Origin of the sequence: Desertivirga arenae (genome assembly GCF_017355785.1) — a bacterium.
Classification (GTDB): domain Bacteria; phylum Bacteroidota; class Bacteroidia; order Sphingobacteriales; family Sphingobacteriaceae; genus Desertivirga; species Desertivirga arenae.
This window is the reverse complement of record NZ_JAFEWE010000008.1, coordinates 57672-257407: the sequence shown is the minus strand read 5'-3', so window position 1 is coordinate 257407 and position 199736 is coordinate 57672. Positions and strand designations below refer to the sequence as shown.

181 protein-coding genes and 2 pseudogenes (1 of these 183 only partly in view) are annotated in these 199736 nt (G+C 39.7%); 57 read left to right on the top strand and 126 right to left on the bottom strand.

Annotated features, from left to right (window positions below; translation table 11 throughout):
- Positions 1–739 precede the first annotated feature (739 nt).
- Positions 740–1627, top strand: coding sequence for a glycosyl hydrolase 53 family protein (locus J4N24_RS17010; RefSeq protein WP_207534906.1), 888 nt, complete (start codon positions 740–742; stop codon positions 1625–1627).
- Here J4N24_RS17010 and J4N24_RS17005 read toward each other — a convergent pair.
- The 23 genes from J4N24_RS17005 to J4N24_RS16900 all read right to left on the bottom strand — a co-directional run bounded on the left by J4N24_RS17005 (position 1624) and on the right by J4N24_RS16900 (position 34004).
- Complete coding sequence (locus J4N24_RS17005; RefSeq protein WP_207534905.1) at positions 1624–2976, bottom strand: hypothetical protein; 1353 nt, start codon at positions 2974–2976, stop codon at positions 1624–1626. The genes J4N24_RS17010 and J4N24_RS17005 overlap by 4 nt on opposite strands.
- On the bottom strand, positions 2940–4466 hold the full coding sequence (locus tag J4N24_RS17000) for a hypothetical protein (protein ID WP_207534904.1): 1527 nt from the start codon (positions 4464–4466) through the stop codon (positions 2940–2942). Before J4N24_RS17000 ends, J4N24_RS17005 begins: the two co-directional genes overlap by 37 nt.
- A complete protein-coding gene (locus tag J4N24_RS16995; protein WP_207534903.1) occupies positions 4456–5982 on the bottom strand; it encodes a glycosyltransferase family 39 protein in 1527 nt (508 codons plus the stop codon). The genes J4N24_RS17000 and J4N24_RS16995 overlap by 11 nt, the downstream gene beginning before the upstream one ends.
- Positions 5982–6689, bottom strand: a complete 708-nt coding sequence (locus tag J4N24_RS16990) for a glycosyltransferase family 2 protein (RefSeq protein WP_207534902.1) — start codon at positions 6687–6689, stop codon at positions 5982–5984. The genes J4N24_RS16995 and J4N24_RS16990 overlap by 1 nt, the downstream gene beginning before the upstream one ends.
- Positions 6690–6734: 45 nt before the next feature.
- Entirely contained in the window at positions 6735–7478 is a 744-nt protein-coding gene (locus tag J4N24_RS16985) for a glycosyltransferase family 2 protein (RefSeq protein ID WP_207534901.1), read from the bottom strand.
- A gap of 50 nt (positions 7479–7528) precedes the next feature.
- On the bottom strand, positions 7529–8563 hold the full coding sequence (locus tag J4N24_RS16980) for an NAD-dependent epimerase/dehydratase family protein (RefSeq protein WP_207534900.1): 1035 nt from the start codon (positions 8561–8563) through the stop codon (positions 7529–7531).
- On the bottom strand, positions 8560–9642 hold the full coding sequence (locus J4N24_RS16975; protein WP_207534899.1) for an NAD-dependent epimerase/dehydratase family protein: 1083 nt from the start codon (positions 9640–9642) through the stop codon (positions 8560–8562). Before J4N24_RS16975 ends, J4N24_RS16980 begins: the two co-directional genes overlap by 4 nt.
- A gap of 60 nt (positions 9643–9702) precedes the next feature.
- The gene (locus J4N24_RS16970) at positions 9703–10470 is read right to left on the bottom strand and encodes a glycosyltransferase family 2 protein (protein ID WP_207534898.1); all 768 of its coding nucleotides are present in this window, start codon (positions 10468–10470) and stop codon (positions 9703–9705) included.
- A 69-nt stretch (positions 10471–10539) separates the two neighbouring features.
- Positions 10540–11193, bottom strand: coding sequence for a hypothetical protein (locus tag J4N24_RS16965; protein WP_207534897.1), 654 nt, complete (start codon positions 11191–11193; stop codon positions 10540–10542).
- Positions 11194–11234: 41 nt separating this feature from the next.
- Positions 11235–12320 (bottom strand): hypothetical protein, encoded by a 1086-nt coding sequence (locus tag J4N24_RS16960; protein WP_207534896.1) that lies wholly within the window; start codon positions 12318–12320, stop codon positions 11235–11237.
- Positions 12320–13546 (bottom strand): hypothetical protein, encoded by a 1227-nt coding sequence (locus tag J4N24_RS16955; protein ID WP_207534895.1) that lies wholly within the window; start codon positions 13544–13546, stop codon positions 12320–12322. Before J4N24_RS16955 ends, J4N24_RS16960 begins: the two co-directional genes overlap by 1 nt.
- Before the next feature lie 1113 nt (positions 13547–14659).
- The gene (locus J4N24_RS16950; RefSeq protein ID WP_207534894.1) at positions 14660–16039 is read right to left on the bottom strand and encodes a 5-methylcytosine restriction system specificity protein McrC; all 1380 of its coding nucleotides are present in this window, start codon (positions 16037–16039) and stop codon (positions 14660–14662) included.
- 7 nt (positions 16040–16046) lie between these two features.
- The gene (locus J4N24_RS16945) at positions 16047–17984 is read right to left on the bottom strand and encodes an AAA family ATPase (protein ID WP_207534893.1); all 1938 of its coding nucleotides are present in this window, start codon (positions 17982–17984) and stop codon (positions 16047–16049) included.
- Positions 17984–18682: a hypothetical protein gene (locus J4N24_RS16940; protein WP_207534892.1), complete on the bottom strand. Its 699-nt coding sequence runs from the start codon at positions 18680–18682 to the stop codon at positions 17984–17986. Before J4N24_RS16940 ends, J4N24_RS16945 begins: the two co-directional genes overlap by 1 nt.
- A 315-nt stretch (positions 18683–18997) precedes the next feature.
- Positions 18998–20335 (bottom strand): restriction endonuclease subunit S, encoded by a 1338-nt coding sequence (locus tag J4N24_RS16935; RefSeq protein ID WP_207534891.1) that lies wholly within the window; start codon positions 20333–20335, stop codon positions 18998–19000.
- Entirely contained in the window at positions 20322–21944 is a 1623-nt protein-coding gene (locus J4N24_RS16930; protein ID WP_207534890.1) for an HsdM family class I SAM-dependent methyltransferase, read from the bottom strand. The genes J4N24_RS16935 and J4N24_RS16930 overlap by 14 nt, the downstream gene beginning before the upstream one ends.
- Positions 21945–25019 carry a type I restriction endonuclease subunit R gene (locus J4N24_RS25600; protein ID WP_242691678.1) on the bottom strand — a complete coding sequence of 1025 codons (3075 nt, stop codon included), beginning with the start codon at positions 25017–25019 and terminating at the stop codon, positions 21945–21947.
- Positions 25020–25151: 132 nt separating this feature from the next.
- Positions 25152–29966 (bottom strand): RecQ family ATP-dependent DNA helicase, encoded by a 4815-nt coding sequence (locus tag J4N24_RS16920; protein ID WP_207534889.1) that lies wholly within the window; start codon positions 29964–29966, stop codon positions 25152–25154.
- Positions 29967–30227: 261 nt separating this feature from the next.
- The gene (locus J4N24_RS25745) at positions 30228–30350 is read right to left on the bottom strand and encodes a hypothetical protein (protein WP_256439382.1); all 123 of its coding nucleotides are present in this window, start codon (positions 30348–30350) and stop codon (positions 30228–30230) included.
- 128 nt (positions 30351–30478) lie between these two features.
- On the bottom strand, positions 30479–30754 hold the full coding sequence (locus tag J4N24_RS16915) for a hypothetical protein (protein ID WP_207534888.1): 276 nt from the start codon (positions 30752–30754) through the stop codon (positions 30479–30481).
- Positions 30755–30937: 183 nt separating this feature from the next.
- Positions 30938–31255 carry a hypothetical protein gene (locus J4N24_RS16910; RefSeq protein WP_207534887.1) on the bottom strand — a complete coding sequence of 106 codons (318 nt, stop codon included), beginning with the start codon at positions 31253–31255 and terminating at the stop codon, positions 30938–30940.
- 101 nt (positions 31256–31356) lie between these two features.
- Positions 31357–33339, bottom strand: a complete 1983-nt coding sequence (locus tag J4N24_RS16905; RefSeq protein WP_207534886.1) for a WD40/YVTN/BNR-like repeat-containing protein — start codon at positions 33337–33339, stop codon at positions 31357–31359.
- Between the two features lie 95 nt (positions 33340–33434).
- Positions 33435–34004: a hypothetical protein gene (locus J4N24_RS16900; RefSeq protein ID WP_207534885.1), complete on the bottom strand. Its 570-nt coding sequence runs from the start codon at positions 34002–34004 to the stop codon at positions 33435–33437.
- A 391-nt stretch (positions 34005–34395) separates the two neighbouring features.
- Between J4N24_RS16900 and J4N24_RS16895 the strand changes: the two genes are divergently transcribed.
- Complete coding sequence (locus tag J4N24_RS16895) at positions 34396–34578, top strand: hypothetical protein (RefSeq protein ID WP_207534884.1); 183 nt, start codon at positions 34396–34398, stop codon at positions 34576–34578.
- Between the two features lie 55 nt (positions 34579–34633).
- Here J4N24_RS16895 and J4N24_RS16890 read toward each other — a convergent pair whose 3' ends face one another.
- From J4N24_RS16890 to J4N24_RS16855, 8 genes are all read right to left on the bottom strand, one after another.
- The gene (locus J4N24_RS16890; RefSeq protein WP_207534883.1) at positions 34634–35203 is read right to left on the bottom strand and encodes a hypothetical protein; all 570 of its coding nucleotides are present in this window, start codon (positions 35201–35203) and stop codon (positions 34634–34636) included.
- A gap of 46 nt (positions 35204–35249) precedes the next feature.
- Positions 35250–35840, bottom strand: coding sequence for a hypothetical protein (locus J4N24_RS16885; RefSeq protein WP_207534882.1), 591 nt, complete (start codon positions 35838–35840; stop codon positions 35250–35252).
- Between the two features lie 83 nt (positions 35841–35923).
- Positions 35924–36169, bottom strand: a complete 246-nt coding sequence (locus J4N24_RS25915; RefSeq protein WP_369806237.1) for an RDD family protein — start codon at positions 36167–36169, stop codon at positions 35924–35926.
- Between the two features lie 20 nt (positions 36170–36189).
- Positions 36190–36354 (bottom strand): hypothetical protein, encoded by a 165-nt coding sequence (locus J4N24_RS16875; protein ID WP_207534881.1) that lies wholly within the window; start codon positions 36352–36354, stop codon positions 36190–36192.
- A 470-nt stretch (positions 36355–36824) separates the two neighbouring features.
- Complete coding sequence (locus J4N24_RS16870) at positions 36825–37430, bottom strand: hypothetical protein (protein WP_207534880.1); 606 nt, start codon at positions 37428–37430, stop codon at positions 36825–36827.
- Positions 37431–37532: 102 nt separating this feature from the next.
- Positions 37533–38222 (bottom strand): AAA family ATPase, encoded by a 690-nt coding sequence (locus J4N24_RS16865; RefSeq protein ID WP_207534879.1) that lies wholly within the window; start codon positions 38220–38222, stop codon positions 37533–37535.
- Positions 38206–38874 (bottom strand): hypothetical protein, encoded by a 669-nt coding sequence (locus tag J4N24_RS16860; protein WP_207534878.1) that lies wholly within the window; start codon positions 38872–38874, stop codon positions 38206–38208. Before J4N24_RS16860 ends, J4N24_RS16865 begins: the two co-directional genes overlap by 17 nt.
- A gap of 192 nt (positions 38875–39066) precedes the next feature.
- Positions 39067–40287 (bottom strand): hypothetical protein, encoded by a 1221-nt coding sequence (locus J4N24_RS16855; protein WP_207534877.1) that lies wholly within the window; start codon positions 40285–40287, stop codon positions 39067–39069.
- A 649-nt stretch (positions 40288–40936) separates the two neighbouring features.
- On the opposite strand from J4N24_RS16855, the pseudogene J4N24_RS16845 reads away from it, so the two are divergent.
- Positions 40937–41584 (top strand): annotated as a pseudogene (locus J4N24_RS16845) (DUF6266 family protein).
- A 223-nt stretch (positions 41585–41807) separates the two neighbouring features.
- Here the strand turns inward: J4N24_RS16845 and J4N24_RS16840 are convergent.
- From J4N24_RS16840 to J4N24_RS16810, 7 genes are all read right to left on the bottom strand, one after another.
- Entirely contained in the window at positions 41808–42230 is a 423-nt protein-coding gene (locus J4N24_RS16840) for a helix-turn-helix domain-containing protein (protein ID WP_207534874.1), read from the bottom strand.
- A 326-nt stretch (positions 42231–42556) separates the two neighbouring features.
- Positions 42557–43069 (bottom strand): hypothetical protein, encoded by a 513-nt coding sequence (locus J4N24_RS16835; protein WP_207534873.1) that lies wholly within the window; start codon positions 43067–43069, stop codon positions 42557–42559.
- Between the two features lie 180 nt (positions 43070–43249).
- A complete protein-coding gene (locus J4N24_RS16830; RefSeq protein ID WP_207534872.1) occupies positions 43250–43768 on the bottom strand; it encodes an SMI1/KNR4 family protein in 519 nt (172 codons plus the stop codon).
- A gap of 111 nt (positions 43769–43879) precedes the next feature.
- Positions 43880–44515 carry a hypothetical protein gene (locus J4N24_RS16825; protein ID WP_207534871.1) on the bottom strand — a complete coding sequence of 212 codons (636 nt, stop codon included), beginning with the start codon at positions 44513–44515 and terminating at the stop codon, positions 43880–43882.
- A gap of 232 nt (positions 44516–44747) precedes the next feature.
- On the bottom strand, positions 44748–45203 hold the full coding sequence (locus tag J4N24_RS16820) for a DUF4262 domain-containing protein (RefSeq protein ID WP_207534870.1): 456 nt from the start codon (positions 45201–45203) through the stop codon (positions 44748–44750).
- 329 nt (positions 45204–45532) lie between these two features.
- Positions 45533–45934, bottom strand: coding sequence for a hypothetical protein (locus J4N24_RS16815; RefSeq protein WP_207534869.1), 402 nt, complete (start codon positions 45932–45934; stop codon positions 45533–45535).
- A 184-nt stretch (positions 45935–46118) separates the two neighbouring features.
- Positions 46119–46577 carry a DUF1493 family protein gene (locus J4N24_RS16810; RefSeq protein WP_207534868.1) on the bottom strand — a complete coding sequence of 153 codons (459 nt, stop codon included), beginning with the start codon at positions 46575–46577 and terminating at the stop codon, positions 46119–46121.
- Between the two features lie 153 nt (positions 46578–46730).
- Here J4N24_RS16810 and J4N24_RS16805 point away from each other — a divergent pair, with 153 nt between their 5' ends.
- The 5 genes from J4N24_RS16805 to J4N24_RS16785 all read left to right on the top strand — a co-directional run bounded on the left by J4N24_RS16805 (position 46731) and on the right by J4N24_RS16785 (position 52079).
- On the top strand, positions 46731–47342 hold the full coding sequence (locus J4N24_RS16805) for a CbrC family protein (protein WP_207534867.1): 612 nt from the start codon (positions 46731–46733) through the stop codon (positions 47340–47342).
- A gap of 118 nt (positions 47343–47460) precedes the next feature.
- The gene (locus J4N24_RS16800) at positions 47461–48249 is read left to right on the top strand and encodes a DUF4261 domain-containing protein (RefSeq protein ID WP_207534866.1); all 789 of its coding nucleotides are present in this window, start codon (positions 47461–47463) and stop codon (positions 48247–48249) included.
- Positions 48250–49019: 770 nt separating this feature from the next.
- Positions 49020–50555, top strand: coding sequence for an IS21 family transposase (gene istA, locus J4N24_RS16795; RefSeq protein WP_242691677.1), 1536 nt, complete (start codon positions 49020–49022; stop codon positions 50553–50555).
- Positions 50556–50557: 2 nt separating this feature from the next.
- Positions 50558–51274: an IS21-like element helper ATPase IstB gene (istB, locus tag J4N24_RS16790; protein ID WP_207534865.1), complete on the top strand. Its 717-nt coding sequence runs from the start codon at positions 50558–50560 to the stop codon at positions 51272–51274.
- A gap of 145 nt (positions 51275–51419) precedes the next feature.
- Positions 51420–52079: a siderophore-interacting protein gene (locus tag J4N24_RS16785; RefSeq protein WP_207534864.1), complete on the top strand. Its 660-nt coding sequence runs from the start codon at positions 51420–51422 to the stop codon at positions 52077–52079.
- Between the two features lie 47 nt (positions 52080–52126).
- Here the strand turns inward: J4N24_RS16785 and J4N24_RS16780 are convergent, their stop codons facing one another.
- Together J4N24_RS16780 and J4N24_RS16775 are read right to left on the bottom strand one after the other, a co-directional pair.
- Positions 52127–52762: a hypothetical protein gene (locus J4N24_RS16780; RefSeq protein WP_207534863.1), complete on the bottom strand. Its 636-nt coding sequence runs from the start codon at positions 52760–52762 to the stop codon at positions 52127–52129.
- A complete protein-coding gene (locus J4N24_RS16775; protein ID WP_207534862.1) occupies positions 52746–53270 on the bottom strand; it encodes a hypothetical protein in 525 nt (174 codons plus the stop codon). The genes J4N24_RS16780 and J4N24_RS16775 overlap by 17 nt, the downstream gene beginning before the upstream one ends.
- Positions 53271–53456: 186 nt before the next feature.
- On the opposite strand from J4N24_RS16775, the gene J4N24_RS16770 reads away from it, so the two are divergent.
- The gene (locus J4N24_RS16770; protein WP_207534861.1) at positions 53457–54170 is read left to right on the top strand and encodes a hypothetical protein; all 714 of its coding nucleotides are present in this window, start codon (positions 53457–53459) and stop codon (positions 54168–54170) included.
- 116 nt (positions 54171–54286) lie between these two features.
- Positions 54287–54682, top strand: a complete 396-nt coding sequence (locus tag J4N24_RS16765) for a hypothetical protein (protein ID WP_207534860.1) — start codon at positions 54287–54289, stop codon at positions 54680–54682.
- A gap of 44 nt (positions 54683–54726) precedes the next feature.
- On the opposite strand, the gene J4N24_RS16760 is transcribed toward J4N24_RS16765, so the two are convergent.
- The 5 genes and pseudogenes from J4N24_RS16760 to J4N24_RS16735 form a co-directional block, all read right to left on the bottom strand.
- The gene (locus J4N24_RS16760; RefSeq protein ID WP_207534859.1) at positions 54727–55170 is read right to left on the bottom strand and encodes a hypothetical protein; all 444 of its coding nucleotides are present in this window, start codon (positions 55168–55170) and stop codon (positions 54727–54729) included.
- A gap of 119 nt (positions 55171–55289) precedes the next feature.
- A complete protein-coding gene (locus J4N24_RS16755; protein WP_207534917.1) occupies positions 55290–56207 on the bottom strand; it encodes an AraC family transcriptional regulator in 918 nt (305 codons plus the stop codon).
- A gap of 62 nt (positions 56208–56269) precedes the next feature.
- On the bottom strand, positions 56270–57097 hold the full coding sequence (locus J4N24_RS16750; RefSeq protein WP_207534858.1) for an SDR family NAD(P)-dependent oxidoreductase: 828 nt from the start codon (positions 57095–57097) through the stop codon (positions 56270–56272).
- A 293-nt stretch (positions 57098–57390) separates the two neighbouring features.
- Positions 57391–58239, bottom strand: a pseudogene (locus tag J4N24_RS25595) (nucleotidyl transferase AbiEii/AbiGii toxin family protein).
- 109 nt (positions 58240–58348) lie between these two features.
- Positions 58349–58933, bottom strand: a complete 585-nt coding sequence (locus J4N24_RS16735) for a DUF6088 family protein (protein WP_207534856.1) — start codon at positions 58931–58933, stop codon at positions 58349–58351.
- A 278-nt stretch (positions 58934–59211) separates the two neighbouring features.
- On the opposite strand from J4N24_RS16735, the gene J4N24_RS16730 reads away from it, so the two are divergent.
- The gene (locus tag J4N24_RS16730) at positions 59212–61659 is read left to right on the top strand and encodes an ATP-binding protein (protein ID WP_207534855.1); all 2448 of its coding nucleotides are present in this window, start codon (positions 59212–59214) and stop codon (positions 61657–61659) included.
- Positions 61660–61706: 47 nt separating this feature from the next.
- Here J4N24_RS16730 and J4N24_RS16725 read toward each other — a convergent pair whose 3' ends face one another.
- From J4N24_RS16725 to J4N24_RS16705, 5 genes are all read right to left on the bottom strand, one after another.
- The gene (locus J4N24_RS16725) at positions 61707–62123 is read right to left on the bottom strand and encodes a response regulator (protein ID WP_207534854.1); all 417 of its coding nucleotides are present in this window, start codon (positions 62121–62123) and stop codon (positions 61707–61709) included.
- A 137-nt stretch (positions 62124–62260) separates the two neighbouring features.
- Positions 62261–63118 (bottom strand): DUF4339 domain-containing protein, encoded by an 858-nt coding sequence (locus tag J4N24_RS16720; RefSeq protein ID WP_207534853.1) that lies wholly within the window; start codon positions 63116–63118, stop codon positions 62261–62263.
- A gap of 100 nt (positions 63119–63218) precedes the next feature.
- Complete coding sequence (locus J4N24_RS16715) at positions 63219–64616, bottom strand: sensor histidine kinase (protein WP_207534852.1); 1398 nt, start codon at positions 64614–64616, stop codon at positions 63219–63221.
- A 451-nt stretch (positions 64617–65067) separates the two neighbouring features.
- A complete protein-coding gene (locus J4N24_RS16710) occupies positions 65068–65976 on the bottom strand; it encodes an alpha/beta fold hydrolase (RefSeq protein ID WP_207534851.1) in 909 nt (302 codons plus the stop codon).
- Between the two features lie 217 nt (positions 65977–66193).
- The gene (locus J4N24_RS16705; RefSeq protein ID WP_207534850.1) at positions 66194–67111 is read right to left on the bottom strand and encodes a helix-turn-helix domain-containing protein; all 918 of its coding nucleotides are present in this window, start codon (positions 67109–67111) and stop codon (positions 66194–66196) included.
- Between the two features lie 99 nt (positions 67112–67210).
- On the opposite strand from J4N24_RS16705, the gene J4N24_RS16700 reads away from it, so the two are divergent.
- Positions 67211–68170, top strand: a complete 960-nt coding sequence (locus J4N24_RS16700) for an L-threonylcarbamoyladenylate synthase (protein ID WP_207534849.1) — start codon at positions 67211–67213, stop codon at positions 68168–68170.
- Positions 68171–68177: 7 nt separating this feature from the next.
- Here J4N24_RS16700 and J4N24_RS16695 read toward each other — a convergent pair whose 3' ends face one another.
- Entirely contained in the window at positions 68178–68438 is a 261-nt protein-coding gene (locus tag J4N24_RS16695) for a hypothetical protein (protein ID WP_207534848.1), read from the bottom strand.
- A gap of 163 nt (positions 68439–68601) precedes the next feature.
- Here J4N24_RS16695 and J4N24_RS16690 point away from each other — a divergent pair, with 163 nt between their 5' ends.
- The 3 genes from J4N24_RS16690 to J4N24_RS16680 all read left to right on the top strand — a co-directional run bounded on the left by J4N24_RS16690 (position 68602) and on the right by J4N24_RS16680 (position 72515).
- Positions 68602–70929 (top strand): TonB-dependent receptor, encoded by a 2328-nt coding sequence (locus tag J4N24_RS16690; RefSeq protein ID WP_207534847.1) that lies wholly within the window; start codon positions 68602–68604, stop codon positions 70927–70929.
- 4 nt (positions 70930–70933) lie between these two features.
- Entirely contained in the window at positions 70934–71761 is an 828-nt protein-coding gene (locus tag J4N24_RS16685) for a DUF4249 domain-containing protein (RefSeq protein ID WP_207534846.1), read from the top strand.
- A 427-nt stretch (positions 71762–72188) separates the two neighbouring features.
- Positions 72189–72515: a hypothetical protein gene (locus J4N24_RS16680; RefSeq protein ID WP_207534845.1), complete on the top strand. Its 327-nt coding sequence runs from the start codon at positions 72189–72191 to the stop codon at positions 72513–72515.
- An 82-nt stretch (positions 72516–72597) separates the two neighbouring features.
- On the opposite strand, the gene J4N24_RS16675 is transcribed toward J4N24_RS16680, so the two are convergent.
- On the bottom strand, positions 72598–74541 hold the full coding sequence (locus tag J4N24_RS16675; RefSeq protein WP_207534844.1) for a glycoside hydrolase family 97 protein: 1944 nt from the start codon (positions 74539–74541) through the stop codon (positions 72598–72600).
- A gap of 243 nt (positions 74542–74784) precedes the next feature.
- Positions 74785–76677, bottom strand: coding sequence for a DUF4153 domain-containing protein (locus J4N24_RS16670; RefSeq protein ID WP_207534843.1), 1893 nt, complete (start codon positions 76675–76677; stop codon positions 74785–74787).
- A 201-nt stretch (positions 76678–76878) separates the two neighbouring features.
- Between J4N24_RS16670 and J4N24_RS16665 the strand changes: the two genes are divergently transcribed.
- The gene (locus tag J4N24_RS16665; protein ID WP_207534842.1) at positions 76879–79188 is read left to right on the top strand and encodes a S41 family peptidase; all 2310 of its coding nucleotides are present in this window, start codon (positions 76879–76881) and stop codon (positions 79186–79188) included.
- Between the two features lie 89 nt (positions 79189–79277).
- Here J4N24_RS16665 and J4N24_RS16660 read toward each other — a convergent pair whose 3' ends face one another.
- From J4N24_RS16660 to J4N24_RS16645, 4 genes are all read right to left on the bottom strand, one after another.
- Complete coding sequence (locus J4N24_RS16660) at positions 79278–79463, bottom strand: hypothetical protein (RefSeq protein ID WP_207534841.1); 186 nt, start codon at positions 79461–79463, stop codon at positions 79278–79280.
- Positions 79463–80092, bottom strand: coding sequence for a hypothetical protein (locus tag J4N24_RS16655; RefSeq protein ID WP_207534840.1), 630 nt, complete (start codon positions 80090–80092; stop codon positions 79463–79465). The genes J4N24_RS16660 and J4N24_RS16655 overlap by 1 nt, the downstream gene beginning before the upstream one ends.
- Positions 80093–80176: 84 nt before the next feature.
- Positions 80177–80482, bottom strand: a complete 306-nt coding sequence (locus J4N24_RS16650; protein ID WP_207534839.1) for a hypothetical protein — start codon at positions 80480–80482, stop codon at positions 80177–80179.
- A 13-nt stretch (positions 80483–80495) separates the two neighbouring features.
- The gene (locus tag J4N24_RS16645; RefSeq protein ID WP_207534838.1) at positions 80496–81020 is read right to left on the bottom strand and encodes a hypothetical protein; all 525 of its coding nucleotides are present in this window, start codon (positions 81018–81020) and stop codon (positions 80496–80498) included.
- 171 nt (positions 81021–81191) lie between these two features.
- Between J4N24_RS16645 and J4N24_RS16640 the strand changes: the two genes are divergently transcribed.
- Positions 81192–81944, top strand: coding sequence for an SDR family oxidoreductase (locus tag J4N24_RS16640; protein WP_207534837.1), 753 nt, complete (start codon positions 81192–81194; stop codon positions 81942–81944).
- Positions 81945–82238: 294 nt separating this feature from the next.
- Positions 82239–82682, top strand: coding sequence for an NAD(+)--rifampin ADP-ribosyltransferase (arr, locus tag J4N24_RS16635; protein WP_207534836.1), 444 nt, complete (start codon positions 82239–82241; stop codon positions 82680–82682).
- Between the two features lie 223 nt (positions 82683–82905).
- Here the strand turns inward: arr and J4N24_RS16630 are convergent, their stop codons facing one another.
- From J4N24_RS16630 to J4N24_RS16610, 5 genes are all read right to left on the bottom strand, one after another.
- A complete protein-coding gene (locus tag J4N24_RS16630; RefSeq protein WP_207534835.1) occupies positions 82906–83292 on the bottom strand; it encodes a hypothetical protein in 387 nt (128 codons plus the stop codon).
- An 86-nt stretch (positions 83293–83378) separates the two neighbouring features.
- Positions 83379–83858 (bottom strand): hypothetical protein, encoded by a 480-nt coding sequence (locus J4N24_RS16625; protein ID WP_207534834.1) that lies wholly within the window; start codon positions 83856–83858, stop codon positions 83379–83381.
- Positions 83855–84538, bottom strand: a complete 684-nt coding sequence (locus tag J4N24_RS16620) for a LytR/AlgR family response regulator transcription factor (protein WP_207534833.1) — start codon at positions 84536–84538, stop codon at positions 83855–83857. The genes J4N24_RS16625 and J4N24_RS16620 overlap by 4 nt, the downstream gene beginning before the upstream one ends.
- Positions 84528–85571 (bottom strand): sensor histidine kinase, encoded by a 1044-nt coding sequence (locus J4N24_RS16615; protein WP_207534832.1) that lies wholly within the window; start codon positions 85569–85571, stop codon positions 84528–84530. Before J4N24_RS16615 ends, J4N24_RS16620 begins: the two co-directional genes overlap by 11 nt.
- Positions 85572–85756: 185 nt before the next feature.
- Complete coding sequence (locus tag J4N24_RS16610) at positions 85757–86134, bottom strand: winged helix-turn-helix transcriptional regulator (RefSeq protein WP_207534831.1); 378 nt, start codon at positions 86132–86134, stop codon at positions 85757–85759.
- Between the two features lie 140 nt (positions 86135–86274).
- On the opposite strand from J4N24_RS16610, the gene J4N24_RS16605 reads away from it, so the two are divergent.
- Positions 86275–86880: an FMN-dependent NADH-azoreductase gene (locus J4N24_RS16605; protein WP_207534830.1), complete on the top strand. Its 606-nt coding sequence runs from the start codon at positions 86275–86277 to the stop codon at positions 86878–86880.
- A 60-nt stretch (positions 86881–86940) separates the two neighbouring features.
- Here J4N24_RS16605 and J4N24_RS16600 read toward each other — a convergent pair whose 3' ends face one another.
- Positions 86941–87849 carry a sterol desaturase family protein gene (locus J4N24_RS16600; RefSeq protein WP_207534829.1) on the bottom strand — a complete coding sequence of 303 codons (909 nt, stop codon included), beginning with the start codon at positions 87847–87849 and terminating at the stop codon, positions 86941–86943.
- Positions 87850–88035: 186 nt separating this feature from the next.
- The gene (locus J4N24_RS16595) at positions 88036–88521 is read right to left on the bottom strand and encodes a YdeI/OmpD-associated family protein (protein ID WP_207534828.1); all 486 of its coding nucleotides are present in this window, start codon (positions 88519–88521) and stop codon (positions 88036–88038) included.
- A gap of 113 nt (positions 88522–88634) precedes the next feature.
- On the opposite strand from J4N24_RS16595, the gene J4N24_RS16590 reads away from it, so the two are divergent.
- The 5 genes from J4N24_RS16590 to J4N24_RS16570 all read left to right on the top strand — a co-directional run bounded on the left by J4N24_RS16590 (position 88635) and on the right by J4N24_RS16570 (position 96788).
- The gene (locus J4N24_RS16590) at positions 88635–89825 is read left to right on the top strand and encodes a winged helix-turn-helix domain-containing protein (RefSeq protein ID WP_207534827.1); all 1191 of its coding nucleotides are present in this window, start codon (positions 88635–88637) and stop codon (positions 89823–89825) included.
- Between the two features lie 212 nt (positions 89826–90037).
- Positions 90038–90595 carry an RNA polymerase sigma-70 factor gene (locus J4N24_RS16585; RefSeq protein ID WP_207534826.1) on the top strand — a complete coding sequence of 186 codons (558 nt, stop codon included), beginning with the start codon at positions 90038–90040 and terminating at the stop codon, positions 90593–90595.
- Positions 90596–90658: 63 nt separating this feature from the next.
- A complete protein-coding gene (locus tag J4N24_RS16580; RefSeq protein ID WP_207534825.1) occupies positions 90659–91729 on the top strand; it encodes a FecR family protein in 1071 nt (356 codons plus the stop codon).
- Between the two features lie 164 nt (positions 91730–91893).
- On the top strand, positions 91894–95259 hold the full coding sequence (locus J4N24_RS16575) for a TonB-dependent receptor (RefSeq protein WP_207534824.1): 3366 nt from the start codon (positions 91894–91896) through the stop codon (positions 95257–95259).
- Between the two features lie 11 nt (positions 95260–95270).
- A complete protein-coding gene (locus tag J4N24_RS16570; RefSeq protein ID WP_207534823.1) occupies positions 95271–96788 on the top strand; it encodes a RagB/SusD family nutrient uptake outer membrane protein in 1518 nt (505 codons plus the stop codon).
- 114 nt (positions 96789–96902) lie between these two features.
- Here J4N24_RS16570 and J4N24_RS16565 read toward each other — a convergent pair whose 3' ends face one another.
- The 6 genes from J4N24_RS16565 to nagA form a co-directional block, all read right to left on the bottom strand.
- Entirely contained in the window at positions 96903–98018 is a 1116-nt protein-coding gene (locus tag J4N24_RS16565; RefSeq protein ID WP_207534822.1) for a TlpA family protein disulfide reductase, read from the bottom strand.
- On the bottom strand, positions 97961–99247 hold the full coding sequence (locus J4N24_RS16560) for a DUF6263 family protein (protein WP_207534821.1): 1287 nt from the start codon (positions 99245–99247) through the stop codon (positions 97961–97963). The genes J4N24_RS16565 and J4N24_RS16560 overlap by 58 nt, the downstream gene beginning before the upstream one ends.
- A gap of 175 nt (positions 99248–99422) precedes the next feature.
- The gene (locus J4N24_RS16555; protein WP_207534820.1) at positions 99423–99941 is read right to left on the bottom strand and encodes a tetratricopeptide repeat protein; all 519 of its coding nucleotides are present in this window, start codon (positions 99939–99941) and stop codon (positions 99423–99425) included.
- A 223-nt stretch (positions 99942–100164) separates the two neighbouring features.
- Positions 100165–102765 (bottom strand): DUF3857 domain-containing protein, encoded by a 2601-nt coding sequence (locus J4N24_RS16550; RefSeq protein ID WP_207534819.1) that lies wholly within the window; start codon positions 102763–102765, stop codon positions 100165–100167.
- Between the two features lie 177 nt (positions 102766–102942).
- Positions 102943–103584: a hypothetical protein gene (locus J4N24_RS16545; RefSeq protein ID WP_207534818.1), complete on the bottom strand. Its 642-nt coding sequence runs from the start codon at positions 103582–103584 to the stop codon at positions 102943–102945.
- A 55-nt stretch (positions 103585–103639) separates the two neighbouring features.
- On the bottom strand, positions 103640–104743 hold the full coding sequence (nagA, locus tag J4N24_RS16540) for an N-acetylglucosamine-6-phosphate deacetylase (protein WP_207534817.1): 1104 nt from the start codon (positions 104741–104743) through the stop codon (positions 103640–103642).
- A 227-nt stretch (positions 104744–104970) separates the two neighbouring features.
- Between nagA and J4N24_RS16535 the strand changes: the two genes are divergently transcribed.
- Complete coding sequence (locus tag J4N24_RS16535; protein WP_207534816.1) at positions 104971–105369, top strand: response regulator; 399 nt, start codon at positions 104971–104973, stop codon at positions 105367–105369.
- A gap of 342 nt (positions 105370–105711) precedes the next feature.
- On the opposite strand, the gene J4N24_RS16530 is transcribed toward J4N24_RS16535, so the two are convergent.
- The 3 genes from J4N24_RS16530 to J4N24_RS16520 all read right to left on the bottom strand — a co-directional run bounded on the left by J4N24_RS16530 (position 105712) and on the right by J4N24_RS16520 (position 108682).
- Positions 105712–106413, bottom strand: coding sequence for an SIMPL domain-containing protein (locus tag J4N24_RS16530; RefSeq protein WP_207534815.1), 702 nt, complete (start codon positions 106411–106413; stop codon positions 105712–105714).
- An 89-nt stretch (positions 106414–106502) separates the two neighbouring features.
- The gene (locus tag J4N24_RS16525; RefSeq protein ID WP_207534814.1) at positions 106503–107150 is read right to left on the bottom strand and encodes an LURP-one-related family protein; all 648 of its coding nucleotides are present in this window, start codon (positions 107148–107150) and stop codon (positions 106503–106505) included.
- 482 nt (positions 107151–107632) lie between these two features.
- The gene (locus tag J4N24_RS16520; RefSeq protein WP_207534813.1) at positions 107633–108682 is read right to left on the bottom strand and encodes a helix-turn-helix domain-containing protein; all 1050 of its coding nucleotides are present in this window, start codon (positions 108680–108682) and stop codon (positions 107633–107635) included.
- Positions 108683–109034: 352 nt separating this feature from the next.
- On the opposite strand from J4N24_RS16520, the gene J4N24_RS16515 reads away from it, so the two are divergent.
- On the top strand, positions 109035–109349 hold the full coding sequence (locus J4N24_RS16515) for an HPF/RaiA family ribosome-associated protein (RefSeq protein ID WP_207534812.1): 315 nt from the start codon (positions 109035–109037) through the stop codon (positions 109347–109349).
- Between the two features lie 64 nt (positions 109350–109413).
- Here J4N24_RS16515 and J4N24_RS16510 read toward each other — a convergent pair whose 3' ends face one another.
- From J4N24_RS16510 to J4N24_RS16480, 7 genes are read right to left on the bottom strand one after another with little or no spacing between them, the layout of a single operon-like run.
- Positions 109414–110430 (bottom strand): AAA family ATPase, encoded by a 1017-nt coding sequence (locus tag J4N24_RS16510; RefSeq protein ID WP_207534811.1) that lies wholly within the window; start codon positions 110428–110430, stop codon positions 109414–109416.
- Positions 110423–111052, bottom strand: coding sequence for a nicotinamide riboside transporter PnuC (pnuC, locus tag J4N24_RS16505; RefSeq protein ID WP_207534810.1), 630 nt, complete (start codon positions 111050–111052; stop codon positions 110423–110425). The genes J4N24_RS16510 and pnuC overlap by 8 nt, the downstream gene beginning before the upstream one ends.
- An 8-nt stretch (positions 111053–111060) precedes the next feature.
- The gene (locus tag J4N24_RS16500) at positions 111061–112422 is read right to left on the bottom strand and encodes an AMP-binding protein (protein WP_207534809.1); all 1362 of its coding nucleotides are present in this window, start codon (positions 112420–112422) and stop codon (positions 111061–111063) included.
- The gene (locus J4N24_RS16495; protein WP_207534808.1) at positions 112409–112981 is read right to left on the bottom strand and encodes a hypothetical protein; all 573 of its coding nucleotides are present in this window, start codon (positions 112979–112981) and stop codon (positions 112409–112411) included. Before J4N24_RS16495 ends, J4N24_RS16500 begins: the two co-directional genes overlap by 14 nt.
- 12 nt (positions 112982–112993) lie before the next feature.
- Positions 112994–114751, bottom strand: a complete 1758-nt coding sequence (locus tag J4N24_RS16490; protein ID WP_207534807.1) for a DUF58 domain-containing protein — start codon at positions 114749–114751, stop codon at positions 112994–112996.
- Positions 114744–115709 (bottom strand): hypothetical protein, encoded by a 966-nt coding sequence (locus tag J4N24_RS16485; RefSeq protein ID WP_207534806.1) that lies wholly within the window; start codon positions 115707–115709, stop codon positions 114744–114746. The genes J4N24_RS16490 and J4N24_RS16485 overlap by 8 nt, the downstream gene beginning before the upstream one ends.
- Positions 115697–117442 (bottom strand): AAA family ATPase, encoded by a 1746-nt coding sequence (locus tag J4N24_RS16480; protein ID WP_207534805.1) that lies wholly within the window; start codon positions 117440–117442, stop codon positions 115697–115699. Before J4N24_RS16480 ends, J4N24_RS16485 begins: the two co-directional genes overlap by 13 nt.
- Between J4N24_RS16480 and J4N24_RS16475 the strand changes: the two genes are divergently transcribed.
- Positions 117441–118538 carry a GAF domain-containing protein gene (locus J4N24_RS16475; RefSeq protein ID WP_207534804.1) on the top strand — a complete coding sequence of 366 codons (1098 nt, stop codon included), beginning with the start codon at positions 117441–117443 and terminating at the stop codon, positions 118536–118538. The two genes, J4N24_RS16480 and J4N24_RS16475, sit on opposite strands and share 2 nt — an antisense overlap.
- Positions 118539–118664: 126 nt before the next feature.
- Complete coding sequence (locus J4N24_RS16470; protein ID WP_207534803.1) at positions 118665–119237, top strand: hypothetical protein; 573 nt, start codon at positions 118665–118667, stop codon at positions 119235–119237.
- A gap of 138 nt (positions 119238–119375) precedes the next feature.
- On the opposite strand, the gene J4N24_RS16465 is transcribed toward J4N24_RS16470, so the two are convergent.
- Positions 119376–120734, bottom strand: a complete 1359-nt coding sequence (locus tag J4N24_RS16465; RefSeq protein WP_207534802.1) for a glycoside hydrolase family 88/105 protein — start codon at positions 120732–120734, stop codon at positions 119376–119378.
- Between the two features lie 144 nt (positions 120735–120878).
- On the opposite strand from J4N24_RS16465, the gene xseA reads away from it, so the two are divergent.
- Positions 120879–122369: an exodeoxyribonuclease VII large subunit gene (gene xseA / locus J4N24_RS16460; RefSeq protein ID WP_207534801.1), complete on the top strand. Its 1491-nt coding sequence runs from the start codon at positions 120879–120881 to the stop codon at positions 122367–122369.
- A complete protein-coding gene (xseB, locus tag J4N24_RS16455; protein ID WP_207534800.1) occupies positions 122347–122538 on the top strand; it encodes an exodeoxyribonuclease VII small subunit in 192 nt (63 codons plus the stop codon). The genes xseA and xseB overlap by 23 nt, the downstream gene beginning before the upstream one ends.
- A gap of 35 nt (positions 122539–122573) precedes the next feature.
- On the opposite strand, the gene J4N24_RS16450 is transcribed toward xseB, so the two are convergent.
- A complete protein-coding gene (locus J4N24_RS16450; RefSeq protein ID WP_207534799.1) occupies positions 122574–123068 on the bottom strand; it encodes a hypothetical protein in 495 nt (164 codons plus the stop codon).
- Positions 123069–123235: 167 nt separating this feature from the next.
- Here J4N24_RS16450 and J4N24_RS16445 point away from each other — a divergent pair, with 167 nt between their 5' ends.
- The 3 genes from J4N24_RS16445 (at position 123236) to J4N24_RS16435 (ending at position 126078) form a co-directional block, all read left to right on the top strand.
- Complete coding sequence (locus tag J4N24_RS16445) at positions 123236–124144, top strand: helix-turn-helix domain-containing protein (RefSeq protein ID WP_207534798.1); 909 nt, start codon at positions 123236–123238, stop codon at positions 124142–124144.
- Between the two features lie 214 nt (positions 124145–124358).
- Positions 124359–125198, top strand: a complete 840-nt coding sequence (locus tag J4N24_RS16440) for an SDR family NAD(P)-dependent oxidoreductase (RefSeq protein WP_207534797.1) — start codon at positions 124359–124361, stop codon at positions 125196–125198.
- A 28-nt stretch (positions 125199–125226) separates the two neighbouring features.
- Complete coding sequence (locus J4N24_RS16435) at positions 125227–126078, top strand: SDR family oxidoreductase (RefSeq protein ID WP_207534796.1); 852 nt, start codon at positions 125227–125229, stop codon at positions 126076–126078.
- Positions 126079–126126: 48 nt separating this feature from the next.
- Here J4N24_RS16435 and J4N24_RS16430 read toward each other — a convergent pair whose 3' ends face one another.
- The 6 genes from J4N24_RS16430 to J4N24_RS16405 all read right to left on the bottom strand — a co-directional run bounded on the left by J4N24_RS16430 (position 126127) and on the right by J4N24_RS16405 (position 134446).
- The gene (locus tag J4N24_RS16430; RefSeq protein WP_207534795.1) at positions 126127–126705 is read right to left on the bottom strand and encodes a hypothetical protein; all 579 of its coding nucleotides are present in this window, start codon (positions 126703–126705) and stop codon (positions 126127–126129) included.
- A 165-nt stretch (positions 126706–126870) separates the two neighbouring features.
- Positions 126871–127926: a DUF695 domain-containing protein gene (locus J4N24_RS16425; protein WP_242691676.1), complete on the bottom strand. Its 1056-nt coding sequence runs from the start codon at positions 127924–127926 to the stop codon at positions 126871–126873.
- Between the two features lie 216 nt (positions 127927–128142).
- Positions 128143–129408 (bottom strand): Hsp70 family protein, encoded by a 1266-nt coding sequence (locus J4N24_RS16420; RefSeq protein ID WP_207534794.1) that lies wholly within the window; start codon positions 129406–129408, stop codon positions 128143–128145.
- A gap of 123 nt (positions 129409–129531) precedes the next feature.
- Positions 129532–132402: an FAD-binding and (Fe-S)-binding domain-containing protein gene (locus tag J4N24_RS16415; protein ID WP_207534793.1), complete on the bottom strand. Its 2871-nt coding sequence runs from the start codon at positions 132400–132402 to the stop codon at positions 129532–129534.
- Positions 132403–132471: 69 nt separating this feature from the next.
- Positions 132472–133344, bottom strand: coding sequence for a DUF1338 domain-containing protein (locus tag J4N24_RS16410; RefSeq protein ID WP_207534792.1), 873 nt, complete (start codon positions 133342–133344; stop codon positions 132472–132474).
- A 367-nt stretch (positions 133345–133711) separates the two neighbouring features.
- Positions 133712–134446, bottom strand: coding sequence for a hypothetical protein (locus J4N24_RS16405; protein WP_242691675.1), 735 nt, complete (start codon positions 134444–134446; stop codon positions 133712–133714).
- Positions 134447–134756: 310 nt separating this feature from the next.
- On the opposite strand from J4N24_RS16405, the gene J4N24_RS16400 reads away from it, so the two are divergent.
- Positions 134757–135797 carry an aldo/keto reductase gene (locus J4N24_RS16400; RefSeq protein WP_207534791.1) on the top strand — a complete coding sequence of 347 codons (1041 nt, stop codon included), beginning with the start codon at positions 134757–134759 and terminating at the stop codon, positions 135795–135797.
- Between the two features lie 177 nt (positions 135798–135974).
- Positions 135975–136367, top strand: coding sequence for a response regulator (locus J4N24_RS16395; protein WP_207534790.1), 393 nt, complete (start codon positions 135975–135977; stop codon positions 136365–136367).
- A gap of 3 nt (positions 136368–136370) precedes the next feature.
- Here the strand turns inward: J4N24_RS16395 and J4N24_RS16390 are convergent, their stop codons facing one another.
- The 4 genes from J4N24_RS16390 to J4N24_RS16375 form a co-directional block, all read right to left on the bottom strand.
- On the bottom strand, positions 136371–137153 hold the full coding sequence (locus J4N24_RS16390; RefSeq protein WP_207534789.1) for a GDSL-type esterase/lipase family protein: 783 nt from the start codon (positions 137151–137153) through the stop codon (positions 136371–136373).
- Between the two features lie 366 nt (positions 137154–137519).
- On the bottom strand, positions 137520–138398 hold the full coding sequence (locus J4N24_RS16385) for a sugar phosphate isomerase/epimerase family protein (protein WP_207534788.1): 879 nt from the start codon (positions 138396–138398) through the stop codon (positions 137520–137522).
- 35 nt (positions 138399–138433) lie between these two features.
- A complete protein-coding gene (locus J4N24_RS16380) occupies positions 138434–139486 on the bottom strand; it encodes a sugar phosphate isomerase/epimerase family protein (protein ID WP_207534787.1) in 1053 nt (350 codons plus the stop codon).
- A 4-nt stretch (positions 139487–139490) separates the two neighbouring features.
- A complete protein-coding gene (locus tag J4N24_RS16375) occupies positions 139491–140642 on the bottom strand; it encodes a Gfo/Idh/MocA family protein (RefSeq protein ID WP_242691674.1) in 1152 nt (383 codons plus the stop codon).
- 404 nt (positions 140643–141046) lie between these two features.
- On the opposite strand from J4N24_RS16375, the gene J4N24_RS16370 reads away from it, so the two are divergent.
- The 3 genes from J4N24_RS16370 to J4N24_RS16360 all read left to right on the top strand — a co-directional run bounded on the left by J4N24_RS16370 (position 141047) and on the right by J4N24_RS16360 (position 143581).
- Complete coding sequence (locus J4N24_RS16370; protein WP_207534786.1) at positions 141047–141940, top strand: phosphodiester glycosidase family protein; 894 nt, start codon at positions 141047–141049, stop codon at positions 141938–141940.
- 137 nt (positions 141941–142077) lie between these two features.
- Positions 142078–142701, top strand: a complete 624-nt coding sequence (locus tag J4N24_RS16365; RefSeq protein ID WP_207534785.1) for an acyltransferase — start codon at positions 142078–142080, stop codon at positions 142699–142701.
- Positions 142702–142837: 136 nt separating this feature from the next.
- Positions 142838–143581: an MBL fold metallo-hydrolase gene (locus J4N24_RS16360; protein WP_207534784.1), complete on the top strand. Its 744-nt coding sequence runs from the start codon at positions 142838–142840 to the stop codon at positions 143579–143581.
- Positions 143582–144522: 941 nt separating this feature from the next.
- Here the strand turns inward: J4N24_RS16360 and J4N24_RS16355 are convergent.
- Positions 144523–146328, bottom strand: coding sequence for an ATP-binding protein (locus tag J4N24_RS16355; protein WP_207534783.1), 1806 nt, complete (start codon positions 146326–146328; stop codon positions 144523–144525).
- 120 nt (positions 146329–146448) lie between these two features.
- Between J4N24_RS16355 and J4N24_RS16350 the strand changes: the two genes are divergently transcribed.
- From J4N24_RS16350 to J4N24_RS16340, 3 genes are all read left to right on the top strand, one after another.
- Entirely contained in the window at positions 146449–147792 is a 1344-nt protein-coding gene (locus J4N24_RS16350; RefSeq protein ID WP_207534782.1) for an SWIM zinc finger family protein, read from the top strand.
- Between the two features lies 1 nt (position 147793).
- Entirely contained in the window at positions 147794–150685 is a 2892-nt protein-coding gene (locus J4N24_RS16345; protein ID WP_207534781.1) for a DUF6493 family protein, read from the top strand.
- A gap of 145 nt (positions 150686–150830) precedes the next feature.
- The gene (locus J4N24_RS16340; RefSeq protein WP_207534780.1) at positions 150831–151340 is read left to right on the top strand and encodes a hypothetical protein; all 510 of its coding nucleotides are present in this window, start codon (positions 150831–150833) and stop codon (positions 151338–151340) included.
- Positions 151341–151372: 32 nt separating this feature from the next.
- Here the strand turns inward: J4N24_RS16340 and J4N24_RS16335 are convergent, their stop codons facing one another.
- From J4N24_RS16335 to J4N24_RS16320, 4 genes are all read right to left on the bottom strand, one after another.
- Positions 151373–151780, bottom strand: a complete 408-nt coding sequence (locus J4N24_RS16335; protein ID WP_207534779.1) for a hypothetical protein — start codon at positions 151778–151780, stop codon at positions 151373–151375.
- A complete protein-coding gene (locus J4N24_RS16330; RefSeq protein WP_207534778.1) occupies positions 151773–152279 on the bottom strand; it encodes a hypothetical protein in 507 nt (168 codons plus the stop codon). The genes J4N24_RS16335 and J4N24_RS16330 overlap by 8 nt, the downstream gene beginning before the upstream one ends.
- A 487-nt stretch (positions 152280–152766) precedes the next feature.
- On the bottom strand, positions 152767–153516 hold the full coding sequence (locus J4N24_RS16325) for a hypothetical protein (RefSeq protein WP_207534777.1): 750 nt from the start codon (positions 153514–153516) through the stop codon (positions 152767–152769).
- Positions 153517–153572: 56 nt separating this feature from the next.
- Positions 153573–153827, bottom strand: a complete 255-nt coding sequence (locus tag J4N24_RS16320; RefSeq protein WP_207534776.1) for a hypothetical protein — start codon at positions 153825–153827, stop codon at positions 153573–153575.
- A 223-nt stretch (positions 153828–154050) separates the two neighbouring features.
- Here J4N24_RS16320 and J4N24_RS16315 point away from each other — a divergent pair, with 223 nt between their 5' ends.
- Complete coding sequence (locus tag J4N24_RS16315) at positions 154051–154695, top strand: hypothetical protein (protein WP_207534775.1); 645 nt, start codon at positions 154051–154053, stop codon at positions 154693–154695.
- A gap of 101 nt (positions 154696–154796) precedes the next feature.
- On the opposite strand, the gene mnmE is transcribed toward J4N24_RS16315, so the two are convergent.
- Entirely contained in the window at positions 154797–156161 is a 1365-nt protein-coding gene (gene mnmE / locus J4N24_RS16310; protein ID WP_207534774.1) for a tRNA uridine-5-carboxymethylaminomethyl(34) synthesis GTPase MnmE, read from the bottom strand.
- A 381-nt stretch (positions 156162–156542) separates the two neighbouring features.
- On the opposite strand from mnmE, the gene J4N24_RS16305 reads away from it, so the two are divergent.
- Positions 156543–157874, top strand: coding sequence for a murein hydrolase activator EnvC family protein (locus J4N24_RS16305; protein ID WP_207534773.1), 1332 nt, complete (start codon positions 156543–156545; stop codon positions 157872–157874).
- 15 nt (positions 157875–157889) lie between these two features.
- On the opposite strand, the gene xth is transcribed toward J4N24_RS16305, so the two are convergent.
- Together xth and J4N24_RS16295 are read right to left on the bottom strand one after the other, a co-directional pair.
- Entirely contained in the window at positions 157890–158666 is a 777-nt protein-coding gene (xth, locus tag J4N24_RS16300) for an exodeoxyribonuclease III (RefSeq protein ID WP_207534772.1), read from the bottom strand.
- A 142-nt stretch (positions 158667–158808) separates the two neighbouring features.
- Positions 158809–159387: a PhnA domain-containing protein gene (locus tag J4N24_RS16295; RefSeq protein WP_207534771.1), complete on the bottom strand. Its 579-nt coding sequence runs from the start codon at positions 159385–159387 to the stop codon at positions 158809–158811.
- Between the two features lie 201 nt (positions 159388–159588).
- Between J4N24_RS16295 and J4N24_RS16290 the strand changes: the two genes are divergently transcribed.
- Together J4N24_RS16290 and J4N24_RS16285 are read left to right on the top strand one after the other, a co-directional pair.
- Complete coding sequence (locus J4N24_RS16290) at positions 159589–160344, top strand: serine hydrolase domain-containing protein (protein ID WP_207534770.1); 756 nt, start codon at positions 159589–159591, stop codon at positions 160342–160344.
- 87 nt (positions 160345–160431) lie between these two features.
- Positions 160432–160737 (top strand): hypothetical protein, encoded by a 306-nt coding sequence (locus J4N24_RS16285; RefSeq protein ID WP_207534769.1) that lies wholly within the window; start codon positions 160432–160434, stop codon positions 160735–160737.
- 106 nt (positions 160738–160843) lie between these two features.
- On the opposite strand, the gene J4N24_RS16280 is transcribed toward J4N24_RS16285, so the two are convergent.
- The 4 genes from J4N24_RS16280 to J4N24_RS16265 form a co-directional block, all read right to left on the bottom strand.
- Positions 160844–161053: a hypothetical protein gene (locus J4N24_RS16280; protein WP_207534768.1), complete on the bottom strand. Its 210-nt coding sequence runs from the start codon at positions 161051–161053 to the stop codon at positions 160844–160846.
- Positions 161054–161114: 61 nt separating this feature from the next.
- Positions 161115–162362, bottom strand: coding sequence for an S-adenosylmethionine:tRNA ribosyltransferase-isomerase (locus tag J4N24_RS16275; RefSeq protein ID WP_207534767.1), 1248 nt, complete (start codon positions 162360–162362; stop codon positions 161115–161117).
- Between the two features lie 80 nt (positions 162363–162442).
- Positions 162443–162961: a DinB family protein gene (locus tag J4N24_RS16270; protein WP_207534766.1), complete on the bottom strand. Its 519-nt coding sequence runs from the start codon at positions 162959–162961 to the stop codon at positions 162443–162445.
- An 89-nt stretch (positions 162962–163050) separates the two neighbouring features.
- Positions 163051–163278, bottom strand: a complete 228-nt coding sequence (locus tag J4N24_RS16265) for a hypothetical protein (RefSeq protein WP_207534765.1) — start codon at positions 163276–163278, stop codon at positions 163051–163053.
- 281 nt (positions 163279–163559) lie between these two features.
- Here J4N24_RS16265 and J4N24_RS16260 point away from each other — a divergent pair, with 281 nt between their 5' ends.
- Positions 163560–167654: a LamG-like jellyroll fold domain-containing protein gene (locus tag J4N24_RS16260; RefSeq protein WP_207534764.1), complete on the top strand. Its 4095-nt coding sequence runs from the start codon at positions 163560–163562 to the stop codon at positions 167652–167654.
- Between the two features lie 364 nt (positions 167655–168018).
- Here J4N24_RS16260 and J4N24_RS16255 read toward each other — a convergent pair whose 3' ends face one another.
- Both J4N24_RS16255 and J4N24_RS16250 read right to left on the bottom strand, forming a co-directional pair.
- Positions 168019–169392, bottom strand: a complete 1374-nt coding sequence (locus J4N24_RS16255) for an alpha/beta hydrolase family protein (RefSeq protein WP_207534763.1) — start codon at positions 169390–169392, stop codon at positions 168019–168021.
- A gap of 176 nt (positions 169393–169568) precedes the next feature.
- Positions 169569–170192: an FISUMP domain-containing protein gene (locus J4N24_RS16250; RefSeq protein WP_207534762.1), complete on the bottom strand. Its 624-nt coding sequence runs from the start codon at positions 170190–170192 to the stop codon at positions 169569–169571.
- A 143-nt stretch (positions 170193–170335) separates the two neighbouring features.
- Here J4N24_RS16250 and J4N24_RS16245 point away from each other — a divergent pair, with 143 nt between their 5' ends.
- Both J4N24_RS16245 and J4N24_RS16240 read left to right on the top strand, forming a co-directional pair.
- Positions 170336–171361, top strand: coding sequence for a hypothetical protein (locus J4N24_RS16245; RefSeq protein ID WP_207534761.1), 1026 nt, complete (start codon positions 170336–170338; stop codon positions 171359–171361).
- Positions 171291–173576, top strand: coding sequence for a hypothetical protein (locus J4N24_RS16240; RefSeq protein WP_207534760.1), 2286 nt, complete (start codon positions 171291–171293; stop codon positions 173574–173576). Before J4N24_RS16245 ends, J4N24_RS16240 begins: the two co-directional genes overlap by 71 nt.
- A 76-nt stretch (positions 173577–173652) precedes the next feature.
- Here the strand turns inward: J4N24_RS16240 and J4N24_RS16235 are convergent, their stop codons facing one another.
- The 3 genes from J4N24_RS16235 to J4N24_RS16225 form a co-directional block, all read right to left on the bottom strand.
- Positions 173653–174231, bottom strand: coding sequence for an acetate uptake transporter (locus J4N24_RS16235; RefSeq protein WP_207534759.1), 579 nt, complete (start codon positions 174229–174231; stop codon positions 173653–173655).
- 104 nt (positions 174232–174335) lie between these two features.
- Positions 174336–176024, bottom strand: coding sequence for an RluA family pseudouridine synthase (locus tag J4N24_RS16230; protein ID WP_369806236.1), 1689 nt, complete (start codon positions 176022–176024; stop codon positions 174336–174338).
- A 273-nt stretch (positions 176025–176297) separates the two neighbouring features.
- Positions 176298–176822: a hypothetical protein gene (locus tag J4N24_RS16225; RefSeq protein ID WP_207534758.1), complete on the bottom strand. Its 525-nt coding sequence runs from the start codon at positions 176820–176822 to the stop codon at positions 176298–176300.
- Positions 176823–176958: 136 nt separating this feature from the next.
- Between J4N24_RS16225 and J4N24_RS16220 the strand changes: the two genes are divergently transcribed.
- The gene (locus J4N24_RS16220; protein ID WP_207534757.1) at positions 176959–177153 is read left to right on the top strand and encodes a hypothetical protein; all 195 of its coding nucleotides are present in this window, start codon (positions 176959–176961) and stop codon (positions 177151–177153) included.
- Between the two features lie 202 nt (positions 177154–177355).
- Here J4N24_RS16220 and J4N24_RS16215 read toward each other — a convergent pair whose 3' ends face one another.
- The 3 genes from J4N24_RS16215 to J4N24_RS16205 all read right to left on the bottom strand — a co-directional run bounded on the left by J4N24_RS16215 (position 177356) and on the right by J4N24_RS16205 (position 179405).
- Positions 177356–177916, bottom strand: coding sequence for a GNAT family N-acetyltransferase (locus tag J4N24_RS16215; protein WP_207534756.1), 561 nt, complete (start codon positions 177914–177916; stop codon positions 177356–177358).
- Positions 177917–177989: 73 nt separating this feature from the next.
- Positions 177990–179096: an NADH:flavin oxidoreductase gene (locus tag J4N24_RS16210; protein ID WP_207534755.1), complete on the bottom strand. Its 1107-nt coding sequence runs from the start codon at positions 179094–179096 to the stop codon at positions 177990–177992.
- A 9-nt stretch (positions 179097–179105) separates the two neighbouring features.
- Positions 179106–179405: an ArsR/SmtB family transcription factor gene (locus tag J4N24_RS16205; RefSeq protein ID WP_305795152.1), complete on the bottom strand. Its 300-nt coding sequence runs from the start codon at positions 179403–179405 to the stop codon at positions 179106–179108.
- A 186-nt stretch (positions 179406–179591) separates the two neighbouring features.
- On the opposite strand from J4N24_RS16205, the gene J4N24_RS16200 reads away from it, so the two are divergent.
- Entirely contained in the window at positions 179592–180437 is an 846-nt protein-coding gene (locus J4N24_RS16200; protein WP_207534753.1) for a hypothetical protein, read from the top strand.
- Between the two features lie 146 nt (positions 180438–180583).
- Positions 180584–181411 carry an SGNH/GDSL hydrolase family protein gene (locus J4N24_RS16195; protein WP_207534752.1) on the top strand — a complete coding sequence of 276 codons (828 nt, stop codon included), beginning with the start codon at positions 180584–180586 and terminating at the stop codon, positions 181409–181411.
- 82 nt (positions 181412–181493) lie between these two features.
- Here the strand turns inward: J4N24_RS16195 and J4N24_RS16190 are convergent, their stop codons facing one another.
- The 3 genes from J4N24_RS16190 to J4N24_RS16180 all read right to left on the bottom strand — a co-directional run bounded on the left by J4N24_RS16190 (position 181494) and on the right by J4N24_RS16180 (position 185694).
- On the bottom strand, positions 181494–182915 hold the full coding sequence (locus J4N24_RS16190; RefSeq protein WP_207534751.1) for a PQQ-dependent sugar dehydrogenase: 1422 nt from the start codon (positions 182913–182915) through the stop codon (positions 181494–181496).
- A gap of 100 nt (positions 182916–183015) precedes the next feature.
- The gene (locus J4N24_RS16185) at positions 183016–184260 is read right to left on the bottom strand and encodes a family 1 glycosylhydrolase (RefSeq protein ID WP_207534750.1); all 1245 of its coding nucleotides are present in this window, start codon (positions 184258–184260) and stop codon (positions 183016–183018) included.
- A gap of 42 nt (positions 184261–184302) precedes the next feature.
- Complete coding sequence (locus J4N24_RS16180) at positions 184303–185694, bottom strand: hypothetical protein (RefSeq protein ID WP_207534749.1); 1392 nt, start codon at positions 185692–185694, stop codon at positions 184303–184305.
- 160 nt (positions 185695–185854) lie between these two features.
- Between J4N24_RS16180 and ytxJ the strand changes: the two genes are divergently transcribed.
- Both ytxJ and J4N24_RS16170 read left to right on the top strand, forming a co-directional pair.
- Entirely contained in the window at positions 185855–186190 is a 336-nt protein-coding gene (gene ytxJ / locus J4N24_RS16175) for a bacillithiol system redox-active protein YtxJ (protein WP_207534748.1), read from the top strand.
- Positions 186191–186231: 41 nt separating this feature from the next.
- Complete coding sequence (locus J4N24_RS16170) at positions 186232–186618, top strand: hypothetical protein (protein ID WP_207534747.1); 387 nt, start codon at positions 186232–186234, stop codon at positions 186616–186618.
- A 15-nt stretch (positions 186619–186633) separates the two neighbouring features.
- Here the strand turns inward: J4N24_RS16170 and J4N24_RS16165 are convergent, their stop codons facing one another.
- On the bottom strand, positions 186634–187494 hold the full coding sequence (locus J4N24_RS16165) for an SPFH domain-containing protein (RefSeq protein WP_207534746.1): 861 nt from the start codon (positions 187492–187494) through the stop codon (positions 186634–186636).
- Between the two features lie 349 nt (positions 187495–187843).
- Between J4N24_RS16165 and J4N24_RS16160 the strand changes: the two genes are divergently transcribed.
- Positions 187844–189202 carry a glycoside hydrolase family 28 protein gene (locus J4N24_RS16160; RefSeq protein WP_207534745.1) on the top strand — a complete coding sequence of 453 codons (1359 nt, stop codon included), beginning with the start codon at positions 187844–187846 and terminating at the stop codon, positions 189200–189202.
- Between the two features lie 299 nt (positions 189203–189501).
- The gene (locus J4N24_RS16155; RefSeq protein ID WP_207534744.1) at positions 189502–190122 is read left to right on the top strand and encodes a hypothetical protein; all 621 of its coding nucleotides are present in this window, start codon (positions 189502–189504) and stop codon (positions 190120–190122) included.
- 30 nt (positions 190123–190152) lie between these two features.
- Here the strand turns inward: J4N24_RS16155 and J4N24_RS16150 are convergent, their stop codons facing one another.
- The 3 genes from J4N24_RS16150 to J4N24_RS16140 all read right to left on the bottom strand — a co-directional run bounded on the left by J4N24_RS16150 (position 190153) and on the right by J4N24_RS16140 (position 192988).
- Positions 190153–190977 carry an alpha/beta fold hydrolase gene (locus tag J4N24_RS16150; protein WP_207534743.1) on the bottom strand — a complete coding sequence of 275 codons (825 nt, stop codon included), beginning with the start codon at positions 190975–190977 and terminating at the stop codon, positions 190153–190155.
- A 156-nt stretch (positions 190978–191133) separates the two neighbouring features.
- The gene (locus tag J4N24_RS16145) at positions 191134–191526 is read right to left on the bottom strand and encodes a hypothetical protein (protein ID WP_207534742.1); all 393 of its coding nucleotides are present in this window, start codon (positions 191524–191526) and stop codon (positions 191134–191136) included.
- A gap of 163 nt (positions 191527–191689) precedes the next feature.
- Positions 191690–192988 (bottom strand): glucuronyl esterase domain-containing protein, encoded by a 1299-nt coding sequence (locus J4N24_RS16140; protein ID WP_207534741.1) that lies wholly within the window; start codon positions 192986–192988, stop codon positions 191690–191692.
- 193 nt (positions 192989–193181) lie between these two features.
- On the opposite strand from J4N24_RS16140, the gene J4N24_RS16135 reads away from it, so the two are divergent.
- Positions 193182–193433 carry a hypothetical protein gene (locus J4N24_RS16135; RefSeq protein WP_207534740.1) on the top strand — a complete coding sequence of 84 codons (252 nt, stop codon included), beginning with the start codon at positions 193182–193184 and terminating at the stop codon, positions 193431–193433.
- A gap of 29 nt (positions 193434–193462) precedes the next feature.
- Here J4N24_RS16135 and J4N24_RS16130 read toward each other — a convergent pair whose 3' ends face one another.
- The 3 genes from J4N24_RS16130 to J4N24_RS16120 form a co-directional block, all read right to left on the bottom strand.
- Positions 193463–194056 carry a TlpA family protein disulfide reductase gene (locus J4N24_RS16130; RefSeq protein WP_207534739.1) on the bottom strand — a complete coding sequence of 198 codons (594 nt, stop codon included), beginning with the start codon at positions 194054–194056 and terminating at the stop codon, positions 193463–193465.
- A gap of 7 nt (positions 194057–194063) precedes the next feature.
- The gene (locus J4N24_RS16125; RefSeq protein ID WP_207534738.1) at positions 194064–194420 is read right to left on the bottom strand and encodes a bleomycin resistance protein; all 357 of its coding nucleotides are present in this window, start codon (positions 194418–194420) and stop codon (positions 194064–194066) included.
- Between the two features lie 483 nt (positions 194421–194903).
- Positions 194904–195638: an endonuclease gene (locus tag J4N24_RS16120; RefSeq protein ID WP_207534737.1), complete on the bottom strand. Its 735-nt coding sequence runs from the start codon at positions 195636–195638 to the stop codon at positions 194904–194906.
- Positions 195639–196000: 362 nt separating this feature from the next.
- Here J4N24_RS16120 and J4N24_RS16115 point away from each other — a divergent pair, with 362 nt between their 5' ends.
- Positions 196001–196642 carry an ATP-binding cassette domain-containing protein gene (locus tag J4N24_RS16115; protein ID WP_207534736.1) on the top strand — a complete coding sequence of 214 codons (642 nt, stop codon included), beginning with the start codon at positions 196001–196003 and terminating at the stop codon, positions 196640–196642.
- Between the two features lie 9 nt (positions 196643–196651).
- On the opposite strand, the gene J4N24_RS16110 is transcribed toward J4N24_RS16115, so the two are convergent.
- The 4 genes from J4N24_RS16110 to J4N24_RS16095 form a co-directional block, all read right to left on the bottom strand.
- Positions 196652–197470: a CHAD domain-containing protein gene (locus J4N24_RS16110; RefSeq protein WP_207534735.1), complete on the bottom strand. Its 819-nt coding sequence runs from the start codon at positions 197468–197470 to the stop codon at positions 196652–196654.
- 109 nt (positions 197471–197579) lie between these two features.
- A complete protein-coding gene (locus J4N24_RS16105) occupies positions 197580–197963 on the bottom strand; it encodes a hypothetical protein (RefSeq protein ID WP_207534734.1) in 384 nt (127 codons plus the stop codon).
- 32 nt (positions 197964–197995) lie between these two features.
- On the bottom strand, positions 197996–198811 hold the full coding sequence (locus J4N24_RS16100) for a helix-turn-helix domain-containing protein (RefSeq protein WP_207534733.1): 816 nt from the start codon (positions 198809–198811) through the stop codon (positions 197996–197998).
- A 41-nt stretch (positions 198812–198852) separates the two neighbouring features.
- Positions 198853–199736: the 3' portion of an aldo/keto reductase gene (locus J4N24_RS16095; RefSeq protein ID WP_207534732.1), read on the bottom strand. 88 nt of this gene lie beyond the right edge of the window; only the last 884 of its 972 coding nucleotides appear in the window; its start codon lies off the right edge, out of view — the gene reads right to left on this strand; it ends in the stop codon at positions 198853–198855.

Genomic DNA, 199736 nt, shown 5'->3' with positions numbered 1-199736 from the left:
TACCAGTGGTTAAAATACGCCTTGGAGAATATCATGACGATCAACCATAAGAATATCAGAGATCTCTATCCACAAAACTTTAAGAAATTAGTGGAGCTTTAAAAGACGTGCTTGGTCGGGCGAATACGAGAATAGCAGTAAGTCCGAAAAAAATAGTCCATAAATTGATCTTATCCTTTGCACTTTCGACTATTACTAGAGCGCAACAAATTGTAACAGCCTACCTAAGAAACTTATAATAACCAGAAGGTAGGTCAAATACTGCCACTAACAAAAATGCGGCACAAACAAAGAGAACACTTTTCATTTTTTAAAGAAGTTATTCAAATATTAAAAGCAATAAGCGACCTGGAGTTGTCAATTTTCGACGCATCGATAAGCGTAAGATTATGTAAAGGTCTTTCCAAAGATAGAAATTGTTTCGCTATATAGAAAGAAGCTAAAAGGTTAGTATTTAAAAATTATACAAACTTAAATCGTTTATATGAAAACTGTAATTAACTAATCCTTATAGCCGTAGTAGCTATATTAAATATTATTGACAATGAAATAAGGTTGTACATTTGACAAGGTTGGCAGATACCGATAATAATAGGTTTTTTTAAATTGTTGTAAAACTAGATATTCCGTGTACACCTTACATATTTTCCGCAATTTATTAGTTATTTTTTTGACTCTATTTATTTGGTTGTTTACTTCTTGCACACGAGGTGACATGTCAAATAGACGAAGCTTTTACATGGGGACAATTTATTGGCCACCGAGAAAAGCAGAAGACAAAGTCATTAAAAAAGGCATTTCTTATACGCTTGAAAATTCTGATATTCTAACAGCTCAGATTCCATGGTACCCTGGTCGCCAAGAATTCTTAAAAGACATAGGATGGATTGCAACATTAGCAAAAGACCATCACCGAAAATTAATTGTAAATATGGATTGGATGAAAGATGACCGGAAAAGTTTGCGTCACTCCCCCTGGAACTTTCAGGATTCAACCTGCAAGAGAGATTTTATAAATTCTGCTTTAGAAGTTTGCAAACTTTACAATCCACAGTACTTAAACCTGGGCGTTGAAGTGAACTTTTATGCATTAACTAACCCTCAAGATTTTAGAGCGTTTGTAGACCTGTATAATGTTACAAAAAAACGCCTCAGTTATTCTTACCCAAATACAAAGGTTTCTGTTAGTTTTCAACTTGAATTATTGTTTGGTATTCATAGAAATTGGGGGAAAAAGGCTTCTTTGGAGGTATTTGAAGCTTTTGGGGATAATTTTGACATACTTTCTATTTCTACTTACCCTAATTCAAGCGGTACCGAACCATCTAATTTAAAGAATTTAAAAATCCTTCTGAATCGTTCCCAAAAACCTTTTGGAATTTTTGAAACAAGTATCCCTAGTAACCTCTACAGTGAGGAAAAACAGAAAAATTACTTAAAAACTTTGATCTCATTTTTAAAGGAATCTGAGAGATGTCAAACCTTAATTTGGACATCAACAGCTGACACTGAGAATTTGGATAATAAAGCTTTATGGATAAATTATCTCGGTCTATTTGATCAAAACTTCAGGCCTAAAAAAGCACTTAGTGAGTGGGAATTATGTTATAAATTAAAAAAAAATTAAGGAATTATAATTCTCGGGTATTGCCACAATGGGCCTGATAAAATAGGTAAAGAAATTGAAAGATAATACACCACATAGCTAACATGAAATATGCCGACTAGCAATATAATTGCTGTAAGGAAATACCTGATTTTAGCGCCTACCAGCCATTTTATTTCACTGAGACAATAACCTAAAGCCAGGCAAATGATGCTCGATGCCGGTAAAAAAAACAGGCCTTTCATCGAGGAAAAATAAGGAAAGCGAACAGTCTGCAATAAAGGAACAAGAAAAAAACAAATACCAACAAATCCAAGTAATAAATTATGATAACTTATTTTCCTGGACCTTTTTATTAAACTTATACTGCCGACTATAAATAGCAGTAATACTAAAAAGCCTAAAATGTACAAGCTTGTTGAAATAAATTGAACTTGCGGTAATTTAGGTGAGGTGAAACGCCATTCGTAGTCAAACCAGCTACCAGCGAATAGCACAGTCCAGTAAGACCCCACCGTGACTTTACCCAAAAAAGGATTGTTCACCAAATCAAATAAATGAAAAGTAGAAAAGCTTATTTTATCTAAACTTCCCGGAGGCTGGCTTTTCGCATAAGAGAAAAAATGTTGGTTGCTTACTAAAAAATGATTTGTAACCGTGAATTTCCAAAGTTCATCCCCAAGACATATGATTAGTGTTAGGAACGGCAACACTACAGGAGCGGTTAGTAAGGATTTATATAAATTTTTCCGATTATGGTAGAGATGGCTAAGGGCAATTGCGCAAAGAAAAGATAAAGTTATAAGACCGTGTTGTTTAGTGAAAGAGGCTGCAACCACAGATAAACAGAGGCAGGCTAGGGTAAACATAGAAAAGCTATTCCAATACTTCGAAAATAAGAATATGGATAAGGTCACAATAAAAGTTAACAAAGAATCATTTGATATTGTAGCAGAAGTGTAAATATCCCGTGGGTATATTGCTGCAATCGCCAGAACTAATGGTACTATGTTTGAGTGTCTAATTGATGAGCATCTAATGATTCCATATGTAACTAATAAAGTACCACACGAAAATATTGAATTGACGAGTTGGATAGTTTTCCAGGAATAAAAATAGTTATGAGTAAGAGAAAAAGATAATTTATATATACCGGATGTTATGTAATAGAATAAAGGTGGCTGATAGCATTCCCAACATCTTCCCGGAAACGGCCGGTGATTATTATTAATAAAATATGCAATAGGCTCTAAATAATCATCATAAGTATTATTAGGGGCATTAAAAAAAGCTAAAGTAAGGCGAAGTACAGCCCCAACTGTAATAACTAAAATTACAGCATAGTCTCGTTTCGATTGGCCTGTTTCCATAAATTCTTTAATAGTATAATTAAAACAAGGGAGGCTAATAACGCCAAAAAAAGAGTGAAAATTTTTTTCAAAATTGGCCCTGTCATATACAGTTCACGGACCCACCAAAAATTATAAGTATTTAAATCAATACTGTTATTTAGCATTGTCTGTTGTGAAGCTGGTCTACCCTCGTTTTTCCAGGGTCCTCTAAATAGGTAAGTTGACTTTGGCCCGGGAGAGCTTATGCTTTTAGTAACGTCATAAAGGGAAACTATCTGCCCCTTTATTGGCGAGTAGGAAGGATTGAAAAAATAATTGTCGGTCCAGAAAATATCACCTTTTGAAATAAGAATCTTAATCAAGTCTCTTTTATAGAAAGTGGAAATAGCAAGTATTTGCACCGAAAATGATAGCAGACAAACGGCTGCTCCCAATTTCCTTTTCAAACCTGATAAATAGAAAAGGTTTAAATATAGCAATGGAACTATGGGAATAATATACCTCGGGCCCCAGTTCCAGGCACTTCCATGCCATGCGAAATTTGCAGCGTAAAAACCGATGTAACAAATTGATATTATATAGAGGCTCACACTCAACTTCCTTTGGTGCCTCCAGAAATTCTTGATGCTCCAGCAAACCAGGATTAAGGACGGGGAGAACCAAAGTAGTCCTTTGCCGAAGGAAAATAATAGAGCAACCGAATGTTTTGGTATATTAACGAGCGTAAAGCTGGTTGCGGAGGTTTTTCCAAATGACTGATACCAGGCTAAGGAATATCCTGTTTCAAAAGGGTTGCCAAACCGAAAAAAATTATAATAAAGTAGTAAGAAAATGAAAGGTAGAAGTGTAAACAAAAAAAGGACCTTCTCGCGAGTTCTAGTAATGAGCCAAAGGATACCAGGGACAGCAATGATAATAGTAGTACGAAATATTAGACCTATTCCCAGCGATACCGCAGCAAGAATTATACTTATTTCGGAAAGGTCTTTCTTTAAAAGAAATAAAATACAAAGCAACAGGAACAAAGCTTCATATATCTGCTCATAGCTATCTTGTGCATGCGCAAAACAATAAGATGTAAATGCAAATATCAATGTTGTTATAAGTACTTGTCTTTTGGGAAGCTCAAGTTTACCACCAAGCTCCCAAAATATGATAATTATAACTCCAAAGACCAGATAGCCTAGGAATGAAGCGATGAATGCTGACGTATAGTAAGTATCTACAGGATCAGATACGATATATTTGGAAATAAAGTATATGGGTATAAAAACAATTATTTGACCTGGATTATAAACACTAAACTGTTTACCCTCCTTGTTAATTGCAATATTTCCATGTGACAACTCTCCAAATCCTTTTTCCACTTCAATTGATCCATTATCCACCCAGCAACGGGCCTGGGTCAAACGTAGGTGAGTATCTGGATTCTCAATATGACCAGAACTAAAAAAAATAGTAAACGATAAAAGAAAAATTATTTTATAAAGAAGTAATTTAGTTCTCATTGACAATATCTAGTCCCACGAATCTTACAGTCCGATTTTTTATTGTATCTGACTTACATTTTAACATCCAAGGCTCAGCGGCAAGTCCAAGACGTTGTTCTACTATTACTTTTCTCCTTTGACCGTAAACCTGACAAATCTCAGGTGCAGGCAACGAATGAATAGCGAAATTTTCAGTGAGATAATAGGCTATACCAACAGCAGAAGGACCACTAGGAGATATAATTAAGTCAACATTGTTTGGGTCATATGTTCTGGAAATGTATGCCGCGGCTTCCCTATACATTTGTTTAGGTTCCTTAATTCCCTTATAATAATCTAACTGAATTTTAAAAAATATTACGAGCAAACTTCCTGTAGTTAGTATTGAAATCAAACCGAATCTTCCTTTAGTAATCATATAAAACAAGAGGAATATAAGTACGAACTGCAGTGGAATGTAATACCTTGGCACAGCAATAGTGTGGTGATTGAGAAGCTTGTCAAAAACGATAATACTTATACCAAATATGGCAATGAGCAAAAAAGGAAAAGCAATGTGGGTAACATTAATGGGCCGGTTTGCAACATAATTGATGAATATTAAGAGAAGAATTATCAGCGCGATCAATAAATAGTATTGATCTGCAGCTGAAAATTCGCCTAGAAGCAGCGTAACAATACCTGAGAAGAAATGATTTATTGAGTTTTCAAAGCCCAAAAAACCATTAGTCCAATGATCGTGATGAACTGCAGTTTGTGCTTTAATAAAACCTAGCCAAGGAAGAAAAGCAATACATGGTATGATTAGAAAACCGATTTCTTTAAAACTCTTCTCTTTCATTAATACAACGAATAACGCTGTAGAAAGCACCCCGTAGAAGAAAACGCCATAATAATGAGTATAAAAAAGAAGGGTAGAAAAGAAAATTAAAGCTACAATACACTTACGATTTTCTACTTTAGAATCATTTCTATTTAATACGATCTTTAAAAAGTAATAAAAGCAGAGCTCCGACAGTAAAATATAAAGAGAATAGGAACGAGCCTCTGTTCCGTAATAGACGAATAAGGGGCAAGAAGATAACAAAATAGGAAAAATAATGGAGTATCGAGAATTAATCAGTTTCCCTATCCTGTAAGCTACTATTAATGAAAGACTAGACGTAAAAATGGAAAAACTTCTTAAACCCGTTTCCTCTGCACCAAAAACATAGGACCATAGCTTTAAAAGGATATAGTAAACTGGAGGATGACCTTCATGAATAAGATTTCGGTGGAGATTAATCCAATACATATCTTTTTTTAGCCAGTCCTTGTACCAAAGGACATTATGGTGATCGAAAACATTTAAGTCGCTTCCATCAAAAAGATATATATCAAATCCCTTAATAAAACTTAGGGTGTAAATTTCGTCATGCCAAAACCCCTGCCTATTCACGATTAGCAGAAGATATCCAGCAAACATTATTACAATGATTCCTACTATTACGTACTGCAGTGAAGGATTTGAAGATTGCTCTTTTATATTTCCCATTATAACCTTCGTTGTAAATAAAGCCTGAAAATATTAAAATAGGATAAGGAATTTTTAAAAAGATTAAGCTTAGAGTAACCATACTTTCTTTGCGTCCAACCGATTGGTACAACGGTATAAGAAAACCCTTCTTGTATTGCTTTAAGAGGAATTTCAACCGTCAGGCTAAAGTTATTAGAGGTTAATGGAATTATACCTGTTATTACCCTTCTCTGATAAGCTTTAAATGCATTAGTATAATCATTAAATCTCTTATTGATAACAATTGAAAGAATATTATTGAAAAGCCGATTTAATAGCAACTTGAACAGAGGATAATTCTTCACATAGCCGCCTTCTATAAATCTGCTTCCAAATACACAATCAAATTTGTGTTCGTTTATCTCGCGATAATAATGAACAGCATCCTCTGGATTATCAGAGGCGTCTGCCATCATTATACATACTATGTCACCCTGCCAGTTGTCTAGTCCATACCGCACTGCGCTTCCAAAGCCTCGTGGGTACTGATTATTTTCATAGCTAAGGGTTGGAATTTCTTTGCATAATCCTTTCAAAACTAACTCTGTATTATCAGTGGAATTATCGTTCACTACTAAAATGTTGTGATCGATCGTTGCGCCGGAAAGAACTTTAAATATATTTTGAATTGTGGAGGAAATGGCTTCCTCCTCGTTGAAGGCTGGAATTAATATACAAAGAATCATAAATGAATATCTAAGAACACTAAAATTAATTAGAAGGTAATCTTATTATGTGGAGAGTTTACTCCATGGAACCCGGCAAGTTCGATGCATAAAGTACCTAAAGGAAACAATTAAGACCCCCATTCCATATTTTAGACTTCTTCTAAAATTAATAGAAGATGCTTCTTCAAAATATTTAGTTGGACATGTTATTTCTGCGATTTCGAAATTTTTACTGAATATTTGAGCGACAATTTCGTTGTCGAAAATAAAGTCATCTGAGTTATTATTGAAGTTTATATTTTCCAAAACCTTTCGAGAGTAAGCCCTATATCCAGTATGATATTCAGACAATTTTTGATGCATTAGAAAGTTTTGAATAAAAGTTAATATTCTATTTGCAACGTATTTATACAAAGGCATCCCTCCTTTTCTCGCTCCATTTCCCAGGATCCTGGAGGCAAATACAACATCATATAGTCCACTTTCAATAAGTGAAACCATAGAGGGTATTAATTTTGGCGTATATTGATAGTCAGGATGGAGCATAATAATTATATCCCCACCTAGTTTTAGCGCTTTATTGTAACAAGTTTTTTGATTGCCACCGTAACCTTTATTGAAGTCATGTCTAAATGTATGAACTATTCCCAACTTATTCGCTTCCCTAACAGTTCCGTCTTTACTATAATCGTCTACCAGGATTAATTCGTCGATTAATGAGAAATCCAGCTCTCTGTATGTGCGTTCAAGTGTTTTTTCTGCATTGTAGGCGGGCATTACTACAATTATTTTTTTCCCGTTATACATCTACTTAAATATGTGTGGTCAGAGGTTAAGGAATTAGTTGTATCGATAGATTATGAGTTCTGGTACCAATCATATAGATCTTTTAAGATTTGGTTTACGGTAAAAGAAGGAGTCCATCTTAGCTTATTTTCAACTTTTCTATTATCTGTAAAGTATATTGGTATGTCCCCCACTCTATTATCGATCACACTTTCAATAAAAGGCGAATTTCCAGTCAAGGCCTTGCAGAGTTCTGTGAGCTCTTTTAATGAAAAACTATTTTCCTTTCCTCCACCTATATTGAATGTTTCTCCATTGATAATTGAAAAGTTGCTGATTTGCAAATCTATTACTCTACACAGATCTAAAACATGCAACGCATCTCTTACTTGTTTTCCCTTCCCTCCATATCCGAAATATCCTAAATTCCCGTTCATTAAATGTTGCTTTAACCAAAAGGAAACCACTCCCTGGTCCTGCATTCCAAACTGGCCCCTGCCAGCAACCACCCCAAACCGGTTTATGACATATTTCAATCCGGCAAAAGCAGCGTATTCCTGTAAGAGAACTTCGCTACAATACTTTGTTGCTCCATAAAATGTCTTTTCTGAATATACTGGAAAATCCTCAGCAATACCAAATTCTGACACCCCTGGTATAACTTGTTCGCTTGATAACGAGAACCTCGTATCAAGTTCTGAATACTTTAAATTATTAAGTAAGCTACAGCCATAAACCCGGTTAGTTGAGAAGAAAATTACCGCAGCCTTCTGTTTGGCAGCAAATTCAAAAATATTTATACTTCCTAATAAATTATTTTGAATAATAACGTCTGATGATGACGTAATTCCAGATAATACCGAAGCATCCGAGGCACAATGTACTACGAAATCCACTTGCCCTACCAGCTTTAATTCAATTGCGTTGCGTATATCACCGTGAATAAAGGTTACGCCTTTTAATTTTAGTTTTGCAACGTTGCTTTCACTCCCTAATCTTTTTAAATTATCAAATGCTATCAAGCTGAAGCTAGGATAATGATCATTGAGATACGACAAGATGTTATAACCGATAAAGCCAGCTCCTCCTGTTACTAATATTTTCATATGTTTTCTATGTATGGAACTCTTTCGGAATGTGAATTAATTGTAACTGAAGAATAGATTTCATAAAAGATGTCATCCAAAGATTTCGTTACCTCCCATTCAGGGTAGTGTGACTTGATTTTAGATAAGTCGCTGTAATAACAGATATGATCACCTAGCCTATTTTGTTCTACATATTTAAATCGCATAGGTATCCCCGAAATCTTCTCAATTCTGGCAAAGGCTTCCAATACCGAAACTGTATTTTCCTTTCCTCCTCCAATATTATATACCTCTCCTTTTCTAGGGTTCTTAATAAAAGCATAACAGAAGTTGGCAACATCGTAGGAATGAATATTGTCGCGGACTTGTTTTCCTTTGTATCCATAAACTATATACTCTCGTTGCTCGACATTGGATTTTATAAGATAATTAAGAAATCCATGTAGTTCCACTCCGGAATGATTCGGCCCAGTTAAACAGCCCCCTCTCAAGCAACAAGTAGGCATCCCAAAATACTTACCGTACTCCTGAACGAGAATATCTGCTGCTACCTTAGAAGCTCCAAATAAAGAATGCAAACTCTGATCAATAGAAAAATTCTCAGAAATACCATTGGAGAATTCTTTGTCATCATAGTCCCAACGGAAATGCTCTTCCTTCATTTTAAGCAAATTGGGACTATCGCCATATACCTTATTTGTAGACATATGAATAAATGGGATTTCAGTACTAAAAAGACGTAAGCCTTCAAGCAAATTAAGTGTACCTCCTGCATTAATGTCGAAATCATCCAATGCAATAGAGGCGGCCTTATCATGACTAGGTTGCGCTGCAGTATGAACTATAGCATCAGGTTTTATGGCTGAAATTGTTTCAAATATTGCACTTCTATTTCGTATATCGACTTCATGATGGATAAAGTGTGGATATTTTTGTTCCAATCTTCGCTGTATCCAACGAGTGTCGCCAGTTGGTCCGAAGAAACTTGCACGCATGTTATTATCAATTCCATGAACAAGCCAACCCCTTTGGGCAAAAAATTCACATACTTCAGAACCAATTAAACCAGAAGAACCGGTAACCAAAAGCTTTTTCAAGGAATATTTTTTTAAGATTAATTATTAGTTTTTTGCCAGATCGGACACTTCTAAATTAGTTTACACCGTTAAGACTTTTTCCTTTTGAACAGCTTTCAAGCTGTTCACTTTCTGCTTGTCAAATAGATTATATTTAATAATGCAATAGATTGCCCTTACGCCGTCTTTCCAATTAATCTTTTTGCCTTCTTCATAGGTTCTGCCATAATAGGCTATGCCGACCTCATAAATCCGGATTCCAGGGATACGGGAAATCTTTGCTGTCACCTCCGGCTCAAATCCAAATCTTTTTTCTTGAAGTGAAATTGTCTTTAACGCTTCTGATCTGAAGATTTTGTAACCGGACTCCATGTCCGTTAAATTTAAATTTGTAAGAATATTTGAAAGAAAAGTAAGGAACCTATTTCCGATAGTGTGCCAAAAAAATAAAATTCTATGGGGTTTTCCTCCCATAAAACGACTCCCATAAACAACATCGGCATATCCATCTAAAATGGGTTGCAATAATGTAGGGTAGTCTTTCGGGTCGTATTCTAAATCGGCGTCCTGTACTATAATAAAATCTCCCATAGCCTCTTTAATTCCAGTATGTAATGCTGCCCCTTTTCCAAAATTTTGCTTGTGTTTAAGATACCGGATGTCACATCTTGCTATTGTTGTGGAATAAGAAGTTACAATTAGTTCCGTATCATCAGTTGAGCAGTCGTCAACCACAATAATTTCTTTTTCAACAAATGCCTCGAACTCCACTTCTTCCACTTTTTCTAACACCAAGTGAATTGTTTTCCCCTCATTATAGGCAGGAATAATTATAGATAATTTGCTCATCAGGTTTAGCCATTGTTATTACTTCGACTACTTTTAATGTTTAAATAATTGCTTTTAGTGTATTGTGTTCTACCTAAAATGCCATTGCTCCTGCCACTTCATAAGAATAAAATCATTTAAATTAGCCATTGTAAAGTTTGAATTCATATTATCTCGGTTATAAGAAAACATGCTAAACCTGGCATTTTTTGATGGAGTTAGAAGCGTATTACAGCGTTTCCCATGTAGATCACAGTATTTCTCAATCGGCCTCCAGATTTTAGTCCAGAAGCTCCCATTAACTCCGTTTGTTATATAAATATTAGTAAGAGTCTGATTATTTTGAAGAATCTGAATAATATCAGTAATAAGATGGTGTTCAAATTTTTCTGCAATTACATTATCCGCATAACCACCTAAAAACTTTGCATGTAATTCATTACCTTCATCTGCATCGATTATACTTGTTATAAGATCTGTTATTGCAATTTGATTTCTTATACAGAAATTCTTCCAATCAGAGGTGTCAGCATCTATTAATGAAGGTTCACCGTAAAGTCGAGGAAGAACATCCCAAAAACTATTATTACGATTGCCATGATCGTCATGTGTTCTTCCGTAAAACCATGAGGCATTATTTGTTTCTGGCCAACTTGGATTAAACGTGCCAATGATCAAGGTTGTAGGGATAAAGCTAAGACGGTTAAGTATTAAATCTGCTTGAAATTTGTGATTACAGGGCATTTACTCTTAATTTCATTCTCTTGTTATATAAAAACAAAAAGTTATTTTAAAATGAACTCCTTTATCCTTTTTCCTGTAAGTTCGTTAGCCTGTTCCCGGGCTATAAACTCAAATTTTTTGATGTTCATTCTCTCCATCCAATCCTGCCAGTATGTACGAAGAATTTCAAAGTGATATCCTTTTCCTGACTTACGTTCGTTTACCTCACAAATAAGCACTTCTGTGTCTGCCAAATCAATGTTCTCCTTTGGGATATTGAGACCCTTACCTGTTATCACTTGAAGAATATTGCCCATGTTCACTGCGCGGAAGAGTTCAGGCTCATATCCATATATTTTCGTGTCGTGGGGTTTATTCTCAGCTTCCAAGTACCCATCGGTTATAAAAATAACTTTGTTAATGTAGTTTTCGAAAAGAGTGGATTTTTTTAAATGATTTGCCAAGTATCTCCGGACATATAGACGGTAATCAGCTCCTAATGGGTTTACTTCAGCAAGCGCATACATCTCCTTAATGTTCCTCTCAAACTGCACATCTTTATCTTTCGTGAAGAACAATCGGTTACTTTTACCTTTATGATCTGATAAATCAAATTGCAATCTATCAGCCACCAGTGCAAATTGTCCCCTAGCTTGGTCAATATCTGTTACATCAATGATTAGCCTGTCATGAGAATTTTGTTTCAGCTTTGTTCTTTCAACAAAGGAAGTCCAAATGGATTTTAAGACGAAAATATCATTAGCAATCTGATTTGGATTACTGACGGGATCTTTGACCCTTCGAGATAAGTCAGGAACAACAATAAGATTTACGCTACTTGGAGCTGGGGGCAGCCATTCTTTACACTCCTTCAGATCATCCTCTGAAAGGTTTAATTTACTTAACTTTTTTCTTGTTTCTAGTAAGAACTCTTCATCCTGGTACAGTTCACTTTTGTATTTGTACCAAACCATTTCTACATCTTTTTTATTAAAGCTTGTCTCCAACTCTTTCAAAGCCTTACTTTGAGCAGAGGGCCGAGTAATTAGAAAGATGAAAAAGCAAAAAAATATCAGAAAAGCTAACAGGATATATAGAGGTTTTTTGTCTTTTGTCTTTTTACCCCTTCTATCATTTGTGACCTGCATTAATTATCGGTTTTAAGTGTACTTAATTTGTTATCCAGCCAGCTAGTTTGAGCTTTAATGGCCTCGTTAATTTTACTTAAGGCTGCTGTACTACCTAAGGAACCATTAGTATAAGCCTGCCAACCTCCCATAAATTCGCCAACACACCCTCTTAGGGCTGCAACATTAATAGGTATTACACCATTTTCATATCCGATAATATCGTTTTCCTTTTCTTGAATAACAGTTTCGCTTGTTAAAATATCACTCTCAATTTTATGGAGTTTTGAAATCAAATCAGTCAGGTCTTTTCGCTTTTCCCCCAATTTATTATTAATATTTTCAACTAATAGCTTCACTTTCTCGCTTTCAGTTTTCAAGTATGGATGTGCCAGTACATAATTTAAAAGAAACCCCCAGATAACATACACAACAAATCCTAAAACTAAAACGAGATAAAAGTTAATGTCCGAGAATACCATGGAAAACACCCAAGGCCTATCAACTACTCCAGCATTGAATTCGTTAACATAAACTCCTTGAGAAATTTTGTAGCCGATAAAGGCGTCGGTAAGCAAGGTAATTAAAAGAAGAGCTGAGATTAAAAGGTAAGACTGTTTTTTTCCGTCTGCAACAAGTTTTTTATTAGACTCTAATGAATCGTGAATTAAAAAGCCTAATCCTAGAAATATTACTGGGAATAGAATAATTAAAGCAATTACCCCCCCTCCTCTATTCATGGCATCTGCAAATACATTAGGATTAATAAAGCCTAAACTTCCGGGTTTGATCCCGTAGAAAGCCGAATAACCAGAAGACGAGTAAAACACGAAGAGATAAAGAGTTAGTAGTATCGTAATAAAAGCTCCTATTACAAATGGAGTAGTATCCCCAGTTTCTCCATCTCCATTCCTAATATCAATTTTCTCCAACTCTAGGTCTTCGATTTCTTTTTCTTTCGCTTCTTTATGCAATTTGCTAGTTGCAAGTTGAGCTACGAGGTCATTTTTCTTACTCTTTTCCTGCTGTAGCTCACCTCGTAATCTAGAAATCCTATCTTTGAGCCCTTTCTCATCAAGTTTTTGATCGTCAAGGATTTTTTCGTAAACTCTATCCAAGAATCCATCAATAGCATCTGGGTGAGACTGGGAGCTCTCTGCTGAACGAAATCCAAATTGATGAAAAGAAATGTTGCCACTACTACCGGTCGAGTGTGGCGAGGCATCTAAAACTGCGTTGTTAGGCATATCATTATGTGATTTAAACTTTAGTATTTGTTTAGCGTAAGAAGATATTACCTTCTGGCGCGTATAAACAATTTGGGCTGACAGATTTCGTCCAGATTAATGGTCTTTATCTACCAGTCTTTGTACAGCGGTAAGTTACCCGAAAATTAATGCTATAAACCTGATAAAATTAAGTTGAGGACAATACTTATCCTTTTTAAACTCACTTTTGTTTAGGTAAAAACACGCAACCTCATCATTATTATATCTACACAAATTAAATAAAGTACAATTCCTGTTATTAAAATAAATATATGTTTATCAAGAACAGAATTATAATAAACTTTGAAAACAGTGCAGAAACTAGTCGAATATAGAAATAAAAATTTACCAATTAAAAAATTTTCATTCCATTGGTAGGTAAATTTCTGAGCAATACGGCATTATTTTTATCGATCCTCAACCCATATCTTCATTCCTACGCATCTTTCTATATATCGATTGCGAAATAAGTCTTAACAACTTATTGATTTTTGTATAAAAAAAATGCTTTTTATTTGACCTGAGGTCCTTTAAATCAATTAATATGGATTGCATTTTCTTTTGAGAGCGTGTTGAAAAGTATTCCTGATATCTTTCAGCATGTTAGGGTCATTGGGAACTCCGGTTATTACGTTAGTTAGGTGGTCGTTTTCAAAAACCTTCAACTCTTTCATAAAGTTATCACTATAAGCCTTGGTTATCTCATAAGCATCAAATTAGAGTTTCCATAAATTATTCTATATATGCTAGGTAACAAATGAAGCTATAACAATCGAAAGACAGAAAAACTTCCAGTTTAGAAAGATTTAATTAGGGAAGAAAAAGTATTGGACTTCCATCCACTGAATAGCAGTTCCTATAACGGCCCAGTATCCATAAGCATATGTTTCGAACCCTTTCTCTAATAATGTGAATTCTAATATTACGCTCACATAATGCATGCATCAGCACATCAACTTTATCTTCTGAAATGTTTTAATTATAATACGTTTCTAGCATATTGCCAACATTTTAAAATAAATTACTACAATTTCTACAAAACCTTCTGTTTACATCGCTCTCGGATCTAATGAGAGATTATTTTTAAATTAATTAAGTTATAAAAGGCATCGGAATTCCTATTTTAAAAACTTTCCTGTACGCCTGAATAGGCAACTTCTTCGTTAGATCTAAACAAATTTCCTCATCCTTCTTAACATCATTAGTACACGGATAAATAATCAAACACTTAATCATATCCCTTGAGTCCAAAGGTTTTTTCAAGGCCTCATACACCTTATTCAACCTGGCGTACCCAGCCACCTGCCGAATATCCTCATGAATATGGCTTGATCGATAGTGCATTTTGTATTTCGCATCCACCACCATCTCGTAATCTTTTGCAGTAATCAAAAAATCCAGCACGTTCCCATAGGTGGCGAATTGAAATTCCACATTATTCGGAAATGACTTATGCAAATGATGGTAAACATACAGCTCAAACAATTTCGGCATATCTATCCAAAACGGAGGAGTTTTGATCGTTTCACTTTCTGAAGTGTTGCTGATGTTATAAGCAAAGCGCTTTAAAATATAACCTCCAATTTTTATGGCCTCTTTATATTCTTGAAAAAAAGGATTATGCTTGATGTTTTTCAAAGTAGTGTTTTCAATATCATCACTAACTAATTCAAATGCGGGTTTGCAGTAACTGATGAGATGTTCTAAACTTTGCTTTTGCTCAGCACCCCAAATGCCCACATATTGGTGCACGTAGTTGCTGCAAAAATAAAGCACCTTCTTTAAAAACCGGTTTTCCTGATGATCTATGCCAAACGGCTGGTACTCACAGTAGGTTTTGGTTAAGCGATTTTTTAAGACATTCTGTTTAATATTCGCACCGACTAAAATCTTCCCTTTCACTCGGTTGTTTAAATTCTCCTGAACTTTATAGTACGACTTTTTTAATCCCTTTCTAACCAAATGCTTCAGTGTATTTAAAAATTTCACCACCAGAAAAGGCGTTAATGCATCATCTCTTTGCTTGATTTCGATTTGCGGTGCTTCCCAATCAATAAGCACAAGATTGTCGGTATAACTTGTTATCTCAGAATGTTGAAACGCATCAAGTAAAATTTTAAGGAAGTTTAACTCTTTAAAATCTTTTATCTCGTCAAAGGTAGGTTCGTCCTCAACTTCATTACCAGATAAAACATCGTCATCTTTTGTTACTTCTTCCTCAAATCGTTCAATGATCTTGGTATTCAGCTTTGGTTTTACCTGTATAAAATGCTCTCCTTTGATAATCCAATCTACACCTATGTAGTAGTCTGCTTTAAGCCAGCAAGAAGTATTGCTTTCAGAAATGACATAGCAATATTTAATTCCTTTCTTCGATGGAAATTGCCGTGGAGAAGCCAATGAAGCTCGTTTGAAGTCCTTTATCTTCAGAAAAAGGTCAACTTCACAATGTTCTGATAAAACAATTCCCATTATGCTTTTATAGCTTAAAATCTTCTATTGCCTTGATCTTTTCTATGGTCACAGGATCGTTTTTAAATACTCCATCATTCAAATATTCATTCAAAATTGGAACAATCTCATATTTTAAGCGAAGTTTAAAATCATATGGTTTCTCCTTTATGTTTTCTCCGGCATCATCCTTTTCGTATTGCTGTATAAAATAGCTATGCCCTAACTGAACGTCTTTAGGTTTGAACTCCGGGGAAATATGTGCCTCTGTAAATAACTCCGCAACTTTATTAAATAGCTCAGTTTTAAAATCTTCTCCTAATTTGTTGCTTAGGTCTTCTGGCAATACATCTACAAAAGCGAATCTTCTTCTAATTGCATAATCTATGTGTCCAACGCTCCTATCGGCGGTATTCATGGTGCCGATAATATATAAATTCGGGGGAAGGGTTAGTTTACCATCTCCACCCACCTTATACACACTTTCAACCTCCTCTCCACGATATTCCAAAGCATAAATCAGTTCTCCCAGCACTGAAGAGAGATTAGCCCGATTAATTTCGTCAATAATTATCACAAAATTCTTAAGCTCTGATGATTTTGCAAGAGTTACATTCTCCACATTTAGCTTCTCCAATTTGCGCAAAATCATGTAGTAATATGGATATTTACCTTTCATGGTGAGCCCAATTTGCGACTCAATATCTCTTAAATCAATTGGCTTATTTATTTTCTGCCTTGCGCTATATACTTTTTCAATATCATCAAAAAGCAACTTGTATTTAATTTCCTGCCTTAGGGGGAAATTATACAGAAAGCCATCTTCTTTTATTGCAATAATTTGGGCAGTGCTTTTCTCTCCAAAAGAGTATTCTTCACCAGCGTCCATTTTAATGCGCACAGTCTCAATTAATTCAGCAAGCTTATTTTGAAAAGTTGAATCATGCTTACTTTGCCCCTTGCTACGTAAATAATTATCTAATGCAAGATTAGCAAATTCTCCTAGTGTTTTATCTTCAGCTTTATACAGAATACCTTCCCCGCTTTCATTTGGAACAGAAACAATTCCCCTCACAAAATCTTCATATGTATAAGAAGGATGGAATTGAACTAATTTTATCAATGAGTAATCAAAACCCTCGCTGTTCTCATTTGCATAAATAAACTTAGCAATTGAATCAGCATAAGAAAGGGTATTACTTTTTCGATCTCCACTTGACTTAGTCCATAACTTACCAATTAGTGATTCTATTATTTGATCATAAGTGGGTTCTCTTTCATCGCCGGATGTTCCAAGAAGAATTGTATTATCCTTAATTTCTAATACGGGATACGCTGTGGTATTTTTTCTTCCATTAACAATATCGCCAACTTTGATTCTTTCTTTGATAAAAGCCTTTGTATAAATTGAATTTTTAGGACTTGTCAATGCTTCTGAAATCTCCTTCGCTAGCCTTGTTTTACCTGTCCCGGGAGGCCCCTGCAAAATAATTTGCTTTTTGTATTCAAGAAGCCTCTGAATTTCTGACTTTTTTTTCTCTTCCATTCTTCTGTGAGTTCTTTTTACCCAACTGTTAATAAAATTACTTTTGCGAGCGTTTGCTAGTGCTGTGGTCTGATATATACCGTCGATAGATGCCCCTATTTCTCGTTCAACATCTTTATCAAACCATTCAATAAGTTCAACTTTTCTTCTAAAGGCAAACCAATCCAAATCCCAATTTAAGTTTGCTTCAGCTACTTCTTCTAATTCTCCAATAATCTTCACGATACCCAAAGGACCTTTGTGTCTGATAACCACATAATCGCCTTTTACTAAGCTATTTTTGAATTGTGTTATTAAATTTTTCCCTTTATCCCAATTTCCAATTCCTATATAACCTGTTTTTTCAACTATATTTTTAATATCATCCTTACTCCAATTTTCAATATCATTCGGATGTAGTTGTATATGCCAGTTTGCCATTAAACTTTAGGTATTGATATTATTTGTTCAAGTTCGCCAATAAGTTCGACGAGATTAAAAATGTCATCCACAATATATCTATTATGCGTTAATAACAATTCAGGGAAGGCCAGTAAATCCATTTGTCCTTCGTCCTCCTTGTATTCCGGCAGGAAATCTTGCATAATCAGAGAATTATTGTGAGCAAATTCATTTCTATTTAGAGCTTCCAGGCTATTTTTCACATTAGTAATCCAAACGAAATCTTCATTTTCAGCTAATTGAGGATAATCTGTAAGGAGTTGATGAACGACGCCGGAAAAATAGACTCTTTTAAGATCCTTAGGTTTTATTAAGTAAGTATTCAAAACGAGCCCTACCCTATTCCAATAAGCGTAGACGCAATGAATGGTAGACTCAATCATGAAAGTATATCGATGATTGAAAATATTGGGTCTACCTCTTCTCTGACTTATTTTATCTCTTAACAGAAAACAATTTGCTAAACCAAAATGAATTTGGCTACTTAAACCCTGGATTTCATAAAGAAAGTGGTAATGATGTACATCAAATAGTTTGTTGAAAAAACTAAAGTTCGCTAAACACGGCCAATAATCATTTTCGTTATAATAGTCCTGAATAGAAATCAGGTTTTTTATATTAAATTCATCTGAAACCCTTTGGATTTCGCGATTAAGGCCAATATAAAAATCTTCCATAAGCAATTAATCTACTTTTCTAATAAACCCAAATGAAACAATAGTCCCAATGCAGGCGAGTGCTTACGAGGCAAATATGGTCTAAAATTTTCCGTTTTAAAATCCGTCAAGTCTTTATAGGCTTTTAAAACACCTCTCAAATCCATTCTCCAGCTTTAACCTGTCGACTTTCGAATAAAGCTGAGAATTAAATCATTGATAGAAACTATCTCATATTGATTTCCTTTGAGGCTTTTAAACTCCTTTAATTCTTTAATTAAAACTAAAAATTCCTCAAGAGTGATTTCTGGTTTAGTTTTCTTATAATTCATTTAACTATTTTTCATATGCTACTTCTCCCTCCGCAACCATCGCCAACTTCTCCTCCACTTCTTTATAAACCTCAGAAACCTTTACCTGTCCATTCATTAGCATAGGCAATAACCAATCTCTTAAGGCTGCCAGTTCTTGATTTTGATAATCGTTGTTTCTAATCTTCTTATATATCGGCATTACAAATTCGTGGAATGCATTTTGAGTTTCAGAGGACGGGACTTGAATATTTACTGTTCGAAGCTCGTCTTGTCTGATCCCAAAAACAGTACTTCCACTAACTTTTCCTAAAATTTGAGAATAGCCTGTACCAGAAGACAGCTCATAATACAATACCGAATGCTTGATTATTAGAGCATCAGCTCTTAAGGCAAACAACCGTTGACTTAGACAATATTTTGTATTACCTATCATGTAAAAAAACTCTCCGCAAGGCGCTTCCGATGTTAGTAATATGTCGCCTTCTCTAAGCGGCTGTTTCATCCATAGTTTATACAAATTCTCGTCTAGTCTATTTGCATCATCTAAGTTAACAAGCTTACCTTTTTTCACGTGTTTTGCTGACAGGGCAATGATATCGTTCCTGTTTTCAGACCAGTCTCCTCCTAACTTCTTTGGAGTTTTTCCCCTGTAATCGATGATGTTCTCCAGACATTGTTCCAAACTTTTCACCTCCCACCCCTTCGGAATCTCCCTTTTCAACACCTCATTATAAACCATTTCACCACCGGAAGATTTATATGGCTTACCTTCTGCATTAGGAAAATCAAACTGCACAAACCAATAATCATAGCGCGTTTTGGCCATTGCCTCTAACTCTGCATTGATTTTGTTGTTTAGTTCTATTTTATCGTCTAAAGCGGAAAGAACGTTTGCAATTTTGTGTTGAGTTTTTGGATCGAAATCAACTACCTTAAAATCTTCAATTTGAGTTTTGCTAATATGGGGAACAGATGAGCCTGTTTGAGTTTTAAAAACATATTCTTCAAACCGTGGATTATTTATAAGATAATATAAAAATATTTGGTCGTTACCGTTTTTAGCCCTAACACATGCAACCCGTTGGGCTAAAAGTAATGGTAAATCTCCTGATTTAATTCTCGCTTTGTTTTTACCAACTTTGGAGCCGTCCATTCCAATAACGACATCATTATTTTGCAACAAATAATGCGACTGTTTGTCAAATTTCTGATTCCAACATTTAATTGTATCCCATCTTAAGCTACCTTCAGTTACATTTTCTCCCCTTACGGTTCTAATTCCAACATCAGAATATAGTTCTCCTTTAAATGGAAAGCCAGTAATAACATCAGCTATTTTACTTAATTTAATTAGCTTCATAAGTCAGATACTTCAAGTGATTCTCAATTTCACGATCCAAAAGCTGCCCTTTAGTAAATAGTTTACCAAGTCTTTCCTCAAAGCTTTCCATCTTCTCCTTAAACTCCTCCTCTGTAATATCCACATAATCAATCTTCACCTCAAAGTACTGCCCCGCCGAAAAAGAATAATTCTTTTTTTTAACATCTTCAGCAGAAACCACTACACTAAACTCATCGACCGCCAACTTATCGTTCATTGCATCAATAATACGTTGCTCTTCTGCTGAGGTCAACACCGTACGTTGGTTTTTACCTTCCTTTACAGTAGTGCCCAACTTACTGGCATCAACCAATACGATATGCTCAGCATCTGCCCGATTATCCAAAAACAGAACGCTCACGTTTGTACCCGTACTCGCAAAAATGTTACTTGGCATACTTACCACTCCCCGCAACAGCTTTCGCTCAATCATAGCTTCCCGTATTTTACGCTCAATACCACTTTGCGCTGTGATAAAACCAGTCGGTACTACAATAGCTGCTTTGCCTTTTGCACTTAAGCTGTACATGATGTGCTGTATGAACAGCAGGTAAATAGCCATGCTCTCTTTCTTAGCTTTAGGAACATTCGGTATGCCGGCAAAAAAGCGTGTTTTATTAATGTCTTTATCGAGGGCAGCGCTAAAATCAGAGAAATCAAGCTTGAAGGGAGGATTGGATACGATATAGTCAAATTTCTCCTCGCGGTAATAAGGCTCTAAAATGGTATTGCCTTTAATAATATGTGGAATACTATGACTTAAGTTATTCAGCACTAAGTTTAAGCGTAGCATATTGCTGGACTTCTGCGAAATATCTTCACTATAAATACTGCAATTATCTTCGCCGATAGCATGAGCAATGTTCATCAATAGAGTGCCAGAACCTGCACTGGGGTCATACACTTTAACCCCTTTCGGTTTATCGTTAACCATAATGGAAGCCATAATACGAGCTACGGCATGGGGCGTATAGTATTCGGCATATTTGCCACCACTATCGGTATTGTAATCTTTAATCAGGTATTCGAAAATGGTGGCGAAGAAATCGTATTTCTCGCCAAACATTCCTTCAAAACTAAACTCGAAAAGCTTGCTAATAAGTGCTTTACAAAAAGCATCGCGTTGCGATGCATCACTGATAAACTGGCTAAGTTCATCAAACATTTTATCTTTTGCACCCGTAGCCGATTTAACTGAGTAGATCTCTGCGTTATTGATGCTTATCTCGCGAAGTGTATCATCAAAGAGCTTGGCGAAATCATTTGTATTCTGCTTGTTGTGTAAATAAGTAATCGTCTGGTGTGGATATAATTGAGGGGTATTGGCATTTATAAAAGCAAGCAGGAAATTATATTTTTCATCATCAAGTGCTTCTAATGCTTCCTGAAAATTATCCGCTACAGCTAAGTCAAAGTCTTCCAGCTTTTTGGCTTCGTAGGCAAATTTATCATTCATAAACTTATACAGAAAAACCTGCGTAATAATTTTGAACTCGTTGCCATCATTACCTAAACCATAGTTTGCACACACGCTTTTTAGGCTATCAATTAGCTGCTTGGTTTTTTGAATGAATGTTAGATCGGTCATTTATAAATAATTATTATACTGTTGCAAGTATTCGCCTGCAATAAGAGTGTTGATGCTTTTTGTGGTATTAAAATCTAACTTAAGTTTCTGGTTCTTTACAAATTCGTTAGCTACCAAATTCATCAAGTAACGGTTGAAAAAGGCTTCGTTATCCAGAATATTTTTATTGTTTGTTAATTGCTCGTCTGTTTGCTGTTTAACATTCATCAGTGCTGCATGGAGCTGTATTTTATTAGCAGAAATGCCTTTATTCTCTTCCAAGCGCTTGTGTAGGCGGGCATATTTTTCGTCGTGATCGTACTTCGCTTTCAGCAAGTTATTTTTACGGTTCAGCTCGGTTACCCGGTCGTAAATGGACTGCAGCAGGAGAATATTATCCCGCATATCTTCTTGGTCAACTTCGCCCAGATTCTTCTCCTTAAATATGCGCTCCAACTCTTCCCGCAAGGAAATAAACTCGGGATCTTTTTGGTCGAAATTATAAAGCAAGGCTTCCCTTGTGCGTTTCAACTGCCCGCGAAGCTGGTCGGCGAGGATCAATTCTTCCTCGGATACCTTAGTAAACAGGAAAATAACATCTTCCAAAGCTGCATTGAGTAGATTAGTGCTATCCGCCTCGCTATTGATATTGTCAATTAGATTGAGTTTATCCAGCTGGGCTTGTGCAACACTTAATAGTTGATTGAGCTTAAAGAAATTCAGCTTGTCTAATTGCTCGTCCAATCCTTTCAGGCGGATAATGTTCTTGAGCTCCTTGGCACTGCTTAGCACTTTAATCAGCTCCAGCAAATCCATTTTATCTTTAATCTCGCTTACCTGCTGACTAAATATCTCGGCGTTAATGGCATCAAAATGGAAGAGCTTTTCTTTAATCTCCTGAATCTCCCCATCAATTTCCTCGGCGGATTTAAATAGGTTGGTGTAATTGGCCATTTCATCGCCCAATTCGCCCTGTAATTCTTTAAAGTAATTATCGTTGGTGTCCCTGAAGGCACTGGTAATGTCGGCAAAGTCGACCACATAGCCGTATTTGTATTTTTTATACGGGCGGTTTACGCGGGTTAAGGTCTGCAAAAGGTTATGATCTTTTACAACCCTTGCCAAATACAATTTCTTTAAACGCTTAGCATCAAAACCGGTAAGAAGCATATTAAAAACGAAAAGAATATCTATCTCTCCGGCTTTAAACTGTTTTACCTGCTCTTTACGGTCATGTTTAGAATTAACATCATGAAGTATCAATGCGCCTGTCAGCTGAGAGCTTATCTTTTGATATTTTCCTTCGGGCTCTGCAGCTATGTTTAATGACTTTACTTCCTGCACACCATACAATTCCTCGAAATAATCGAACAGAGTTTTGGCCTGATCGCTGGTATCACAAACCACCATAGCACCAAGACTAGCATCTCCCTCAGCCTTTCTAAACTGAAGTAAATCCTTGATGATATAATCCAGCATAGGTCTTGCAAATTTGGGGTGTGCAAATACCTGACTTTTAGGAATGTCACCCTGCAACAGTTTAATCTGTTCCAGCACTTCCTTCATTTGCATCTTGTACGTGGTATCAATACCTTCCCTGATCAAACGTAAAGTGTATCCATCTGCGATGGACATGTTATAATAATACTTGTGGATATACTCGCCAAATAAGGCCTTACTATCGTATTCCTTCGCAACCTCTCTCAGTAAAGGTGTACCGGTCAATGCAATCTTTATAGCATCATTATCAGAGCGCAACAGATTAACTAAAGCCGTTCCTTTGGGATTATATCCACGGTGCGCTTCATCGATAAAATAAATCCGTTGGATATTGATGTCGTAGGCCAGATCTTTTATGGCTACGGTTTCTTCAGTAAATTTTTGAATGTTTACTACCGAAATTTCCCTGTCGCCTGAACTGTTATGTACTACACTAACCTTTTTGATATCTTCTAGAAAGTCAGTTCGGGAATCTACCCGGTTTACCACAAGACCTCTATTGCCAAATTCTGTACTGGCCTGAATCGCCAAATCAATACGGTCGACAATAAAATAGAACTTAGGGATAATGTTACGCTTCTGGTAATAGTCGGTCAAAAACTTAACGTTATAGTAAGCCAGCGCCGTTTTACCACTCCCCTGTGTATGCCAAATAATTCCTTTATTAATGCCTTCGTTGAGTTTATTTTCAATGGCCTTTGTAGCAAAGATTTGCGGATAACGCATGATATGTTTCTGCCTTACTATTTTACCTTTTACCTCTTCATCAACATATGCAATAGCGTACTTTAAAAGAAACGCTAACCTATCCTTGCTAAGCAAAGAAGTTAAAATGGTATTGGTGGGTGTAAGGAAATGCTTGTTAGTAATAAACTCGGGTGAATGTTTAATTGCGATGATATTGTTATCCTTTAAAATCAGGTTTTCTACTTCATCGCTTTCCGGAGCCAGCAAATAGGATAAATTAAGGTTTTCCTCTTCTCTGAAATAATTAAACTGCAAATCATTGTATGCAGATGTTGCATAATAGGCGCCTTGTAGTGGTTCAATTACACCGTCCTCATAAGGCATATTGTTAGAGAACAACATCAACTGCGTGATATTGGCAAAACGCCTGAACTTTCTGTTTTTATAACGGTCGTTGATGCGATTGCGCTCTGCTAAAATCCCCTCCTTGTTGTTTGGCTTTTTAACCTCGATAAAGACCAAAGGCATTCCGTTAATCAGAATTGTAATATCCGGACGGAACTCCTCATCGCCATTGATACAACTTAATTCTGTCGTAACGTGAAAACTATTTTTGCTAAAATCAGTAAAGTCAATCAACCTTACACCAGACTGGCTCACTAAGGACTTATAGAAATCTTTTCCTAAATCTTCAAAATCAAGTTTAAGTGAGACCTCTTCCAACAGTCTTTTGCTCTCTGGCTCAGAGATTCCTTTGTTGATTCTTTGAATACTATCAATAAAAATCTCAGGAAAGATATTGGTATCAGCATTTCTTATCTGCTGTTTTCTAGATATATAGGTGTAGCCAAGCCTGACTAAGTGCAATAAAGCAGGAATCTTAACCCGGGAATCTTCATTAAATGCCATCGAATGTATAGGGTTTAGAAACTCATTTTAGCGCTAAAATAGCCATTTCAGTAGTAATTCAGAAAGGTTTTAATAATAAAAGGCTATTTCTTTTCAGAGTAATTATTTTTGCGTTCTCTTAATCCAGGACCCCTACCCCTTCTCAAACCCCAACTCAGGCAAAACCACCTTCACCTCCTTCTCCGCCCCCTCCTTCAGCCAATAAACAATAAAATTCACCCTGGCACTTTTGAGAACGTAATTCTTCTCTTTCATTCCCTCCATTTGCTCCAGGAACTTTTGAGAGAATTTCAAAACACACTCCCCTATTGAATTAAAACACTCATTGCCGCTTACCGTCAATAACTCCCCACTAGTCAGCTGAGAAACAAGTTTCTGTCTATTAATAAAGTAATCCAGCCAGATATCTTTAAAGCCAAGCTGCATGGTTAGTTCAACAGGCGGTGAATACCTTTCCCTATCATCTACCCTCTCCAGGTTATCAACTGTAAGGTTATCAAGGAAACGTCCATTAAGGTGAATACTAAGATTCTGTTTCGCACGAGTCATGGCAACATATAACTGCCGTTTAGCAGCGTCGGTTGTTACACCGAAATTCTCGAGCATCAGGAACACCTGATCAAATTCTTTCCCCTTCGCTTTATGAATGGTTGAAACAAAGACCGTATCTCCCTTCTCATTAAAGAAATCTTCCAACCTCGATTCCCGGATAAAAACCTCCAGGTCTGTTTTGTACTTTCTCTTCGGATTGGTTGCTTCAAAATCCTTGATGATATTCTTGCAGACTTCCAACTTAGAGCTGTTTTGATACCGGTTCACCAACTCCCGCTTCGCACGTTCCCAGTCCTCATCCGGGATAATATAAGTTTCGTCGTCAAGGTTTAACGATTGCAGGAAGGACCGGACCTCCAGGAGATTGTATAAACTAAAGCTATCGTTCGACTGGATCAGTTTCGCAGGGATGTTATTTTTAAGAAGCAGTCCCGCGATTTGCAGGGCCTCTTCGTTGGTCTTGGTAAGGACACAGGTTGTGCCTTTTAACTCGGCACCTACCAAGTCTCGAACTAGTGGTGTAATTAGGTTTCCGCCATGATGCTGCACCACTTTTATTGTCCCAAGATCGTTTTGTTTTGCGATCACTGGCGTCTCTTTAAGGCGGTGCTGTATCCTGCTGACAAACTGATTGGTAAACTCAACGAGATTGCTCTTACTTCTGTAATTCTCAACAAGCTCGTATTTAACCGACTGCTTACTCTTGAGGAACAGTTCCAGAAACTGGGAGCTGGCGCCTCTGAATTCGTAGATGTTCTGGTCATCGTCCCCTACGGCAATTACCCTCATCTCTTCATTCTGCTCCATCAGGGCCTTCACGAGATGGAACTCATCCTCATCCATGTCCTGTGCTTCGTCGATCACTAACACGGTTTTTGTAATCCGGCTTGCTTCCACCTCTTTATTTCTGATCATCTCGATCGTCTTTTTCAATATCACATCCGACTTTTGCAGGCTCCCCACCTTACCCAGCAGATCAAAGCAGTAGGAATGAAATGTTTTTATCTCGATGAAATTTGCCGCGTTGCCGATGAACTTTAGTAAGCGCTTCTTGAATTCGGTTACTGCGGCCCGGGAAAAGGTGAGCATCAGCAATTGTTCATGCTTTACATCTTCCATTAAAAGTAATGACGCAAGCTTGTGCACCAGCACTCTTGTTTTTCCGCTCCCAGGTCCTGCTGCTACCACAATGTACCTGGAATTGTTATCGTTGATGATCTTTAATTGAGTGGGAGATAGTTCACCGAAAAGCTGTTTGAACTTAGCGGGAGTAACATTGCGGCGGATTTCATCCTGGCGACTGCCTTTAAAGTATTTACTAAGGAAGGCCTGGTAATTTAACTGGAAATAATCTTCCACAAACTGCAGCGCGTTTTTGTAGTCGCTGATCATCTGCTTAGCATACTCCCCTACTATATGGATCTGCTGAACCTTGCTTTCGTAAAATTGGTTGAGCTTTTTATAATCCTCTACCTTGTAACGTACCTTGTTGTCCTGTTCCAGTCGTTCGATGGTGAGGCTGTTATAAACTACCAGAAAACCACCCTCAATTTTAAGGGCTTCAATTTTTGAGAGGTAGAAAAGCGCATCTTCAATATCCTCCACCGATACCTGCACTTCAAAAAGTCTTAATTCACGTTCGAATGCTGCCTTTAATTCATGCACCGAAAACTCAACCAGAACCTCTTCCTTGTTTTTATCCTCCTCTGATAAACCCAGGCGACTTTTTTCATAGAGATACCCCACCAGGAACGTAGCCAGCTCATGCCTTTTCTCCAGCTTTTTCTTCAGTGTTTCCTCTGGGTGAAGAGAAAGTACAGCGATATGGTTTTTATGGTGTTCGAGGTTCCTTCGCTTAATCCAATTCTTTATTGTCCAGAAATTAAGGATGGTTTTTATCCTGTTCGTGCTTACCTCTCCAAAACCTTCTGCCTCTGCGTCCTCGTTCAATTCTTTGATATGGAGGACCTTTTCCTGATCCTGAATATAGGGAAGCAGAAAGTTTTCGACCTTGACGAATGCCTCAAGGATGCTCAGGGACTTGTTTTTGTTTTCACCTCTCCTAATGAAAGCAGTAAGATCTTTTGCATCTGCTAAAATCTTCTCTTCACGAAGGAGATTTACAATTTTAATCACTTCTTCTTTTACGATTCCGAGGTGATCGCTGATATAATCGATCCTGGACTCGGCAGACTCCTCACTTGCTTGCTTCCTGCTTTTACTGGAAAAGAGCTTCTTGATAATTCTAATTGCTTTTTCCTTTTGCTTCTCGTCAAAGCGTTTCGAAGCGGTGATCTTATCAATTGCTTCCTGTGCGGTCTTCGATAAAATACTATTAGCAAAAACACGAGGCATGTTCTGGCCCCGCTTTAGATACCCTGCATCTTCCAAAGCAGCAATTGCCGTTTTTACTCTTGTCTCTATTTCTGCTACGCTATCATCCCAACCCGCTTGTCTCGCTATCTCTAAGGCCGAGTTGGATACTATAGAGCGAAGTCTTGTAATGTCTTTGATCGCTTTCCAAACTTGCTGAATTTCCTTAAGGGAAAGCTTGGTTTGATTCAGAAGTATGAAATGCTTGCTAAGGTCTTCCTCGTTAAACAACACAAAACAATCCGCTATCATCTTCTCATCACGTCCGGCTCTGCCTGCTTCCTGCACATAGTTCTCCAGCGAGTCGGAAATTTCGAAATGAATCACCAGCCCAACATCCTTCTTGTCTACCCCCATACCGAAGGCTGAGGTAGCCACAATAATGGGTACTTCGCCAGCTATAAAAGCATTCTGATTGGCGGTTTTTTCCTTAGCCTCCATTTTGCCGTGGTAAGGTTTGGCGTTGAAGCCGTCGCTGCTTAATCGTTCAGCAAGAGAGTATGCCTTCCGTGTTCTGGATACATAAATGATGGTGGGGCAGTTCTTTTCTTCTATCAGGTCTCTTACAGCCTGATACTTTTCATCTTCATTGTCTTTCTCAAAAACGTTATAATGAAGGTTTGTCCGTGAGGCCTTGGATGTGAACAGTTCTAGTTCAAGGGAAAGCTTCTCCTTAAAATATTCACGGATATCTTCAATTACTTTTTGCTTCGCAGTTGCTGTAAAGCAGGACACAGGAATAACATCCTCGAGGTTCTTCTTTTCCTGAAGCGATTTTATAAAGTCGCCTATATAGAGGTAGTCAACCCTGAAATCCTGTCCCCAAGATGAAAAGCAGTGCGCCTCATCTATCACAAATCGTACGATCTTTCGCCCGAGCAATAAGCGTTCTATTGTCCTGGAGCGTAGTGATTCAGGTGAAATGTAAAGAATACAAGCAGAGCCGTCTTCAACCCGCTCGATCGATTTGGCCCTTTCTATTGGGTCGAGCAAACCATTGATGGTTACCGCTTCTGTAATTCCAGCTCTCTCCAGATTATCCACCTGATCCTTCATCAGTGATTGCAATGGAGAAATAACCACTGTTAATCCTCTGGAACTATCGCCACCTATCAATGCAGGAACCTGAAAGGTGATCGACTTTCCTCCACCGGTGGGAAAAACTGCCAGAATGGACTTATTGTTAACGGCAGCCTTTACTGCCTTCTCCTGCAAAGGCTCTCCCCCGTAGCTTCTGTAAGCATCATAGCCGAAAAAACGTTTCAGCGCTTTATGTACGTCCAGCGCCTGATCACAATACCAACATCCCCTCAGACAGGGTTTATTCCGCAGTCGAAACATGATCCGTTCCACCTCTGGGTAATTCTTCAATACCCATGGAGGGGTGATGGAGTAGGTTTTCTTGTTCGTAATGAAGGAATTGAGAAGGGACAAGCAGTAGGATAACTCTACCGGATGTTCTGAAATGATTATCTTCAGGTCTACCTGCTCACAGATTTCGTTTCCAAATTTCAGCCGGATGAGAAACTCTGTATCAATAGGTTCACTTACATACCCCAGGAAAGAAAAAAACGAGCGAAACTCTTTCTGGTCATTCAAGAGAGAATAATAGATCCGTTTAAGTTTATCGTCTAATTGACGAAATGCCGCTACTTCATCATAGAACAAGTCCCTTGCTTTAATCGCATCGTTCAGGGGATTATTAGCGTCTTCAGTCTGCAGTTTATCGTCCTTCAGAAGGGCATGATAGGGTCTGGACGGAAATAACAGGGGTGAGAGAAATAAGGTATCAATGGCGCTATAGATAGAAATCTTGGCTTCATTAAGTGCCCGTCCTATATACTTAATATCATGATTTATAATGTTATGCCCGCAAACGTACATGGTTCCGTTTAGGAATTGAATAAAGTCTGGAACCGATGCTTTATGAAAGGTACTGCCATCAGCCTTTAAACCTCCGATATCGAGTATCTTGAAAGTTTTCGGATCTATTTCAGTATCAATGAATGCTATGGAATTCATTAATCAAGCACCTTAGGATATCCCTTTTTTCTAGTGTTTCCAGTCGTGAATTTAAAAACGCAGTTCATCAACTCCAATATCAAATAGCTTGTACTCATCATAATTGTAATAAGGAAAGATTTTTAAATATAGAAAATTTGGGTAAAGAATCCATCTCCACCCTCCCGAAATACAAATTTTCATATATAATCATTTATCTATATTTTGGCTATGCCTTACAACATATATGTTCCTACTTGAAATCATAGTCGAGATTCTAATCTACGCCATACTTAAATATCCCGGAGCTATTGTAATTTGGGTAATGTCAGGATTTACTATACCTTTTAAAGAGTTATTCCAGGCTGATACGTATATAACGGGAATGATTGGAGGAATTGCCATAATTTTATTGCTTAACACCTACTTGTAAAAGTTATGGGAATTGAAATGAAGCTCTCATCTGACCCGTTCCACTATTCTCTAAATGTTTGGATTACTTCTGTTTTAGTCTCTCCACTGTTTTTTTACACCTATACGATCTTAGCTGATAACAGAGAATGGAGTTTGAAAGCTGTATTTGCTTTATACATTCTAACGGTGCTTACTGGCGCGCTACTTTCAATACCGAATTGGATTGTTCTAATATATTTATCAAAAAGAGCCGTAACATTAAAGGTTTCAAAAAGGCTAAAGAAAATCGTTCTTGCTCTAACGTCTACTTTCCTTACTGTAGCACTTCTGGAGCTGGTAGCGTCGGGGGCTGCTTGGTGGGAACAAGTCCGGCTTTGTATATCGTACGTGTTCACCGTTGTAATAAGTTGTTTGACGTTTAAATTGGAAAGTGATTAAGAGAAGCGTGTTTGCTTAGCGAGTTACACGGTATAGTTTGGGTTCGCATAGACACATTTACTGTCTTCAGACAAAACCGTTTTATTCGGCTAATTACCTGAGGGTAGGCTTCCTAATGTGCTCTACAATGGTATTTCAACCTATTTCAATCCATATTCCCGTTCAAGGTCGAGTATGAAATGTCCTTTGATATCTCTTGCAACCAGATCAACTACAATTACAATAAATTTGTTCATGTATTCTGTTGGCAACAGAACATGATCATACATATTCTCAAGGTTTCTATAGACTGTCTTAACAAGTCCTTGTGCATATACAAAATCCTGTACTACTCCATCATCTTTAAGAACCTCAACATAAGGCCAAATGTCAGTGGCTGGTTCTGCGGTTCCAGTCACATCAACCATGGAAATTCCAAAGGTCTGTTGGAATTCTTCCTGAGATAAGTCTGTTGTCATTAATTCTGTCTTTTGTCAATAAAAATGATAGTAAAGGTGCATATATGCATCGTTACACTAGCCCATGTCACAGCAAACAACTTGTATTTGCGTTAAAGTAATTAATGAAGGTGACTTTTATAGAAATAATCTGCAATTTTAAAGAGAGCATAATTCTTATCACGGATAGTCTTATTAAAAAATTGGCCAGCGGTTATCTCATCTAGCTGACGCCCAAAATTGATGCTGTTACTTTTAAACTTAAGCCCGTCAAAATCAACAATCCAAGGGGTGTACAGGTAATTCGGCTTATCATCAGCGTTTTGAACCACCAGTTTTTTCCCATTTTGGAAAAGGAATGTGATCCTAGTCCAATCAGTAGATGTACTCCAGTTTCCATAGGATTGCGAAAAAGCATTATTGATATTTTCTTCACTTATAGAAGAGAGTGAATCGGCGATACTTTTGTAGAAGTTAAAATCCGTGTTTTCACCAGGGAAATTGTAAAGGTTTTCAAAATCAAAACGGTCAATTCCCGACTTCTTAATACGTTGTTCCTCGTTATCTATGAACCTTTTATAGCCTATAATATCAGTATTCGTAATCTTTAAATCGTGTAGGGAAATTTTTGAATTCCTCGATCTGTCAAGTTCACTAATAATCTGTTCAATTTTACTAGTTTCAATCTTTCTGTTAGGAATTGGCAGGTCTTCGGTAGAAGGAATTTTCTTTTCAGCACTAAACATGTCTCCATAGTTCTTGAATACTTTTACCGCACTGGAATTATGAAAGCAGCCCTGACTACCTTTTTCAAAATATACTTTGTCTACGGTTAGACCACTGAATAGCTCTGCTGGGAGAGAATATTCGGTTACATCTCGCTGCTTTAAGTCCACTACATACTGTTTGTTCAAGCCTCCGTCGGCCAATAATACCTTATCTTCAAATACACAAGCATTTCCAATAGAGAAATTAAGCGTCATAAAGCGAAACCATCTGCCTTTATTGGTATCAAACCTTAAGATATCTCTATTGCTAAATCCATATACTTCACCTTTATACCCTAGCTTCAAATCCGGTTCATCGATTGGCTTCTCGTCCGTGAACAATTGTTCCGCTCTAAAATTTCCTGGTCTTATTTTATAGATACTCTCCCCGGTTAATACAAAGAGGCTGTTGTTTCTTATTCCAATGGCTCTGTGAGGAGCCTCAATCCTTTCGCTTGAGTTCCAGATTTTAGAAAAAGCCTTGTCATAAATGCTTATACTCAAATCCTTATTGACCACATACAAATCTTCATTTTCAGACACTTCAAAATCGGAGGCTTCCGGCAAGTATTGCCATGCAATAGAATCGGATTTTGTAATAAATACTCTTCCTTGCTGACTAAGAATATAATGATCACCAAAAATTCTTGCTTTACGAATCTCGAGACGTTCATTTTTCGAAAGCCGTTCATATTTTTTTTGGCTCAATGGAGTGGCCAACTTTTCCCAATGCTTACAATTGTCAACCGTTCGATACAATACATTCCATCCTGAGCCGAACAAACCTGTTCGCTCGTCCTCTGCAAAATGAATTGTCGAAAAACGTAAGTTACCGGTTGGTTCCACCTTATTAAAGGAGGTCCATGTTTTGCCTCTATCTTCAGTATAGTAGATTAACTGAGAGCTTCCACTCATCCACGCCTTGCCATTACCATTGATGCATGCTGCATCAATCCAACTGCTTTTTCCAAACACCACCTTTTCCCAAGTTTTACCGTGATTGCCTGACCATATAACGAAGTCTTGCTTCCCGCCTTCCTGAATAAAGCCAGAAATCATCAATGTATCTTCAGAGAAAAAATTTAGTCTCTCGAAAGACTGGCCAGGATCTGAATTATAGGAATCTAATGTGCCAAAGGGTCCTATTTTCCATAAGCCGCCAAGCTCCTCAGTATAATAGACATTGCCTGCCCGTGTTGCCACCCATATTTCTTCCGAGGGCGAGATTCCAAGTTCGGAGACTGCGCCGCTAATGGTCAATCTTGACAAATACTCCTTTTGTCCTAATACGGTTAATGGTAAGAGCAGGGCTATAAGCAGCTGGAATAGCTTTTTCATAATTGTCTATATTCGATCATAGAATCAAAATTTACAGCTTATATCACACGTAAAAATGTAATAAGGTAATTGAATGCTAAATATAGAAATTTTGGTTAAACCTCCTCCTGGAGTTCATCCGTTTTATCTTCCAGATTACCCTTACTTTTAATCCCTCTTACCGGTGGTAATTCACTTTCGCGCATATAGATAAGCCAGGCGGCAGCATAGAGTTTACGAAGATTTTTAGAAAGCTGAAAAATTTCATAAGTTGTCAAGGTCTCCTCTGAACAACAATCCGACAAGGCAAAATGTAGCCAGTTATGTAAATGCTCGCGATACTCGTACGGACTAATCCTTTTAAAGCATTTTCTAACCGCTATATATGGGTTAGCCTCCTCTTTGGCGGATAAATTCTTCGGGAAATATACCCAGTCCCGTTTTTCCTGCTCGATCTGTTCTTTGGTCGCATCCTTAGGAGTTGGCCATTTATCATTATTTATGACCAGCAACAAGTCCAGCGCCTCCATCAGCCGGAGATTAATATCATAAAAAAGCAAAAGAGAACCTGCCTCGTGCTGGTCTTTGAAACAATCTTCATTGATCACACAATACTGCCAGCTCTTCAATTCTCGTTTATGCTCCCATGGCCAATTGACAGCGAAGAAATCTTCAACTGCTTTCATAGGATTTAGGATTTCACTAAAGCGTAGAAATTTGGGTTGTTGATCCCAAGGCGTGATATTGCGGGAATAGATGCTCATTTTTAAACTTTTATTATTGAGGTAGAGGCAAGTTACCCAACGTCTGGAGCGTAACCTACTCTTTTAGGTTGTATCTCAGAGTTTAAGCTGGGTAATTTACTCTGCTTGAAGTGCTAGGAAGAGTAGAACATCGGAAACTTTATTTAAATACTGTTCTACTCGAATCAGGCTAATGTGATTAATCTACCAAAGGCTTTTAGGAAAAATAAAGAGTGCTGCAGGTTAGGGGCCTTTTGAATTCCAAAAATTTCCTAACTTCATAACCAGTTAAATCAAATCGCAATGCAGCAAAATTTGGGGGAAAGGGGCCTGAATGATTAATATAAATATCGTCACTATTGAGAGCAAGCAGGGAAAACGTGAGATATACCCTACCCCTGTTAAACTTAACTGGGAGGAACTAGTAAAATTAAAACGGGGTAAGATTACTAAGATGTATTTGTACGACGATCTAAGAGATAAACAATACTTCGAAAACATGTCCTACCTTACTTAACATAAGTATTTGTACTTCTACTAATCTCATTATCTCTTAAAGCACCAAACCCCTTCTAGCCATACCAGAACCAGACCGTCTTTGCTCCTCTTTCTTTGGCATAGTTCAAGAATCTCTTAAAGTTCCGCAGATCGTGGCCGAAATTATTATCAATGTAGCCCTTTCCTTTATCTTGGTTGAAGTCAGAAAAGTAATAGCTTACCGTTTCCGGATCCATTGCTTCCTTTAGTAAAATATCTTTGAGATTATCTACTGCTCCCAGTCGCGAGATTAATGCTTCAATAGTTCCTAAAACTTTGTCAATATTACCTTCCAGTGCCTGTTTCTTCAGCTGTGCTTCAGCTATAAGCGCTTGCCTTTCGGCTTCGCTTTCTGCAGTGCTGAGTCGATAATCCAACTCTTCTTCAACTGGAAAGTCTTCCATCTGGTAAAGCGGAGAAATATCTACGCCAGTGATTTCTCGTATGGATTCAAAATCTGGCTTATGGTCTATTTGTCTCGCCGCCATAAAATTGCAGAAAGTTCTGCTCAGGCTATGCTGATCAGAAAGGCCTCCCTCTCTGAAGTAGTCAGAAGGAAATAACTCCTCGTCCTTATCGGTATTTACATGAATATCTAATCCCATTGTTTTTATCGATTTGATCTTTTATGATTGGAATAATAAAAGGTTATTAAAATTCTCCCATTTTAATTTCCTCGGCGCTTCTCAGGTCTTCGTAATCAAACCTTCCTCGTTCATCAACGGTCTCCTTGATTACTACTTTACCATCCTCAATCCAGCTTATTACTTGCTGCGCGTCCTGCACAATTTCGGGATAAAGTTCATTCAACAACTCCTCTTGCTCCTCTCTGCTAATTTCTTCCCATAACTTCTGGTAGTTTCCTGCTGCTGGGCATGAAACTGATAAACCGTATTTCAGTCCCAGGAGCTGCAAGAAGTTATAACCGGACCAATACAACTCATAGGTCATCCGAATTGAATCGGCACAATTTTCATCTCTGTTTATAATTGAATTAAGGATAGCAACAATCCGTCGCATTTCAAACTTCCCATATTCGATAAAAGGATTTAAGATCTTCTCCAGCTTGTTGTAGGCAAACTTGTCATTGTAATTTAAGGAGATCAACTCCAGATAGACGTCCGCCGGTAGCTCTTCTTCTAGCTCCCTTGTAGCATAAACCCATTTTTCAAAGTCAGGTAAAGTGCATTGATGTTTCAATACCTGATAAAATTTCTGTTGTAGACTTTCTGATATACCCATCGTTGGATTTCCTTTCAATTTACACCAGATTCTTATCCCAATTATTAAACATGACTACGAATTTACTATAGTTTATAAATTGTTTACCCCTGCTTCTTCAATACCACACTCCCGGACACCATATCATGCAACGCTCTTTTCTCATCATTGGAATGAATAACAAAAAAGGAAATTGTACCCAGGCCAAGTTTAAAGGTATATCTTAGAAATGCTTGAAATACGTTGATCCGCTGCGAATGATCTTCCCTATTCCTAACTCTGATCCCCTTCATGTAATTGCCGATGGTACAACCAAAGGCGGTACATAGTGGCTCATATAAAAACCAGATGCTAATAAAAAGACAAACTCTTAACCAATCCGGTGGGTTGCTGAAAAGTCGAGCACCTGGCTAAATACAACCATTATCACAAGGATAAAAAAGGTGTCGATAAAAGTAGATTGAAATCGTTTGAGCAGCAAAGGGTATTCTGCTTCCTCTGTTTCTACAGCGATTAGGTTTTCTGGTGTTTCCATGAATTGTGATATTCTAAACTCTTTTTTAAAAATGCGTAAGAGAATTGATTAATGCAAGAGCCTCTCTGAAAATATTATTTCATTGTATCCCAGATTTCCAATTCCCCTTAAAAAGATCCTACTTAACATAAATAACCGTACTTCACGTCAGGCAATTAAATCTCATACTCCCGTATCTTATGAACCTCCAGATGATTTCTAAGTGGTGTCGTTTATGGAAAGCCGGTTACTAAGCAATGCAAGGATTCCCCTCCCACACAAATTTCACACAGGAACCCTTGCATAATTTAGATGTAGAGCGTTTATAGAACTGATAGTATGATTGTTTAAAAGAGAATTGAAAACGTGCTTAAGGATCTGAATAAGTAGCTTAGGATGATTGCTTGCGATTAAAAACATAAGTTGTTAAGATTTTTTGATTTACCTAAAGCTCCTGATAAGCTAGACTTTTAACAATGATCTTCATCACTTTATAGAATATATTTTTCTTTTACCAAATTCATTTCTTTCTCTACATATACCGACTTCCAGTTAACCCTTAATAGGCTATTCAAAGCAGCAATCACCATTGCTACGATATCGGTATCACTGTAAATCTGAAGTTTTGCGTTGAAATACATCTTGTCAAACTGGTCGTAAACAGGAATGCTGGGATGGCTTCCATTTTCCAGGTACCAACAGGCTTCAAAAACCGAAAGCAGATCAACAAACAGATTCTGTTGCCACATATCCATATTTTCTTCCTCACTGTAATCTTCCGATAGCCATCCCTCTTGAACGGGACCATCATCAAGAGAAGATGTACCCTCTATGTTACTGGCGGTATCATTTTCAGGAAGCTTTTCCCTGGCTTCCTCCAGGATTTCTATCATCTGGATAATCCCCGGAACTGCCGGGTGTTCTATTACCTTTAAATGGGCCATATCTAAGGGTAACCATCCCCGGCCTTTGATCTCGCTCTTAAGTTCCTGCCATTCCCACTGCAGCCCCACGCTAAAGGCCATGTAGTAAAGGTTGCTAATGGTAATGTTTAAACGATGCTGAAGTTTTAAAATGGGCTGAATTGTTTCTGACATAAGGTTTTCCATGTATACTAAGGATTTGTTTATTAAGTAGTTATTTACGCTCACTGCCTCGGGCCTCTCTCCCATAGCGGGAGAAAGGCTGACACGTGACTCCTATCGCCGTTTATCGTAAGAGTCCGCCGGAAAGGAAATAAGGTTGAACATTTCTCTCAGGCGTGATCGCACCCGGCTGCCGTACTTGCTTTCCAGTTCAGAGGCTGAAAGATTGGTGGTAACGTGTGTAGGAATTCTCTTTTGGACAAAAAGATCATAGCGAGACAGCAGGATCTCTTGCATCACGTTAGTTTGTGATCCATAATGGCGGGTGATGGGCTCACCACCTAAGTCATCGAAGCAGAAGATCGGTGGTTGTTTCTGATTTGTCGCTCCGTACTCTTTGATCACCTTAACCCCCTTTTCTGAAAACTGCAGGCATATATCACGAACAGACACGATGTGGTAAGGGGAAGGAAGGATCTTCATGTACTGCAGCAATTGCATCAGGGAAGTTTTACCGCAGCCAATCGGTCCCACGATGAACAAACCCTTCCCAAGATCTATTCCCAGTTCTTTGGCGTGCTCCTGGTCTTGATAAGCATAGACCGCCGTTTTGTATATCGCACTATAATCTTTTTTATCGAACTGATATACTTTGCGAAATAGATTACTGCCGTTCCTGTTAAAATCTTCGATGATGTCGTTGAAGTTGAGGTATTTTACGGCTGTTACAGGGTTGCAGCCTTTATCCTCAGCAAGTTTGGTAGCAACTTGGCCTGGAATATTTTGATTACAAAGGTTCGTCATATTGTTTAGTTTGCGTGGTGGATTCAAGTTTTAAAGTTCTCTTTGCGGAGGGTACTGACTTACGGCCAGACTTCTTCGAAAATTCCTTTTGCCTGGCAATCCAGCTGAGTGCTGGAGCTTCCCAATTGCTGATAGGCTCATGGTTAATTTTCCAATCCTGAGCCTGGTAATAGTCAAAGAACTTCTTGGCCTCCCTGCTGCTTGAACCATTATCCTCGAAAAACTTTTTAATAATTTTTAATGAAAAGGTGTTTGTACAGTTTTCTACTGTTTCAACTTGTTTATTAGAAGATACCAGTCGTAGAACACCGCTTGCTTCAGCATTGGTATCATCGCATGTAGCTTTACTTGTGCGACTGCTTGTAGTAAATGTGAGGCAACGAATGCGACTTCCTAAGGAGATGTTTTTGGAAGGGAAATATTGGATGTATTTCCAGGTGTCCAGATCTTTCAGGTGATGGTGATAGGTCGTAGTAGAACCTATTTTCGACAGTTCCATTAACTCCTGCCGGTTTACATAAAAAAGGTTTTTGAAGTGAACAGCATTCCAAAGTTGGAAGATGGCCATGTATAAACTAATGTGATAGGCCGTCATCCGCGGATCAGCATTAGCTTTTTTAAAAAAGCCATTCAGGTGCAGAATGTAATTCATAAGTGTTGTGCTCTTTTAAGTTTCTGCTTCTGGCAAACCAGATTACGGTGGATTTGTAATTCTCTTTTAAATTGATTGTGAGGTTTTCGCTGCAACTCAGGAAAAACTCGCGCCAGGCGGTCGCCTTTGAATTTTCTCATCATACTTTTGTTAATTTTCAAAAGCAGAGGTAAAAAAAAGTTAGAAAAAAAACTATAGAAGGGGTTGCTGAGGCTGAACAACCCCCACTGATTGTCTGCGACTTGCGAGGTATTTATTTATAAATTTAATTCCTTTAAAATAGTTGTTTTTTACTTTGATCAATTGGGTAGGTTCAGGTTTATAGAATTTATTTGCAAAGCTATCTTTCGATATGTTTTTAGCGTAGGAAGTATGGTAAGCACTAACCATATTCGAAAAAAATGCTTCTTCATGATCCTGATAGCGATACAAACCAATTTTAACTTCCACAAAGGCCTTTGCAGCCATTTCATCTACCGACATAAAGCTTAAAATTTTTTCCAATTCTGCAATCACTGGAGTTTTCTTGTTTTCCTGATTTATTCCTCCGAATAAGTCATGAGGATTAGTACACTTAAGAAACTCAATTTCTTCATCTATCCAGCGCTGAATTTGCTTTTTAATGCTCTTCATATCTCGTCGATACTGCATACCCCTTTTAACCTGAATCTGACCCACTTCCTTCCTGAGGTGTTCCAGACGGGTGATAGAAGGATACACCTCCTCCTTCTTGATCAGGCCTATACAAAAGCTATAATAATCAGGGGAATTGTAATTCAATTTTACCAGAAAGCGGATAATTTCCTCTCGACTTTTAGTAGGTTCTTCAGGTCCAAATTCTTGAAATTCCAAGTAAAGAGCTCGGCAATAATTGATTTGGTGCCAGGTTCGCAGCTCTTTATGATGCACAAAGTCTACAAAGGGTTGTAATAGCAATGATGTTAATTGTGAATCTGAGTGCTGCAGTCTTTTCCTGATCTCCTCCTTATTACCCAATACTTCCTTAATAAAAAGCTGCTGGCTTACTTCAGGAATATAGTGATCCTTGGGGAGATACTTTCCGAAGACTTCATAAACGAAGGCCAATAGTGCCCGAAGCTTGTGATAGACCACTAAAATATCGGGTATGATCTCTTCCCAATGAAGTTGCGCTGATGGATCGGATTGGGCAGCCATAGCGCTGGGCGCTTCCCTAATGGTTTCCAATAGTTCAGAAAGCTTAATCAAGTGAAATTCGGTGAATTTGCGAAACTCCAATTTAGACCCCGGTTGGAAATAGCAATCTTTCAGTTGAGCCTTTAAACGCTCTGCCTCATGAATGATTTCCGCGTAGGGCAGGTTATTGCTGATGCAGCGGTCAAGGTTTTTGCGGAAGTGCTCCACTTCCACTTCTAATTGTAAGAGAAGGTTCATAAGACCAGAATTTAATTGGTGATAAAAATTTAAATTATTCAGGTGTCGAAACTAATTCATTTCCAATAAAAAAGGGAACCATAAAGCCATCTATTTAACTGAAATACAACACTTAAAAGCCTGCTATATGTCATGGTAGTTTAGACCTGGTTTCCTTAATATCCACGCGTGCGCAAGGGTTTCGTACAAGGGATGAACTGAGGTTGTCAGTAAGAAATAAAGGGCATTTTTTTATACTAAAATCAGAGATTAAGAAGGTAGTCAAGGAAAGATCGATGTAATCCTTGATCAGGATATGTTAAGTCCTATTCAGGACGATGTCAAATTAATCCAGGACGAGTGTAAAGCTATACTAGGACTAGACACGAGGTACCAAATTAGGGTCACCTTCGGGACAGGTTCGAGGCAACTTCGAAAGGGCTTCGAAGATTTTCGAACAAGGTACCCCCTTTTCTCGAACAAGTCTCGAAGAAATCACCCATCCTTCCGCAATTCTCCGCAAAAGCCCGCAAATAGCCGCAAAAGGCCGCAAGGGCTTCTGAGCATGGTAAAAACCTCAAAAACCCTCTCTACTTTTGTCTCAGGCTTTCGAAGATTACCGGTAATTGAGGCCAATTAACAGATTGTTTAACTTTTATTTTTTAACATCATGGGAAAATTTAGCAATGGAATTTTTGGAAACTTTTACGGAAAGATTGGTAATGTAGTAGGAAGCAGCTGGCGCGGTATTGACTACCTGAAAAGCTTGCCAAAGATCAACAAGAACAGGGTGCCTACACAGGCTCAGCTGGAGCAGCAAGTGCGCTTTGCACTCATGACAGCTTTTATGAATCCTTTGCGACCCCTAACTACAGTGGGCTATTAGAACCTGGCAGTGAAGGCAACGGGGCACAACGTAGCTTTGTCGGAAAACTTGAAGAATGCCATCACCGGTAGCTTTCCGGACTTTACGGTCGACTTTCCGTCGGTTAGCTTGAGCAGCGGAGTATTGCCTTTGCCGTCCAACCTGGCGGTAGCTGCAGCAGCTGGTTTGAAAGTAGATTTTAGCTGGACCGATAACTCTGGCAAGGGAAAGTCCGATAAAACAGATAAGGTGTTCACTATGGCCTTCTGCCCTGAGCTGGATGAAGTGGAATATACTCTTGGCGATGCTACTCGAGAGAATGCAGCACTGAGCATGCCACTTCCTGCAGAATGGGAAAGCAAGGACGTAGAAACATATCTATTCCTGGTGTCTGTGAATGGAAAAGAAGTGACCCGTACCTATTACGGAGGCAAAGTGACCATACTTGCCTAAGGAACTGGGCTGTTTGGAAGTAGACAGCCCCTTCTTCATATAAAGGGTTAGAATTGTACCACTCATTCACTAATTCATTCATTCATTCACTCATTCACTCATTCATCGATGTCGAGAAGGAAGAATGTCCTGAAACAAAAGGAGATGATCCTTGACACGGACATAACAGCAAAAGGTCCGGGCAACAACCCAGACCTTTGCTTTCTTGAGGCAGTTAACAATATCAAACCGCAATTCTTCTCTCGCCTCCATCACCTCCACCTCTCCTTTTCATTAGTGCTTCAACATCCGAGAGTTTAAAAAATAACTTGCCTTTAAAGGTATAAGAAGGTAAATCACCTCTCTTGGTCAAATCATACAAGCTGCGATCACTTATAGGCATCAGTTGCATCACCTCTTGCCTGTCCAGCCAGCTTTCCCGAAACTCCTGCTGCTTCTTCTTACTTAACATAAGAACTTGTACTTCTCTATTTTGAGTCTCCTCCCTTTCGTGTTTTTCATCAAGCTTGGAGAAAATAGCAATCAGGTTTTCAGCTATCGATCCAGTATTAATTTCCAGGGCATCAAGAGCTCTACATACTCTGATCATGCGTTTCTTTGTTCTTATACTTATTGCAGGGCTTTGCTTAGCGTTGTTTCTTTTCATCGCTACAATGGGTTTAATAGGTTTTAGAATAGTAGAATTGAATGTACATGATCGGATGATCATTATGGGTAAAGAGTACGCAAAAAAGCGTTAATTAAATGCTCATAGATTATTAGATTACAGTGTTTTATATAACAATTGTTGAATATAAATATAAGATAAAAATTTCGAATTTATATCCGTTTTATATAGGTAGTTGTATTAATTTTCTTAGTTGGCCAGGAGCTTATAAGTAAATAGATACAACGAAGGAAGACTCCAAGAGGATTTGCAGCCTAATAAGTTTGGAGTGGCTAAAGAGAGTAGATAGATTAATGGGGAGAAAATTAATGTTCCTTCCCGGATAGAAAGTCATACGTTTCCCTGGCATCTTTTAGCAGGTCCTCTTTGTAAGACTCTACGACTTTCAATTTCATTTTTAAGGCAACTGGATCCCATTGATGATACTCTTCCGGAATAGGAATGTCGTCCAGAACGCTTTCGTAACCAATCGCAAGCTTTTCAGGAAGGTACTTTTCAGCCATTTCATAATATGGAGCCCTAAGCCTTCTTGTAGCAAGAACTAAGTCTATTTGCTCATTTACGATCCGGGATAGTAATTCTTTGGTTCTCCAGATATTGAATTCTTCAGTATTAATATATGATTCTATTACTGTTTGCAGTTCTGCGCGAGCGTCTCTCTGGTTATAATTAAACGAGATTAAGGTAAAGTATTGTTCCGCTGGTAATTCAGATTCGAGGATGGCTTCATGCTTATAAATCCAGGTTTCAAATTCTGATAGCGACAAGTCACGGTTTAGCAGCTTAAAAAAGGTTGTTTTATTGGTTGGGTTAAGCATTCTCTACTACTTATTAGGCAATGGCTTGAATTAAACTCGCTATTATAAGGAAAGTTACGCGCATTTGTAAGCTGAATGAAGAAGGAAGCTAAGATTGTAAGTAAGAGGCCTTTCATTTTAAAATAAGTTTAATTAGGTCCAAGCAGTACAGCATTAAATATTGATTCTTTAGCAGCCCATTTAGTTCTCTTTATTTTCTAGATCCTCCATAAAAGTTAGTACATCCTTAAAGTATTCTTCCAACCCTCCATACGCATGCTCCCCGGGATGCCAATTTGCAAACTTCCAGTAACTCCAACCTACGTGTTCAAATGGAGGAATCAACAATAAATATTGCTCCTCCTCTATCCCTGCGATAATTATACTTCGCTCTAATTGTTGTCCAATATCCCGTAGCTCTTCAGTATTCCAAATCTCCACCAAAGAGGGATCAACATCTTTTAACCACGTGACTTCTTGTGCAGGCAGGAAAGATGGTTCGATATGATTTGGAGCGGAAAATCCATTACATAAATTAAGGAACTCTTTATAATCTTCCGGAAATCTAACATTCAAACGGGTTTCGAGTTCGTCAATTTCTTCTATAGTTGCAGGAGCATTTCCAAGCCAACCTGTTTGTTTTTGTTCTTCTTTGATTATGATATTGGGATCTGCCCGGCGTATTGCTAATTGAGATATTTTAATAAGGAGTTCTTTCATTTTATCATGGTGTGATTAGCCTTTTGTTTTTTCTTTCGCGCCAATCCTTCTAGACTATCAGGGACGTTTTAATGAAGAAGTTCTTTCCGCCTCCTTATTAGTCTTCGACTTTCAATTCTCATAGGTATCCTGATCCGTTAGTGGAAAGATTTCCCATTCCCAATAGCCTAAAAGCTCGTCTTCATAACTATCGTTCTCGGAATAATAATGATGAGCATGAGGTACCGGAAAGGAAAAAGCTTGCTCTTGAAAGCCTTCTTTCCTTAAGGTCGCTAATTGGTTGTTCAATTGCCCGTATGAATAGATCACATTATGCTGATCGTAAATCAGTAGCCCCGAGTTGTCTACTGTACCGATCCAAATATGGTGCCTTCCATCCGTCTCGAGGAAATCTTTGAATTTATGCAGGAATAATCCTAGATCAATAATATCTTCAATTATTTCTGATTGGTACCTTCCCTTTTCATTTCCCTGCCTTGGGATAAGCAGAACGTAGAGAATAAAATACGGGGGCTGTAGGTTTTCGCCTAATTTGAGCAGCAAGGCAATTTGATCGTCATCAGCAGCTACTTTTATTCTTTGGTATGTATTAGTGGTTTCAATTTCAAAAATCTTCCCATATTCATTCTTTACGAATGATTCGTCAGGAAGCATTCTTGTATACTTGTCCCTGGTAGTGCTTTTTTTGCTTTCTTCTACCATGGCTTCTGTGATCTTTATTGATTTGGAAATATCAAATGATGCCATAAGTTGTTTTAAGATTGATTAAAGCTGGCCATTATTCCATGAGGAAGGGTTGCTAATTGAAATTCGTGCATGGTGAAATTGCAATCACTAGAATGTAGTAAGTCCCAGCTTATACTTGTCATCCAAAGCTAAGCAAGGACAGTAAATAAAGTATATCGGTAAGCACATGCTAATAGCTTGTATACTAGTTAAAACAAACAAAACGACCAGTTAAACCTAACCGCAATATAAATCATTTTTCTGTCCTAAAGTCTCCCAAAATCTTTTGATCATAGTCATACCCATTTTCATTAGGAAATTTGCCTTTCAAGTCTGGAAAAACTAACTGAAGATAATTATAATTACGTTTATCGTAGTGTCTAATTGAAGAAAGCACGTAGTCGGAAAGCTGGTCGTTTTTAAGCTCAATAAAGACTACTGGAAATCTATCTGTAAGGTCTCTTAATTTTTGATTTATGGGAACATCATTGAACTTATATTTTTCAACATAGTTTTTTATCAGTTCACCTGAAAGGTTAGGTCCTAATCCAGAAATAAATAGCTCGGGAACTTTGAAGTTATCAAATACGCCTGTCGAATATGCAAAGGGCGTAAAGTTCGCCTCTTCCAGAACTGCCGTTATATGGTATCCCGTTTTTGCAATATTGTCATCAACTCTTTCGAAGTATTCTTGTTTCTTTTGGTCCATATTCATCTTAACGCCATCAAAAGTTCATTATCCATTTATTTATGCCCTTCAAATAATCGTTTTTTAAGTTGCATAACGGTAGGATTGGTCGAGGCTTGCTTGATCTCAATACATATCACCCCATTCGTGACTTTGGGGCCATGAAGCGAAGCGCCGTAGCCTCAGCATCCTTCAATACCTCCAATATTTCTATCCATTCAAGCCGATAAAGCTACTATTCTTCCTTTAACAAATTCGGCAGCGATGGTTTCATAAGAGAATAGTGTTCAGTTGTACTTGGAATTGGATGTCAACTGATTGGAATAGATCCTCGATTTGCAGATTTTTTCTCAGCTCCAGCTCATATTTATCAAAACTTTATTCCCTGTAACTTCAACTCTCCCCCCGGCCGCTCCATTTTCTCCCGGGAGAATCTCATACACCTTTGTTTCACCGACAATCCTGGGTTTATTAGTTTTCAATCTCTTACTATTCTTAATCCATTTTTCGATCTCAATGGGGGTTGATCGAAACTCTATGATAAACTGTCTTGTAAACGGACTACCTCTCTTTTCAATTTCAATGTCTTCTGCGTAATCTGGTAAACTCGAAAGACCTCCCATTGCAAGGGTTGCTTTTATTGATTCTTGATACTGCCATGGAAATACGTAATTGGACAAGTATGCGACCAGTATAGCTGAACATAGAAAAGCAACTATAGTTATTGGGATAAATATTTGTTTAAATTTCATCGTTTCTTAGACATACCTACCTTTTTTGTGTCTACTTGGGCAATATCCTTAGATATAACTTGTTAATACCAACTTACTCCTGACAAACAATAACGATAGGCTACCAACAAGCCATAGTTAATCAACTTAGGTAGTAGCTTCAAAATCATTTGATATCGTATTGTCATAACGTTAGCTAATCTTTTTAATTTTTTTTCAATTGAACATACACCTGATCCCTGGTTGAAAAACTTCCACCTTTAACATACCATGCAAGCATATCACCAAATGTAAGATCTTCGGTTTTTCTGGCTGCTAAGAAATCTGAATGCGGTATTTGTGGCCTATATTGCCCAAATGAGATCAGCCATACAATCAGGTGGATAGGAGCAAAAAAAAGTAACACAAGACTCTCCAGGGGTTGAAAGAGTTCGCCTTCGTTCAAAAAGTGTTTTGAAAAGTCAAAGCCGGAAACGTCGAGATGATATTTAGCTACAAAGTCGGCAATCAGTTCATAGCTATCATCGCCGGTCCATCCAAGATCTTCTTCGTTCCGGGTATTTATAGATTCCACATCTGCTCCAACTTTAGCCTCTATAAAGGTTTTCACTTCGATATAAGCTTTTCTTAAAGAGGAGAATTCGGGGCATTTAATTGTCTTCATTGTAAAGGCCTCAGTTGCTATTGATATTGGCTCGGACTAAGGTAATAAATTCGGTCCTCCCTTTTTCCAACTCTTTTCGCCGAAGTGATAGCAATTATTAAGGACTTGAGTTATTTTTACAACTTTATGAGCACTAGCTAGACCGATAGACATATGATGTTCAAATATTTCGACCGCCCAGAGGTTTTTTCAGGACTTAAAACAGAAGCGACAACCTGCGACTGCTGTTTGCAAGAGAAGTATTGCTTCGACGCGAATTTTTTTAGTGGAACTGAAGACATAAGCTCCATCTGCCCGGAGTGCCTTGGAAGTGGGAAGCTTCTGGACAAACATATTTTTTCATGTAGTGGAGATATGACCGAACTGATACGTCAGTTAAAAGAATTGCATCCTTCCCTTACTGATTCAGAAATTGAAAAAATTGCGGAAGAAAAAACTAACGAATTAGAAAAGACAACACCCTATTTGGTTACCTGGCAAGAATGGGACTGGCCATGCGCCGACGGAGACTATTGTAGATTTATCGGGTTTGGTTCCCGTCCCTTGTATAATTCCCTGGCAACGACAACTTCAGGAGAAGAGCTCTTCCGGAACTCTTTTTACTATAACCTGAAGGATGATTCTGACATTGATTACCTGTGGCAAGATGTTTTACCCGATGAAGAGGTGAAAGATTATAATGACAGCAATGAAATGTCGACTCTTTTCTATGTTTTTAAAAGCTTAAATTCTGAGAAGATAGTTACCATTTGGGATTGCGAATAGACATGGTAAGCGTTTTATTTTACCAAACTCACCCTTTTCAAACATAGATATTTTGAATTAATAAACTCTGTTTTGTAGTTTTCCCTATTAAACAGGACGAAACTTAGACTATTATCACATGGGTCTCTTCAATATTTTTAAGAAAAAAAAGCTGAATAACAACGACGAGCATAATAGCTTTCTGGCAATGTTAATGTATAATTCTAGTGAGACCTATCAACTGGATAAGTTGATAGAGCAGCTAAGGGTTCATTGGCAATGCAAAGTGGATGATATAAATGGGGACGAAGAAGCCGGCATTTTAGAAGTGGACGGACAAAAAATTATGCTTGCCACTATTCCTTCTCAGATTCCCTGGGATGATATTGAAGGAACAGCGCAATATGCCTATAACTGGGAAACAGCAGCAACAGACCTTAAGGACCATAATAGCCATGTTATCGTCTCAGCTTTTGGTAGTGCCAGTTCCGGACAGCAACGAGCAGTAACATTAACAAAAGTCATTGCCTCTATACTTACTACAAGTAATGCTGTAGGTGTGTACAAAGGTGCCCATTCTTTACTTATTTCGAATGCCGATTACCAGGCAGCAGCAGAATCACTTAAGGACGATACTTTCCCTGTTTCTCTCTGGATCTACCTGGGCGTAAGGAAATCAGGTGATAAAACGAGCCTTTATACCTATGGGCTGAAAGAGTTTGGCAAAATGGAAATGGAGATTATTGATTCCCCTAGGGATATTGAATACCTCTATGAATTCTTACTTAATATTTGTCACTATGTTCTTACTGCTGATGTAACCCTTAAGGATGGCGAAACATTAGGACCAAGCGCTGAAGAAAAAATAGAGATCAGTTTATCAGAAGGCAAATTTGTAGAGGGACAAAGTCTGAAACTTGGATTTTAGAGATAGGGAGCGGGAAGCAATTTCACGGAGGACCTACGTGTTACTGAAACTTGTAATCTTGACAACCAACAATAGCGCATAATGCTTTTAGTCTTGGGAAAATAAGAGCGAAGCTGGGTGCAAAATCTGGAAACCGTGCTCATTGATCCCCCCCACTAAATAATGCGCTGAGGCTGAAAACCAGGTAATATTTTTCAAATAACTAATATCATAACCTCCCTAGCCAGCCCCCGGCAGTTGTTTCCAAAACGGAAATAACTTAATTTTTAGCAACTCCCTCCTTTTTCAAAATACTCTTAGCAATTGCTTAATTCCGGGTAGGCATTTTCAAGGCGAACATATCAGTGATTGACTTTTGCAATCCCATTGGGTAAGGATTCAAATTAGTTTTGGAGTAATCAAAGTTTGTGTCCGTTGAGGAGTTAAAATACAATCATGCCTACTTTGGATATTCCGGACCATACTGACCCCACTTTTGCCGGGCATTTTAGAAGTAGCAAAATGCATTTGCAGCGCTTAAACGCATGCCATTCCGGCGGATACTGACCCCTCTTCAGAGATAAATGCTCGTTGTAATGGAGCATATTGACCCCGGCTCGGTTTCTACTGGAGCATGTTGACCCCTCAAAACGGTGGTCATTGGGCCATAAGAAGTGCTACCGAAAAAACGTACCGGAGCATGCTGACCCCTCTGAACATTTGGTTTTGGCTGAACTTAGTGACCTATTTGTTACTAAGAACGAACACTGATTGCCGGAAAACCACGACCAATGAGTCAGATAAAACAACTGTTACGCTTACATCTTCAGGGCAGCTCTATTAAAGCTATAGCCCGCACATTATCTATCAGCAAGAACACGGTTAAGTCTTATCTTGCTAAACTCGCTTCTGCTTCCCTTAACGCAGAAGAATTGCTTATCCTGGAAGATCCGGTATTAGAAAGCCGATTTCATTCAGGTAATCCGGCTTATAAAGATCCACGTTATGTTCATTTCAAAGGTAATCTGGAGTACTTCTCTAAGGAGCTAAAGAAGACAGGAGTAACTAAAAAATTGCTTTGGGAAGAATATATTGCGAGCTTTCCGCAAGGCTATGCCTATTCGCAATTCTGCTTTCACCTGCACCAGCAGCTGGTTGCTCGCAAGCCCTCTTCTGTACTCACCCATGAACCTGCAGACAAGCTTTTTGTAGACTTTGCAGGAAAACAAATCAGCTATACGGATATGGAAACCGGGGAAGTTATCCAATGCCAGCTCTTTGTGGCTTGTCTTCCATTCTCAGACTATGCTTTTGCAATAGTCGTACCCTCACAATCTACCAGCGACTTTCTATATGCTTTAGCTCGTTGCCTTGAAGCTATAGGAGGAGTTCCCAAAGCTGTAGTTCCAGATAACCTGAAAGCTGCTATTGTTAAAGCAGACCGCTACGAGCCTGAAGTAAACCGAACTATGGAAGACTTTGCCAATCACTATGGGATGACTGTTCTCCCTGCAAGGGTAAGGAAACCCAAAGATAAAAGTCTGGTTGAAAATCAGGTAAAGATGCTCTATACCCGTGTTTACGCCAAACTACGTAATCGCACTTTCCTTGATCTTGCCTCTTTGAATGAGGCTATTTCGCAAAAGATACGCGAGCATAATCAAACGCGCATGCAGGGCAAAGACTATTGCCGGGAGGAGCGCTTCCTGGCTGCTGAGAAGCACCAGCTATCCCTCTTACCACAGGAACCTTTCCAACTTAAGTATTATGCAGAGGCAAAAGTTGCAGCTAATGGCCATATAAGTCTTCAAAGGCACTTCTACAGCGTACCATATGCTTTAATCGGAAGCAGAGTTAAGGTGATTTATACCCGGACTATGGTGTATATCTACGCTCAGGGAAAGCAGGTTGCAGTCCATTTGAGAAGCTATAGCGGAGGTTATACCTCGACTAAAGAACATCTCAGTTCGCAGAACCTAGCCTGGCTAAACAGGAGCCCGGAGCATTATCTGGAGCGGGCAAAGCACAAGTCTGATGAGCTGCATCAGCTTTTTGAGCTAATCTTTCAGCAGGACCGATATCCCGAGCAGCTTTACCGTACCTGTGATGGCTTATTGCGCTTGTGGCGCAATACCGACAGCGAGAAGTTCTCCAAAGTATGTCGCATCGCTATTGAGCACCGGATCTGTTCCTATAAATCCATTCAGAAGATACTCGAAAATAATCTGGCTTTCTATCTGGAAGAAGATCAGATAGAAAAGCCTCTACCCGTGCACAATAATATAAGGGGCAAGAACTATTATATGCAATACACAATAAACTTTTAATCATGCAAATAGAAACACAACTAAAAGAGCTGCGCCTGCACGGAATGGCGCGTAGCTGGCAAATCCTTCAGGAAACCCGTAAACATCATGAGCTAAACCTATCAGAAGGACTCGAGCTGTTGCTTGGAGCAGAGCAGGACCAACGAAGCGGGAAACGCTTTGATCGGCTGCTAAAGAATGCTAGCTTTCGTTATAAAGCCTCTATTGAAGAACTTAATACAGATCCTTCACGTGGCATTGATCGCTCCCTGATTGCTGAGCTTTCTTTGGGTAATTATCTGTCAAAGGGAGAGGCTGTCTTGATCAGCGGAGCCTCGGGAGCAGGCAAAAGCTTTCTAGCTTCAGCCTTAGGACACCAGGCGTGTGCCCAGGGATATAGAGTGGCCTACTACAACCTTCAAAAGCTCTTACTGAGAACTAAAATGAGTCGGATTGACGGTTCCATCTACAAGCTGATGGAGAAGTTATCCAAAATAGAATTGCTTATCCTGGATGACTTTGGACTCACTCATCTGGAACAACAACAGCGCATGGACCTGATGGAGATCATTGAAGATCGGCACTCTCGCCGCTCAACCATTATTGCTAGTCAACTACCTGTAGCAAGTTGGTACGATGTGATTGGAGAAGAAACGATTGCTGACGCAATTCTGGACAGGCTTGTACACACCGCTTATAGAATTGAGCTTAAAGGTGAAAGTCTAAGAAAAAAGAGGTAAAATTGTCAGGCCTTCAGAATTGAAAGCTAAAACCTAATTAGAGGGGTCAGTATGCCCGGTACGGGGTCAGCATCTCCGGAATCTCCATACTTTACCAAAATGGCTGGGAGATGTTGTTGAGACAGCTTTTAGCAGCAAAATTCATATGGCAACAGTTTCAAGAGTTGAGTACTTACACCCGAAGCTGAAGCAGGTAACTTTTACTGGAGATTTCTCTGGTATCATCTTCAAAGTTGGTTTCGCTATAGCCTTTCGCGTTACAGAAAGGGATTTTAGAAACTATTCGCCTAATTTCTTCGATAGTGAAAAGGGTATGTGTGAGGTTATATTTCATCTTCACGGAAAAGGCCCGGGTAGCCGTTTTGCTGAAGAACTCAAGACGGGAGACATTGTACGGCTTATTGAGCCAAGAGGAAAGCAAATGTATCATCCCGAAGCAAGCCGTCATTTCCTCTTCGGCGATGAAACTACAATAAGCCTTTACTGTAGTCTTGCATCAGTAATTGAATCAAACAATCAAACTTATGATGGAATCATAGAGCTAAGTGATTTAGATTCAATTCCTGAGCAGTTGGGATTGCAATTACAAGTAGTTAAAAAAGGAACCCAACCAGCAGAATTCCTAACGAAACGATTGAAATCCTGGGAATTAGAATCCCCAGCGTTATGGAGAGATGCAGCTTTTTACGTTACAGGAAATGCACAGTCAATTCAAGTCATCGTTAAGGAATTAAAATGTTTCGGTGTAAAGCCCAAGCAAATAATAACTCAGGCTTTCTGGGCAAACGGAAAAGTGGGACTGTAAGTTGCAACTGGTCGTAGTGAACGCTGCAGGAATCCGCATCTTTTGCCTCAGGAACTTTTTTCGTCGTTGTCTGCCAATGTCTGGTTTGGAGGGATAGTTTCGCCATTAAAATCAATCGTGTATTTGTTCCCTTGAAAATCCGTCAGGAAAATACAATTGTCTCCTATACGTACTTCTTTCTCCCCGTCTATATTAACCCAAATATCCTTGCCGCTGAAGCTCCATAGTAAACTGCCATTAATATCGATACGATGGATTTCCATTTCTCCACGAAGCAAAAAATCGTCTTCTAACTCATAGAATTCAAACAGTGATGCAGGATCGGGCTGAAGAATCCATTTAACATCTCCCGTTGTGAGATCAAAGGCAAGGAACTTAATTCCAAGACTCATTATCAATGTATCGTCAATCAGCTTTACAGAACAGGCTTTACAATACTCTTCTGTGGTATGAAGATATAATCCCCCGGTAATACCTGAAATAAGAAACCGTTTTTCTCCACCATCCTTATCGCTTATTGCTATCATTATGGAGCCCTGACCAACATTATCTTTATCCAAAACGAGAAGCCTCGTAACTGGATCAATACCACTATGTCCCCTTGCCTGATAATCTAGAGTTACCATGAAGTTACCGGCGGTAATTGTTAGGGTTTGGGTATTAAAATTAATAGAGTTGGTCATTGCTTTTAGATTGCCTATTTGAGTCTCTCTGGTTCTTTCTTTTCTCTTCTTTGTATTCCTTTTTTAAATCACCTTTCTTTTTTCCCTGCAATACCTGCCAGTCAGAACCCTCCCGCAAAGACTTCAAACGGAGCTGTTCTTCCTCGCGATCAGAGATTCGTTTGCCTACAGGCAAAGCCTCTTCATGTAAAAATCCATATAATGATTCCAGGTTTTCATTAACTAACTTGAAACTTAGTGGAGGTAACTTAAGCTTCTTTTGATGAAGGTAAAAGTTCATCTTGCCATGTACCCCTAAAGTAACGACCCGTGGGATAAAAGTTAAATAAAGAGAATCATTATTGATGTGATAAAGTCCCCCTGTTACTTTATTGGATTTTCTGGTGTACCTAATACTACAGAATTTCCCATCTTCTAACAGGAAAAGTTCCGCTTTTGCTTCAAGGCTGTCTTCAACTGATGCAAACTCAAACATTTTCTCCTGAAGGTTCTGAGCTTTAGTTTGCATTATGCCAATAACGAGAGTGATTGTAATAAAGGTTATCCTAAGGTGGCAAGACATGTTGTAAATTTATGGATTTTAGTAAAAAGAATTGTAGGCATCTACGTTTCATTTATCCCTTTTACCAACTCTTTTCGCCAAAGTGTTTCATTATTGAATCTGTACTCGTATTCACTTAAATATAACCGACTTATGAAGTGCTGGCTTTTATTAATCCTTCCGATGATCATGACTTCATGCAAGAAGGAAACCCGAACTCATAATACCACTTGTACAGAAATTCCACAGAGCTCTAATCCCAATTTCACTAAAGACATTTGTGTTTCAGAGACTTGTAAGAAATATGAAGCTATTTGGAAAAGTATTCTCCTGGAGAAAAATGGACTTGATGAAGAGTACTTTAGGAATCATATTGAGATAGTACGAACTTCGATCAATGAATTTCAGGATGGCATCGTATTTTGGGTTACGATGCGAGTAACGGTTGGCTGGGCATCCACTTATGTGGGTGATAGCTTTATTATAAAAATAAATAAAGATAATACTTATTACCCAGCTCTTCCTGTCCCGCGATATGTCTATCTAACGAAAGAGGATATAAGAACAATCGTAGATAGCAAAGCTTTTAATTCACGTGTAACTAAACTTTCAGGCGAAAGTACCTTGAATATACCATCTAAGGAAGAAGCATTAAAAAGGATGAAGAAGGCGGCTCATGTAGATAACCTTTGTAATTCGGGAACGATAATTAGCAGAGCGTCCGGACATTTTATGTTGCGCGCCGGTGCCAGTTATGTGAACGGCTATAACGAATGCATGACATCCACAATCAACCTTATAACTGGTGAAACCCAAGTTTCAAATGGGCCTTGCTGGATAAATTTTGAAGGTTCTTTGGATTATTAAGGCTGTTTAGGTTACGTATTTTCATTCTCCGCAAACTTTCGCTTGTCGGCGGGCATTATTTCTGTAGCTTCCTGTAGCGTAAACTAAGGCTATTACGTACTAGTAAAAATAGTATTATGAGAAAGATTCTCGTTTTTATGCTGATTATTTCAGGTGTATTAACCCTAGGCAGTTGTGATAAAGGTGAACGATCAGATTTTAGTTTAGAGAACTCAGTTATAATTAAAGTGGAAGGTCCAACTTCTGTACAAGTGGGTCAGGAAATAAGCCTGGAGGTAACACTACAAGGTATTAATGGTTGTGCTAGTTCCGGTGAATTCCAGGAAACAGGTGACGGTAATACACGCGTAATAAAAGGAAGCGTAATATACACAGGCGAAGCATGCTATCAGGCTTTGAAAGCTATCACTAAAAGTTACAACTTCAAAGCCTCCGCTACTGGAAAATACGAATTAAAATTTGTTAAGGCTGATAAGACTTTCATCACCCATACAGTTACGGTGACTAAATAAAATGGAGATTAATAGCCTCTCCTACCGTTCTTAATTATTATGGTCTACAATCTGCGTTCCTCACTGTAACCTTTTGTTCTTAACCCAAGTTCTATTTCAGCTAATTTCTGGTTCCAATACAACTTCATTTCCTCTCTTTGGTCGTTACTTAAGAGCTTATCCTGATGAAAACTGATCGTTGCTTTTTCGCGATCTCCAATAATGCGAACTTGAAGTGCTGAAAAATTATTCCATTCTTTCTTTTTCCAACTCATCCTGACGTGAGAATACGGAGTAAGAGTGGTAACAGTCCCTTCAATGCCATCACCTGTAAGATAGGCTTTTTTGATTTCCAATTCATCCTCTATTTCTCCAAGCCAAATTACGAGTCCGCTTTTTGAAAACATGAAGTCCCATAGATATTCCTTAGAATAAGAAAATGTTTTTCTAAGCCCAAACTGCCAACCTGCGTCTTTAGTTAATCCAACCAGCGCTTTCTGTGTTTTCATGCTCTAAAATTAGTAATTCTGCTTCTGGCCCAGGTATGTTAGTTTCCATAATTACTTATTATTATAGCTAACGATGCCTCTTAGATACATGTTTTTCTCAAAACCTCTTACAGGAAATCTTAATTAAACGACGCTCTGAACTCGAGGGGGGAAAGCTTGGTTTTGGTTTTAAATAACCTGCTGAAGGATTGTGAATGCTCAAAGCCTAAAGCATACGCAACCTCGCTAACAGATAAACTGGTTGTCGAAAGCTTCTCTTTTGCCATCTCAATCAGCCGTTCATGAATATGCTGCTGTGCACTTTGGCCTGTCAGCGAGCGCAACATGTCACTCAGGTAGTTGGGAGAAAGGTTAAGATTTTGGGCCAAATACGCTACAGTAGGGATACCCATGTTCACACTCAGCCCATTTATAAAATAATTATCCAATAGCTCTTCCATCCGTTCCAATATACCCGTGCTGGACGCTTTACGGGTCAGGAACTGTCGTTTGTAAAAACGATTGGCGTAGCTTAGTAATAGCTCAAGCTGAGATATAATGACATCATGGCTAAAATTATCGATCCGGCTATCCAGTTCCTTTTCCACAAAACCGAAAATAGCCATAATGGTATTCTTTTCTTCTTCCGATAAATGCAGGGTTTCATTGATGCTATAGGAAAAAAAGCCATACTCTTTAACCTTTTTAGCAAGCGGGTAACCCAGGAAGAAATCAGGATGAACAAGGAGAGTGTATTTCGAACATACTGATCCATCCAGATCGTTTCCTCCTATGATCTGGCCAGGAGCAGCGAATAGTAAGCCTCCCTCGTCAAAATCATAATAACTCTGGCCATATTTCAACTTTCCGCCAAGTTTTGGCTTGTAAGCAATTTTATAATAAGCTAATACAAGAGGTGATGGAAGTTTTCCTTCAAGTGTGGCATGCGCGCCGTTGATTAAACTGATCAGCGGGTGTTTCGGCTGTGGCAGACCAAACATCCGGTGCGCTTCGCTGAGCGACTCCAATTTTAATGGCTGTTGATCATTCTTTTTCATCATAGCTAATTTAAGGACACCTATCCATACTATTTGTTGGTAGGTGTCCAATTTTTGTCATTTCATTGCGCTGAACGGGAAATCTCGTCCCAAGCCTCCCAGGTAGCTAGTCGTTCCGCGTACACCGCTTTTAGACCAGGCAGGTTGTGGCTTCCCAGGTTGAAGCGCAGCGGAGGGTTTTCTGCATCCACAACCTTAAATAAGGCTTGCGGTGTAGCCGAAGGATTTCCCCTTTCGATCCCCTGCAATTCCTCCAAAAATTTCGTTTTGAATTCATGGTATACTTCGTTACCCGAAAACAGCTTCCCGATCTGGTCACTACCAAATTCGGTTGCATACGCCCCCGGTTCAATGATGGTAACTTTGATGCCGAATTGAGAAACTTCCATTGCGAGGCTTTCGTGGATCGCTTCAAATGCCCACTTGGAGGAACAATAATATCCCAGAATGGGCAAAGCCATATGACCCAGATTGCTGGAAGTACCCAGGATATGGCCGTAACCCTGCTCCCTCAAAAGAGGCAAAGCGGCCTGAATTACTGCTACCGGACCAAGAACATTCGTTTCGTATAAGGCACGAATATCTTCTGCGCTTCCATCTTCTATGGTACCTACAAGTGGGTAACCAGCGTTATTCAACACAATGTCTAATCGGCCGAAATAGTTATGGGCACTGGTAACAGCTTCCTTTACCTGTTCGGAATTAGTCACATCAAGTTCAAGGATAAGTACCCTGTCACCATATTTTTCTTCGAGCGCCTTTAAATCTTCTTTTTTACGTGCGGTGGCCGCTACCCGGTCGCCTCGTTCTAATGCTGCCTCTGTCCAGATGCGTCCTAATCCACGGGAAGCGCCCGTAATGAACCATACTTTATCGTTTCTATTTATCATTTTATTTAAATTTTATAGAAACAAAAGTCCGCAAACACTCCATAGCTTTTGTAGCCTAATTACTGGTCTTTGTAGGCTAATTACAGTTTTGTTAGGTATCAGATGTGGGATCCTGATTGAAACTAATTTTGGAATTAAATTGGCTGTGTATACCAGGCCTATTTACTCAGGATTTTTACACGTACATGCCTCCTGCTAGACCTTTTATTGAAGTTTTTTCTGATTTACGAGGGTTAAGAAATGTTCTCCACCTTTTCGTCTTTCATAAATATAGAAAAACCTTATTCGCCGATTTACAGTCTTTCAGCGAACTCTTTTATTCGACCAAATATCTCATCAAAATCTGGTTGCCCTTTATAATATAGAGCCTTTGTAAGTTCGTATCGTTTCCTAAATGCTGCCCGTTTATCTTCGTTGGAAAGTAAAAATGCTTCATTCTCCACGATAGGAATTGCGAAATCTTTCTTTGGAAAGCGGTTTTCTTTATGTGCTCTATACTCAGAAGTGCCAATGAAGTCCAATACAAGAGGATGTTCTAATAGACAATATATGTCGTAGTATTGCCGCATGTAGTTGGGCTTTTGCCTTCCATCTTCCTGTTCCTGACGAAATTTAGTAGCAATGGTTTGAAGCTTTTCTACAAATGTTTAGCCTGGATGATAGCAACTTACGTCCATTGCTCGGTTGTCTACAATCTTGATAGATTCTATTTCACATGCTCTCTCGAACGCCCATGAACTGATTGTAATACCCTTGTTAGGAGTTACCGTATCAAATCCTGCTTCAAGTAAAATACCATCTTTTACGCCCGGTATAGATGATGTGAAGGAATGGTAATAAAGTCTAATGCCCCCACTCCGGTAATTCTCAGAATCATCAAACACAGGATCCCTTATAACTGAAACAATGCCATCTATCCTAATAGCTTCGGCAAGCCAGTCATAGAATTCTTTCCGGGCTTTGACATAATTTGGCTTGTTGTTTTTGGGGTTTTCGTTAATTCGGAACCTTTCCGGAGGGCTGATGTGAATATCAATATCTTCAGAAAAGCGATTTATTACTTTAAATCCTTTTGACAATGAAGTGCCGCCTTTCAATTCAAACTTAAATCCCTGAGCTTTCAGCCCATATAAAACATGCATCAGCCAGTAATCTTTTTCAATTAGATTTGCCAGGACGCCCGTCTCATTCTCAAGAATTAGCAAGAGCTCGGGGAAATCTTTTCGATCATGTAAATAGCTAAGAGGCATCTTAATTAGTTGGCGACTCCAAGAGTGGAGTTAGTAGTTTTTTTGCCTTTGCCGTTCCGTACTTAGATACATAGCGTTTCAATTTCCGGGTATCCATAGCCTGAACCTTAATAGCTACGTTCCTTAATACCTCCGCAGAATCTTCGGCAAGTGTTTCAAGGTTGTTCAAAAGGTCAACCAACAGAAATTCACTGGTAACTTTGCTTGGAAAATGTGGCTTCATACGGAATGAAAACCTCCTGTTTCCAAATTTGAATTCACCGTGCCTTTTATGATTGTATACAATTCTTTCATTATACAACTGGGTAGTACCGACTCCTAAACTATTATAAGAATTTGCTGAAGTAAGCAGAAACCTATCGTCTTTAAGAAAGCTTCGTATCAAGATCTCTTCCTCTGGTGGAGTTTTACCGAAGGCACCTAATTTCGGGTAATAGTATAAACCATGAGAAAGTTTTTGAAGGGTATCTTCTTCAACCAAAGCATCAAGGTGACGATCAATTGATTTAGACCATTTGGCTAGATCATCCCGACGATACACTTGACCTCTTTTAAGATGTCTTTTTAATTCTTCAAGTCTGTTCATTGATTCCTTATTACAAAAATAGTGCTAATCAGTTAGAAGTTGTAACTATTTTTATTAAAAATCCATGCAAATTTTCAAGATATTTACCTAATAATAAGAAGATAAACTATGACACAGGTTAAGGAAGCACTAGTTTATTGTCATACTCCAAGAACTTCAATACCTGAATTAAAACAACCTCTTCCCCTACCAGCTACATAATAATATTTTTAGAAGCATCGAAAAATAGTTGATGAACAAAACCCTAATATTGCACACGATGTTAAGGGAAAGCAATAATGGATAGTATTTTAAACCAGGGAAAATCTCAGGTAATTCTTCAAAATGCGCTTTTGAATGCGCCATACCCCATTGTTGTTTTTGAGGGAACTGACTTCAGGATTACTTATATTAATGATGCCTTACTCTCTATATGGGGTAAAACTAAAGAAGTGATTGGAAGTTCTGTTGCAGAGGCCTTACCAAAAACGGTATACCAGCCACTCACGCTAATACTTAAAAGAGTATTTGAAACAGGCACCACTCTTAATCAAAAGGAAGCCTGGACGCCAATGCAGCAGGACGGAAAAGCCGTAGATGCTTTCTTTGACTCCACTTTCAGTCCTATTAAAGATGATACTGGAAATAGTATCGGTATCCTGGGCATGTATTATGATGTTACCGCTAGCGTTATTGCTAAAAGAAGGTCGGAAGATATTGAGTTGAAGTTTAGAAATACCGTTTCCCAGGCCCCAGTTGCTATGGCCTTACTGCGCGGTGCTGACTTCGTTATTGAAACGGCGAATGAGAAAAGCCTGGAAATGTGGCAAAAGGGACCGGGTGTAATAGGGAAAAGAATGGCAGAGGCATTCCCGGAATATCTCGAGCAGGGAATCCTTGATATCCTGACTGGTGTTTTTGAAACTGGCAAAGCTTTTTATGGCACTGAGGTTCCCTTTAATATAACTCAGGAAGAGAGCGTCAAATTAGTTTACTCAAACTTTGTTTATCAACCTGTTTTCGAAAACGGAGCGGTCACTTCAATTATTGCCATTGGATATGATGTTACAGATCTTGTGCTTGAAAGGAAAAAAGCGCAGGAACGTGGGGCACTATTGGAATACCTGAATAAGGCGGGTAATGAACTGGCGCTTTCTTTAGATACAAAAACTGCTCTGGAGAAAATATCAAAACTTATTGTTCCGAAATTTGCCGATTTCTTCACGATCAATGTGATTAAGGATGATATTATAGAGCAATTGTATGTAGCGCACCAGGACCCCAAATATGTGGAGCTTTCTTATGAACTACGGAAGAAAAAACCGATCCATCTTCATGGTAATAGTTATACAGCCAATACTGTTAGAAGCGGACAGGCATCATTAATTCCGGTGATTACCCATGAGATCTTGGAGGCAGTTATCCCTGATAAGGAACAATTAGAATTGCTTAAGACCCTTAATCTGCGTTCTTCCATCCTGGTACCCTTTTCCGTAAGGGATAGAACTACTGGGTGCATTAATCTGCTATCCACTACAGATGGAAAACACTTTGGGGAAGAAGATCTGCAGTTTGCCAAAGATTTCGCTACGAGAATAGCGCTTACGCTGGAGAACGCGCGATTATATGAGGAGCAACAGGAAGCTCTGGAACATAACAAGCGACTACTTAGAGAGGTGGAATTTGAACGGAACAGGTTTGAAGCGGTAATGAAACAAATGCCTGGAGCCGTAGTCATCGCTGAGGCGCCTTCAGGAAAAATAGTATTCGCTAACGAGAAGCTAAACGCTGTGTGGGGCTTCCCTGTGAGGGAGTCAGGGAACATTGAGCAATATAATGACCGTACCGGCTTTCATCCTGACGGCAGGAAATTCGAAGAGCAGGATTGGCCAATGATGCGTGCGATTAAAAAAGGAGAATATGTAACGGATGAAGATATTGATATTATCCGTGGAGATGGGAGGCCAGCTGTATTAAGAATGAGTTCGGCGCCCATCAAAAATGGCTCTGGTGAGATTATAGCAGGGGTGGTTATTTGCCAGGATGTGACGGAATTAAAGAACGCTATTCGTAGTCGCGACGAGTTTTTGTCGATAGCATCACATGAACTTAAAACACCACTTACTACACTTATGGCTACGTTACAGATGTTAATGCGGGCATCGGAGAAAGAGCCGGAAACAAATGGAATTCATAATTTACTTGCTGCCTCCAGTAGAAGTGCCAGCAAATTGGGAGCATTGGTAAAGGATCTCCTCAGTGTCTCTGCTATTCAGGCAGGACAGTTGAGCCTGAATAAAACCTGGTTTAATTTCTCAAGATTGATTGAAAATTGTTCGCAACATGTTACGGTTTCGGATACTCATCAACTGGTGGTGGAGGGCGATTTGGACTTGGAGGTGTTTGCAGACGAAAACCGCCTGGAGCAGGTGATCGTTAATTTCATCAGCAATGCTATTAAATTCTCTCCCAAGTCTTCTGAAATACGGGTGTTAACTGAACAATTCGATGGCAAGCTGAAACTGTCTGTCACAGATCAGGGGATCGGGATCGAGGAGGAAAAGCTGCCGTTTTTGTTTAGACGCTTTTACAGGGCAGACGTTTCAGGTTTGCAATACTCTGGAATGGGTTTAGGACTTTATATATCTGCCGAAATAATGCAACTACATCAGGGGGAAATTGGGTTAACTTCTAAGAGAGGAGCCGGGTCGACATTTTGGTTTTCTATTCCGTTCCCAGGAGCTTAGTATTTCACTGGTTATAGTCAGTTAACCAATTTTTGACTGGCTTGTGCTCAGCTTTCCCAATCATCCTTGATTTTAACACGATGGTTGATCACAGAATTTAATATAGCAGGAGATAAAGGTTTGGAGTAGAAGCCCTTTATCATCGGGTACTGCAGAGCCCTGGCTTTGTCATTAGGATCGATGGAAGAAGTGACGATAAAAATAGGGATCTGTTTTCCTATCAGTACTCTCATATTTTCAAACATCTCTAAAAATTCCCAGCCATTTACCTCTGGCATATTCAAATCCAGTAAGATCATGTCGGGCAATGCTTCAGTGCCATAATAGGCGTCGACTAAATCTGTAAGGGCAGCCTTTGGATCGGTATAGCACTTATAATTTTGAAAGTGCCTATAATGACTAAGTAGTTTTTCTGCTAAAAAGTGATAAGTTGGATCATCATCAATAAGTATCAATCTCGCCATTCCCTTTATTCTAAATATCCTTTCGTTATTGACGCATTGTACGCACGTTAGGAAAAAGAGTTCCTGGAACTTTCTAATTACTTTGCAAACCGGTTCTGGATATCTTATTAATATCAGGATAGATAGTATAAGCAGGGCTATCTGCAGCGATAGGGATCTTCGGCACTGGTGTATTCCACTTCGGCATCGTAGCAAAATTCAAGTTCCTTTGATCTCGCTCCTACAATTTCCAATTTCACACTCGTGCCTCTATTGCTATCAGGAGCTGGCATGGATGCTTTTCCATTCGCAGGGACATCCTCGATCTTTAAGTATTCTGTCTTAAATAAACCACCGTTTTCCTTTATATACTTAACAGCTACCTTAACTTCGTCTAAAGGGTAGTCTAGTTTGTTGCTGACTGTAACCTCTAATCGGGAAATTCCTCCTAGCTCATCAACTTCAAAATCGCTGGATGTAGCTTTTACGTTACTGGCCCAATCATTCCTGGCAATCATCTTATCATTTTCTAAAGCCTGGTCCCTCTCCTGCTCTTCGGTTCTTTCAACCGCCACCGTATCCTCCTCCACTTGCTCCTGAGCCATTGCCGGAAGCCTTGCATCGTCTGATTTAGTAATTACAAATATAAAAAAGGCTAAAGTAAGCCCGAGCACCCAAAGGTAAACCTTGAAATTTGTCTTTCCTTCCTTCTCCTCTTCAACAGCGAGGTTGCTTGTTGGCTTAGCTTTTTGCTGCCTTGGAGCTGGTGCGGCTACTTTTGGCTGATTCACTACTGGCGGAGCTACCTTTTGCTGCTTAAAAGGTGGAGGTATAGGTGCAGGTTTTGGTTTAGGAGCCAGAAGCGGTTCAAGCTCTGGTATGAGCGAGGCCACCGTCCAATTAGTTAAACCATCAAACCATATCGGCGTGTCTGCTTTGATTCCCTTTGAACTTAATTCGGCTAATGTGAACGGACCTTCCTCTTTTACCCCGTTATGAGTGAAATACTTTTTCATTGGATTATGCCGCAAGATACTATCAAAACTCCAAATAATTTGCGCAAGAGAATTGATTCTGGCAATAGTGTTGGGTAGGAAGCGATAATAATAAAACTTGTTAATCCGCTACGGGGAGACAAACCCAAAAAATGCTTCCTTCCCCAACATCACTGGTTACGCCGATATCCCCATCATGACCTTTAATGATCTGTCTGCAGATAAAAAGACCAAGTCCGAGGCCTTGGATCACTGTTTCATTTTCGTATACCCGATAGAATTTCTGGAACAGGATCGGGACCTTATCCTCGGGAATGCCAACACCAAAGTCCCTGATGTATACCCTGACCTCCTCCTTCTCCTGCTCCATCCATAGATGAATTTCTGTTGCCTTTGGTGAGTATTTGGCAGCATTAGATAAGAGGTTGATAAATACCTGGAGCATTCTCTGTTGATCGGCCATTACCTCTGTCTGCTCCAGCGGTCTTAGATAAATTATCTGATGAGGAAATAAAGCGGAAGCCTCGGTAACTGCATCGTTTATAAGCTCAGCGAGATTTGTCTTCTTCTTTGTGATGGTTAATTTTCCTTGTTCTATTTTGGTTACATCTAACAGTTCATTGACCAAATTAATAAGGCGATTAATCTGTTTGTTCGCATTAAAAATAAAGGGCTGAACCTTGTGGGCTTCCGGCGTTACACGGGCAAACTTGTCGAGCACCTGGAGTCCTGCCTTCATAGACGTAAGTGGTGTTTTAAGTTCATGAGCAGCGATGCTCATAAACTCTTCCTTTACATGATTTTGCCGGGCCAATTCTTCTTTGGTAACCTGGAGCTTATTAATTAAGCGATAGCCGAAGCTACTACCAATGGCGACGGTAAGGATTACAAAGATGAAGTTTATATAATACAGTGACTGGGTAATCACCCTGCTGGCCTCATTAAGAACACTTGAAAAGCCTTGTTGATGGTGGGTCAATCTTTCATTGATCTTATTGATCCTTTCGATAAGCTGCGTGGTGTCTTCGTTGTCCAGCTGCCGCTGTTTTATTTTGAAGGCAATTCTGTCTAATTCTCCGACAAAGAAATCAGCGCTTTTCCACTCTTGTATTGCCTCTTTAAAATACGGGAAGTTCTGGAAGGTCATGAATAACCAGATCATCCCTGGTATATCATCGGAATGATTTCGTCCCAGCACAAGTGCTTGCTCTATATCAGTGTAAGGACGGGATTGCTGCATACCCGTACGCGCAATGCTATCGGCAATTGGAACAGCAAGCTCTTTCTTAAAGTGCTTATAAGACAGCTTGTTCCTGGTATAGATATAATCGACCAGATGAGCTGTGGCGTTCTTCTGCGCTTTCGAGTATTGCGACTCTCCATTCACATAAGCACGGATAGAGGAAAGGATTTTAATGGTATAATAATTGGTTGCGGTGATAGCGAAGAAGACAAGCAGGATAATTACTATCGCCCTGATGCTGTATTTTTTCTGCTTCAAGAAAGAATAGACTTCCAAAATGCCTCCTTCCAATAATACATCAGAGCAAGATTTGTGCTAGATTGCTTATAAATTAAGAGTTTCATAAAGATTTAGTAAGGGATAGTTTGACGCGTCTCGCTACGATCTTAGTAGTACCAACATTTGCACCCTGGTCGTAGCGTCCCGCTACGATCATTACACACACAGTACTGGTTGTAGCGTCCCGCTACGACCTAATAGCACCCTCCTGGTTGTAGCGTCTCGCTACGACCTTAGTAGCACTAATACTATCCCACCCTGGTTGTAGCGTCACGCTACGACCTTAGTAGTACCCACCCTGGTTGTAGCGTCACGCTACGACCACTACACCTTAAACCCCTTTGTAGCAAATTAATTATCCTAAAAAACAAAAAGGGAATAGAGTCAGGTATTCCGTCATCTATTCCCTTTCTTTATTGGGCTCTAAAATCTAAATGTTTTATGCTTATTATGATCTGGCGAACTTTTCTAATTCTGTGTTGAACTTGTCCATTTCTTCGAGGAATAATGCGTGTCCACTGTTCTCGAACTTCACGATGTAGGAGTTTTGGAGGCCTTTGTGTAGTTGCACGGCAAATTCGAAGTCGCACAGTTTATCTTTGGTGCCATGGAAAATAGCTACAGGTACTTTAATCTTGGCTAGTGCTGGACGAAGATCAAGATCCCTTAGCGCAGTTATGGCTTGCGTAGTGGCATACGGCGATGCATCAGAGTTGATACTAGCGAGCCAATTGGATACAGGAGCTGACAAGCTATTTTCAGTAGCACCAAAGCTTTTACCAAAGTCTACAATAAGCTGCTGTCTATTGGTTTCTGTAGTCTTGATCAAGCCTGCTGCCGCTTCGTCCGAGGCTCCGTAAGGAAAATCAGCACGTTGTTTCCAGGAAGGTGCAGCAGCAGCAAACAAAGCAAGTTTGCTGATATGTGCCCCATTATACTTTGCTGCGTAGTGCGTTACCACCGCTCCTCCCATTGAAAACCCTCCTAAAACGGCTTTCTCTATCTTCAATTTCTCTAAAACTACTTTAATATCGTCTGAAAAAACATCAAAGTTATACAGACCGTAAGGCTTGTCGGATTTACCAAACCCCCTTAATGAAATACCGATCACGCGGAATCCTTTTTTCACCAGGTATTGGTATTGATATTCATACATGGCGTCATTTAAAGGCCAGCCATGGATTAACACAATCGGCTGTCCTTCGCCAAGGTCGGTGACATGTAACTTAACATTCTTTTCTACTTCGATGTACTCCGCTCTGCCTGCTGACGCGGGTGTTCTATTTACCTGAGCGTTTACGTTTTGATTAAGGATTAAACCTGTTAAAAGACTGATGGTTAAAATAAGTGTTTTCATTTTTGTATCGATTTATGTTTCTTTTTGTATTGCTATCAGTTAACAGTACAAAGGTGGGCAGAAACATAAGGCTGGGGAATGGACATATAGCTGAGTGTCTTGTAGATTTTTCCCAGTAGCCAAAATAATGATCACAAAAATTGAAGCGGGCCGGCTGATTCCCTAAAAAAGAATGTCCTTTGCGGATTTATTATAGGATAAATTTAACAGTTGAGTATTAAGCTTTGCTACCACTTAGCACTTCAAGGTCTGAAGGAAGAAAAGAAGCAGCACTGGTGGATTTTTCAAGTCCCAGGTATTTTGCTTTGAAACCCGAAGGGGACTCTCCCGCTTTGATAAGGAACAAACGACTGAAGTACGCCGGATCATCGTATCCTAATTCATAAGCTATCTCTTTAGCAGTCATTGTGGTATGCACCAAAAGTCTTTTCGCCTCGAGGATTATCCTATTCTTGATAATTTCATTAGGAGGGGGAAGATTCATTCGTTTAAACTTATGAGTTAATGTTTTAGGTGCTACCAACATCAAATCGGCATAGTCGGCCACTGTATGTTTTTGCTTATAATGTGCTTCAACTAATTGAGTGAATTGCCGGAACGCATCTGGATCATTGTTTTGGTCGGCAAGCACTCCCTCTAAATGCTGCTTTTTCCATAATCGTGTAGATTTGATAAACAATTGCTTCAGATAGGTACGGAGCATTTCTTCCTGCGAGGAATCTTTAAGCTCAAACTCAATCTGGATTTGCGTGAACAGATGATTTATGAAGGCTCCATCCTGTTCGGGCACCACTGTCATTGGCATATTGTTAATGTTATTGTACAGAAGACCGTCGCAGGCCACTTCCTCATCATGGATCTGAATACAATAAAAATCACGATTATAGAATATAAAATAGCCTTGCTCCGTACATAGGGCTTCGATACTAAGTACCTGATTGGGACTTATGAAGAATAGTGAAGGCTCTTCAGTATGGTAAACATTAAAATCAACTTTGATACTACATCCTTTTGGTAGATACATTGCCTTTATGTAGGACTTGTATTCCTCCGAGTTGATAAGCTTCAGGCTATCCTCATTTACATGAAGTAAACCAATTGTTTTCAGGCTGGCCTCGAAAATATTGTTCGTCATTTTTTATGGTAAGAAAGCGATAGGCAGCAATTTAATGAATTAAAATACGTGAATCCAGTTTATTCTATGGAATATTGGAACGTTCAGTAAATTTGCAGCATGTCGAGTCCGGATATTTTAAAAGCTGCGAAACTATTGCAGGAAGGTAAAGTGGTTGTTATGCCAACGGAAACAGTATATGGTTTAGCTGCTAACATTTATGATGCTGCTGCAATACGGGCAATTTTTGAGTTGAAAGGACGGCCCTCAAACAATCCACTTATTGTACACATCAAATCATTTGAAGTGTTGCAGGAAGTGGCAAAGAACATTCCGGAAGCGGCATTAAAACTGGCTCGTCATTTTTGGCCGGGTCCTCTTACACTCGTGTTGGAAAAGCAGGATACTATTCTGGACGTGATAACAGCCGGAGGTAGCACTGTGGCAGTGCGGATGCCTAATCACCCCATTGCCCTTGCTTTGTTACAAGAGACGGGTTTTCCGCTGGCTGCTCCAAGTGCTAACCCATCCAATTACATTAGTCCGACTAGTGCAGAAAACGTTAGGAAAGGGTTTGGTGACCGGGCTCCGTTTATTTTGGATGGAGGGCCTTGTGAAAAGGGAATCGAATCTACTGTAGTGGGTTTCAAGTCGGATGGGGTTTACCTGTACCGCCATGGTGCCATAACCAAAGAAGCTTTAGAAACAGCGCTTGAAGGTTTGGAGGTACAAACGCTGACCAATGAAACTGCCAGTCCTGCTTCCCCGGGCATGCTGTTAAAGCATTACTCCCCCAGGGCAAAGTTGATCCACACTACAGATGTGGAGCAACAGCTGCATCAGGCGCAGGGAAAGCAGGTGGGTGTGCTGTCCTTCAGAACTCATTACTCCCAACCTAACATTGCACATCAGCTTACCTTATCGCCCTCAGGCAAACTGGAAGAAGCCGCACAAGGCCTCTTTAATGCTTTGTACGAGCTCGATGCTAAAGGACTGGACATTATCCTGGCTGAAGTATTTCCTGAAGAAGGCCTCGGGCTGGCAATAAACGATCGACTTCGCCGGGCTGCAGCAGAATAGGTTGCTTTTAGTCTTTTTTAGTTTCTGTTCCGTCCATCCGCGTGCTTTCAAAGTTGCCTCTAATCCAAGTCAATTTAGAAGAGATATAAGTTTGCATTATATACGCTCCTGTTCTAGTATCAAGAATTATGATCTTATTTTCGGCTATTGCAGTTTGATATCTTCCGTCGGGCGCATCAGTTGAATTCTTAAAACTAATAATGGTTGTAAAAAGAAGTGCGAAAGCAAATCCTATTACTGCGGATTTGAGGTCTAGCTGGATTTTCATAAATGATTATTTAAGTGTGTGATACCTAATATACGAAAAGTCCTTGTAATAAACCAGAAATCACCAACGCACAGGGTTTAGGCTGACACGATTCTTTAAATCCTGTAACATTTCGAAATTTGCCGCATCTTAGCGGTACAATTTATACGACAAATAAAGGTTAATGAATCAATTTAGAAAAGTTGGGGTCATAATTCTGGCAATACTTTCTTTTGCTGGCTATGGCTTCGCGCAAAATAACTTGACGATCTCAGGGGTCGTTAAGGATTCCCTATCAGGCGAGACCTTAATCGGGGCTTCCATTAGACTTAAGGGAGTCAAGGACCATGGTACCACCACCAATGCTTATGGTTTCTATTCCATTAGCGTACCCAAAGGTGAGTATAAGCTCAGTGCTAGTTATGTGGGTTTTCAAAGTCTGAACCGGACTCTAAGTCTGAATAAGAACACCCGTTTGGATATTTCCCTTAAGGCAGATAATGCGTTGGCAGAGGTTGTTATTACTTCGGAGCGCAGAGACCTGAATGTTTCTAGTCCGCAAATGGGACTGGCGAAACTGAATATGGCTGAAGTGGAAAATGTTCCGGTTCTATTTGGTGAACGTGATATCATCAAGACACTCCAACTACTTCCGGGAATTAAATCTGCTGGAGAGGGAAACAGTGGATTTTACGTGCGTGGAGGTTCCATTGATCATAACCTGATCTTGTTAGACGAAGCCCCTGTTTATAATGCCTCCCATCTTCTGGGTTTCTTTTCTACTTTTAATTCAGATGCCATTAAGGATGTGGCTGTATATAAAGGTGGTATGCCATCTCAATATGGCGGAAGGTTAGCTTCTGTTTTGGATATCCGTATGAATGATGGTAATCAGAATGACTTTGGAGTAGAAGGTGGTCTAGGTTTGATTTCATCACGATTGAAAGTGGAAGGACCATTAGTTAAAGATAAAAGCTCATTTATTATTAGTGGCCGGAGGACCTACGCGGATGCATTCCTGAAACTTGCTTCGGATACCGCTATCAGGAATAATGTGCTTTATTTTTATGACCTGAATGCCAAACTGAATTACCGTCTTAACCAGAATAACACCTTATACCTCTCCGGATATTTTGGAAGGGACGAGCTGGGATTAAATAAAACTTTCGGTTTCGACTGGGGGAACTCAACGGCTACTTTGCGTTGGAACCACATCTTTAATAACCGACTGTTTTCAAATACCTCGCTCATTTATAGCAATTACAATTACGTGATCCAAAGCTTTATTGAACAGAGTGATTTCAAGGTAAAATCGGCTATACAGGATTATAATTTCAAACAGGATTTCCAATACTCCTTGAACCAGCACAACTTGCGTTTCGGGCTTGATGTAATCCATCACACGATAAGACCTGGTAAGATCACCGCAAGCGAGGCTTCCTCTGTAAATGATGATAAGATCGAGAACCGGGCTGGCCTTGAAACTGCCATCTATATTTCGGATGAGTGGAAGGTTAACGATAAGCTGAACATTACCTACGGTCTTCGCGGTAGCGCATTCTCAGCTTTCGGTCCCGGTAATTTCAAGACTTACGACCAGGACGGGAACACCATTGCTACCCGCACCTACGCCGGAGGAGATATCGTTAAAACATATATAAATCCAGAACCGAGGATTTCGGCAAGTTATCAGTTAAGAAAATCGAGTTCCATTAAGGCTTCGTATACCAGGAACACGCAGAATCTGCACTTGATGTCCAATTCTACATCTACCTCTCCTACTGATCTTTATGTAATGAACAGTAATAACATAAAGCCGGAAGTAGCAGACCAGGTGGCCCTGGGTTATTTCAGGAACTTTAATAATGACCGTTATGAGTTTTCTGCTGAAGTTTACTATAAAGGGATGACTAACCAGATAGAGTACCGCAGTGGTACAGACTTGCGTGGAAACAATAATGTGGAAGGAGATCTGCTTTATGGCGATGGCCGAGCCTACGGATTAGAGCTATTTCTTAAGAAGCGTTTTGGTAAACTAAATGGCTGGGTTGGTTATACACTTTCACGCACGGAACGTCAGTTCAATGATATTAATGGCGGAAGCTGGTTCCCTTCTAAGCAGGATCGTACCCATGATGTTTCCATCGTAGGTATCTATAAAGCAAGTAAGAGATGGACATTATCATCGACCTTCGTCTATAACACCGGGAATGCGGTTACTTTCCCCAATGGTAAATATCAGCTGAAAGGTAAAACAGTCTTCTATTATTCGGAAAGGAATGCCGACCGCTTACCGGATTATCACCGTCTGGATCTGGCTGCTACCTTGGAAGCTAAGCCCGGAAAGAAACTTCAATCGAGCTGGTCATTCGGTATCTACAATTTGTACAACCGCCAGAATACTTATACAATGGATTTCAGGGATGATCCTGACGATGCCACAAAAACACAGGCAGTAAGAACTACTCTTTTTGGCATTATTCCATCCGTTACCTGGAACTTTAAGTTTTAAAAAAATGAAAGCATCTTATACAAACGCATTGAAATATATAAAATCAGGAGCGAAACTTTGCATGATCCTTCTTGGAGCTATGCTCCTGGCAAGTTGTGAGAAAGTGGTAGATCTTGATCTGAAGGATTCGGAACCGAAATTAGTTATCGAGGCCGATCTGAGTGACCTGGATACCAACCATGTGGTAAGGATATCTAAAACAATTCCTTTTACCGAAACGAATAAGTTTAATGGCCTTTCAGGAGCACAGGTGGTTCTTAGCGCTCCTGGCGGACAAAAGATTACGTTTACCGAAACTGAAACCGGGGTTTATAAAAGTCCGAGGTTTGCAGGGGCTCCGGGAACGAAATATTCACTTGAAGTAAACGTGGAAGGTAAAGTATATACTGCAAGTTCGACGATGCCGCTGGCGGTAAAATTGGATTCGCTGGGTTTTAGAAAACTATCTTTCTTTGGTGACGAGGTTATTGTGCCTCTCGCTTATTATAAAGACCCTAAGGATGCGAAAAACCAATACCTGTTCCTGATAAAAGCAAAGGATGAGGAGGTGCAGGAATCTCTGACAGAAGACCGTTTTACAAACGGCAATGATGTCACCGAAACCCTCTTTACCGATCTGGACGACCTGGCAGAAGGAGATTCGCTGGAAGTTGAAATGCGGGGTCTGGACCTGCCCGTTTATAAATATTACTTTGCCATTGCCCAAATATCCGGAGAAGGTGGTCCACCCGTTGCCCCATCAAATCCGAATTCCAATTTCAATAATGGCGCCCTTGGAATCTTCAATGCTCATACCACTTCTAAAATAAAGACCGTGGTTAAGCTGAAATAGAAATAGTATTCGTAGCGGGAAGTGTTAGTCGTAGCGAGACGCTACGACTAGTAGAAGAATAGTATAGGAAATGTTAGTCTTAGCGGGACGCTAAGACTAGGAGAAGATAAGAATAGTACCAGGCACTGGTCTTAGCGTCTCGCTAAGACCATGATTGGGAAATGTTAGTCGTAGCGAGACGCTACGACTAGTAGAAGATATGTTATGGTACTGGTCTTAGCGTCTCGCTAAGACTATGATTGGGAAATGTTAGTCGTAGCGAGACGCTACGACTAGTAGAAGATATGTTACGGTACTGGTCTTAGCGTCTCGCTAAGACCATGATTAAATCCCCTACTGGTACTGTTCGTAGCGTCTCGCTACGAACTAATTTTCCGCCCTACTGTTGCACTTTCTTTCTGCTTCACGTAATAACTGTAAAAGCCATATGAATCCGAAAAAAACCTCATTCCTTTTAGTCCTAGTAATTAGTCTCATCACATCAGCCTGCGAGAAAGAAAAAAAAGAAACGGAAGTGCCAGTCGCGATAAAAAAATTAATTGAGACCTATGATGATAACTGCGTATGTCAGCCATTTATCAGTGAATACAAGTGGAAAAATGAAACTGTATATCTGAGTTCTTGCGGTGGTCCTGCCTGTGATTGCACAACTACTTTCTACAACGCCCAGGGAACCGAAATCAATATGCCAACAAATAACAATGAATTTCAAAGTCAAAGCACTTTTGTAAAAGAGGTGTGGACTTGCAAATAGAATTTGTAGAATAAGGTAATTGAAATTATTATTAGTCGTAGGAGGACTGCTCGGGAGGGTCCCCCTACGATTAAATCAATTTCTATAAGGTGGAAATAACAATTCCTCCACCGGATTGCATTTCGATCTCGATTTCTCCGCTCTTTTTCAGCTCCTGCTCTTTCACAAAGGTCTCTTTGTTTTGGTTGTCGGCATACAACTTCACTTTTTTTCCGGCAAGCATTGGAAGTTTTACCTTCAGCTTCATGGCTTCTTTAGTGCCGTTCACTCCTGCTACGTACCAGTCTTTACCATGCCGGCGGGCTAGTATGCTGTATTTCCCCGGGTAACCGTCTATAAATACCGTCTCGTCCCAGGTAGTAGGCACCTGCTTCATGAAATCAATTTCAAATGGAGGTGCATCGCTGAGGTTGTTTGGGGTTAGGGCGAACATCTGAACGGGATTCTGGAAAAGAACGGCTGTGGCCAACTGGAAGGCATCGGTGGTAAGGCGCTTGTTTTTATCCTTATTCGATTTTACCAGATACTTATTCAGAAAAGTGCCACCAAATTCCATGCTCCCTACTGTGTTTCTGATAAAGGGATGGATGGCCGCATTATACGCTTCGTTTTCTCTTACATTTTGTACGAAAATCAGCATCTCGGAAGCCACAACAGCTTCGCTGCCCACATAGTTGGGGTACATCCGCTCCCATCCCCTTGGCAAGGTGGTTCCGTGAAAGACGATCATTAAACCATAGTCGTTGGCATCCGATAAAATATCTTCGTAAAGACGCATGGTCTCCTGTTTGTCTCCCCCAAAAAAGTCTACTTTCAAGCCCTTAACTCCTATTTCCCGCAGCCATTTCATTTCTTTCTTACGTTCGACGGATGAGCTCATCTTGTTACGGGGGCCCATAGGCGCATCGTTAAAGGATCCATTGGAATTGTACCAAAGGAACACTTCTACCCCTTTAGATTTGGCGTAACTGACTAATTCCTTCATTCGCTCCTTACCTATGTTGGTATCCCAAAGAGCGTCAATGAGGATGTATTCGTATTTCATAGTAGAAGCCAGGTCAATAAACTTCACCTGATCCTCATAGTTCATACTATTATCCTGCCATACGATCCAACTCCAGGTTGAACGCCCGTACTTATATTTTTGAGAAGGCTCATATAAAGGATCTACTACATCAAAAGGAATGGTTGTTTCAACAATAGGTTTCAGATTATCTCCAACGGTAATAGTTCTCCATGGCGTAACACCTGGCAATGCTATAGCGGCACCGGTACTTCCAAAACCATTATTCTGGCTTAGGGCAGGATAGTCGACCGTATAGGTGCCATTCGCAGAAGCCTGACTTAGATGAGATGCACAAAACTGACTGCTTACTCCGGTTTCGGAAATTAACACCCAACCGTTATTTCCAATTTTAAAGAGGCCAGGGAATACGTACCCTTCCTTTGGCTGCCTATTATTAAGTATTGGAGCATCAGCCACATATCCCGTTTCATAACTTGGTGCTGTTCTTGCAAATCCAGTCATGGAATTCATCATCCCCGAAAGGAATGTTGTGGTGCTTGCAGGGAATTTAAATCCTGTGGCTTCCTTTTCAACTACACACGATCTGCGTTCTGCCCAGGTTGGCAGTTCATAACGGAAAGCTATATTGTTATTGCTTAGTTGAAATACAAGGCTGATCTGTTTTTTTTCGGCGTTCTCGAACGTACAGGTTAGCTTATTTGCCCGGTACTGTACGGTCGACTGTTTGATCTTCTCCTGCGAGTAATCCTTGCTTACCGCACCTTCTGCCTTTGATATAAATTTTAGACCGGAGCTAAAGTCGCCTTCATTCGTTTTCAACCCGAGCGGAGAACTTTCCATCATCACACGGTTTTTGAAGGAAACAGAATACACCGGTTTTCCTGCATCTATTGCTACTGTAAGTTTCAGATTTTTATCCGGACTTGAAACCATCATTTCCTGACCAATGGCCAGGATAGAACCAAGACAGAAGAAAGAAGTAAAAAAGAATTTGTACATAGATTTTATTTAAGTTGTGTTAGTTTGACTTGATTAAAAGGCTATGATACAAATCTGCGGTAGCGAAGGGTTTAGAAATGGTTCGTATAGTCAAAGAACTAGAACAAATGTTCAAACCATATATTTTCCATTCTCGACGTGATCAGTATAAGAAGCAAAAAATATGGTCTATTAACGATTGGCAAAGCTATTAGTAAATCTCCAGGTTTGCGTAGGATCTTTAATTAACAAAGGCAGGGTAACTTATTTGTTGATCATCATAATACCCTCTACCCTTTCAGCTGACTTGGAGTGCGAGGAAACCCTGTAATTAATTTCGTTAATATAGAACGTGACGCTGTATTTTCCCACTTTAAATTCTTCCGTTAATTCCTTTCTTGGAAGTATAAAACTTCCGGTCGCTTCTATCCTTCCGCTATCTTTTGTTGGCTTATCCTCAGGGTTAACGTTAGCCTTTTCGAGCCGGTCAATGATCGGGATTAAATTAAGACGGATACTGTCTTTTACGATACGAAGGGTCATGGAGGAATCGGATAAGTGGAACTGTATGGAATCTTTATCCAGTGCTGATACTGTCTCTGCTGGATAGAGATTGGTAGTGTTATTTATCAGAACAATAAAATCAGCATTGACTGCCGGAATTACGTTATAGTTCTCCGCCTTTATATGCTTGTAACTTATACTATAATCTGCATACTTAATAGGAAGCTGGTAATGCTTTTGCAGCCATTCTTGTTCGGCATTCCTGATATCCCAGGCATAAGTTCTTCTGTTATTCCCATACTTAGCTGCTGTCAGTTCAAGTCTTTCTTTAATAGAGTCTGTTACGGACTCCAAATCCTCTTTTAATAAATTCTGAAGACTGGATAAGCCATATTCCTTTATCATGTACTTTGTTAAATCGATCACACGGTCATTAGATGCAGAATCTAATTTTGAGGTGATCACCTGCAACCTTCCCTCTTTCAATAACTTACTCTTCTCAAATACCGCAGTTAATTGCTTTAGTTGAGACCGTTCAGCAATATTAAAAGCGCTTAGGGGACCATATGTGCCAGCAATCGTTACCAGCGACAAGGAAAGCGGGATGATCAAAATATTCTGTTTCCGGGAGAGCAGAAAATAGGCCGTAATGCCGGTTAGCCACAAAGCAAGGATGATCAGGAAATAGCGTTCTTCTGTAATACCGTACTTCTGTACCCTGGTATATACTGATACAAATAGCAGAGCTAATAATGGAATTAAAAGGTAGTAAAATACTCTGTTATAGCCCACTATCCATTTGTTTTCCTCCTGGTTCCGTAAGGGGTAAATCAACAGGAATGATAATATCCCAAAGACAGCATACCCAAGAATAAGGGAAGAAACTAGACCTTTCGGAAGGTTCCACTCTATAATGATCTTGACTTCATAGGAAAGAAGGATCAGCACGTAAACAATAGCAAGGGGAATCAGTACGTACTGGGTGAAAAGCTTTAACCCCTTAGGGTAAGATTGTTCATCCTTTAATTTCAGCAGATCCACCGGAATTCCCGACAGGAAAAAGAGCGTCTGGAAAAGGATGGCAATCCAGGCGAAGAGTGTCATGAAGCTCTTCCAGGTAATATCAATATTAAACAGGAACTTGGTAGCTCCCATGGCAGCACATAATCCTCCAAATAGAACAGCAGAATAAAGAACACCTGCCAGGAAACGGAGGAACATCGTCTTATTAAATTGCCAGAATGCATTAGCATCATCACCTTTTCCGAGGAAGGCAATAAAAGCCACCATTAAATGCAAGGAGAAACTGATCAGGAAGAACCGCACTACATCCCGCTCCTGCTGCATGGGGTTAAGAACAAAGAGAAAGGTAACACTTATTGCAATACTCAGGATATAGAGGACGGCAGTTGCTTTCTTGCTGAGCTCTCTATACCGGGAATAAAGCGAGGTGGCAAAGGCGGTAAGTAAACCAATATTGCAGACCATCATTACTTTCCAACCCCAGCTGGTTACCGCAAAGCTTTTATCTTCATTTTGCACCAGTGTTGTTGCTGCAATACAAGCAATAAAGGCGAAAGTAACCTCAAGCGGAAAGCGTATGATTGCTTTTCTGATTTCTGAAAGAAGGTTTTGTACCGATGTTAGTTTCATGTGATAATGATTCTGGTGGTTAAAATACAGATTTTCCCAGAATGAGGTATAGCGATTAAGGATTTTGTTTAAGATAAAGGGGGCTAAGTTTTACCTGTTGACGGGATTAAGGTACTCTGGCTGTGAATGTGTTAATCCGTGTTAAATTACTTCTGGTTGCAGACTAATTTCTTAACTTCAGGTTTTAAATCCTTAGCCAAAATGAAAAAAATCCTATCCCTAGTTCTACTTATATTGCCTGCTGCTGTCTTTGCTCAGGTATCCGGCCAGCAGAAGATCAACAATTTAACCTCATTTAGTCGCCTGTATGGTTACGTTCGGTATTTTCATCCTTCAGATGAGGCTGCATCCGTCAATTGGGACCGATTTCTGTATTACGGGGCAAAAACTGTGGAAACAGCAAAAAACAGGCAGGAACTTGAAAAAAGGCTTAATTCTCTTTTCAATCCCATTGCGCCTTCGGTAATTATATCATCCAGCACTACTCCTGAGTTTTCAACCGCTTCGCTAACACCACCTGCTGAAACTCAGGTGGAGGATATCTATTGGCAGCACTACGGCTATGGCGGATCTAACAATCAGCTTTACAAGAGTATACGTGTAAATAGAGCCTCCCCCGATAATATAAAGTCTCACGGATTTGGTACCGCCACCAGAGGGGTAAATGCTGTTCCATACAGGGGAAAGCGCTTCAGGCTACGGTCAATGATTAAAACAGATGGATCTGGAGGGTACGGACAAATGTGGGTCAGGGTAGACAGGGCCGATAATAAGATGGGTTTTTTTGATAATATGGATTCCCGTCCGGTTACTAAGACCAGTTGGGGGCGTTATGAAACGACAGGTATGGTGGATAACGATGCCATGGCAATAGCATTTGGAGTATTTTTAAGTGGCAAAGGTAAGGTTTGGGCGGACGATTTCATTCTTGAAATTGAAGAACAGGGAAAATGGAAAGTGCATGAACTGAAGAACGCTTCTTTTGAAAGTTCTCCTACAAAAGCGGAGGAGTGGTACACTGCTTCCCCCGGATATACTTACACTGTAGTTGATGATGCAGCAACCGATGGAAAACATTCCTTACTGATTAAAAGCCAGGTAAACGAGACAATAGACACTGCTATCTATAAGCAAAGGCCGTCTTTTGGCGATTTTGTAAAAAAGGATCTGGGGTCGGGTATTTCGGTAACAATTCCACTGGTATTAAAGGGTTCACGCAACCATACGTACCCAATAGGTGATTCAACTGCCTTAAAGGCGCTGCAAAATGCTATAAATACTTCAGCGCCCCAGCAATTCAACTCTTCTGATCCCTATGTTCGCCTTGCCGGAATTATTACTACCTGGAATATTTTCAAGCACTTTTACCCCTACCATGATGAAATTGAAACGCGGTGGGATGATCAATTACCTTCTGCCCTGGCAACCGCAGTAAAAATAAAGACGGGAAAAGAGTACTTCTTGTTGCTGCAGCAACTTACTGAGAAACTTGCAGATGGTCACGTTTCAGTAAGTGGACCTGAAAGTCCCGAATGGTTTACAATTCCAGTAAATCTTACCCTTGCTGAAGAGAAAATTGTAATAGACAAAGTTTATCAAAACGTTGGAGATAGTTTGAGAGTACCTTTAAAACCAGGAGATATCTTGCTTAAAGTAGATGGAAGGCCTGCATTGGAAGTATTAAATGAAATAAGGAGCAGGATCTCGGGTTCAGCCCAATGGAAAACTAATGTTGGCCTCAGACAGCTTTTCCTGGGGAAAAAGGGTTCGGAGATACGACTGGTTGTTAAACAAGAGGGCCAGGGAGAAAGAGAAGTCCTTCTTAAGAGAGTCCAGTTCAATCAAACAAATGATAAGCAGGCCATCCGAAATTTGGGAAACGACACCTTCTACATCGATATCAGCAATGCCTCGATGGATAGTATCAAGTCGGCTGCACCAGTTTTGTTGAAAGCAAGAGGAATTATCTGCGATCTTCGGGGTTATCCTAAAGGGAACCATGAACTGATCAATCACCTCTTAACGGTTAAGGATACCAACAAATGGATGTTTGTGCCAAGAATTAGCTATCCAGATTATGAAAAAGTAAGCTGGGATTCTTTGGGTTGGGATTTGAAGCCGATGGAACCCCACCTTTCGGCAAAAGTAGTTTTTCTGACTGGAGGTGGAGCAATCAGCTATGCAGAAAGCTATATGAGCTTTATAAAGCAGTATAAACTAGCTACGATAGTGGGACAGCCCACCGCTGGAGCTAATGGCAATGTAAATATGTTCAGGCTTCCCGGAAATTATACGGTGCGTTTTACAGGCATGAAAGTTCGTCAGCAGGATGGTTCACTGCTACAGTCAAAAGGCATTCAACCGGATATACTGGTTGAACAAACGGTGAAAGCAATTTCAGAAGGTCGCGACGAATACATGGAAAAGGCCCTTGAAATAATTAACAATTCCAAAACACCTTCTGCTAGTCCGGTCCATTATATGGATAGTCCAGTGAAGCAAAAGTTTTAGCTAATCGAGGTATTTACAGAAAGACTTTAAAACGTGTACAGTATTAATTTTCCTGTTCATGGGATATTCAGAGCCTTCGATCTTCATCTTTACCCATTACGGTCTGCTTCTACCAGCATTTTAAATAGGCGACTTAAAAATGGTCCGTTATAATGAACTTGTTTGAAGTGGGAATTAGTAGTTGAGCGGGAGAAAATATGGTCTTTCACCCACTCAATTACAGGTAAGTCAGGGCTAATGCCAACTTCTGGTTTCTTATAGAAACGATATAACATTACTGGGTTTTTGAAATCAAACAATAGAGGTCAAAAGAACCCTCTACTTTGGTCGATTCAGCTATAATCGTGACCTCTCCTTTTCGTTCCAGGCGGGCCAGAGTACCTTCAAATGTTCCTTTAATTTTTTTAACCTTCCCTACTCCTTCCCAGTAAGCGTCATTTACTTCGGAAATGGTAAGCATTAATGGTTTAAGACCTAATTTTGGCGCTTGGTACGCAAGCTTGCCGCTTAGTAGCGCTGCTTCTGATGAAGGAAAACGTCCGATAAGCGCACTTTGGTAATTATCCTCACACTCAGTTCCTGCTTCATAACATTTAAAAACAGGGTATTTCCCTGGTATCAGGTTGGGGATCTGCCGAAGATCTATTCCAAACTGAAAATCTTCGCTTTTATGAGTGGCTGTAATGGCAAGGCTGTTCCTTTCAGATCCCTGAACGAAACTGCTAAGCACAACCGTGCCATCAGTGGGAACATCGGGCTGCATTTTGATCAGCTTACCATCGATCTTGATTTCAAAGGATTGCGTGTGTAGAGTAGTAGTCTCCTCTTCCTTATTGGTTGTACAACCCGAAAGAACGGCCATAAAGAGCGTAAGTGCCAGAAAAGGTAGTTTCAAATAGGTCATAGATGTATTTTTCGGCGAAGATAAGATCGTGCTGGTCTTCTCAGCAAGTCTTTAGATTATTTTTTGTTCCTATGAGCGTTAAGTCTAATCTCCTTTTAATTGGAGGTCTACCCTATTTGTAATAAAATAATTCAGAAGACCTCTAAATTCTATTATTGATACCGTCTTAGCCTTGTCCTTATTTAAATCTGTCTTTTCAATAAACCCATCGATAATCTTAATTAAAGTTTGCTGGTTTTCTATCGACAAAACCGTATCGCCGTATTGATCTATTATTAGTCCCGTGCGATACTGAAACTCTTTAAATATTTCCTGAAGATTATGGAATTGCTGGTCACCCAATCCAAATAAATATTCTTGGGTATCGCGACGATAAAAGTCTAGTGCCATAGGCTTCTGAATCTTATTGCTTGCGATGGGTAAGGTATGCCGGAATTAACAAAACGTTATATAATACTATCTTCCCAAAGAAAAGAAAATAGTCTGGCTTAACCGTCATTATCCATTGTATATCCATTGTCATCTCAAGAGCTTTCGTAAGAGTTAACGAGAGCGACCAAAGAACCACTATTACTATGGTAGCTTTAAAACTTTTCCTGTTCAGCTTCCTGAACATTATAAATGGCGGTAGAGTAATTAATAGAAAAGGAATCCACTGGAAAAGTGCATATGGACCAGCCCAGCGATTTAGAATGGCATACTGCTCATATTCTACGCCGGAATACCAGCTGAGAAAGAGTTCCGCAATCCCAATTGCTGTAGTGATTAAGGTTAATATTACTCTAATAACAAGTAAATAATTATTGGCTTCGATTAAGGCATCTGTTTGGATGTTAAAAACCTTGTAACTACGTACTAATACAATTAAAGCAAATATCAACAAGTACCCCCAATAGAAGCTTTCAAGAACGAAATATAAGGGTGCCATATTGCTGATTTATGTGAGTGAGGTCACAGCTACCAATATATGAAATTAGGCGATATAGATTTAGCCAGGTAAGCAATGTTATATGAGGCCTATAAACGAAACTTAGCAAGTTTCGGATTTTCTACCTGGCCTCCGATCTTAATCTTTGCTGAGTAATTAAAACTCATAGTTATGCAAAGATTTAAAGACAAAGTAGCCCTTATTACAGGGGGAACAAATGGTATTGGATTCGCCACAGCAGAACAATTTATCAGCGAAGGTGGCAAGGCTATTATAACAGGACGAAGTAAGGAAACGGTTAATAGGGCTGTGGAAAAGCTTGGAGCAAATGCTCAGGGAATTGTGTCTGATGCTGGAAATATAACAGATGTATTGAGCTTGCAGGAGGAAATAAAGGCTCATACAGACGTGGTGAATTTGCTTTTTGCGAATGCAGGTTATGGGAAGTTTTCTGATGTTGCATCGGCTGATGAATCTCATTTTGACGAGCTGTTCAATACCTTGGTAAAAGGAACCTTCTTTACGGTACAACAAGTGTTGCCATTACTCATAACCGGCAGTTCAATTATACTCAACACTTCCTTTGTTACGGAAATAGGTATGGCGAATTTCTCTGTATATTCTGCAGCTAAGTCGGCGGTGCAGTCATTTATTAAAACTTTTGCAGCAGAGTTTACAGAAAAGGATATTCGTGTTAACGGGGTAAGTCCAGGGCACATTAAAACCAATATCTTTAACAATACAGGCTTGAGTGCAGAGCAAATTGAAGGAGCAATTCAGAGCATTATCCCGTCGATACCGTTTAAAAGATTAGGCAGCCCCGGGGAAATTGCAGAGGCAGTACTATTTCTAGCTTCAGATCAGGCTTCTTACATTCATGGAACTGAATTAACAGTGGATGCTGGGACTTCTGTAATAAGGTAAAGGGCGCAAGAGGTTATAAAATAGGGGGCGAACGAAACACTACGAACAGTATCAGAGTGAATGGATACCAGGAACAGCGCCAGACTGAGGAACATTGTAACTCTTAATCAGCAGACATCGCATCTTTTAAGTTTCCAAAACGAACTCTAACGATAGAATGTGCCAGTATCTCAAGGGAACCGTTGTAAGGATAACGGAGGGAGTCAGCTTGTATTGCTTTAGAAAAAATATAGTTTAAAACCTGCTTGGACTTGAAATAAGGGTGATATTTTTAGCTCTTAAACCTATAAAAAAATGGCAAAATCAACTACCGAATTAAATGAAGCTAGAGCAACTCCTTTTTGTCAAACCTATTTCCACGGCACCAAGGCTGAATTGAAGATTGGAGAGTATATCCAACCTGGCTTCAGTTCAAACTATGGTCAGAGAAAGAATGCGAAGTATATTTTCCTCTCAGCTACTTTGGATGCTGCTATCTGGGGTGCGGAGCTTGCTGTAGGAGAAGGAATGCAAAGAATTTATTTAGTTGAACCGACAGGCCCTATTGAAGACGACCCTGATCTAACAGACAGAAAGTTTCCCGGAAACCCTACTCAATCCTACCGTTCTGTTCATCCGTTTATGGTAATTGCTGAGGTTACGAATTGGATAGGACATAAAACTGAGGAGATTGAAGCTATGAAAGAAGGACTGGCAAGGCTCAAAGAACAGGGCATTAATTCCTTGAATGATGAATAGGCAAAGTTGGCCTTAGCTATGGGTAGGTTGGTCTTAGCGTGACGCTAAGACCAGATTGAGCGTGATGCTAAGACCAGACTAAAAGGTTAAGGACCGTTACAGGCAGTGGGGTTGGTCTTAGCGTGACGCTAAGACCAGATTGAGCGTGATGCTAAGACCAGATTAAGGACCGTGACATTCAGTTGTATTTGATGGTGAATTTCGGTGGTAAAGTAGAGTATAACTATTCCTCTACCTTTCGGAAAATTGAACCACAGCCTTCAATGCACATATTAGTGCGTGGGCTTAAATTAAGCTTGCCGTCGTAAATCTTATAATAGTAGTCAAAGGTTGTTTGATCGTTTTTAAGAAAGGTGATCGTTATACTATCTTTTATCATATACCTGGTATACCCGGAATTACTGTAGTCAAGCTCTCCGTTTTTGCCAAAATTAATATAGATCTTAGTATCATTATCAACATCTTTATAGATCAAGGGGCCACCAGTGCTGTAGTAGGACGTGACGAGCTGCCATTTTCCGGTTAGAGTGGAGCTTGCAATAAAGTCGCTTTTTTTACAGGAGACAAGGAGGAATAGTAATACTACACAGGTTAGGGGAAAAGTTTTCATAGTGCTTTATTCTTCAATACGTTGCAACTTTGACAAATGCTACAATTATATCAAAACCTTTATAATATTATTTTTCTACAAGTTGATTACAAAACAAATTCTTTTAAATCTCCGCCATGTGCTTCCTTACGCAATACCATCACTTCATTTTCAGGTGCTATCATGGGAAACTCGTTTATGTGCCAGAACCTTTTCAGGTTCGTTTTGTGCCATTTTAGTACAGCGCTAAATTGTTGCAGTCCTTTATCTGGGTTAGCTGGTGGATTTCCGGGCTTCAACTTCTTTTTCATATTTGCTTCGAACCATTCGGGAGAGAAACGAACGTACAAATACATGTAATGGTCGATTGATTTAGGGCCAGGAATAAGAATAGCCTCCTGAACACCATATATATTTTTGCCGGTATAAACGAAGGCATCATCAATAATTACTGAGTCCTTTAACTTGAAATTCTGTAACCGGTATACTTTAGTCTTATCGTGTTTAAGCTTGAATAAGTTATTTCCAAAGTTCAGCACACCTAGCAGTACTGCTACAGTGATAAGATAGATATATAATGGTTTCATCTGTCTGAATTTATAAATTGAAAGAATCGATCTCGATAGCTCGTTCCGATATTAATTTGCATACCGTCTAAATGGATAATATTCCTTTCAATACTTCTTATCTTATCTATGGCGACGATGTATGATTTATGTACTCGTAAAAAGTTTGCGTTGAGCTTCTTTTCCATATTTGCAAAATTTTGTAAGGTTAGCAAATGCCTTTTAGTACAAACGATATTCAGATAATCTTTCATTCCCTCTATATAAGTAATCTCCGCTAGCTCTACTCTTTCCATACGATACTCCGTTTTTATGAATATGAAGTCTGTACGCTTTTCGTTTAATTGCAATTCCTGAACTACTTTATCTGTTGCTTTTAAAAAACGACTGAAAGAAATTGGCTTTAATAAGTAATCGCTTACCCGAAACTCATAACCTTGAACTGCATACTCGCTATAAGCTGAAGTTATGACAATTTTTGGTGGATCAGAAAGCACTTGCATGAACTCAATCCCACTTAACTGCTCCATTTGTATATCGAGAAAAATCAGATCTATTGAATTTACCTTAAGAAACATTAAAGCATCTACCGGATCTTCAAAACTTCCCATGAGTTGCAGGATTGGAACCTGGGCGACATATTGCTTCAGTTTCTCCCGTGCCAAGGGTTCGTCATCTATTATGATGCATCTAATTTTCATCTAAGTCTAAAGTGAGTTTGGTTTCAAATATTCCGTCCTCTAGGTGGATTTGAAGATCATTTCTTTCCGGATAAAGGAGGTTAAGCCTTCGTTCAATATTTTGCAGGCCAACTCCTGAGCTCTTATCTTTAGAAATCCTTGAATTCTCATCACATTTATTCAAACAGGTAAAAACCAGTTTATTAAAAGAAATATTTAATCTAATGCGAATGGCGTATGCAGATCGTTTGTCCGAAGTATGTTTAAAGGCATTCTCAACAAAGGGGATCAGTAGCATCGGAGCTATTTTGATCTCTCCCACTTCACCATAAACTTCAAATTTCAAAAGCTGCTTATTAGAGAATCGCAACATCTCAAGATCTATGTAATTCTTAAGGTATTCAATCTCCTCACTCAATGGAACCCTGTTATTTGCGCTCTCGTAAGTAGTATATCTCATCATCTCGGAAATCCTGATAAGGGATTCTGAGGCTTTCTCCTTTTCATCTACCTGTATCAGCGTATCGATATTGTTTAAGGTATTAAAAAGAAAGTGAGGGTTTAATTGAGCCTTCAACAAAGCCAATTCAGCTTCTGCATTTTGTTTAAGAATTTGTTCATTTACTTCTTTCTGTTCCCTTGATCGTTGAATAAGAAAAATAACTGCACTTAGTATGGTGAAGGGTATCCAAATTACCGCGATAATTGGAAAAATTGAAATTAAAAATGAAGGCCAAAAAGAAGGAAGTGGGGAAAACATCGGCCTTGTGAATAGCGTAATCAAAACAATTGTAACTACTGCAATAATTATTAATCTGTTCCTTCCCTTAATCCTAAATAAATAGCAGTAATTGAAATAGAAGACAAGTGACCCTGGAATGATTATCCACATGATGCTGGAAAAGGAAGCGTAGATCGCTATATATAAATCCCTCGGATCCTTCCGTAACTGGGATAATATCCAGGCATAATAAACAATGAATATTAAACATAAGCCAGCCCAGAAGAAAGAATGTAATTTTATTTCTGACCTTTTTGCTTGAAGTGTTTGCATATAGCGAATGTGAGACTTTACTTTCTCTCTAAAAAATCAAATCTACGACCGCGCCGATTGTGTCTACGAATGTAGGGAATAAGGTTATAATGGTGTGATGGGGAATAGAATATTAGCAGGCAAGTTTGAAGGCGGGAGGGCTTATCAGGCCGTTGATAACTATAACTAATATGGAAGAGAAAAGATCAGCTGACTTTACGCATGCTTTGCTTAATTTTTTCTCTGTGCTTCATTCCCCAGTCTTTAAGTTCGGATAGCACCTTTGACAGGCTTTTACTATAAGGCGTTGCTTCGTAAACCACCTTTTCTGGTTTACCCTCATACACCCGGCGTACCACAAATTCGTTTAACTCGAGTTCCCTAAGATCTTTAGCCAGCATTTTTGGACCAATACCCTTTAATACTTTTTGTAATTCGCCGAAGCGCTTCGGAGACTCTACCAGCGTAAAGATGATCACTAATTTCCATTTCCCCCCCAATACATACAAAGCATCGCTAATGTAATTGACACTTGTGATACAGGATTCCTCTGTTTGTACTAATTGATCTTCAATTATTTCCATAAAACAAAGGTAATCACTTCCCTGGAAGGAAGCACTTCCTTCCAGGGAAGTACGGCTTTTTCACGGATTCTAGGGACTAGCTTTGACTTATAGTTTTAAGCACAAAGCTTAAGGATTTCAAACACGTTTAATTAATATCAATGAAAACTATTCTTCATTTAATTTCAAGTCCCCGCCGGGAATCTTCTGTCAGCATCCAAATCGGGAAGGCCATTGTAGCTAAACTTCAGCAAAAATATCCCGGTTCCAAAGTAAACGAAGTGAATCTATTGGAAAACAACATGCCACATTTGGATGCCCCTCATCTGCAGTCATTTTTTACTCCGGAAGAGCAGTTGACTTCTGAAGACCGCGATGCTATAGTGCATTCAAACCGTGCAATCGGCCAATTAATGGATGCCGATATTATTGTTATTGGTGCCCCCATGTACAATTTCACGATACATTCTTCTCTTAAAGCCTGGATAGATCACATCACCAGAGCTGGAAAAACTTTCAGATATACCGAGCAGGGTCCTGAAGGTCTTGTAAAAAATAAGGAGGTATATGTAGCGGTGGCAAGTGGAGGGATTTACTCTTCCGGTCCTTATGAGCCATACGACTTTGTGATCCCCTATATTAAAAGCATTCTTGGATTTTTAGGAATGACAGATGTTAAAATATACCGGGCAGAGGGTTTGAACATTCCAGGAGTAAAAGAAAATGCTCTGGAAAAAACAATAGCCGAAATAAAGCAAAGGGTTTAAAAGAAAAATTTTAAGGAGGCCGTCTGCTTATCCGGGCAACGGCCTTATCAGTTACTTAGCTCAATCTTTCTTATGCTTTCGTGCATGGATTTTAGCAGGACTGGCAAAGGCATAAAAGAACTTCTCTTTAATTCCTTTCGCCTTTTTGATATCTTTTACCATATCTACAAATTCGTGGAAGTTAAGGAAAAGAGGATCTAGCCTGTCCCCTATCTTACTTGTTAAACCATATTCTGGCTTTTCATCTTCACGGTAGTAGGTACCGAATAACCTGTCCCATATAATAAAAGTGGCCGCGAAGTTCTTATCGAGGTATTTCTCCTGGGAGCCATGATGTACCCGATGATTTGATGGAGTGGCGAAAATATATTCTATTACTGGATGAAGCCTACCGATGTATTCTGTATGCACCCAGAATTGAAAAAGTACCGCTATCTGGCTAACTACGAAAAAAATAACAGGGTGAAATGCCATTAATGCAACCGGTACAAAGAATATGATCTTGAGGTTCTGTATCCAACTTAACCTGAACGATACGGTTAAGTTGTAGTTCTCGGCGGAATGATGCACCACGTGAGTGGCCCAAAAGAAACGGTTAAAGTGAGATACCCGGTGTGACCAATAGCTGAAAAAGTCGAATATGATGTAACAGGGTATAAGTGTCCACCAGTTTAACTCCATACGCCAAGGAACCAGGTTATAGATCCAAACAGCAGAATACAGAATTATGATTTTAAAGAAAACACCAATACCAACACTTCCAAACCCCACTAGAGCCGAGCCGATAGATTCTTTTAAACGGTAGTTTTTATTTTCGAGATACCAGGAATAACCAATTTCGAGAAAGGTGAAAAAGGCCATTGCAGGAATAGCATAAATGATCAATTGCGGTGATTCGGCCTCCAGACTGGTAATATCCTCATAAGGAATTCGCTTGGCTCCAAAAATACTTCCGTTTAATAAATTCATAAGTTGGTTAAATACTAGAAGCTCTGTCTCATTACCGGAGCCCTCGTTGACAATGTGTGTAATTTGCTGATATTACTCTACTATAACAATTAAAAGAACAGTTTAGTGTAAAAAAATGGCATGTACAGCGAAATAACTTCCTATGACCGGAATACGCACTAACAATTATAAACGATGAAACTAAGATCAAGGATTATTACGTCCAATGAACCTACCCTTTCCTAGGAGAAAATTAATGGCTTTGATTACATTTCTTTCAATACTTTCCTCGCTTTTAAGCCGAGCGATGTAACGAACAATTTCTTTTCTAAGTGACGGAGAAACACTTTCAAAAACAGCCTTCGCTTTAATGTTCTGTTCCAGCGCTTCAAGTAATCTTGGGTGAATAGGGATGGTACGATCTGCGGGGTCAAATTCGATAAAAACTTCAATGGTTTCACCAATGCGGCTGGTGGAATTTGCCAGCATTAGAAGATTTATATACAGCCTCCAACTGCCAGAATACTTTACCAGGGTTTGCGTATATGGCTTTCCGTTAATTGAACCCTTTACAGGTATAGCACCTTTGCTTTTACCGGATCGCTCAAAAATGGACTGCAGGATGGTGTCAGGTACAAATACAAATGGATTAATGCCTATAACTTCTATTGTAGCTGAAAATTTGAATTCCATAAAACCGTTAAGACTTTAAGATACATTTTTTAAAATTCTGCAGCGATTAAATAATTTAAAATGAAGCTGCTTTCACTATCTACCCGTAAAAAATTATCAACTAATTTTACCCAGTGAAATCTATCTCCCTAACACAAAAAGAAGCAAGGAAAATCATTCTTTCTGCTGCCGGACTTTCAGTTAAAGGACAATTCGGCAGCGGTAAGGAAGCGGTTGTAAAGATACTCGACCATTTAGGCTTTTTACAGCTGGACACTAATTATGTTGTTGAACGTGCTCATCATCATCAACTTTTCTCCCGTATTCCTGATTATCAAAACGAATGGCTTGAAGAGCTCTGCGATGAGGGCTTGATTTATGAATACTTCTTCTCTGATGCTGGTTATTTACCGATGAATGACTTCCGTTATTCTTTGGCGGTGAAGAACGCTTTCAAAAGCCATGGAAAACCTTTTACAAACCCTCAGGAAAACTTAAGACAGAGGATAATGGATCAGATAGAGCGAGATGGTCCGGTGATGGTGGAGGATTTTGAAAACGACCGTACGGAAGCTAGCACAGGTTGGTGGGACTGGCGCCCTTCTAAAATTGTACTGGAAAAGGTTTATCTATATGGTGATTTGATGATACGCCGGAACAAAGCTTTCAAAAAGATCTACGATCTTCCTTCTAATTTAATATCTCCAGATACTGACATGGCTATTCCAGGCAATGAAGAGTTCGCCGGTTATATTATTGAACGTACATTAAGAGCACTCGGGATTGCTTCGGTTAAAGAAATGAAATGGCGTGCAAGGCGGGTAAAAGATAACCTGGTTACTAAAGTTCTTGATGAAATGGTTACAGCGGGTAAGGTTAATCAGGTGACTGTTGAGGGAGTAAAAGGACCGCTCTTCATTCTGGCTAGCCAGGAAATGGAAATTGAATTAGCGAACGGCGTATTTATCCTTTCCCCTTTTGATATCCTGAATGTTTTCCGTTCCCGCTTAATGAATTTCTTTAATTTCGACTATCAGATCGAGTGTTTTGTACCTGCTCCCAAGAGGAAATACGGCTACTTTTCATTACCTATTCTTGCAGGAGATACCTTTATAGCGCGAATGGATGCCAAAGCTGACCGGAAATCTAAAACCCTTATCGTAAACAATCTCCATTTCGAGCCAGTTGAGCTCGATCATCTGGTTCTTGAAAAATTCATAGCCTCATTGAAATCCTTTGTGCTATTTAATAAATGTCAGGATATTAGTTTTACTAAAACGAATAATAAGGAATATCTGAAAAATATAGTTAAGGGCTTTTCTTGATTGTAAAGCCCCAAATTCCCAGCCCCTTCATTAACACACCCGACGAGCCGAAACCTACCAACATCTGGTTGCAGACTTTACACTCGATAACTACCCCCTCTTGCATTTCTCAATTTAATTCTATTACTTCGTGTCAATACTAGAATAGACTGGAATAGACTAACCATTACTGCTAACTATAATAAGCATTAAGCTTCTTTAAAAACATCTGCATGTCTGAACTAGAAATCAGAGACCTATTAATAAGAATATCTTTAAATGAAGATCGAATGGCCTTCAAACAGATCTACTTTTACTTTTATGAAGACATGTTGAAATTGGCAAGGAAGTTTATTAGTTGTGAGGATGACGCAGAAGAGATAGTGGACGACGCTTTTTTAAAAATCTGGAATAACAGGATGAAACTATATCAGATAAATAATTTGAAGGTCTACCTTTTTGTATGTGTGAGGAATCTCTGTTTCAACTATATAGAAAAGACTAAGCGCAGTCCTATTGTTAGTATAGATGACATCCAATTTGAACCTCAGCATTTTGGAACTTCCCCTGACACTAAACTGAACCTTGCTGACTTAAAGGGAATCATCAACCAGGCTATTTCTCAATTAACACCCCAATGTCGCCTTGTCTTCAAACTGGTTAAGGAGGATGGTTTAAAGTACCGGGAAGTGGCTGAAGTGTTAAACATATCCACCAAGACGGTGGAGTATCATATTGGGAATGCGCTGCGACAAATAACAGAAAGATTGAGTATCCTCTCTAAACAGTAAAAAAATTTCATTTACCTACTGGGGTATCCTCTCTATTTCCTGTCCTTATATCAGAAGACTGAAATGAATTCACAAGATCTCTGGATATTATTAGGAAAGAAGTTAAACGGAGAAGCTAGCCGGCAGGAGCTTGAGCAGCTGGAAAACTATCTGAATTCTGGTCTTGGCAATATTTACCCTATTGAAGTTCTAGAAGAGTATTGGAGAAGCAATCAAACCGAAGCGCCGGCTCATCTCAGTAGCTCTATTGAAAAGAAATGGCAACGTTTTGAGAAACGGCTTGATCTATTAAACGAGCCCGAGCAAAGGCTGGACCAGGAGCCTGATTATTGTCGCGCTAGTACCCTGAAATTCTCCCTCCTCTCCTTCGCTAGCCTGTCTGTAGCTCTTTTGGTCATTTCTTTTTGGTATTTCAAATTTACCAATCCCTCTGAACTAAGGGTGAATGAAATAAGTGCTCCAGTAACAGGAATTAGTAAGATTAAACTTCCGGATGGAACAAAGGTCTGGTTAAATGCAGGGAGTAAACTAACTTACCATAATAGCTATGGGGAAAAGCTTAGGGAGGTTAACCTTATTGGAGAGGGTTATTTTGATGTGGTGAAGGATAAGGAGCACCCTTTTTTAGTAAATACTCCAACCATCCGTTTGAAAGTTTTAGGTACAGCCTTTAACGTAAGATCCTATCCTGATGAAGAAGTAACCGAAGCAGCGCTGGTTCATGGAAAAATCCAGGTGACCTTACTTAACAACCCGGACAAGGTGATCGTGATGAAGCCCAATGAGAAACTTAGGGTAAACAAGCAATCTGGTAATCTTGCCGCTAATCCAAACCCAACACAACCACTAATTGAATTGGGCTATATCCATAGATCTTCTGAAAAAGACAGCCTTCCTACAGAAGCTTTGTGGATGGACAATTACCTCGCTTTTGACTCTGAAACCTTCAGTCAGGTAGTTAATAAACTTGAACGCTGGTACAACGTGCAGATAAGAATAGAAAATCCTGCGCTTAAAAATCAGCGTATCACTGGTCGTTTCAAAGACGAATCCCTTTATGAAGCCCTAAAAGCTTTGCAGGTGATCGTCCGGTTCCATTTTAAAATAACTGATAAAAAAGTAATAATTAATTGATCAAATAAAACCAGTAAAAATGATATGAGGAAATAAAGACGAAAATAAACTAACAGCTTAATCAAATAAAAAACGGGAAATGTTTGCCCATTTCCCGCACATAGTTTGCATTAACTATACAGCCCTTAGAAGTAACCAATAGTTAAACTTAACCACTCAAAGTTATGAAAAAAAATCATTACGGCGCTAGCTATGCGCCCTGTAATGTCTATCTCAAAATCCTGCTTATGCTCAAATGCACTCTTTTGCTGGTACTCATATCTGCTTATAACGCATTTTCTGTAGGCTATAGTCAGACAAGGATCAACCTCAACGTAAATAATGTATCCCTAAGGAAAGCGTTAAAGGAAATAGAAAAAACCTCGAGCTTCAGGTTCCTTTATAATGAGGACATATTTAGAGGAAGCAGAGCTAAATCCCTGGAAGTAAGAAATGCCTCTCTTGACGAGGTGATGAAGCTATTATTAGAGAACACAAGCCTGAATTATCAGCAGAATGAAAATAATCTGGTGATTATTTCGGCATCAGAACTATCTAATGCTGCCTTTACTGTTAGCGGAACGGTAACAGATGAAAAAGGGCAAACACTGCCTGGCGTTAGTGTACGGGTGAAAGGCGCCAGCACAGGTGTTACTTCTGATATTAATGGAAGGTTTTCCATCTCCGTGCCAGACGAAAACGCGGTATTAGTGTTCAGTTACATAGGTTTTACCAGCACAGAACTGCCAGTTAACGGACAGAAGAACTTATCTGTTGTATTGAAACCAAGCTCGACCAGCTTAAACGAAGTGGTTGTGGTGGGTTACGGGACACAGAAAAAAGCAAACCTAACGGGTGCGGTAGCTTCGGTAAGCGGGGAGGAACTTGTAAAAAGGCCGGTAACTAATCCTGCTGCCATGTTGCAGGGAACAATGTCAGGCGTTCAGATAACCCAGGGTACAGGAGAGCCTGGCAATGAAAATGTTTCTATACGTATTCGAGGTACGGGAACCTTTAGTGGAGCAGGCGCTGATCCTCTTGTTCTTATTGATGGTGTACAAGGGAATTTCTCAGACCTCAATCCTAACGATATTGAAAATGTTTCTGTACTTAAAGATGCCGCCTCTGCTTCTATTTATGGAGCGCGTGCAGCTAATGGGGTTATTGTAGTAACTACCAAGAAAGGAAAAGAAGGAAAGCTTTCCATTCAATACAGTGGGAACTATGGCTTGTATACTCCCACTAAGTTGTTCGATCTGGTGACAAACTCCGCAGAGTACATGGAATTGTACAATGAGGCCAGGATCAATACAGGTCTTACGGATCCGAATGGATTGTATTCGCAGGCACAGATTGATCAATATCGAAATGCTACTGACAGGACCCAGTATCCCAATACAGACTGGCTGGACTTGATCTTTCAAACAGCACCTACCCAAAACCATAACCTTACTTTCACCGGAGGTAAGGCCGGAACTACTTACAATGCTTCTTTGGGTTATGTAGACCAGGAGGGTATTATGAAGGGCTTCGATTATAAAAAGTATAATGCAAGACTGAACCTCTCCTCTCAGATCAATCCAAAGATTAAATTTGGAACGAATATTTTATTAAAGTTTGGACGAAGAAATGCACCGGTTTTCGGATCGGAGGATATGTTCCTTTCAGCCATGTCTCAAGCTCCCACGTATTCACCCTATACCACCGACGGAAGTGGCCACTTTACCTATAAAGCTTACGACTTTGAGTATAACAACAAAAATCCAATTGCTCTTCTGGATGGAAATATTAACCATGACACAGATGATTATGCGGCAAATGCACAGGGTTGGTTTGAGGCAGAATTATTGAAGGGATTAACCTGGTATACCAAGGGAGCTGTAAATGCGAACTTTGATAAGTATAAGGATTTCCGTCCTCCTTTGCAATTGTATAACTTCAGAACAAATGCTTTAATGAGCACACTTGATCTGGGAGGCGGTTTAAGGGTACAAGACCAGCAAACCGTTTATACGAACTTGTTCACATACTTAAATTACGATCGCACTTTTGGCAGTCACGGACTAAAGTTACAGGGAGGTTTTAGTAATGAAAAGAACACCTATCAATATTTGCAGGGCTACCGAAGAAACTACTCTACCGATCTGTTACGTGAGTTAAATGCGGGAAGCGAATCAGTTCAGTCTACCAACGGAACTCAAAACAGCTGGGCCCTTATGTCTTTTTTTGGGCGGCTTAATTATAGCTTCAAAGACCGTTATCTATTTGAAGCAAATTTGCGTCATGACGGAAGTTCAAGGCTTAATCCAGGATCTCGATGGAGGACCTTCCCTTCTTTTTCTGCAGGATGGAGAGTTACAGAAGAGAACTTCCTGAAAGACCTGAGATTATCCTGGTTAAACAACTTCAAGATTAGAGGTTCTTACGGAAAGCTTGGTAATCAAAACATTGATCTTTACCCCTACCAGGACATACTCAATTTTACCGGAAATTACTCTTTTGATAACTCAAGCTTAACCACTGGTGTTGCCCAGACAAGGTTGTCGAATGTGAATATTACCTGGGAAACTACCACAATGTCTGACCTGGGCTTAGACCTTACCTTGTTTGGAGGGCTGGATATTACGGCCGATTGGTATAAGAAAAGGACTACAGACATTTTAAGAGCTTCGCAGGTTACTGCGCTTGTAGGACTTGAGCCACCGACTATCAATAACGGAACTCTTGATAATACAGGAGTAGAATTAGGGATAAATTATAGAAGGAGCGTAAAGGATGGTGCTTTAGGCGGCTTGAATTATAGTTTGGGATTTAATCTTGAACACTATAAGAACAAGCTGGTTGAATTCGGTCAGCCAGAGATCAATGGCTATCGCATCAATCAGAATGGAGGAGAGTGGAATGCTTATTACATGCTCGAACAGATCGGAATCTTTCAGTCGGCCCAGGAAGTTCAGAATTCACCAAAGCAATTTGGGGACGACACCGTTCCCGGGGATTTGAAGTTTAAAGATCAAAACGGCGACGGAGTAGTAAATAATGACGACCGCATCATAATGAAAGGGAACTATCCTGGATTTAACTACTCATTCAACCTATCTGCAAACTGGAAGGGTTTCGACCTTTCTGCCATGATGCAGGGAGTAGAAAACATTAAGTTTTTCGTTAGCGATTGGGGAACTGTCCCTTTTGTACAAGGGTCACCTCCTACTACCAACTGGCGTGAGCGCTGGACACCGGAAAACCCTTCCAGTACAATGCCGCGTTTGTATTGGGGATGGAGTGCCCCTGAAAAGATCAGGAGGGCATCATCTTATTACCTCCAGGATGCCTCATACTTAAGGCTTAAAAACCTGACTTTGGGCTACAGCCTACCTCAAAAACTTAACAAAAAGTTTGGCGCAGACCAGGTGAGGATATTCTTTTCCGGAGATAACTTGTTCACTTCCACCAAATATCCAGGTCTTGATCCTGAACGGGGAGGCAGTGGAAGTTTTGTTCAGTATCCTCAAAATAAGATCTATGCTTTCGGCATAAATGTTAGGTTCTAATTTAATTGAAGATGAAAAACTACGTAGAAAAATTACTCTTAATATTCGTTGTGATCCTGAGCTCGTGCTCAGATTCTCTCGATTTAAACCCCGAAGATCAACTAGCTTCCTCGACCTTCTGGAAATCTAAGTCGGACTTTGATCAGGGATTAGCGTCGGTGTATGCCACGCTACAGGCTCCTGAATTTTCTGTTGAGTTGCCCTTGCGGGATTGCTTAACCGATAATGGTTATGCCCAGTTTAATTCGGGAAGTGCTAAAGACATTGTGTCCGGAAATTTAAGTGCCACAACGCAGGGATATGTTTCTGCCATTTATACGGATAGCTATAAAGGAATTGGCAGAGCCAACCTCTTTTTAAAACAATTAGCAAATTATTCGGGAGCAGATGTCACTGCCACTGACCGCCAGCATTATGAGGCGGAGGTTAGATTTATACGGGCCTTTTACTACTTCCATTTGTACTATCTGTACGGTGATGTTCCGCTGGTACTGGAACCCCTTTCGCTGGAGAATCAGAAACAGGCAAAGGTTCCTGGAAGTCAGATTCTAGCCCAGGTTCTTTCGGATCTTGATTTTTGCATTGCTAATTTGAGTGCGAACCCTTACTACCAGAATGGTGGGCATGCAGCAAGAACGAGTGCTCAGGCTTTGAAAGCAAGGGTATTGATCTTTGCGGCCTATGGCAATACAGGTACGCCAAATGCTGAACTATTAAAGGAAGTACGGGATCTTTGTATTGCTGTTAAAAGTCAGTATACCCTAAGCGCCGCGTTTGAAGAGGTGTTTAGAGATGCAACGCAGAAAGGAAACAGGGAAATCATCTTCTCTATAAATTATCTTGCTCCAAGTAATACCGCTCCATGGGATATGTATTATGGTGATTGGGTAGCTGCTAGTCCCCTGCAAAATCTGGTAAATTCCTTCGAATATAAGGATGGACTTCCTTATGGGGTTTCACCATTAACCAATCCTGCCGCACCTTTCCTTAACCGCGACCCCCGTCTTAATAAAACGGTATTTGTTGATCATCCAGACTTTGGCGGCGGGAAAGTTCATACGCCATCGAACCCAAGGCCAACCGGTTATGGAGTGCTGAAATTCCTGGCTCCTGAAAATATACCATTTGGATTTTCAACTTTAAGTCAGCAGGATGCAGTGGTTTTAAGACTTGCTGAAGTATTATTAATGTATGCTGAAGCAGAGAATGAAATTAACGGCCCGACTATAAATGTGTACCAGGCAATAAAGGATTTGCGTGATAGAGTGAATATGCCTGCTTTCCCTGCGGGTTTAACAAAAGAACAAATGCGGGAAAGAATAAGACATGAGCGACGAGTAGAGCTTGCTTTTGAAGGATTGAGGCATTTTGATTTGATGCGTTGGAGAACCGCAGGCGCGGTGTTAAACAATGTGACCGACGGTTTACAACCCTATCATTTTGAAGACAAATTTTATAAATGGCCCATCCCCCAGACGGAAATTGAGAAGAGCGGAGGGGTTCTGGTTCAGAATCCGGATTATAAGTAATTGAATTCTTGTTTTCGTTGCGTTAATTAAAAGGCCAGCTCTCCAATAGCGTTTCAGGTAGAGTCTGGCCTTTTTTAACACAAGATCTGTTACTTTATCTAACCTTTAGATCCATTAATCCCTCTTATAATTGCTGATAAAACTATTAAGGATTGCTTGCCAGTCTTTACCAAACTTTATATTTAGCATTTTTCCGTCGGGTGTTACGATATATTTTGAGGGGTAGCCGTTCACCTTGTAGTCTCTTTCAATCAGATTGTTAGACATTACTGCTGGAATTATAAAGTTATTAGCTTTTAGATAATTCCCAACACTTTCAGGAGTATCGCTGCAGGCTATACTTAGGAAGTTTACATCCGGGTGTTTGCCTTCTTTAATAGCCAGGTTAAATTTATTAAGATCGGGCATTTCTTGTCGGCATGGACCACACCATGTACCCCAGAAATCGAGCACCAGCCATTTATTTTTAAAGTCTTTAAGACTGTGTTCCTCCCCTTTCAGGTCTTTTAACGTAAAGTCAGGAGCATCGGTCCATGAAGAGATCATTCGTTCTGATAAAAAAGTACTGAAAGAATTGTCAGGGAAATTCTTTTGATAGAGTTGTTTCATGTCCTCGAGTTCGTCAGGATTAGAGTTGAGATGCAAAGCGAACACTTTCAATGCCTCGTCCCTGTTGCCTGATTCGAACAACTTCTCTACAAATTCCTTACGGTAGCCTTCTTTTGTATTTAAAAATACACGATCATAAAAGCTTTCATGTGCCATCTCTTTAGCACTTTTCGGTGAATATTCAGCTGCCTTTGAAAGAAAACTTAAAGAATTAGAATTTCCCCTTTTATGGTCTTCCAGGTACTGGATATAGTATGCTCCAGCTAATAGATTCCGATGGGCCATCCTATATTTATTAAGGGTATCAGCATTTAACTTCTCAAGCTTTTGGATCGCATCGTCTAAAAGGATTTTGCCCTCATCAATCTCTCCTTTCTTCGTCAGCATCTGACTCAGCAATAATTGGTAACGCCCTGCATTACCATCTATCCAGTAAGCAGTATTTAATTTTTTGAAAACCTGCGATAGCTTGATCAGGCTTTTTGAGTCGCTTGTTTGCTTTGCTTTTACCCAAAGGTAAAGGGGCTTAACCGATGTTTCGAATTTAGGATCTTTGTCGTTGTTCAATTTTTCAAGCAGAAGATAGCTGTTCTTTTCAGTTGCCAGGAACTTTGTTTGCATACTATCATCTTTTCTTTAGAGAAGCCTCTCTCCGTGAAATGCTTTCTCATATCAGCAAGACTACTTTCGGAAAGTAAGCTTCTAAAATTTTGTGCATAGCTGTTTTGAACCCAGGAATAGAACAGTGGAGTTTTTATCAGATATGCTGAAACAGCATAAGCCGAGTCGGGGTGAATAGCAAGCACATCGCCGATCTTATTACTAAGATGGTGGGCTGTTTCTGCTATATAATGATTAGGTGTTTTTATCAATTGGCTGCGGTACTCCTCATAATTGTCTTTAACCCTTTGTATCACATCTAATTTGTTTACGGCATAGTAAGGATCTGCACGGAATTGTTTCTCATAGCCTTGAAGAAAAGCTCGGACGGTTTTATTGTCGTATTCACCACCATGCTTCAGTGCGTCGCTCCAGTAGCTCATTTTGACAGCCATTTTTATCCACGCGGTGTCAACAATATATTTTTTGGGTGCAGCTATCAATTCATTTCTCCAGGTTTGTGTAACTTGTACCTTCTCCCTGGTTTGGAAGTTCTCTTCCTGGTGCTTATCTATCAATTCTTTAAACTCAATCAATCCGGTCACGGTATTTAGCACCATGCTCCCTTTCAGGTCTCCCCCTGCTTTCTTCTCTGCCGGCGTCTCGTACTTTATGTCCAGCAAAGCTCCCTTAATCCCTGTAACTTTATATTTTACAGCAGTATCAATACTATACCACTCAGTACCGAGATCAATCTTTGAGGGAGATCCCTGAAAGAATAATGTTTTCAATATCCATTGTGGGAATCCCTTAGCATTTTCGAGCATCTCCTTCTCGCGTGCAGGAGGCAATTGCCACTTGTTCACAGCTTGTTTAACTATCTCATCCAGCCCTTCAATCGTCTTCAACTCTCCTTTATTACTGAGGACGATAGTAAATGGGTTTTGAAGGAGTGCCAGGGGTAACAAAGGGTACGTAGAACTTAGCTGAGTTTTAGGTAGTTTATCAGAATTAATTTCACCATAAGTCATTTTGCTTTTTATACGGGCTAAGGAACACCGTAAATATGTGTTTCCTCCATCGCGTGATATTACTTTAAACTGGAAATTACAAAGCGTGCTTTGCGGTGATGGACCAGAAATTTCATTACTGGTTTGCATTTCAAATTCTTGCCCAGTCTGCAAATGCAATTCCTGCGCAAATAAATAGGATGGAATGAATGTTAGAAGTAGAATAGTTAGTTTTTTCATAGCTGGCTTAGGATTTAACCTTTCGACTAAGTTAAAATATTTTAATGAAGTACCAATTCTAGCACACCATATTTTCTCCCTTATATCCAGTCAACTTCTATATTCTTTACTGAAAGAAAATTGAAATCACCATTAACAAATTAAGGCAGTACTAAGTACTGCCCTAACTTATTGATTATACACAGCTATAAACAAACTTTGCAGTTCCGCTGATCTTATCCTTTACACGTTCCATTGTTTCTTTAAGCTCGTCTGCTTTCTCTTTTTTAAGAGCATACATAAAAGCCTTCGCGAAAGCTTCTAACGCATGTTTCCATTGCTGGTTCTTTTCTTCCAGCAAACCTAACTGCTCAAAAATAAAAGCTTTATCAATTCCCCTAACCACCAGGGCGTCAGCAATGATCTGTTTCGCTTTCTTCGGCATGTTAAGAAATACAAGCAGTTTAATGAACTCCTGATAAGCATCAGGAAAATTGGATTCAAGTGCGATACACTGTTCGAAATAGTAACCGGCAGCCTGATAATCTTTAATATAATGATAGTGAATAATTCCTAGTTGGTAATATGCCCGGGCATAGGAGCTTTCAGCTAGCAGAAGCTGATTGAACAGCTGGAGGGATTTTGCCGTCTCTCCATATCTTAACTCCTCTAGTGCCTGTATATACCGTTCTTCTGGAGTACAATAAATATCCATTCGATTTTAAATCTTAATTTAAGAAGCCTGAATTTGTAAATTTAGTAAGGGTTTATTCATCCCGTTGGGATATACCTTTCGGCAATGCCTTGCATTACAATAAATAATAGAATAGACACAACCGGTTTTGGTTGAAGAACGAAAGGGCTATATGTAATTGAATAAGATCATAATTCCTGGGTGTTAAGAGTTAAAGGAATTGCTTCAAATATAGGAATTATTTTCAAACTCCTATTTCTTCATCTTCTTTCTCATGCAGCATATCTTCGCCCGTTTCCAAATAATACTGAGGATAGGGCATTACAAAGGTTTCTTTTACACGGTAAGAACGGGATAGATAAAGGATCCAGATCATAGCACCCACTATACCTCTTATTAAATCGGGATCTGTACTCTCCCTGACATCCAGAAATACCGCGGCGAGAACGGTATCGGCTAATGTGAATACAATGGAAAAGCATAGGACTGCTGTGGTAACTTTTGGGAATATGTCTCTCTTTTTAAACATCAGCCATAAGCATAAGGCACCCCCCAGGGATAAAATCAAATTTCCGGCTACCTCAAATATTAGTAAAACCTTAAACGCTGTCGCCCATTCACGGGTATCATAGACGGACCATAAACCTAAATTAAAATAGCTCTGACTTATAATAAAAAAGAGAGGCCTTATAACGGTAGCCAGAAGTGAAATAGCAAGAATTACTAACCAACCGCCTATAGGTGTGGGTTCGTACTCGGGCATATCTGACGAAGTATGCATCGTTGCGATACGAAAGATGGCATAAGCACCTGTAGCCACTAGACTTATAGCAAATAGAAGCATTGGATAGTTCGTTTCTCCGCCTGCCTGAGTTCCAACAGGATTATAAGTAAAATTAAAGCTGAGGTAGTTGTTATCGATGTCCTCCACATCCTTTACAACTTGTTTCATATCTGAGGAAGCGATATGATCAGCAGTTACAGTGTACTGATAATCCATATTCAGCGTATCTGCAACCGTGAAGTTTCGGTAATAAAACCGGTATTGATTACGTGAAATTTCCTGATTCTCTGGTTCTATATTCCATCCTCCGGGAAGCACCACTGAGGCAGTATAAGATATAGAATACCTGTAATTGAGGAACGCGGGACTTTTCCTGGCGGCGGTCACTTTAGGCAGGACATCTTTGATTTGATATGCATAAAATTCACCTCTGTAACTTGATTTGTCTTTCTCCTTCTTAAGGAAGTTTTCGATCTTATAGAACTCCTCAATTTCGAGTTCGTTCTTAGCCCGGTTATCCCGGATCTTTACAGTATCTCCTGCTTCAATTTCTTTATAAATACGCGCATAATAGTCCAGATAGCTTTTTTCAGCCTCATTAATACTTTGATTCGCAAGGTCTGCCCTCACGTTCTCAGCCATATTACCGGTATATTTGGTTTTGACATACAAGGTGGCGCCCATGGTTGCAGAGTCAACCGTGAAGGTTTCCCGCATGGTTGCGAATCCTGATGCTACTTCTGGAATGTTGCTTAGCTTAGTGGTAGCTGGAGATACAATTAGCCCCATCCGGTAGTTAGGAAACCATAAGTTGGTTCCCGTTCCACCCTGTCCGCTAATTGTTGGATCTACCCAAAATTGCTCATTGCCTAAATAGGCGATTACAACTGCATGATTAAAGTTTAAAGGAGAGGGTAAGAAGTTTGCTACTTTATCCTGATAATAGGTATTGATCAATGCCATGTGAGCATTAACACCGCCATATTTTAGGATAGAGATCAGTAACAAAGACTTGTCTTTGCAGTCGCCATACCGCTGCTCAAAGACCTTCTCAGGATCGTGAGCTTTATGAGAATAAACTCCCATTTCAACACCCATATACCTAACTTCATCCTGAACAAGGGTTACAGCATCGCGAAAGTAGGCTGCTTGATTTCCGGCATTCTTCTTTTTCAGAGCTTGTACCCGAGCTCCAAGTGTTCCAGTTAAGTTTGTCTTTGGTCTATTTAGTTCGTTAGCCCAGATAGAAACTTCGTTCCAACTTTTATAATCGCTAATTTGAATTCTGTTAAAATTATTGTACCAGGAGGGTTGATTATCCTCCTGAATTGCAGGTTTTACCTGAAGTGAGACCCACTCGTAGCGATTCAACCCATTTATATTCTGCACTTTGGGACTGTTCACCGTATTGAAATATTTAAAGTTCAATTTCCTGTAAGATGAACAAATTACACTAAGATAAGCCTTGTTAATAGCAGTATAGCCCTGCAAATAATGCTCTTTGCTGAATTTCCCTTTGAAAATTGGATTGCGACCGGTAATCGTATATGAATATTCTATTTTATCACCTTTTCGGATATCATCAAGGATAAGGTAGGCGGTGTAGGTACCTTGATAAATAAAACGGGAGAGATCTTCTTCGTTAGCTATAATCTTGAAGGCTTTAAGATTTAACCTTTCTGACGCCTTGCCATTTCTCCAAATAATGATTTTATGAAATTCAAGCTTCTCAAATGATGGATCAAAATTAACTGAAATTTGCGAGCTGTTCTGAACCCCAGACTCGCTGATTATCTGTTTACAATAATGCAGGTAGGAGGCTTGCTTTTCTACGTGTTCCTGCATGTCGACTAAAGTAAAATAATAGCCTTCACTTACTTCCCTCGGGTTTACTTTCGAAGCGGATTCAGCAACCGGGTTTATCCAGGAGGGTGTTGACGAAGAGTAGATCTTGGGTAAAGATGCCCCAATTGTTCTGATGGAAGAAAACGCAACCAGAAAAAAAACTATATATAGGGCTTTTAGGGAACGGCGAAGAGGGTTCGGTAAAATTGCTGGCATAAGGAATGGTTATTAAGGCTATTGTCTATTCTATCTATATTTCGATATTCCCGAAAGAGATCACCTTAAAGGGTTTTACTCTTAGCGAACTATCTGAGGTAAATATAGATAAGAAAGATCTTTTCCAAAAGAGGCTAAGGTTGAAAAATTATAAAAAACATCAAGAGTTTGAACGACTTATTGGTTCGCTTCTCTTAAGCTCAGATAGGCTTCAGGCAATCTCTTTCCTTTTTCATAAATAACCACAGCCGTGCAGTAGCCTGTATCTTTTGAAAATTCAAAAGCAATCCCCTCTGTTGTATCGTATACTAAGGCAGGGTTGAAGAAGGTATTTCTTTTGAGCTTGAATTCTTTTTCGATTCCAAGCCTCGTGCCTCCAACGCCGTTGCCTTCTTTTGTTTTGAATTGGGGGGAGGTTACTCTGATCTCTTTAACTTTTGCGTCTGGACTATCAATAGGCTGCCTAACCGTGTAAATGCTGGTAGTATGTTTCTTACCTGGAATTCCACCAATCCAAAAAATAACAGCTTTACCCATAGCTGCATCCCCTCCATCTGGTTTTCCTAGCTTCTTTAGAACTTCGCTTGCATTTTCATTGATACTTGTTGATCCGGCGGAAATTCCAGGTACCAATAACCAGGAACCCTTAGCTGATTCTGAGTTGTTATTATCATCGGAAACAGTTCCATTAGAACCATTCCGGGTATCTTTGAAAATACTGCTTAGTTTTCCTGCATCCTGATTCGTCTGATCTGTACAGGAGCCAGAAATAAGAAGGGGGACTATTAGGGACAACAGCAGGTTTCTTAAATTAATCATTTGAATGATCAAGCAAATGATTGGCCAGAAATGTTTTGGTGAGATCAGGAGTGCTTCATTTAACTTGTTTCCCCTTTGAAAATACCGCTTTTATCTGGAATTCCTGATTAAATACGACAAGGTCTGCATCTGCGCCTTCAGTAATTCTTCCCAGATTATCTGCACCAATTACTCTTGCCGGGTAAAGTGTAGCCATTCTTAGGGCTTCCTCCAATGGAATTCCTGCTTGATGGACGCAATTAGCGACTGCTTTCATCATCGTTAGTGAAGATCCCGAAAGAGTACCATCAGGCATAATAAAGCGGTCTTTATCACGGATATGAGGATAAACGCCTGCGCTTTCTTCAACCGCATCTGTTATAAGAAATAATCGCTCACCCATTATTTTCTTGCTCATTTCTAGTGCATTGAAACTAACATGGATACCATCTGCAACTATACTGGAAGAGACCCTTTCTGATTTGAAAATGGCACCTGGAAGGCCAGTCTCCCGATGATTGAAAGGAGACATCGCATTGAATAGATGTGTGGCTGCTTTGATCCCCTGTGAAAAGCCCAGATTTCCCTGTTCGAAGGTGGCATTACTATGGCCTGCAGAAATTACTACATCATTCTTTTTTAGTGTCTCAATAAACTCAACGGGGCATATTTCAGGTGCTACGGTCATCATTTTAACCACCCCACCTGAATTTTCAAGTAAATCTTTAAGTTCGCTTGTATCGGGCTTTCTGACAAACTCAAGCAGATGCGCCCCCCGTTTTACAGGGTTTAAATAGGGGCCTTCAAGATGCAAGCCGAGAACTGCGGGATGAGGATTTTCTTTTGTAACGAGAATGGCCTGGCGAAAAACATCAAGGGAATTTGTAGCAAGCGTGATCAAAAAGGAAGTAGTTCCGGAAGCAAGCAATCCCCCTCCCATTTGATGCAGTGCTTGTACCGATGGTGCGTCTGAAAATAGCACGCCTCCCCCACCATACACCTGAAGATCTATAAAACCAGAAGAAATCCAGCCTCCTTTACAGTCGACCACTTGTGCATCCGATGGAATTTCGTTCTGTTCTACTATTCCCTTAATCTTGCGCCCATCTATAACCAGCACTTTGTTATATATAAACTCTTCTCCCGAAAATATAATTCCATTAATAAAGGCTGTGATCATTCCTGCTTATTTTCCCCTAAAGCTCGTAATAATCATCAAAATATGCACCTTGATTCTTCCCATGAAATTTTCTATGGTGAATTTATCTTAATAGAATGACAAACCTTTTTGTACCCGCCCTCGTACAAGAAGTACTGATTGATTAATAACCGGTCCTAGTTTATCGTCTTCTGAATCTTTTTTTGAATGATGGTTAGCGTACACTTTATATTTACCACGTAGAAAAGATGCACCAAGTAATTCTTATTGATGATGACCCTACTCATCACTTTTTAGCAGATGCGTTAATAAAACACCACAAAGTGTTTGAGAACTATAGGAGCTATATCGATCCAAAGGTTGCCTTGATCGATCTTGTGGATGCTTATTATGGTACTGGACAATTACCAGATATTATTTTACTCGACCTGAATATGCCTGGAGTAAGCGGTTGGGAATTTTTAGAAATGTTTGAAAACATCCGGGCGCTAATCAATAAGGACATCAAGGTTTTTATTGTTACCTCCTCAATTGATCCAAACGACAAGGCTAAGTCTGAATTTTATTCAGCAGTAAAAGGCTACTATTCTAAACCGTTATCTTCTGAAATATTAAAAGCTGTAGCAAGTAGAAGCAGCGAAAAGTAAGTTATCTTGAAACCTTAAGAAATCCACCTTCCTTTTGGGTTTCCTGGTGTAAACTCAGATTTACAGATTTAATATTATTACCTTAATTTTCAGGTAACAATGTGGGTTGATATTTGTGATATAATCGTTCTTTTTATTAATGATCTGAGAGGGCTGTTTAGCCCTTTTAAGCTTTTCTTCAAATAAGGAAAGCGTCCTCAACTTCCATCGAGACAATATACATAAAGCCAAGGCGTTTAACGCAATTAACTCAAGTTCAGGAAATATCATGTAATTTCCTGAACTTACCTGAACTGAGTATGAAAGCTTAACAGTGAATTGAAAGTAATAAATAGAAAATACCTACTTAATTTCGTACTCAGAAATTATTGTCCTTTTAAACTCCATCACTTCCGGTGAAATTTTAAACCCACTACCTCCGTACCCTTTTCCGAAAGTTTGTATTTCTTCATTGGATTTATAGTAGTTCCCATCAGCGCTTCCAGGACCGGCATTACTTAAAAAAACAAGTTTACCTAAAGTAACATTAGCTCTACTGCTCAACTTGGTTGCAGACTGGAAGGCATCATCATAGGCTAAAAGATCTGCTTCACGGAACAGACTGTCTGCCTTGGAATGATCAAATTCTATTCTTGATATACTGCTGATCTTGGTCTCTAGCAATTTTCCTGTCAACTCTGTAAACTTCTTTATATCATGCAATACAAAATCGATCGATTGCTCCGCGTGGTAGCCCATAAAAACATTTGTGCGCCCGTTATATTCATAACTCTTATTGGCGGAAATACTACTTGTTTTTATATCATTCTCCGTTGCTTTAAACTTGTTGAGAATAGTTAGCACTGAGTCGACAGTCTGCTGGGTCATTCTTACTGCATCAACCATTCTTGGTTGCGTGAAGGATACCTGTAGTGTTAGGATGACAAGGTCAGGTTTAGCTCTGATCTTTCCTTCACCTGTGACCCTAATAGTTTCAGGCTGGCGATTACCGCTCCCAGCGCAAGCAGTCAGGAAGAAGCACAAGAGAGATAAAGTATGTTTCATGAAATTAGTTAATTATCAAGATTAATTAATCATTCATTAGCTTAAGAAACAAAATACGGTAAAGGCAGATTTCCAGGCCAGATAAGGCCCTACCCTCTCCTGCGTTCTAGTAATACCATCATCATTAAACCCAGGATGATCCGTTCGCTCTCTGAAGTTTCTATTTCTTCCAGTTTGTCTAGTCTGAATTTCCTTCCAAAGAAAGAAGACTCTTTAGACAGGCGAGCTACAAGCGCTCCCTGTGAATCGGCTACTGTATATTTAGGATGAAAGAAATAACCCGTAAATATTCCTAAAAACGGAACTTCTGCAAGTAGTGCATCAAATACTTTAGTCCAGGGATTCTCTTCCCGAATGTTGAATTCAAGATTCTTACCCTCATCAAAAATCTGATAACTGGCTTTCCATAATGATTTCATGCCTTTTCTACCAACACTTCCCAGAGCCAGGTCATTACCATCTGAGAACGCATAATTAGCATTAAAGTCTATCCAGCGATCCGCTTTTATTTGGTATAATAACTCCGTTTTACTCTCATCTGAATAGATCATAATTGCTTCCTTAAGCTTAAAAAGTTTCTGCCTTACAAAAGCAATAGTTCGACCTGTGGCATCTGTGACTATAAAGTCGTTACCAAAGGTGCCAATTTTAAACTTGAAGGTAACGGGATATTCAATTTTGGAAACGTTAATGCTTGAATTAAAGGTTTTGTTTAAGGTTTGGCTGTCGTTTGTCATACTTCTATTTTATTCGTTAAATATAGAAAAAAAGCAATTCTGCAGAATTTAAAAATTGGAATATTCACGGGGCTGGTAAAAAGAAAAACCTCCGGCTCGTATTATTTAAAACACTTCATGTCGAAGCAATTTCTAATTTGAGGCGGAGGTCATAGGTAGCTGCAGGGCTGCATGTCAAAAGACTTATTGTCTTGACCCTTTTGTTTTTTTCAATTTATGTTTGAATTAGTTTGAGCGCAACTCTTTCAAGGTAGATGTAAGGCTGCGAAATGTCTGGTAGATGTTAAGTATAATTATAAAATTTAAATGCGTTTAATAAATAAGAGACACACCACAAACAGTGTTTTAAACAGATTGTTTTAGATAGATGTCTCCGTTCTTGTTATTACAAATTTGAGAAATAATCTACTCCCAAATTAGTTGGATAAGACATTTTAATGGTTACAAAAGACTTTCTTCTCCTAGACTACTGATAATCAATATTAAAGGTTAGAGGGATTATGTCCAAAATATTTTTTGAAGGCCGCACGGAAGTTACTTTGGTTGTCGTATCCCATCATTAGAGCTACCTCTTTTATCGTTCGTCCTTCATTAAGGAGTTTTTTAGCAACCTTCATCTGTTTTTCCTGATAGTACTGGAACATCGTTACCCCATATGTGGCTTTAAAGATCGTTTTGAGTTTAGTGGGACTTATATTAACAGCAGTTGCAATCCTTTCAATTCCGGGAAAGCTTTGCATTACAGATTGGGTAATAAGATCTTCTGCTCTGGCCAGCAAGCGCCGATCGGATTCGGTAGTTGACACCGCACCAGAATAATCGCTTTTTGAAACTTTGGCAAGAAAACTTGCTATAAGTTGGAGACAAACAATGCTTAGCTGGATGTTTCCTAAGGTCTCATTATTATCCCGCAAATGATTCAATAAGCTATTTGTTAGGTGGTTTCCCTCAGGGATAATATCAGCCCATGTTTTAAAGGTATTATTAGAATCAATAAACTTCTTAAAACTACTAAACTCACTCTCTTTATCCCATTTCAGGTTTTTTTTTAGCCAGTCTTCGTTGAAAGCGATGTTAATAAAAACACCACTATCCCCCGGATTGAAATAGCTGTTCACTTCCGTTCCGGGCTTAGATATTGACCATCCTTGTTTGGGAATGGTTAGTCCGTTTATAGCAATCCCTCTTGTCCTGCTACTATATCTGAAGTGATTAAGAAAGTAATAGTCACAGCGTCCTGTATCTTTAAGTGCTTTTGTTGCTACATGCTTTTTAAAAGTGATCTCTGATACTAATACCCAGAGGCCATCGCCTATTTTCCGGTAATAAAAAGTACCTTCAGAAAATATGCTTTTAGTTTTAATTGTACTAGTGGCGGGATCGTGTTTGGTAAAAGGAACACGTTTCAGAGACTCGACCATTAGTTCTGGCGAATTGGACAAATAAGGAAGCTCAAAGTATCCATCTCTGTAAAACAGGAGGTACTTTCTAAACTCTTTAAACCAGTTATTAATTCGCGTTTGAAAACTCATTAAAATTGGATTGGTTAGGAACGACTAATAGATCAGCAATTTTTCTACGACGGGTTGAAATTATAAAGAATAATTTGATGTTTGAACATATGATTAAGAAGAATGTGAAAAATGATCGCAACTTACTTAATTTTAGATAGCTAAATTTTTCTGTCAACTTACGAAAGTTTATTTCATACGGATTTCCATGTCAATTAAAATTTAAATATTACTTCTGCACTACCACCATATACCGGAGGGTTAAGAAAAGTTACCATTAAGTGTAATATGAAATCATTATAAAATAAATTTAATTGTACATAGAAAAGTTTACTCTCTTATATTGCCTTTTTATTCATTAAAACTTAAAACTATGTTAGTTAGCATCAACACAGATCATCACATTCAGGGAGGTGAAAGACATATAGCGTATTTCTCAGAATTTATAAAAGAAACGCTTAGTCGCTTTAGCACTTACATTACCCGTATTGATGTTCACGTTAGTGACGAGAATGGACCAAAAGAGGGCAAGGATGGAATAAAATGCGTGATTGAAGCAAAATTGGAAAGCTTGAATCCTGTAGTTATAACCAATTTCGCAGATACACCAGAGCTTGCAATAAAAGGAGCAGTTGACCGGTTAAAAGGAAGTCTGGATTCTGTAGTTGGTCGGTTGAAAGAGCATTAAGCTAAAAATTTAACTATTCTTTCAAAATTTATAAGGTTTGCTATTTAAATAATGCCCGTTAGATTTATACGGGCGCTTTTTTTAAGTCCAGAGTAAGCCTGTTATTATTTAAAAGACGATCAATAGCCTGTGCGGCCTTTTCAAATCTTTGACACCAATGGCCTTCAATTTCTATCAATTTAACGTCGGCTTGCTGTAGTATCTCTCTGTGAAAAGTATCCAATCGATTGCGGTCTTCTTCACTTAGCCTTCCTCCATCCTGAACGAATGGCACATCGTTTTTGAGATACAAATAAAGGTCTGCCTTGTTATGATTCAAAAGAGACTCTTCCACTTCCAGATCTTTATTGAACACAAATCTGGAATAGGATCTGGTGATATGAATATCGGTGTCAATTATGATAAGCGGATGGTCACCACCTGTTGCATTTACTATTCTGGTTGAATGCTCATGAGCAACGGAGATAAGATCATCGTAAGAAAAATCTTTGGAATCCTTAATTAAATCCCGGCCAGCTTCCGTAACCAGTGTACACTGATAGTGGTCTGCAAGTTGAGCGGCGAGAGTAGACTTTCCTGTAGACTCTGTTCCAAGGATAACCACCTTAAAAGCTAAATAAGTTCTGGAGGATTTCGGAAGATATTTCCAATTAGATAAAAGGTCTTGTCTTATTGCAGTTGCAGAAACAGGTACGATTTCTCTTTGCCGGTCGAAAGGAATATGTATGATATTCATAAAGGAAGCTACGTAATCGCCATAGGGTTCTGAAGTAACTACTAGGTTATAATCAGGGAACATTTCTTTGAAACGGGCCGACCACAGCTTGGAAACCTCCTGTGAGGATTCTGAAGTATTAGGTAATTCAGATTCCAGGTAATTGAAGATCTGTATGCTTAAATTATCCGCACTACCGAGACTGTTCGCTATCCAGCTTTTCCTTGTTTCTCCATCCACCCCTTCCCTATCGCTGCAACAAATCAGTACAGATAAGAAATCGCATTTAAGCAGGGCAAAGCGTATGAGTGCCTCATGTCCTTTATGAAAAGGTAGAAACTTTCCAAAAACAAATGCCTTAACCATTGATCAGCTGTTTTCTCCAATAATGATACCCGTAAATGGCCATGCCAAGGAACACAAAATATTCTAGTGCTAAAAAATAGATCCCCTTTACGGAATAAAGCACCACACAAATCAGGTCTACTGATATCCAAATGTACCAATTGTCTAACTTTTTCTGAGACAACAAGATGGTAGCAAAAATACTGGCAGTCATAACCAATGAGTCAATGTAGGGAAATGCTGCTGGAATTTTAAAGTATTGTGGCAGGTACAAATGAAGGTTTTGAATCAAATAACCAGCAGGGATTGATAGTACTACTATGAGGAGGATTGTGTTACCAAGAGAACCAAAGCTTAATTTTTTGATAGTGTTCTCCGGGGTTTTCACCTTCCAGTTGTACCAGCCATATAGGGTAACTGTAAGAAAGTAAACCTGTAAAAACATGTCGGCATAAAGCTGGACCTGAAAAAACAAGAGGAATAAAAATACCTCGTTAAGAATACCTGTTGGCCATGTTAGGATATTAACCTTTGAGGCCAGGAATACAGAAATAAAACCGAAGAGGGTGCCGATCAATTCAACATAACTCACGGGATAATTGAGGACAGTAAAGGCAATAGTTTCTATATCAAAAAGACCCATCAGAAGTATTATAAATCAGTTTCAGAAAAGTAACTGGAGTAGGAAACTATTTTGGCAGCAGTTCCATCGCCTACCTTTTCTATTTTAACCTTTACAGGAACGGCGCCAAAGATAGCAAGCAATTCTAAAGTGAGTGTTTCTGTTAGTTCCTCGTTGGTCCAAGCTTCAAAATGTAATGCAAGGCTGGCCTCCTGATGAAGTCTAAAGCCAGCAAGAGGAAACTTCGTCATTCTTCTCGAGATATCAACGGGGTTAATTAATTTTCCTTCCAAGGAATAGAATGTCACCTGTTTACGAGCCTCAAGATCAATTAGGAAAGGTATTCCGTCCTCCATCCTCAAGCTACAATAGTCGCCGGTTCGATATCTTACTAATGAAAGGAAAGGATTATTACCGCCACTTACAACCAGTTCGCCCCTTACTCCTTCTGACAGTACTTCGTCCCGGTCAGGATGGAATATTTCAAGAAATAGATCAGGACGTATAGACCTATGTCTTCCATTTTCCGCAACAGCGATATTCCGGCATTCCGTTAGGGAATAGACATCGAGCACTGGAACATTAAAATAATTTTCCAGCTCCGCCTTTACACCTGCATTTAATTTCATTGCGGAGGAAATTAAAGCTTTAGGTTGAATTTGCGGTTTGAGTTCAAGAAGATCCATAAAGGCAAATGGGTCACCAGTAAGAATTTCAGGGTTGTATTTTTCGAGATACTTGACCCGGTGGGTGGCATCTTTCCAGTCTGCAGTATTTAGATTGATCTTTAAAATGCCCTTTCCTCTTAAGTAGCTTGACAATGAGGCGTAAGTTAAGGTAGATTGCTGGGAACATATTAGCGCTATAGCCACTTTTCTTGCTTTATCGCCAATAGAGATACCATAAAGGTCCAAAATGCTTTGCATTTGAGGAAGCCAGCAGGCCTGGGAAACAGGATCAAAAAGCACGTCCAGTGGAGCTCCAGTGGTTCCCGACGTCTGGTAAACCAATAACTCATTCAAATCCGCCTCTTTCGACACAAAAGCCCAGGGCTGCTTTCTAATATCATCCCTGCTTATGCTGGGTTGATTAAAGAATCCTCCTTTCCTGTTATGGTAGAAGGGCACATTGATAAGACAAGCTTGAAAAAAGGCACCCAGCCATTCTGGAAATTTGCCCTCTGTCCAAAACTCCGTCTTGCCACGAATTTCCAGGGCATAGTTTTCTACCATTGTAAGCGAGTTGGCCGTTAGTCTGTCTCCACTCATAAAATTGAATTTAGGAGCTAAATGGTCCTGCCTCAACTCATTTAACAGACTTAAATCCTGAATTAATGGAAATCGTTCCTTGTCCGACAAAGCTATTTGAGGTCCTTTATTATTCCCTTCCATATACATTTGCTGCTTCCCTGGCTTTCTGTTCGGCCATTTTCCTACGAATTTCCATCATTCGTTCAAATGCCCCGGATGACTCTTTCAGAACCTTTTGCCGTTTTATGGTATCTAGTGCATCCAATCTGTCCTCGGCCTGTATCTGGGTTTCCCTGTCGGTCAGGATCTCGCAACATCGGAGAGCAAGACGCACAAATTCTTCTGTTCGATCTTCATCCTCCAACCATTGCATTTTCTCTACCAGGGGTGCAAGCACAGGTAATTTTTGAAACATAAATAGCCTTATTGCCGGAAGGAGTTCAGGCTTTCCCTCGAAGATTGAATGCGAAAATAGCCAGCAGCCGATTCGAATTGCTGGAATGATATTCCCATCCAGATCATTTAACTCTTTGGTGGATGGAATAGCATTATTATCCAAAAGAAAATCGCCGGATACCATACGGAAACAGTCAGCCACAAGTGCATGAGTATTAATACTTACAGGATTTTCAACTGGTTGTTCCAGAAAAACTTCAGGACAGCCTTTTAAATGAGATAAGAGTGTATACAATTCAACCATAGCTCTTATTTACTAATTGATGGTGCGGTAGTTTTCTACTGAAAAGCTTCTTGCAAAATCAAGTAATTCCTTTTCATTAGTAACATAATAGATCTTCCAACCCATTTTTACTAAACGGGCAGCCTCCTCCTGATGCCATTCTGGATTTGAATGCAGCACAAGCGATCCATGTCCTCCTGCGTTCCTCAGTGCTTTTTCGATGATGGTCCAGTTATCCTCCGGACTTTTAGTTTCTGCAGAAAGCATACTGAATATATCGTCGTCGGTAACGATAACTATATGCGATTTTTCTTTGGTAGGAAATTCAAAGGGAGTATTTAAACGTGCAATTCCGAAGGCGTAACCTGTACCCAGGTAAGAAGTAAGGACAGTTAGTACATCCTTTTCAGAAGTAATATACCCTTCACTTTCTAAAAAACTACCCGGCTCGCCCGAAAGGCAAGCCATTACCTTTGCTCCAGCCCTTAACGCTGAGAGCCCTATTATAGAAGCAGCAAGTACCGGCCAGGAAAATGTGAACCTGGGATTGCCCATAGAACCGGAGCAATCTACTCCAATGTAAACGTTAAGTGGCCTTTCCTTATCTGACTTATCCTCATCAGGGCCATAAACCCTTTTTAGCGTATTGTAGCCGGGAATGATCTCGGGCGAATAGATGGACGACTCGAGCCAGTCTATCTCGTCGATCGAATCTCCAAGATCCCAATTATCTGTCCCTTCTGGTAATGTAAAAGATACAGGCGTGCTTTGCTCAAGAGGAAACTCAACCAAATGAGGCTGAGCAATCTCACGGTAATAATTATTTAAAAGTTCCTGCTCAGTAAGTGACGGATTTATTTTACTTAAAAGATCTATATAGATACTTGGTTCAAGGTAGCGTTGTTTGGGTCCTGTTCCTCCTCGAAGCGAAATTCCTAAACCGCCACCATTTGCTTTCGTGTCATCATCCTTCAACCCGAGGGCTTCCCTTCTTGGATCTACATTACCACTGACGGCTTCATCATCGATCTCTGTAATACCTGCGATTATACCACCATTCATGCCCGCAGTTTCGGCATCCAGGTAGACTATTAATGACTCCCTTGATTTGCGGTAATCTTCATCCTCTAAAATATAAGGGTATACTAAAGCCGTAAACCTTCCAGCCCCATCAAGCCAGTTTTTTGAATAGCTTCTTATTAAAGAGGCTAATAAAGAAGCATCAGCATCAATTTCCTGACTTTCAAAATGAGAAGACATGGTAAGTTCACGACGATTAAGTCGCCATAAATACTCATATGTTCTCATTATCAATGTCCAAAGCTTTGAAAAAGTAACTCCTCGATTAACTTTTATATAAACACTTGCCATATCCAGGCCTTTTGACCGCTGGAGCATATCGTTTATCAAAAAATCCGAATATATATTAGCAACGAAAGCTGTTCTATTCTCGATCCCGGCCAAACCCCACTGTATACGGGATAGCAAGACGGCGTTGTCATGTAAATTTGCCGGGGTATAAATGTGATGACCGATTTCGTGGGCAAGTACCTGAAGTGCATAATCCCCAACCTCAAGTTTCATAACTTCCTGAAGGTCTATTACAATCCGGTGGTCGGTTAAACGTATCATTGCAAAGCTTCCCGCCAACCCCTCTTTTTTTGCCTCTGCTGACGTAAGACACCACACTGGCTCCCTCAGCTTGACAAAAGGGCTCCAAAGGTAACGGGCCTTGTCCCAGTAGGATTGCCAGCTTAGCTTCAGTTGATCCGTTGTTGTTTCGCTATTCATGAGGAATGCTATAGAGGAATAAATAATGAGATGAGCTTCTCGACACAACTAAAGTTGACTTATTTGCAGCTACGGAAGTAACATCATCAAAAGGTATTGGAAAATGTTTCTGTATTTTCCTCAACTGATTCTCCCTTGATTGAAGCGCCTGTTCCTTTATATAATCCGCTGATACTGGAATGTCACTTATCAAGACGGTACCTAAAGCGTCAGCGAAAAGAGCACTACTGGAAACGCCATCTGATGCAACGATAATATTCTCAACAAGAGCAACTAAAGGAGGTTGAATAAAAGCTTTACCATAACCATAAAACCCACCTGCAACTCCTTCAAAACTACCATATTTTTCCTTTCTCCAGCCTAATTCAATCAGGTCTGCTATACGAACATTTTTCACTTCCCCCTGAATAAGCTCCAGCACTTCGCCAGGCAGATCTAAATAAATTTTAGCTGCTTTTTCACGGAGGTGAGCCATGCCACAAGTCCATGCTGCAAAACGACCGTAGTCTAAGAAAAGCTCCACGCTTTTGCATTTTGTTGCAAGGTTCCTCATCAGGTTTAACCAATTCAGAACCTTCTCAGGTTGATGCTGCCGTAGAGATTCGAGAGCTGTGTTTATAGCGTTTAAAATTCTTTGAGGTTGTAGTACCAGTAGTTGAGGAATATGAAGGCAGAGGTTCCAGCCATGCTTATACTCCTCTTCATGAGTTATAGCAAGATTATTTCCTAACAGAGATAAAGAACTAGCATATAACGCTTTAAAAACTTTCGGTAGTGACTCTGGCGCTACTTTATGAACTGCAATTATGAGCGGCTCAACATTTTGGACAATCCACTTGGAAAGCATCATTGAGTTTATGGCGCCCGACTTTAATTCCTGTTGATAATACATTTTATTGTATTCATCAGAAGATTCTTTGAGATATTCAATTAAGGGAGGAAACCTTACCTTTTCCATTGCAGCCAACGTTTATAGTTGCAGTAACGCTGATAGTAATATTTTAGCTTGAGTATGTCGTCTGCACGGTACCCGTATAACTTCTTTTCCTGCGACCATTTATAGAGCTGTTTCTCAATGTCCTGAAGTCGTTTATCCACTTCCCTGAGGCTAACGTTTTCCAGGCCTTGTCTGAACTGTTCGTCAAATATATCCATAGGATCATTACGGTCGAGGTCCATACTCAGGTATTCCTGGCAGGATATATCAAAGATCTTCCTTAACCAAACCACTTTATCTACGCGATATTTTTCATTGCCAGGCTGATCAAAGAAAGGAGATTCTAGATGAGGGGTAAAAGTATCATGCAGCACAAAAGGTAGAATCTGTCGGATGTCTTCAAGTTCCACCGCTTTGTTCCCTCTGAAATAAGCGAGGGCTTTAGAAAAAATTAAAAGTGTTGTTATTTTACGAACAGAAATTCCATTACAGGTTTGAGAGCCAAGATCCTTTACATGATCCTTACCCGTTTCCTGACGGAACAGGGTTTTAAAATCAATTCCTGAAAGTTTTACAGTATCCTTCGTCATATATTCTAGCCGGTCTGACGCTGACTCAAAAAACTCAAACTGTCGGCAGAAGAATTCAATTCGTTTACGAAGTTCGTCAGATATCTTTACAGCCCTTATTTCTCTATTTATTTGATTCAGCTCCTCTTCAGAAAAAATGATCTCTTCCGGGATCATTGCCTCTGGCTTATAGTTCAATTCGATCCGTTTAAGCAAATCATCAATAAAGCGAGTATTAAAATGAAAAGCCCGGATAACAATATCGATCCTGTCTTTTAATGCCTCGATAACCTGGTAAGTCCCTCCCCCGGCATCGTCATTTGCCGTTAAGTACCAGGCGGACGGGGGGCACTCGAAAATCTGATCAAAGATTTCGGCATAGTTATCAGAAAGAACCGTTAAAAGGGCTGATTGAGTTCTGGTTGGAATCCGGTTGTATTCATCAATAATTTTAACATTCATGCCCAGCCATTTTCTCCAAGCGATCCTGATATCCGAAGTTTTTTCAGCCTTAACCATATCCGAGGGCAAAGGGTGACCTAAAAGATCGGCAATCGTCATTTGCGGCTGGCCGTGTTGAATTGCCCGCATTACATCCGTTTTTGAGTATCCAGCCAGTAATCCCATCAAAATACAGGTTGCTGTTTTCCCTCTTCCAGGACCACCAACAATAAGGCATTTGCCTCTCACAATTAAGTTTAAAAGTGGCACTAAAACACAACTGGAATAACTTTGCCCTTTTGGTAGGCTCAGTTGCACTTTACTATCCCCAAAACTAAATTGCTTTGGATCTCCATCGTCATACTCGATATCGTAAAACGGACTTATAATAGCGGTATTGCTTATCCAGAAATAAGCCTGACGGAGCTTCTCATCCAATCCCGTTGACTTCTCCTCCTCGCTGGAATTCTCTTCGCCAGAATACAGGTCCTTAATATTAAACCTTTCAGGCGCAGCAGCTTCATGAGGATTCGTTGGAGCCGAGGGTACTTTTTGAAAAAAACCTAATGTCTTATTTAGAAAATCCATAGTTAAGGTGTTCGGATAATAAGCTAAAGTAAAAGAAAAATCTGGTGGAGTTATAGCAAGTAACTGGCAAATTTCAACTATTTCAATCAGGGTAAACTTTTTACTTATAAAATTAGTATAAGCATTATTGTAATAAAATCTACGATGTAAAGGCATGATTCAAGCTGAAAAAGAACAGAAACGACTTGAGCAGGTAAAACGGTTTATTGGCAGAAATTTCGAGGTAGAGCGTGAACTCACAGCAATTGTACAGCTAGCAGCTGAAGTTTGTAGAACGCCTACCGCTTTGATTACATTCCTTGATTCTGATACACAATACATCCGTTTTAAACATGGCTTTAATTTCGATACGACATCCAGGCAAGATTCGTTTTGCAGACATGTGGTGGATGATGAAACATTTATGGTGGTAGAGGATGCGAAAAAAGACGAGCGTTTTGCTTTAAATCCTTTGGTAACAGGTAATCCTCACATACGATTCTATGCTGGAAGTCCCTTAACCACATCAGAAGGCTTTCATTTAGGTAGTCTGTGCGTTATTGATCAACTTCCGGGCGAATTGACCCGGTTGCAGAAGAAGACATTAGAAATGCTTTCAAAACAAGTGGTCTACCTTCTTGAACTTGATGAGAGCTTGAAGCTGATCCGAGAGCAGCTGGACGAGGCCCGTCGCAAAGAAAATGAGCTAAGATCCTTTTTCGAAAGTTCTATAGATAATCACCTCTTAATATCCCGTGATTTCGAAATACTGGCGTTCAATAAAACCTGGGCTCGTTTTGTTAGAGAGCTGAACGGGATGATACCGGAAAAGGGAAAATTACTTACCCTTTATTTTCCTGCTGAAGATTATGGAAAGTTTTACCTCGACTGCAAGAAGGCACTTGGAGGAACGGCAGTCTTTGACGAAATTAATTTAGAAGTAGGCGGTAGCGATCTTTGGTATTTGCTTAAAATCGAACCTGCATTTAATGCAGAGGGAGAAATATTCGGGTTGTCTGTAAACTTCTCGGATATTACCTCAAAAGTGAAACACGAAAAGCTTTCCCAGCAAAAGAGCGATTCGTTGGAAAGCATCGCATTTATTCAGGCTCATGAACTTAGACGTCCGGTTTCCTCCATCCTCGGAATAGTGTCTTTAATGAAAGAGACAGAAGCTTTTAGAAAATCCGATGAACTAGGTTTACTGGAGGCAGCAACAGAAGAACTTGATGGGAAAATTCATGAGATTTTAGGTCGGACGAATATGAAGTAGCAGACATTTTTTAAGGTACCTTTTATTAAAGCGGATGAGGTTGAGCTACCATGATTTTATAATTATCTACGTGATTAAACCAAAAGCCTCTGCCCCCCTCTAAGGAACAGCAGCGATATTTTAATTATGAAAAATCTTTTCTATTTATTAGCCTTTGCAGCAGGTATACAAGCTTGCGCATCAAAACAAGAACTGCCTGCCACTTCTTATTCTCGCTCAGAATCTCGTATTAACCAGCGGAAGCTTGGTAATATTGCTGAAAATGAGAAGAACATAAGGTTACGAAAGCTTGCCCTTCAGAAACTCACCAATCAACGAGAGTTAGGGAATATTGCCGGAACAGAAACGAATGAGCGACTAAGGAAAATTGCCATAGAAAAGCTAACCAATCAGCGGGAATTGGGTAAGGTTGCCCAACATGAACAGAGTAAGCAATTGAGGAAGCTGGCTATTGAAAGACTTACTAATCAGCGGGAATTGGGTAAAGTAGCTGAACGTGAGAATGAAAGAAAATTGCGACGGCTAGCCATTGAGAAACTTACTGACCAGCGCGAATTAGGAAATGTAGCTGAAAATGAAAAAAACACACAACTAAGGAAACTGGCCATCAAAAAGCTTACTGATAAAAAAGAGCTGGCAAAAGTTATAGAAAAGGAACAAAAGAACTCGCTTAGAAAGATCGCATTAAAAAAATTATAGAAGTGTTATAGAAATTTTATCAGCTAGCACTATCGATTTACCACTCTTAAAGTTTAACCAAAGCGAGGATTAAGATAAATAAGGAATGGGGTGATCCTGCTACCCTACTGGATCACCCTTCGAAGTAATTAATGGATCTTACTTTCTCCGCTCGTATTCCAAACTTGCCAGAATAAATGGACCAACAGCTTTTCCTTCGTTTTGTGTAACCGTGACATCTTTACCGCATAAGTAATAGTTCACTGTTCCTGTTCTTGACATGTCTTTTGCGGGACCTAAACCAGCTGAGGCGCAAGACTGAATAATATCAAGCTCACCATTCACCCCCTCCCTGATGAAGTTTGTTAGTAATCCATTGTAGGCCTTCTCTGCCACGGACATAAATTCCGACCTGTTTAATACTCCCAGACGAATCCCTTTGAAATAAGCATAGGTGAACATAGAAGATGCTGAAGATTCAAGGTAATTGCTCTTATCACAGTTATTAACATACTCACCGTTAATAAAATCGCCCTTACCATCTGCCCTCTTGCGCTCATCGTATTGCAGCAACTGATACCAGTTACCACTTTGTTTATCTTGATGACGGGCCAAACCTTTGGCTACCTGATTCGTAATTTGAGTTAAAGCAGAATAATCAGGATGATCTTTAGGCATTTGTTCCAGCACATCAACTAATGCTGCGAAGAACCACCCCATCCCTCTACCCCAAAATTCAGGAGAGCAACCTTTATACTCGCCATCTTTCCTTGCCCAGAAAGAATCTTCATTCTGAGGATCTGCGCTCCAGGCATGGTAATTAAGTTGTTTAGCTTTATCATAAGTGTGCTCGTTAAGGATCTTAAATTGCAGGGCAATATCCGACCATGACTTATAATTTTCCTCCCGGCTTTCCAGAATACCAAAAGTTCCCTGCCAACCGGCATATAAGGCCGGCCCCATGTAAAGTCCGTCCAGCCACATTTGATTAGGATACTGGGCTTTATGAAAAAAACCGCCAGTGCCCGGCTTTCCCGAACCAATACGGCTATGCTGATACTTGAGCTTATTCCTCAGAAATGTTGCACAATTCTTATAACGTTCAGCATCGGCCTTATTTCCTTTCTTCAGCTCGGTTTGATAAAGCGTGAAAAATATTTTTCCTGCCGCCAGATCATCAATATTACTTGCACCTACAGCTACCGTGTCTTTTCCCTGGAGACAGTGGTCGGCATACGCTTTGACAACCTGATAGTATTCTTCCTTCTCGGGATACTGCTCCCAGGCTTTAATCACACTAAATGCAACTAAACCAGGAACATAATCCCAATGGGCTTTTACCAACTGCTGCTCGGAGCGATTTGTGTTAAAAGTTTTCAAAGCCCGTCGTTCTACCATTTGTTGTGAGTACTTAATACTGCTGGTTCTCTTTTTATGGATGCTTGCACAGGAAAAGAGAAAACTAGCAGAAATAATTAAAAGAACTTTAGATACCTGGGAGTAATATTGTATTTTCATTGAACCTGGTTATTTGAAGAAATTAGTATTGGTTACATTTCCGTAGGGCGAAGATGCGTAATTATATTTTTGCCTGATAATACTGTATTAAGAATTTGGTTAACAAAACCGTGACGAATTCGGCTTATCTTTGCCAAACAAAGCATGGCAGTATCCTACATCTCCCTAAAGCAACTCCTCACTCAGGTTCAGAATACGTTACGAGAACGTTTTCCCGCTTCCTATTGGGTAAAAGGAGAAGTTGCTGGTGTGCGAAAAATCGGAAGCCATGTTTACTTTGATCTGATTGAACTGGAAAAGGGAGCTAAGGTAGCGCAGATCAGAGCCTGTGCTTTTATGGGAGAAGGAACCATGGCTATCACTGGTTTTGAAAAAGCAACCGGTCAAAAATTTGCAGAGGGAATTAAGATCGGGGCCCGTGTAACCATCAATTATCATCCAGTTTATGGTTTGAGTCTTGTCCTTTGCGAAATTGACGCTGAACTTACGCTAGGGGGTATTGAATTACAAAGAAAGGAAACCCTTAAAAAGCTTCTGGCGGAGCACCCTCAAATCATTCAGTTTCAAAACGGAAGCTTCATTACGCCAAACAAGCTTTTGCCTCTGCCCAGAGTTATTCAACGAATTGCTCTAGTTACCTCGGCAAGCTCTGATGCTTATTCTGACTTCAGTCATTGTCTGGAAAGCAATGAGTTAGGTTATAAGTTTCAGATAGACCTGTACAATGTTTTGGTGCAGGGTTACGGTGCCCAGTCCTCATTATACGATGCATTTAGCAAAATAAGAGTCTCCAATAAAGCATACGATGCAGTGGTGCTTACTCGTGGCGGTGGCGCTCCTGCAGATTTTCTTCCTTTTGATGATTATCACTTAAGCCTGGCGCTAGCCTCATTCCCTGTTCCTGTAATCACAGGAATTGGTCACCATATGAATCAGGGTATTTGCGATTTCTTTGCCAGGATCCATACAAAGACACCAAGTATTGCTGCCCAGTTTATTATAGATCATAATCATAATTTCGAGAGACAAATAAAAATGCTTGCCGGGAACATACATACCAAGGGACAGGAATTATTATCCCGGAGTAACCGGAACCTGCACCTAATCGAGGAGGGACTGGTACGATCAGCTAAGTATGAACTTAGCCGCCGGGAACTAGGTCTCGATCGAAAAGCTGAGCAAATAACAGGGTGTGCAAAACGATTGCTGAACGGTTCGGAACAGAATTTGAAATCAAGACAATACAACTTGAATAATAAAGCAAGAGGAATTCTTCACAGCCACGAGAAAGATGTCCAGGAGAAAGTTATAAGGATGGGATATCGGGTACAGCAGTTGCTTAAAGAAGAAAAACAAAAGGTCACCTTGCTCCAAACACAAGCAGTGATGGCTATTCCGCGCCTATTAAGCAGTCGGCAGAAAGAACTAGAGCGCTTAGGCGAGGGAATAGCTGGTGCCAGTCCTGAGAAAATACTTAAGAGAGGCTATGCTTTATTAAGAAAAGATGGCCGGATATTAGATTCTTCAGGTACACTAACACCGGGAGAACAAATTCAAATCATTACTCATAAGACACTGATTAATACAGAAGTTAAAAATACCGAAGAATACAATGGAAGAGAATTTGAGCTATGATACTGCCTACAAAGAACTTGAGCAGATCTATCTGGATATCAATAACGAACAAGTATCTATAGATGAACTTGCAACGAAAGTAAAACGTGCCTCTGTACTTATAAATTTCTGTCAGCAGAAACTTAAGAATACAGAAGAAGAAATTAATGGGATTCTTGGCGGTATGTAACTACCCTAATAGCTTCTTTAAACTAAAAGAAGCTATTAGGGTAAGCAGGCATCTGTTCTCGTTAGTTCAATAGATTGATCAAATTTAACTGCAGCTGTATCAACAAACACGTCTTTTCCTCCTTCGGACTTTATATTACCATAACCTTCAATAAAGCCTTTAGCTGTTTTTTTGAAGATCACTTGTCGCTGTGATGTAGCCCCTTCCGACTGGAAAGTATAGTCTGCTAGTAATACATCATTAATAAAGGTTCCAGTAAATGTTCCCCTTGACCTATCTTTTTCAAAAAAGTTGTAGAGTAAGCTTCCTTCAACATTCGATTCATTTACCGCCGTTATTGCTAGCTGGAAAGTATCTCTCTTTAACACGCCAATATAACAGCCTTTTAAGGGCTCGTCCTCAACCTTCGTTCTATCCTCATTAGATGTTTGCACGCTATCACTGGCCGCTGTCGTTTTACTGGTATTATTGCAGCTACTCATCACGCCAGCTAAAAGCAAGATAAATGCTATGTTCTGAAGTTTTTTCATAATCTATTAAGGCAAACAGTTTTCTTAGGACAATGTTCGTTCAAACTGATTGTTTGAATTTCGCAAGTCATTATGTGAATTATACAATTGAAAATGAAATTATCATAATAACTTTAAACTGTTGCAGGATCTGCATATTTTAGAACTTTAGGCTCATGAATTTATCTATGAAAACAGAGACAATTGAAGACTTTTACAGGATTAAGTTCGATCGATTACCGGGCAATTTGCACCAGGAGACCGGGCACTTCAATGTTTTCAGGTTGGAAGACTGTCATGGCCCTAATGCTCGTCCCGTAAATTATAGTCGTCGCGATTTTTACAAGGTCAGCCTGATCAGAGGAAGGAACAGGTACCACTACGCTGATAAGAGTGTGGAAATAGCTGGTTCTACCCTTATGTTTTTCAATCCCAATATTCCATACACCTGGGAATCTCTTTCAGAAGATAAAACAGGTTTCTTCTGCATTTTCTCCAAATCATTCTTCACGGAAAAAATAAGAGGTGGTCTTAGTGATCTGCCTATGTATGCTCCCGGAGGAAGTCCCGCTTACAAACTTGATGCTCAACAAGACGAGCACGTAAGTTCAATATTCCTTAAAATGCTGGAGGAGATTAATTCAGACTATGCCTTTAAGATGGATTTGATAAGGAACTATGTTACAGAATTAACTCATTTTGCGTTAAAGTCCCGGCCTACAGAAACCTTATATCACCACCCTGATGCTAAATCTCGCATAACGGCAGTGTTCACGGAATTGCTGGAAAGACAATTTCCAATTGAAAGCCCTGGGCAGCGCTTAACCATGCGTTCTGCAAAAGATTACGCCGAGCAACTGGCCGTGCATGTGAATCATTTGAACCGGGCAATTAAGGAATCGACAGGAAAAACAACCACACATTTAATTGCTGAGCGATTAACATCTGAAGCAAAGGCTTTATTAAAACACACCAACTGGAATATCTCTGAAATAGCCTATTCGCTCGGATTTGAAGATCCGGCACACTTTAATAATTTCTTCAAGAAACACACCTTATTAACTCCCAGCAGCTTCCGTAACGGGCAAGCTGCATAAACACCTATATCAATCGTTTCCTCAAGCGGTAATCTCCTTTAATTAGGTTGAAGAATTTTAGCAGTAGAGATCCTCTGTTGCCTGGACTTCTTTAGCTCAAGGCAGCAGTTTCTACACTTTTATTCCTGGTGTTTGAATTTCGCAAGTATCTCGTTGAATCTCACAATTTGTTCCTTCTTACGCAGACTAACTTTGAACTATCAAAAAATCAAACATGGAAAGCAAAAAAATATGGTTTATTACAGGAGCTTCAAAAGGCTTCGGACTTAGCCTGGTAAGGCAACTATTAGAAAAGGGACAATTAGTAGCAGCCACCTCAAGGAGCCTGGAAGACCTTAAACAGGCCGTGGGTACAGATTCTTCATCCTTTCTTCCACTTCAGGTTGATCTTGGAAATGAACGGAGTGTGAAAGACGCCATTGCCAAGACGGTAGATACCTTCCAAAGAATAGATGTAGTAATTAACAATGCAGGTTATGGAATTGGAGGAAGTATTGAGGAATTAAGTGATAAGGAAAGCAGGGACAGCTTTGACATTAATGTGTTTGGCACCCTCAATGTAGTGAGGCATGTAATGCCGGTAATGAGGAGCCAGAGGTCAGGACATATATTTAACGTCTCTTCTATTGCAGGATTTTCAGCAACAACGGGCTGGGCTATGTATGCAGCTACCAAGTTCTCTGTAGTTGGTCTTACTGAAGTGTTAGCCGAGGATGTCAAAGAATTTGGTGTAAAGGTTACCATAGTAGCACCAGGTGCATTCAGAACCAGTTTCCTCACTAAAGAGTCTTTGGTCCTACCTGAATGCCCCATAAATGAATATCAAAGTGTGCGCGCCTCTCATCAAAAATACCTTCAGATGAATGGTCAACAGTCTGGAGATCCAGAAAGAGCAGCAGCAGCAATTATACAAACAGCTGAAGAGCCAGAGCCTCCTTTGTACCTTCTGCTGGGTGAAGACGCTTACAACAGGGCAATGCGTAAACTAGAATTCCTGAGGGAAGAATTCAAATTGGGCGAAGAACTTGCACGCTCAATGGCATATAACGGATAAAATCAAACGGATCTTAAAAAACAATATAATGGAAACTAATAAAGTATGGTACGTAACAGGTGCATCCAAGGGATTGGGACTAAGCCTGGTTAAACAATTATTGAATAAAGGACATAAGGTAGCAGCAACTTCAAGGAAATTAGAAGATCTTCAAAAAGCGGTTAGCCCCGAGTCGGAAAATTTTCTACCACTTGCAGTAGACATTAGATCAGAAGCGAGTGTAGAAGATTCCATTACAAGAACAATAAGCAAATTTGGAAGATTAGATGTTGTAGTAAACAACGCAGGTTACGGTTTAGTGGGTAGTTTAGAAGAACTAAGTGACCAGGAATCACGTGAGAACTTTGAAGTTAATGTGTTTGGTCTCCTTAATGTAGTTCGCAAGGCGTTACCACAGTTAAGAGAGCAAAAAGCCGGACACATTATCAACATTGCTTCTATTGCAGGATTTAGTGGCCTGTTCCCAGGTTTTGGAATTTATTGTGCTACTAAATTCGCTGTTCATGGTCTTACAGAGTCGCTCGCTGCTGAAGTAAAAGGTTTTGGTATTAACACCACGTTGGTTTCGCCAGGCTACTTCAGAACTGATTTTCTTACAAGCGGCTCCTTAAGCACTCCTGCAAACCCTTTGGATGCTTACAAGGAAGTGCGCGAGACACAACAAATGCACCAGGAACATATCAACGGAAACCAACCCGGCGATCCGGAAAAAGCCGTTGAGGTAATTATTAGAGCGAGCGAAAGCACTAACCCTCCATTACATCTGTTCCTTGGGGAAGATTCATACCAGTTGGCACAGGATAAAATCAGACTGCTTAACAAGGATCTGGAAGACTGGAAGGATTTGGCAACGAATACAAGTTTTGAGCTGGTTAAATAACAATCCAGAAGTCTGGGCGATAGATCTATCCATTCGTCCAGACTTTATTTAAGCGTAGTACTCGGTTCCTCCGTTTGTAAACAGTACCCGGTTTAACGCATCAAGAAGTAATCGAACGTTCTCATCGTTACTCTCTATCTCCAGGCCTCCTTCATAGTAGTGGTCTGTAAACTGGTCGTACATTTCTTTAGGAGGTTCAGAACCATGTGCCAGAATCCAAATTGCCTCATACAGGTTAATCAAATCGCCGAAAAGACCTTGTATCCAAACATCTAAATAATGCGCATGTGGTCCCCCCTGCTCTTCTACCGCTTCTGTTTCGTATACTCCTTCTGGTAAAACAAGTTCTTCATCTGATAATTGATTAATGTTAGCCAGGGTATTGCGCGTTTCTACCAGGATTTCAATCATCTCGATAATGCCCTTCAATGTAGGGTGATCGATGGCCTTCAGGTACTCCAGATCAATAGGAATCGCATCACCCTCCTTTATTGATTCCTTAAAATCCTGCCACTCCTCTTCCAAGCCTATATTAAACCCCATCTGAAAAAGATTAGAGATGGTGTTATCCAAATCCCAAAAAATAGATATTAGTTGTTCCCTGTAATTAAATGTATCCGAACTCATCCTAAGAATAGTTTAGGGGTTTTAGACGAAAGTAAATACAAATTAAGGAAATAACAAAATCAGACCTTAGTCAATAGATAAAGAGACTAAACCTGAGGAAGATTCGATATTAAATAGTCGGTAAGTAGAGATGTGGTTAAGCGTTAAGATTCAATTTTCATCATATTACATTACACGAAACCTGTCAAAAGCTTGCCAGTACTTGTCTTTGTAAATGGAGTATTTAATATCTAACTGATCACTGTACTTCTCAGTAAGGTGCTCCGCAACCTTTGAAGGTTTTCTAAAATCCTTACAAGCAAAGAAAACTTCTCTTTCTCCGTTACCTGTCTTTCTGCCAATGTTAAGGTAGCCGTCAAAATCCGGGAGAAAGTCCTCTGCCTCAGATTCGATTGAATCAAGAAGCTGATACAGCGCTTCATTAGGCAATCCATTATCTATGGTGCCATCATAAGTAAAACTTAGAGTAAAAATCCAGGGATGAGAAGCTTTACGATCCCAATCCAGCAGCGTCGAATTTATAATAAAATAAAGCGAGTTACCATCGGGTAGCTCAGCCCGCAGCTGGGTGTACTTATCGTCTTGAGTATTGTAACGCAAACCTTCATACTTCTCTACAAACTCATTCTCCCTCCAACGTAAATACTCATCAAGCTTTTCAAAAGGGATAGGTTCCTTTTCTGCCTGATCGGCTCCAATAATAGTAAGATTGTCGATAACTGTTACAGAACGTAATTCCCCTAAATAGTTGTCTAGAAAGATATAAATAGCGGTAGACAACTTATCCAGATTTTCTGGGCTCCCTTCCTTATAAACGATGGTTATATCGATCTCATCAGGAAAGTCAGGATGAAGATTAGGATAAAAGCTTAAAGAATCCTGGGAGACGGAAATATCATCTAAATTTATAGCCATTCCCTTTACATCCACTGGTGGTTTTGATGCAGTAAATTTCCAGTGAGCAATAAAAGGAGCCTCCTCTACCAGTTCCTCAACAAATACAATCCTTTCAATGGCCCCATCTGCAGTTAAAACAAGTTCTGCCGTTTCTTCGTCAAGCATTCCGGTGAGAAAATAGTATCCCTCTCCAAGCTCTGAAAGCTTCTGGGAAAGTGGATTAAAAAAACTATTTTCTATATCCTGTCCGGACTTGACCACCGTGTAGAAAGATTTTTCGTGCTGTTGGAACCATGTCCAGAAATCATAAGTATCTCTTGCCAATTTAAGTAGGAGTAATTCTGTTAAAAGGTTAATTCGTGTAATTTAAATATTCTTTTGAGAAATAATTAAATAAGTATTGTTTAAACAGTGATGACTGCAATTGTTTGCTGAGAATTGAACAAATGGATAATGATTAAGAATATATCTTACTCTGTTAATATTTCCTGGGGCAGTTACCAGACTCAAAAAGTATCGCCTAATGGGCAGGCAACCTATCTATTCTTCAAACAAATAACCACTATAAGCTAGTCCGTTAGCCACACTAATAAAGTTATCTCCAGAATTTATCCTGCTATCAGGAAATTTAGCCGCAAATAGATTTCTAATTGCCTTTACCATAGAGCTTCCTCCCGTAAGAAATAAGCTATCTATTGAACCGGGATCAATGTTTTTCTCCTTCAAAAACTTATCAAGGTAAACTGAAATCTTCTGGATGTCTTTTTTAATAACTTCATCATAGTCGTTAAGAGAGATCATTTCATCTATTTCAATCCCCATCGTTGAATATCTAAAAAGAGAAGTATCATTGTTAGACAGGCTAATTTTGGTTTGTTCTATTGACTGAAAGACCGAGTAGCCTAGATTGTTATCTATTAGGGTTAGGAGATTCTTGAATTTGGGATCATTGTTTGAATAGTGATAGTACTCCTCCATACTTCTTTTTATCCTGAGACTATTGAAAAAATTCATCTTATCCCAGGTGCAGATGTTATCGAACAAGGATATCGGTACTTTTAGAACCTTGCCGGGAGTTGCTTCATACATTGTATCTCTACCAAAGTATGGTGTTCCTTTATTCCACATAAAAGAAGAATCAAAACTATCTCCACCGATATAAATACCTCCACTGGCAATCATGTCCTTACTCCGGTCATTTGAGTAGGCCTGTTCCGGGTCGAGCTCAATGCAGGTAAAGTCTGTAGTTCCTCCTCCCAGATCGGCAACCAGTACCCTTTCTTTGCTTTGTAGTGTGCGTTCGTACGCGAAGGCTGCTCCAATCGGTTCATATTGGAAACGAACATTTGAAAAACCAGCCATCTCAACCGCTTTAGTTAGCCGCGTATGGGCCAGGGTATCCTTAGAGGCATTATCATCATCAAAAAATACAGGGCGACCAATAATAGCCTTTTCACAATTTACACCTGTAATTCCATCAGCTTTCGATTTAAGATCCTTAAGAATCAGCGAAACTAAGTCGGATGCGTTATACCTTCTGCCATTGATACGGGTTTCAATAAAACTGGAGCGAGACAGGATCTGCTTGATGGATTTAATAAACCGCCCCTTCATTCCCTCTTCCAAATATCCTGCGATTGCCTCTTCTCCTATTACATAATTATCATCCTCAGACGCAAGTCGCTCAGGAAAATAGATCAAAGAAGGCACTCTTATAGTTTCAACGAGCTCTTTCTTATCCTCATCATAAATGGATAAAACAGAGTTTGTAGTTCCGAAGTCTAAGCCGTAAAGAAAATTACTCATAATCAAGGGAGAATTGGCACACCAGGCCAAGTACAAAAAAGAAGGCGCAAATGTAGATCTTTTTGTGATGATTGCGGCAGTTAAAGAGGCGAATTACGCCGGCTTTTTTGGCGTTTTTATTCATCAAGATTGCTTTAACGCCTCAAAAAGTATTTCCACTGGATGTCGAGCAATCTTTCCCGTTCCATCTTTTATCTGGTGGCGGCAACTTGTTCCTGTTGCTGCAATTATTGTTTCTTCGTCAGATTGCCTTACCGCGGGGAATAATACTAATTCGCCGATCTGCATTGAAACTTCATAATGTTCTGCTTCATAGCCGAAGGAACCCGCCATGCCACAGCATCCGGAGGGGATTTCTTCAACAACATAGTTTTCTGGAAAAGACAATATAGTTTTGCTGGCTCCTGTTGCTAACCATGCCTTTTGCTGGCAATGCCCATGGAGTATAATCTTCTTTGAGTCGGCCTCAAACTGCTCCTTGCTGATATTTCCTTTCCGCATTTCATTGGCAAGGAATTCGTCTATCAGTAAAGCATGACGACTAATCATCTGGGCGTCTTTTAAGAGGTCTTCATCCACCAGATCAGGATATTCATCACGAAAAGTTAATATGGCAGATGGTTCGATTCCGATCAAAGGGGTTTGTTCTGAAATTAAGGTAGATAATAACCTTACGTTATCATTTGCCAAACGTTTAGCTTTCTGCAATAAACCCTTAGAAATCGCAGCCCGTCCGCTTTCTTTATGTTCTGGAATTCGAACTTCATATCCTAAAGCTTCCAAAAGTTGCACGGCTTTTACCCCAACCTGAACCTCATTATAATTAATAAATTCATCACAGAACAAATAAACAATACGGCCCTTAGGAGATGGATGAGTACGATGCCACTTTTTTAAAGATAAGGCCTCTAAAGCTGGCAGGGACCGTTTAGTCGAGAATCCAAGTAGTTTTTTGGTCAGGGATAGACTGGATATAGCATTAAACAGCGTTGCAAAGGGCTGGGCAAGCTTATTAAATGCTGCGATATTTCCAACTAGCAGGGAGCGCAGGGGGATACGGTGATTTTGATAGTATTGGTACAGGAACTCAGCTTTCAATTTGGCCATATCAACGCTGGATGGACATTCGGATTTGCATCCCTTACAGCTGATACACAGATCCATCACCTCTCTAATTTCTTCACTATCAAAGCGGTTCACCCTTGTAGAATGGGTAAGAATCTCCCTCAAAACGTTTGCCCTTGCACGAGTGGTATCTCTTTCATTTCGGGTAACCATGTAAGAAGGACACATGGTCCCTCCTGCCGATTCTAACTTACGACAGTCGCCAGAGCCATTGCATTGCTCTGCATGTTGCAGAATATTTTGCCCCTGAAAGCGAAAGATTGTTTTAAATTCCGGAACCTGAGCACCTGTAGTATAACGAAGATATTTATCCATGGGAGGTGTAGCAGTTATCTTTCCCGGATTAAAAATATTATCAGGGTCCCAGGCTTTCTTAATGTTGCAAAGCAATTGGTAATTTTCCTTCCCAATCATGTACGGAATAAACTCACCTCTTAGTCGCCCATCTCCATGTTCACCACTCAACGATCCCCTGTACTTCTTTACCAACTCGGCAACTTCTGCAGCAACTTTGCGGAATAACTGCAATCCCTCCTCCGTTTTTAAATTGATGATGGGACGCAGGTGTAATTCGCCTGATCCTGCATGAGCATAGTGTACAGAGAAAAGATCATGTTTTTTTAGCAGGTCATTGAATTCCCGGATATATTCCGGAAGGTCTTCTACCGCCACTGCCGTATCCTCAATAACAGCTACCGCCTTATCGTCGCCGGGTAAATTACTCAATAAGCCCAAACCTGCCTTCCGCAACTCCCATACCTTCTTCCGGTCGCCCCCAAAAACTACAGGGTAATGATACCCGAGTCCCGATTCCCGTAGTTCAACTTCCACGCTATCAGTTATAGCCAGAACAGCTTTCTGGTCTTCTGCCAGATACTCCACCGCCAGTATTGCCTTAGGATTCCCTCTTACAAAAAAACGGTTCTTTGACTGTTCCAGGTTCTCCCGTGTACAGTCCAATATGTAGTGATCTATAAGCTCACTCACCTGCGGCTTATATCGCAAAGCAATGATATTTGCCTTAAGTGCATCACTGATACTATCGAGATGTATACATAGTAAACCACTTTCTCCTTTTGGTAAAGGCTGGAGCCCAAGTTTTAGTTCAGTAAATAGGGCTAATGTGCCTTCACTACCGGCAAGCAGCTGACAAAAATTAAAATTTGATGTGCCTGCGGTAAATGGGTTTGTATTGAGCAGCAGATCTATGGCATAACCTGTATTTCGTCTGCTTACCTGTTGTTTCGGAAATTCTTCACGTATGCGTACCTGATTATCGTAGTTGCTAAGGATAGATCGGATATTACGGTACAAAGATGATTCAAAATTATCACCGTTACACTTCTCAATAAATGATTCAAATGGTAAGGACTCAAATACTGCTTCAGATTCGTCAGATAATATCGCTTTTGCCGATATTAAATGTTCCCGTGTACTTCCATATACCACTGAGTTTGCCCCACAGGAGTTATTCCCAACCATACCGCCGATCATTGCGCGGTTAGCCGTTGATGTTTCAGGAGCGAAAAAAAGGTCGAAGGTTTTTAAGTAGCGGTTTAGGTCGTCCCTAATAACACCAGGTTGTACACGCACCCAACGCTCCTCCGTGTTCAACTCAAGGATCTTTGTAAAATATTTAGAAATATCTACTACAACCCCATTGCCTACTACCTGGCCAGCAAGGGATGTGCCTGCCGTCCTTGGAATTAAAGAAGTTTTGTTTGCTTTAGCATAAGCAATAAGCTTTTTTAAATCGTCTACTGTTTTTGGAACAGCTACGGCTTTCGGTAGTTCACGATAAGCTGAGGCATCAGTTGCATAAAGGATTCTGGTTGCCTTATCAGTGTACCATTCGCCATCGAGATTCATGCTTTCAAATAGAGTTTTTCTTTTATCAAAAATAACGCATTTGTTAAATTGATCTACGGCATCTTAACACTATTTAATTTGAGAGGTATAAGTGCTTTCAAATATTTTGTCTGCATTAGAGGTCTCGAAGCCATCCCGGTAAAGATTTGTACCAGGAATAATGCTACGTTCAGCAAACTCTACATAGCTACCTGCAATTTCCCTTTGTTCACCTGATGCGAAAACAGCCTCCACCATATTCGCTACAGTGGCACTTTGCCTTAACAAACCATCAGCGCTGGTTTTAATCTTCCCACCCGCGTCATTTAGTCGGATTCCAATTCCCTCCACAAATAAATTAAACTTTTCCAATTTGTTATACCCGGCAGGCAGTGGATGTACACTAATGGTATAATGGTTCAAATAATAACGGTTGTATATCACCCAAGCTGCGTATTCACTTTCTATAAGGAGTGCTTCATAATCATCCCTTGTCGGCAGATCCCAGAGAGGCCTATGCAAAAACCCTGCTATTTCTTTGCCCGAATTTAGATTTAGCGAATCAACCGGATCAGTGTTAATGTGTCTCGTATACTTATGAATAATGGCTTGCGATAATTCCGACAACTCTCCGACTAAAAGCTCACTAAGAAAAACTCGGGGATAAACCGGAGATGGAGGTGAATACCACCAGGCGTTCAGCTTTTTCTCCTTAAAGTGATACTGCTCCATTCTTTTATAACCATGAAAGAGGAATATCTTTTCAAAAGACGTGATTCCGAGGTATGGTACACCAAGGGTTCGAAAAGCGACATGATCATTGATAATCTCTTGCTGAGAATTAATCACATTTTGATCAATAAGAGACCTGGTAATCATATCGACCGCAGGCACAGCTTTTCGATAGCGATTAAACAGATCGGTCAAAAAATAGCTAAGTGTGGAGTCATCGGTAAATTGCATAATATCAGGTTTATTATAAAAAACGAATTAGTTTGTAAAAGAGTTTGAATAACACCTGCTTATGCCAAGATATTTAATAGATAACCTAATACATTTAAATATACCCTGCAAAAACCTGCTAGCTAATAACGCCTGGAATATGGTAATTGTTGATTTAGCGCTTAACTTGTTCCTTGGAAAAACAAACAGAATGGCTTATAAAAAAAGAATGGCCGCATCATGGGGACGCAAGCCAACTAACCAATTATGAAACAATAACGGAGGAAATTGCTGCATATTGTTTAGCTGAAAAATTTTTTTATTCCTGAATTAGAATTGGTGTCGATATCTTGAGTATCTCTACAAACACTCATTCTCAAAACACTAATTACTCTTTAGAAATTACAGCACTTGCAACTGTTTGCCAATTAGCAGTAACCTCGTTATAGAAAGGCTCATCCCGACTGCCACCCTTCCAGATATAATAAGTCCTTTTGCCCCCAACAACATTACTTCCTGCCCCTGCCTGAAGTTGAGATGATGATATTCCTGCTAATACTTTATCCAGGTTGAAATTGAAAACAACCTTGTAACTGTCGGATGCGCTAATTGTAAAATCGTTAACAGACAAGTTTGCTTCGAAGGGCAGAGAGCTGGCAACCATTATACTATCAGTCCCTCCTATTTTATTTTCAAAAGTTCCCTTTAAATTGAATGCCAGTTCGGGGTAATTAGCCTTCTTCAAAAACAACTTCACCTTCACATCCTTATACGAACCAGCGGGTAAATTAAATATGCCGGTAAGAACATCTGCATTAAGAATGTTCAGGTTTTTTCCGACTAGTATGGTTGTATCGAGCGTATTATTGTTTTTGCCAACGAAGGATATCTTCTCTATAAATATAGATGCAGATGACCATTTAACATAAGAAGATGCCGGGGGCGTTTCTGAGGTTTTAATAACGGATCCACCAGGAGCTGTCCCTGATGCCTTAGCAAAATAGGAGACTTTTCCCTTTCCACCCGATACAGTAGCATCGACTTTGTCTTCTTTTGAGCAGGAAACGGTTAGTGCTACTAAGGCTAACGCAGTTAGTGATTGTTTTAAGGTTGAAAATGTCATGTTTTGTAATACTTAGGCTATCAATTAATTAGTGGTTGAATATAAAGAAAAAAACTTATTTATAATAGGAATGTGAGGTGACTATGTCACTTTTAAATCCTTCATACCTACTGAAATACTGAGTAAACGTCAGGGCGATTTTAAACATTGAGGGCATTAGAAGCGGTATTATATGTCTTGCAAGGGTGTGGAAGAGCACAAATGGTAAATGATCCGCCGAAGTACAATCAATTAAAACATTGTTAGTATTAAAGTTCTTATTGATTTTACTATTTCATTCAACCTTTTTCATAGACCCATATTCGACTTTATGGAATACAGACAATTAGGAAAATCAGGACTAAGAGTTCCTGTTCTAAGCTTCGGAACTGCCACGTTTGGTGGAGGAAACGATTTCTTCAAAGCCTGGGGAAGTACTCAGGTAGCGGAAGCAACGAGAATGGTCGGGCTTTGCCTTGATTCTGGTGTCAATCTCTTTGATACTGCCAATGTGTATTCCAGTGGAATGGCTGAAGAAATCCTCGGAAAGGCCTGCACAGGGAAAAGAAGTCAAATTCTAATATCAACAAAAGCTACATTTCCAATGGGTGAGACTGCAAATGATTTTGGGTCTTCCAGACTGCATTTGATAAAAGCCTGCGAGGAAAGTTTGAAAAGACTGAATACAGACTATATTGATATTTATCATATGCATGGCTTTGATGCCAATACCCCTATCGAAGAAACATTAAAAGCGCTGGAACATTTGGTAGAAAGCGGAAAGGTACGGTATATCGCCTGTTCGAACTTCTCAGGCTGGCATTTGATGAAATCCTTGTCGGTCTCCGAAAGGTATGGCTGGTCCAGGTACATCGCTCATCAAGTTTATTATTCACTGCTGAATAGGGACTTTGAGTGGGAATTAATGCCCTTAGGGATCGAAGAGGAAGTCGGAACTATTGTCTGGAGTCCTTTAGCTGCTGGTAAATTAACCGGAAAGTACCGCAGAAATGTACCCATCCCAGAGAATAGCCGGGTAGCCCAAGGCGGCAGTCCGGTAGTCAACACAGAAGCTGATGAACTTCGGCTCTATGATATCGTTGATACACTAGCTCAAGTTGCGGAAGAAACGGGTAAGAGTGTTACACAGGTTGCACTTAACTGGGTTCTTCAAAGACCAACAGTTTCTAACGTTATAATTGGTGCCCGGAATGAGGAACAACTGAAACAAAATTTGGAGGCCGTTGGTTGGAACCTTTCCGCTGAGCAAATAAAAAGGCTTGACCAGGTTAGTGAGGTGACACCGCCGTATCCATACTGGCATCAACGCCAATTCCCAATGCTTAATGCGGCGGCAAAGCTTTATAAATAGTAACGCAATTGTGCCTAGATCCAATACTCGGCTTGACAGAATGAGGGTCATTTAGTCACCTGATAAAGAGACCGGCCTTCGTAGTTTTTCAAAAAAAGACTGTAGTATCGAAAAAAGGGTGTGAAGTGAAGGCCCCCAAAGTTTATATTTGTAACATAAATATTATTTGCATTCTTGATGGGTAAGCGAATTCTCGCATTAGACGATGATCCTGATATTTTAGATATCTATTCTATGATTTTAACCGAGGAAGGTTATGAAGTTAAAACTTTGATTTCACCTGATAACCTTCTGGGAACTATCAATAGTTTTGATCCTGCTTTGATTTTGTTGGATATTCGGATCGGGAACTATAATGGATTAGATATTTGTAAAAATTTGAAAGCCGAGAGCAGTGCCCGGAATATTCCGATTGTTATGGTATCAGGTTTAGCCAGTCTTAAAGACGCCATTCCTAATTACGGTGCAGACGCCATTATCCATAAGCCTTTTGATATTGTTACGCTAATTGAAACTATCGATGATTTTCTTTCTGCGAAAGTAATTCCTATGTGGAAGGCTGATGAATAGTATTTATTTCAGAAGCCTTTTATAAATTGCTTTAGCCCAGAACTCGCCTAATTTAACAGCACCTTGCTTATTAGGATGCAGAAGAAATACACCATCAACACCTTGCTCGTGTTGAAAGTAGATTTCTGCATTTTTCTTAAAAAATTTAAATGCTTTCCCGTCTCCCATAAACACTTGACCCGGATGGGCGGTATGATAACTTTTAACCACCTCCCTGATAATCGGAAAATAACTTTGTAGCCGTGCAAGTCCTTCTGCTCCATATAGTGAACGATTATGGGTATTGGGGCTATACCATATGGGCTGCTGAAAAATAAGCTTACAACCAGGAAATTCTTTGAGCAACTGATCAGCAATAGCGTGCAAATTTTCCTCGTAATTTTTAGGAGATACGGGCGCACCTTTAGGTCCTTGCACTGCACTATCATTGGTACCAAGTATCATCGAGAAAACCAGCTGTGCGTCCTTATCTTTGAAACTAGAAGCAGCCGTAACCACTTTTTTAAAATCATAAGGCCCTCCCGGAAGAAAATCTACAGTGGTATGGCCGCTGAACCCCATATTTTTAAAGCTGACATCACCAACATTTCTCTTATTACGTAACCACTCCACTGCCCGGACAGGCGGAGCTTCCTTAGAAGGATCTTTTAATCCGCCGCCGTAAGTGATGCTATTGCCGATGAAAACTATATTTAAGTTTCTACCATCAAGCTTATTGTTTTGCGCCAGACTACTATTAAAAATGATAAAGACTTGTATTACTAAAAAGAGGGTTTTAATATTCATTACACCAAGTACTTGTATTCAAAGAGGATCTCAACGATAATGCTTTTTGATCCTTGAGATTACAAACATATCTATTTTAATACTCGCAATAAAACTCCCGTGATGGGCTAAAAAACCGACCTTGATTGGTAAAGCCTCTAAAATCCTTCTGAATAGAAACTTCCCCGTAATCGTCTTTGCAGCATGCTTAATTTGTTACCCATATTTGCTGAACTCATCTACCATTCCGATACCAAAACAAATGCAATTGAGCTTATGCAAGTAGCAATAGTTTGGTTTCCAACGGTGCAAAAGGCGCTCAGGATAACAAGGTTAGATCAACCAGTTATTTTTCCTGACCGGTCTGGAATATCATTGACAATCTCCTCAAATAGTTGCCAGGTTACTTAAAAAATACTGGCAACTTCGCTTTATACTTTCATAAGCATCTATGTCAAAGTTTTCTTGTTCCAGAATATAATGATCAATTCCCGCTAACCTCGCTTCAGTGAATATGTGTTTAAAATCTATACTTCCTGACCCAACTTCGGTATTGAGTTTTGGATTGTCTTTACTCATATCTTTTACGTGTACCATTTTAAATCTTCCAGGATATTGTCTGAACCACTTCAGCGGATCCTGTCCAGCACGGATCACCCAATAAAGATCCATCTCGAAGTCCACTAGTCCTGGTTTTGTCCCTTCTAATAGCGATTGATAAAGGAGTTTACCTCCAATTGTATTGAATTCGAAATCATGGTTGTGATAAGCCAGCTTTAGTCCTTTGTCGCGGATATAAATAGCCGCATTATTAATATTGGAAACCAGATCTTTTACATTCTCAGCAGTCTTTCGAAGATCTTCAGCAAGATAAGGGATGGTAATGTACCGATGTCCCATTAATTTAGCCACTGAAATAGTTTCATCCAAATCTTCAATCTTTCCGCTTTTTATATAACGCCCCAGATCATAATGCCCGCTGGGCGAACTAAGTCTATGTTGCTTAAGCAAGCCTTTCAGCTCCTGAGGCTGAAGTCCCCAGAAACCATTCTGTTTATTATAGCCAAATACTTCAACTTCTTTGAATCCAGCCTTCGCTACCTGTGAAATCACCTCCCTTACGTCACCCTTCAATAAATCTCTTAAGGTATATAACTGCAATCCTGCTGCTTTACTTTTTTTGGTAGATGCTATTAAAGCCGGACTAAGCGCCAGACCAAGGCCAGCTGCAATAGCTCCGGAAATAAATGTTCTTCTATTTATCATAGTTTATGTGGTGTTTAATAAAGTAATTTACATCTTCACTCAATTCCTAAAATCTTTTTATTGATCGAGCTGGTGCCGGAGGAGGCAAAACTATCAAAGGCATAATCTGTAACTCTGATAATATGATCCTTGATAAAGGTAGCTCCTTCCCTTGCTCCATCTTCCGGATGCTTAAGAGCACATTCCCATTCCAGAACGGCCCATCCTGGGAAGTTATACTGAGCCATTTTACTAAAGATAGCTGCGAAATCAACTTGCCCATCTCCAGGGGATCGGAAACGACCTGCGCGATCTTCCCAGTTTTGATAGCCACCATATACGCCCTGCCGACCGCTTGGATTAAACTCCGCATCCTTCACATGCATCATTTTTATTCGCTCGTGATAGATATCGATAAAATCGAGATAATTTAGGCATTGCAAAACAAAATGAGAGGGATCATACAAGAGATTAGCACGTTGGTGCTGCCCCACCCTTTCCAAGAACATCTCATAAGTAACACCATCGTGCAAATCTTCCCCCGGATGTATCTCATAACAAAGGTCAATTCCACATTCATCGTAATAATCCAGAATAGGATGCCAACGCTTACCGAGTTCCTGGAATGCTTCCTGAATTAATCCTGCCGGCCTTTGCGGCCAGGGATAAATAAAAGGCCAGGCTAAAGCTCCGCTAAAGGTAACACTAGCTTTTAAACCGAGATTTTGAGAAGCTTTTGCCGCATATTTAACTTGTTGAACAGCCCATTCCTGTCGTCCTTTAAAATCATTGTGAAACTTAGAAGGTGCGAATCCATTAAACAAGTCGTTATATACGGGATTAACTGCCACTAACTGACCTTGGGTATGGGTAGAGAGCTCAGAAATTTCCAGTCCCAACTCCTTTACAACGCCATTAATTTCGTCAGCATAAGTTTTACTTTCAGCTGCTAGTTGCAAATCAATAAAGCGAGGGTCGCTGGTAGGAATTTGAAGTGCTTTGAAACCCAACGAAGCAGCCCACTGGGCAATATTTTGCAGATTGTTAAAAGGAGGCTTATCACCAATAAATTGTGCTATAAATATAGCAGGTCCTTTAATTGTTAACATAGATTTATAAAATAAGTGGTGTCCATTTCTGATCAGATTTTCCGGAGGCAATAACGGTTTCAATAAAAGCCATACCTCTCAACCCCTCCCTTATCCCCGGGTAATCTGCGGCTTCCGGTGGGGCTTCGATTTCTCCCAGATCCGTCTTTAACGTCAAAGCGAAATTTCGGTAAAGATTAGCGAAAGCCTCTAGATAGCCTTCAGGGTGCCCGGCTGGAGTTCTGGTGTTATGGTTAGCAAGGCTTCCAGTATAGGAGCCACCTGTTCGCCATATTTCTGTTGGTTTATCCACTAGTCGTACTAATAGAGAATTAGCATCATCCTGCTGCCATTCAACACCTCCCTTTTCGCCATAAACACTCATTTGTATATTATTTTCAGCACCTGTTGCCACCTGCGTCGAAACCAGGACTCCGCTTGCACCGCTTGTCAGGCGAAGAAGTACAGCTCCATCATCGTCCAGTTGTCTCCCCTGTACTATAGTATTAATATCAGCGCAAACATGAGTAACTTCTAATCCCGATACATATTCTATAAGATTAAATGCATGGGTGCCAATATCACCCATTGCTCCAGCAATTCCGCTTTTGGCCGGATCTGTACGCCAGGAAGCTTGCTTATGATCACTTCCCTCCAGATAAGTGCTCAACCATCCTTGAAGGTATTGAACGTATACTTTACGTACTTTTCCAATATGTCCGGCTGAGATCAACTCCTTTGCTTGCTTTATCATGGGGTAACCTGTATAGGTATGGGTAAGACAAAGCTTAGTGCCGGCAGTATTAGAAATAGCTTCTAATTGCCTGGCTTCCTCAAGGGTTAAGGTCATGGGCTTATCTAGAATTACATGAAAACCATTCTCAAGGGCAAGTTTCGCAGGCTCAAAATGAACATTATTTGGAGTTACAATACTAATTACCTGAACTCGCTTTGCCGGAGAAAGAAGTTTTTCTTGGTTAATCATCTCTTGATAAGAAGAATAAATACGATCCTTTTCCAAGCCTAAAGTTTCTCCACTTAGCTGTGCCCTTTTTGCATCGCTGCTAAAGGCACCACATACTAATTCATATTCATCGTCTATTCGGGATGCAATGCGATGGACAGCACCTATAAAAGCACCTTGCCCTCCACCAATCATTCCAAGTCTTAGTTTCATATTGAATAATTTAGAGCTCTACAAATTGAAAACTATTTGATAACATTTTATCTTCTATGTGTTATGTTCCGATCCTGGTAAAATCAGTCGGATAAATGTTTCCCAGTGTAGTAACAGGTTAGTTAAATTTAAATAAGAGACAATGTATCCTGGTAGTACAAATAGGACAACATTAACGCTCTGAGTGATAAAAATAGGAACCAGATTGAGATTATCCAAAAGGGAGACTTCTTTTTTCCAACCTCCTGTCCGTTCAAGAAGTTATTTCTATGAAATTACTGGTTACTGAAAGGTAATGTAGTGCATTAAATCCTGACTGAGTTTCTGTAATTTCAAGACCGAAGCTACAATTTTTTAATAGTACAAGAGCGTTATCTTAACCTGATAATTCTATATTTGAAACCATGTCCTACCTTAACTCATTCTACTTCAGCGTTCGCATTCCTCTATTAATCAGCTTATTCACATTAGGCCTGGGCTATAAGTCTTATTCCCAAACCGATTCTTTAAGGGTTGTTAAAGCGAAATGGCTTACCAAAAGGGTTGCCCCCAAGATAAACCTGAAACAGTATTGGTTTAAAGACAGCTCCTTATTTCATTCTAATCAGTATATAAGTATACTTGAAGTGAGAAACATGAGAAAATATGCGGTGGATCTAGTTTACGAAGATACCCTGCTTAAAAAGGTGAGTGAATTTGGAAACGAGCATAAAGCAATAGCTGCAATAAACGCTGGCTTTTTTGATGTAAAACGAGGCGGATCTGTGGATTTTCTGCGGTCAAACGGGGAAGTAATTGATACGAATAAACGCTCAAAAGATGGCCTTCGCCCACCGCACCGTAAGGGCGCTATTATAATAAAAGACAAACAGCTCGATATTGCTAAATGGGACGGAACAAACGACTGGGAGAAGCATTTAGAAGGAGAAGATGTATTGGTTTCAGGACCTGTTGTGCTTCTAGACCGGAAAGTGCAGCAATTAGACACAGTATCTCACAATACCTATTGTCATCCCCGCTCTGCCCTCGCCCTGGATAAGAAGAATAGACTCTTATTTGTTGTTGTAGATGGCAGGGATAAAAATGCTATGGGTATGAGCTTAACGGAGCTTGGAAGATTTTTAAAATGGATGGGTTGCCGGAAAGCTATTAGTATGGACGGTGGTGGATCTTCTGCATTATGGATTAATGGTTTCCCAGAAAATGGAATTGTTAGTTACCCTTCTGATAATAAGGTCTGGGATCATGCAGGTGAAAGAAAAGTTGCCAATGCGGTGGTAATAAAACGAAAAAAGTAGAGGCATAAAAAGATCAGGCTTACACTGAAAAATTAATTTTGCAGAAAGATCTTTTCGGATCTTGCAAGATAATAGCTTTATTTTTTATTATTTTGTGCTTTATCTAACAACCGTTGCATAAAACATCTACCCCTACTATGAAAACACAAGCAAAAAGATTATTTATCTCCATAAGAAACAGATGGGGAATATCAAATACATTAAGAAAGAGCAAAGATAGTTCCCTTAATATTCAGGGTAATATTTTGCGTACCTCCATAAAAATTAAAGGTAATTCGAAGGTTATTATAGGTGCTGGTTGCCGGATTAGAAATGCCTCTATCGAAGTCAGAGGAAATAACAACCGGGTTGAGTTGGGAGAAGGAGTTTATTTTTCAGGAACAATTGAGTTATTTGGTGATGGAAATGCCATTAAGATTGGCAATAATACCCGTATTAACGGCGCAGATTTTATTGTTCATAACGGAACTAAGGTAGAAGTTGGTTCGAGGTGTTTGTTCTCCACAAAAATTGATGTAAGGACAACTGATAGCCATAGTATCTTCAATCCAGCTGGAGAACGTATTAACCTCGATAGGAATATCTACATTGGTGAACACGTGTGGATAGGGCGCATGGTTTCAATTTTAAAGGGTGCCCGCATTGGAGATGGGTCTGTTATTGGATCAATGTCTCTTGTTTCGGGCACCATTCCAAATGAAGTCATTGCTGCAGGAGTTCCGGCAAAGCCTATAAAAGATAACATCTCATGGAAGGAGTAGCTTACCCAAGTGAGTTTCTCATAACCTCGCCTGATTTTATTTATAAAGTCTGAGCAGTAAGCCTTTATAAAATTCAATAAGCTGAGCTGTTACAGAGAGATCCGGAATTACGTTAGGGGGAAAAGCATAATCTATAGTGTCACAAATATTTACTTTACAGCTCGAGTATATTGGTCCCGAAGGCAAACAATACATTTATCCTGGTTTGATTAAATGCGCTCAGGATCTTATTTTGATTGATTGTGGTTATCCCGGTTTTCTAACGAAGATTGAAAATGCTGTTCAAAAGACAGGTTTTTCGATGTCTGAAATTACTGCAATAGTGATTACTCATCATGACCTGGACCATGTGGGTTCATTGGCAAAGATCAGGTGCAGATATCCTGGAATTAAAGTATACTCCTCAGTCATAGAGGCTGCGTTTATCGAAGGTACAGAAAAAGCTCCGCGACTCTTACAAGCTGAAGAACTATATGACACGCTGGATGATGATCAGAAAAAGTATGCGCTGGAGTTTCAGAAAACCTTGGAGAGTATTGATACTGCGAAAGTTGACGAATACCTATCTGAAGGTAAAAGTCCATGGCCCGATCTCCTAATCATTGAAACGCCGGGGCACACCCCTGGTCATCTATCTCTTTTTCATATTCCTAGTAATACACTTATTGCAGGAGATGCTGTAGTAATTGGAGATGGAGAACCAGAAATTGCCAATCCAGAATTTACCCTTAACCTAGCTGCCGCACTACAATCTGTAGAAAAATTGGTGAAGATTGGAGCAGAACGCATCCTCTGCTATCATGGTGGAGAAGTAAATGAGGGTGTTGGTGATAAATTAAAAGCATTGCTCCGAAAATATGATCAGTTGAAGTGCAAGTAATTCATCAGTATTCATGACAGTATTCCTTTCGACTCATGCATAATTTCTCAAGGTACTGTGATGATTGCAAAGCCAAAATATCACAGCTAATAATTTACCTCATGAAAAGAAAACAAGGAGACTTGAAGCGTAATAAAACAGAGAGTTAGAATTCACTTACCAAATGTTATATTATTTTTATAGGGTTTTGTAGGGTCGAGCTTTCAATCTAACAAAAGCCTTATCATGAGGACCAGACTGCTTAACCAATTAATACACAAATGTAAAATAGCAGTATTAAGCCTTTATTACCAGGTCATTAAATCGTTATAAAGCTTATTGTAATTACTGGGGTTTCTAATAAGGTTAAAAAAAGAGCTATCTGGGAATAGACTGTAGAAACTGTAATAAAATAACAAAGACTAATAGGTCATTCTATGGATCTTAATAAACGAAAAAAGGTTGGTCCTATCCTAATAGAACCAACCTTTATATCAACCTCACAAACCCTAAACTATTCTACACTAATCTCTTACACATTATGTTGGAGTTTACGTGTATGATCTAGATAAGTTTCATAATTGCGATTTTTATCTCTAATGTCGGTGGAAATATTTTAATAAATATTGATTGTAAAGCAAACAGCATTTTTCAATTCATATATTTCCTTTATTTTCAATAAGCAGATACGGGAGGACTTTCCCTCGATAGTCGGAACCAAATAACCTCTGTGCTTCTGATGTAACCAACTTAATGAAAGCAGGCCATTGTTGGGGATGAATGGTTTGGCAACCGAGGCTTGAAGTTCCATTTAAACTACCTCTGTGAATATTGATCCCAAAATGCCCTGAATCCGAATAAGGAGGATTTCCATCACGGGTCACAGTTAAAAAACAGGAGCTTCTTCAGTTGCTGAAGCTATCACCCTGTCATTGGTAAAGTAGGTGCTTTTAAAATTCTTTCTATACATCGACTTCCTGTTCTAAAAGCCAGCTTACAGCCTCTTCCTGCCTGTCAAAAAGCTTGATTAAAATATTCGACTTATTCATATCATAAGACCTCATCGCCGCCATATTACTAAACCTGTCTTTAGACATCACCCAGGCAAAGAAACTCACTCCAACTTCGGCCATTGCAGGGAACCAAACTTTACCCCCATGATCAGAAGTATCACTCCAATTTCCGATAACTTCCGAGTTGTCATTATATACCCGGGTTGCTTTTGTTTTTCGTACGAACTCCAAAATCTTTAAGCCTGATTCATTGACGGTTTCTTTTGTCTGAATACCGATCCATTTAACTTCAAGATAATTCTCCTTGCTGTGATAGTGAATAGAGATGGAACTGTTATGATAGAACGTTGCATGATCAGTAACAGCAAGTTCTTTTGAATATCCTTGCAGCGGTACAATGAAGAAAAAGGTTGAGCCCTCTCCCTGTTTGCTTTCCACCCAAAAGTTTCCCTTATGATTTTTTAAAATATCGGAAGCAATAAAGAGCCCGAGTCCCAATCCCTGGAACCGCATCGATGAGGCATCTACCCTGTAGAAACGGTCGAAGATGTGCTTGAGGTGTTCCTCCGATATGCCAATTCCAAAATCTTGTACCGATACGATTGCCTTGCCCTCTTTGAGCTCTTGCTTGATAACAATAGAACGGCTTTCAGGAGAATATTTGATGGCATTATCAATAAGATTTGTAATAACCTGTTCAAGCCTGAAGCGGTCCCCATTGATAATCGCAAGTGGCACTGTTTCTAAAGTGAAAGTATGACCGGGATAGGTTAGGATAAAGGATTGTACAACCTCCTGGATAAGGGAGCTAAGATTGAAGAGCTGGAACTCATAGCTGAGTCTCCCGGTATTGATCTTGGAAATATCCAGTAGGTCATTCACCAAACGCCCGAGGCGTTTAATATTTACTTCAGATCGTCCAAGGAGGGCTTCTGCCTTTTCAGGATTTGTCCGTATAGCAGATTTTGCCAATGTTGTAAAACCCTTGATATTGGTGATCGGCGTTTTAAGTTCATGACTTGCCATACCAATGAACTCATCCTTTTGTGTTTCAAGCTGAATTCGCGATGTTACATCTTTGATGTGAGAAACGATTGCATTAATTCCGGGGCGTTCCAGGTAGTTATAAACATCTCCTTCCAGCCATTTAAGGCCCCCGTTCTTGCAACGAAATAAAGACTTGACGGTCTGCCGCTCATTCGGCTTTGCCATTACTGATTCTATCTTCTCTTTAAACATCTCAAGATGTTCGGGTTCTACAAGACGGTCAAAAGTTAGCTCCATGTATTCTTCAGGAGTGTAGCCTGTTATTTCTGTTACTTTTGGACTTACGTAAATTGCTTTTCCATTTTCATTCCGAAGGACAAGCAGGTCACATGCTTCTTCAAGAAGCAGCTTCACTTTAGATTCTGCAGCCCGGCTTTTCCTCAAAGCTTCTTGCAACGCATATCCCATAAGTGCCACCAGGACATTCTGTAGCGTAAAGATCAGAAGGTGTACATAAAGTCGAGGTTGAATGTAAAAACTGCCAATGGGTTCCAGAAATAAGTAAACTACCAGTAGCAAACAAATGAAATTGGTCAGCAGACCAATCCGCCAACCAGAGTACCATGTAGCCCCTATCACAACTCCGCTATAGAGAAGAAAAGGTGTTCTGTTTCCGAGGATTCCTGTAAAGCTATATTTAGCCAGCGTTGCCAGCAAAATTAAGGCTATGGGAAAAAGGTATTTGGCTGTTTGCTGAAATTGCCTCATAAAGCGACGAAAGTTACAAATTTGCTCGCTTTTCAGAAGTAAAAATTTAGTGGATAACCATTTGTTCCTGATTTTCACATTTCCCCAATTATAGTTATGTTAGCTTTAAGAAAATGACTGATGACAGAAACCTTAACTTATCAATACCACTCACCCTCAATTATTACCAAAAGTCATAATGAGGCAGGCCTTTTCTTATCAAATTATAGTGAAATTCAGAAGAAAGATAACCCCTGCTTTTTCTTTGGGAACCTTAGAGATCCTTATATCACTGCACAGGCGCTAATTACACTATCAAACGTTGTTCAATCAAGTTTCAACCTCTCTCCTTTCCAGCTGGCTCTTTTAAAAGATCCGATAGTAACATCCGGAAATGAGAAAATACGATTTGAAGGTTTCTCTCACTGCGCGGGCGTATATGCACGTGTAGATATTCTAGAATCAGGGCTTGATGGAGAATTTCCAGAGCCGGGTACAACCAATGTTGATTTCAACCAGCCAATGATCTCGTCATTAAGCTCTATAGAAAGAAATGAGAAAGTAGTCCTTTCTGTTGGAGCAAAGGAACTGGACCTAATCCGCGATGCGAAGATTACGAGGGAACGAAAAGTACCTCTCCCAGTGAAGTGGATAAAAGCACTCACATCAGTTCAAACTTTTCTTGCAGATTCAGAATACCAACATGGCTTTAATAAAATTCAGTCTATCCAGCTTTTCAAAACACTTCCTCCAGGAAAGCCAAAGTCCGACTACTATCTTATCTCAAGAGCAGGAAAGGCTTCATTTTCCCCTGTTAAGTCGGGAAATGCAATATGTATTGGAGGAGTTCACCGTCTTCGTCTTTTAGAGCCATTACTTCCATTTATAGATCAATTAAAGGTATTTGCGCACCCAAATATGCAATCAACAAGTTGGCAGTTGTATTTTGGTTCGCTACGTTTTAGTTTAACCCTTTCACGTGACCCCTGGCGGGGATTTTCCGGTGAAGGTGCTGCGCTTGATTCTCTTTTGGAAGACATTCCCGATTCCTGGTTAAGTGCAACACATAAATTTTGCTACGCGAATCAGCAATTTAATTCTACGCTTTTTGCAGTTAACGAAGGTATACATATCTCTTTAGTAAATCAGCTTACTACAAGGCTTTCAGCAATGGGCCTACTGGGGTTTGACCTTGATGAGAACTCTTTCTTCTACCGGCGCCTACCCTTCAAAACTGAACGGATCCTTAATTTGAATCCTCGTTTAAAAGACGCAGAAAAACTACTTGCCGAAGGAAACGTCAGAATACAGCAAAGAGAAACAGATAAGGTAGAAGCAAGGGTAAAAGGATCTGGTGTGGATCATGTTGTTGTAATTAATAACGGCAAAGAGCGCTGCACTTGCACCTGGTTCAGCCGCAATCAGGGAGAGCGTGGAAGTTGTAAACATATTTTGGCAGTAAAAAAGAAAATTTCAGAATTGTAGTATGCTGGCTAAACAATTAGCAGAGATAGTGGAAAACGATCAGTTGGATGAGATCGTGCCGTTTTTACAGAAACTGGGTGACAAAAAAAAGGAAATAATTCCCTTTCTCAAAAAACTTCACAAAGAATATTCGCAATACATACAGGAAGTACGAAGCGACGGCGGCATAAGCATGAGCCCTCTGGCGAAGGGAGATCAGTTACTCATTTTGTCAATCGCAGCCTTTGTTTGTTGTGATGAAAAAAGCTTTTCCTCCATGTATGGGGCGTTTACCCTTAGTAAACCTGTCATGGACAAAATTCTACCATGGTATTGCCCATCCTGGTTCAGTTCATTCGTTAACAAATATGCACAGGCAGACTATATTCCTTTTAATTATGAGCTATATCTCGAATGGATAGAAAGCAAATATGTTCAGGAATCTGATGAATTAATCGCCAAACTCCTGCCATCCTATATTTTTCAATCCAGCTCTGAGAAATTTAAGCACATATATGCTCCTCAAAACCTGCTTAAATATCCGGTTACTCTTTCTCATCATATATGGAAGATCTTCCAGTACGAGAACTTTATTCATGGCAGCGATAGATATATGAGCTTTAGCGATGGATCAAAAGAAGGTAGATGGATCAAAACGTTTCAAGAGCTGACAGAGAAAGAGCATCTGGATCGTAAACATGTTTTGCGTGAAACCCTGCTTGCTACCAATAGGAATTTCAACCAGGCATTATCCGGCTGGTTCTCTCAATTATTTATCGAGCTAAAGCCCGATCTAGAAGAGCTAAATGACTTGCGATCAGAATTGCTCGGCTCTTTAAATTCAAATAGCAGTAAACAAGTTAATACAACTTTGAAGCTATTAAAAAGCATGATAGCAAGAGGCTCTTGTCTCGATAATTTGAAAGACTACCTTAACATTACTATCAACTCTAACATCAAATCAATAGTTCTTGGTACATTGGCGTGCATTGAAGAAATGGCAAAAAGGGAAACTGTTGATAAGGGAGACCTTTGTCATCTTGCGAGCTCAGCTCTTGTAAACACAGACGAAGCTGTTCAACTCCGGGCTGCAAAGTTTATTAAAAAATATGGTGGAGGATCATACAAGTCCTTAAGCCAAACCATTAGTGCTTTTGGTGATAGCCTTTTTATTGACAGCAAAAGTGTTCTCTCTTCCTTCTTGAAGGAAGAAAAATCTGATTTGTTAATTGAATTGAAGTATCAGGAAGAGTCCAATGAAAATACAACTAATAATGACTTTGAAAGACTAGCATCGGTAGACACATTTGAGGAGCTTTTGTTTCTGGCGAGCCAGGCATTTGATAACAATGAAAGCTGGCATTTGGAGCATCTGTGCAATGCTTTATTACTTTTACAGGAGCATATTAAGGGCGACAACATAAATAAATTAGCTCCAGCCCTACAACAAGCATTTAAGGTATTAAGAAACAGCTTTAGAATTGGAACAGGTTTTCTGGATCATCTTCTTGCAACTTTTTTTCTTGAATATTCTGCTACAATTATTGAACGCTTTCCTTCGGCTTCAACTGATCTTCAAAAGCTATTTAATAAATATTTAGGAGAACAATCGTGGAAACAAACTCTGGGACTATTATCCCAATGGCAGCAACAGCACAATAAGTCTGCTACCTACCAGCCGTTTAAAACTTTGCTTCTGGATGTGCTTAACTTTCTAAAGCAGTCTGTTGCAGTTCCGCTTCTTTGCTGTCCTGACTTTTATCCTTGCAGAATCTCAGTACCTACTCTTGTTGAACGACTAAAAAAATATCAGGCAAAGGGAATTCAACCGTCGATTACCGATTTCCAGATAGCTGTTTCACGTATTCTTATAACGGATGCCGGAGAGTTAACCCGGCTAGCAGAATCTCAACTAACAGGAGAACATAAGGACATACTTGTTTACTTGGATAGTGAAACTTCCTGTAAGCCTGCAGTCGGACGGCTAAAGCCGGTCTGGCTTGTTGCCTCTATTCAAAAATCAATTAAGAAGAATGGAAATATTCTTTCGCACCTCACTGCGCTACGCACTGAATACCTCACAGGGAATTTCACATGGAATGCACATGCAGAAAAGCGTTATTTGCAGGTATATGACAGAGAACAGCAAAAGTATATTGACGGAAAAGAGGTCGTAACAGACAGGGAACTACGTATAAACTTCCCTGATAAATTTAAAGCACAACCTTCGATAAAAACCCTACTTAACAAGTTTGCTGATGATACATCAGAAGGGTCGATTTACGATTCTTTAGAAATATCTGGTTGGATTTCTGTAGAAGCTTTTGATATTAAACGCTTGCTTTATCTCACGCCAGATAATCCGTCCCCTATACTATCCCAGGTGGTTTCCAAATGTCTTAACTTTTCCAAATGTTGGGAAGAGCCTGAAAAACGCGTGGTTAGTCAAGCTTTGGAAGCGTTATTAGAAGGAGCAACAGATCATGGAGAGATGGGAACTCTTTTTATTGCTGCCTGCATGTTAAACAGCGATAAAACTATTGCAAATTACGCGGCAGAAATTTGGGTAAGGGGAATTTCAGCTGGAGCTATAGATAGCGAGAAACTTGGAGAAACACTCGGAAAATTAGAACAACACGAATACGGTCCGCTAAAGCGACTTACTGACCTCATGTTAAACACAATGTTTAAGCTATCCACAAAACATAGTCTTGCCCTGGAAACCTTGATAGTTTCCTGTATTATAGAAATGGCTGATGAGCCTATAAATAATACAAAAAAATTGTTAGACCTATACAGAGAACTACTGTTAATAAATAAGTCAAAAGCTAGCCATCCTGCACTTATAGAGAAGCTAAATCAATGGAAAGCGAATACGGGGTTGAAGAAGGTGGTAGAGAGTATTTTACAATGATTGCGTTTACTAAAATTATTGATGGAGACCAGGCTGGATACCCAGAGCTAAGGGGACTTGTATCTAGGCATCTCAAAGAGATGTTTAGGGATAGATCTTGTCCAAAAGTTTAAATAGATTCTGGAAGGATATTAAAATTACTGCGATGGTTCGTATTAATGGAAATTTTGATAGAAAGGATTTTGCGAAGGCGCAAAATTTTAAAATTAAGCTTACTACAGCTCACCTTCGTATGAATGCCACTATTTTTCTCACTTTCGGAATTATCTTAATTGGCTTGACCTGGAATGATAGTTCAGATTATTTATCTTATTGGTTCCCTTTTATTTATGGCCTATATTGCTTAATTCAGTTAATCCAAATTAAATTCGAAGCGGCGAGAATGATAAGTAAGTATTCTGATCGTTTTGAGAAGATGGGTTTGAAATGGGAGTATATGTTTAATGAGCAGGGCTTGAGTTATCAGGATGATGAGAAGTCCTTTTTTTATAAATGGGAGGTTTTAAAGGGGTTTAGCTTGGTGAAGGGTTATCTTATTTTTCATGTTTTGGATAAGCGTTCATGTGATATTCTTATTGATCGTGCTTGTTTTTCTGATGAAGCTTTTGGGATTTTGGATGACTATCTTGGCAAGAGTAACCAGGTGTTGTTGTAATCGATGGAGGCTAAATTGTCACGACGCGGCTATTAGTCTGTCACCTCTATATACCCTTTGTACTCGCCTGTGTCCGTTGAGATTCTTTCCAATGAAAGATTATCCAGGAATTCAATCTTTAATAATTTACTATTACCAATGATTTTGAATTGGGCGATGGTTTGTACTAATACCAGAGTGTCTTTGCGATATCCGACCAGTGCTTTAAAGCCATCTCTCATCGGGTAGTATTTAGCGGTAAAATAGCTATCTCCTGTTCCTGGTTGTTTAAGCATTCCAGAATAGATGTAAGCATTCCTTCCCTCTTCGTCATTATCTATCCGTGTTACTATTCTTCCATGAACTTTATAATATTTGATTTCCGTGCTATTACAGCTAAATAGAAATAAGGGAATAAAAACATGGATCAGCTTATTTGGAATAGCTTTGGTGCTAGTCATTTTCGTTAACCTCTTCCTTCCCATTGGAATCTGCTAGCTCTGCCAGGAGTACTTTATCTTCTGGTTGAGATATGCGCCTGAATGAGGCTGTGAATGCGATAAGGAAATAGCTATTAAAGATGATACAAAATAGCATTTCAGGAAGTGGTTGATCGAGGGGTGTATTTAACAGAAGTCCGACAACGAACATGGTTAATAATACAAAGACCATTAGCCTAAGTCCCAGAACAAATACAATGGCTTGGAAGCGTTTAAAAAAGTCTTTATTATCTCCTCTTTTATTGATGACGTAGGAGTAGTATACTCCTAGTCCGTTTGACAGTATTACTGTGAGTATTTCTGTCCAGAACATCCATCCTTTTGCTTTCTGTCCGGTGGCAAAGTAGATTGTTAGTGAGTAAAGAAGATTGTTGATGAGGAGGTAAATCATTGCTTGCCGGTCTGTTACCTGATCCTTGCGTAATTGGTTTTCGAGTTTGTCTAAATTGAATAAGGTCATTGCTGTTTGTGTTGTCACGAATTTAAGAAATGAAGGGGAAATTTGAAATAGGATAATGTGTCCTAGTGCCGCAACAATAATCCCTAATAATCTAAAGCCGAACTCAAGATCCATGGAAGACGCTAGGTGGCAGAAGAACTATAACTTATTCTCTTTCAGCGCTTGTACCAGATTAAAGATAGAAAAAGCCGCATAAATAATAAATAAGCATTCTAACAAAAGCAAATAACAACGATAAGATCACTGCAGTTAAGACTTTATAAACCAGGAGTTTTGACCAGGGGCTATTAACCTTATTAGTATCCAATTGCTCTTCTGAGGCTGTGTGTTGTTCACGGAGGTACTAGTATTGGGGAAAATTAGAATTTAGTTGGTCTTCATTAGCTTCCGGTTTCTGATATCCTTTATCTGATGTTTCCTTTGCAGGGTAATTGTCGTAGTTGGAGGAAATAAATATTTACCGCTTAGAATCCAGACGATGCTAGTATCATTCTATCTTATTTAAAACAACATTAATACGATTTTCAAAAATATCCAGATAGCCTTCAGACTGAGATTTATCGAAGACGACAATGCGATGGTTTTCCTTAGTTATGACAACTTTAGGGTCGTACGTCCAAATCGGGCTATTCGAAATTATTTCAATTGTGTTGTATTTATAATTCTCCGTTTTTACCAGGTACAACTTTTTGAAATCGGAAACCACATGAAACAATTGTCCGCGAAACGGAAAGGATGCAAGGGTTATTACGCCCATTGTATCAATCAATCTCCGTGTGCCGGCTGTTGATTTGCTTTCATCGTCGCCCACATATCTCATCAGCATTTTCCCCTTCTTTTTAATCGGCTTAGGTAGATTAAATACCTGTAACTTTTCAGGATCTGCTATTTCAAGAATCTCAGAAAAGCCACTCATATGAGCCAGTGTATTGGTTAGATAATACTTTCCGTCCAGCTTATTAATAGTAACCGGGCAAGTGGACGCCGCGGATCGTTCGACTCCTGTCTTCTTATTTTTGAACCGTATTGAGCCCCCCCACTCGCCACTGCAGCTAGCCGAGACTAGATAGTCTTCATCTTCGTAAAAAACTGGTATTTTATTTTCCACCAATAACTTCTTTCCTTCTTCCAATGCATTTTCTCTGTGGTGCTCCTCAATTATAAAGGTCTTATTGGTCTGTGCAGAAGTGTAGGATAAGAGCAGTAATAAGGGAAGGATGAGAATATTAAATTTCATTAATACTGTGTTAGTGTTTGACTAAGGCTAATACCGAGGTAATACTTCAAATTGCGTTAAGATATAGTTTCGATAAGCGTATTGTTCATATAGATAGCAATTCCTTTATAAGCTCCTATCGGTTCTGGAAATAACTGGATCCCTCTATCTTCATGCGTTATCCTGACCGTCCAGAAGAATTCGATGGTGGGGTCTACAGGTATAAATTTAATTGTTTTTCCTGGTTTAACAGGATAATTTAGCGCTTCAGGTTCAAGAAAAACGTCGATAGGTGTGTCATCTTCCCAGCAAGTAAATTCAATTGCATGCATTTGGTCAAGTTGTAAAGTTTTGGAAGGGGTAATATATCATTTTTATATTCAATAGTATGTTCTTAGACTGCTAGACAGGTACTATATTTATTCTATGAGATCTTTGTTAGGAACAATCGTTATCAGAATCAGAATGATGATTCAACAAAATATAAATAAGGAACAGCCAAAATTTAAGGATATAACCTAGATAACGTACTTTTGGGCTTTTAAATTAATTTTCATGAAACTTATCGCATCGGCATCATTGCTTTTCCTATCCCTATCAGTTAATGCTCAATTATTCAAAAGTTATCATCCTGGCTGTTATTACACACCTGAAGGTAAAAAAGTAACTGGATATATTAGTTCGCAGCCCTACAGCACAAGTATTTTTTTCAAGTCGGAGAAGGACGGTAAGGCGGTAAAACTTGATATTCGGGATTTAAAGTCTGTTATTAATTCAGGTAATCAGTTGGACAGTTTGACGGTTCTGACCGAGGATTCTGACCGAAACAAAAGCTACCTTGCAGATTTTCTTCTTGAATCCCCTAAAATAAAGTTCTACCATAAGCTGAAACCTTACTCTTCCGGTGGAGCCCCGACTATGACGACAGGAGTATCAGCTAATCCAAGTGCAAGAGGAAGTGCTCCTTCTTTTACAACAACAACGTCCTGGAGAACCTCACCTGTGTATTTTGGAATGAAAACACAAGTAATGTATTCGGATGGAAGTACAACTCATCGATTAACAAAATCTAACTTTCGTGCTCTACTTCTCGACGCCTTCTCGGATTCTCCAGAGCATGTTCAGCAACTTCAGAACAAAAAGGTGAAATATAAATATGTCGAGGATTTCCTAATGTCTTATAAGTATCGGCAACAATAGAACAATTCACGAAAACACTTAATAATAAAAAGAGGCTGTCCCTAGTTGGTAACAGCCTCCTTTGCTTTTCTCTTGTTGTTATTGTAAACTATTCATACCCGCTATTTCCCGATACAAAACTTCGAAAAAATATTATCAAGTAAATCATCCGTGCTAACACTTCCGGTAATCTCACCCAGGTAATGCAATGCTTGCTTAATATCCATTGCCAGAAAATCGGAGGTAACAGGGTTATCAATACCAAATAATACCTTCTCAAGCGACTCTTGCGTGCGTTGTAAGGCTTCCAGATGACGGACGTTAGTTACCAGAACATCTTCAGTATTAATACTATGTAGGTTCACTTTACGTAGAATTTCGGTCTTTAGCTCCTCAATACCAATGTTGTTCTTTGCAGATATGTAGAGCGGATCTAGTATGGCCATCTCTGTTTGCTGCTGCGGACTAAGCAAATCGCTTTTATTAACAACGATGACAGAAGGAATATTCAGATGACTTAATTCATCAACCTGCTTATTAATATCTTCCAGCACTTGCAACGGGTCTACAAGATAAATAATAAGCTTAGCTTGCTTCATTTTTTCGAGGGTGCGCTCCACTCCTTTTGCCTCAATCACGTCTACTGTTTCACGAATTCCGGCGGTATCAATAAAGCGAAATAATACGCCTCCTATGGTCAGTTCGTCTTCTATGGTGTCGCGGGTAGTACCGGCGATATCTGATACGATAGCACGTTCCTCGTTAAGTAATGCATTAAGCAAAGTGGACTTGCCCACATTCGGTTTTCCGGCTATAACAGCAGGGACACCGTTCTTCATCACGTTGCCTTGTTCGAAAGAACGGATGAGTTTATTGATCACATTAGTAATGGTGAGGATCAGTTGTTTCAGCTGATCGCGATTAGCAAATTCTACGTCTTCTTCAGAAAAATCCAGCTCCAATTCGATAAGGGATGCAAAGTTAATCAGCTGCTCCCGGAGATGCTTCAGCTCATTCGAAAACCCACCCCTCATTTGTTGTAGTGCAACCTGATGCGAGGCGGCAGAATTCGAAGCTATCAGATCTGCAACGGCCTCTGCCTGAGAAAGATCAAGCCCTCCATTTAAAAAAGCTCTTAAGGTAAATTCTCCTGGTTTTGCAGCTCTCGCCCCATTACGGACCATCAGTTTTATAATGCTTTCAATGATGTACTTCGAGCCATGTGTTGAAATTTCTACGACATTCTCCTTGGTATAGGATTGTGGCCCAACAAAGAGTGAAACAAGCACTTCATCAAGGATTGTTTCTCCATCTCTGATTGTGCCAAAATGGATGGTATGAGTTGCTTGCTTACTTAAATCTTTCCCCTTAAAAACTTTGTTAGTTATGGAGATTGCTTCTGGTCCCGACAATCGAATAACGGCAATAGCGCCAGATCCGGTTGGAGTGGCCAATGCTATGATAGTATCTGAATTAGCTGAAATCATCGGCCGCAAATGTCGGGAAATAATTTGACACAAACACCCCACCCACTAGGCAGAACGATAGCAATTACCTGTACCATACCTGCAGACCGTCCGTGGTAAGTCCATAGTGAGTCCGTAATGAGTCTATAGTGAGTCTATAAACCAAGTCAAAAGCATGGACTCAGTACGGACTTATTATGGGCTCACGTTGCATTGAAGATGGCTTAGGTACAAATTTAAACAAGATCTTTTCAAATAACATCCTGGGTACTGATCTGCACACAAGCCTTATTTCACTTACAAGATTCCTTTTTTTAATATTCTTCCCCGGGGTAATCTAAATGCCTTACCTTTGCCGCCGTTATCATAACATTATCCCTTTACTTCTTGTAAAAGACATTAATGCGTCTACAACATATACTACTCATAATATTATTCCTGGGCTTTTCAGCAACAGGCTTTGCTCAAAGCAGCGCAGAACTAAAAAAAAGAAAAGCAGCCCTCACCAGGGAAATAGAATCTTTAAAAAAACAGCAGAATAAGATTGCCGGCAATAAAAAGTTATCGCTTCGACAGATCGAAGGACTGAACGCACAAATCCGCTTAAGGGAAGAGAAAATAAACACAATTAATAACGAGATAAGGGTTCTGGATAGTGAGATCAAAGAAAAGACCAGTACTGTTCTTTCTCTACGTGATCAGCTTAGGCAGCTGAAAAAGGAATATGCAGCCATGATCCGCTTTGCACAAAAAAATCAAAACGCGTACAACAAGCTGATGTTCATTTTTGCGTCCGAAAGTTTTAATCAGGCCTACATGCGTTTGAAATACTTACAGGAGTTTAGCGAGCATCATAAAAAGCAAGCAGTTAAAATTACGGGAACGCAGAAGGTTCTGGGTATTAAAATTAACGAGCTGGATCAGAATAAGCGTTCTAAAAGTAATTTACTTCAAAGCGAAGAAGTGGAGAAAACCACCTTAAGCAAGGAGAAAGAAAGTGAAGCGCAACAGTTAGAAAAATTCCAGAAAGAGGAAAAACAGGTTAAACAACTGGTAGACGCTCGCAAAAAGGAACTATCCCGCTTAACCCGTGCAATATCGAGTGCCATAAATCGTGAAATTGCGGCAGAACGAAAACGAATGATGGCTGAAGCGGCAAGACGGGCAGCAGCAGAAAGAGCCCGGGCGGAAAAAGAAAGACTGGCAGAAAAGGCGCGTATAGCGGCAGGAAAGCCAGCTTCGACTAGCAAAACTTCAACTGCAGCAAAAACTAAGGCAGCGGAAGATGTTGCTGTCAGAGCTAGTCCGGCCCCAAGTGCAGAAAACGTTAAACTCTCTGCCGATTTTAGTAGTAATCACGGAAGGCTTCCCTGGCCGGTAGATGGCTCTATCGTTTCTAAATTTGGTATCAATAAATACGGATCAGTAGTTGTTCAAAATAATGGCATTGATATCCGCTCTTCTGCTGGTGCTAATGTCAGGGCAGTATTTTCAGGCGAGGTAAGAAGGGTACTATCAGACATTAGTGGGCACATTCTGCTGATTAAACACGGAAACTACTTCTCAGTATACTCTAATTTGCAATCAGTAAATGTATCAGCTGGCCAGAGTGTATCGGCTGGTCAGTCTGTAGGTTCAGTAAAGACCAGTGAAGATGATGGAATTGCTCAGCTGCACTTCGAAATTTGGAATGGTAACAGACCAACCAATCCAGCCGGTTGGTTAAGAAGATAAAGGGTAGCTGATACATCAGCTACCGCTTAATTCTATCCACACCGGTGCATGGTCACTAGATTTTTCCCATCCTCGAACATCCTTATTCACTCCTGCTCCTACCAGCCGTTTCTCCAACTGGGGACTTAAAAGGAAGTGATCGATCCTCAACCCTGCGTCGCGGCCGTAAGCATTCCTGAAATAGTCCCAGAAGGTGTAGATCTTTTCTTCTGGATAAAGCTTTCTTAATGCGTCAATCCAACCCTGGCTTTTTAATCCTCTAAATGATTCTCTTATTTCCGGTCTAAATAGGGCGTCGTCTACCCAGCGCTCGGGCTTATAGACATCCAACTCCTCAGGCATCACGTTATAGTCTCCTGCCATAACCACTGGAACTCCCAAGCCTATCAATTCTTTAGCGTAGGCAGAAAAGCTGCTGAACCAGGCTAACTTATATTCAAACTTAGGCCCCGGCAATGGATTACCATTCGGAAGATATAGGCATACAATCCTTATTCCCGCTATATTAGCTTCAATAAAACGGCTTTGTGTATCATCCGGATCTGAAGGCAGTCCTCTCCTAACTTCCTCTATCGGTCCGGCTTTGGACAGAATTGCAACCCCATTCCAGCTTTTTTGTCCGTGCCACATAGCTTCATAACCAGCGTCTTTAATCGCTTGTTCGGGAAATTTCTCCTGGGGAGCTTTCAATTCCTGCAAACACACAATGTCTGGTGCTGCTTCGGTTAACCATCGCAATAAGACAGGTAGCCTTCCATTTATTCCATTCACATTATAAGTAGCAATCTTCATAATATATCATTTCTCGCGTCCGCTAAATGTATAGCCAACAAAAGAAAATTGCAATAGTTGATAAGGAGAAGAAATTGCACCTTAAGTTGTAGAGATATTATTTTATTTAGACAACTACAATGAGCAATAATGGTAAAATCTCCTAAACTGATTTTTTGATATATTTTGTAAGAATAACGATCGTGTCTCCGTTGATTTTTCCTTCTATCTGCTCTGCATTATCATGCACCAATTTTATTTTGCGTACAATGGTTCCTTTGGGTGCAATGTAATTGGTGCCTTTAACATTCAGATTTTGCGTAAGTACTACTGTGTCTCCTGTTTCAAGAAGGGCGCCGTAGCTATCTTTATGTATAACCCTTTCAGCTTCCAGAGCATCTTCTCCCCCGGCCCACTCCACAAGATTCTCATCTAAATTTACGCCCTCTATTGTATCCCTGGCCCAGTCCTGGGCTGAAAGCTTGTTCAGTATCTTATAAGACAATACCTGAACAGCGGGAACTTCACTCCAGATACTTCCTTCCAGACAACGCCAGTGATTATAGTTGTCGTAGTTATTCACACTGATCTGGGTAAAACACTCTTCACAGATCACAACCTGATTTTCTGAAATATCATCTTGTTTAGGAGGTACCGTGTAAGCATGGAGGGGTTCACCCTGATTGCCGCAAAGCTCGCAGCTTTGATTACTTCTTTCCTGAAGCTGTATACTTATAGTCATTTGGCACAAAATTAAATTAATAATAGAAGAATCAACTTGAGGATGTTGGAATCTTTGAAGAAATCTAATAGGTACGCTAGCAAACGACCAAAAGGATTAGCTAAAATTCTGATATTTGTACCTGTCGCCTTTAAGTTATTGGAATTTAGGTGTAGGGGAATTCAATGAAGGGTTGACGGCAGTATAATAAGAAGCTACTCTATGAAAAGAAAGTCCAAACTACTTAAAGCATTTTACATATTCCTCGTAATCCTTCTGATAGCCAATATTCTTATCTACGCTACTGATACAACATATATATACAAAGCACTGGTATATCAACAGGTTGGCATTGATGATCTAAACTTATTTTCTTCACGGGAAGTTGCAAAGGGTTCTAAAATTCAAAGCTGGGCACACTCCCCTGAGTATAACAAAAAGCCTTTATCAGACACTTTAAGAAGAACACTTGAAGAGACTGAGTCTGTCGCCTTCCTTGTCATAAAGAATGACTCCATGGTACACGAAGAATACTGGGATGGGTATTCTGACACAACTCTATCTAATCCATTTTCTGTAACCAAAAGTATTGTTGGACTCCTTATCGGAATTGCTATCGACGAAGGAAAAATAACTTCTGTTGACCAGCATGTCTCTGATTTCCTTCCAGATTTTAAAGAGGGAAGAAAATCCGAAATTACAATAAAACATCTTTTACAAATGGCTTCGGGACTCGACTTTATGGAGAGCTACAATACGCCCTTCAATTACACGACCGAATCCTACTATGGAGATGATCTCCCCAAGCTGGTATCGAAATTAAAGGTGATAGAAACACCAGGTAGTATCTACAGATATAAAAGTGGCGATACACAAATCCTGGGACTTATCCTGACCAAAGCAACAGGGAAGACTATAAGCGAGTATGCATCGGAAAAACTATGGCAAAAACTTGGTGTTGCCCTTTCAGCCCTTTGAGGCCTTGATAAGGAAAATGGTGTAGAGAAGGCATATTGCTGTTTCTATACCAACGCGCCAGATCTGGCTAAAATAGGAAAGCTTATCTTGCAGAATGGAAGATTTAACGGGGAACAGATCGTTAGTCCAGGCTATTTAAAAGCCTCCCTAACACCTAATAAACTTCCCGGTAAGGATGGCACTATAACCAACTTCTACGGCTACCAATGGTGGATACTGAACAGGAATGGTTTACAAATAAACTGTGCAAGAGGATTAGCCGGACAATATTTACTAGTAATTCCCTCTCAAAACAAGATCATTGTAAGACTAGGCAAAAAAAGGAACAAAGAGAAGCAAGGTGAATTTTCTAAAGATATACTCGTATATGCTGATGAGGCACTTAAGCTATAAGTTTTTGCAGGACACGGAAGAACAGCCTGCTATTTCTATATGAAAGCCTAAATAAAAGAGCCGTTTCACTCTTCGCGAAACGGCTCTTTAAAAAGCTATTAAATTTTTATTTCTTTAAAGAATCAACTCTTGCATCAGCAGCAGAATCAACTTTATCTGCATCAGCTCTCATAGTGTCTGCAGTTGCATCAGCAGTTGAATCAATTGTATCAGCCAAAGAATCAGTTGCTGTATTCTCTGTTTTACCTGAGTTACAAGCTGATACTGCTAATGTTAATGCCATTGCTACAAATGCTGAACTGAATAATCTTTTCATGGTAATTTTATTAAAGGGTTATCATTTTAGGTATTTATACCTGGAATTTGAAAAGGTAACCCTAAACTTTTTCACGAAATAATAGCGACCCATCGCCATAGCTTAAAAATCTATAGTCGTTATCCAGAGCATGTTGGTAGATTTCCCTCCAATTGTTGCCGATAAAAGCTGCGACTAACATCACTAAAGTACTTTTAGGCTGATGAAAATTTGTAGCAAGAACATTAACGATTTTCCAATCATACCCCGGTACAATCAGCAATTGTGTCCGGCAAAGCATAATTTCCTGTCCTGAACTTTCCAGAAATGCCACCAATGCTCCCAGCGCTTCTTTGGCAGAAATGGAGGCTTCCAGGTTATAAGGATCCCATTGTTTTACTGCAACTGCATCTTGGGGGTCGAACAAGTCTTGTTGAACTCTTAAACCTAACCAGTATAAAGATTCCATGGTCCGTAGAGAGGTAGTTCCTACCGCAACAACCCCTTTTTCAAGATAAGCGATCAGTTTTTCGATAAATGCCTTTTCAACTACCAGCTGCTCAGAATGCATGTCGTGATCGGCCACCGTTTCCGTTTTTATAGGCTTAAATGTTCCTGCGCCGATATGTAGTGTTACATAGTCAACTGCAATGTTTTTATCGCGTAAACGATCAAATATTTCAGGGGTATAATGAAGTCCGGCAGTAGGTGCTGCCACTGACCCTTCATGCTGGGCATAGATCGTTTGATAACGCTTTTTATCCTCCTCGCTAAGCTCACGCTTTATATAAGGAGGTAAGGGTATCTTTCCAGCTTTCTCCAGTATTTCTGCAAATGTTAATGTTGCAGGAGTCCAGGCAAATTCAACTACAAAAGTGTCTGCCTCTCTTGCTACAAGCTTCGCCGACAAAAAGATCGCTTGTTCTGCCGAGTCTATTTCTAAGTTTATCCACTCTTCCTTCCACTTCTTAAGATCACCAACCAAGCACTTCCATTTAAGAGAACCTGTTACTTGCATGGCCTGATTAACCTCTATCTGCTTGTCGTACGGTTCCAGACAGAAAATTTCCACTGTTGACCCTGCAGTTGTTTTGAAGTGAAGGCGAGCCTGTACTACCCGGGTATTATTAAAAACTAATAGAGAACCCGTTGATAAAAAGTCATCAATTTGACGATACACGCAGTCTTGTATGCAGCCATTTTTATATACCAGCAACTTTGATGAATCCCGCTGTTCCTTAGGATAAACAGCTATTCTTTCTTGAGGAAGTGGATAATCAAAATCTTTTACCGGAAGAGAAAAATTATTAGATACTGCAGGAGATTCCATGGGGCAAAAATAGAAAAGGAATTAAACTTGAGGATCTAAAAACATGCAACAATTAGCGAAAAAACAAGGAAATTTACCATTTAGTATTTCTCTTTAACCAAAGTAGCAGTAGTGAGCAGCTGCCCAACATGTCGCATGGTATGCTCGGCAGAATGAAAAAGTAAACCCAATACATTGGTGGGCAGTCCTGCTCTTCCTACAGGTCTAAAGTCATTCAATGTTTTTTCGTCTGTTGCTTTCAATTGCTCCAGGGCCTTTTCGACCTGTAGTTGGAATCTCTTCAACAAAACTTCCACCGAAAGCTCAGGGAGCTTCTCTCTTTTTTCATTTGCCAGTTCCACAAACTGCTGTTCATTTAAGGCTTCAGCCCTTGCATAGGTAAAGAGGCGGTCGATCACACCCGAGAGGTGCTGAAGGTGAAATGCACAGGAAGCTAGTTGAGCGGGCCTTTCCCATAGTAATTCATCCGGAAATTCATTCATCATTTCATTTACCTCCTCCCGGGCTTGAAGAAGAGCGTGCGCAACGGGCTGTAATAAGGCAGGCACCTCGGGAACAGGTCCCCTTTGCCAATATTCAAGTGTATTAACTTTAGCCATATACTTTTTTTCAAAAGTATGGCAAGAAGAATATGGCTGCAACCTTATTATAAAACCTTACATAAAGCTGAAGCCATTTCCATTTAGCATTACAGTCTAGAGCCAGGTTCATGGTCTACTCCAAAAGAGCGGGAGTTTGAACGACCATGACTATTATGCCCAATAGTGACGACATGCGGATGGCCATGATGGTGATGTTTAGGATATACCTTATCGTCCCTTTTTAGGGGAACTTCATTGGTACTCTCTCCTTCCACATTCCAGGGCTGAACATTCTCCTGCTCAACTTCCTCGTTTTTTTCGCTTAAATTTTCCATGGTTCAATGAATTGGATATATATAAATTTAACTAAAATTGATTGATAACCAGCTGATTTAAATCAAAAAACCAAAGAAAAAATGAAGCGGTCGCTGTCGAAAAATCTTAAATTCCAACAGAGGGAATTGCTTGTGTAACGGCAGTTTTACAATAAATAACACAATAAATGGGTTGGAGCATGACACTACAGGTTGCCACCTCGCTGCTGAACTTTTAGGTTAGCAAAAGAAACTAACCGGATTCTACCGATACCTATTTAGCTAACCAACATTTCACCAATATGGAAATTTCTACGTCCAGTTTTTTTAAAAAATGTGCAGTAGTAGCAGCATTTGCGCTGGGAACTATTCAGCATGCTGTAGCACAAACCCCTGCGTTTCCAGGAGCTCTCGGATTTGGTCGATTTGCCAAAGGAGCCAGAGCCGCAGCCAGCAGGGAGGTTTACATCGTTACCAATCTTAATGACAGCGGAACAGGGTCGTTCAGAGATGCTGTAAGCAAACCTGGCCGTGTAGTGGTGTTTGCAGTAGGCGGTATTGTCAATCTGCTTTCTGATGTTGTAGTATCTGCCAATACCACTATTGCAGGCCAGACCGCCCCCGGAGATGGGATAGTCTTTTTCAATAAACGCATAACGTTCACAGGTGCCAACGATGTCATCTGCCGGTACCTTCGCATTCGCTTAGGTGCTACATCCAATTCAGGAAAAGATGCTTCTGGTCTGGCAAACGGAGCAAATATGCTCTTTGATCACATGTCATTTACCTGGGGAATGGATGAAGTATTTTCTATTAATTGGGATAGCAAGGGAACTTCTCCAGACAACATCACAGTACAAAACTCTATCATTGGCCAAGGTCTCCACCGGGAAAACCATTCTGCAGGTGGCCTAATTCAAACTCCTGATGGTGGCAGGGTAAGCCTTGTCCAAAACCTTTATATCAGCAACAAAACCAGAAATCCCAAAGTAAAGGGAGTGAATGAATTTGTTAACAATGTGGTGTACGACTGGGGAAATGGTAACCGCTTAGGCGATAACCTTAATTATGGGTGGCAAGGAGACGCATATATTATGGGAGGCTCTTCAGGCGTATCAGAAGTAAACGTCATCAATAACTATTTCGTGGGAGGCCCGTTAACGCCTCCATCCAAAACCACTCCGTTCTCAAGGGGAACGGGGACCTTTAATATCTATGGCGCCGGAAATTATTTTGATAACAATAAAAATGGAGTTTTGGATGGAAGCGAGGTTCCTTTCGATTCGGTAGGTTACCCTGGTATTACTGGAGAGGCTTTTAAGGCACAGCCCTTCAATTATCCTAATGCAGCACCTTCGATGTCGGCAGCTCAAGCTTATGAGTATATCATAAATCATGTTGGAGCCAGCTATCCCCGCAGGGATCAGGTAGACGCGTTGTTGGTTGACGAAGTAAATTCAAGAGGTACCAAAGGCCTTTATGTGTATACGGAGAAAGATCTTCCTTTTTCTAACGGTGGACTGGGAGATGTATACGGAGCGCCAAGTCCTTTAGATACTGACAAAGATGGAATACCAGACGTCTGGGAGGATCAACACGGACTCGATAAAAATAACAAGGCAGATGCCGTTGCCTTCAGCGCTGCCGATCCGCAGTATTTGAACATCGAAATTTATATAAATTCTCTAACAGATACCCCTCCTCCTGATTTCGTAAGGCCGCCATCGAATGTTACGCTTGCAGCCACTTCTCAGGAAAGCCCTGCTCCCACCAGCTCTGTCCTCATAAAATGGAACGATAACTCAACAGATGAAAACCACTTTATCATTGAGCGTTCAGCCGACGGTGTTACTTATGCTAATATTGCTCAGCCAGCGGCAAATTCGACCTCTTATATTGACAGCACGGGCCTTTCTCCTAATAAAACCTATTACTACAGGATCAAGTCAGTTTCAGGAACGGAATCTTCAGCCTATAGTAACCCAGTGTCCGTTTTAACGCCCACTATAGCATCTGCCCCTGTAACTCCTACCAACCCTGTTCCAACTAATGGAAATCAGTACGCTACTCCATCAGGGAATAAGCTAACATTAAAATGGAGCGGAAGCAGCAATACGTTGAAGTACACCCTATATCTCGGAACTGACACAGCTGGATTGGCTCTGCAATCTGAGCTTGCTTACTCCGCCAGTCCATCTTTTATCGCTTCAGTAGCAGATAATACTACTTATTTTTGGAGGGTTGATGCAACAAATGCCAAGGGCACAGTTAAGGGACAGCTATGGTCTTTCAGAACTCCTCCGGTACTTCCGGCAGGACTTGTTGGTCATTATGCTTTTGACGAAGTATCGGCCGACGAAACCAGTGTAGTTGATTCATCCTCCTATCAGAATGACGGTTTACTCGGCCTTGATCCTGAAAAAGAAAGTATTCGCATAACAGGGAAACTTAAGGGAGCTCTTGACTTCAGTTCCGCCGCTACCGATATGTACGTAGTAAGAATCCCCAATGAAGATCAGAACCATTTTGATAAGAATTCTTTCTCTCTTGCCTTCTGGATGAAAGCTAAGCCTTCTCTCCTGCCTCCTGATAACAACACAAGTTCGTATTTGCTTTGCAAAGGCTCTATTAGCAGAAATGCAAGTACCGGCGCTACCGGGAAACGGTTTGATATTGAATTTAAAAACAAACAGATCCGCTTCGCTCTGGATGATGACAATGACGCAGGAGGCGGTGGTAAAGACGAGCTTCAGGCAAATGGAGCACCATTCTTTTCAGACAAGTGGGTACATGTTGTGGCTATAAGGGATGTGGAAAATAAGCGTCTGCGCATTTACATGAATGGCGCTTTATATGCAACTAGTACTATCTCCAGATCTAATTCAGGAATTGGAGAAGCGAGTGCCCTGATACTAGGTAACATTGGTGAACTTGAATTCTTAACCACAACTAATAAACCTGCACCATACAAGGGTATGCTTGATGAGGTAAGGATGTACAATAAAGTTCTGTCGGATATGGAGATAAAAGGACTTGCGACAGCGAGAAACTATCAAACAATTACTTTTGCAGAACTGCCGGCGAAAGAGATCGGAGATGAGGACTTTGCTTTAAATGCCACCTCAAGTGCCGGACTTCCGATTGAATATTCAAGTTCAGACACCACTGTTGCTACGGTAAGTAATGGAAAAGTGCATATTTTGAAGGTTGGTTATACCCATATTAAAGCAGGACAAGGAGGTAATGATATTTATAGTCCTGCCCCAGCAATTACGAGGATGCTTACAGTTAACAGAAAAACACAAACGGTTAACTTTGCTGCTTTGCCTCAAAAGGTTTATGGTGAACCTGATTTTAACCTCACGGCTACTGCAAGTTCCGGATTGCCTGTTCGCTATTTTAGTTCAGATACTACAGTTGCCATAATTCAGGGTGCTGCAGTTCACCTGATGGGGCCAGGATCTACGATCATAACAGCATGGCAACAAGGAAATGAGACCTTCGCAGATACCTCAGCAAGACAAATACTTATCGTTGTAAGAGATTCTATCGCACCTTCATTACCTGTTATTTCCTCTACATCCGCGACAGATTCATCTGCTACCTTAAGCTGGGCACCGTCAACCGACTTTATTGGCGTAAAAGGTTATCATATTTATCAAAACGGAATCAAAGTTTATACGGGAGAGGGAACTAGCTACCAGGCTTCTGGATTGCATGCATCCAAGTCCTATACTTTCGATGTATCTGCTTTTGATGCTGCAGCTAACGAATCTGAAAAAGCATCGGTTACCATTACAACGCCCGATACACAAGCACCAACGGCTCCTTCCGCTCTTGTTTTCGAAAAGACAACTAAACACCAGGTTCAATTGAACTGGCAAGTATCGACTGATAATCTTGGAGTTATTGGTTATAATATATACAGGAATGGAATACAATTGAATGCTGATTTGCTAACCATTACTCGCTTTAATGCAGAGAGGCCAATTGGAAATAACGTTTATAATTTCACTGTGAAGGCATTAGATGCGGCCGGAAATCTTTCTTCAGTAAGTAATGAAGTTCGTGTTCAAAATGGACATGCGGGTGATAGAGGAAGTGAAATTTCAGCATGGAATGCAGATTCGCCCTTAACCTTTACATTAAATGATGATTTAACGATTTACCCTAATCCATCACGGGGAAGATTCAAGGTGAGTTTAAACTCCCCAGAAGATGGCAAAGTCTCTATTACGATCATCAATTCCGGAGGTTCAATTATCCAGTCTTTAAGTGGGAACAAAATTGGTTTATTCGAAAAGGAAATTGAATTGAGCAATTTACCAGCGGGCGTTTATTACGTCAAAACCTCATTAAATAAATTCAGCAGTTCAAAGGCTATTGTTATAAATTAGGGTTGCTATCCATTTTCTTAAAAAGCTTGCCGTAGCAGTACGGCAGGCTTTTTTACATAGTTATCGATTATCCAGCAGAAGGGATCTCTCCTTTATCCATAAATATTAGCTTTCCCTTTTCCCTACCTACCTTTACGAGTTGTTCTTTGGATTGAACTTGACGAGAACTTTGACGCTTTTGAGCTATTCAAAGCGGGTATGAAATATAATGTGAGTATCTCGCCCGGACACATTTTCAGCACCGATGCGAGATTTAAAAATTGCATACGAATTTCCTTTGGCACGCCAATTACGAAAGAAATTGAACACGCCATTAAAATTTTAGGTACCCTTGGAAAGGATATGTTAAGGAAATGAACTCTTGTTATCTACCGTTCTTGTGGACCTTTGGAGGATGGAGATACTGCTTGAAAAAATCATACAGTTGATTCAATGGCCCTGCCGTTTGCGGAACAGCATGCCCCTTTCCATAGTTCATTAAGGTTGAAACAGGCACACCAAGTGACTTAAGTTTTGTTTGGAAATGCGAAATCTGATCCTGATAATATGCTTCGTCGTCCGTATTATAAAAGAAAAGAACAGGCGCTGTTGCCTGAGATTCGACAAGTCCTGCAGCTCCCATGGATTGCCATAAGTCGTAATTCTTTTCCATAGGCCCCCAAACTAAAGGGCAACGGGACTCTAAATTTCCATCACCATCACCTTTTACGTTGTATATTTGAGTATAGTCGAAAACACCAGGACCTAAGGCTGCTGCCTGAACTTCATCTGATACGTCCTGGTTTGGGCCAGCATTTTCGAATTCGGGAACATGTTTATCTCCTATAGCTAGAGAACCCGCTGTTGATCCCCTTGAGAAACCATAAATTCCTATCTTGCCTGAAAGATTCAATTTCCCTCCCATCGCTCTTACCGTTCTAATAGCCGATTTAACTTTCTGGGCTGCATCAGGGTTGGTTTGAAATGATTTATAGGCGTCATTAGGTCCGTTTAGCGGTTTTCCTTTTCCCCATTCGCAATATTTTGGATGATCAGCGATCGCCCAGGCAATACCGTTTGCAGGCGCCCCTTCAAGAAAACTATCATTGAAACCAGCAAAGGAATAGCTTAAAAAAACTCGTTGATCTCTTCCCGCATCCGTCGTGACCTTTTTTACAGGGTCGAAAGTTGCATAACTGTTACTGTAGGAAAAAGATAGGACCAAAGGGACTTTCTTTCTTGAATTTGCTGGATAGATGATATCCAAATGTAAACTGTCTCCTTCAAGATATCCAGTGGGTGTGTTATAAACAGAAGGATTATCTTTAAAATAAGATACGTTACGAAGAATCCGATAACCTTCAAACAGGACGTAAGTTTTAGAAGTGGAGCAATCTTTGAAGCCGCAAAAAGACCCTGAAGCTATCGAATCATTAATTGCGATAATGTCGTTGTTGATCTGGGGAGAAACAGAGCCAGCGTGTTTTTTATAATCCAACTCTATCACACGGTAGCCTTGTGAAAGCAACCATTTCACGTCTTTTTTATTACTGTTCTTTCCTAGCTTTTTAACGTTGAGATTTTCGAGGTAGACAATGGTTGCATATTTGCCGTTGAAGTCCTTAACCGGGGCCTTCGCATCGGTCGCTCTAAAACTAATCTCAGTCCCGGTCGTTTTACTTGCCCATTTTCCGGCTGCAGAAAAGCAATTACCATAAAAAGCTACAAGTAAAAGAACAATAGAAAACCATTTAAGCATTTGAAAAATTTTACCTGCAAAGTAAAGCAAACTGTAGCTAAAAACTCAGGTAAATAAAAGTTCGTGAGGATCCCGGTTTAAACAAAAAGAGGAGTATTCTTCGTGAACACTCCTCCATCAAATTCGAAAATGGTAAAATTTATTTTTCAGGTTTTTAATCTCCCAAGACTAAGATTCTATTGCGCATCCTTCACGAAGCGAACATTGAAACGATCAGGTTGATTTGTTTTTCCATAAAAGCTAACATTGTATGTGGTATTATTTCCGCTTTCCATAATAGAAAAGGTTCTATCACTTGAAGTCCAGAACTCGGCATTAGCCCCTCCTATTGGGTAAGCGTTATCGATACTATAACCTCCAGGATACGCATTAAAACCGGAGGTGTTGGTGCCAGAAATGTTATTCCAGTTGGTTTTGGATGTCAAAGCCTTTAACTTTTCTGCATTCTGAATCTGTGCTCCAACAAAACTTACTCCTATCGTTGTAAGTAGTTTGCGATAGTCGGCTTCGGTAGGTACTCTCCAGCCTGCCGGCAGAGTGAATTGCTGAACCTCCTCGTAAGTATAAAACTTGCCGTACTCTGGTTTACTTGTAGTTGCATCATTCCATATTCCTCCCTCTCCTGAATAGTTTGTGTTTATCCAATGTTGGTCACCTATTTTTACTATTTCATAGGCTTTTCCGCCAATGGTTACTTTTTCTAATTGAGCTTCTTTTTCAGGTTCAGAGTTATCTTTCTTTTTACAGGAAACCGCAATTAACAAAGTGAATAAAGTCAGACCTAATAATTTAATTTTCATAACGTACCAGTAAGATTTATACAAGATTTACGTATAATCAAAAAGCAACGTAACAGAGTTAAAAAAATTAATCGGAGAAAGAAGGGAATGATTCGAGGCCATTTTCCTAAATTCGCCTCTTTAAAAGCAGCAGAAATGCATCTATGAAACAAATATTCTTTAAAATATTTTGTTGCTTTATCCTTCTTCTTTCTTTAGGAGCATGCCGGAGAGAATCAAAAACAGAACCCGCTTTTTACTACTGGAAGACAACGTTCAACCTGCCGGCGGAGGATCGTTTACTCCTAAAGAATCTATTCGTTAAGAAGATTTACCTCCGTCTATTTGATATCAGATGGGATGAGGCCAAAGGCTCAGCCTTACCGGCAGGAGTAATAAAGTTCAAACAGGAACTCAAGGATCAAACAATTGTCCCGGTAGTTTATATTACCAATAAAACTCTTGTTAATTCAGACCAAAAGGGCATTGATTCCCTTGCTGTTAATACCTTTCGGCTTTTGGGTAATATAATGTCTAACCACAATATCGCTTACCAATCTATTCAAATTGACTGCGACTGGACTGAAAGCACCAAAGAAAAATATTTCAGGTACCTAAAAATATTAAGAAAGATCAGCGGGAAACCTCTGGAAGCAACTATCCGGCTACATCAGGTAAAATATAAAGATAGAACTGGAGTGCCACCAGTAGAAACCGGAGTATTGATGTACTACAATATGGGAAAACTTACCGGACGTTTGGATGCGCGAAATTCCATATATAATGAGGTTGACGCCTCGAAGTACACCTCATATATAAGCAACTATCCCTTGCAGCTCGACATTGCATTACCCCTTTTTTCATGGACCATTCAAATCCGGGATAGTAAAATTAAAGGCTTGTTTAACAAGTTAAGCACTGCAGATCTTTTAAATTCCGGAGCATTTAAATCCTATCCTAATTACATGATTGCAAAACGCTCGTTTTTTTTCAAGGGTATCTATATAAAAGAAAACGATATTTTTAAACTTGAAGAGATCAATACAGAAGTTTTGCAACAAGCTACAGAACAACTTTCAACAGCTCTTCCAAAAAATAACAAACGAACAATACTATTTTATGAACTCGGTAACCTCGACCATTTTCAGTTTAAGGCAGAAACGCTTAAGCAAATATCTTCTAAGTTTTAGTGCTACCATGCTTATTGCTGCTGGTATAGCATGGGCATGTGCTGGTGGAGACGAAGAAGACCCTTCTGTATTTGCTCCTGAATACTTTGTTGATCCTGACTATAGTCCCTTCTTCTTTGAAACTTCCCATCGATTTTACAATTCAGAAAGACTTTATGAAAATAACGCGGCAGACAACAATAAAAGATTTAATGAGGAGACTACCAGCGACTGGTCAGGATTTCTAAATAATTCTATCAAAACGCCTGATCTTGAAACTTTACTTTTTAAACTATCTGCAGCAGGGGTTGATTCTGTGAACCAAAATCGACTAGGAAAAACTGGTAGTCTTCCAGGTATATATCCAGATCTTTCAGGCTCCAAATACAAAAAGAAAAAAGTTGATCAGTTTTTTGAATACTTGAAACTTGCAAAACAGGCTGAAGCTTATGCCGTGAACGAGGAGGATTACTGGTATGAGCCAGTTCCTAAAAAAAACGTTGACCCCAGTTTGGAGATAAAAATAAAAGCTGCATTTCAAAACACAAAGGAACCTTTCCTTAAACAACGTTATTGGTTCCAGCTGGTTCGTTATCACTTTTTCAATAGCCTTACTACTGAAAAGAATAACCCTGCAATTGATGCAGCCTTCAACAGCTATAAGAACTCTCAAAGAAACGCTCTCTACTATCGCTCACTCTCCTATTTGGCAGGCTATTACTATCACCAGAAAAAATATGCTTCCGCTAACTATTTATATAGTTTATGCTATGATTACTCTTTCAAAATGAAGATCCCTTCAGCCTGGAGTTTTCATCCACAGGAGGAGCAGGATTGGAAACAAACACTAGCATTAGCAAAAAGCAAAGAGGAAGAAATCACCCTTTGGCACCTTCTGGGGATGGAGCATGATCCTGTCAGAGCAATTAAAGAAATCACAATAAGGAATCCGAAATCAGAAAAACTTGATGTTCTTTTAAGTCGCGTAGTAAATATTACGGAGTACGACCAGATGGATAGCTTGTATGCATCGGAATTCATGAATAAGGCAACAGCAGATAAAGACCTGACAAGTATTGATTCTATAACACGTACAGGAACTACCAGCAAGCCGTGGTTTTGGAACCTGGCCTCGGGATACCTTCATTTTCTTAAGAAAGATTATAAAAATGCAGGCATTTTCTACGACCGTGCTGAACGGACGATCCCATCTAAAGACACATTGATCAATGCGCAATACAAACTCCTGAAAACGCTGTTGCATGTGGCGCAACTAAAAAAACTAGATAAGACGACAGAAGATGCACTGGTAGAACCTTTAAATTGGTTAGCCGATATTAGGGATCAGAAGAAGCAGTTTAAAGATTTTAGGTATACAGATGCTTTGTACCCGGTCGCCCGTTCAATTGCTAACTTATACAAATCGCAGAAGGATCCGGTGAAAGCCGTTTGTTTTCAAGACGAAACCTCCTTCTATATGAGCAACTCGAACATTAACGCACTGCAAGCTATTTTCCTTAATAAAAACAAGACTGAATTTCAAAAGGTGATGTTGAGGTATTATCCTCATAAGCTGGAAGACCTATACTATCACCAGGCAACCATGCTAACCTATAAGGAAAAAGTTGATGAAGCGATAGTATTGATGGAAAAGGCCGGGGAAAAAGGAAACCAATTTGAATTAGCAGGAAACCCGTTTAATAGCCGGCTGAACGACTGTCATGATTGCGATCACGAAGCTCCTCAAAAATTAAAGTATACTCCCCTCAGCTTCTTGAAAGCGATAAAAGCAGCTAAAGATGAGTTGAACGCTGGGAAAAATACATTTAGAAATTCTTTTCTACTTGCCAACGCCTACTATAACATCACTTACTATGGAAATGCAAGATTGTTCTATCAAACAGATATTACCGGATACAGTGATTATAGTGGAGAGGCTATAACAAAAGAATTCCAACGGACCTTTACAGACCCCAAAATTGCAATGAAGTATTACCTGTTGGCAAAGCAATATGCTCAAACGGATGAACAACGGGCGCGAAGCACTTTTATGGCTAGTAAATGTGAGCGCAATGAATATTATAACCAGGTTGAAAGTAAATCCTATAATGATGACTTCTCTTATTTTCCAGGAGGTAAGTATTTTGCGGAGTTGAAACAGAAGTTTTTGAATACCAGATATTATCAGGAGATTTTGAAAGAATGCGGCTACTTTCGATCCTATGTAAAGTCTTAGATCTGAAAATCCAGGATACCGTACTTAGTTGAAGATTTGAAAAAACCTGCAGTTTTCATACCGCAGGTTTTTTTTACTATCCTATAGGTAAAACGGTTTTTCCATGAAGTTCATTCAGAACTTGTGCAATCCCTGCATATATTGCGAGGCCACCACAAATAATCCCCTCATATCCTGCAAAGGTTTTTATTGATGCATTTCCAGTAGCATCTCCTATTGCTAACAGGAAAAAAAGTACAGTTAGCGTTCCAAAAACCAGTTGTAATGCCCGGTTCAGCTTTAGGGTGCCTACAAATAATAGTAAAGTGAATATTCCCCACATTACCAGGTATGCAACTAGTCCGGTTTCAGATACAGCAGTGGCTAAACCAAGTTTTGGTAAAATGAGTAATCCAGCAAATGAAAGCCAGAAGAAGCCATAAGAAGTGAAAGCGGTTAAACCGAAGGTGTTATTTTTCTTACTTTCAATTATACCTGCTATTACCTGGGCCAAACCTCCGTAAAAAATACCCATGGCAATGATCATAGAATCGAGCTCAAAAAAACCCGCATTATGGAGATTCAGTAGAATAGTAGTCATACCAAAGGCGAACAAGCCAAGGGGTGCAGGATTTGCATACTTAGTACTTAGAACAATTTCTCTTTCTTCTTTCATTGTTAAAAATTAAAGCCGAAATCTCGACCTTTCTTTACAATGAAAATATGATCTAAGTTTCTTAAAGGAATGATGTGAGTCTTAGCTAAAAGGGCTTAAAACTTTCATAGATACTGTTCAAATTCAGGATCAACAGTAAAAGCTAACCTTTCCATGGTTTTGGGGTGATCGAATTCGAGGTATTCTGCATGAAGAAACAAGCGGTTGGCTTTGGTACCGTAAAGATCATCTCCCCATATGGGAACGTTTAAGCCTGAAGGATGAGCAGCATGCATTCTCAACTGATGGGTTCTGCCTGTGATCGGATAGAAGTAAATGAAAGTTTTTCCATCCTGTATCTTCTGAACCTCAAACTTGGTTTGTGCAGGCTTACCATATTCATAACATACCATTTGCTGCGGACGATTATCGAGATCCACCCGGAGAGGAAGATCAATTATTCCAATTCTCTTTTCCACCACACCATTCAGGACTGCCTGATACCTCTTCACTACAGTTCTCTTAAGAAATTGCTTCTGGAGATGCACATAGCTTTCATGATTCTTTCCAATAAGAATAATGCCTGAAGTGCTTTGATCCAAACGGTGCACTAATATGGCATCCGGGTACCTTTCTTTTATCCTGGTTTGAACTGAATCTTTTACGTAACGGCCGGGAACTGACAGAAATTCTGAAGGTTTATTAACTACGATAAAGTCCTCATCTTCAAATACGATACTCATCTCCTTCCCCTCTGCCGGATTATTTTCGAGAGGGTTATCATCTACAGCTAATCCCTCTAGCATAAATCCAAGAATAGGAAGACACTTCGACCTGCATGCCGGGTAGAAGTCGCCATGTTTACGCACCTCTGATTTAGGGGATTGTCCCCACCAGAATTCTGCCATGGTTATGGGTTGCAAGTTGTGGAGGTAAGCATACTGTAAGAGTTTAGGAGCAGCACATTCCCCTGCACCTGCCGGAGGAACAAGTCCCAAATCTTCAGTAAATATCGATAGCAGGCTCTTCCAGTCTTTGTTAGCGTTAAGGAATCTGTAATTCTCAAAAAGCTGTCTTTGCAGCTTGGCAGATGCTTGCTTCCTATCCTCTTTTAACTGCTCTATTTTCTTCAGGTAATTCCCAATAACCAGTTCAATCTCTTGAAGTTTTGCATCCCAGGATCGGGTTAGTACCCTTAAATCATACTGCTGTTTTAGACTCTCATTCTTCAGCTCTTCCAGTAATTGTTCTAAAGCCTCTGGCAACAAACTAATCTGAGCTTCTTTCCTGCGTTTATGCCGTTCTTTTTTTAAACCTCTGTGCTCAGATTTCAACTCTCCTATCTCTTGGGCGGCCAATGATTTCAATTCTTCAAGCTGCGACTTTAAACGCAGGTATTCTTTATCCTGCTCAAGAGTTTCCAAAGCTTCATTTAAAGCTGTCACCGCTCTTACCTCTGTAAGGTACATTCCATTCTCCTGGAACACTTCGTATACCGGAGGAACAAAATAGGGATGCTGTCTTCCCTGAGCCAGCTTGCCGGAGTAGGCAGCTAGAAAACCTATTTCATTCTCAGAATTTCTGACTATCAATACACCAAACATCTTTCCGATAACAATTCCTTCATGCTCAGGATCAATCCCGAAGTTATGCTCGTTATCGTACGACTTGCTAAGAAAATCCTGCACCTGCATTGCCGCTAACTTTGCAAGAGGATGAGCTTCATAACAGAAAGGATAATTAAATTTTTCGGGTAAAGACAGCGATGAAATGTCTTTTATAAAAGAATGAATTGCTGCCAGCTTCGTCTTCACGTATTCCACGGGTTAAAAATACTGGCTTTATACTAATTGAGAAAGTTTAGAGTAAGATTTGTGGTTAGTTATTACGGCACATAGTGCGGAAAACTGTATAAACAGCATTAATTGAGCCGGGTAGTATTAATGAGTATTGGTTTTATATTAAGAAAGAGCTTATAACTGAAAAGGTACAAACAAGTTGCATAGATTGTAACTATATAAAAGGGGCTGTATTAAGCTTAATGCCTAATACAGCCCCCTTGATGTAATTAATAAAGAAGTAATTAACTATACCCGGGTTCTGTCGCTACTCCATTCTCTGTCGAAGTAGTCAGCATCTTCCTGACTTCTAGGTGTAACACCCATGACGATGCCACCGTCTTTAATTCCAGATTCGTACTCTTTAGCACGGTCTTCAGGGATACCAGATCCGATTAAAGCACCAACTAAACCACCTGTTAAACCACCTGCTCCGGCACCTGCCAGTCCAGCAACCAGTGGTCCGGCAATTAATAAACCAAGTCCAGGAAGGGCTACTGATGTTCCAATTGCAGCGATAGCACCAATGATAGCACCTGCAGTACCGCCAATTGCAGAACCTGTACCAGCACCCTCTAATGCTTTATTTCCTAACTCTGAATCATGATCTGAATGTTCGAAATGTTTTTTTCTTGTTTCGTCAGACATTATCAGGTTGATTTCTTCTTGACTATACCCTCTGTCTCTCAGTGATTGAAAAGCCTGTTCTGCGCTTTCGCGGTCTTTGTAAAGATTTGTTCTTAAACCGTAAGAACCATTAGTGTTGTTTTCCATAGTTTCTAAGTAGGTTACTATTGTCCCTATTTAACTGAGACCTATAGAAGATGTTTTTCTATTTTTCTTTTTTTAATTTAAAACAAAGCAGTGAAACATCCCTTTAGACAAGAGATAAAAATCTATTGAAAAAATTATGAAAAACATTTTCAAAACCTTGTTCTGCGCATTAGCTGTTTCATTAACGATGGCTGCGTGTAGCTCAAACACAAAATCAGAAGGCGAATCATCAGAAACTTCTACTGAAGCCAATACAGGAGATACTGCTGTAGTAATGGATAACGACAGCCTGTCAAATCCTCCAACCACTGTGGATTCATTGAACAAGTAATAATCTGCTGATGCAGGTAATTCAGGTCGTTTTTAGCAAGACGACCTGTTTTTTTAAAAGAGAGGTTAGCTAATGAAAAGATTTTTTTATGTTCTTGCAGTGATTGTATGCCTGCAAATGCAAGCGTGTATCATGATTGGAGGAACCTGGTCTGAAAGAAGTGGTTGGAGTATAAGCTTTTTACCCTTGATTACCCTACTGGTTATCTTTCTGATTCTAAGGTTTTTCCGGCGGCGATAGTCCCTCCCGCCGTATTCCTGTCGAGCACCTTTTCATAGGCTTTTCTTACGCTTCCTCTGAAAAACACTTCCCCGCAATATACATAGCCTAACTTTTCAAAAATCCGTAGCATTGCCTGATTATCATAATTTGTGTCTGCCTTTATACTGTAAATATTCCTTTCCTCGGCAAATCCTTCTATAAACTCTAATATCTTCTGGCCCAGTCGCTTTCCCAAATAATTCTCAGAAATAGCCACACGATGAACAACAACGAAGTCTTTATTGGTTAGCCATTTACCTTGTATGTCAGCATAAGCTGGTTCATTATTTAACATTACAGCACAATACCCTACTATAATGTCTCCTTCTGTTAACACATACCCTGCACCACTTTCTATATCTCTCTGAATGACCATTGGATTTGGGTAACCATCCTGCCACTGATTACTACCGTCTTTTTTACGACGTTCAATAGCTTGTTTTAAGATATCCCAGATTTGAGATGCCTCAGATATTATCGCTTTTCTAAAGTGATATTGCATGCGGTGTTATAACTATTACTATTATAGAGCCACCACCTGAGGGAGATGGCTCTAATCTAAAACTTATTAATTATTAAGCCATTACTAATTCAGCCAAAGCATCTTTAGTGAATCCTTTTAATTCCTCTTTTCTACCTTCCCTTACTTTTTTAACCCAGTTAGGATCTGCCAACAAAGGCCGACCGACGGCTACCAGATCAAAATCACCGCGATCTAGACGACGTAATAATTCATCTAATGAACTCGGCTGGGACGCCTCGCCAGCAAAGGCTGCCAAGAATTCTCCTGTTAAGCCAACTGAACCAACCGTTATGGTAGCCCTTCCACTGATCTTTTTAACCCATCCGGCAAAGTTCAGATCTGAACCATCAAATTCAGGTTCCCAGAACCGGCGCTGAGAACAATGAAAAATATCTATACCGGCATCGGCTAGTGGACTTACCCACTCTTCAAGTTCCTGAGGATTAGCTGCTAATTTATTAGTATAAGCAGATGGCTTGAATTGTGATAGCCGGATTATTAAGGGAAGGTCTTCTCCTACTTGCCGGCGAACTTCCTTAATTACCTCTACAGCAAAGCGAGTACGTTCTCCAATTGTCTTTCCGCCCCAAATGTCGGTTCTTTTATTGGTTTCGTTCCAAAAAAATTGGTCAATGAGATAACCATGAGCACCATGGAGTTCAACAGTATCAAAACCAAGCCTCTTTGCGTCTGCAGCAGCGCGACCAAAAGCTGCGATTGTATCTGCAATATCTTCATCCGACATTGAATTTCCGTTTATAAAACCAGGGCGATTTAATCCTGACGGTCCTTCGAAAGGTACTGGAGGAACCCAACCAGAATGATGGTTATCCATCACACCCATGTGCCATATCTGAGGTGCCATCGCTCCTCCCGCACTATGCACCTCATCAATCACTTTTTTCCATCCAGCTAAAGCTTGTTCTCCATAAAAATGAGGAATGTTAGGATCGTTCGAAGAGGAAGGTCTTTCAATAACAGTTCCTTCTGAAAGAATTAGTCCAACTTCTCCTTCGGCTCTTTTTTGATAATAAGCTGCAACCTGTTCTGTCGGAATGCCTCCTGGTGAAAATGAGCGTGTCATCGGAGCCATTACTATACGATTTTTAATATTTAATGATTTAAGGCTAAACGGCCTAAACAAACTTTCTGTACTCATAATAATGATTTAAATTTTTGTCTCTATCAATTCACTTAAAGCAGCAAATGCCTCTTTGTCCCGAACATAATAGGTCCATTGACCAACTCGCTGAGCCTTTACCAAACCTACTTTTTGTAGCAAGGATAAATACTCAGAAACGGTGGACTGAGATAGACCTGCTTTTTTTTGAATTTGTCCTACACACACTCCATTTCCGTAACCAAACTCGGCCTGTTCAGGGAAATTCAACTCCGGCTCCTTAAGCCATTGAAGGATCTGTAACCTGGTTTTATTTGAAAGCGCTTTAAATATTTCCACTGGATCCATGCACAAATATATATCGACTTTTCCCGATATACCTATTAAAGAAAAGTTCTGACAATCCTGTTAAGATCAGGAGAAGCTCCTATGACAATTGAATCCTTTCCAGAAGCATAAGGAGAAAGGAAGGCCTGGCTGTACAAGCCGATCCAGGGCTGTAGCACTTTGCAAACCCTTGCCGTAATACTATACATGAAAAAACACAACACTTACCTGATTGCACTTATTCTTTGTTTTGTCGCTTGTAAAAACAATGAAACCAACGAACCAAAAGGTGTAGACACAGCACCAGTTGCCGAAGCCCAGTCAGCAAATGAAGTTATAGAAACGGAAAGATTGATCAATGAGCTGGAATTTGTAGCCAGAAGTATAAAAATTACTTACCCTAATTTACCTGGGATTTTAATGGGAGCTAACGTTACTGAAGGTTTTACTACCGAAGGGAAAAAGAAGTATGATATTGTATTTAATAATCTTACCGGTTCCGACAATAAAAAAAGAAACGGACTTCTAACAGTAGTGTATGAAGACGCAATCGAAAATGGAACCAATGTTATTGGGAAACACGTGCATGTGAGGTCTGATGAGGATGCCAGTTTGTATTCTGTTGACGGGATCAAATTCAAAGGCTCGCTAGTTTTCTCAAATATTTCAGCAGCAAAAGTCTCTACAGCAGTCACCATTGATCATCTGAATGCTCAAAGCTTCATCATTAAACCGGACGGAGGTCAGATAAGATTTTCGTCTACCAGAAAAAGCAAATGGATTGCAGGTAACACAACAGGAGATGTAAATGATGATGTTTTCGAAATGAGTAACCAAAATTATTCTCTTGCTATTGAGAAACAAGGTACAAATTTCATGGAAGTCAAACCCGCTCAGACAGTTATTTTAAACTCTTCCTGCCAGCAGTCTTTGTTCAGCCCTAAAAAAGGGCAATATAAAATTGAAAAACTCGGAGGTAAGACCTTCTATCTGTCTTTTGGTAATGGCAATTGTACTGATACTGTTTCTTTATCCTATAATAATATAAATTGATGATATTCAACCAGCAGCGTAAAACTGCTGGTAACCTTTTTCCTTGTCGTCCTTCAATACCTCCTGTCACAATTTCTTAATAAACTCCCTTCTTCTACAATAAACTTAGCCTTTTTTTACATTTGAACTCTCAATCAGATCATCGTATGAAAAGAGCGTTTATTGCTTTAGTTGTTTTTATCTTTCTAGCCTCCTTCGCTCCCAAAGAGAAATTGACATGGATGGCAATTGGTGATTCGATCACCTATCTTGACAATCACCCTGAACAAACCGGGAATAGGATTTCCAAAGGTTATATGTCTAGAGTTTCAGAAAAACTTCCTCGCATTCAATTTGAAAACCATGGACACAGCGGCTGGACGGCATCAAGAATGGCTGGCCAAATTGAAAAAGAAGATCTGAAAAAGGCAGATGTATATTCTGTATTCTACGGCACCAATGATTGGAATGCTGCCTTTCCTATTGGTTCTTTAAGTGATTATCAAAATAATACCGGAAATAGTACCTTCTATGGCGCGTATAGGACGATCATCAATAAGATTCGAAGCCTTAATCCTGACGCTAAAGTTATTTTGATCACCCCTATGCAGAGAGGCGACTTTGTGTATATCAGGGATCCAAAAAATAATGCAAAAGGATCTTATGCCGACCGGAAGGGAATGTACCTCTCTCAATATGCTGATGCAATAAGATCAATTGCTAAGGCAGAGAAATTTGATGTGGTTGACCTCTATTATAAAAGTGGGATGAAAGTAAAGGAGATGGTTAAGTTTAAACGGCTGAAGGATCCGGGAACGGGGAAATACAGAAGCTATAAATACCCCGACTATATCAATATGCCCTATAATCCCTCTACAGACGATTATCCTTATCCTGTTGAAGCGATTGACCTTACCTATGATGGTCTACATCCTTCAGATAAGGGAATGGAGATTATAGCAAAAATGATGGTGAAGATTATGAAGAACTATTAACAGAGGATATTGAATAACAATAAAGGCAGGTCAAAATCAGATGTGCCTTTATTATTTGCAGATCGCTGGACTTTTATGGGTCTTACTGTCCGGTGTAACTAAATTCTATTACTGCCCCTTTTTCATTACTTCCCTGGGGATCTTCTTTGGTGGGGCCAGAAGTTACAGAACTTCTATCGGTTATAAGATAGATCTTCTTGCCATCCGGCGAAATTGCTACATCTCTCAAACGGTTTCCCGCCTGAAAGTATGATTCCTCTTCTCCTTTAAGCCCTTTTCCCGAATCATCCACCTTTAGACGGATAAGCCTTCCAGTTTTTAAAGTTGGTATAAGTAAGGAGTTCCTCCAGCCAGGAATTGCGTTAGAAGTATAAACTTCCAAACTCGAAGGAGCTTCTGAAGACCAGTCAGATCTTCCAGCATTATTAGCAACTGCAGTAAAAAGACCTGTAAGGAAACTATTTTCATTGGGACTGAAAGCTTTAATAGGATTTCTGTAACTACTGCCGATCTTCGCGGCGTTTGCAGCCTCTTTTTCGATTAATGGGTAAGTTGTGTTCCATTTACCCGGCAAGCTATCATGATCACTAACGCTGGCAGCCAAACCATCGTAGTTTCCATCGTTATATCCTATTACTAAAGGGTGCCCGTAGTTGGCTCCCCTTTCAATCAAGTTTATCTCATCGTCAGAATAAGGACCGTGTTCGGTTGAGTACAATATCTTTTTCCCTGCTACAGTCACAGAAGCCAAGCCTTGAGGATTTCGGTGACCGATGGACCAGACAGCATTCCTGAAAGGATTAGAGTTAGGAACCCATCTATCGAGCGCTTCCTTATCATTATCCTCCTCAGTATTAAATCGCAGAATCTTCCCTTGATAATACTTAGGGTCCTGTGCGTGATTAGGTCTGTTTCCATTATCAAATTGCCCGGCTCCCATATCTCCTACCGAGTAGAACAAATATTCCTTCCCATCTATATCAGCTATATGAAGACGTCCTCCATTATGATCATTACTGCCAGGGATCGTATCGCACAAAACCTTCGGATTACTAAGGGTGAGCTTTTCCTTATTCCAGGTATACCTCACCACTTTAGTTTTAAAATAGTTACCAGCGAAATTCGAACGAGACTCAACAAAACGATAGACGTAGGCCAGGTAAACAAAGGGTTTTCCAGAATTCATTTTTGGATGAAGGGCCATTCCCATCAGGCCTCCCTGTGGCCAGGGCTTACCGCTAAAACTTCGTTCGGAGTTGAGGTCAAGGATTACCTGCGTTTTTCCACTAGCAATGTCAATCCTGCTAACTTTATAACCTTTAGACTCTGTTATCCATAAATAATCATCAGGACCATAAGTTATATCCCAGGGATCTTGTAAGTTTGATTGTAGAACCCTCTTTTTAAACTTTAGGTTTCCTTCTCCTTCTACCTTTGTTTGTGAAAGGCAGCTTGTAGCTACAGAACAAATTAAGAGACAGATATTTATTATTTTCCCAATCATGCTTGGTGATAACAGTCAAATGGCCAGGCAGTTTAAGGTTTTATTTTTTAGCCAATATTTACAGTCGGAACTTATCGATGAGCATTTTATACTTCCTACATCAACTCCAATTCTCATCTGGTTTAATATTAAGTCTTTTCGCGGCTTCCTGGATATCATCAAGATTAACCGGGTCACTATAGGGATCCTCGTCCAATTCAGTAACGCGATTTAGCTCTTTCTGCCAACGACGTATCTCCTGAATATATGGTTCGTAAGGCACCCGTTTCAATCTCCCGTTTTCATTTACCAAATCGCAGATCCCGTTGTTCAACCATTCACCGGTATGCCAGTCCTGCATGTCTACTGCGGGAAAAAGACAAACACCTTGCAGATCTATTCCCAAATCTACTGCTGCCAGGCTTTCTTCCATAACGTCTTTTAGCCAAGCGTCCCGACCGTCTTTCATGCCACTTGTTTCACTGATAATAACCGGTCTTTTATACCTCTGCCAGGCAAAATGAATTAATTCACATAACGAAACAATCCGGTCGTCCTGAGGATCCAGAGCCTGATGGGGACCGTTCTCCCTGAATTCCATCTGTCCGAAAGAATAATTATTAAGGCCAACAATGTCAAGAATTTCAGGAGAACCGCCGAATTCAGGGTGTAACTTTCCACAAAGGATATCCCAGGCTACGAAGGTATCGGCATAGGTTTCAAAAGCAGCTGCTGCTTTCAACTCAGGTCGGTCTAAAGGAGCTACGACTTGCACCAATGGATCCATATGGACCATCCTGGCTTCCGGCATCACTTCCCGGATTGCTTTAGCCGCCATTATAGCAGCTTTACATAAATTTTTCCTTAGACTGAAACGATCTTCACGGGTTTTCTTGTGCGGTGCTATCCATCCCCATTCGCCGCCTGCATACGAGAAGAAGGTTATTTCATTAATAGGCGTAAAGTAAGACGTCGTATTGAGACGTTCTGATATATATTTAGTTGCTGCTTTACAGTACTCTTCAAAACGCTCACAAAAACTTTCGGAAAAAGGATCAAGGTTATCCGGATAACCGTAATGACACAAATCCCAAATAGGCGAGATCTTATATTCGTTTAGAACCTCTATCACCGGGTCTAACATGGAGAAATCAAAGTAGCCAGCCCGGTCAACAAGAGGCCATGGTATTCCTTCCCGGGAGACGGCAATACCCAGACGGTGCAGCAAACCATAATCCTCTTTAAGGAATTGATCGTGCTGAGTTTCTGCAATGAGATTGCGGCGCCCCTGATCTTTCCAAATGAAGGTTGAGCATTCGAACCCTGAAATAAAAAAGGTTGGGAAAATACTATTGTAGTCGGTCATACGTCAACAAAAACCTTTAAGGCTTACAATAGTTTCATTCTTTTAAGGCATCTTCCAGGCATCTTGGGTAAGGCTAGGGTTAACCTCTATCGACGTTGTATTAAGTACGATCTTATTCTTTCCATCTGAGGATTCTGTAGTCAAAGGAAATTTCACTCCACTGGTATTGCTAAAATTGCGATAAACAGTATAACTTTCCTTCCCATTTACAGAGCAACCATTTCCCTTAAGCTCGTAGTTTTCTCCTATAAGATAGATCACTTTGTTCCCATCTATGTTAAACGAAAGCATATAATCTCCATGAGAATCCTCTAAAGTTCCATTAATAAAATTACTATTGAGTTTATTATGAAGTCCTAAAACTCCCTGGTAAAAGCCTAGTTTTAGTTCATTTTTTTCATTCTGTGAGAGCGGTTTACTTTTACCCTTCATCCATTGCCAGCCTTCATTGCCCTCTAATTGTTTAACCAGCAGAAGTTTATTGTTTTGCCATACCTCAGCCCGGATCTTTTTGTTTATAACGTCAGTTACAGCGATAGCCTTTAAGTTACTTCCAACTTGGGCAACCTCCCTCATTGTCTTAATCTTATCAATATTGGGCCCACCATAGTTGGCACGAACCTTCAACATCACATCATGGGCTCTGGAGGCTCTGGTCTCTTTCAAAGCATTCTCTCCCTTTTTCATTGCTGTGATTTTCTGGCCCTCGCTTTCTGCATCTGCTGATTCCTGCCGGAAATAAAACTCGCCATCCAATAAAATAAGGTCTTCCTCGTCGGGAGGACTGTAAAAAAAGCTATGTTTACTTACTTTGCCGTTGCCAAAAGTAAAGGTAATATTGCCGTCTTCCAGTTTATAACTCCCTGAAACCGCATTTTTCCCGTTTTCAAACTTCCCTCCTATGGTACCTCCATTTACATCACCACCAATGCTTGTTACCGAATTTCTATCAGAAGTAAACTTGCCCTTTCCATCGAAATAAAGAAAGTCTGTGGAAGACGTAAATACATTAGGCATTGCCGTTCCCATTCCGCCAGTGCTTGATGCCGACCTTTTTTCATAGCTAGACCGGGGTAGAGAACTTATCCTCTTAACTTTATGCAAGGCATGTTTAACACCAGCGGTACTACCTAAAGAACCATCCCTATTCAAACTATACCTTAATGTCCGGGGCTCATTTTTAAACTTCATGTCAACAAAACCATTCTTCACTATATAATTTCCGCCAACATCAGATCTCCAATTTTTCTGATCTAGTTTGTCAGTAAAGGTTCCATCGTTCCTGAAATAGAATACAAGCTGATTAAGCTGCATCCCGTCGAAAGGGGTAGTATAAAGCTCAGCTCCAACGTAAACTCCATTCAACTGCTGAGCGGCCGCTTGCAATCCAAAAGCAACAAAAAGGATAAGTAGTAGCGATCTGGTGTTTTTCATAGTACTTGCTGTTTGTAGAACTACTTTGAACTAACATTAAAATCTGAAAATTATTTTAACGTTCGCCATTTTTACAAAGGCAGCTCAAAGAACAAAAGACAATTAGTAAAAACGATCTGAAAGCTTTTGTAGTTTAAGTGTGAAAATCAGTATCTACAATATGAATTTTAGAAAGCTAGAAACAGAGGATGAATTAGCAACAATACAATCCATTAACGGGTATTGTGTAATTTTTAAACATAATACTACCTGTCCGATAAGCAGGGCTACAAGGATACATTTCGAAAAAGAAGCTGACCTTCTTCCTGTAGGAACTCCGGTTTATTTTTTAGACCTCTTAAGCTTCCGTGATCTATCCAATGCTATTGCAGATAAATTTCAAGTACGCCATGAATCTCCTCAAGTACTGCTGATTAAAGATGGAAAGTGTATTTACAACCAGTCGCATTATGATATCTCAGCAGGAGAAACTGCCGCAGCCATAAATCAGGGATAGGAGAAGATCACTATATCAAAGTCCTTTAGTACCTTTGAAACATGAGCAAAGTTTATCAAAAGATAATTCCTCCTGGAGATTTTGCAGGACTCCTGATTGCAGTAAATGAAACTGTGAAGCTTTTTTTCACTCACTTTGCCGACCAACAGCCAGAAAAATGTATGCTGTTTATTCCAAAGTATATGATCCCCTTTTTGCTTAAAGGGCTTCAGGAAACTCAACTTACACCTCCTTCAACCCACATTCAGGAACCCCTGGAAAATGGAGGTTCTTATTATTTCGGGCTACCTATTTATTACAACTATGAAGACTCGATTGTGGTAATGGCAGAAGATGCGTTAAGTTATCCTGAGGAAGAACAACCTGTTGTGAAGCTTTTTTTCGATGACAGGGTTTCAGTAACGGGTGTTAACTTGAATAGCCAGTAGTCAACACCCTTTAATTTATTGTATATTTTTAAAAAGTTGTGGCACTACTCCGTACTGCGGCAGTTTTCCGTCCCATTTTTCAATCATCTGTTGTTGTATTAATAACGGAGTGAGCGATTGTTGTCTTAGTCTGTTAGCTTCAGACTCGGCACGTGCCTTCACTAGTAGTGCAGCGGCTTCTCCTTCAGCTTTAGCCTTGGTTACCTGAGCTTCTGCAATGGCTTGTTTAGCTTCGTTTTCGGCTTTTAATCTCGCTTGGATAGAAGCATTCTTCTCATCGATCATTCTACGAAGAGATGCAGGAGGACTTATAGCCGAAGTAAGCTGATCGTAAATAAAGCCATCTTTCCCCAGATTCTTTGTAAGAATAGTTTGAATGCGGTCTTCAAACTTTTCTCGGTTAGACATTACCGAGTCTGAAGTAAATGAATTTGCAACAATACGGTAAGCATCATAGATAGTGTTACGCATAAATTGTTGTTCAATCTCACTTAGTGATTTCCGGTATTGCCTGTATATCTGAGGAACACGGGCTGGATTAATGTGATAGTTTAACTTAGGATCAACAGAAAATTCTGCAGCATCCCTTGTTGTTACAACAAAAGGCTCGTAATCTACTGATTGAGTAAAAGTGGGAAACTCTACGATTTTAGTGGTCCAGGTATTATACCATACCCTTCCGGTAACGATAGTAATATTGTCTACGCCCCTATCTGAGCCATAAAGATTTATTTTAATACCCACATTTCCAGCATCTATGTTCTCATAGGAGAAAGGCTGAATGATCCAGACAATGATAAGGACAACAAATAAAACGACGGCCTTTACAACTGGGGATCCAAGAAAAGGCCTCCCTTCTGAAGATTGAAAACTCATATATTATAAATTCTTGATAAGTACTTTAAATGGACGAAATAGAAGTATTACACCAATAATAATTTCAACAATACCGAGCGTAACAAACCAATCAGAAGGCCGGCTAACGTGATTACACCCTGTGGTGATCATGATAATGCTAAAAACAACCTGAAAGAGTAATAGAAAGGATTTCATTATAAATGATACAGCAAATGATAAGGTTCCGTTTTCAAATTATACCAGGCTAAATACCGGAACTAATTTAACAATATTCAAACTACTCATCAACAAAAAAATGTTACCTGCAAAAATCTATTCCTATCTTCGGGGACCAATTTTGAATTCAATAAAGTATTAGTGGGCAGGTATGAAAAAGCTTTTTATTCTTCTGATTATTTCAATCAATTGCATCTCCTGGACTAGTTCCGTTTCCACAGAACCCTCTGCAAACGAAAAACGGGACCAGATCCTGAAAAATATTATTCCTCCTAAGATCTCTAAAAATGTATTTACGATAACGAAGTTCGGAGCAGTAGGAGATTCCAAAACGGATTGTAAACCCGCATTCGACAAGGCCATAAAAGTAATCAGAGCGAAAAAGGGTGGTAAGATCCTTGTTCCCCCGGGCACATACCTTATCAATGGCCCTATCCACATGACCAGCAATCTTTGCATTGAGTTACAAAAGGGAGCCAAACTGATTTTCGGCACAAATCCGGAAGATTACTTACCAGCTGTGCTAACCAGTTGGGAGGGTACATTCGTTTACAACTACAGTCCCTTTATTTATGCCTACCAATTAGAGAATGTAGCCATAATAGGCGAAGGAGAGATTGACGGAAATTCACGCGACTCTTTCAGCAAATGGTCGGAGAAGCAAGGCGAAAGTCAGCTTTTAACGCGCAAAATGAATAAGGATAATACGGCTTTAAATCAAAGGATGTTTGGCAAAGGCCACTTCCTGCGTCCACAGCTAATCCAATTTTTTGAATGTAAGAATATCCTGATTGAAGGCATTACTATTAGAAACTCTCCTTTCTGGTGTGTGCATTTGCTCAAGTCAGAAAATATAACAGCAAGAAAAGTAAAATTTGAAGCTTTCAATAAGAACAATGACGGGTTCGACCCCGAGTACTCTAAAAATATTTTGATAGAAGACATTGACTTTAACAATGGAGACGACAATGTAGCCATCAAAGCCGGCCGCGATTACGAAGGCAGAAGGACAGGTATTAGCTCAGAAAACATCATTATCCGTAATTGTCGTTTCAAGGGACTACATGGTGTAGTCATAGGTAGTGAGATGTCTGCAGGAGTACAAAACGTATTTGTAGAAAATTGTAAAGCATCGGGATATTGCAAACGGGGTATCTATTTGAAATCGAACCCAGACCGGGGCGGTTTCATTCGTGACATTTACGTTAATAATCTCGAATTTGGGGAGGTAGAAGACTGTTTCTTTATAACATCGTTTTACCATGGAGAAGGAAAGGGCTTCGAAACTGATATCAGGAATGTTTTTGTAGATAATGTAAAATGCAGAAAAGCAACAAATGCAGGAGTAGTTATCCAGGGATACCCGAGTAAAAAAGTAAAAGACATTTATTTTTCCAATGTAACGATTGATTCTGCTTCTACGGGTTTAAGCCTACGCAACACAGAAAATATAGTATTTAATGACGTGATCATCGGCAAAGAAGTGAAAGAGCCCTCACACGTTAAATAACATCAATCATTAAAGGAGTCTCCTTGGCCATCCAAAGTACTCCTTTAATTTTTTCCCCTGTCTATCCTCCTATCTATTTGTTTAGCTTTCTACAAAAGGCCTCAATCTCTGTTGTATAATTGGGACGAAAATTACCCGAATCCCTACACCTAACATTCTCCATATCAATTCTCAGCTCCTTTTACAGCAGCCTAAAATTTTATCTCCATTGGCACAGTATTAGCATAATAAAAGCGAACCTTGATCAGAATTATTTAAGATCCAGGTATCGGTTTTTACCACCAATTTAATTTTGAAGAATGAAACGAGTGCTGTTGTCTATTTTCACCCTTTTTATAGGTGTCTCTGCCGGGTTCGCTAACAATAAATATGAAGGATATTACGTAAGTAAGACTGGTGACACCGTTAAATGTAAAATTAAAATCAGCTCGGCCTTGTTGAAAAAACAGGAACTGAATCCCCTATCTGTTACAAGAAATCTACGGATTGAATTACCTAATGGAGAGAATCAAAAGTTCAGTCCTAATGAAATTAAATCATTCACTATTACTGGTTTAACGAATAGTCCTTCAGAATTTAAAAGCATTAAAGGAGACAATGAACACTTCTATAGGGTGTGGGCTGAAGGAAAAATAAACCTTTATTCCTTTTATAGTGCTCACCCGTATGATCATTCCCCAGTTCCACATTTTTTTACTATTAATGAGGATGGTAAAATGACCGAGATCGCTCCTCGCGATGTCAATAAGTGTCTGGCCGAAATGATAAAGGACGACAAAGAACTCTATAACGCCTGGATGAACAAAGAATACGAGCAAAATGGTTTGGTGAGTATAACTCAACTGTATAACGCTCGTTACCTGGCAGCTTCAGCTCCACATTCAGAAAATACAACAACTCTTTCTGCAACAAAAAATTAATAAGGACTGTTCTGTATTTTCCTTCCCTTACTATTTTAAGAACCTCTCAATAGCACCTACAATTGCATCAGGAGCGGTAATATGGGGAAAGTGTCCTTCAGCTGCTACATATTCTATTTTACTATTTGGGATAGAGCGATGCAAATGCTCGGCAGCTTCCTGTGGAACGGCTAAATCCTTTTCGGACTGAATAATGAGCGTGGGATGTTGCACAAGTGGTAGAACAGAACGAAAGTCGGACTGAAAAATAGTCTTAATCAGAGAGAGAGCAATATCAGGCCGTAAAGACAAGAGGCCCGACATAAAGCCTTCAGCAAAAATCGGACGATCATCATTCCTCATCACCATCGTTGAAAAGCCCTTTGCCCATTGCTCATAATTGAATACGATATCGCTGTAAATAGTATTCAAATCAGCTTGTTCAAAACCTCCTGTATATCCTTCCTCATTAAGATAACGGGCTGAAGAACCAATGAGAATTAGGCTCGAAAAGAGATCGGGACGATCAACAGATGCAAGCAGCCCTATGATCCCACTAACGGAATGTCCGACAAAGGTGATATTTGTAAGTTGTAAATCCTCACAAATATCCAGCAAGTCCTGCTTATACCCGTTCAAATCTCTATATCTTTCAGGCTCATAAAAAGACAGGTCAGAGTGACTTGCGCCTATATTATCATAAAGAACAATTCGATAATCTTGTTCGAAAGCAGCTCTAACGAAATTCCAGACCTTTTGATTAGTACCAAAGCCGTGGCCAAATACCAAGGTTTTTATACTTGCCAGGTTACCCCGAACACTTACATTGTTTTTTGTTATAGAAGATTTCGAGCTGCTTGTCGCTTGTAAAGTCATATTTATAATCAGGGTTCTTAGCTAACACCGGGAGATGAGACAAGCAGAATGATGGCATTGGCAATAACACTGCTGTTTAGGTTATTACGATGATGTCCATGTTAAGTTTCGTTAAAGATAAAATATCTTTCACCTCCCGGTATGTCAGCTTATTGATTAATCCTGAATCGGTCCTGTCGAGAATTGTTTAATCATGTCATCCAATACCGATTTACCATAGCCGATACGTTCTGCGTACTCTAAACATAAGGTATATTCACGATCATGCAGTTCCCCATCCTCCATTGTCATTTGAACTAAAGTTTGTAGCTCCAACGTCTTTTGCAATCCATCCTCAGGAATTATAAAACTTAGGACCGAAAGATTGTCTACGAGAGGCATGAGATCTGCGGGGGTAAGACCAAGTTTGTCTCCAATTAATAGTAGTAAAGTACCCTCGCCATTGTCCAGCACTTTGTCTGCTGCTGCTACAAGTATGAGGTTCTGAAAGAACGCCAATTTCTTTTGTGGTGTATTAAACACCTCCTCTATTGATAAGTTGTTTTGCATAGTTCCTTATTTTGTGCTTTATCAGCAATACCTGATTAGCGGAATTAAGATTAATACTCTAATTCCCTTATGTGCACATAAGAAATATGATTATGCATTTTTTTGTTTCGCAGACTTCTATTATTCTACCCGATTGCTTCCGCAACCTTCCTTTCTTTTGTTACTATAGAAATTTTTTAAGATACTGAAGATATAGGGGCCAATCTGCGGGTATAGGACCATGACCACCAGCATGCATATAGTACCCCAGGGGATTAAACATTAAAGATGTATCGCTTGCAGCGGGGAACTCTTCCCCTGCAGGTCCTTTTTTTCCAAATAACTGATAGACAGGCTGGGCAGCCTTTGCTGCAAGAAACTCACCCTTGGGATCTGACCAGTAATCTGTATCACCTGTCTGCAACAACAGGGGGCGCGGAGCCATGAGCGCAACAAGCATATGAGCATCAACAGGAGATTCATTTATCCTGCCCGTATAACTGTGACGTTTAGGAGCAAATTGATAGTAGTATCTTGAAGTGTCAGTCATGTGTTCGACTCCTTCACCGTAATTTCGGCGACTTAATGCTGCTCCTCCCTCGCCAGAACAACTTGCAATTACAAGTTTAAACCTTTCATCCCTGGCTCCTGTCCACAATACTGTCTTCCCTAGTCGCGATGTACCTTGAAGAGCAACACGCTTTGCATCTATATCTTTATCCGTCTCAAAGTAATCCATTGCACGACTTAAACCCCAAGACCAGGCTGATATAGTTCCCCATTCAGAGTCTTTTACAGTCGTCTGCCCCGGCTTCAAGTAAAGGCTGCGTACGCCATACTTTAAGCCTCCTTTGAAATCAGGTTCTATATCTCCATAGTAAACCATGGCCACTCCTATCCCCTGGGAAATGAAACTTGCTATATTAATTTTAGAAGGGACTCTCTCTTCCGGGGCCAGGAGACGTTTTCCCTCTTTGGTCCAATAATACCCTCTCCTAACTGCAGGATCATCCACTACCATAGAGTTGGGCTGGAAATTAATAAGCAACAGTAGCGGAGAAGGTTGACTTGCCTTTTCGGGTAGGTAGATCAACAGATCCATCTTATTCTTCGAAGTATCATTACTGAAATAAATCCTTGTTTGTTTCCTCACAGCAATACCATTCAAGGCTCTTCCATGATCTTCTAAGGTCTGAACAGACATCGCTTTAGGCTTACCGGGGACAACACCAAATTGATGCTGCTCGAACAACTTCAGGAGTTCAGGCCTCCTTTTCTCCTGCCAGGTTTTACTATCTTTTACCAGCCTACCATTTTGTAGCCTTAAAACGTCAGGTAAAGTATAAGAACCTACAGAATCTTCACTATAATTTACGGGATGCCCCGCCACTACTTTTGCTAATTTTTCCTTTTGAGCCACAGCACTGGCAGCAGACAGAATGATAAGGCAACTGGTTCCTAAAGTTTTCGCTAATTTAAACATGGGTACGTGGTTAGTTTGGATCACTTACGTGCAATCATACGGCAACACAAAATAAAAAATCCAGAAATGAGATCCATATAAGATATGAATTTGTTACAAGAAGGGTCTGGAGTGATTTTAAAGAAAATACTATTTCATTCCTGATTAATTCATATTAAGTTCGCCGTCTTATATAAGTGTAGCTGAAACAAAAATGGAAGAAGGATTTAAAATACCCGTAATATACAAAGGCCAGGAAAGAGAATTTGAAGCAAGCTTAATAACTACAGGCTACATTCATAAATTTCATGTCAGTATCGAAGGAGTGGGATTATACTTTGAGCCAGATGAAGAGAGAAATTACCGGGCTGTTTTAGATGAAAAAGCAATGGAGAAGCAGCAAAGACCGAATGTTGAGCTAGTAAGATTAACAGGATTAAAGATCGAAGAGCTTTTTAAAAGATAGAATTCCAAGTAATTGTTATTATGTTCTTATTATCGAACTTTTGCTTCACTTAGGCTTAATAAAAACTCCTCCACTTTTTTACTTGAAAAATCGCCCGCTCCAGTATGCTTGAAAACAAGGTTTCCAGATTTATCCAAGATAACTGTGCTGGGAATAGAACCGTCTAACATTTCTTCAGGGATAGAACTATCGGCAGTGTAAACTGGAAGGTTAAAGTTCTTTCGAACCATAAACTTCTGCGCCTTTTTATAATTCCCATCTACATCCACCATCAGGAAGATAATACTACTATTTTCACTTAGCCGGGCAGACAGCCGATTGATCGTGGGCATCTCGGCAATACAGGGAGGACACCACGTAGCCCAGAAATTTATAAATACCACTTTCCCTTTAAGATCTGATAATCTTACTATTTCATTTCTTCCATTTTTAAAGGAAACCTCTAATCCCGGCTCCCTCAATAATACCTGATCCGGCTTAATACCAGGTTGGAAAAAGCCAATAGACATTAATCCCTGGATAGTCCAACTTTTAGCATCAGGACTAAACATCAAAAGCAAGGCAAGACCAAGTAGAGCAAAAGTACTTATTGAGGAAAAAGAGAATTTAGATACACTTTTCATTGCAGTTTTAAATGGTTTGACCAAAAGTTAGCAAATTATTATCCGGATCTAAGAGCGAGAATTCCCTTTGTCCCCATGGCTTGGTTTCTAAGGGACCGTTTGGATGAATCGAAACGCCCTTGTCTAATAAAGCATTATAAAGTCCATCAATATTGTTTGTCCGGATATACACTTGTCCATAGTTTTCACCCGGTTCCAAATCTTTGTATTCGAAAAAATGAATCTGGATATTATCCTTTAAAACCATCAAATAACCATCAAAGTCCCGGTCACCCAAAAGTCGAAATCCCAGTTGCCTGACATAGTAATCTTTCGTTACTTCCTTATTTCGCATCGGTAATTTAGGATGTATTTCTATTAGCATAGGTAAAATCTATTAAATTTTATTTTTCTCTCTTATAACAAATCTCGTCGGTTATGACAGTAAAAGCTGCACGATAACAGGCCTCAGGATCTAACTGAAATTGATAGAAAAGATTTAAATCAATCAGATTTGAGTCCGTTAGTATAATATCGCTTAAATTTCCATGCAGTAATCTCAATTCCTCCCACAAACAAAATAAGTATTCCACAATATATTCTGCAGACGAGGTTCAGTCCAGACCATCTAAAGTAATGATTAATAGTGCAATTAGAAGTAGAAAAAAAATCTTTAGGTCCTGATTTTTACCACTATACAATAAAAAACCCCGCTGATAGAATCAACGGGGTTGCCCAATTGTGTTGGGAAAATTGCCTATGCAAATATACGACAGAATGGGCCTAATAAGAATTGTTGATAAGTTTTATTTCAAAAAAAAAGAAAAGTTACTCTATCTCAGGAGATAAGAAATATTATGATATAAAATTAGACATAAAGTTCCTGGCACTTGTCGCAGAAATAGGAAGTTCTACCCGTTTTTCCAATCTTTTCCTTTCTTAAGGAAATATGATCACGTGGACAATCAGACTTTTTATACACCTTCCAATGCGGCTCAACCTCGCCGTCCTGTTGCCATTGAAGATAATTTCCCGACAATTTTACGCAGGCATCTATTATCGCTTCCAGTTTCTTCTTTGGGATTGCAGATACGATACTTTCCGGATGTACATGTGAAGCGAACAAAGATTCATTCTTAATTTTATTTCCTACTCCGGCAAGAATGCTTTGATCCATTAAGGCTTCGCAGATCAAATCCTTCTGTTTCTTCTCCAGCTTTATCCTTGCTTCTTCCTTATCGAAGTCCTTATTCATTACATCAGCCTTCCAGTTGTAAACTTCATCAAGGGGCTTTTCAATAAACCGACAGTCACAGGAATAAAAATTTAGTTCCCCATTTTCAAATTCGAAACCTACTTTTAATACTCTATCCAGTGTGGAATTTATTGCAAACTTGCCGAATAGCATAAGATGCACGCGGATAGTAAAACCTGGAAAACAAAAAAGAAGTTCCTTACCAAAAGTTTTAATTTCATTTAGAACGCTTCCATTGATTTTATCAAAGGGAATGCCTTTAGCAGTACCGCTAGCGGTAAGGACAGTTTGACCAACAAATTGCTCAGCCAAATCTTTAAGAAATACCATTTGAGGACCTTCAGGCATAATAGGATTTTTAATTAGGCAGAGTATTTTAACTCAAAACAAATATAGCTACATTTATTGAAATCATAATTTATAACCTAAGCAATGAATGCCTATCTTCAATTTTATCGTTTAAACCTCGTCTTTTTTTTGCTGGTCAACTTTGGCTGCCTAACGCTAGTTTCGCTACCTCTGCCGGCGATAATCGCGTTTAAAATATTTGGAAATGCATCTAGTTTTGTTCTTTCCAAACTGTTCACCTCCAAACACTCCTATTATTTTAATAATTTGGGCTTCTCTGTCAAACGTATCCATTGCATCATTACCCTAATTGAAATAGCTGTTTTACTTACTCTATTACCACTTCTAAAACTTGTATTATAATGCTAACTATTGATAGTGTTACTCTTCGCTACGGAGATCATGATATCCTTGCCGGCTGTTACCTAGCCGCAGCAAAAGGGGAAGTAGTCGGCTTATTAGGCAGAAATGGCTCGGGTAAGTCTTCCTTATTGAAAATCATCTTTGGAAGTTTAAAAGCTAACAATAGCCATCTTAGAATAGATGACGAAATTATCAGATCAGCCTACCGCACCAGAAAAGTTGCTTATCTTCCACAAGATCCCTTTCTACCAGCCTTTCTCACTGTCGAATTCCTTTTAAAAAAATGTCCAAATTTGCCAGGAGAAGCGCTAACATTTCTGGAGCCGCTGCGAGCTAAAAGTGTTTCAGAACTCTCAGGTGGAGAGCTGAGGATTCTCGAATTTTTATGGCTATTACAACTGCCAGCCGAGTACGTTCTCCTTGACGAACCATTCTCAGGCATCGCTCCTATCCATGTTGAGTTTTTACAAAAAATGATAAAGCAGGTGGGTGCTGAGAGATGTATTATTCTTACAGATCATTTATACAGAGCCTTGCTTCCTATCAGTAGCCGTGTTTTGCTGCTTCACAATAAATCCGTCTACCCTATTAGAGATGAAAGCGAACTGGGGTTCTATGGCTATATACCTGACTCTTACTAAGGTGTTGCTTTATTCCAGATGAGGCATCAAAAGTTTTTGCTCTACTCGCTCATCAGATGAAGAGACTTTAACCTTTTGCCAAAAATCAGTAGAAATGGCAACAACTGCTCTTTCATCCATTAGAACTTTATCTTTTAACCGAAATAAAGCTGTTGGACTTTTACCGATCTTGTTACTAATTAGCTCTGCAACTAAAACACTGTCGTGCCAACTTCCAATGGTTTCCTGCACTCTACTTAAATAGGGAATATCAAGTCTGAAATTATGTCCCAAACTTTTTTCAACGAGTTTATAGTTGTATAAGATATTCTTAATCCTCTTCCGACAGTCATGCATGCTTTCGTTAAACTCCCTCTTTGCAAAAGCGAGTACAACAGAATTCAGCTCTATTTCAAAAAACCTGGCAATTTGTTCTTCATTTGTTTTTCGAAGTTTTTTTGCAAGTTTATCCATAGCATGTTCCACCATTCGTTTATACTTATTGCCGTGCTTGAGAAATAGGGATAGCTCACCTTCCATCATGCGCTGTTGCTGTTCAAAAAACTCCTTATCTTTTAACTTAAACTCAGTGGCAAGTTTAACATGGAGATAAGGATCTCTGATTCTGCCGGCATGTCTGAATATTTGCTTAACCGGTTTAAAATACTTAAACAATGAACTATTCTTCCCGTTACTAGCCAGCAGAACAAGAAGAGATTTCATCTTCTTAACCTGCACCCTAAAAGCATGTAGTTGTGCCTGATCCGAAGTTTGCAAAAATGAGCTCAAGGCTTGCATCATTTCTTTCGCAATCTTCTTTAACCGTGATTTACCTTTCTCTTTCTTCATTTTCAACGTTAGTACATTTCCCTATCTACATAGGTAGTAACCAAACGCAGCAATTACTTGTTTATAATCTTTTTTTGATCTAAACCCACTTGTGAAAATGTTAGAACAGTTAATTCCCCTCAATCTTTTTAATGGGCATATTGTAATGGAAAGGGAAATCCAGATCGACTTTGGCTATAAGAATTTTAGAATTATTCTTTGACTTTAAAACTGGCATATTTGATGAGGTGGCCGGCTCATTTTTTACTTCTCTGGTCCCCTTTGCAATAGGAAGCTCTCCTCTGAATACCCTCGCCTTCAGCGATGTATCTCCAAGGCTTTTTAATGGCAATTTTAATCCTGGCTGAAAATCGATATTATCAAATCCTGTAGTAGGATCAAACTTTGCTATTGGTTTTTCTATAGCAGAAGTCCCATTGGAAACTTGAGCAGACGTTTTAGTGGCACTGCACACACTCAATACAACCAGCAGAAATGATAAGGAGTACTTCATGGTAATTTTTTTAATAAAGATATCAATTTCGACTAAATAGAACTAATCCCTGTAGGAGCTTTTCCAAACCTTTTCTTAAATGAATGGGAGAAATGAGACAAAGTTTCAAAGCCCAAATCGAGATAGATAGCAGAAGGCTTTTTATTCTTTGTTTCTATAAGGTGCCTGGCCTCATTTAATCGTCGCTCCTGCAACCATTGTCTAGGAGCCATTCCAAAAGTTCGTTGAAAGTCTCTTTTAAAGGAAGCAAGGCTACGTCCGGTAAGCTGTGCAAATTTTTCAACTGAGATATTGTAATGGAAATTGCTAAGCATAAACTTTTCCAGGTCAACTTTATGTGGTTCAGAGAAGTCAAACAAGAAATCCTTTAGTTCGGGCAATGTATTTATTAAAAGGTATACTGCCTCTTTCACTTTAAGCATCCCTAAAGCCTTGGCAATTTTCCCCTCAGAATTCCTAACATATGGCATGACGGATTGGAAAAAGCCTCGTAAGAATTCATTAGTAGGAATAAGAACATTTTGACTCCCGCTATATGTGTTGTTAATTTCAATTTGTTCTTCTAAAGCGATCTGCCCCAAAAAACTGTCTTCGAGACAGATCACAATTGTTTGGTAATCCTCATTTTCAAGAGGAATTTTGGTAATCTCCGCCAACTGATTTTTCCTTATCAGCAACATATCCCCTTTCGTCATAGATATTATCTCTGATGCCGTTTGCATCTTAAAAAGGCCTGAAACTTGGAGTACAAGAGTATTATGCCCAAGAAATCCAACCTTCTCTTTCCGCATGGCAGAAAGGTAAGAATGGAATATTACTCCAGGAAGTATTTCTGTTGGATTTGTCACTTCATAAAGATATAAAATTCATATAGTTTATCCATCTTCACCTATCGTTGGAGGTAAGTACCACCAGCTATCGCACCAGCTGCAAAATGGGAATTAAGTAAGGCCATCTCCTCTCCGCTAAACTCGATCTTCATAGCCTGGATGTTCTCTCCCAATCTGGATCTGCGACTCATACTAACTAGTGGCAGGATTTGTTCCCCTTGTGAATTCACCCAGGCTATAGCAAGCTGCGTGGGTGTAAATCCTTTATCCCTTGCCATCTGCTTCAAAAGCTCAACTTTTTCCAGATTCTTTATTAAGTTTTCGCCCTGGAATCGCGAAAAATGGTTTTGATATGCATCAGCAGAAAGAGGCGCCGTCATTTCTCCGGTAAGTAATCCTTCGGCCGTATTGGCAAAAGCTACAACACCAATACCTAATTCCTTGGCAGTTGGTAATAAATCTTCTTCAATCTGCCTGTCAGCTAAAGAGTATCCAATTTCCAGTGCAGTCACTGGATATACACTATTAGCTTTTCGTAATTGCTCCGCAGAAATTTCAGAAACGCCCAGGTGTCTTACTTTCCCGTCTGTGATCAGGTCTGCAATGGTTCCTACTATATCTTCTACAGGAACACTATTATCGAGCCGGCAGGGCTGATAAAGATCGATAGTATCAACACTAAGGCGGACAAGGGAATAGTTGATGAAGTTTTTAATGCTTGTAGGGCGAAGGTCTAAACCTATCCAATGATTATTATGAAATACCGCTCCAAATTTAACACTAATAAAGGCCTCATCCCTCCTGCCTTTAATAGCTTTTCCCACAAGTAATTCGTTATGACCCGCACCATAAAAATCACCAGTATTTAGGAAATTTATACCATTGTCCAGCGCCTGGTTAATTGTTGCAATGCTCTCACTTTCGTCCGCTGCCTTGCTTCCCC

What these genes read in the sequence shown, in the direction of transcription:
- J4N24_RS17010 (WP_207534906.1), top strand. Translation starts at nt 740, where the DNA reads ATGGGGACAATTTATTGGCCACCGAGAAAAGCAGAAGACAAAGTCATT.
- J4N24_RS17005 (WP_207534905.1), bottom strand. Translation starts at nt 2,976, where the DNA reads ATGGAAACAGGCCAATCGAAACGAGACTATGCTGTAATTTTAGTTATT.
- J4N24_RS17000 (WP_207534904.1), bottom strand. Translation starts at nt 4,466, where the DNA reads ATGAGAACTAAATTACTTCTTTATAAAATAATTTTTCTTTTATCGTTT.
- J4N24_RS16995 (WP_207534903.1), bottom strand. Translation starts at nt 5,982, where the DNA reads ATGGGAAATATAAAAGAGCAATCTTCAAATCCTTCACTGCAGTACGTA.
- J4N24_RS16990 (WP_207534902.1), bottom strand. Translation starts at nt 6,689, where the DNA reads ATGATTCTTTGTATATTAATTCCAGCCTTCAACGAGGAGGAAGCCATT.
- J4N24_RS16985 (WP_207534901.1), bottom strand. Translation starts at nt 7,478, where the DNA reads ATGTATAACGGGAAAAAAATAATTGTAGTAATGCCCGCCTACAATGCA.
- J4N24_RS16980 (WP_207534900.1), bottom strand. Translation starts at nt 8,563, where the DNA reads ATGAAAATATTAGTAACAGGAGGAGCTGGCTTTATCGGTTATAACATC.
- J4N24_RS16970 (WP_207534898.1), bottom strand. Translation starts at nt 10,470, where the DNA reads ATGAGCAAATTATCTATAATTATTCCTGCCTATAATGAGGGGAAAACA.
- J4N24_RS16965 (WP_207534897.1), bottom strand. Translation starts at nt 11,193, where the DNA reads ATGCCCTGTAATCACAAATTTCAAGCAGATTTAATACTTAACCGTCTT.
- J4N24_RS16960 (WP_207534896.1), bottom strand. Translation starts at nt 12,320, where the DNA reads ATGCAGGTCACAAATGATAGAAGGGGTAAAAAGACAAAAGACAAAAAA.
- J4N24_RS16955 (WP_207534895.1), bottom strand. Translation starts at nt 13,546, where the DNA reads ATGCCTAACAACGCAGTTTTAGATGCCTCGCCACACTCGACCGGTAGT.
- J4N24_RS16950 (WP_207534894.1), bottom strand. Translation starts at nt 16,039, where the DNA reads ATGGGAATTGTTTTATCAGAACATTGTGAAGTTGACCTTTTTCTGAAG.
- J4N24_RS16945 (WP_207534893.1), bottom strand. Translation starts at nt 17,984, where the DNA reads ATGGCAAACTGGCATATACAACTACATCCGAATGATATTGAAAATTGG.
- J4N24_RS16940 (WP_207534892.1), bottom strand. Translation starts at nt 18,682, where the DNA reads ATGGAAGATTTTTATATTGGCCTTAATCGCGAAATCCAAAGGGTTTCA.
- J4N24_RS16935 (WP_207534891.1), bottom strand. Translation starts at nt 20,335, where the DNA reads ATGAAGCTAATTAAATTAAGTAAAATAGCTGATGTTATTACTGGCTTT.
- J4N24_RS16930 (WP_207534890.1), bottom strand. Translation starts at nt 21,944, where the DNA reads ATGACCGATCTAACATTCATTCAAAAAACCAAGCAGCTAATTGATAGC.
- J4N24_RS25600 (WP_242691678.1), bottom strand. Translation starts at nt 25,019, where the DNA reads ATGGCATTTAATGAAGATTCCCGGGTTAAGATTCCTGCTTTATTGCAC.
- J4N24_RS16920 (WP_207534889.1), bottom strand. Translation starts at nt 29,966, where the DNA reads ATGAATTCCATAGCATTCATTGATACTGAAATAGATCCGAAAACTTTC.
- J4N24_RS25745 (WP_256439382.1), bottom strand. Translation starts at nt 30,350, where the DNA reads ATGGCAATTCCTCCAATCATTCCCGTTATATACGTATCAGCCTGGAAT.
- J4N24_RS16910 (WP_207534887.1), bottom strand. Translation starts at nt 31,255, where the DNA reads ATGACAACAGACTTATCTCAGGAAGAATTCCAACAGACCTTTGGAATT.
- J4N24_RS16905 (WP_207534886.1), bottom strand. Translation starts at nt 33,339, where the DNA reads ATGAAAAAGCTATTCCAGCTGCTTATAGCCCTGCTCTTACCATTAACC.
- J4N24_RS16900 (WP_207534885.1), bottom strand. Translation starts at nt 34,004, where the DNA reads ATGAAAGCAGTTGAAGATTTCTTCGCTGTCAATTGGCCATGGGAGCAT.
- J4N24_RS16895 (WP_207534884.1), top strand. Translation starts at nt 34,396, where the DNA reads ATGATTAATATAAATATCGTCACTATTGAGAGCAAGCAGGGAAAACGT.
- J4N24_RS16890 (WP_207534883.1), bottom strand. Translation starts at nt 35,203, where the DNA reads ATGGGATTAGATATTCATGTAAATACCGATAAGGACGAGGAGTTATTT.
- J4N24_RS16885 (WP_207534882.1), bottom strand. Translation starts at nt 35,840, where the DNA reads ATGGGTATATCAGAAAGTCTACAACAGAAATTTTATCAGGTATTGAAA.
- J4N24_RS16875 (WP_207534881.1), bottom strand. Translation starts at nt 36,354, where the DNA reads ATGGAAACACCAGAAAACCTAATCGCTGTAGAAACAGAGGAAGCAGAA.
- J4N24_RS16870 (WP_207534880.1), bottom strand. Translation starts at nt 37,430, where the DNA reads ATGTCAGAAACAATTCAGCCCATTTTAAAACTTCAGCATCGTTTAAAC.
- J4N24_RS16865 (WP_207534879.1), bottom strand. Translation starts at nt 38,222, where the DNA reads ATGACGAACCTTTGTAATCAAAATATTCCAGGCCAAGTTGCTACCAAA.
- J4N24_RS16860 (WP_207534878.1), bottom strand. Translation starts at nt 38,874, where the DNA reads ATGAATTACATTCTGCACCTGAATGGCTTTTTTAAAAAAGCTAATGCT.
- J4N24_RS16855 (WP_207534877.1), bottom strand. Translation starts at nt 40,287, where the DNA reads ATGAACCTTCTCTTACAATTAGAAGTGGAAGTGGAGCACTTCCGCAAA.
- J4N24_RS16840 (WP_207534874.1), bottom strand. Translation starts at nt 42,230, where the DNA reads ATGAAAAGAAACAACGCTAAGCAAAGCCCTGCAATAAGTATAAGAACA.
- J4N24_RS16835 (WP_207534873.1), bottom strand. Translation starts at nt 43,069, where the DNA reads ATGCTTAACCCAACCAATAAAACAACCTTTTTTAAGCTGCTAAACCGT.
- J4N24_RS16830 (WP_207534872.1), bottom strand. Translation starts at nt 43,768, where the DNA reads ATGAAAGAACTCCTTATTAAAATATCTCAATTAGCAATACGCCGGGCA.
- J4N24_RS16825 (WP_207534871.1), bottom strand. Translation starts at nt 44,515, where the DNA reads ATGGCATCATTTGATATTTCCAAATCAATAAAGATCACAGAAGCCATG.
- J4N24_RS16820 (WP_207534870.1), bottom strand. Translation starts at nt 45,203, where the DNA reads ATGGACCAAAAGAAACAAGAATACTTCGAAAGAGTTGATGACAATATT.
- J4N24_RS16815 (WP_207534869.1), bottom strand. Translation starts at nt 45,934, where the DNA reads ATGAAATTTAAACAAATATTTATCCCAATAACTATAGTTGCTTTTCTA.
- J4N24_RS16810 (WP_207534868.1), bottom strand. Translation starts at nt 46,577, where the DNA reads ATGAAGACAATTAAATGCCCCGAATTCTCCTCTTTAAGAAAAGCTTAT.
- J4N24_RS16805 (WP_207534867.1), top strand. Translation starts at nt 46,731, where the DNA reads ATGATGTTCAAATATTTCGACCGCCCAGAGGTTTTTTCAGGACTTAAA.
- J4N24_RS16800 (WP_207534866.1), top strand. Translation starts at nt 47,461, where the DNA reads ATGGGTCTCTTCAATATTTTTAAGAAAAAAAAGCTGAATAACAACGAC.
- istA (WP_242691677.1), top strand. Translation starts at nt 49,020, where the DNA reads ATGAGTCAGATAAAACAACTGTTACGCTTACATCTTCAGGGCAGCTCT.
- istB (WP_207534865.1), top strand. Translation starts at nt 50,558, where the DNA reads ATGCAAATAGAAACACAACTAAAAGAGCTGCGCCTGCACGGAATGGCG.
- J4N24_RS16785 (WP_207534864.1), top strand. Translation starts at nt 51,420, where the DNA reads ATGGCAACAGTTTCAAGAGTTGAGTACTTACACCCGAAGCTGAAGCAG.
- J4N24_RS16780 (WP_207534863.1), bottom strand. Translation starts at nt 52,762, where the DNA reads ATGACCAACTCTATTAATTTTAATACCCAAACCCTAACAATTACCGCC.
- J4N24_RS16775 (WP_207534862.1), bottom strand. Translation starts at nt 53,270, where the DNA reads ATGCAAACTAAAGCTCAGAACCTTCAGGAGAAAATGTTTGAGTTTGCA.
- J4N24_RS16770 (WP_207534861.1), top strand. Translation starts at nt 53,457, where the DNA reads ATGAAGTGCTGGCTTTTATTAATCCTTCCGATGATCATGACTTCATGC.
- J4N24_RS16765 (WP_207534860.1), top strand. Translation starts at nt 54,287, where the DNA reads ATGAGAAAGATTCTCGTTTTTATGCTGATTATTTCAGGTGTATTAACC.
- J4N24_RS16760 (WP_207534859.1), bottom strand. Translation starts at nt 55,170, where the DNA reads ATGAAAACACAGAAAGCGCTGGTTGGATTAACTAAAGACGCAGGTTGG.
- J4N24_RS16755 (WP_207534917.1), bottom strand. Translation starts at nt 56,207, where the DNA reads ATGAAAAAGAATGATCAACAGCCATTAAAATTGGAGTCGCTCAGCGAA.
- J4N24_RS16750 (WP_207534858.1), bottom strand. Translation starts at nt 57,097, where the DNA reads ATGATAAATAGAAACGATAAAGTATGGTTCATTACGGGCGCTTCCCGT.
- J4N24_RS16735 (WP_207534856.1), bottom strand. Translation starts at nt 58,933, where the DNA reads ATGAACAGACTTGAAGAATTAAAAAGACATCTTAAAAGAGGTCAAGTG.
- J4N24_RS16730 (WP_207534855.1), top strand. Translation starts at nt 59,212, where the DNA reads ATGGATAGTATTTTAAACCAGGGAAAATCTCAGGTAATTCTTCAAAAT.
- J4N24_RS16725 (WP_207534854.1), bottom strand. Translation starts at nt 62,123, where the DNA reads ATGGCGAGATTGATACTTATTGATGATGATCCAACTTATCACTTTTTA.
- J4N24_RS16720 (WP_207534853.1), bottom strand. Translation starts at nt 63,118, where the DNA reads ATGAAAAAGTATTTCACTCATAACGGGGTAAAAGAGGAAGGTCCGTTC.
- J4N24_RS16710 (WP_207534851.1), bottom strand. Translation starts at nt 65,976, where the DNA reads ATGAAAACACTTATTTTAACCATCAGTCTTTTAACAGGTTTAATCCTT.
- J4N24_RS16705 (WP_207534850.1), bottom strand. Translation starts at nt 67,111, where the DNA reads ATGACGAACAATATTTTCGAGGCCAGCCTGAAAACAATTGGTTTACTT.
- J4N24_RS16700 (WP_207534849.1), top strand. Translation starts at nt 67,211, where the DNA reads ATGTCGAGTCCGGATATTTTAAAAGCTGCGAAACTATTGCAGGAAGGT.
- J4N24_RS16695 (WP_207534848.1), bottom strand. Translation starts at nt 68,438, where the DNA reads ATGAAAATCCAGCTAGACCTCAAATCCGCAGTAATAGGATTTGCTTTC.
- J4N24_RS16690 (WP_207534847.1), top strand. Translation starts at nt 68,602, where the DNA reads ATGAATCAATTTAGAAAAGTTGGGGTCATAATTCTGGCAATACTTTCT.
- J4N24_RS16685 (WP_207534846.1), top strand. Translation starts at nt 70,934, where the DNA reads ATGAAAGCATCTTATACAAACGCATTGAAATATATAAAATCAGGAGCG.
- J4N24_RS16680 (WP_207534845.1), top strand. Translation starts at nt 72,189, where the DNA reads ATGAATCCGAAAAAAACCTCATTCCTTTTAGTCCTAGTAATTAGTCTC.
- J4N24_RS16675 (WP_207534844.1), bottom strand. Translation starts at nt 74,541, where the DNA reads ATGTACAAATTCTTTTTTACTTCTTTCTTCTGTCTTGGTTCTATCCTG.
- J4N24_RS16670 (WP_207534843.1), bottom strand. Translation starts at nt 76,677, where the DNA reads ATGAAACTAACATCGGTACAAAACCTTCTTTCAGAAATCAGAAAAGCA.
- J4N24_RS16665 (WP_207534842.1), top strand. Translation starts at nt 76,879, where the DNA reads ATGAAAAAAATCCTATCCCTAGTTCTACTTATATTGCCTGCTGCTGTC.
- J4N24_RS16660 (WP_207534841.1), bottom strand. Translation starts at nt 79,463, where the DNA reads ATGTTATATCGTTTCTATAAGAAACCAGAAGTTGGCATTAGCCCTGAC.
- J4N24_RS16655 (WP_207534840.1), bottom strand. Translation starts at nt 80,092, where the DNA reads ATGACCTATTTGAAACTACCTTTTCTGGCACTTACGCTCTTTATGGCC.
- J4N24_RS16650 (WP_207534839.1), bottom strand. Translation starts at nt 80,482, where the DNA reads ATGGCACTAGACTTTTATCGTCGCGATACCCAAGAATATTTATTTGGA.
- J4N24_RS16645 (WP_207534838.1), bottom strand. Translation starts at nt 81,020, where the DNA reads ATGGCACCCTTATATTTCGTTCTTGAAAGCTTCTATTGGGGGTACTTG.
- J4N24_RS16640 (WP_207534837.1), top strand. Translation starts at nt 81,192, where the DNA reads ATGCAAAGATTTAAAGACAAAGTAGCCCTTATTACAGGGGGAACAAAT.
- arr (WP_207534836.1), top strand. Translation starts at nt 82,239, where the DNA reads ATGGCAAAATCAACTACCGAATTAAATGAAGCTAGAGCAACTCCTTTT.
- J4N24_RS16630 (WP_207534835.1), bottom strand. Translation starts at nt 83,292, where the DNA reads ATGAAAACTTTTCCCCTAACCTGTGTAGTATTACTATTCCTCCTTGTC.
- J4N24_RS16625 (WP_207534834.1), bottom strand. Translation starts at nt 83,858, where the DNA reads ATGAAACCATTATATATCTATCTTATCACTGTAGCAGTACTGCTAGGT.
- J4N24_RS16620 (WP_207534833.1), bottom strand. Translation starts at nt 84,538, where the DNA reads ATGAAAATTAGATGCATCATAATAGATGACGAACCCTTGGCACGGGAG.
- J4N24_RS16615 (WP_207534832.1), bottom strand. Translation starts at nt 85,571, where the DNA reads ATGCAAACACTTCAAGCAAAAAGGTCAGAAATAAAATTACATTCTTTC.
- J4N24_RS16610 (WP_207534831.1), bottom strand. Translation starts at nt 86,134, where the DNA reads ATGGAAATAATTGAAGATCAATTAGTACAAACAGAGGAATCCTGTATC.
- J4N24_RS16605 (WP_207534830.1), top strand. Translation starts at nt 86,275, where the DNA reads ATGAAAACTATTCTTCATTTAATTTCAAGTCCCCGCCGGGAATCTTCT.
- J4N24_RS16600 (WP_207534829.1), bottom strand. Translation starts at nt 87,849, where the DNA reads ATGAATTTATTAAACGGAAGTATTTTTGGAGCCAAGCGAATTCCTTAT.
- J4N24_RS16595 (WP_207534828.1), bottom strand. Translation starts at nt 88,521, where the DNA reads ATGGAATTCAAATTTTCAGCTACAATAGAAGTTATAGGCATTAATCCA.
- J4N24_RS16585 (WP_207534826.1), top strand. Translation starts at nt 90,038, where the DNA reads ATGTCTGAACTAGAAATCAGAGACCTATTAATAAGAATATCTTTAAAT.
- J4N24_RS16580 (WP_207534825.1), top strand. Translation starts at nt 90,659, where the DNA reads ATGAATTCACAAGATCTCTGGATATTATTAGGAAAGAAGTTAAACGGA.
- J4N24_RS16575 (WP_207534824.1), top strand. Translation starts at nt 91,894, where the DNA reads ATGAAAAAAAATCATTACGGCGCTAGCTATGCGCCCTGTAATGTCTAT.
- J4N24_RS16570 (WP_207534823.1), top strand. Translation starts at nt 95,271, where the DNA reads ATGAAAAACTACGTAGAAAAATTACTCTTAATATTCGTTGTGATCCTG.
- J4N24_RS16565 (WP_207534822.1), bottom strand. Translation starts at nt 98,018, where the DNA reads ATGCAAACAAAGTTCCTGGCAACTGAAAAGAACAGCTATCTTCTGCTT.
- J4N24_RS16560 (WP_207534821.1), bottom strand. Translation starts at nt 99,247, where the DNA reads ATGAAAAAACTAACTATTCTACTTCTAACATTCATTCCATCCTATTTA.
- J4N24_RS16555 (WP_207534820.1), bottom strand. Translation starts at nt 99,941, where the DNA reads ATGGATATTTATTGTACTCCAGAAGAACGGTATATACAGGCACTAGAG.
- J4N24_RS16550 (WP_207534819.1), bottom strand. Translation starts at nt 102,765, where the DNA reads ATGCCAGCAATTTTACCGAACCCTCTTCGCCGTTCCCTAAAAGCCCTA.
- J4N24_RS16545 (WP_207534818.1), bottom strand. Translation starts at nt 103,584, where the DNA reads ATGATTAATTTAAGAAACCTGCTGTTGTCCCTAATAGTCCCCCTTCTT.
- nagA (WP_207534817.1), bottom strand. Translation starts at nt 104,743, where the DNA reads ATGATCACAGCCTTTATTAATGGAATTATATTTTCGGGAGAAGAGTTT.
- J4N24_RS16535 (WP_207534816.1), top strand. Translation starts at nt 104,971, where the DNA reads ATGCACCAAGTAATTCTTATTGATGATGACCCTACTCATCACTTTTTA.
- J4N24_RS16530 (WP_207534815.1), bottom strand. Translation starts at nt 106,413, where the DNA reads ATGAAACATACTTTATCTCTCTTGTGCTTCTTCCTGACTGCTTGCGCT.
- J4N24_RS16525 (WP_207534814.1), bottom strand. Translation starts at nt 107,150, where the DNA reads ATGACAAACGACAGCCAAACCTTAAACAAAACCTTTAATTCAAGCATT.
- J4N24_RS16520 (WP_207534813.1), bottom strand. Translation starts at nt 108,682, where the DNA reads ATGAGTTTTCAAACGCGAATTAATAACTGGTTTAAAGAGTTTAGAAAG.
- J4N24_RS16515 (WP_207534812.1), top strand. Translation starts at nt 109,035, where the DNA reads ATGTTAGTTAGCATCAACACAGATCATCACATTCAGGGAGGTGAAAGA.
- J4N24_RS16510 (WP_207534811.1), bottom strand. Translation starts at nt 110,430, where the DNA reads ATGGTTAAGGCATTTGTTTTTGGAAAGTTTCTACCTTTTCATAAAGGA.
- pnuC (WP_207534810.1), bottom strand. Translation starts at nt 111,052, where the DNA reads ATGGGTCTTTTTGATATAGAAACTATTGCCTTTACTGTCCTCAATTAT.
- J4N24_RS16500 (WP_207534809.1), bottom strand. Translation starts at nt 112,422, where the DNA reads ATGGAAGGGAATAATAAAGGACCTCAAATAGCTTTGTCGGACAAGGAA.
- J4N24_RS16495 (WP_207534808.1), bottom strand. Translation starts at nt 112,981, where the DNA reads ATGGTTGAATTGTATACACTCTTATCTCATTTAAAAGGCTGTCCTGAA.
- J4N24_RS16490 (WP_207534807.1), bottom strand. Translation starts at nt 114,751, where the DNA reads ATGAATAGCGAAACAACAACGGATCAACTGAAGCTAAGCTGGCAATCC.
- J4N24_RS16485 (WP_207534806.1), bottom strand. Translation starts at nt 115,709, where the DNA reads ATGGAAAAGGTAAGGTTTCCTCCCTTAATTGAATATCTCAAAGAATCT.
- J4N24_RS16475 (WP_207534804.1), top strand. Translation starts at nt 117,441, where the DNA reads ATGATTCAAGCTGAAAAAGAACAGAAACGACTTGAGCAGGTAAAACGG.
- J4N24_RS16480 (WP_207534805.1), bottom strand. Translation starts at nt 117,442, where the DNA reads ATGCCTTTACATCGTAGATTTTATTACAATAATGCTTATACTAATTTT.
- J4N24_RS16470 (WP_207534803.1), top strand. Translation starts at nt 118,665, where the DNA reads ATGAAAAATCTTTTCTATTTATTAGCCTTTGCAGCAGGTATACAAGCT.
- J4N24_RS16465 (WP_207534802.1), bottom strand. Translation starts at nt 120,734, where the DNA reads ATGAAAATACAATATTACTCCCAGGTATCTAAAGTTCTTTTAATTATT.
- xseA (WP_207534801.1), top strand. Translation starts at nt 120,879, where the DNA reads ATGGCAGTATCCTACATCTCCCTAAAGCAACTCCTCACTCAGGTTCAG.
- xseB (WP_207534800.1), top strand. Translation starts at nt 122,347, where the DNA reads ATGGAAGAGAATTTGAGCTATGATACTGCCTACAAAGAACTTGAGCAG.
- J4N24_RS16450 (WP_207534799.1), bottom strand. Translation starts at nt 123,068, where the DNA reads ATGAAAAAACTTCAGAACATAGCATTTATCTTGCTTTTAGCTGGCGTG.
- J4N24_RS16445 (WP_207534798.1), top strand. Translation starts at nt 123,236, where the DNA reads ATGAAAACAGAGACAATTGAAGACTTTTACAGGATTAAGTTCGATCGA.
- J4N24_RS16440 (WP_207534797.1), top strand. Translation starts at nt 124,359, where the DNA reads ATGGAAAGCAAAAAAATATGGTTTATTACAGGAGCTTCAAAAGGCTTC.
- J4N24_RS16435 (WP_207534796.1), top strand. Translation starts at nt 125,227, where the DNA reads ATGGAAACTAATAAAGTATGGTACGTAACAGGTGCATCCAAGGGATTG.
- J4N24_RS16430 (WP_207534795.1), bottom strand. Translation starts at nt 126,705, where the DNA reads ATGAGTTCGGATACATTTAATTACAGGGAACAACTAATATCTATTTTT.
- J4N24_RS16420 (WP_207534794.1), bottom strand. Translation starts at nt 129,408, where the DNA reads ATGAGTAATTTTCTTTACGGCTTAGACTTCGGAACTACAAACTCTGTT.
- J4N24_RS16415 (WP_207534793.1), bottom strand. Translation starts at nt 132,402, where the DNA reads ATGAATCTCGATGGCGAATGGTACACTGATAAGGCAACCAGAATCCTT.
- J4N24_RS16410 (WP_207534792.1), bottom strand. Translation starts at nt 133,344, where the DNA reads ATGCAATTTACCGATGACTCCACACTTAGCTATTTTTTGACCGATCTG.
- J4N24_RS16405 (WP_242691675.1), bottom strand. Translation starts at nt 134,446, where the DNA reads ATGACATTTTCAACCTTAAAACAATCACTAACTGCGTTAGCCTTAGTA.
- J4N24_RS16400 (WP_207534791.1), top strand. Translation starts at nt 134,757, where the DNA reads ATGGAATACAGACAATTAGGAAAATCAGGACTAAGAGTTCCTGTTCTA.
- J4N24_RS16395 (WP_207534790.1), top strand. Translation starts at nt 135,975, where the DNA reads ATGGGTAAGCGAATTCTCGCATTAGACGATGATCCTGATATTTTAGAT.
- J4N24_RS16390 (WP_207534789.1), bottom strand. Translation starts at nt 137,153, where the DNA reads ATGAATATTAAAACCCTCTTTTTAGTAATACAAGTCTTTATCATTTTT.
- J4N24_RS16385 (WP_207534788.1), bottom strand. Translation starts at nt 138,398, where the DNA reads ATGATAAATAGAAGAACATTTATTTCCGGAGCTATTGCAGCTGGCCTT.
- J4N24_RS16380 (WP_207534787.1), bottom strand. Translation starts at nt 139,486, where the DNA reads ATGTTAACAATTAAAGGACCTGCTATATTTATAGCACAATTTATTGGT.
- J4N24_RS16375 (WP_242691674.1), bottom strand. Translation starts at nt 140,642, where the DNA reads ATGAAACTAAGACTTGGAATGATTGGTGGAGGGCAAGGTGCTTTTATA.
- J4N24_RS16370 (WP_207534786.1), top strand. Translation starts at nt 141,047, where the DNA reads ATGTCCTACCTTAACTCATTCTACTTCAGCGTTCGCATTCCTCTATTA.
- J4N24_RS16365 (WP_207534785.1), top strand. Translation starts at nt 142,078, where the DNA reads ATGAAAACACAAGCAAAAAGATTATTTATCTCCATAAGAAACAGATGG.
- J4N24_RS16355 (WP_207534783.1), bottom strand. Translation starts at nt 146,328, where the DNA reads ATGAGGCAATTTCAGCAAACAGCCAAATACCTTTTTCCCATAGCCTTA.
- J4N24_RS16350 (WP_207534782.1), top strand. Translation starts at nt 146,449, where the DNA reads ATGACAGAAACCTTAACTTATCAATACCACTCACCCTCAATTATTACC.
- J4N24_RS16345 (WP_207534781.1), top strand. Translation starts at nt 147,794, where the DNA reads ATGCTGGCTAAACAATTAGCAGAGATAGTGGAAAACGATCAGTTGGAT.
- J4N24_RS16340 (WP_207534780.1), top strand. Translation starts at nt 150,831, where the DNA reads ATGGTTCGTATTAATGGAAATTTTGATAGAAAGGATTTTGCGAAGGCG.
- J4N24_RS16335 (WP_207534779.1), bottom strand. Translation starts at nt 151,780, where the DNA reads ATGACTAGCACCAAAGCTATTCCAAATAAGCTGATCCATGTTTTTATT.
- J4N24_RS16330 (WP_207534778.1), bottom strand. Translation starts at nt 152,279, where the DNA reads ATGACCTTATTCAATTTAGACAAACTCGAAAACCAATTACGCAAGGAT.
- J4N24_RS16325 (WP_207534777.1), bottom strand. Translation starts at nt 153,516, where the DNA reads ATGAAATTTAATATTCTCATCCTTCCCTTATTACTGCTCTTATCCTAC.
- J4N24_RS16320 (WP_207534776.1), bottom strand. Translation starts at nt 153,827, where the DNA reads ATGCATGCAATTGAATTTACTTGCTGGGAAGATGACACACCTATCGAC.
- J4N24_RS16315 (WP_207534775.1), top strand. Translation starts at nt 154,051, where the DNA reads ATGAAACTTATCGCATCGGCATCATTGCTTTTCCTATCCCTATCAGTT.
- mnmE (WP_207534774.1), bottom strand. Translation starts at nt 156,161, where the DNA reads ATGATTTCAGCTAATTCAGATACTATCATAGCATTGGCCACTCCAACC.
- J4N24_RS16305 (WP_207534773.1), top strand. Translation starts at nt 156,543, where the DNA reads ATGCGTCTACAACATATACTACTCATAATATTATTCCTGGGCTTTTCA.
- xth (WP_207534772.1), bottom strand. Translation starts at nt 158,666, where the DNA reads ATGAAGATTGCTACTTATAATGTGAATGGAATAAATGGAAGGCTACCT.
- J4N24_RS16295 (WP_207534771.1), bottom strand. Translation starts at nt 159,387, where the DNA reads ATGACTATAAGTATACAGCTTCAGGAAAGAAGTAATCAAAGCTGCGAG.
- J4N24_RS16290 (WP_207534770.1), top strand. Translation starts at nt 159,589, where the DNA reads ATGAAAAGAAAGTCCAAACTACTTAAAGCATTTTACATATTCCTCGTA.
- J4N24_RS16280 (WP_207534768.1), bottom strand. Translation starts at nt 161,053, where the DNA reads ATGAAAAGATTATTCAGTTCAGCATTTGTAGCAATGGCATTAACATTA.
- J4N24_RS16275 (WP_207534767.1), bottom strand. Translation starts at nt 162,362, where the DNA reads ATGGAATCTCCTGCAGTATCTAATAATTTTTCTCTTCCGGTAAAAGAT.
- J4N24_RS16270 (WP_207534766.1), bottom strand. Translation starts at nt 162,961, where the DNA reads ATGGCTAAAGTTAATACACTTGAATATTGGCAAAGGGGACCTGTTCCC.
- J4N24_RS16265 (WP_207534765.1), bottom strand. Translation starts at nt 163,278, where the DNA reads ATGGAAAATTTAAGCGAAAAAAACGAGGAAGTTGAGCAGGAGAATGTT.
- J4N24_RS16260 (WP_207534764.1), top strand. Translation starts at nt 163,560, where the DNA reads ATGGAAATTTCTACGTCCAGTTTTTTTAAAAAATGTGCAGTAGTAGCA.
- J4N24_RS16255 (WP_207534763.1), bottom strand. Translation starts at nt 169,392, where the DNA reads ATGCTTAAATGGTTTTCTATTGTTCTTTTACTTGTAGCTTTTTATGGT.
- J4N24_RS16250 (WP_207534762.1), bottom strand. Translation starts at nt 170,192, where the DNA reads ATGAAAATTAAATTATTAGGTCTGACTTTATTCACTTTGTTAATTGCG.
- J4N24_RS16245 (WP_207534761.1), top strand. Translation starts at nt 170,336, where the DNA reads ATGAAACAAATATTCTTTAAAATATTTTGTTGCTTTATCCTTCTTCTT.
- J4N24_RS16240 (WP_207534760.1), top strand. Translation starts at nt 171,291, where the DNA reads ATGAACTCGGTAACCTCGACCATTTTCAGTTTAAGGCAGAAACGCTTA.
- J4N24_RS16235 (WP_207534759.1), bottom strand. Translation starts at nt 174,231, where the DNA reads ATGAAAGAAGAAAGAGAAATTGTTCTAAGTACTAAGTATGCAAATCCT.
- J4N24_RS16225 (WP_207534758.1), bottom strand. Translation starts at nt 176,822, where the DNA reads ATGGAAAACAACACTAATGGTTCTTACGGTTTAAGAACAAATCTTTAC.
- J4N24_RS16220 (WP_207534757.1), top strand. Translation starts at nt 176,959, where the DNA reads ATGAAAAACATTTTCAAAACCTTGTTCTGCGCATTAGCTGTTTCATTA.
- J4N24_RS16215 (WP_207534756.1), bottom strand. Translation starts at nt 177,916, where the DNA reads ATGCAATATCACTTTAGAAAAGCGATAATATCTGAGGCATCTCAAATC.
- J4N24_RS16210 (WP_207534755.1), bottom strand. Translation starts at nt 179,096, where the DNA reads ATGAGTACAGAAAGTTTGTTTAGGCCGTTTAGCCTTAAATCATTAAAT.
- J4N24_RS16205 (WP_305795152.1), bottom strand. Translation starts at nt 179,405, where the DNA reads ATGGATCCAGTGGAAATATTTAAAGCGCTTTCAAATAAAACCAGGTTA.
- J4N24_RS16200 (WP_207534753.1), top strand. Translation starts at nt 179,592, where the DNA reads ATGAAAAAACACAACACTTACCTGATTGCACTTATTCTTTGTTTTGTC.
- J4N24_RS16195 (WP_207534752.1), top strand. Translation starts at nt 180,584, where the DNA reads ATGAAAAGAGCGTTTATTGCTTTAGTTGTTTTTATCTTTCTAGCCTCC.
- J4N24_RS16190 (WP_207534751.1), bottom strand. Translation starts at nt 182,915, where the DNA reads ATGATTGGGAAAATAATAAATATCTGTCTCTTAATTTGTTCTGTAGCT.
- J4N24_RS16185 (WP_207534750.1), bottom strand. Translation starts at nt 184,260, where the DNA reads ATGACCGACTACAATAGTATTTTCCCAACCTTTTTTATTTCAGGGTTC.
- J4N24_RS16180 (WP_207534749.1), bottom strand. Translation starts at nt 185,694, where the DNA reads ATGAAAAACACCAGATCGCTACTACTTATCCTTTTTGTTGCTTTTGGA.
- ytxJ (WP_207534748.1), top strand. Translation starts at nt 185,855, where the DNA reads ATGAATTTTAGAAAGCTAGAAACAGAGGATGAATTAGCAACAATACAA.
- J4N24_RS16170 (WP_207534747.1), top strand. Translation starts at nt 186,232, where the DNA reads ATGAGCAAAGTTTATCAAAAGATAATTCCTCCTGGAGATTTTGCAGGA.
- J4N24_RS16165 (WP_207534746.1), bottom strand. Translation starts at nt 187,494, where the DNA reads ATGAGTTTTCAATCTTCAGAAGGGAGGCCTTTTCTTGGATCCCCAGTT.
- J4N24_RS16160 (WP_207534745.1), top strand. Translation starts at nt 187,844, where the DNA reads ATGAAAAAGCTTTTTATTCTTCTGATTATTTCAATCAATTGCATCTCC.
- J4N24_RS16155 (WP_207534744.1), top strand. Translation starts at nt 189,502, where the DNA reads ATGAAACGAGTGCTGTTGTCTATTTTCACCCTTTTTATAGGTGTCTCT.
- J4N24_RS16150 (WP_207534743.1), bottom strand. Translation starts at nt 190,977, where the DNA reads ATGACTTTACAAGCGACAAGCAGCTCGAAATCTTCTATAACAAAAAAC.
- J4N24_RS16145 (WP_207534742.1), bottom strand. Translation starts at nt 191,526, where the DNA reads ATGCAAAACAACTTATCAATAGAGGAGGTGTTTAATACACCACAAAAG.
- J4N24_RS16140 (WP_207534741.1), bottom strand. Translation starts at nt 192,988, where the DNA reads ATGTTTAAATTAGCGAAAACTTTAGGAACCAGTTGCCTTATCATTCTG.
- J4N24_RS16135 (WP_207534740.1), top strand. Translation starts at nt 193,182, where the DNA reads ATGGAAGAAGGATTTAAAATACCCGTAATATACAAAGGCCAGGAAAGA.
- J4N24_RS16130 (WP_207534739.1), bottom strand. Translation starts at nt 194,056, where the DNA reads ATGAAAAGTGTATCTAAATTCTCTTTTTCCTCAATAAGTACTTTTGCT.
- J4N24_RS16125 (WP_207534738.1), bottom strand. Translation starts at nt 194,420, where the DNA reads ATGCTAATAGAAATACATCCTAAATTACCGATGCGAAATAAGGAAGTA.
- J4N24_RS16120 (WP_207534737.1), bottom strand. Translation starts at nt 195,638, where the DNA reads ATGCCTGAAGGTCCTCAAATGGTATTTCTTAAAGATTTGGCTGAGCAA.
- J4N24_RS16115 (WP_207534736.1), top strand. Translation starts at nt 196,001, where the DNA reads ATGCTAACTATTGATAGTGTTACTCTTCGCTACGGAGATCATGATATC.
- J4N24_RS16110 (WP_207534735.1), bottom strand. Translation starts at nt 197,470, where the DNA reads ATGAAGAAAGAGAAAGGTAAATCACGGTTAAAGAAGATTGCGAAAGAA.
- J4N24_RS16105 (WP_207534734.1), bottom strand. Translation starts at nt 197,963, where the DNA reads ATGAAGTACTCCTTATCATTTCTGCTGGTTGTATTGAGTGTGTGCAGT.